The 230686-nt window shown below is 60.1% G+C and carries 205 protein-coding genes, 1 other RNA gene and 4 pseudogenes (1 of these 210 cut by a window edge); 99 read left to right on the top strand and 111 right to left on the bottom strand.

The window, feature by feature from the left end; translation table 11 throughout:
- Positions 1–237: 237 nt before the first annotated feature.
- The 7 genes and pseudogenes from BW686_RS06640 to BW686_RS06615 form a co-directional block, all read right to left on the bottom strand.
- Entirely contained in the window at positions 238–1854 is a 1617-nt protein-coding gene (locus tag BW686_RS06640; RefSeq protein ID WP_084915554.1) for an inorganic phosphate transporter, read from the bottom strand.
- Between the two features lie 126 nt (positions 1855–1980).
- Positions 1981–3000, bottom strand: a complete 1020-nt coding sequence (locus BW686_RS06635) for a transporter (RefSeq protein ID WP_084915553.1) — start codon at positions 2998–3000, stop codon at positions 1981–1983.
- Positions 3001–3173: 173 nt separating this feature from the next.
- Positions 3174–3995 (bottom strand): aldo/keto reductase, encoded by an 822-nt coding sequence (locus tag BW686_RS06630; protein WP_084915552.1) that lies wholly within the window; start codon positions 3993–3995, stop codon positions 3174–3176.
- Between the two features lie 91 nt (positions 3996–4086).
- Complete coding sequence (locus BW686_RS27415) at positions 4087–4821, bottom strand: methyl-accepting chemotaxis protein (protein WP_373270987.1); 735 nt, start codon at positions 4819–4821, stop codon at positions 4087–4089.
- Positions 4822–4944: 123 nt separating this feature from the next.
- Positions 4945–5655 (bottom strand): annotated as a pseudogene (locus BW686_RS27410) (cache domain-containing protein); the annotation flags it as partial.
- Between the two features lie 411 nt (positions 5656–6066).
- Complete coding sequence (locus BW686_RS06620) at positions 6067–6675, bottom strand: TetR/AcrR family transcriptional regulator (protein ID WP_084915551.1); 609 nt, start codon at positions 6673–6675, stop codon at positions 6067–6069.
- Between the two features lie 176 nt (positions 6676–6851).
- Positions 6852–9722, bottom strand: a complete 2871-nt coding sequence (locus BW686_RS06615) for a PAS domain-containing hybrid sensor histidine kinase/response regulator (protein ID WP_084915647.1) — start codon at positions 9720–9722, stop codon at positions 6852–6854.
- A 489-nt stretch (positions 9723–10211) separates the two neighbouring features.
- Here BW686_RS06615 and BW686_RS06610 point away from each other — a divergent pair, with 489 nt between their 5' ends.
- A complete protein-coding gene (locus BW686_RS06610) occupies positions 10212–10850 on the top strand; it encodes a TetR/AcrR family transcriptional regulator (RefSeq protein ID WP_084915550.1) in 639 nt (212 codons plus the stop codon).
- 58 nt (positions 10851–10908) lie between these two features.
- Here BW686_RS06610 and BW686_RS06605 read toward each other — a convergent pair whose 3' ends face one another.
- From BW686_RS06605 to BW686_RS06595, 3 genes are all read right to left on the bottom strand, one after another.
- Entirely contained in the window at positions 10909–13599 is a 2691-nt protein-coding gene (locus BW686_RS06605; RefSeq protein ID WP_084915549.1) for a beta-glucosidase, read from the bottom strand.
- A 61-nt stretch (positions 13600–13660) separates the two neighbouring features.
- Positions 13661–13909, bottom strand: a complete 249-nt coding sequence (locus BW686_RS06600) for a hypothetical protein (protein WP_084915548.1) — start codon at positions 13907–13909, stop codon at positions 13661–13663.
- 250 nt (positions 13910–14159) lie between these two features.
- Positions 14160–15434 carry an MFS transporter gene (locus BW686_RS06595; RefSeq protein ID WP_084915547.1) on the bottom strand — a complete coding sequence of 425 codons (1275 nt, stop codon included), beginning with the start codon at positions 15432–15434 and terminating at the stop codon, positions 14160–14162.
- Between the two features lie 73 nt (positions 15435–15507).
- On the opposite strand from BW686_RS06595, the gene BW686_RS06590 reads away from it, so the two are divergent.
- On the top strand, positions 15508–16200 hold the full coding sequence (locus tag BW686_RS06590) for an ArsR/SmtB family transcription factor (RefSeq protein WP_084915546.1): 693 nt from the start codon (positions 15508–15510) through the stop codon (positions 16198–16200).
- A gap of 46 nt (positions 16201–16246) precedes the next feature.
- Here the strand turns inward: BW686_RS06590 and BW686_RS06585 are convergent, their stop codons facing one another.
- Positions 16247–18409, bottom strand: coding sequence for a TonB-dependent siderophore receptor (locus BW686_RS06585; protein ID WP_084915545.1), 2163 nt, complete (start codon positions 18407–18409; stop codon positions 16247–16249).
- 350 nt (positions 18410–18759) lie between these two features.
- Between BW686_RS06585 and BW686_RS06580 the strand changes: the two genes are divergently transcribed.
- The 7 genes from BW686_RS06580 to BW686_RS06550 all read left to right on the top strand — a co-directional run bounded on the left by BW686_RS06580 (position 18760) and on the right by BW686_RS06550 (position 26390).
- Positions 18760–20301, top strand: coding sequence for an AAA family ATPase (locus BW686_RS06580; protein WP_084915544.1), 1542 nt, complete (start codon positions 18760–18762; stop codon positions 20299–20301).
- The gene (locus BW686_RS06575) at positions 20298–21158 is read left to right on the top strand and encodes an HNH endonuclease (RefSeq protein ID WP_084915543.1); all 861 of its coding nucleotides are present in this window, start codon (positions 20298–20300) and stop codon (positions 21156–21158) included. Before BW686_RS06580 ends, BW686_RS06575 begins: the two co-directional genes overlap by 4 nt.
- A gap of 267 nt (positions 21159–21425) precedes the next feature.
- Positions 21426–22964 (top strand): cryptochrome/photolyase family protein, encoded by a 1539-nt coding sequence (locus BW686_RS06570; RefSeq protein ID WP_084915646.1) that lies wholly within the window; start codon positions 21426–21428, stop codon positions 22962–22964.
- Entirely contained in the window at positions 22961–23104 is a 144-nt protein-coding gene (locus tag BW686_RS06565; RefSeq protein ID WP_084915542.1) for a DUF2256 domain-containing protein, read from the top strand. Before BW686_RS06570 ends, BW686_RS06565 begins: the two co-directional genes overlap by 4 nt.
- Positions 23105–23250: 146 nt before the next feature.
- Positions 23251–23679 (top strand): DUF2231 domain-containing protein, encoded by a 429-nt coding sequence (locus BW686_RS06560; RefSeq protein ID WP_084915541.1) that lies wholly within the window; start codon positions 23251–23253, stop codon positions 23677–23679.
- The gene (locus tag BW686_RS06555) at positions 23676–24968 is read left to right on the top strand and encodes a PQQ-dependent sugar dehydrogenase (protein ID WP_084915540.1); all 1293 of its coding nucleotides are present in this window, start codon (positions 23676–23678) and stop codon (positions 24966–24968) included. The genes BW686_RS06560 and BW686_RS06555 overlap by 4 nt, the downstream gene beginning before the upstream one ends.
- Before the next feature lie 222 nt (positions 24969–25190).
- Complete coding sequence (locus BW686_RS06550) at positions 25191–26390, top strand: MFS transporter (RefSeq protein WP_084915539.1); 1200 nt, start codon at positions 25191–25193, stop codon at positions 26388–26390.
- 11 nt (positions 26391–26401) lie between these two features.
- On the opposite strand, the gene BW686_RS06545 is transcribed toward BW686_RS06550, so the two are convergent.
- Together BW686_RS06545 and BW686_RS06540 are read right to left on the bottom strand one after the other, a co-directional pair.
- Complete coding sequence (locus BW686_RS06545) at positions 26402–28042, bottom strand: methyl-accepting chemotaxis protein (protein WP_084915538.1); 1641 nt, start codon at positions 28040–28042, stop codon at positions 26402–26404.
- A gap of 247 nt (positions 28043–28289) precedes the next feature.
- Positions 28290–29285, bottom strand: a complete 996-nt coding sequence (locus tag BW686_RS06540; protein ID WP_084915537.1) for an aldo/keto reductase — start codon at positions 29283–29285, stop codon at positions 28290–28292.
- 167 nt (positions 29286–29452) lie between these two features.
- Here BW686_RS06540 and BW686_RS06535 point away from each other — a divergent pair, with 167 nt between their 5' ends.
- Positions 29453–30175, top strand: coding sequence for a haloacid dehalogenase type II (locus tag BW686_RS06535; RefSeq protein ID WP_084915536.1), 723 nt, complete (start codon positions 29453–29455; stop codon positions 30173–30175).
- Between the two features lie 42 nt (positions 30176–30217).
- Here the strand turns inward: BW686_RS06535 and BW686_RS06530 are convergent.
- Positions 30218–30349, bottom strand: a pseudogene (locus BW686_RS06530) (GNAT family N-acetyltransferase); the annotation flags it as partial.
- Between the two features lie 119 nt (positions 30350–30468).
- Complete coding sequence (locus tag BW686_RS06525) at positions 30469–30819, bottom strand: hypothetical protein (protein WP_084915535.1); 351 nt, start codon at positions 30817–30819, stop codon at positions 30469–30471.
- A 350-nt stretch (positions 30820–31169) separates the two neighbouring features.
- On the opposite strand from BW686_RS06525, the gene BW686_RS06520 reads away from it, so the two are divergent.
- The 4 genes and pseudogenes from BW686_RS06520 (at position 31170) to BW686_RS27400 (ending at position 34930) form a co-directional block, all read left to right on the top strand.
- Positions 31170–32297, top strand: a complete 1128-nt coding sequence (locus BW686_RS06520; RefSeq protein WP_084915534.1) for a saccharopine dehydrogenase NADP-binding domain-containing protein — start codon at positions 31170–31172, stop codon at positions 32295–32297.
- 2 nt (positions 32298–32299) lie between these two features.
- Positions 32300–32785, top strand: a complete 486-nt coding sequence (locus tag BW686_RS06515; RefSeq protein ID WP_084915533.1) for a DUF2269 family protein — start codon at positions 32300–32302, stop codon at positions 32783–32785.
- 216 nt (positions 32786–33001) lie between these two features.
- Positions 33002–34024: pseudogene (locus BW686_RS27405) on the top strand (methyl-accepting chemotaxis protein); the annotation flags it as partial.
- 33 nt (positions 34025–34057) lie between these two features.
- Positions 34058–34930 carry a methyl-accepting chemotaxis protein gene (locus BW686_RS27400; protein ID WP_373270986.1) on the top strand — a complete coding sequence of 291 codons (873 nt, stop codon included), beginning with the start codon at positions 34058–34060 and terminating at the stop codon, positions 34928–34930.
- 29 nt (positions 34931–34959) lie between these two features.
- Here the strand turns inward: BW686_RS27400 and BW686_RS06505 are convergent, their stop codons facing one another.
- The gene (locus tag BW686_RS06505) at positions 34960–35892 is read right to left on the bottom strand and encodes a DMT family transporter (RefSeq protein WP_084915531.1); all 933 of its coding nucleotides are present in this window, start codon (positions 35890–35892) and stop codon (positions 34960–34962) included.
- Between the two features lie 74 nt (positions 35893–35966).
- On the opposite strand from BW686_RS06505, the gene BW686_RS06500 reads away from it, so the two are divergent.
- Positions 35967–36821: a LysR family transcriptional regulator gene (locus BW686_RS06500; protein WP_084915530.1), complete on the top strand. Its 855-nt coding sequence runs from the start codon at positions 35967–35969 to the stop codon at positions 36819–36821.
- 18 nt (positions 36822–36839) lie between these two features.
- Here BW686_RS06500 and BW686_RS06495 read toward each other — a convergent pair whose 3' ends face one another.
- Positions 36840–37856 (bottom strand): 1-aminocyclopropane-1-carboxylate deaminase, encoded by a 1017-nt coding sequence (locus BW686_RS06495; protein WP_084915529.1) that lies wholly within the window; start codon positions 37854–37856, stop codon positions 36840–36842.
- Positions 37857–38036: 180 nt separating this feature from the next.
- Between BW686_RS06495 and BW686_RS06490 the strand changes: the two genes are divergently transcribed.
- Both BW686_RS06490 and BW686_RS06485 read left to right on the top strand, forming a co-directional pair.
- Positions 38037–38543, top strand: a complete 507-nt coding sequence (locus BW686_RS06490; protein ID WP_084915528.1) for an Lrp/AsnC family transcriptional regulator — start codon at positions 38037–38039, stop codon at positions 38541–38543.
- Positions 38544–38689: 146 nt separating this feature from the next.
- Positions 38690–39598 (top strand): DUF808 domain-containing protein, encoded by a 909-nt coding sequence (locus BW686_RS06485; protein WP_084915527.1) that lies wholly within the window; start codon positions 38690–38692, stop codon positions 39596–39598.
- Between the two features lie 78 nt (positions 39599–39676).
- Here BW686_RS06485 and BW686_RS06480 read toward each other — a convergent pair whose 3' ends face one another.
- The 6 genes from BW686_RS06480 to puuE form a co-directional block, all read right to left on the bottom strand.
- On the bottom strand, positions 39677–40462 hold the full coding sequence (locus BW686_RS06480; protein ID WP_084915526.1) for an outer membrane protein OmpK: 786 nt from the start codon (positions 40460–40462) through the stop codon (positions 39677–39679).
- Between the two features lie 363 nt (positions 40463–40825).
- Complete coding sequence (locus BW686_RS06475; RefSeq protein ID WP_084915525.1) at positions 40826–42103, bottom strand: urate hydroxylase PuuD; 1278 nt, start codon at positions 42101–42103, stop codon at positions 40826–40828.
- 4 nt (positions 42104–42107) lie between these two features.
- Complete coding sequence (locus tag BW686_RS06470) at positions 42108–42620, bottom strand: ureidoglycolate lyase (protein ID WP_084915524.1); 513 nt, start codon at positions 42618–42620, stop codon at positions 42108–42110.
- 103 nt (positions 42621–42723) lie between these two features.
- Positions 42724–43719 (bottom strand): allantoicase, encoded by a 996-nt coding sequence (gene alc, locus BW686_RS06465; protein WP_084915523.1) that lies wholly within the window; start codon positions 43717–43719, stop codon positions 42724–42726.
- 26 nt (positions 43720–43745) lie between these two features.
- Positions 43746–44276: a 2-oxo-4-hydroxy-4-carboxy-5-ureidoimidazoline decarboxylase gene (gene uraD / locus BW686_RS06460; RefSeq protein WP_084915522.1), complete on the bottom strand. Its 531-nt coding sequence runs from the start codon at positions 44274–44276 to the stop codon at positions 43746–43748.
- Positions 44273–45199 (bottom strand): allantoinase PuuE, encoded by a 927-nt coding sequence (gene puuE / locus BW686_RS06455; protein ID WP_084915521.1) that lies wholly within the window; start codon positions 45197–45199, stop codon positions 44273–44275. The genes uraD and puuE overlap by 4 nt, the downstream gene beginning before the upstream one ends.
- Before the next feature lie 369 nt (positions 45200–45568).
- Between puuE and uraH the strand changes: the two genes are divergently transcribed.
- Complete coding sequence (gene uraH / locus BW686_RS06450; RefSeq protein WP_084915520.1) at positions 45569–45922, top strand: hydroxyisourate hydrolase; 354 nt, start codon at positions 45569–45571, stop codon at positions 45920–45922.
- A 109-nt stretch (positions 45923–46031) separates the two neighbouring features.
- A complete protein-coding gene (locus BW686_RS06445; RefSeq protein WP_084915519.1) occupies positions 46032–46781 on the top strand; it encodes a GntR family transcriptional regulator in 750 nt (249 codons plus the stop codon).
- Between the two features lie 165 nt (positions 46782–46946).
- Here the strand turns inward: BW686_RS06445 and guaD are convergent, their stop codons facing one another.
- Genes guaD through xdhA form a run of 4 tightly spaced genes read right to left on the bottom strand, consistent with a single transcriptional unit; the run spans position 46947 to position 52969 of the window.
- Complete coding sequence (gene guaD, locus BW686_RS06440) at positions 46947–48260, bottom strand: guanine deaminase (protein ID WP_179149189.1); 1314 nt, start codon at positions 48258–48260, stop codon at positions 46947–46949.
- Between the two features lie 17 nt (positions 48261–48277).
- Positions 48278–49117: a xanthine dehydrogenase accessory protein XdhC gene (xdhC, locus tag BW686_RS06435; RefSeq protein ID WP_084915517.1), complete on the bottom strand. Its 840-nt coding sequence runs from the start codon at positions 49115–49117 to the stop codon at positions 48278–48280.
- Positions 49114–51522 (bottom strand): xanthine dehydrogenase molybdopterin binding subunit, encoded by a 2409-nt coding sequence (gene xdhB, locus BW686_RS06430; protein WP_084915516.1) that lies wholly within the window; start codon positions 51520–51522, stop codon positions 49114–49116. The genes xdhC and xdhB overlap by 4 nt, the downstream gene beginning before the upstream one ends.
- A complete protein-coding gene (gene xdhA / locus BW686_RS06425) occupies positions 51515–52969 on the bottom strand; it encodes a xanthine dehydrogenase small subunit (RefSeq protein WP_084915515.1) in 1455 nt (484 codons plus the stop codon). The genes xdhB and xdhA overlap by 8 nt, the downstream gene beginning before the upstream one ends.
- Positions 52970–53246: 277 nt before the next feature.
- On the opposite strand from xdhA, the gene BW686_RS06420 reads away from it, so the two are divergent.
- The 5 genes from BW686_RS06420 to BW686_RS06395 all read left to right on the top strand — a co-directional run bounded on the left by BW686_RS06420 (position 53247) and on the right by BW686_RS06395 (position 62695).
- Positions 53247–53906 carry a GntR family transcriptional regulator gene (locus tag BW686_RS06420; protein WP_084915514.1) on the top strand — a complete coding sequence of 220 codons (660 nt, stop codon included), beginning with the start codon at positions 53247–53249 and terminating at the stop codon, positions 53904–53906.
- Positions 53907–53910: 4 nt separating this feature from the next.
- Entirely contained in the window at positions 53911–57399 is a 3489-nt protein-coding gene (smc, locus tag BW686_RS06415) for a chromosome segregation protein SMC (RefSeq protein WP_084915513.1), read from the top strand.
- 250 nt (positions 57400–57649) lie between these two features.
- On the top strand, positions 57650–58510 hold the full coding sequence (gene zipA / locus BW686_RS06410) for a cell division protein ZipA (RefSeq protein ID WP_084915512.1): 861 nt from the start codon (positions 57650–57652) through the stop codon (positions 58508–58510).
- Positions 58511–58639: 129 nt separating this feature from the next.
- On the top strand, positions 58640–61003 hold the full coding sequence (gene ligA, locus BW686_RS06405) for an NAD-dependent DNA ligase LigA (RefSeq protein ID WP_084915511.1): 2364 nt from the start codon (positions 58640–58642) through the stop codon (positions 61001–61003).
- A 525-nt stretch (positions 61004–61528) separates the two neighbouring features.
- Entirely contained in the window at positions 61529–62695 is a 1167-nt protein-coding gene (locus tag BW686_RS06395) for a zinc-binding metallopeptidase family protein (RefSeq protein WP_084915645.1), read from the top strand.
- Here the strand turns inward: BW686_RS06395 and BW686_RS06390 are convergent.
- Positions 62689–63234, bottom strand: a complete 546-nt coding sequence (locus BW686_RS06390; RefSeq protein WP_084915510.1) for a GNAT family N-acetyltransferase — start codon at positions 63232–63234, stop codon at positions 62689–62691. The two genes, BW686_RS06395 and BW686_RS06390, sit on opposite strands and share 7 nt — an antisense overlap.
- Before the next feature lie 222 nt (positions 63235–63456).
- On the opposite strand from BW686_RS06390, the gene ffs reads away from it, so the two are divergent.
- Positions 63457–63553, top strand: an RNA gene (gene ffs / locus BW686_RS06385) — signal recognition particle sRNA small type.
- Between the two features lie 255 nt (positions 63554–63808).
- Positions 63809–64933, top strand: a complete 1125-nt coding sequence (locus BW686_RS06380) for a mechanosensitive ion channel family protein (RefSeq protein WP_084915509.1) — start codon at positions 63809–63811, stop codon at positions 64931–64933.
- A 7-nt stretch (positions 64934–64940) separates the two neighbouring features.
- Here BW686_RS06380 and acpA read toward each other — a convergent pair whose 3' ends face one another.
- Positions 64941–66629, bottom strand: coding sequence for an acid phosphatase (gene acpA / locus BW686_RS06375; protein WP_084915508.1), 1689 nt, complete (start codon positions 66627–66629; stop codon positions 64941–64943).
- A 94-nt stretch (positions 66630–66723) separates the two neighbouring features.
- Positions 66724–67518 carry a substrate-binding periplasmic protein gene (locus BW686_RS06370; protein ID WP_084915507.1) on the bottom strand — a complete coding sequence of 265 codons (795 nt, stop codon included), beginning with the start codon at positions 67516–67518 and terminating at the stop codon, positions 66724–66726.
- A gap of 100 nt (positions 67519–67618) precedes the next feature.
- Between BW686_RS06370 and dnaX the strand changes: the two genes are divergently transcribed.
- Positions 67619–69802, top strand: a complete 2184-nt coding sequence (gene dnaX / locus BW686_RS06365) for a DNA polymerase III subunit gamma/tau (protein WP_084915506.1) — start codon at positions 67619–67621, stop codon at positions 69800–69802.
- A gap of 61 nt (positions 69803–69863) precedes the next feature.
- A complete protein-coding gene (locus BW686_RS06360) occupies positions 69864–70190 on the top strand; it encodes a YbaB/EbfC family nucleoid-associated protein (RefSeq protein ID WP_002552818.1) in 327 nt (108 codons plus the stop codon).
- A 651-nt stretch (positions 70191–70841) separates the two neighbouring features.
- Here the strand turns inward: BW686_RS06360 and BW686_RS06350 are convergent.
- From BW686_RS06350 to BW686_RS06330, 5 genes are all read right to left on the bottom strand, one after another.
- Positions 70842–72311, bottom strand: coding sequence for an aldehyde dehydrogenase family protein (locus BW686_RS06350; protein ID WP_084915505.1), 1470 nt, complete (start codon positions 72309–72311; stop codon positions 70842–70844).
- Between the two features lie 155 nt (positions 72312–72466).
- Positions 72467–73324, bottom strand: coding sequence for a GNAT family N-acetyltransferase (locus BW686_RS06345; RefSeq protein WP_084915644.1), 858 nt, complete (start codon positions 73322–73324; stop codon positions 72467–72469).
- Positions 73325–73362: 38 nt separating this feature from the next.
- On the bottom strand, positions 73363–74547 hold the full coding sequence (locus BW686_RS06340; protein WP_084915503.1) for an NAD(P)/FAD-dependent oxidoreductase: 1185 nt from the start codon (positions 74545–74547) through the stop codon (positions 73363–73365).
- Between the two features lie 19 nt (positions 74548–74566).
- On the bottom strand, positions 74567–74959 hold the full coding sequence (locus BW686_RS06335) for a RidA family protein (RefSeq protein WP_084915501.1): 393 nt from the start codon (positions 74957–74959) through the stop codon (positions 74567–74569).
- Positions 74949–76085, bottom strand: coding sequence for a DSD1 family PLP-dependent enzyme (locus tag BW686_RS06330; protein ID WP_084915499.1), 1137 nt, complete (start codon positions 76083–76085; stop codon positions 74949–74951). The genes BW686_RS06335 and BW686_RS06330 overlap by 11 nt, the downstream gene beginning before the upstream one ends.
- A 95-nt stretch (positions 76086–76180) precedes the next feature.
- Here BW686_RS06330 and BW686_RS06325 point away from each other — a divergent pair, with 95 nt between their 5' ends.
- On the top strand, positions 76181–77065 hold the full coding sequence (locus BW686_RS06325) for a LysR family transcriptional regulator (RefSeq protein WP_084915497.1): 885 nt from the start codon (positions 76181–76183) through the stop codon (positions 77063–77065).
- A gap of 110 nt (positions 77066–77175) precedes the next feature.
- Entirely contained in the window at positions 77176–77778 is a 603-nt protein-coding gene (recR, locus tag BW686_RS06320) for a recombination mediator RecR (RefSeq protein WP_084915495.1), read from the top strand.
- 6 nt (positions 77779–77784) lie between these two features.
- Here recR and BW686_RS06315 read toward each other — a convergent pair whose 3' ends face one another.
- Both BW686_RS06315 and fliK read right to left on the bottom strand, forming a co-directional pair.
- Positions 77785–78108, bottom strand: coding sequence for an EscU/YscU/HrcU family type III secretion system export apparatus switch protein (locus BW686_RS06315; RefSeq protein WP_084915493.1), 324 nt, complete (start codon positions 78106–78108; stop codon positions 77785–77787).
- Positions 78108–79742 carry a flagellar hook-length control protein FliK gene (fliK, locus tag BW686_RS06310; protein ID WP_084915490.1) on the bottom strand — a complete coding sequence of 545 codons (1635 nt, stop codon included), beginning with the start codon at positions 79740–79742 and terminating at the stop codon, positions 78108–78110. The genes BW686_RS06315 and fliK overlap by 1 nt, the downstream gene beginning before the upstream one ends.
- A gap of 190 nt (positions 79743–79932) precedes the next feature.
- On the opposite strand from fliK, the gene ccmA reads away from it, so the two are divergent.
- Genes ccmA through BW686_RS06260 form a run of 10 tightly spaced genes read left to right on the top strand, consistent with a single transcriptional unit; the run spans position 79933 to position 87316 of the window.
- Positions 79933–80571, top strand: coding sequence for a cytochrome c biogenesis heme-transporting ATPase CcmA (gene ccmA, locus BW686_RS06305; protein ID WP_084915483.1), 639 nt, complete (start codon positions 79933–79935; stop codon positions 80569–80571).
- A complete protein-coding gene (gene ccmB, locus BW686_RS06300) occupies positions 80568–81239 on the top strand; it encodes a heme exporter protein CcmB (protein ID WP_084915481.1) in 672 nt (223 codons plus the stop codon). Before ccmA ends, ccmB begins: the two co-directional genes overlap by 4 nt.
- A 54-nt stretch (positions 81240–81293) precedes the next feature.
- Positions 81294–82097 (top strand): heme ABC transporter permease, encoded by an 804-nt coding sequence (locus tag BW686_RS06295; protein ID WP_084915479.1) that lies wholly within the window; start codon positions 81294–81296, stop codon positions 82095–82097.
- Positions 82094–82270, top strand: a complete 177-nt coding sequence (gene ccmD, locus BW686_RS06290) for a heme exporter protein CcmD (protein WP_084915477.1) — start codon at positions 82094–82096, stop codon at positions 82268–82270. The genes BW686_RS06295 and ccmD overlap by 4 nt, the downstream gene beginning before the upstream one ends.
- Entirely contained in the window at positions 82267–82740 is a 474-nt protein-coding gene (gene ccmE, locus BW686_RS06285) for a cytochrome c maturation protein CcmE (protein ID WP_084915475.1), read from the top strand. The genes ccmD and ccmE overlap by 4 nt, the downstream gene beginning before the upstream one ends.
- Positions 82737–84710: a heme lyase CcmF/NrfE family subunit gene (locus BW686_RS06280; RefSeq protein WP_084915473.1), complete on the top strand. Its 1974-nt coding sequence runs from the start codon at positions 82737–82739 to the stop codon at positions 84708–84710. The genes ccmE and BW686_RS06280 overlap by 4 nt, the downstream gene beginning before the upstream one ends.
- Positions 84707–85243: a DsbE family thiol:disulfide interchange protein gene (locus BW686_RS06275; protein WP_084915471.1), complete on the top strand. Its 537-nt coding sequence runs from the start codon at positions 84707–84709 to the stop codon at positions 85241–85243. Before BW686_RS06280 ends, BW686_RS06275 begins: the two co-directional genes overlap by 4 nt.
- Positions 85240–85710 carry a cytochrome c-type biogenesis protein gene (locus BW686_RS06270; protein ID WP_084915469.1) on the top strand — a complete coding sequence of 157 codons (471 nt, stop codon included), beginning with the start codon at positions 85240–85242 and terminating at the stop codon, positions 85708–85710. The genes BW686_RS06275 and BW686_RS06270 overlap by 4 nt, the downstream gene beginning before the upstream one ends.
- Entirely contained in the window at positions 85707–86888 is a 1182-nt protein-coding gene (gene ccmI / locus BW686_RS06265; RefSeq protein ID WP_084915467.1) for a c-type cytochrome biogenesis protein CcmI, read from the top strand. Before BW686_RS06270 ends, ccmI begins: the two co-directional genes overlap by 4 nt.
- A gap of 11 nt (positions 86889–86899) precedes the next feature.
- Positions 86900–87316, top strand: a complete 417-nt coding sequence (locus BW686_RS06260; RefSeq protein WP_084915464.1) for a hypothetical protein — start codon at positions 86900–86902, stop codon at positions 87314–87316.
- 61 nt (positions 87317–87377) lie between these two features.
- Here BW686_RS06260 and BW686_RS06255 read toward each other — a convergent pair whose 3' ends face one another.
- Complete coding sequence (locus BW686_RS06255) at positions 87378–88376, bottom strand: sulfate ABC transporter substrate-binding protein (RefSeq protein ID WP_084915462.1); 999 nt, start codon at positions 88374–88376, stop codon at positions 87378–87380.
- Between the two features lie 97 nt (positions 88377–88473).
- Positions 88474–89307 (bottom strand): ion transporter, encoded by an 834-nt coding sequence (locus BW686_RS06250; RefSeq protein WP_084915459.1) that lies wholly within the window; start codon positions 89305–89307, stop codon positions 88474–88476.
- 347 nt (positions 89308–89654) lie between these two features.
- Here BW686_RS06250 and BW686_RS06245 point away from each other — a divergent pair, with 347 nt between their 5' ends.
- Positions 89655–90197, top strand: a complete 543-nt coding sequence (locus BW686_RS06245; RefSeq protein WP_084915457.1) for a GNAT family N-acetyltransferase — start codon at positions 89655–89657, stop codon at positions 90195–90197.
- A 20-nt stretch (positions 90198–90217) separates the two neighbouring features.
- On the opposite strand, the gene BW686_RS06240 is transcribed toward BW686_RS06245, so the two are convergent.
- The 5 genes from BW686_RS06240 to BW686_RS06220 are packed head-to-tail and all read right to left on the bottom strand — an operon-like array spanning position 90218 to position 95271.
- Complete coding sequence (locus tag BW686_RS06240) at positions 90218–91651, bottom strand: efflux transporter outer membrane subunit (RefSeq protein WP_084915455.1); 1434 nt, start codon at positions 91649–91651, stop codon at positions 90218–90220.
- A complete protein-coding gene (locus tag BW686_RS06235; protein WP_084915453.1) occupies positions 91648–92532 on the bottom strand; it encodes an efflux RND transporter periplasmic adaptor subunit in 885 nt (294 codons plus the stop codon). Before BW686_RS06235 ends, BW686_RS06240 begins: the two co-directional genes overlap by 4 nt.
- On the bottom strand, positions 92529–92738 hold the full coding sequence (locus BW686_RS06230) for a DUF1656 domain-containing protein (protein WP_084915451.1): 210 nt from the start codon (positions 92736–92738) through the stop codon (positions 92529–92531). Before BW686_RS06230 ends, BW686_RS06235 begins: the two co-directional genes overlap by 4 nt.
- Positions 92735–94822 carry an FUSC family protein gene (locus BW686_RS06225; RefSeq protein ID WP_084915449.1) on the bottom strand — a complete coding sequence of 696 codons (2088 nt, stop codon included), beginning with the start codon at positions 94820–94822 and terminating at the stop codon, positions 92735–92737. Before BW686_RS06225 ends, BW686_RS06230 begins: the two co-directional genes overlap by 4 nt.
- A complete protein-coding gene (locus tag BW686_RS06220) occupies positions 94819–95271 on the bottom strand; it encodes a MarR family winged helix-turn-helix transcriptional regulator (RefSeq protein ID WP_084915447.1) in 453 nt (150 codons plus the stop codon). The genes BW686_RS06225 and BW686_RS06220 overlap by 4 nt, the downstream gene beginning before the upstream one ends.
- A gap of 553 nt (positions 95272–95824) precedes the next feature.
- On the opposite strand from BW686_RS06220, the gene BW686_RS06210 reads away from it, so the two are divergent.
- Complete coding sequence (locus BW686_RS06210; RefSeq protein WP_084915445.1) at positions 95825–96493, top strand: polysaccharide lyase family 7 protein; 669 nt, start codon at positions 95825–95827, stop codon at positions 96491–96493.
- A 19-nt stretch (positions 96494–96512) separates the two neighbouring features.
- On the opposite strand, the gene BW686_RS06205 is transcribed toward BW686_RS06210, so the two are convergent.
- Positions 96513–97901 (bottom strand): heavy metal sensor histidine kinase, encoded by a 1389-nt coding sequence (locus tag BW686_RS06205; RefSeq protein ID WP_084915443.1) that lies wholly within the window; start codon positions 97899–97901, stop codon positions 96513–96515.
- Complete coding sequence (locus BW686_RS06200; protein ID WP_004407375.1) at positions 97880–98569, bottom strand: heavy metal response regulator transcription factor; 690 nt, start codon at positions 98567–98569, stop codon at positions 97880–97882. The genes BW686_RS06205 and BW686_RS06200 overlap by 22 nt, the downstream gene beginning before the upstream one ends.
- Before the next feature lie 170 nt (positions 98570–98739).
- Between BW686_RS06200 and BW686_RS06195 the strand changes: the two genes are divergently transcribed.
- The 3 genes from BW686_RS06195 (at position 98740) to BW686_RS06185 (ending at position 100819) form a co-directional block, all read left to right on the top strand.
- Positions 98740–99345 (top strand): hypothetical protein, encoded by a 606-nt coding sequence (locus BW686_RS06195; protein WP_084915441.1) that lies wholly within the window; start codon positions 98740–98742, stop codon positions 99343–99345.
- 86 nt (positions 99346–99431) lie between these two features.
- Positions 99432–100052 carry a cytochrome b/b6 domain-containing protein gene (locus BW686_RS06190; protein ID WP_084915439.1) on the top strand — a complete coding sequence of 207 codons (621 nt, stop codon included), beginning with the start codon at positions 99432–99434 and terminating at the stop codon, positions 100050–100052.
- Complete coding sequence (locus BW686_RS06185) at positions 100049–100819, top strand: molybdopterin-dependent oxidoreductase (protein WP_084915437.1); 771 nt, start codon at positions 100049–100051, stop codon at positions 100817–100819. The genes BW686_RS06190 and BW686_RS06185 overlap by 4 nt, the downstream gene beginning before the upstream one ends.
- A 162-nt stretch (positions 100820–100981) precedes the next feature.
- Here the strand turns inward: BW686_RS06185 and efeO (BW686_RS06175) are convergent, their stop codons facing one another.
- From efeO (BW686_RS06175) to efeU, 4 genes are read right to left on the bottom strand one after another with little or no spacing between them, the layout of a single operon-like run.
- Positions 100982–101806 (bottom strand): iron uptake system protein EfeO, encoded by an 825-nt coding sequence (gene efeO, locus BW686_RS06175; protein ID WP_084915433.1) that lies wholly within the window; start codon positions 101804–101806, stop codon positions 100982–100984.
- A 29-nt stretch (positions 101807–101835) separates the two neighbouring features.
- The gene (gene efeB / locus BW686_RS06170; RefSeq protein ID WP_084915430.1) at positions 101836–103158 is read right to left on the bottom strand and encodes an iron uptake transporter deferrochelatase/peroxidase subunit; all 1323 of its coding nucleotides are present in this window, start codon (positions 103156–103158) and stop codon (positions 101836–101838) included.
- Between the two features lie 24 nt (positions 103159–103182).
- Entirely contained in the window at positions 103183–104391 is a 1209-nt protein-coding gene (efeO, locus tag BW686_RS06165) for an iron uptake system protein EfeO (protein WP_084915428.1), read from the bottom strand.
- 8 nt (positions 104392–104399) lie between these two features.
- Positions 104400–105254, bottom strand: a complete 855-nt coding sequence (gene efeU, locus BW686_RS06160; protein ID WP_084915425.1) for an iron uptake transporter permease EfeU — start codon at positions 105252–105254, stop codon at positions 104400–104402.
- Between the two features lie 268 nt (positions 105255–105522).
- On the opposite strand from efeU, the gene BW686_RS06155 reads away from it, so the two are divergent.
- Both BW686_RS06155 and ada read left to right on the top strand, forming a co-directional pair.
- Positions 105523–106221 carry a DNA-3-methyladenine glycosylase family protein gene (locus BW686_RS06155; protein WP_084915423.1) on the top strand — a complete coding sequence of 233 codons (699 nt, stop codon included), beginning with the start codon at positions 105523–105525 and terminating at the stop codon, positions 106219–106221.
- Positions 106222–106291: 70 nt separating this feature from the next.
- Positions 106292–107374: a bifunctional DNA-binding transcriptional regulator/O6-methylguanine-DNA methyltransferase Ada gene (gene ada, locus BW686_RS06150; RefSeq protein ID WP_084915420.1), complete on the top strand. Its 1083-nt coding sequence runs from the start codon at positions 106292–106294 to the stop codon at positions 107372–107374.
- On the opposite strand, the gene ampC is transcribed toward ada, so the two are convergent.
- Positions 107363–108520, bottom strand: coding sequence for a class C beta-lactamase (ampC, locus tag BW686_RS06145; protein ID WP_084915417.1), 1158 nt, complete (start codon positions 108518–108520; stop codon positions 107363–107365). The genes ada and ampC overlap by 12 nt on opposite strands.
- Positions 108521–108663: 143 nt before the next feature.
- Here ampC and BW686_RS06140 point away from each other — a divergent pair, with 143 nt between their 5' ends.
- Positions 108664–110109: a SulP family inorganic anion transporter gene (locus BW686_RS06140; protein WP_084915415.1), complete on the top strand. Its 1446-nt coding sequence runs from the start codon at positions 108664–108666 to the stop codon at positions 110107–110109.
- Positions 110110–110174: 65 nt separating this feature from the next.
- Complete coding sequence (gene zapE, locus BW686_RS06135) at positions 110175–111290, top strand: cell division protein ZapE (RefSeq protein WP_084915413.1); 1116 nt, start codon at positions 110175–110177, stop codon at positions 111288–111290.
- A gap of 3 nt (positions 111291–111293) precedes the next feature.
- Here zapE and rarD read toward each other — a convergent pair whose 3' ends face one another.
- From rarD to BW686_RS06065, 14 genes are all read right to left on the bottom strand, one after another.
- Positions 111294–112178 (bottom strand): EamA family transporter RarD, encoded by an 885-nt coding sequence (rarD, locus tag BW686_RS06130; protein WP_084915411.1) that lies wholly within the window; start codon positions 112176–112178, stop codon positions 111294–111296.
- Positions 112179–112298: 120 nt separating this feature from the next.
- On the bottom strand, positions 112299–112955 hold the full coding sequence (locus BW686_RS06125) for an HAD family hydrolase (protein WP_084915409.1): 657 nt from the start codon (positions 112953–112955) through the stop codon (positions 112299–112301).
- Positions 112956–112961: 6 nt separating this feature from the next.
- Complete coding sequence (locus BW686_RS06120; RefSeq protein ID WP_084915406.1) at positions 112962–114191, bottom strand: MFS transporter; 1230 nt, start codon at positions 114189–114191, stop codon at positions 112962–112964.
- Positions 114188–115102: an ABC transporter substrate-binding protein gene (locus BW686_RS06115; protein ID WP_084915404.1), complete on the bottom strand. Its 915-nt coding sequence runs from the start codon at positions 115100–115102 to the stop codon at positions 114188–114190. Before BW686_RS06115 ends, BW686_RS06120 begins: the two co-directional genes overlap by 4 nt.
- Positions 115103–115110: 8 nt before the next feature.
- Positions 115111–115710 (bottom strand): GDP-mannose pyrophosphatase NudK, encoded by a 600-nt coding sequence (gene nudK, locus BW686_RS06110; protein WP_084915402.1) that lies wholly within the window; start codon positions 115708–115710, stop codon positions 115111–115113.
- Entirely contained in the window at positions 115707–116615 is a 909-nt protein-coding gene (gene mtnP, locus BW686_RS06105; protein ID WP_084915401.1) for an S-methyl-5'-thioadenosine phosphorylase, read from the bottom strand. The genes nudK and mtnP overlap by 4 nt, the downstream gene beginning before the upstream one ends.
- On the bottom strand, positions 116612–117724 hold the full coding sequence (locus BW686_RS06100) for a fatty acid desaturase family protein (RefSeq protein WP_084915398.1): 1113 nt from the start codon (positions 117722–117724) through the stop codon (positions 116612–116614). Before BW686_RS06100 ends, mtnP begins: the two co-directional genes overlap by 4 nt.
- A gap of 1 nt (position 117725) precedes the next feature.
- On the bottom strand, positions 117726–118424 hold the full coding sequence (locus tag BW686_RS06095) for an HAD family hydrolase (RefSeq protein WP_084915397.1): 699 nt from the start codon (positions 118422–118424) through the stop codon (positions 117726–117728).
- On the bottom strand, positions 118421–119791 hold the full coding sequence (locus BW686_RS06090; RefSeq protein ID WP_084915395.1) for an FAD-dependent oxidoreductase: 1371 nt from the start codon (positions 119789–119791) through the stop codon (positions 118421–118423). The genes BW686_RS06095 and BW686_RS06090 overlap by 4 nt, the downstream gene beginning before the upstream one ends.
- On the bottom strand, positions 119772–120860 hold the full coding sequence (locus BW686_RS06085) for a DegT/DnrJ/EryC1/StrS family aminotransferase (RefSeq protein WP_084915643.1): 1089 nt from the start codon (positions 120858–120860) through the stop codon (positions 119772–119774). The genes BW686_RS06090 and BW686_RS06085 overlap by 20 nt, the downstream gene beginning before the upstream one ends.
- Positions 120860–121369 (bottom strand): NUDIX hydrolase, encoded by a 510-nt coding sequence (locus BW686_RS06080; protein WP_084915392.1) that lies wholly within the window; start codon positions 121367–121369, stop codon positions 120860–120862. Before BW686_RS06080 ends, BW686_RS06085 begins: the two co-directional genes overlap by 1 nt.
- Positions 121369–122472, bottom strand: coding sequence for a DegT/DnrJ/EryC1/StrS family aminotransferase (locus tag BW686_RS06075; protein ID WP_084915389.1), 1104 nt, complete (start codon positions 122470–122472; stop codon positions 121369–121371). Before BW686_RS06075 ends, BW686_RS06080 begins: the two co-directional genes overlap by 1 nt.
- Positions 122473–122509: 37 nt before the next feature.
- Positions 122510–123529 carry a Gfo/Idh/MocA family protein gene (locus BW686_RS06070; protein WP_084915642.1) on the bottom strand — a complete coding sequence of 340 codons (1020 nt, stop codon included), beginning with the start codon at positions 123527–123529 and terminating at the stop codon, positions 122510–122512.
- A 172-nt stretch (positions 123530–123701) separates the two neighbouring features.
- A complete protein-coding gene (locus tag BW686_RS06065; RefSeq protein WP_084915386.1) occupies positions 123702–123989 on the bottom strand; it encodes a hypothetical protein in 288 nt (95 codons plus the stop codon).
- A gap of 415 nt (positions 123990–124404) precedes the next feature.
- Here BW686_RS06065 and BW686_RS06060 point away from each other — a divergent pair, with 415 nt between their 5' ends.
- The gene (locus tag BW686_RS06060) at positions 124405–125556 is read left to right on the top strand and encodes an MFS transporter (protein WP_084915384.1); all 1152 of its coding nucleotides are present in this window, start codon (positions 124405–124407) and stop codon (positions 125554–125556) included.
- A 6-nt stretch (positions 125557–125562) separates the two neighbouring features.
- Here BW686_RS06060 and BW686_RS06055 read toward each other — a convergent pair whose 3' ends face one another.
- Positions 125563–126396, bottom strand: coding sequence for a PhzF family phenazine biosynthesis protein (locus BW686_RS06055; RefSeq protein ID WP_084915381.1), 834 nt, complete (start codon positions 126394–126396; stop codon positions 125563–125565).
- Positions 126397–126520: 124 nt separating this feature from the next.
- Entirely contained in the window at positions 126521–127003 is a 483-nt protein-coding gene (locus BW686_RS06050) for a multidrug/biocide efflux PACE transporter (protein WP_084915641.1), read from the bottom strand.
- A gap of 99 nt (positions 127004–127102) precedes the next feature.
- Between BW686_RS06050 and BW686_RS06045 the strand changes: the two genes are divergently transcribed.
- From BW686_RS06045 to BW686_RS06035, 3 genes and pseudogenes are all read left to right on the top strand, one after another.
- Positions 127103–127987, top strand: coding sequence for a LysR family transcriptional regulator (locus BW686_RS06045; protein WP_084915378.1), 885 nt, complete (start codon positions 127103–127105; stop codon positions 127985–127987).
- A 140-nt stretch (positions 127988–128127) separates the two neighbouring features.
- Positions 128128–128553, top strand: a pseudogene (locus BW686_RS06040) (PAAR domain-containing protein); the annotation flags it as partial.
- Positions 128554–128756: 203 nt separating this feature from the next.
- Positions 128757–128972: a DUF6434 domain-containing protein gene (locus BW686_RS06035; RefSeq protein ID WP_084915372.1), complete on the top strand. Its 216-nt coding sequence runs from the start codon at positions 128757–128759 to the stop codon at positions 128970–128972.
- Between the two features lie 41 nt (positions 128973–129013).
- Here the strand turns inward: BW686_RS06035 and BW686_RS06030 are convergent, their stop codons facing one another.
- Positions 129014–129568 (bottom strand): ankyrin repeat domain-containing protein, encoded by a 555-nt coding sequence (locus BW686_RS06030; protein WP_084915369.1) that lies wholly within the window; start codon positions 129566–129568, stop codon positions 129014–129016.
- 60 nt (positions 129569–129628) lie between these two features.
- A complete protein-coding gene (katB, locus tag BW686_RS06025; RefSeq protein WP_373270984.1) occupies positions 129629–131176 on the bottom strand; it encodes a catalase KatB in 1548 nt (515 codons plus the stop codon).
- Between the two features lie 564 nt (positions 131177–131740).
- Between katB and BW686_RS06020 the strand changes: the two genes are divergently transcribed.
- The 3 genes from BW686_RS06020 to BW686_RS06010 all read left to right on the top strand — a co-directional run bounded on the left by BW686_RS06020 (position 131741) and on the right by BW686_RS06010 (position 135318).
- Complete coding sequence (locus BW686_RS06020; RefSeq protein WP_084915640.1) at positions 131741–132466, top strand: GNAT family N-acetyltransferase; 726 nt, start codon at positions 131741–131743, stop codon at positions 132464–132466.
- A 185-nt stretch (positions 132467–132651) separates the two neighbouring features.
- The gene (locus BW686_RS06015) at positions 132652–134292 is read left to right on the top strand and encodes a methyl-accepting chemotaxis protein (protein ID WP_084915364.1); all 1641 of its coding nucleotides are present in this window, start codon (positions 132652–132654) and stop codon (positions 134290–134292) included.
- A 144-nt stretch (positions 134293–134436) separates the two neighbouring features.
- Positions 134437–135318, top strand: coding sequence for a CAP domain-containing protein (locus BW686_RS06010; protein ID WP_084915361.1), 882 nt, complete (start codon positions 134437–134439; stop codon positions 135316–135318).
- Positions 135319–135499: 181 nt separating this feature from the next.
- Here BW686_RS06010 and BW686_RS06005 read toward each other — a convergent pair whose 3' ends face one another.
- Both BW686_RS06005 and norR read right to left on the bottom strand, forming a co-directional pair.
- Entirely contained in the window at positions 135500–135928 is a 429-nt protein-coding gene (locus BW686_RS06005) for a nuclear transport factor 2 family protein (RefSeq protein ID WP_084915359.1), read from the bottom strand.
- Between the two features lie 138 nt (positions 135929–136066).
- A complete protein-coding gene (gene norR, locus BW686_RS06000; protein WP_084915357.1) occupies positions 136067–137653 on the bottom strand; it encodes a nitric oxide reductase transcriptional regulator NorR in 1587 nt (528 codons plus the stop codon).
- Positions 137654–137778: 125 nt separating this feature from the next.
- Between norR and hmpA the strand changes: the two genes are divergently transcribed.
- On the top strand, positions 137779–138966 hold the full coding sequence (gene hmpA, locus BW686_RS05995; RefSeq protein ID WP_084915354.1) for an NO-inducible flavohemoprotein: 1188 nt from the start codon (positions 137779–137781) through the stop codon (positions 138964–138966).
- Positions 138967–139059: 93 nt separating this feature from the next.
- Here hmpA and BW686_RS05990 read toward each other — a convergent pair whose 3' ends face one another.
- On the bottom strand, positions 139060–140685 hold the full coding sequence (locus BW686_RS05990) for a methyl-accepting chemotaxis protein (RefSeq protein ID WP_373270985.1): 1626 nt from the start codon (positions 140683–140685) through the stop codon (positions 139060–139062).
- A 138-nt stretch (positions 140686–140823) separates the two neighbouring features.
- On the bottom strand, positions 140824–141447 hold the full coding sequence (locus BW686_RS05985) for a TetR/AcrR family transcriptional regulator (RefSeq protein ID WP_084915350.1): 624 nt from the start codon (positions 141445–141447) through the stop codon (positions 140824–140826).
- Positions 141448–141671: 224 nt separating this feature from the next.
- Here BW686_RS05985 and BW686_RS05980 point away from each other — a divergent pair, with 224 nt between their 5' ends.
- Positions 141672–142193, top strand: a complete 522-nt coding sequence (locus BW686_RS05980; RefSeq protein ID WP_084915348.1) for a DUF3237 family protein — start codon at positions 141672–141674, stop codon at positions 142191–142193.
- A gap of 40 nt (positions 142194–142233) precedes the next feature.
- Here BW686_RS05980 and BW686_RS05975 read toward each other — a convergent pair whose 3' ends face one another.
- The 3 genes from BW686_RS05975 to BW686_RS05965 all read right to left on the bottom strand — a co-directional run bounded on the left by BW686_RS05975 (position 142234) and on the right by BW686_RS05965 (position 145911).
- Positions 142234–144300 carry a TonB-dependent siderophore receptor gene (locus tag BW686_RS05975; protein ID WP_179149192.1) on the bottom strand — a complete coding sequence of 689 codons (2067 nt, stop codon included), beginning with the start codon at positions 144298–144300 and terminating at the stop codon, positions 142234–142236.
- Positions 144301–144484: 184 nt separating this feature from the next.
- Positions 144485–144913, bottom strand: coding sequence for a GNAT family acetyltransferase (locus BW686_RS05970; protein WP_084915344.1), 429 nt, complete (start codon positions 144911–144913; stop codon positions 144485–144487).
- 53 nt (positions 144914–144966) lie between these two features.
- Entirely contained in the window at positions 144967–145911 is a 945-nt protein-coding gene (locus tag BW686_RS05965) for an alpha/beta hydrolase (RefSeq protein ID WP_084915341.1), read from the bottom strand.
- Between the two features lie 384 nt (positions 145912–146295).
- Between BW686_RS05965 and BW686_RS05960 the strand changes: the two genes are divergently transcribed.
- A complete protein-coding gene (locus BW686_RS05960; RefSeq protein WP_084915339.1) occupies positions 146296–146778 on the top strand; it encodes a GNAT family N-acetyltransferase in 483 nt (160 codons plus the stop codon).
- A gap of 497 nt (positions 146779–147275) precedes the next feature.
- On the top strand, positions 147276–147536 hold the full coding sequence (locus BW686_RS05955) for a DUF1652 domain-containing protein (protein WP_084915336.1): 261 nt from the start codon (positions 147276–147278) through the stop codon (positions 147534–147536).
- 670 nt (positions 147537–148206) lie between these two features.
- Here the strand turns inward: BW686_RS05955 and csrA are convergent.
- From csrA to BW686_RS05940, 3 genes are all read right to left on the bottom strand, one after another.
- Entirely contained in the window at positions 148207–148395 is a 189-nt protein-coding gene (csrA, locus tag BW686_RS05950) for a carbon storage regulator CsrA (RefSeq protein ID WP_002554157.1), read from the bottom strand.
- 533 nt (positions 148396–148928) lie between these two features.
- Positions 148929–150281, bottom strand: coding sequence for a GntP family permease (locus BW686_RS05945; RefSeq protein ID WP_084915334.1), 1353 nt, complete (start codon positions 150279–150281; stop codon positions 148929–148931).
- 99 nt (positions 150282–150380) lie between these two features.
- Positions 150381–150869 (bottom strand): gluconokinase, encoded by a 489-nt coding sequence (locus BW686_RS05940; protein WP_084915331.1) that lies wholly within the window; start codon positions 150867–150869, stop codon positions 150381–150383.
- Positions 150870–151151: 282 nt separating this feature from the next.
- Between BW686_RS05940 and BW686_RS05935 the strand changes: the two genes are divergently transcribed.
- Positions 151152–152168 carry a LacI family DNA-binding transcriptional regulator gene (locus BW686_RS05935; protein WP_084915329.1) on the top strand — a complete coding sequence of 339 codons (1017 nt, stop codon included), beginning with the start codon at positions 151152–151154 and terminating at the stop codon, positions 152166–152168.
- Between the two features lie 392 nt (positions 152169–152560).
- Entirely contained in the window at positions 152561–153490 is a 930-nt protein-coding gene (locus BW686_RS05930) for a WD40 repeat domain-containing protein (RefSeq protein WP_179149188.1), read from the top strand.
- Between the two features lie 82 nt (positions 153491–153572).
- Here BW686_RS05930 and BW686_RS05925 read toward each other — a convergent pair whose 3' ends face one another.
- From BW686_RS05925 to glcD, 5 genes are all read right to left on the bottom strand, one after another.
- On the bottom strand, positions 153573–155750 hold the full coding sequence (locus BW686_RS05925; protein ID WP_084915327.1) for a malate synthase G: 2178 nt from the start codon (positions 155748–155750) through the stop codon (positions 153573–153575).
- A 103-nt stretch (positions 155751–155853) separates the two neighbouring features.
- Complete coding sequence (locus BW686_RS05920) at positions 155854–156261, bottom strand: heme-binding protein (RefSeq protein ID WP_084915325.1); 408 nt, start codon at positions 156259–156261, stop codon at positions 155854–155856.
- A 35-nt stretch (positions 156262–156296) separates the two neighbouring features.
- Entirely contained in the window at positions 156297–157529 is a 1233-nt protein-coding gene (glcF, locus tag BW686_RS05915) for a glycolate oxidase subunit GlcF (protein ID WP_084915323.1), read from the bottom strand.
- Between the two features lie 3 nt (positions 157530–157532).
- Positions 157533–158591 carry a glycolate oxidase subunit GlcE gene (gene glcE / locus BW686_RS05910; RefSeq protein WP_084915321.1) on the bottom strand — a complete coding sequence of 353 codons (1059 nt, stop codon included), beginning with the start codon at positions 158589–158591 and terminating at the stop codon, positions 157533–157535.
- Positions 158591–160090 carry a glycolate oxidase subunit GlcD gene (gene glcD / locus BW686_RS05905; protein WP_084915319.1) on the bottom strand — a complete coding sequence of 500 codons (1500 nt, stop codon included), beginning with the start codon at positions 160088–160090 and terminating at the stop codon, positions 158591–158593. The genes glcE and glcD overlap by 1 nt, the downstream gene beginning before the upstream one ends.
- Positions 160091–160249: 159 nt before the next feature.
- Between glcD and maiA the strand changes: the two genes are divergently transcribed.
- Both maiA and hppD read left to right on the top strand, forming a co-directional pair.
- Positions 160250–160885: a maleylacetoacetate isomerase gene (maiA, locus tag BW686_RS05900; protein ID WP_084915318.1), complete on the top strand. Its 636-nt coding sequence runs from the start codon at positions 160250–160252 to the stop codon at positions 160883–160885.
- A gap of 142 nt (positions 160886–161027) precedes the next feature.
- A complete protein-coding gene (gene hppD, locus BW686_RS05895; RefSeq protein ID WP_084915316.1) occupies positions 161028–162104 on the top strand; it encodes a 4-hydroxyphenylpyruvate dioxygenase in 1077 nt (358 codons plus the stop codon).
- Between the two features lie 62 nt (positions 162105–162166).
- Here hppD and BW686_RS05890 read toward each other — a convergent pair whose 3' ends face one another.
- Positions 162167–162955, bottom strand: coding sequence for an IclR family transcriptional regulator (locus BW686_RS05890; RefSeq protein WP_084915314.1), 789 nt, complete (start codon positions 162953–162955; stop codon positions 162167–162169).
- Positions 162956–163093: 138 nt separating this feature from the next.
- Between BW686_RS05890 and hmgA the strand changes: the two genes are divergently transcribed.
- Positions 163094–164398 carry a homogentisate 1,2-dioxygenase gene (hmgA, locus tag BW686_RS05885; RefSeq protein WP_084915311.1) on the top strand — a complete coding sequence of 435 codons (1305 nt, stop codon included), beginning with the start codon at positions 163094–163096 and terminating at the stop codon, positions 164396–164398.
- Complete coding sequence (gene fahA, locus BW686_RS05880; RefSeq protein WP_084915309.1) at positions 164398–165693, top strand: fumarylacetoacetase; 1296 nt, start codon at positions 164398–164400, stop codon at positions 165691–165693. Before hmgA ends, fahA begins: the two co-directional genes overlap by 1 nt.
- Before the next feature lie 18 nt (positions 165694–165711).
- Here the strand turns inward: fahA and BW686_RS05875 are convergent, their stop codons facing one another.
- On the bottom strand, positions 165712–166326 hold the full coding sequence (locus BW686_RS05875) for a TetR/AcrR family transcriptional regulator (RefSeq protein ID WP_084915307.1): 615 nt from the start codon (positions 166324–166326) through the stop codon (positions 165712–165714).
- A 195-nt stretch (positions 166327–166521) separates the two neighbouring features.
- On the opposite strand from BW686_RS05875, the gene BW686_RS05870 reads away from it, so the two are divergent.
- From BW686_RS05870 to BW686_RS05860, 3 genes are all read left to right on the top strand, one after another.
- Positions 166522–167622, top strand: a complete 1101-nt coding sequence (locus BW686_RS05870; RefSeq protein ID WP_084915305.1) for an MBL fold metallo-hydrolase — start codon at positions 166522–166524, stop codon at positions 167620–167622.
- Positions 167623–167735: 113 nt separating this feature from the next.
- Positions 167736–168941, top strand: a complete 1206-nt coding sequence (locus tag BW686_RS05865; RefSeq protein ID WP_084915638.1) for a cyanate transporter — start codon at positions 167736–167738, stop codon at positions 168939–168941.
- Positions 168942–169052: 111 nt separating this feature from the next.
- A complete protein-coding gene (locus BW686_RS05860) occupies positions 169053–169988 on the top strand; it encodes a LysR family transcriptional regulator (protein WP_084915302.1) in 936 nt (311 codons plus the stop codon).
- Positions 169989–170053: 65 nt separating this feature from the next.
- Here BW686_RS05860 and BW686_RS05855 read toward each other — a convergent pair whose 3' ends face one another.
- The 6 genes from BW686_RS05855 to BW686_RS05830 form a co-directional block, all read right to left on the bottom strand.
- Complete coding sequence (locus BW686_RS05855) at positions 170054–170203, bottom strand: hypothetical protein (RefSeq protein WP_084915300.1); 150 nt, start codon at positions 170201–170203, stop codon at positions 170054–170056.
- 119 nt (positions 170204–170322) lie between these two features.
- On the bottom strand, positions 170323–171000 hold the full coding sequence (locus BW686_RS05850) for a type 1 glutamine amidotransferase domain-containing protein (RefSeq protein WP_084915298.1): 678 nt from the start codon (positions 170998–171000) through the stop codon (positions 170323–170325).
- A gap of 168 nt (positions 171001–171168) precedes the next feature.
- Positions 171169–172386 (bottom strand): aldose 1-epimerase family protein, encoded by a 1218-nt coding sequence (locus tag BW686_RS05845; protein ID WP_084915296.1) that lies wholly within the window; start codon positions 172384–172386, stop codon positions 171169–171171.
- A 230-nt stretch (positions 172387–172616) separates the two neighbouring features.
- The gene (locus BW686_RS05840; RefSeq protein WP_084915294.1) at positions 172617–172919 is read right to left on the bottom strand and encodes a DUF7693 family protein; all 303 of its coding nucleotides are present in this window, start codon (positions 172917–172919) and stop codon (positions 172617–172619) included.
- A 90-nt stretch (positions 172920–173009) separates the two neighbouring features.
- A complete protein-coding gene (locus BW686_RS05835) occupies positions 173010–173933 on the bottom strand; it encodes a hypothetical protein (protein WP_084915292.1) in 924 nt (307 codons plus the stop codon).
- A gap of 64 nt (positions 173934–173997) precedes the next feature.
- On the bottom strand, positions 173998–175158 hold the full coding sequence (locus BW686_RS05830) for a TDT family transporter (RefSeq protein ID WP_084915290.1): 1161 nt from the start codon (positions 175156–175158) through the stop codon (positions 173998–174000).
- Positions 175159–175285: 127 nt separating this feature from the next.
- Here BW686_RS05830 and BW686_RS05825 point away from each other — a divergent pair, with 127 nt between their 5' ends.
- Entirely contained in the window at positions 175286–176239 is a 954-nt protein-coding gene (locus tag BW686_RS05825; RefSeq protein WP_084915288.1) for a LysR family transcriptional regulator, read from the top strand.
- Here the strand turns inward: BW686_RS05825 and BW686_RS05820 are convergent.
- From BW686_RS05820 to BW686_RS05770, 11 genes are all read right to left on the bottom strand, one after another.
- Entirely contained in the window at positions 176173–177588 is a 1416-nt protein-coding gene (locus BW686_RS05820; protein ID WP_084915285.1) for a lipid II flippase MurJ, read from the bottom strand. The genes BW686_RS05825 and BW686_RS05820 overlap by 67 nt on opposite strands.
- A gap of 15 nt (positions 177589–177603) precedes the next feature.
- Positions 177604–178425, bottom strand: a complete 822-nt coding sequence (locus tag BW686_RS05815; RefSeq protein ID WP_084915284.1) for an acyltransferase — start codon at positions 178423–178425, stop codon at positions 177604–177606.
- Positions 178422–179837, bottom strand: a complete 1416-nt coding sequence (locus tag BW686_RS05810; RefSeq protein WP_084915281.1) for an O-antigen ligase family protein — start codon at positions 179835–179837, stop codon at positions 178422–178424. The genes BW686_RS05815 and BW686_RS05810 overlap by 4 nt, the downstream gene beginning before the upstream one ends.
- The gene (locus BW686_RS05805) at positions 179837–180937 is read right to left on the bottom strand and encodes a glycosyltransferase family 4 protein (protein ID WP_084915279.1); all 1101 of its coding nucleotides are present in this window, start codon (positions 180935–180937) and stop codon (positions 179837–179839) included. The genes BW686_RS05810 and BW686_RS05805 overlap by 1 nt, the downstream gene beginning before the upstream one ends.
- Positions 180928–182145 (bottom strand): glycosyltransferase family 4 protein, encoded by a 1218-nt coding sequence (locus tag BW686_RS05800; protein ID WP_084915277.1) that lies wholly within the window; start codon positions 182143–182145, stop codon positions 180928–180930. Before BW686_RS05800 ends, BW686_RS05805 begins: the two co-directional genes overlap by 10 nt.
- A gap of 2 nt (positions 182146–182147) precedes the next feature.
- On the bottom strand, positions 182148–183458 hold the full coding sequence (locus tag BW686_RS05795) for a cellulase family glycosylhydrolase (RefSeq protein WP_084915275.1): 1311 nt from the start codon (positions 183456–183458) through the stop codon (positions 182148–182150).
- Position 183459: 1 nt separating this feature from the next.
- On the bottom strand, positions 183460–184638 hold the full coding sequence (locus tag BW686_RS05790) for a glycosyltransferase (protein WP_084915273.1): 1179 nt from the start codon (positions 184636–184638) through the stop codon (positions 183460–183462).
- Positions 184638–186629, bottom strand: coding sequence for a GumC family protein (locus BW686_RS05785; RefSeq protein WP_084915271.1), 1992 nt, complete (start codon positions 186627–186629; stop codon positions 184638–184640). The genes BW686_RS05790 and BW686_RS05785 overlap by 1 nt, the downstream gene beginning before the upstream one ends.
- 17 nt (positions 186630–186646) lie before the next feature.
- Entirely contained in the window at positions 186647–187423 is a 777-nt protein-coding gene (locus BW686_RS05780) for a polysaccharide biosynthesis/export family protein (protein ID WP_084915269.1), read from the bottom strand.
- Between the two features lie 140 nt (positions 187424–187563).
- A complete protein-coding gene (locus BW686_RS05775) occupies positions 187564–189021 on the bottom strand; it encodes a mannose-1-phosphate guanylyltransferase/mannose-6-phosphate isomerase (RefSeq protein WP_084915267.1) in 1458 nt (485 codons plus the stop codon).
- Entirely contained in the window at positions 189021–190457 is a 1437-nt protein-coding gene (locus tag BW686_RS05770) for an undecaprenyl-phosphate glucose phosphotransferase (protein WP_084915265.1), read from the bottom strand. The genes BW686_RS05775 and BW686_RS05770 overlap by 1 nt, the downstream gene beginning before the upstream one ends.
- A 527-nt stretch (positions 190458–190984) precedes the next feature.
- On the opposite strand from BW686_RS05770, the gene yegS reads away from it, so the two are divergent.
- On the top strand, positions 190985–191902 hold the full coding sequence (gene yegS, locus BW686_RS05765; RefSeq protein WP_084915263.1) for a lipid kinase YegS: 918 nt from the start codon (positions 190985–190987) through the stop codon (positions 191900–191902).
- Here the strand turns inward: yegS and BW686_RS05760 are convergent.
- Together BW686_RS05760 and BW686_RS05755 are read right to left on the bottom strand one after the other, a co-directional pair.
- A complete protein-coding gene (locus BW686_RS05760; RefSeq protein WP_084915261.1) occupies positions 191886–192548 on the bottom strand; it encodes a response regulator in 663 nt (220 codons plus the stop codon). The genes yegS and BW686_RS05760 overlap by 17 nt on opposite strands.
- 144 nt (positions 192549–192692) lie before the next feature.
- A complete protein-coding gene (locus tag BW686_RS05755; RefSeq protein ID WP_084915259.1) occupies positions 192693–193121 on the bottom strand; it encodes a hypothetical protein in 429 nt (142 codons plus the stop codon).
- Positions 193122–193569: 448 nt separating this feature from the next.
- On the opposite strand from BW686_RS05755, the gene BW686_RS05750 reads away from it, so the two are divergent.
- Positions 193570–194496 (top strand): chemotaxis protein CheV, encoded by a 927-nt coding sequence (locus BW686_RS05750; protein ID WP_084915257.1) that lies wholly within the window; start codon positions 193570–193572, stop codon positions 194494–194496.
- A 101-nt stretch (positions 194497–194597) separates the two neighbouring features.
- A complete protein-coding gene (locus tag BW686_RS05745; RefSeq protein WP_084915256.1) occupies positions 194598–195407 on the top strand; it encodes an MOSC domain-containing protein in 810 nt (269 codons plus the stop codon).
- A 52-nt stretch (positions 195408–195459) separates the two neighbouring features.
- Here the strand turns inward: BW686_RS05745 and BW686_RS05740 are convergent, their stop codons facing one another.
- Positions 195460–197388, bottom strand: a complete 1929-nt coding sequence (locus BW686_RS05740) for a transglycosylase SLT domain-containing protein (RefSeq protein WP_084915254.1) — start codon at positions 197386–197388, stop codon at positions 195460–195462.
- 205 nt (positions 197389–197593) lie between these two features.
- Here BW686_RS05740 and BW686_RS05735 point away from each other — a divergent pair, with 205 nt between their 5' ends.
- Positions 197594–199504: an ATP-binding cassette domain-containing protein gene (locus BW686_RS05735; RefSeq protein ID WP_084915637.1), complete on the top strand. Its 1911-nt coding sequence runs from the start codon at positions 197594–197596 to the stop codon at positions 199502–199504.
- A gap of 68 nt (positions 199505–199572) precedes the next feature.
- Here BW686_RS05735 and BW686_RS05730 read toward each other — a convergent pair whose 3' ends face one another.
- Positions 199573–200034, bottom strand: a complete 462-nt coding sequence (locus tag BW686_RS05730; RefSeq protein WP_084915252.1) for a universal stress protein — start codon at positions 200032–200034, stop codon at positions 199573–199575.
- A 128-nt stretch (positions 200035–200162) separates the two neighbouring features.
- On the opposite strand from BW686_RS05730, the gene BW686_RS05725 reads away from it, so the two are divergent.
- The 7 genes from BW686_RS05725 to BW686_RS05680 all read left to right on the top strand — a co-directional run bounded on the left by BW686_RS05725 (position 200163) and on the right by BW686_RS05680 (position 208548).
- Positions 200163–200600, top strand: a complete 438-nt coding sequence (locus tag BW686_RS05725; RefSeq protein WP_084915250.1) for a hypothetical protein — start codon at positions 200163–200165, stop codon at positions 200598–200600.
- A gap of 591 nt (positions 200601–201191) precedes the next feature.
- Positions 201192–203357 (top strand): fatty acid oxidation complex subunit alpha FadB, encoded by a 2166-nt coding sequence (gene fadB / locus BW686_RS05705; protein WP_084915244.1) that lies wholly within the window; start codon positions 201192–201194, stop codon positions 203355–203357.
- Between the two features lie 4 nt (positions 203358–203361).
- Entirely contained in the window at positions 203362–204537 is a 1176-nt protein-coding gene (gene fadA, locus BW686_RS05700) for an acetyl-CoA C-acyltransferase FadA (protein ID WP_084915242.1), read from the top strand.
- Between the two features lie 106 nt (positions 204538–204643).
- Complete coding sequence (locus BW686_RS05695) at positions 204644–204880, top strand: DUF1653 domain-containing protein (protein ID WP_084915240.1); 237 nt, start codon at positions 204644–204646, stop codon at positions 204878–204880.
- 113 nt (positions 204881–204993) lie between these two features.
- Positions 204994–207606 (top strand): type I DNA topoisomerase, encoded by a 2613-nt coding sequence (gene topA / locus BW686_RS05690; protein ID WP_084915238.1) that lies wholly within the window; start codon positions 204994–204996, stop codon positions 207604–207606.
- Between the two features lie 122 nt (positions 207607–207728).
- Positions 207729–208250, top strand: coding sequence for a DUF6586 family protein (locus tag BW686_RS05685; protein WP_084915236.1), 522 nt, complete (start codon positions 207729–207731; stop codon positions 208248–208250).
- A gap of 64 nt (positions 208251–208314) precedes the next feature.
- On the top strand, positions 208315–208548 hold the full coding sequence (locus BW686_RS05680) for a hypothetical protein (protein WP_084915234.1): 234 nt from the start codon (positions 208315–208317) through the stop codon (positions 208546–208548).
- Between the two features lie 45 nt (positions 208549–208593).
- Here the strand turns inward: BW686_RS05680 and sulA are convergent, their stop codons facing one another.
- Entirely contained in the window at positions 208594–209064 is a 471-nt protein-coding gene (gene sulA / locus BW686_RS05675; RefSeq protein WP_084915232.1) for an SOS-induced cell division inhibitor SulA, read from the bottom strand.
- 9 nt (positions 209065–209073) lie between these two features.
- The gene (gene lexA, locus BW686_RS05670) at positions 209074–209682 is read right to left on the bottom strand and encodes a transcriptional repressor LexA (RefSeq protein WP_003315796.1); all 609 of its coding nucleotides are present in this window, start codon (positions 209680–209682) and stop codon (positions 209074–209076) included.
- A 258-nt stretch (positions 209683–209940) separates the two neighbouring features.
- On the opposite strand from lexA, the gene psrA reads away from it, so the two are divergent.
- The 3 genes from psrA to BW686_RS05650 all read left to right on the top strand — a co-directional run bounded on the left by psrA (position 209941) and on the right by BW686_RS05650 (position 212505).
- Positions 209941–210657, top strand: a complete 717-nt coding sequence (gene psrA, locus BW686_RS05660) for a transcriptional regulator PsrA (protein ID WP_084915230.1) — start codon at positions 209941–209943, stop codon at positions 210655–210657.
- Between the two features lie 87 nt (positions 210658–210744).
- Positions 210745–211755, top strand: a complete 1011-nt coding sequence (nagZ, locus tag BW686_RS05655) for a beta-N-acetylhexosaminidase (protein ID WP_084915635.1) — start codon at positions 210745–210747, stop codon at positions 211753–211755.
- A 9-nt stretch (positions 211756–211764) separates the two neighbouring features.
- Positions 211765–212505 (top strand): S-methyl-5'-thioinosine phosphorylase, encoded by a 741-nt coding sequence (locus BW686_RS05650; protein WP_084915228.1) that lies wholly within the window; start codon positions 211765–211767, stop codon positions 212503–212505.
- A gap of 1 nt (position 212506) precedes the next feature.
- Here the strand turns inward: BW686_RS05650 and BW686_RS05645 are convergent, their stop codons facing one another.
- Entirely contained in the window at positions 212507–213046 is a 540-nt protein-coding gene (locus tag BW686_RS05645; protein ID WP_084915226.1) for a cytochrome b, read from the bottom strand.
- 204 nt (positions 213047–213250) lie between these two features.
- On the opposite strand from BW686_RS05645, the gene BW686_RS05640 reads away from it, so the two are divergent.
- Genes BW686_RS05640 through BW686_RS05630 form a run of 3 tightly spaced genes read left to right on the top strand, consistent with a single transcriptional unit; the run spans position 213251 to position 216278 of the window.
- Entirely contained in the window at positions 213251–214036 is a 786-nt protein-coding gene (locus BW686_RS05640) for an endonuclease/exonuclease/phosphatase family protein (RefSeq protein WP_084915224.1), read from the top strand.
- The gene (gene clsB / locus BW686_RS05635; RefSeq protein WP_084915222.1) at positions 214033–215283 is read left to right on the top strand and encodes a cardiolipin synthase ClsB; all 1251 of its coding nucleotides are present in this window, start codon (positions 214033–214035) and stop codon (positions 215281–215283) included. The genes BW686_RS05640 and clsB overlap by 4 nt, the downstream gene beginning before the upstream one ends.
- Positions 215280–216278 carry a lysylphosphatidylglycerol synthase domain-containing protein gene (locus tag BW686_RS05630; RefSeq protein ID WP_084915219.1) on the top strand — a complete coding sequence of 333 codons (999 nt, stop codon included), beginning with the start codon at positions 215280–215282 and terminating at the stop codon, positions 216276–216278. Before clsB ends, BW686_RS05630 begins: the two co-directional genes overlap by 4 nt.
- 84 nt (positions 216279–216362) lie before the next feature.
- Here the strand turns inward: BW686_RS05630 and BW686_RS05625 are convergent, their stop codons facing one another.
- Complete coding sequence (locus BW686_RS05625) at positions 216363–217271, bottom strand: MurR/RpiR family transcriptional regulator (protein ID WP_084915218.1); 909 nt, start codon at positions 217269–217271, stop codon at positions 216363–216365.
- 272 nt (positions 217272–217543) lie between these two features.
- On the opposite strand from BW686_RS05625, the gene BW686_RS05620 reads away from it, so the two are divergent.
- The 12 genes from BW686_RS05620 to BW686_RS05565 all read left to right on the top strand — a co-directional run.
- Positions 217544–219481, top strand: coding sequence for a bifunctional 5-dehydro-2-deoxygluconokinase/5-dehydro-2-deoxyphosphogluconate aldolase (locus BW686_RS05620; RefSeq protein ID WP_084915216.1), 1938 nt, complete (start codon positions 217544–217546; stop codon positions 219479–219481).
- Between the two features lie 39 nt (positions 219482–219520).
- Complete coding sequence (gene iolE, locus BW686_RS05615) at positions 219521–220426, top strand: myo-inosose-2 dehydratase (RefSeq protein WP_084915214.1); 906 nt, start codon at positions 219521–219523, stop codon at positions 220424–220426.
- A gap of 29 nt (positions 220427–220455) precedes the next feature.
- Positions 220456–221265 (top strand): 5-deoxy-glucuronate isomerase, encoded by an 810-nt coding sequence (iolB, locus tag BW686_RS05610; protein WP_084915212.1) that lies wholly within the window; start codon positions 220456–220458, stop codon positions 221263–221265.
- A gap of 27 nt (positions 221266–221292) precedes the next feature.
- Positions 221293–222795: a CoA-acylating methylmalonate-semialdehyde dehydrogenase gene (locus tag BW686_RS05605; protein WP_084915634.1), complete on the top strand. Its 1503-nt coding sequence runs from the start codon at positions 221293–221295 to the stop codon at positions 222793–222795.
- 34 nt (positions 222796–222829) lie between these two features.
- Positions 222830–223660 carry a TIM barrel protein gene (locus tag BW686_RS05600; protein WP_084915210.1) on the top strand — a complete coding sequence of 277 codons (831 nt, stop codon included), beginning with the start codon at positions 222830–222832 and terminating at the stop codon, positions 223658–223660.
- Between the two features lie 43 nt (positions 223661–223703).
- A complete protein-coding gene (iolD, locus tag BW686_RS05595) occupies positions 223704–225641 on the top strand; it encodes a 3D-(3,5/4)-trihydroxycyclohexane-1,2-dione acylhydrolase (decyclizing) (RefSeq protein WP_084915208.1) in 1938 nt (645 codons plus the stop codon).
- A gap of 69 nt (positions 225642–225710) precedes the next feature.
- Complete coding sequence (locus BW686_RS05590) at positions 225711–226721, top strand: Gfo/Idh/MocA family protein (RefSeq protein ID WP_084915205.1); 1011 nt, start codon at positions 225711–225713, stop codon at positions 226719–226721.
- Positions 226722–226773: 52 nt separating this feature from the next.
- A complete protein-coding gene (locus BW686_RS05585) occupies positions 226774–227634 on the top strand; it encodes a sugar phosphate isomerase/epimerase family protein (RefSeq protein ID WP_054086599.1) in 861 nt (286 codons plus the stop codon).
- 65 nt (positions 227635–227699) lie between these two features.
- Entirely contained in the window at positions 227700–228719 is a 1020-nt protein-coding gene (locus BW686_RS05580; protein WP_084915203.1) for a Gfo/Idh/MocA family protein, read from the top strand.
- Between the two features lie 729 nt (positions 228720–229448).
- Positions 229449–229619: a hypothetical protein gene (locus tag BW686_RS26765; protein ID WP_179149187.1), complete on the top strand. Its 171-nt coding sequence runs from the start codon at positions 229449–229451 to the stop codon at positions 229617–229619.
- A 68-nt stretch (positions 229620–229687) separates the two neighbouring features.
- Positions 229688–230617, top strand: coding sequence for a sugar ABC transporter substrate-binding protein (locus BW686_RS05570; RefSeq protein WP_084915201.1), 930 nt, complete (start codon positions 229688–229690; stop codon positions 230615–230617).
- Positions 230618–230684: 67 nt separating this feature from the next.
- Positions 230685–230686, top strand: a 2-nt sliver of a protein-coding gene (locus BW686_RS05565) for a sugar ABC transporter ATP-binding protein (RefSeq protein ID WP_084915198.1). It continues 1576 nt past the right edge of the window; a 2-nt sliver of its 1578-nt coding sequence is all that appears in the window; the start codon is cut by the window's right edge — 2 of its three bases fall inside, at positions 230685–230686; its stop codon lies off the right edge, out of view.

Raw genomic sequence — 230686 nt, 5'->3', positions numbered from 1 at the left:
TTAGCCGCACCGGGCCATGGATGGCCCGTTGCGGCGACCCCCGGATCAGTGACAGGGCGAAGGAACCCGACGAAGTCGGGCCGGAAACGGAGCCAGGACTTTGCCTACTTTGGTCCCTCAAAGTAGGGCGCCGTAAGGGCGCAAAGGTGACCTGAGTCGAGCGTGAGTCTCTCTGAGCCCGCAGAACGGTGTGGCATAGCGTGTCACGAATTCGCCCCCGTGCGGAACAGCAAGGTCTCAGAACAGTTTACTGAACACCCAGTACAGCGAGCCCGACAAAAGGATGGCGGCGGGCAGGGTCAGCACCCAGGCGGTGGCCAGGTTGCGCAGGGTGCGCATTTGCAGCCCCGAGCCGTTGGCGACCATCGAACCCGCCACGCCGGACGACAGCACATGGGTGGTGGACACCGGCAAGCCGTACATGTCCGCCGCGCCGATGGTGAACATCGCCACGACTTCTGCGGACGCGCCCTGAGCGTAGGTCATGTGAGTCTTGCCGATCCGCTCGCCGACGGTCACGACGATACGCTTCCAGCCAACCATCGTGCCCAGCCCCAAAGCGATAGCAACAACGATTTTGACCCAGGTCGGAATGAACCGCGTGGCGCTGTCGATCTGGCTTTTGAAGGCTTCGAGTTTGGTGGTGGTCTCCGCGTCAAAATGGCCCACGTTGTTTTTTTCCATCACGCGGATGGTTTCCGAGGTCAGGTACATGTCGTTACGTACGTTGGTGACCGCTTCGGCAGGCACTTTCGACAACGAACCGTAGCTGGCGACCTGATCGCCGATCTTGCCGGCCATGACGGCCAGGGCCGGGATCAGGTCCGGGGTCTCTTGTTTGCTGACCAGATAATCCGAAAGCGTCTTGCGTGAATCGGCCGGAGCGGGCTGAGGGACGCTGCGGATCAACGCCTGCTGAGTGACTTCAGCCACGGCTGCGAATTGGGTGGCCTGATCGGCGGGCATGGTGCGGTTGAGTGCGTAAGCCATCGGTAAGGTGCCGACCAGAATCAGCATGATCAACCCCATGCCTTTCTGCCCGTCGTTTGAGCCGTGCGCGAATGACACGCCGGTGCAGGTCACGATCAGCATCGCGCGAATCCACAGCGGCGGCGGCGCGTTGCCTTCGGGCGCTTTGTACAGCGCGCGGTTCTTGATGAACATGCGCATTGCGATCAACAGCAAGGCGGCACAGCCAAACCCGACCAGCGGCGAAAGCAGCAGTGAGTAACCGATTTTGGTGGCCTGTGACCAGTCCACACCGCTGGTGCCGTCACGCCCGTGCATCAAGGCGTTGGCGACACCGACACCGATGATTGAACCGATCAGGGTGTGCGACGAGGAGGCCGGCAAGCCCAGCCACCAGGTGCCCAGGTTCCAGATGATCGCCGCGATCAACAGCGCGAAGATCATCGCGAAACCGGCCGATGAGCCGGTCTGCAGGATCAGCTCTACCGGCAGCAATGCAATGATGCCGAATGCCACCGCACCGCTGGAAAGCATCACGCCCAGAAAGTTGAAAAACCCTGACCAGACCACGGCAAAACCGGGTGGCAGGGAGTGGGTGTAGATCACTGTCGCGACGGCATTGGCGGTGTCATGGAAGCCGTTGACGAACTCGAACCCCAGTGCAATCAGCAACGCGACGCCCAGCAGCACGAACGGGGTCCAGGTGGTGACCACCGTGCCCATGTCGTCCACGTCCTGCTTGAGGCTATAGCCGGTGAACAGCAAGCCTGCGATGAGTATCGTGAAGAAAAGTATCACGGTCATTCGGCTGGGCTTGCGACCGAATTGACTTGTCGACAGGCTCGCCTGGCCGATGGCGTCGGGAGACAGTGCGTTTGTGGCCATGTTTACAATCCTGGATTGAAAGATTATTGACATGGTCATTGCAAAATGTGACAGCGGTGAGACATGTAACAATTGATTGCGCTTTTGCGCCGGTTTTCTGACAACCGGCACGTCCTGTGCGGCGCCTCAGTAATCGCCGCGTTTGCGAAACGCCCAGCGGCCTGCCACCAAGGTAAAGGTTGCTACCAACGCCACCAGAATCCAGAAGCCTTCCGGGTCGGAAGCCAGCGGCACGCCGCCCACGTTCATGCCAAAAAAGCCCGCGACGATGTTGATTGGCAACGCCAGCACCGTCACCACCGTCAGGGTGAACAGGGTGCGACTGCTCTGTTCATTGAGGTTGGCGGCGATTTCTTCCTGCAACAGCTTGATGCGTTCGCCCAGCGCCGTGAGGTCGTTGATCACCAGCGACGACTCTTCGATGGACTGGCGCAACGCTTGCGCATCCTGCTCGCGCAGCCACTGTGGCGGGCGGTGCAGCAAGCGCATCAGCGAACCCGGTTCGAGCGCCAGCAGACGTTGCAGGCGCACCAGCACTCGACGCATGGCACCGAGTTCAGAGCGATTGTTGCTCAGCCGCTGTGACAGCAACTGGTCTTCGATGCGGTCAACGTTGACGCTGGTCTTGCGCAGGAACTGGGTCAGGACTTCACCCTGATCGCTGAGCAAGTGCGCCAGCAGCTCCAGCGGTGAGTCGAACTGTTCGCCACGCTTGACCGCCGAGCGCAGTTTGTCGACCGAGCGCAGGGGTTGCAGCCGGGCAGTGATCAACAAACGCTGGCGCGCGCAAACCCACAAGGTAGAGATATCAGTCGACAGCCTGTTGAAATCGAATACCACGTCGTTGACCACTGCCAGCAGCGTGGCGTCGACGTGTTCGATACGGGTCGAGCGCGAGCCTTCGTGCAGGGCCTCGAAGAACTCCTCCGGCAGGTCGAGCGTGGTTTTCATCCAGCGCTCGCAGGCCGCGTGCGACAGGTTCAAGTGCAGCCAGATGAAGTCGTTTTCGTCAGGCGGGTTTTGCAGGTAATCCAGCGCGGCAGCCGAGCCGATTTCCTGACCGCTTTCACCGTGGCGAAAACGGAAGCCGTAAAGCAGGCCGAAAAGGTCGGAATCCTGATGGTGATGCACAATACTGTGGTTCATGGCTGTCCACATGCGGCCTGGCCCGGGCGGGGGAGGCGAAGGCCGCATGATGACAAGGCGTTATTTCATATTTGTGACAGCTTGTTGCAGTGTGTTTCTTTGATGGATTCATTGCCGGTCGCGTTCAGCGGCCATTCAGGCGGGGGGCCTGTCTTCTGCTGCCACGCACAGCATCAGATCATGGCCAGAGGCACCTTGCGAGTGGGGGCGGGCCACGCCAGATCGATGTCCGCCAGGTCCCTTTCCGTCAGCCGGATTTGTTCAGCTTCGATATTCAGACGGATATGCTCAGGGTTGGTCGCCTTGGGGATGGCAATCAGATTGTCCTGGCGAAGCACCCATGCCAGAGAAATCTGCGCCGGCGTTGCGTTGTGGCGTTTGGCAATTTCATGCAGGGCAGGGTGGTAGAGCAGGTCGCCCGCCTGACCGATCGGGCAGTACGCCATCAACGGCAGGTGACGGTCTGCGCTCCACAGCATGAGGTCGAACTCGATGCCCCGTTGCTCCGGGTTGTACAGCACCTGATTGGTCGCGCAACGCGGGTTGTTCAGTTCGATCATGTCCGGCACGTCGAAGTTGGACACGCCCCAGGCGCCGATTTTGCCGGCTTCACGCAGGCGCTCGAAGGCTTCGACGGTCTCGGTCAGCGGGTGCTGCCCCGGCCAGTGCAGCAGGTAGAGGTCAATGTAGTCGGTATTCATCCGGCGCAGGCTGGCTTCGCACGCGATGGGAATACCGGTGCGGCTGGCATTGTGCGGATACACCTTGCTGACCACGAACACCTTGTCGCGCTGCCCGGCAATGGCTTGCCCGACGATTTCTTCAGCCGCGCCATCAGCGTACATCTCGGCGGTGTCGATCAGGGTCAGGCCCTGTTCGATGCCGAGGCACAGCCCGGCTATTTCTGCCGAGCGCAGATGCCCTTTTTCACCCATGTGCCAGGTGCCCTGACCCAGCACTGGTACGGTACTGCCTGCCAATTCCAGTGTGCGCATATGACCCCCGCCTATCAGTGAGCAGTTAAGTAAGCAGGTCTCAGGCAACACATGACGCACGAGGTTCCGTGCGCCGCGGCGTAATGAAGATTTAAACCCTGAACTGTTTCAGCAACGTGTTCAGTTCTTCACTCAGTTCTCGCAGGTGCTGGCTGGCCGAAGTGGACTGCTCGGCAGCCAGTGCAGTGCTCTGGGACAGCTGTGCCGCCTGGGTGACGTTCTGGTTGATGTCATCCACCACATGGGTTTGCTGCAACGTGGCGCTGGCGATGGAGGCGTTCAGGCTGTTGAGGTTGCGCAGCGCCTGGCTGATGGAGGTCAGGCTCTGGCCGGCCTGATTGGCCTGCTCGATGGTCAGTTGCGAGGAGCGACTGCTGTCGCCAATGACCTTGACCGCTGCATCGGAGTACTTTTGCAGGCGCTCGATCATGGCCTGGATTTCTGCGGTGGACTTCTGGGTACGCTGGGCCAGCAGGCGCACCTCATCGGCCACGACGGCAAAACCGCGACCCTGTTCACCGGCGCGTGCTGCTTCAATGGCAGCGTTCAGTGCCAACAGGTTGGTCTGCTCGGCAATCGAACTGATCACCTCCAGCACGCTGCCGATCTGCGTGCTTTCGCTGGACAGGTTGTGCATCACGTCCACGGCCTGGCTGATGGTGCCGGAGAGGTGCTCGATCTGGCGCAAGCTGTTGTCGATATTGACCTGACCTTGATGCGCCTGCGATTCGGCGTCGCGCATTTCGCTGGCGGCATGCTCGGCGTTTTTGGCAACGTCCTGGACGCCGTAGGTCACTTCGTTGACGGCGGTGGCCACCAGGTCCATCTGTTGCGATTGTTGCTGGCTACGGGCCTGCGCCTGCTCGGCATTGCCGCCCAATTCACTGGCTGCCTGGCCCAGTGCCACAGACGAGTTCTGCAACAGCCCGACAACGTTACGCAGTTTGGCGACAAAAGCGTTGAAGTGCGTGCCCAGCTCGGTGATCTCGTCCTTGCCGTGGGTTTCCAGTGTGCGGGTCAGGTCACTTTCACCGCTGGCAATGTTGGCCATTGCACCGACGGCGGCTCTCAGCGGAAGCACAATGCTGCGCACGATCAAGGTCAGCAGCAGCACCATGACCAACACAATGCCGGCGATAAATATTCCGGTTTTCAACAACTGCGCCTCGAATTCGGCGGCCACGTCGTCCACGTACACGCCGGAGCCGAGAATCCAGCCCCACGGCTGAAACAGTTGCACATACGAAGTCTTTTTCACCGGCTCGCTGGCGCCCGGCTTCGGCCAGCGATAATTGACCATGCCGGCACCCTTGCTTTTGACGAGGGTGACCATCTCATTGAACACCGCAAAGCCGTCCGGGTCTCTGATAGCCGACAGGTTTTGCCCTTCGAGTTTTGGATTGGTGGGGTGCATGACCATGACGGGCTGCAGGTCGTTGATCCAGAAATAGTCGTTCTGGCTGTAGCGCAGCCCCTTGATCTCTTTCAGCGCCTGCTGTTGGGCTGCTTCGCGAGGCAGGCTGCCAGCCGCTTCGAGGCCTTGGTAGAAGGTGAGAATGCCACTGGCTGTCTGCACCACGTGCATGGTTTTTTCAGCCTTTGCCCGATACAGATCGTCATGGGTCTGTTTGAGCAGGGTGGCTGCGAGGACCAGAAGCATCAGCACAGAAACAATAAGAATCAGCCACAAGCGGCGACTGATGGACACACTGCGCATATTCATGATCTTCATCCCTAATGTCATTTTTCTTTTTTTGGTTGAACGGCGCGAAGCCGGATAGCAGAGCCTCTCAAACATCTCGGCGCATGATCGATAAACATGAGACTTCAATCACACTTTTTTTCAGCGGCATGCGGGTATGGCGAAAGGCTTACATCAAGAGACGCCATTGGCTCTATCGACGGACACCGGGCCAATGTAGGATCCAATTCAACAGCTGCAGCGAAGGAACGCCGCAGCGATCAGGGAAGATCGACCATTGCCAGGAGGCTACTGACAGGATGTCGGAATGGTCATGTTGCAATACCACCCGCTTCGGCGGGTTTTTTGCGTCTGCGCAAAAGCCGCTGCTCAGCGATCCGGCTCGCAGCCCTTGAGCACCAGCCTGAGGATGGTCTGCGTGGCAGCCTCGTAATCATCATCGTCCAGTTTCGCCTTGCCGGTGACGGTTGCGATCTGCCAGTCGAAATCGGCATAGGTCTGGGTCGCGGCCCACATGGTGAACATCAAATGATGAGGGTCAATCCGGGCAATCTGCCCGCTGTCGATCCACGCCTGGATGCACTCGATGTTGTGCCGGGCCTGCCCGTTGAGCTGTTCGATCTGCTCCGGCGTGAGGTGCGGGGCGCCGTGCATGATTTCGCTGGCGAAGACTTTCGACGCGAAGGGCAGGTCACGGGAAATCTGGATTTTCGAGCGTATGTAGCGGCTGAGCACTTCGGCCGGAACGCCGTCGGGGTTGAACGGCGTCGACGCTTGAAGGATGGGTTCGATAATGCTTTCCAACACCTCGCGATAGAGGTTTTCCTTGGACTTGAAGTAGTAATAGACGTTGGGTTTGGGAACGCCGGCCTTGGCCGCGATATCGCTGGTCTTGCTGGCGGCGAAGCCCTTGTCGGCAAATTCCTCGCTGGCCGCGCGCAGGATGAGTTCTTTGTTGCGCTCGCGAATACTGCTCATGACCCGGTTATTCCCTTGCCTGCATGGCGGTCGCGCATGGTAGCACCGGGTTTGCGCAGCGCTCAATATCGGCAGGGTGCAGGGCCTCTCGGCCATTGATGGCTGACTGTTTAAAGCGTTTTTCCATGCGATTCGGCAAACGCTCACACCGGTCTGGTGTGAGCGTGTGCAGCGAATCAGGCGTTCATCAGTTCCTGGACACGAGCCGCCAGCGCATCAATGGCAAATGGCTTGGTCAGCACCCGCATTCCCGGCCCTAGCTGTTCATCGCCGATGGCCGTGTTTTCCGCGTAGCCGGTGATGAACAGGGTTTTCAACTGCGGACGGACTTCTCGCCCGGCATCGGCCATCTGCCGCCCGTTCATGCCGCCGGGCAAGCCCACGTCGGTGATGAGCAGGTCGATATGCACGTCCGAGCGCAGCAGTTTGAGACCGGCCAGGCTGTCCGCCGCCTCGATCAGCGTATAACCGAGATCACCGAGGGCGTCCGTGAGCAGCATGCGTACGGTCGGTTCATCATCCACGATCAGGATGGTTTCTCCAGATTGCGTGAATTCGACCGGGGTCTTGTGAACATCGCTCTCGTCCCTGACCGCCACCCCGTTGTAGCGCGGCAGGTAGATGGAGATCGAGGTTCCCTTTCCCACCTCGGACTGAATGCGCACCTGGCCGCCGGACTGATTGGCGAACCCGTAGATCATCGACAGGCCGAGGCCTGTGCCCTGGCCGATCGGCTTGGTGGTGAAGAACGGGTCAAAGGCCTTGGCGATGACGTCAGGCGCCATGCCGGTGCCGGTATCGGTCACGCACAACGACAGGTATTGCCCCTCGGGCATATCGTTTACCTGTGTCGCGCTGCTTTCCACCCAGCGGTTGCTCGCCTCGATGGTGATGCGCCCGCCATCGGGCATTGCATCACGGGCATTGATGCACAGATTCAACAGCGCATTTTCGAGCTGACTGGCGTCCACCAGCGTTGGCCAGAGCCCGAGGGTGCCGATGGTTTCGACCAGAATGCTCGGACCGACCGTGCGCTGGATCAGGTCCGTCATCCCTTTCATCAGGCGATTCACATCGGTGGGCTGCGGATCCAGCGTCTGACGCCGGGAGAAGGCAAGCAGCCGATGCGTCAGCGCGGCTGCCCGTTTTGCAGCGCCCTGGGCCGTGACAATGTACTTGTCGACATCGCTCCAGCGGCCCTGCTCGATCCGCGTACTCATCAGTTCCAGTGCGCCGGAAATGCCTGCCAGCAGGTTATTGAAGTCATGGGCCAGGCCGCCGGTCAACTGTCCGACGGCTTCCATTTTCTGTGACTGACGCAGTTTCTCTTCAGCCTGCATGAGCTCGGTGGTACGTGCCGCGACCCGTTGCTCAAGGGTGTCGTTGAGTGATCGCAGCGCCGCGGTGGCGCGGTCGCGTTCAGCGGCGACAGTGCGGCGTTCATTGACGTTGATGAGGACACCGGGGAAGCTCAGCGGTGTGCCATCTTCGGCACGGTCGACGCGACCGTTTGCTTCTATCCAGTAATAGGCCCCGTCGGCACGGCGAACCCGATACTGATGGGCATAAAGGCGCCCGCCGTTGATGACCGCGTTGATCGCGTCAATCAAGCCTGGCCGGTCTTCGGGGTGAACGGTGGCGATCACCTGCTCCAGACTCAAGCCTTCGTGGCCCAGGGCGGGGTCAAGACCAAAAGCCCTGGCAAAGGCTTCGTCGACCGTGAAACGGTCGGACGGCAGGTCCCAATGCCAGGTGCCGATGATCGCACCCGCGGCCAGAGCGAGTTGCACCCGGTCGACGTTCTCGCGAGCGATGGCTTCACTGGTGCGCAGGCGCTCCTCGGCATCCCGGCGAGCGGTCACGTCGCTGAACATGACCGCAATCTGCCGATCTGCCGGCTCACCGACACGTACCGCTTTCACTTCAAACCAGCGTTCAAAAGCCTTGGCGTAGTTCTCGAAACTGGCAGGTTCTCCGGTTTTGGCGACTCGACCGTACGCTTCGAACCAGAAGCGCTCCAGGTCCGGTGCAAACTCAGTCACCCATTTACCACGCAGGTCGACACCGGCCTGACGTTCAAAGGCAGGGTTGGCTTCGATGAAGCGATAGTCCACCGGGCTGTCGTCTGCATCGAACCTGACCTGAATAATGGCGAACGCTGCGTCGATGGTTTCCAGCATGGTTCTGGAGCGTTCTTCGCTGTGGCGTAACGCCATTTCTGCCTTGCGCATCTGGGACATATCGAGCATTGCGCCAATCATGCGCACAGCATTGCCCCCGGCATCACGGATTACGTGGCCACGGTCCAAGACATCGGCATATGAACCGTCCAGGCGCCGGAAACGATATTCATCGGTCCAGGCGGTGCCAGTGCCGTCAATCACTGCGTGAATGGAGGCGTAGATGCGCGCCCGGTCATCGGGGTGGATCTGCGCGATCCACCAGTCACCCGAGGTGTCCAGGGTTGCAAGCGGATGGCCATAAGCCTGTTCCAGCGCGTCATTCCAGAGCACGTGATTGAGCGCAAAATCCCAATCCCATATCGCATCGTTGGTCGCCTTGGCGGCTAACCGGTAACGCTCCTGGGCTTCCGCGATCGTGCGGCCTGCAACGTGTTCGGCGGTACGGTCGCGCAGGATCTTCACAAAGCCGATGTGAGTGTCGCCGGCGCCGCGCAACGGCATCATCTCGCCTGACGCCCAGAACAACTGGCCGTCCTTGCGCAGGTGCCAGCGTTCATCGGAGGCACGGCCCTCGCGCAGGGCAAGGTTCATTTCATGCTTGATCTGACCGCGGACCCGATCTTCGGGCGTAAAGAAGCGCTCGGCGCTCTGACCGATCATCTCTTGGGCTGTCCAGCCCAGCACCTGCTCCGCACCGGGGTTCCAGTCAGTAATGATCCCGTCCGTGCCGGTCAGAATCATGGCGAAGTCCATCGCGCTGTCAAAAACCGCACGCTGGCGTGCTGCGCGGCTGGCGATGGCCGCTGGAGCTTCGCCTGGCTCGGGGTCAATGCCGGCTTGTTCAAGCACGCTGCGCAGACGCAGCACCTGGGCTTCCAGCTCTTCTCTTGTCAGATCTTTCAGAGTGCCTCCGGCTCACACATGAATGGTTTTGCATCGGCCCGGACGTTTCCGTGGCCTGCGTTGCGCGTTGCAATCAGACACTGCCCAATTCTGATGCGTTAGCGTCTCAGAATAACCGTTTTAACGTGAAAGCCGTGCCAGGTTTAGGATTTCATGTTGTCTGTCATATCAGGCAGCAGCAGTATCCATCGGCGTGCGCGCAGGTTTCTTTAGGGGGGACGCCACGCGGCGCGGTATGGCTTTTATCGGCGCGATATGCACGCCTGTGGCGTTCCGGTTTTTCACCTTTCCCGGGCGGAGTTATTTTCCGATTTTCCTTTAAACTGCGTGCTACGATTTCTCGATCAGAGAGGGGCGGCAACAGCCTCTCGGGCTGTCAGTCATCCAGTGTTTCAACGCGGATAACGGGCAAGAAGGAGCGAATACCGTGATACGAAAAGTGCTATCCCCATGCCTGTAAACACCGGCGAGTCCGATGCACCTCCGGCCGCAAAGCGCCGAATTCCCAAAGGCGAGATGCGCAAGGTCGAGATCATTCAGGCGGCCATGGTCATTTTTGCTCGCGATGGATACGCCGGCGCCTCGTTGACTAACATCGCCAAAGTGGCAGGCCTCTCTCAAGTGGGGTTGTTGCACCACTTTCCGAACAAGCTTGCCCTGCTGCAGGCAGTGCTTGAGCACCGGGATACTTATGTTGTGTCGCGGTTGCAAGAGGCGGATCAGGACGGCTCTTTGCAAGGCTTCATGTCTTTCCTGACGCGGGTGATGAGTTTCAGTATCGAAGATGCGGCTGTCAGCCAGGCGTTGATGATCATCAACACGGAAAGTCTATCGGTCACTCACCCTGCACACCGCTGGTTCAGCGAGCGCTTCGGAATCGTTCACCATCATCTTCAGGCTCAGTTGAATTCCCTGATCAAGGCAGGTGAGGTCCGCCCGGATGTCGATGTCAGGCAGGTCAGCCTCGAGATTGCCTCGATGATGGACGGCATGCAGATTCAATGGCTCAGGTCGCCAGGCGATGTTCAGATCGAACGTGCATTCGCACGGTTTCTGGAACGACTGGCACTGGACCTGGCGGGGCGCTGATCAACTGGCCATGCGCACAGGTGAAACCGGTGGTCCTTCGACCACCGATGACTGCCGATCAGTAAGCCTGTTCCGGCTTGACCTGCACTGCTTTGCGCAACGGTAGTGGAAGGGGGTTGGAGTCGCGAGTGGTCAGTTTTTCCGGATAGAGCGCCACCACTGTTCTGTCGAGCGACAGGTTTTCCGAGTCTGTGCCCACTCGCACCTTGAACTTGCCAGGGTCGACGTTCCAGCTCACCGAATCGGCCGAGTAATACGCGAACGAGCGCGAGTCCAGCGCAATCGTGACGGTCTTGCTTTCGCCAGGTTTCAGGTAAACCTTGGAAAAGCCTTTCAGCTCTTTCTCTGGACGATCAACCTGAGGTTTGGACGGTTGCACGTAGAGTTGCGCCACTTCGAAACCGGCTTTGTCGCCTGTATTGGTCACCGTGAAGCTGGCCTGAAGGGTCGCGCCGGGTGCCAGTACATTGCTCGACAGTTTCAGGTCGCTGTACGCGTACGTGGTGTACGAAAGCCCGAAGCCGAACGGATAAAGCGGCTTGGTGTGTTTCTTGTCGTAGCCGCGGTAGCCCAGGTACAGGCCTTCGCTGTACGTCATTTCAGTCGGCGGGTTAGGGCTGCTGAAATAGTACGGCACCGGGTTTGAAAACGACGCGTAGCTCGGGTTGTCCTGGGCCTTTTTATCCAGCGTGATGGGCAGCTTGCCCGACGGGTTGACCTTGCCGTACAGAATTTCGGCCAGTGCCTGACCGCCTTGCTGACCCGGGAACCAGGCGTGCAGAGACGCGGCCACCTTGTCTGCCCAGGGTTGCATGTCCATGCCGCCACCGCCGTGCATGACAACGATGGTGTTCGGGTTGGCTTTCTGGATGAAGCTGATCAGTTCGGACTGGAACTGCGGCATTTCGAACGGGTGGTCCAGGGACTCGCCTTCGTATTCGAAGTTGCTGCCTGCCGCCACCACGACAGCATCGTAATCCGCCAGGTTCTTCGGCGGACGCAACGATGCCCAGCTCATCTGCACACCGTTCATGCCGCCCAGCACCGGGGTGAAATTACCCTTTATCCGGCGATACTCCAGACGCACGCTGTACTCGGTGCCAGCTTTGAGCGTTGGCGTTTTGACGGTGCGAGGAACCACCGGAATCAGGTCGAACGAGACTTGCGCACCTTCGTCTTCAAGCACCAGTTCGTCGTTGATCCAGAGTTTGTAGGCACCGTCGGCACGGACCTTGAATACATGGGCACCGGTGATGGTCGGTTTGATCTTGCCGGTGAAACGGGCGGAGAACGAACCTGCCTCAGGGGTGTAGCCGCTGACCGTGCCGGCCCCGTTGTCGGTGATGTTGGTGTGAGTGATCCAGTCCAGGTTGACGCCCGGCTCGATGCGGGTCGCCACCGGATCACCCGACAGCGAGGTGTTGGCGTAATACTCGGCTTTCACCCCGGTATTGTTGACCGCCTGTTTGTCTGCACTTGGCTGATACCAGACGGAGGACTTCGGATTCAGGCTCATCTGTGGCAGGTAGTCGACATTCGATGCGTTTGACGCCAGTTGCTGCAACCCGCTCACTTCAGTGACGTAGCTGGCCGGCGCCGAGTACGCGGTGCCGAACGGTGCTGTTGGCGGCTGCACGGCCATATCGCCAATCACGGCGATCCTTGCGTTTCTGGACAATGGCAGCAGGGGCTTTTGTCCGCCTACGGGTTCGTTTCGCAACAACACGATTGATTCCCGAGCGACGTTCAGTGCCGCCAACTGGCCGTACTCGCGATGTTCGAGTGGCTGCGCTTTGTTGATGCCTTTATCAAAGCCGTAGCTGACCAGCGCGCGCAGGTTTCTGCGAACCTTGTCGTCGATCACGCTCTGGTGCAACTGGCCGTTCCAGACGTAAGGCAGCAGTTTGGCTTCGGTAAACTGAAGCCCGCTCGGCATGTCGATATCGGTGCCTGCCCAAGCGCCCTTGAAGGCGTCCTGAACCGAGTTGAAATCGCTCATGACGTTGCCCTGAAAGCCCCACTGGCCTTTCAGGATGTCGGTGATGAGGTGATGGTTTTCGCAGGCGTATTCGCCGTTGATCTTGTTGTAACCGCACATGATCGACGCGATATTGGCGTTCTTGACCAGTGACTCGAAGCCGGGCAGGTACAGCTCCTGCATCGCGCGCTCGTCGATCTTCACATCCAGATAATGACGATTCGCCTCTTGTTCGTTCATCAGGTAATGCTTGGCCGCTGCCTGCACGCCCTGAACCTGAATGCCGTTGGTAACGGCAGGGGCCAATACCGCGCCGAGGAAAGGGTCCTCGCCACTCATGTATTCGGCTGCGCGACCGTTGAAGGGCGTCCGGTACAGGTTGATGGCGGGGGACAGCATTTGTTGGCCGCCCGCGATCCGGGTCTCGTAGCCGATGGCCAGACCGAATTCCTTGGCGCGGTTGATGCTCCAGGTTGCAGCCAGTGCGGACGGAGACGGGTACTGCGCGCCGAACGTCTTGCCGCCGACCAGCACGCCCATCGCCGAGTCGTAAGCCACTGTGCCCTGCAGGTTGAATTTATCCAGTTTCGGGATCATTCGCCCATCGTCGACGCGCGAGAAGTTGATCTTCTCCGCTTGCGTCATGTTGTCGAGCATGGCGCCTACTCGCGCTTCCACTTCATTGCCGGTCATCGGCGTCACAGCGAACGCTGTGCTTGCCTGGGCCACACCGAGCGCGAGCAGGCTCACGCTCAAGCCTTGTTTGATCATGGACACGGAGCTGTTCCTTACGTAATACCTTGGGGGATGTTTTTGCACGTCAACGCCCAGCTCAATGCTCTGCGTTGCCTGCCGGGGCGTCTGCGGTGTCGATTGGCGCATCCACTATCGTTTGTGCTCCGCTGGAGGTTTTCTGCGCGGCGAGGTCGGCGCCGGTGATCTGTTCACGTTGTGCATCGACCTGCACACGGCGCTCGCTGGACGTTTCGGGCAGCGGGTTTTCCTTGTCAGCGGCTGAAACTGAAAACGCAACGAGGCAGGTCAGCAAAGTGGCAGCGGCAGGCAGCAAGCGTCTGGCCATCGGGAGACTCTCCAAATAGAAGTGTTGAACAAACAGGCAGGTACGCCAGCAATCCGAAGGCCACTGGCGGCAGTTTCAAACGTGCGTAATCAATAAGAATGACGAGGGGTTAAAGTACACGAGTCCGTTTTTAATTCTGTTTATTCTGTTAGTTGTCGATCTGGATTTTAGTTGCTGTTGTGATTTTTAATTTCAATAAATCAATTATATTAGCCATATAAATTCAATAATTTTGTTTTTATCGGAATCATTATTCTTTTTTCAAAGCAGAGTGGTCGCTCTGTTTTGAGGGTTTTTGCCCGTTTTCGTGTCGTCTTCTGCCGTGGATGAGCGCGAGTACTGCAACGCCCTGAACACTGGCTGCCAGCGTCAACGTCAGCAGACCACTGTGCGGCCCGCTGAATAACGCTCGAATGACGCCGAACAAGGCCGGTGCAAACGCATAACAGCCTTGCGCTATGGCGACAATCAGCGTCACCACGCGCGCAACCTGCTGACGTGGAAACTCGGCCTGAGCAATCAGTGGCGGCAAGGACGTCGCATTGCCGATGCCCAGGCCAAAAAGAATCATCCCGACCCACACCCAGGCAGGGTGTGTGCCGATAAACATCATGGCCAGGCAGCCCAGAAGCTGACAGCCATAACTCAGGCACGCGACGTTGCGGCGATCGGCGCACCTCGTGATCAATCTGGCGGACACGAACCGGCCAGCAATGGCGCTGGCAGTCGCAAGCCCAAGCGCCAGGCCTGCACGCTGTTCACTGATATGGTCCACCAGCAGCAGGAACAATTGGCTGATCAAGCCAATCTGCGCGAACAGCCCGAGCGACATGGCGGCGGCCAGCGTGATGAATGGCCTGTTACTGCGCAGTGTGACGGGCGCAGGGTCTTGCACGGGTGTCTGGTCACCGGCGAGCTGGCGAATACCGTCTGGGTGCTGGCTCAGGTCTTCAGGCCTGAACCGGAAGACAGCGAAAGCCAGCAGGGCAATCATGGCGGTCGAGAGCGCGCCAACCATGAGGGTCGCGAGGCTGAACCCGAATTTACCGATCAGGTACACCCAGCCCGACGTGAACACCACGCCGCCAATGCTTGCACCGTTGTAGGCCATTGCCAGTGCGCCCGGACGCTTGTTGATGAACCACGGCGCAATGACGGCGTTGACCGCGGCCGCGCCCATCGTGACCCAGCCAAACCCGCTGAGGACAGCGGCCATGAACAACTGATAAGGCTGAGTGGCAATCGACCAGCCATAGAGGCCGAGGCTCAGCGTCAGCGAGCCTGAAACGGTGGTCCAGGGAAGGCCGATGCGTTTGTATAACGCAGGCAGGTTGATGACGATCAGCGTGCCCGCCAGAAAATGCACGGTCACCGCCGCCGAGCACAGGGCGGGCGACCAGCCGGTTTTTTGAATCACGGCATACATGAATATCGGCGGACCGTAAAAGCCGATCCCCCAGCCAAAAACGGCCATCAGAAACGCAGCCGCGATAACATTTCTGCCAAAAAAGCCTGGTTGATGCATGGGCGAATCCCTTCAAGTGATTTGGCAGCAGTATGATGACTGCCTACAGGAACACTTCGGGGATGGCTGAACTATGGATGTTGAAGCGGCGGACCTTTCACTGGCTGCAGTGGCGGGCGCGATTGCCGACCCTGCGCGGTCTCGAATGCTTTGTGCGTTACTGGACGGACACGCACGCACGGCCACCGAGCTGGCGGCACTCGCCGATATCGGCGCATCGAGCGCCAGCGGCCACTTTGTGCGTTTGCGCGAACAGGGGCTGGTGGACATGCTGGTGCAGGGGCGGCATCGTTACTACCGACTGGCCAACGCGCAGGTGGCTCAAGCGCTGGAAGCGCTGTTGTCCCTGACTCAACACAGCCCGGCGACGTTCAAGCCCAACACACCTTCCGCCTTGAGACGTGCCCGAACCTGCTACGACCATTGCGCGGGTGAAATCGCCGTCAAGGTCCACGACGCTGTGTTCAAGGCCGGCTGGCTGAGCGAGCAAGGCAAGGATTATGTGTTCAGTGAAGAGGGTGTCGAGGCACTGACGGCGCTCGGCATCGACGTAAAGGCATTGCTTCAGCAACGCAGGCGCATGGCCTATGCCTGCCTGGACTGGAGCGAACGGTCCCCGCACATCGGCGGCGCGTTGGGTGCAGCGCTATTGGAACTGATGCTCAAGCGCGGCTGGGTGAGTCGGCATCTGGATTCCAGAGCGCTAGATCTGACGCCTAAAGGGGTGGGTGGCCTGGCGAAGGCGTTCGGGTGCCAGGCCATTTGATATTCACGCCGCTACCGAGCCAGCCCGATAGCGACGTGTTCTGCAATCAGAAACTGTATTTAGCCGTCAACGCATAGCTGCGCGGGTTGCCGTAGGTGTCAGTCGACCCCCACACACTGCTGCTGCCAATCGCGGTGTAGTACTCGCGGTCGAAAATGTTGTTGGCGTTCAGTTGCAGGTCCAGATGCTTGCTGACCTGATAGCCCGCCATCAAGTCCGCTACCGCATAACTGCCTTGTTCCAGACGATAGCTGCCGTCGCTGAGGGCGATATCGTTGTAAAGGCGGCTTTGCCAGTAGACGTTGCCGCCGACGCGCATTTTCTCCAGTGCGCCCTGCAGGCGGTAGACCGTCGAAAGCTTGAACAGGTGCTCAGGCGTGTCGGTGTCAAAGCGCTGATTTTCTTTCGCCGGATCGAAATCCTTGAGGTAGTGAGTGCGGGCATAGGTGTAGCCCGCGCCGACTTGCCAGTGTTCGGTCAGCGCACCTTGCAGCTCCAGGTCGATACCCCGACTGCGCACCAGCCCGGCCGCGTCGTAGCACGTCAGCACTGCGCAGCCTGCCTGAGTCGGCGCTTCGGTCTTGAGGTTTTCCTGATCGATCTGGAACACCGCCAGGCTGGCGTTCAGAGCGCCGTTGAAATACTCGCCTTTGATGCCGACTTCATAGTTCTTGCCCACTACGGGGTCGAGCACTTTGCCGGACAGGTCCTGATAGTTCTGCGGGTTGAAGATGTCGGTGTAGCTGGCGTACAAGGAATGCCTGTCATCCAGCTTGTAGATCAGGCCCGCGTAGCGCGTCAGGTTGCGGGTGACCTTGAAGTCCTCGTCGCCTGAGCGGTCATCGTAGTCGTACCAGTCCAGACGACCACCGAGAATCAGCGTCAACGGGTCGGCCAGGCTCAGGCGCGTGGTGAGGTAGAGGGCGTCCTGCGTCGCGATGTTGTGCGTTTTACCGACTCGCACAAAGTCTGGCTTCGGCGCGCCGATCGGCAGGCCGGTGTCGTAGGGGCTGTATTCCTTGCTGGTCTTGTCGTAGATGCGCCTGCTGCTGCCGACCACCACTTCATGGGTGCGGCCAAACGCTTCGACCGGGCCACTGGCGTAGACATCGAATGCGGTCTGTTTTTCATCAGGCCTGGATTGATAGGCGGTGGTCTCCAGCGGGCCGTTGTAGCGAGAGAGGTAGGTGCCCGAGAACACGCCGTCCAGCGTAGAGCCGGAGCCCGCAACGCGCAGTTTCCAGTCGTTGTCGAAGCGGTGCTCAAGCTCGCCGAACACCGTATCGATCTGTATTTTCTTGTTTTCCCACTCTGTGCCGGGGTACGTCGAGCGTGACAGGTTCAGGTGATGGCCGTCTTCGCCAAGCGGCAGCCCGCCCCAAAACAGGTTGCTCTGATCTTCCTGGCGCGACAGGCCAAAGGTCGCCGTCGTCGCCTCCGTCAGGTCAGCTTCGAGCACCCCGTAGAACACGCCGTGATCACTTTTTTCCTTGTCGCGGAAGCTGTTCGCGTCCTGATAAGAGCCTACGATTCGTCCGCGCACCGTGCGGCTGTCGTTCAGCGGGCCGGAGGCATCGAATACGCCGCGATAATCGTCCCAGCTGCCAACGGTGCCGGTCAGGCTGACCTGCGGGGTGGCGGTCGGGCGTTTGCGCACCATGTTGATCGCTGCCGACGGGTTTCCCGCCCCGGTGGTCAGGCCGGTAGCGCCGCGAGTCACTTCCACATGGTCGAACATGGCCAGGTTCGGCTGCACGCCTGCCGTGTAGCCCGAGTACGAGGCCGGCAGGCCGTCGTACATGATGTTGTCGATATCGAAACCGCGTGACGTATAGGTCTGACGGCCTGGCCCGCTGGATTGATCGAGATACAGCCCCGGCGTGTACCTGACCACATCGTTGATGCTGGTCATGGCCTGGTCGTCCATGCGCTGGCGGGTGACCACGGTAGCCGCCTGCGGCGTTTCGCGCAGGGTCAGCGGCAATTTCGTCGCTGTCTGCATGGCGCCAGTGGTGTAGGACTGGCTGCCTTCGGTCGTCGAGCCAAGCTGATCGCTGCTGATTTCTGTGGCCCCCAGTTCCATCGTCGCCGATGCCCCTGCGGTTTGCGCTTCAGCGGCCAGGGCAGGTTGTGTTGTTGCGGCCCAGATGCCCATTGCCAACAGGCAAGGTGTAAAACGGTTGCGGCGTTGCGATTGTTGCCCCGGCATGAACCCGACACTCCCTGAAGCCGTCCGTGGCTGGATGATAATAGTGTTGATAACTGTTCTCATTAGTCTGACAGGTTGTTTCTGCCAGAAGAAGACGCTTCGGCCAAATAGTTAACAAATTTTTCACATTTTCAGGCGAGGCAAGGCGAGCGTCTGGATCGCTCCGGCAGGTGAATGAGCAAGGTCTCAGGCGCTGTGCGGAAAGTGGTTGCGCTCAATATGGCTGCGTTAAAAACAGGTTTGAGCGCGACGCCCCGGTTCACCCGTACAGTGCCATCGGCAGGGTTGCGGTGGGCACCGACTGGCGTTACAGTCCGCGGATCAGGGAGTTAATAGTTCAAGGAATAGCGTTGAAACTTTCAGTGCAGATGATAAAGAAAGCGTCCTTAATACCGTCTGATTTAACAGACACCTTGTTACTGGTTGAAAGCAATTGGGATGACTATTCATTCAAAACCAGTTTCACGGTGATGCACTTCGGACCGGACGCTAAAAAGACGGAGCTTGGCACTACCAAGATTGGATATAAGGACCAGCCGCACGGATGGACGTCAGAGACGTTTTCTAAAAAGACGTTCAGCCTGGGGGATGAGTTTTTCTCGTTGGGTCAGGACGTTGATTTTTATAGAACACTTCAAGGACGGCTGCCGTCCGACACGGCGTTGGCTGTCTTGCAGGCCCTCAAGGATGTTATCGCCGACCCTGCGCGCCTGGAAGACGTCAAGAATGAGCAGGTGTTTCGCGAATCGCTGATGCGAAATGTCAGTTGGTCTGTCATCCGCGACCAGTTCAAGCGTGTGCTGGACGGTAAGCCTGAACTGACAAGTTTTCATTTTAGTTACCAGACCACGGGGGATGAGCAGCGCGCTGGCGTGGACGTGTCATTTAAAGTAACGCCCCATTCCCTCCCGTCGACCAATGTTCATGTCCTCATTGGGCGAAACGGTGTAGGCAAGACAACCGTATTAAATGACATGGTCGAAACCATTCTCAGTGAGACCACGGGCAGGCCGCATTGCGGCACATTTTTGATCAATGATTCGCTGGGCAGTGAACCCATGCCGGCGGATTATTTCAGCAGTGTTGTTTCTGTGTCGTTTAGTGCGTTTGATCCGTTCCTGTTTCCTGCCGATCAACCCGACAGAAGTAAAGGCGTCGCTTATTTTTATGTGGGCATGCAATCCCCGGGGGAAGGGCCTGGCAAGCGCCCCCCGAAAACGACTGAGGCACTGACGGAAGATTTCATGACAAGCCTGGAGTCTTGCTTTAGTCAGGAGAGCAAGCGGCAGCGGTGGGTGGCTGCAATCAAGCGCCTCGAGTCGGACAGCAATTTCGAAGACATGGACCTGGCGCAATTAAATGAGCTGCCCACGGATGAGGCTATGGTCAAAGCGCATCGGCTTTTTAGCCGGATGAGCTCAGGACACTCCATCGTGTTGCTGACATTGACAAAGCTGGTAGAGGCGGTGGAGGAAAAAACGCTTGTGCTGATGGATGAGCCTGAAAGTCATTTGCACCCCCCTTTACTGTCCGCGTTCACCAGAGCCATTTCTGACCTGCTGCAAGACCGCAACGGTGTTGCAATTATCGCAACTCACTCCCCCGTGGTTGTTCAAGAGGCACCGGCTTCGTGTGTGTGGAAGCTCACGCGACTGCGAGCGGAAGGCAGAGCAGATCGCCCTGAGAGAGAAACGTTTGGTGAAAATGCGGGCGTTCTTACCCGCGAAATATTTGGCCTGGAAGTCAATAAGTCTGGCTACCATGAAGTTTTACAAGAGGCCGTCAATCGCGGAGGGACATTTGAAAGTATTTTAGCCGACTATAAAGAACAGCTGGGGTTTGAAGCACAGGCCATCTTGCGAAAAATGGTCGCCAGCAGGAGGGAGTCTTGAAAAAACTCACGGCCCCCGCCTTGGACGCAACCGACGTGTTCGATACCTGTATCAGCGGTCTTGATGACCCTGATCTGGTGGAGAGGTTTAAGGCGGCACGCGATTCGATCATCCTGCTTTTTCTCGGCTATACAGAAAAAGCCAGTGCGGGCGAGCTGTACAGTCTGCCGTCGAGTGCGCACGCCAAGCCGGGTCAAGAGGTGGTGGCGACACTGACCAAAAAAGAGTTTATGTCACTGTATTCGAATCAACTGCTGAGTAAAGGGAAGGCGGCGCGCACGTACTACGATAAATTAATCATCTCGGCTCCACTGGCCAAATGTCCATTATGTGGATTCGGCCAGGCCACGACGCTTGACCATTTTTTATCCAAAGCCAGGTACCCGGCTTACTCCATATTGCCTATTAATCTGGTGCCGGCCTGTACGGACTGTAACAAGGTCAAAAGTGCCTCTGCGGTCACGGAAGCCAATCAGCAGTCTCATCTTTATTTTGAATGCGTGAAGTTCGAACAGGAGCCTTGGGTTTTTGCAGAGCTGGTGAAGACGACGCCTCCCACTGTTCGATATTTTGCAGCGCCGCCTGAAGCATGGCCTGCCCCGTTGAAGTTGCGCGCGGAAAATCATTTCAAGCATCTGGACCTCGCACGCCGATTTGGAATAGAGGCCGCGGCAGAGCTGTCAGGCATGATTGAAGTGCTTGACGACTTGGGAACGTGTGAAGACAGAAGGGATCACCTTAAAAGGTTTGCGTCTACCGAAAGAAAGAACAGAACCAACCATTGGAAAGCCCCGATGTATGAGGCCCTTTCAGCAAGTGAATGGTTTCAGTCAGGCGGCTACAAACACTATTTCTAACCTGCAGGCTTCGTCTGGCCCGGATGTCTCAGGGATTCTGTGCTTGCTCAGGCTTTCAAACATGTCCAGTTGCCGATCGTTCAGAGGGCAGTTGATGGATTCGCCTGTTTTGCCTTGCCTGACCCTCTCTCGCCCACCTTTTTTGTCAAACTCCTGAGCGTAAACCGGCAACGGTTTCCGATTCGGAAAGGGTGGCTGTGAAAAATCGCTAGGAAAAACTTGTACAAGAATTTACATTGGTACAACTTTATTGGCGCGGACGCCACCATGACCCAAGCCCACGCACTTCACCTCGTCCTCGGCGACCAACTCTCTTTCGACCTGGCCTCCCTGCAAAACCTGAACCCCGAGCGCGACACGGTCCTGCTGGTCGAGGTGATGGAGGAGGCGAGTCATGTGCCGCATCACCCGCAGAAAATCGCCCTGATCTTCAGCGCCATGCGCCATTTTGCAGAGGCGCTGCGGGGGCGTGGGGTTCGGGTGCAGTACGTCACACTGGATGATCCGCAGAACTCGGGTTCGGTGCCGGGCGAGTTGCTGCGCTGGCAGGCCCTGCTAGGCGCGCAGGAGCTGCATGTCACCGAATGCGGCGACTGGCGTCTGGAGCAATCGATCAGGGATTGCGGATTGCCGATTCATTGGTATTCCGACACGCGTTTTCTCTGTTCCCGTGAAGAGTTCTCATCGTGGGCGCAGGGCAAGAAGCAACTGCGCATGGAGTTTTTTTACCGGGAGATGCGGCGCAAGAGCAGGCTGCTATTGAATGGCGACGGCACGCCGGTTGGCGGTGCCTGGAACTTCGATGCTGAAAACCGCAAGGCGCTGCCCAAAGGGGTGTCGGCGCCGTATCCGATGCGATTTTCGGCAGACGCCATCACCCGCGACGTGCTGGCGCTGGTGGCTGAGCGCTTCGCCAGTCATTACGGCTCGCTGGACGCGTTCGACTACCCCGTCACGCATGCCGATGCTCAAGCGCTGTGGGACTATTTTCTGGATTTCGGGCTGGCAGGCTTTGGCGACTATCAGGACGCCATGGCCACTGATGAACCGTTTTTGTTTCATGCGCGAATCAGCGCGGCATTGAATATCGGTCTGCTGGACCTGCGGCAGCTTTGCAGCGATGTGGAATCTGCGTATTGGTCGGGCAGGGTGGCATTGAATGCGGCGGAGGGCTTTATCCGTCAGTTGATCGGCTGGCGGGAATATGTGCGCGGCGTCTATTGGCTGAAAATGCCTGACTACGCCAGCGGTAACCTGTTCGGCAACACCAGGCCGCTCCCGGCGTTTTACTGGACCGGCGAAACAAAGATGAACTGCATGAGTCAGGCGATTGGCCAGAGCCTGAAACATGCCTATGCCCACCATATTCAGCGCCTGATGGTGACCGGTAATTTCGCGTTGCTCGCCGGTATCGTGCCGGAGCAGATCTGCGAGTGGTATCTGGCAATCTACATGGACGCGTTTGATTGGGTCGAGCTGCCCAATACGCTGGGCATGGTGATGCACGCCGACGGTGGTTACCTGGGTTCCAAGCCTTATTGCGCAAGCGGTCAATACATCAAGCGCATGTCCGATTACTGCCGGGGTTGCGCCTATAAAGTGACTGAAAGCACCACGGACGACGCTTGTCCGTTCAACGCGCTCTACTGGCATTTTCTGATGCGTCACGGCGACCTTTTGCGCCGTAACCAGCGCATGGGGATCATCTATAAAAACCTGGATCGCATGGCTGAGCCCAAACAGCGGGCGCTGTGGGAGCGGGGCGAACACATTCTGGCCAGGCTGGATGCCGGAGAAGCACTTTGAAAAAGAGTGAACTGCCGGTCAAAACCTGCGTGGTCTGCGGGCTGCCGTTCACCTGGCGCAAGAAGTGGGCGCGTTGCTGGGACGAGGTGCGCTATTGCTCGGAGCGCTGTCGTCGGAACAAGCCAGCAGCCGGCCTGTAACGCTTTCAAAATATTTCGAAATGAATAGCGCTGAACTATCACTTGGACAAGATGATCCCTCTCTATGCGCAGTCAGCGCGACCCCGACAGGCCAGCGCATTCGCACTGAGCATTGATCCAGGGTCGCCGAACGATAAGGAGCCGTCATGACCGTTACCACCCATACCGTCCATCGCTGCACGCCAGGCCCGCTACACGCGACCTTGCTGGCCGGCACCGTTCCTCTGTTTCTCGGCGGACTGTTCAGTGATATCGCGTATTACCAGACCTTTCAGATTCAATGGAGCAACTTCGCCGCTTGGCTGATCGCCGGAGGCTTGCTGTTCTGCGGGCTGGCGCTGCTGTTTGCGTTGGCCAATCTGATTCGTGCCGATCACAAGGCCGGGCGTCCTGTGATGTACTTCCTGCTGTTGCTGGTGACGTGGGTGTTGGGGCTGGTCAACGCGTTCGAACACGCAAAAGACGCCTGGGCGGTCATGCCGTCCGGCCTGATCCTGTCGGTCATTGTCACCTTTCTGGCCTGCGTTGCGACGTGGATAGGGCTGACCAGCCTGCGTTCCGGAGGTGCAGAATGAGAAATATCCATGCATTGACTGCATTGAGCATGGCACTGCTGCTGAGCGCCTGCGGTGGCGAAGCGGACAGCACCCAGGCACGTGGGCCGGACCCGAAACTGCCAGAGCCGCAACGTGGCCTGTTGCCGAGCATGAAAATTGCCGAGCCTGTCGCCTGGGGTGATCAGAAGCCGGCCGTTCCCGAGGGGTTCAGCATCACCGCGATTGCTACCGATCTGAGTATTCCGCGGCAGTCCGTCGTGCTGCCCAATGGCGACATCATCATCGCTGAAGGGCGGGGCGGCAGCGCGGCCAAGCTCAAGCCCAAGGATGTCATCGCCAGCGTCATCAAGGCCCAGGGCAACACCAAGGTCAAAGGCGGTAATCGTCTGACACTGCTGCGCGATGCGGACGGTGACGGCCAGTACGAACTGAAAACCGTGTTTGCCGAGAACCTCAATGCGCCTTACGGCCTGGCTTTTGCGAATGGCAAACTCTATGTCGCCAATCAGGATGCGCTGGTCAGCTTCGATTATCAGGACGGTCAGACCAAGGCCAGCGGCGAGCCGGCCAAGGTGACGGACTTGCCGTCAGCGATTAACCATCACTGGACCAAAGCGCTGACGGTCAGCCCTGATGGCCGATTCCTGTACGTGGGTATCGGCTCGAACAGCAACGTGACCGAGCGCGGAATGGAGGTCGAGATCGACCGCGCGATGGTCTGGCAGATCGATGCTGCAACGGGCGCTCACAAGCCTTATGCGACCGGCCTGCGAAACCCGACAGCACTGGCGATTCAGCCGGGCACCGGGCAGTTGTGGACGGTGGTCAACGAGCGTGACGAGCTGGGACCTGATCTGGTGCCGGACTACCTGACATCGGTGAAGGAGGGCGCCTTCTACGGCTGGCCTTATAGCTATTGGGGCCAGAACGTGGACACGCGTGCCCAGCCACAGAATCCGGCCAAGGTCGCCGCAGCGATCAAGCCTGATTACAGCCTGGGTTCTCACGTTGCCGCACTGGGCGTGTCCTTCTCCATTCCGGCGATGGGTGACAAGTTTGCAGACGGCGTATTCGTCGGTGAGCACGGTAGCTGGAACCGGGATAATCCGGTCGGCTATAAAGTCATCTTCGTGCCATTTGCCAATGGCCGCCCTGCGGGTGAGCCAGTGGATTTCGCGACGGGTTTTCGCGGTGATGATGGCAAGACCCGCGGTCGGCCAGTGGGCGTAACGGTCGATCCGCGCGGTGCGCTGATCATCGCCGATGACCTGGCCAACACGGTCTGGAGAGTGACCCGCAACAAATAAGACAAGTAAGCTGACGACCACGGGGCGAATTTTTCGCCCCGTTCTTTTAGTCATTGACGCTCGTGTCAATGTCGCGTGGGCATGCCCGCGCACTTGTTGCGACGCAGCGTGTCGTGACATGCCTTCAAGGTAGATTCAACACCGGCTTACACGTTAGGGTTGTCGGTATCCACGCGCTGGTCAGACAGACCAGTGATCGAACACCTGAATTCTGGAAATGTTGTGAGTCGCTTCGAAACCGCTGAAAACATCAAAACACCCCCCGCTTCATGGTGGGCTGTCGGCAGTGTGGCCCTTGGCTCATTCGCCACGGTCACCACCGAATTTCTTCCTGTAGGGCTATTGCCCGACATCGCTCATGACCTGGGCACCAGCGTCAGTCAGGCCGGTCTGATGATGGCCGTTCCCGGCGTCCTTGCGGCGATTTCTGCACCCTCCTGTATTGCCCTGTTCAGCCATGTCGACCGCAAGCGACTATTGCTCGTGCTGTTGTCGATATTGCTGGCGTCCAACCTGATCGTGGCCTTGTCGGGTCATTTCTGGCTGACACTCGCGGGCAGGGTGTTGCTTGGTTTCGCACTGGGAGGGTTCTGGACCATCGCCGGATCGCTCGGGCCTCGGTTAAGGCCCGGCAAGGAAGGCGTGAAAGCGACGGCGTATATCCTTGCCGGTGTCTCGATTGGCACGGTCGCCGGCATCCCGGCGGGCACGGTGATCGGCGAAGCTTTCGGTTGGCGAGCCGCATTCGAAACAGCGGCGGCGGTGACTGTCGCCGTGGCCCTGTTGATCGCGGTATTGCTTCCGGCGTTGCCGGGCGAGCGCTCCGCCGGTATCAGCCAGATGCTTTCGCTGGCCGGCGAGCGCACGATTCGCCGCATGTTTGCCGCCGCGCTGCTGATTTATGTCGGGCATTTCGCGGCCTACACCTACCTCGCGCCTTTCGTCCAGGCATCGGCGGGCATCGAAGGCCAGGCCCTGGGCGTATTGCTGTTCGCCTTCGGGCTCGCTGCCGTGGCGGGCAACCTGGCCGGTGGGGCGCTGGCAGCCAGAAATGCACCGACTTCGGTGCTGATCATGACCCTGCTGATGCTGGGATCGCTGACAGCATTGCTGTTGTTTGTCGGCAATCCGTGGCTATTGTGGCCGGTCATTCTGGTCTGGGGATTTGCGTTCGGCATGATCCCGATCACCACGCAGATATGGTGTTTCGACGCCTCGAACGGACGTGTCGAAGGCGTTCAGGCACTGTTGGTCTGTGTGGTGAACCTGTCGATTGGCGGCGGGGCGTTTATCGGTGGGCTGGTGTCCGGTGGCGCGGGCTTTACCGCTGCCATCGTGACCGGCGCGGCCTGTGCCGCGCTGTCGATGGTCACGGTGGCGTTGTCGCTGCGCAGGTCGAAGCGCGTCACCTGCGCAGGTTGAGCGGTTAACGTTCAGCCAGCCTTGAAAAACGCCACCTTTTGGGTCAGGCGATCCGCGAGCAGCGCCAGGTCTTCGCTGGCCGCTGCAACTTGCTGAGAGCCGCTGGCTGACTTGAGCGTCGAGTCATGGATACTGTTGATGTTCATGGCGACCTCTTCGGCAACAGCACTTTGCTGAACTGAAGCGCTGGCGATTTGCGCGTTCATGTGATTGATCGCGCCGACTTCCTGACTGATTCTGGACAGGGCGGTCTGCGCCTCACGTGTCTGGGCCACGGCCTTGTTGACCAGCTCGCAACTGTCGCGCATGTTTTGCGCGGCTGTTTCGGTGCCGCCTTGCAGCGTGCTGATCATCGCCTGAATTTCCTGGGTCGACTGCTGGGTGCGAATCGCCAGAGAACGCACTTCATCGGCGACGACCGCAAAGCCTCGACCGTGTTCGCCCGCCCGCGCGGCTTCGATGGCGGCGTTTAGGGCCAGGAGGTTGGTCTGCGAAGCAATCGAGTTGATCACTTCGATGACGGTTTCAATCTGCTCGCCATGCCGGGAAACCTGCTCCACGGTATTCGTCGTTCCGACCAGGGTTGTCGCCAGATGTTCGATGGCGGCGGTGGTGCCTTCGACCAGTCGATTGCCGGTTTCCACTTCAGTGTCTGCCAGGCGTGCCGCGTCTGCTGCCTGTGCCGCGTAGCCGGACACTTCATTGACTGTGGCCGCCATCTGGCTGATCGCCGTCGCCACCTGCTCGGCTTCACGGGTCTGCACCATGATTTGCGTGTTATTGGTGGAGGATGCCGCTGACAGCACCGTGGATGACTGGCTGACTTCCTGAGCCGCCATGCGCACTTGCGTGATGGTCTCGGAGAGGCGAGCCAGTGCCGTTTTAAGCACGCCCATCACGCTGTCAGGGTGTTCGGTCGAAATGCGTTGCTGCAGATCGCCCGCTGCCAGGCGCTGAATGGCCTGGGCAACGTCGGTCGGCTCCGCGCCAAGGGTTCTTTTGACAAAGCGGATGATGAACACCGACAGCATAATGCTCAGCAGAGCGGCGAAAGCCGTGGCCAGGAGCATCAAGCCACGAAACTGGCTGGCCGTTGCCTGCACCTCGTCCAGTTGCGACCTGATCGCGGCTTCTTCGTGGTCTATCAGCGCGTTGACCCGTTTCAGCCATTCGCTGTAATCACCGGACGCCTGACGCAGCAGCAGCGCCTGAGCGCCGGCAATGTCACCCGCACGACGCAAGGCGATCACGTCTCGCGTGGACGCCAGGGTTTTCTGTTCGATGTCCTTGATGCTGCGCAGCAACTGGTGCTCTTCGCCACTTACGGTGGGCCTGGAAAACAGCTGGTCCATCGGCACTGCCGAGTCGACATAGTCTTTTTCGAGCCGGGTCATTTCTGCCAGGTGTAATGCGAGGTCCTGATCGTTGTTGACCAGCACCGCATCGCGCAGGGCAATCGCCCGGTTGTGTACGCTGCCTCGGAAGTTGATCGCGTAACGCTGAACCTTTGCAGCATTCTCCCCGACGTCCTCCAGCGTGGCGTCGATAAACCCTACCCGCTGGATGCCGACAGCCGTGATCAAAATGAGCAGCGACACGACGGCGGCAAACCCGAGGCCGATACGCGTTGCCAGAGAAACCGGTTTTTTCATGAGAGAAACTCGTAAGGGAAGGTTCAGAGCATTGCCGGGATCCTTGGCGTCAAGCGAATAGCCGGACAGTATGCTTGAGTTGCCAAGGTGGCCAATAGATATTTACGAGCGAGTGGATAAACATCGGTCATTGCAGAACGCCGCTGTGATCACGATCAACAAATAAGGGTTTCTGCGCGCGCCACAGTGCAGACGGCCTCGCCAGTCGGCAGCGCCATGACGCTGCCGGTCGGGCGCCAGGCCGGGTTCAGGAAAACCCGGTCACCGCGTGAGGTACGTAAGGGGCCTCGAGGCGATTGATGTCATCGTTGCTGAGCTCCAGCTCAAGCGCTGCTATAGCATCATCCAGCTGAGTGGCCTTGGAGGCACCCACAATAGGGGCTGATACACCGCGTTTGGCCAGCACCCAGGCCAACGCGATTTGCGCCATCGGCACGCCTCGCTCTCCGGCAATCTGCTCCACAACATCAATGACCCGGCCGTCTTCCTGTTCCGTCGCCTCGTAGAACGACTGCCCGGAGATATCAGTCCTGGTGCGTTCGGTCTGCTGACCCTGCGGCCGCGTCAGCCTGCCACGTGCCATAGGGCTCCAGGGCATGAGCCCGACGCCTTGATCAAGGCACAGCGGGATCATCTCTCGCTCCTCTTCCCGATACACCAGGTTCAGGTAGTTCTGCATGGAAACGAACGTGCTCCACCCGTTTGCCACAGCCACTTGCTGAGCCTTGGCGAACTGCCAGGCATACATGGATGAAGCGCCGATGTACCTGGCTTTGCCTGCCTTCACGACGTCATGCAACGCTTCCATGGTTTCTTCAATCGGCGTTTCGTAGTCCCAGCGGTGAATCTGGTACAAATCGATGTAGTCGGTGCCGAGCCGCTGCAGACTGGCATCGATGTTGGTCATGATCGCTTTGCGAGACAGCCCCTTGTCGTTGGGCCTTGTCGAGCCTTCCCACATGTTTGCCGGAAAAAATACCTTCGTCGCAATGACGGTTTCCTCACGGCGCGTGAATTCCTTCAGCAGCTTTCCAACGATGATTTCAGACGTGCCTGCCGAATAGCTGTTGGCGGTGTCGAAAAAGTTGATGCCATGCTCCACTGCGCGTTTGATGATGGGCCGGCTGGCCTCTTCGTCCAGTGTCCAGGGGTGTGTGCCAGCATCAGGCTCACCAAAGGTCATGCACCCGAGGCACAGTCTGGAAATGTCCAGTCCTGTATGACCAAGCTTCACGTATTTCATGGCGTTCTCCGTCAATCATCAATGGGCCCGTTACCTGTCGAGTTCGAGCACTCAGCGGGGTATCAAGCGGGTCTTGCCGGTTCTGACCGCTCATAACCTCTTCAGTTGGGGGAAATGTGTTTTCTGATCGGCTATAAGTGATCATGCCTATTCTTGGAGCAAACATTATGGCCGCACTGGAACAGACGGGTTTTCTGGGTTTTGACGTCTTCGGCACAGTCGTGGATTGGCGAAACGGTGTCGCACGAGCCGCCGCGCCTTTTCTGGAACACCACGGCATAAAAATCGATCCCCTCGACTTTGCTGACCAATGGCGCGGGCTGTATCAGCCGTCCATGCAGCGCGTGCGTTCTGGCGAGCGTCCATTCGTGACCCTCGATGTTCTGAACCGGGAAAACCTTGAAACGGTTCTTTCCCGTCATCATGTGGATTTCAGCCGCATCCATGACGCTGAGCTGGCCGAGCTGAACAAGGCCTGGGAAAAACTGGACCCCTGGCCTGATTCCGTCGCCGGTCTCACACGGTTAAAGCGCAGGTTCTCGATAGGTACGATTTCAAACGGGCACATTGCGGGCATGCTGAATCTGGCGAAGTTTGGCGGTTTGCCTTGGGACGTCATCCTTGGCGCGGAAATCGCGGGCACCTACAAACCGCAGCCGCAGACGTACCTGAAGTCTGCCAAAGCGGCAGGTCTGGCGCCTGAAGCGGTGGCCATGGTTGCTGCGCACAATGCCGACCTGGCGGCGGCCCGTGCAAATGGCTTCAAGTCGATTTTCGTCAGACGCCCATTCGAGCATGGTGCGGACCAGACTTCCGATCTGACCGCCGAACAGGACTGGGACCTGATCGCCGATTCGCTGACCGACGTCGCCGATGCGCTCGGCTGCTGATGACATCACGAAAGAGCCGCAAACATCAGCCCGCCTGGAAGGTCACTCCCGCAGCGCTTTCCACATATGGACCTTGGACACAAACCCGGTATCCACGGCCACTGCAAACGGCTCGACACCAAACGCGACAAACCCCATGCGCTCGTAAAGTGCTTGCGCGCCGGCAATGCCCTCGCGTCGAACGATGCAGGGCATTTCTTATCGCGTACATCCAAGGCGAATCTCGACATCCGACGGGTCTGCTTCCCGTTTCAATCGAAGAAGTGATCCCGAACACCGCATGATTCGTTGTTTCACGCAGTCACGTCATAAGCGTCAGACCGAGGCGTTTCAATAAGCATGATTTGATCGGTGCTTGGAACGTTGTAATAAAGCCTGGCGTAGACCTGCACGCGGTCGCCGACCTCAAAAAATTTGATGGGGGCGGTCTCTATTTCGATGGGACGAGACGGGGTAAATGGGCGTTTATCGGAAAACTGTCCTAGGTTGTTTTGATTGATAAGTACGACTTCAAATTCATAAGGCAACCCGTTTCCGGATTGGGACATATCAAATGCTACGTTGACAGGTTTCCCTTTTACAATCTCGCCCGCCGGCACAGACGGCGCGGGATAGGCAGTTTTTTCGCCGAATACAATAATCATGATCGTTCCTTGATGGTGGAGGATTTAGTTCAGCACCTCCACGGTAAAAGATCCGATCACCTGTGTGAACTGTCACAAATGACAGGGCTGAGAAGCGTTTGTTATACAAACCGCTGCTACGTACCCGCTTGCCGCAGCGGTTGATGTCCCTCAACCGTCTTCAAACGGCTCGGCAGGCAAACCGCTTTGGCCTGTGCCGGTGACATGCGAAAGCCGCTGACGCTCAGGTGCGCTTTGAAGGATCAGAAAAGCCACTGGTTTTATTAGTCTGCATGCCTCCGATGATCAATAATGTCCGCCGTTGTTCGTGTATCAAGCTCATCACTCTTTCAGTGCATCAAGGACGATAAATGGCATTTCGGGTATTGGTCATCGGCGGCTACGGTAATTTCGGCAGTCTGATCTGCAACCATCTGGTGATGATGCCGGGTATCGAGCTGGTTATTTCAGGCCGTGACAGCCGCAAGCTGGCGATGAAGGTTGCCGAGCTGGAGGCCATGGGCGGCAAGGCCTGTCAAAGCTGGTGTGTGGATGTCATGGCTGAGGGCAAAGGCGGCGAACTTCGTACGTTGGGCATTGATCTGGTGGTTCACAGGGCGGGGCCTTTTCAGGGGCAATCCTACGCGGTGGCGCAGCATTGCATCGAGGCGGGGGTCAATTATTGCGACCTGTCGGACTGCCGGACCTTCGTCTCCGGCATCGCCACGCTTGACGCCGCTGCCCGCGATGCCGGTGTCAGCCTGCTGAGCGGCTGCAGTTCGGTGCCCACGCTGTCAGCAGCCATCATCGATCAGCACCGTCAGCGTTTTCTGCGCATTGATTCGATAGCGCACGGCATTTCATCGGCCGCGAAGATGCCGGGAGTCTCCACGGTGCTCGGCGTGCTGGCCTATGCAGGCAAGCCCATCCGGCAGCTCAAGGACGGTCAGGTGCATGAAGTGCCGGGCTGGATGGACCTGACCCTGCGCCGGATGCCGGGCATGGGCACTCGGTTGCTGGCCAATGTCGATGCCCCCGATATCGATGTTTTTGCCACGCGCTATGCGGCGCAGAACCTGAGTTTCAAGGCGGGCTCCGGGCTTCGGTCGGGGGTGATTGCGACCTGGCTGCTGGCGCTGGCAGTCCGTATCGGGCTGGTCCGCGATCCTGCGCCGTGGGCTGTTCGACTGCATCGGTGGGGAACACGTTTCGAACACCTGGGTGATCGAAAAAGCGCGATGTACATCGATGTCGATGGCGCAGGACCGGACGGTCAACCGCTGCGAATGCGCGCGCAACTGACAGCACTGAATGACAAGGGGCCTGAAATCCCCAGCTGTGCGGCGGTGGCCCTGAGTGCAAAAATGGCAGCAGGCTATCGTCCGCAACCGGGGGCGCGCGCCTGCGTGGGGGAGGTCACCGTGGACGAGTACCTCGCGGCCATCGACGAGCCTTCGAATATTCGTCTGGATGTGCATTTCGAGACAGGGAAGGGCTGACGATGCTTTACCTGTACCTGAAGTACCTGCATGTCATCGCCGCCATTTTTCTCTTCGGGTTCGGCATGGGGTCCTACCTTTATCTGATTGCCGCCAGCCGCAGCGGCAATCCGTTTGTGATCGCCCATGTCGCCAGAATGGTGGTGCGCTTTGACACATGGATCACCACCCCAGCCGGTTGTGTGCAGATCATTACCGGCTACGCAATGGTCAGCCTGGCGGGCATGTCGCTGCTGACTGACTGGATCATCGGGTCGTTGATCATCTTTGTCTGCGTCGGCGCGTTATGGTTGCCTGTGCTGGTTTTGCAAAAGCGTCTTGAGCGACTGGCCTCGCATGCCGCAACCACGGGCGCGCTGCTCAATGATCAGTTTCGGGCGATGTATCGGCTCTGGTTCTGGCTCGGCATCGCTGGATTTGCAGGCATGTTCATGATCGTGCTGTTGATGGTCAGCAAGATGACAGTCATGCAGTTCTTGCAGATGTAATGCCGCTCGACCCTGCATCAGCCGTTTGACCGGTCATCTGAAACATATGTGTCAGAGCCACTTAAATAAATCTTCATCATGGCGTCATGCTCCCTGAATCCGGGGTGTGCCCGGCGTTTCCTTTTAGTTCCCGGTTCAAACGGGCTAATACCGCTATCAAGTAAACCCTGACCACGCCGATTTACGGGCATTCCGAAAATCAAGGGCACACACGTAATGAGCGCAAAATGGTTGGATAACTTGAAAGTCAGCAAGAAGCTTGGGCTGGGCTTTGCCGCCATTTTGCTGGGCGTGCTGACTGTCACCGCAATTGGTTACTCCAGTACCAATCTGCTGATCGAGCGCATGGGCAAAAGCGGCAAGGTCGCCGAGATCAAGGCTGATGTTCTGAGTGCCCGAATTGCTGCACAAGCCTACGCCACAGGCCCAAGCCCGGCGGGCGTGCAGGCTTACGCCAGTGCGCTGGATACGTTGAACCACAGTGTCGATCAGGGGTTGGGCCTGTTTGTCGTGTCGAGCAACCTCGAAAAATTGCGTGGCATCAAGGAACAGGTAGGGGGGCTCAAGCAGACCTTCGAACAACTGGTCGGCATCAACCAGAAAGTCGATGACGCGCTGAAACCGATTATCAAGGTGTCTGATGATGTCAGTGGCACTTTCGAGAACCTGCTGAACAAGACCATTGACGATACCTTGCGTGCGCCGGACGAGACCGGGATCAAACAGGTCAAGATCGCTGGCGACCTGCGTAACGGGATGACCAACTTTCGTCTGGTGTTTCGCCGTTATCTGAGTATTCCTTCTGCCGACAATCGTCAGGCCACCTATAACGCGGCTGACGCGTTGATCGCGCAGGTGAGTGCCGCGCGTAGCGAGTTGCCCGTTCAGGCCAATGCGGCGGTCGATGCTGCGCTGGTTGCGTTGAAGCAATACAAGGTGCTGATGACGTCGATCTCGGAAATGCTTCAGCAGACCGATCAGATACGCGGCAACCTGCAACAGCAATCCGTGGCCACCGCGGCCCGTGCCGACGATCTGGCAGCGCAGCAGATCATCAGTGCCAGGAAAGAACAGAACACCGCCGTCATGCAGTTGTTGAGCGTGGCAGTGGTGGTCCTGCTGATCGGCATTTTTGCTGCCTTTCTGATTACCCGCCAGATCACTGCGCCGTTGAACGAGACGGTCATTGCGGCACGCCGTATCGCCGACGGTGACCTGACTCACGACATCAGTACGACCCGCCAGGACGAATTGGGCCTGTTGCAGAACACCATGCAGCACATGACCGTTTCCCTGCGCAGCCTGATCGGCGGCATCGGCAACGGCGTCACGCAGATTGCTACCGCGGCCGAAGAGCTGTCTGCCGTCAGCGAGCAGACCAGCGCCGGTGTCACGCTGCAAAAAAATGAAGTGGACCAGGTCGCGACAGCCATGAACCAGATGGCGTCCACCGTTCAGGAAGTGGCGCGCAACACCGAAGACGCTTCGCGGGCTGCCAAACAGGCCAGCGAGCGCGCGGCCCACGGCAGCAGCGTGGTGCAGCACGCCACCCGCGAAATCGGCCAACTGGCCGGCGAAGTGAAACAACTGGGTGAGGCCATGCAGCGCCTGACCGAAGACAGCAGCAAGATCGGCAGCGTCATCGACGTGATCAAGGCGGTCGCTGAACAGACCAACCTGCTCGCGCTCAACGCCGCCATCGAGGCCGCACGTGCTGGTGAACAGGGCCGTGGTTTTGCCGTAGTGGCCGACGAAGTCCGTTCGCTGGCCCAGCGCACCCAGAACTCCACCACTGAAATCGAAGCGCTGATCCAGACCCTGCAACAGGGCACAGGTGCCGCTTCCGGCCTGATGGACGCCAGCCTGCAACGCACCGAAGGCACTGTCGTGCTGGCGCGCCAGGCTGAGCAGGCGCTGGTGGAGATCAACCAGTCAATCGGCACGATCGAACAGATGAGCCAACAGATTTCTGCTGCCGCCGAGCAACAAAGCTCGGTGACTGACGAGATCAACCGCAGCGTATTGAGCGTTCGCGACATCGCTGATCAGTCTGCCTCCGCGACCGAACAGAGCGCCGCCTCGACGGTCGAGCTGGCTCGTCTGGGCAGCGATTTGCAGAGCATGGTTGCGCGTTTCAAGATTTGAATCGTTGATAAAGGCGCTTCGTGAGACGGTCACGAGGCGCCTTGCCGAGCCTCCGCCCGCACAACCATCCACACCCCGACGCCCGACACTGCCATCCCGAACGCGATCTGCCAGGACAGCGGCTCGTCAAACATCGCCCAGGCCCAGAGCATCGTCACCGGCGGGCTCAGGTACAAGACGCTGGCAACCCGGGTGGCCGTCGCACGACGCAGGCAGACCCAATAAAGCCCGTAACCGCCCAGAGTCGCCAACCCCACTGTCCAGATCACGCTCAGCGCAAATCCTGTGCTGGGGATCGGGGCCAGGCTGCCTTGTGTGCCCTGAATGATGGCGAACGCGACGCTCGAGACGCAACATTGCAGCCACAGGTTGGGGAGCAGCTTCATGGGTTCCAGCATGGTGGAGTGCTTCTGCCACAGCGTGGCGATGGCCAGTGAAAACATCCCCAGCAGTGGCAGGCCATACGCCCACAACGGCGCATCGCCCCACGCCAGTGCGCTGTAGGTCACCAGCACCACGCCAATCAGGCCGACCACCAGCCCCGCCCAGATTTGCCAGATCAGCCGTTGGCCGAGTACGACAGCTGCCAACAAAGCCATGCCCATCGGCAGCAGATCGGCGAAAAGCGCAGCGAGCCCGGCCGGCACGCCCAGCGCAATACCCTGCGTGACGCCCGCCACATAGCCCGTCATCGCCAGCAGGCCGATGCCGGCGTTCTTCAACAGCAGCACGGGTGGGACCGACCTCAAGGGCTTGGTCACAAACGGCAGCAGAATCAGCGTGACCACCACACAACGCCAGAACACCACCAGCAGCGGCGGCGCGTAATCAAGAGAAAAGCGCGCGCCTATAAAACCGGAACTCCAGGTCAGCACGAGTGCTGCCTCAAGCAGCAGCAAAGGAATGGCCTGATGCCAAGCAGGCCGCGAAACGCTCGGGGAGATCGACAGGTATTGATTCATCGACACAGGCTACGAGAAGGGCGTAGTCTAATAAATCAAAATTAAGTGCATCAGTCGTTCGGGAAAAATGAATCATGACGGCCATTCTCGATATCGAGCTGGTCCGCACCTTTCATGCCGTGGTGCGGACAGGCAAGTTTTCTGCGGCAGCCGAGCAATTGCACAAAAGCCCGGCAGCGGTGAGTGTGCATATCCAGCGGCTTGAGGCAGTGGCAGGCGGGCGTTTGCTTGACCGGGACAATCAGGCAGTGTCCCTGACGGCGCTGGGCAAGCGTGTGCTCGTGTCGACGACAGAATTGTTGTCCACCCATGACCGGGTGCTGGCGGACCTGCACGGCACTCACCTGGCGGGGCGCATCACGCTGGGCGTACCTGACGAGTACGCCGTTCACGTCATCCGCGACATCCTGCCTGTGTTCGCGGCGGCCTGGCCCAATGTGGTGCTGGAGTTGAAAACCGCGCCCAGTTACACCTTGCGTGAGCAGGTGCAGCGCGGAAAATTGCAGGCAGCGGTCATCGCACAGCCCAAGGGGCAGTTGAATACGGACACTGTGTTTCTGGTCTCGACCAAACCCGTTTGGGTCGGGCCGGCCACGATGACACGGGCCTCCACAGAGCCGTTGCCGCTTGCTGTGCATGCGGCGCAGTGCCCCTATCGTGAGGCGATGATGGCGTCCCTCAAAAACGATGGCCGCAAAACCCGTGTGGTACTGGAAAGCCCGTCCAGTCAGGCGATCAAGGCCTGTGTGGAAGCAGGCCTGGCGATCAGCCTTATTGATCGGAGCGGTGTGACCGACGCCATGCAGATCCTCAACGACCTCCCTGAGATCGCCGAGCACGAAATCGTGTTCCTGCGAGCGCCCGCGTCACAGCCTGACGAGGCGGTGAGTCTGCTGGCGCAGGCGATGCAGAAGTATTTTCGGGTTTAGAGCGCGTTTAATTACCGCTCAGCCATCCTTGAACAGGAAGCTGTACGCATTCAGCGCCGGTACGCCGCCGAGGTGGGCATAGAGCACTTTCGAGCCTTCGGGAAATTCGCCGTTGCGAACCATGTCGATCATCCCGTGCATGGATTTGCCTTCGTAGACCGGATCGGTCAGCACGCCTTCGAGGCGGGCGCAGAGGCGGATTGCCTCCAGCGTACCGTCGTTGGGCAGGCCGTATTCGGGGTAGGCGTAGCGGGTGTCGAGCACCACGTCTTCGGCCGTGATCTCACGGCCCAGGTCGACCAGTTTTGCGGTGTTTCGGGCAATGCGCAGCACTTGCTCGCGGGTTTTGTCCGGCTTGGCTGACGCATCGATACCGATCACCCGTTGCGCACGGCCATCGGCAGCGAAGCCCACCAGCATACCGGCGTGGGTACTGCCGGTGACCGAGCAGACCACGATGTAGTCGAATTTGAAGCCCAGCTCTTCTTCCTGCTGACGCACCTCATCGGCAAAGCGCACAAAACCCAGACCGCCGTAGGGGTGTTCAGAGCAACCGGCTGGAATCGGGAACGGCTTACCGCCGCTTTCAACCACATCGGCCATCGCCTTTTCCCAGCTCGGGCGGATACCGATATCGAAGCCCGCCGAGTCCAGGCGCACATCGGCCCCCATGATGCGCGACATTTCGATATTGCCGACCCGGTCATACAGCGCATCGGAATAGTTGACCCAGTTTTCCTGCACCAGCACGCACTTCATGCCCAGGTGCGCCGCGACGGCTGCCACCTGACGGGTCTGATTGGACTGAATGCCGCCAATCGACACCAGCGTGTCGTAACCGCCCTCAATGGCCTCAGGAACCAGATACTCCAGTTTGCGGGTTTTGTTGCCGCCGAACGCCAGGCCGCTGTTGCAGTCCTCGCGTTTGGCATACAGCTCGACTTTACCGCCCAGATGCTCGCTCAAGCGTTTCAAAGGGGTAATGGGCGAAGGGCCAAAGGTCAGAGGGTAGCGCTTGAACTTGCTGAGGTTCATATCGGGTCTCCGTTGAAAGGTTGATCCAGGCAATGGATGGTTTGACGCTTGGACGGGTGCCTGAGATGCCTCCTATCATAGGAAATAGCGCGATAATCGTGGTTGCAAAGAATTGTCTATTGACGAAATCAGCGTTAGTGTCCGGGTATCAAGACAGACTTTTATGTTGTGAAATCGATAATGAAAGCAATAAATGAACGCAGTAAAAAGCCAGGTGCCGATGCAGCGCCGCCACTGGACAGGATCGACCGCGCCATCCTGAAGACGTTGCAGCGCGACGCTTCGATTTCCAATGTGGCACTGGCCGAGAAGGTCAAGCTGAGCCCGCCTGCCTGCCTGAGGCGTGTCGAGCGGCTGAAAGAGGCGGGTGTCATCAAAGGTGTTGTGGCGCTGCTTAATGGCGATGTACTGGACGCCGGCATGGTGGTGTTGATCGGCGTGGTCCTGGACCGCTCGACGCCAGACTCGTTTGCGCAATTCGAAGCGGCGGCGCAGAACGTGTCCGGCTGCATGGAGTTTCATGTGGTCACCGGCGAGTTTGACTACTTCATGCTGCTGCGCACCAAAGACAGTCAGAGTTTCAACCGTCTGCATGCCGAACAGTTGCTGTATTTGCCCGGTGTCAGGCAGATCCGTTCGTTCATGGGCTTGCGTCAGGTGTTGTCGACCACTCACTTGCCGATCTGATCGTTGCTCAACGTGCCTGTATTGCCGTGTGCGTCGTCAAACGTTCGCGCCTGACGAAGGTCAGAGGTGTGGGCTGCAACAGGATTGACCCCGGCGTGTGGTGCTATAAGCGCTGTTTCTTTTTTTCTTGCTCAAGGATTTTCATTTTGGCTGCTGGAAGCTTGCTTACTCTGCTTGACGATATTGCCACGCTGCTGGATGACGTGGCGCTGGCCACCAAGAAAACCGCAGGTGTTCTGGGCGATGATCTGGCGCTCAATGCCCAGCAAGTCACAGGCGTGACGGCAGATCGCGAACTGCCGGTGGTCTGGGCCGTTGCCAAGGGGTCATTGCTCAACAAGGCGATTCTCGTTCCTGCCGCATTGCTGATCAGCGCGTTCGCGCCGTGGGCGATTCTGCCGCTGCTGATGATTGGCGGTGCATTTCTGTGTTTTGAAGGTTTCGAAAAAATCGCCCATAAGTGGCTGCATCCCGAAACCGGTGAGGAACACGATCAACGCAAACAGGCGGCTACGGACGCTTCAGTGGACATGGTCGCGTTCGAGAAAGACCGCATCAAGGGCGCGATCCGCACCGACTTCATTCTCTCGGCGGAAATCATCGTTCTGGCATTGGGCGTCGTTTCGGCCCGGCCGTTCATGGACCAGGTCGGCGTACTGGTCATCGTGGCCGTGTTGATCACCGTCGGGGTCTACGGGCTGGTGGCCGGTATCGTCAAACTGGATGACCTGGGCCTTTACCTGAAAAAGACCGCAAGCTCGTTTGCGCAAAAGCTCGGCGGCGCGTTGCTGTGGCTGGCACCGGTGTTGATGAAGGTGCTATCGATCGTGGGCACTGCGGCCATGTTCATGGTCGGCGGCGGCATTCTGGTTCACGGCCTGCCGTTCGCTCATCACTGGGTCGAAGGCGTGACTGAAGCGGCGCAGGGTGCTTTGGGCGGTCTGTCGATGGTCGTCCCGACCCTGATCGACGCCATCGCGGGCATCGTTGCCGGCGCGGTGCTGGTGCTGATCGTGACGCTGGTGGGCAAAGTCTGGAACGCGGCGAGGGAGTGATTGCGGCGGGGCGTTTAGAAATGATTCCCGCGCGGAGCGCGGGAACGAGCGTCATCACCGCCAAACATCATGACGCGTTTAGAAGAACACTTTCACCAGCAAGCTCGCGGTGTTCTGGTCGGTGTCGAACGATCGCGTGTCCTTGATGCCGTACTTGTTGGTCCAGTAGTCGTATTCGATACCGACATACAGCTGCCGCTCGGGGTAATTCAGCGCCTTGCCCAGGTCGTATTTGATCTGCGGGTTGAAGTGCAGGTTGGAGTGGTAAGTGCCACGCGAGGTCTTGTCGTTGTCCACGACCCAATCCATGAAGCCGTCGATCAAAACATCCGATTTGCCGACAGGAACGGTGTAGGACCAGACCGGTGTGATCTGCCATACGCCATCACCCGGACGATTGCCTTCGGTCTGACGCTGGTAGAAGTTCAACTGAAAGTAATCGAAGCCCGGGATCTTCAAGTCGAACGCCGGACCGATCAGGTACGACTCGTTATCGCCTTCACCAAACTCGTAAGTTGCCGCGATCAACACATCGCTGATCGGGCCGAACTCGAACTTCTGGCCAAAGACCTTGCCCAGCGACAAGCGCGGCGAGAACTCGCCGTAGTAGGTGTTATCGCCAGCGTTTGCGTCTTTCTTGCCGTTGTAGAAGATCTTGTCGACGAAGAAAAAGTTGTCACCGTATTTCCAGCTGTCCGCATGCTCAAAGGTGAACGTTTGCTGATTTTCCGGGTTGACCGCAAAGTCTCGTCCATTGAGGTAGGTCAGGCTATTACTCTGCCACTGGAAGATATCCCCTGCCATGGCGGGTGCGGTGGACAGCAGACTGCTGGCCAGTAACACACTGGAAAACGTACGGTTCATGTGGTGAGCCCCTTGAATAGATCGTGATGTTCAGACTGGCGTTCTATGAGTGACGCCTTGTCTGGGGTTGCAATAATTTGTCTGTCTGGTCAGCTTTGAGTTGTTAGCAAGAGCTGCGCCAATCCGTGAAAAAAGTTTAAGTAATAGTGAAACCGGCACCGATGTGTCGGTTTGGCGCCATTTTTCGAGTCAATAAGGTGCTGAACGGGCAGCGAGCCGGTCGGCTGTCCAGCCAGATTCAGTGATCAGGAAAATGGCAGTGCGGGTTGCCAGCGGCGGCGGAGGATACTGAGTCGCATCGCCGCGCTCAAGTGCTCCAGAGCAGGGCGTCTGGAGCGAAAACAGGGCAGGTGCCCGGTCGTGTCAGTTGATGCGTGCGCCCTGATCGACCCAGGCGCCCACCAGCTCGCGTTCCTGCTGAGTCATCTGGGTGATGTTGCCCAGCGGCATGATCGGTGCGGTAACCGCCTGCGCCTTGATGCGCGGTGCCTGTTGCCGGATCTGTTCGGGCGTATCGAACATCACGCCGGCCGGGGCGACGCTGAACAGCTGGCTGGTGGGTGTGGCCGAATGGCAGACCGTGCAGCGCTGCTGAATGACGTCATACACAGTGTTGAAGTTCGTCCCGGCGACGTTGGCAGGTTCTGCCTGAGCCGGCGAAGTGACCGGTGCCGGCGGCTGCTCATCGGCCCGGTGGCCCCCGACCGCCGTGCCCGGCAGCGGCTGATAGACGACTTTCGCAGGCGGTTGCGCGGGGCCGGTGACATAAGCCAGGCACAGCATGCCCAAGGCCGCGACTGGCAGTGTCCAGGCGAATCGATGGCTGTCATGTCGTGTATTGAAATAATGACGCACCAACACCGCCAGCAGCGCGATGCCGGCCAGGATCAGCCAGTTGTAGGGGCTGCCGTAGGTGCTCGGAAAGTGGTTGCTGATCATGATGAACAGCACGGGCAGGGTGAAGTAATTGTTGTGCCTGGAGCGCAGCAGGCCTTTGGCGGGCAGGCTCGGGTCCGGCGTACGGTTCTCCGCAATCGCCGCCACCAAGGCGCGTTGTGCCGGCATGATGATGCGGAACACATTGCCGACCATGATGGTGCCCATGATCGCGCCCACGTGCAGGTACGCACCACGACCGCTGAATATTTTGCTGAACCCGTAGGCCGCAGCGACCAGCAGCAGGAACAGGACAACGCCCAGCAGCGCAGGGCGTTTGCCCAGTGGCGAGTCACATAAAAAACTGTAGATGAACCAGCCGACGAACAATGAGCCGAGGCCGATATGCACGCCCTCGGCACCGCTCAGGCTGCTGCCCGGTGCCAACAGGTACAGCGTCGGGTTGGCGTAGAACACCACGCACAGCAAGGCGACCCCGGACAGCCAGGTCGAATAGGCTTCCCATTTGAACCAGTGCAGGTTTTCCGGCATGGTCGGTGGCGCGAGCTTGTATTTTTCCAGATGGTAAATGCCGCCACCGTGGATCGCCCAGAGATCGCCCGACAGCCCGTCGCGCGGATTGCTGCGGTTCAGGTTGTTTTCCAGCCAGACGAAGTAGAACGAAGCGCCGATCCAGGCGACGCCCACAATCATGTGAATCCAGCGCACGCCGAGATTCAGCCATTCCATCAGATGTGCAAGCACGATTTTACCCTTCCAGTGGGTGGGGATCGAGAACCAGTAACTGATCCTCTGCAAAATAATGTTCGTCGCAGTTGTTGCCGGAGCCACTGCGATCAACCACCAGGAAGTCATCCTGCTTTTCGATGGTCAGCACCGGATGGTGCCAGACGCCGCGATGGTAATTGACGCCTTGCCTGCCATTGGAGACGAAAGCGCGGGTCAGTTCCGGTTCGGGCGCGTTGCCGATGGGCGCGACCACGATCAGAAAGCGGTTGCCGAGCAGCGGGATGAACGCCTGACTGCCCAGCGGATGGCGCTCCAGCATGCCGATGGTCAATGGCATGTCCAGCGCTTCGGCGCGGAAAATACTGATGATCGCCTTGTCTTCCGGTTGCGCGGTCTGCACGTCGGCCAAACGATGAAAACGCATGGTCGAGCCGTTGTTGATCATGAAGTGATCGCTGCCATCGGTTTCGATGACATCACCGAATGGCGCGAACGCTTCTTTGGTCAGTGGCTCGATTGTCAGTGTGCGCATGCGGGTTCTTCTTTAATGGTTTCGAGGTTGGTCATTTGCACATTCGCATGCATGACTCTCGTGCCAAGGCGGAGCGTGGGAACGAGAATCAGCTTACGTCTCCTTACCTGGACACCTTGCCCAGCACCCGCAACCGGCTCACACCGCCGTCCGGAAACACATTCAGGCGGATGTGGGTGATCGGCCCGATGGCGTTGATCTGTTCGGCAAACTCGTGCTCGGCGTGCATGGTGAGTTTCTGGCTTGGCAGCAGTTCGCGCCAGAACAGGCTCTGGGTTTCGATCTGGCTGTCAGTGCCGCCTTTGACGAATGCGCCCTGAATCGAACAGCTGTCCGGGTAATTGCCCTTGAAGTGCAGGGTGTCGACGATGACCTTCTCGACCTCGCCCTTATGCCCCAACGCCACAATCACCCAGTCGTTGCCGGGGGTACGACGGCGCGCGGTTTCCCAGCCATCGCCCATGTTCACGCCACGACCGGGGTTGAGGATGTTGCTCATGCTGCCGTAATGCTCGTCCGAACAGGCAATCGAACGGCCGCCATTGAGCGCGGCCACCAGATCGATCTGCTCGCTTTCGCTGACCTTCGACCAGTCGCGGTGCGGCACTCCGTACACCCGCAAACGGGCTACACCGCCGTCCGGGTAGATATTGAAGCGCAAATGGCTGAACGCCTGGTCGTGATGGATCTCGTGATAATGATGGCTGTTGCCTTTCAGTTCCACCGATGACAGCACTTCGGTCCATGCCGTGTTCTCGTCCGGCTCGCCAGACGCCAGAAAGCACGCTTCCAGCGAAGCGGAAGGCGGGAAGTTGCCGGTGAAGAACGAGGTGTCGATGTCCACGCCCTTGATCGTGCCTGCCACGCCGAGGCGGATTACCGCGCTGTCATAACCCTCGAAACGCTTTCGGCGCGACTCCCAGCCGTCCATCCATTTACCGTTGTCATCGAACACGCCTTCTTTCCAGACCGCTGGGGTGGGCTGGAACAGTCGGTTGGCATCGGCGAACCAGTCATCGGTGACCGACAGGATCTTTGTGCCCAGACGCGCGTCGGCCAGGTTCACGAACTTCTCGAACGGTGCGGCGTAAACTTTCATGCTTTTTGTCTGCCTTCTGAATACGGTTATGACTGCGACGCTTGAAGCGCCTGTAGACGAAACAGTGCGATCTTGTTGATCTCGGCCAGGGCGCAAGCGAACTCGGCCTCTGGCGAGTGATGGATGCGTTGCTCGAACGCCGCCAGAATGTTGTGCCTGTCGCTGCCCTTGACCGCCATGATGAACGGAAAGCCGAAACGGGCCTTGTAAGCCTCGTTCAGTTCGGTGAAGCGCTGGAACTCTTCAGGCGTGCAGAGGTGAATGCCGGCACCCGCCTGTTCATCGGTGCTGGCCTGCGTCAGCTCGCCCTTCACGGCAGCTTTGCCTGCCAGGTCCGGGTGAGCATTGATCAGCGCCAGTTGTTGCTCGTGAGTGGCCGCGAGCAGGATATCGCTCATGCGCGCATGCAGGGTGTCGAGCTGATCCAGCTCACTGCCTGCCCCTTGGTCAAACGCTTGTCGCGCGATCCAGGGCGAGTGCTCGTAGATGTCGGCGAACGTTGCGATGAATGCGTCGCGGCTCAGGGTCGAGGGCTTCAGGTTCTTGAACTCGCTCATCGCGCCGCCTGGGTAAAAGGGTGTTCATTGTGCCAATGGCGTGCGATATCGACGCGTCGAGTGAACCACACCTGCTCATGGCTTTTGGCGTATTCGATGAACCGCTTGAGCGCGGCCAGCCGGGCAGGGCGGCCAATCAGTCGGCAGTGAAGACCAATCGACAGCATCTTTGGCGCGTCTTCACCTTCGGCATACAGCACGTCAAACGCGTCTTTCAGGTACTGGAAAAACTGCTCGCCGTTGTTGAAGCCTTGTACCTGGGTAAAGCGCATGTCATTGGTGTCCAGCGTGTACGGGATCACCAGATGAGCTTTTCCGGTCGGGTTGTTTGGCTCCCAGTACGGCAAGTCGTCGTCGTAGGTGTCGCAATCATAGAGAAAGCCGCCTTCCTCCATCACCAGTCGCCGCGTGTTGGGGCCGGTGCGCCCGGTGTACCAGCCCAGCGGTCGTTCGCCGCTGATCTCGGTCAGTATCTGAATCGCCTGGCGCATGTGTTCACGCTCTTCGGCTTCGTCCATATTCTGATAATCGATCCAGCGATAGCCGTGGCTGCAGATTTCGTGACCGTCGGCGACCATCGCGCGGATCACGTCCGGGTGACGTTGCGCAGCCATGGCGACGGCAAAGACGGTCAGGGGAATGTCGAACTGCTTGAACAGTTTGAGGATGCGCCACACGCCGGCCCGGCTGCCGTATTCGTAAAGCGATTCCATGCTCATGTTGCGCTGGCCCTGCAACGGTTGTGCAGCGACCATTTCCGACAGAAAAGCTTCAGACTCCTTGTCGCCATGCAGAATGTTGCGCTCGCCGCCTTCCTCGTAATTCAGCACGAATGACAAGGCAATGCGTGCATTGCCCGGCCAGCGTGGGTGAGGCGGGTTATTGCCGTAACCGATCAGGTCGCGTGGGTATTCAGCGCTCACTGCAAGCTTCCTTATGTGCGTGATTTCAGGTGCAATGCCAGAAGCAGGCAAGGCAGTGCAAAGTAAAGATTGTATACAATTTGCTTTGCGGGTTGTAACCCTGAACTTTTCTTCATCGGGAGGGCGTCGTTCATGAAAAGCAAAGCAAGAAACCTGCCTGACTGGTCAGTTAAAGCTCAAAAAGCTGATGATTTTCCTTGGCTTCGATGAAAGCGTCTTTTTCTGGCGGCCGGATGCCGCATTTGCAGTGCGACGGCTATTTTACTTTGTACAGGTTTTTTCAAAACTGTCTTAATCGGTCGCAATGGCACGATGCGAAGCACTTCATTGGTGCGCTTTTCACACTCACTGGATGCAAGGGGCGAGGCTTTGGGGAAATTGACCACACACGTACTGGATGCCGCTCATGGCTGCCCGGGCAGTTCCATTCGCATCGACCTGTATCGGGTGGAAGATCAGCAGATGTTGCACATCGTCAGCGTGGTCACCAACAGCGATGGGCGTTGCGACGCACCGTTACTGCAGGGCGATGACTACCGGTCTGGCGTGTATCAGCTGCATTTTCAGGCCGGCGATTATTACCGTGCGCGAGGCGTGGCGCTGAACGAACCTGCGTTTCTGGACGAAGTGGTGCTGCGCTTCGGCATTGACGCAGGTCAGGAACACTTTCACGTTCCGCTGCTAATCTCGCCTTACAGCTACTCGACTTACAGAGGCAGCTGATTCTCTTGCCCGCCTCACACTGCGGGCTTTTTTTCGGGCGCGTTTCAAGGTTTGCCCTGTGTACAATGCGCCAGTCCCCACGCCGTTACCCCTCCGCGTACGAGTATTCATGAACGATCAGTCCCTGCCCCTCAAGAAACAGCCGCGCCACCTCGGCAGCGGTCGCAGTGTGACCCAGGACGATGTCGTGTATGAGCATATTTTCGATGCGATTCTGGAGCAGCGCCTGGCGCCGGGCACGCGGCTGAGTGAAGAGGCACTGGGTGATATTTTCGGTGTGAGCCGCACCATCATTCGCCGTGCGCTGTCACGGCTGGGTCACGAAGGTGTCGTGCTGCTGCGTCCCAACCGGGGTGCGGTGGTTGCCAGCCCCAGTGTCGATGAGGCGCGCCAGGTGTTCTTCGCCCGGCGCATGGTCGAGCAGGCCATCACCGAACTGGCCGTCGAACATGCCACCGCCGAGCAACTGGCCGAGCTGCGCCAGATGGTCAGCGACGAGCGCGACAGCTTCGCTCGTGGTGACCGGGGCGCGGGCATTCGCCTGTCCGGGGAATTTCATCTGCAACTGGCAGTGGCCGCGAAAAACACCCCGCTGATCAGTTTTCAGCGCAGCCTGGTGTCACAGACTTCATTGATCATTGCCCAGTACGAAACCGGCAACCGCACCCACTGTTCGTACGACGAACACACCCGACTGATCGACGCCATCGAAGCGCGCGACGCGTCGCGTGCAGTCGAACTGATGATGCATCACATGGACCACATCGACAGCAAACTCAACCTCGACGAAGACAGCGCCTCGGATGATTTGCATGCCGTGTTCTCGCACGTGCTGAGCAAGAAAAAGCCGGTGCGCTGAGGCTGTTTATCCAGACACCTCTCGTTCGTTCCGCGCCGACTATCGTGCGACGCTCCGCGTCGTCATGCCGTTCCGGACGCTCCGCGTCCCCTTGCGACGCAGAGCGTCGAGAACTGCATTCCCACGCTGGAGCGTGAGGAACGAGAGTTGTCCAAGAGAACAGGTTCAGCCCCGCTCATGCACCAACCGGCCACCCGACCAGGTCTGTTTCACGGTCCGGTCATCGCCAATCGTCATCAGCACAAACAGAATCTCTTCGATGCCTTTCGCCTGTTTCAGTCGATACGACAGCAACGGCGTGGCGTTGTAGTCGAGCACCAGGAAGTCGGCCTCGTTGCCGGGCTTGAGGCTGCCGACTTTGTCTTCCAGCCGCAGTGCCCGTGCGCCGCCCAGGGTTGCCAGGTACAGCGACTTGAACGGGCTCAACCGGGCGCCCTGCATCTGCATGACTTTGTAGGCTTCGTTGAGGGTCTGCAAAATCGAAAAGCTGGTGCCGCCGCCCACGTCAGTCCCCAGGCCGACATTGATCTTGTGCTTCTCGGCCATCGGCAGGTTGAACAGGCCGCTGCCCAGAAACAGGTTGGAGGTCGGACAAAAGGCGATGGCCGAGCCGGCCTGCGCCAGTCGCGCGCATTGGTCGTCGCACAGGTGTACACCGTGGGCGAAGACCGAGCGTTCGCTCAGCAGGTTGAAGTGATCGTAGACATCCAGGTAGTGCTTGCGCTCCGGGAACAGCGCCTTGACCCACTCGATCTCCTGAAGGTTTTCGCTGATGTGGGTCTGCATGTACAGGCCAGGATATTCGGTCAGTAACTGGCCAGCCAGACTCAACTGTTCCGGGCTGCTGGTGGGCGCGAAGCGGGGCGTGACGGCGTAGCTCAGGCGGCCTTTGCCATGCCAGCGTTCGATCAGTGCCTTGCTGTCGGCGTAGCCGGACTCCGGTGTGTCGACCAGATAATCCGGGGCGTTGCGGTCCATCATCACCTTGCCGGCGATCATGCGCAGGTCCAGCGACTGCGCGGCACTGAAAAACGCTTCTACCGATGCCTTGTGAACGCTGCCGAACACCAGTGCAGTCGTAGTCCCGTTGCGCAGCAGTTCCTTGATGAAGAGGTCTGCGACCTGCGCGGAATGCGCGGGGTCGGCGAACTGGCTTTCGCAGGGGAAGGTGTAGGTGTTGAGCCAGTCCAGCAGTTGTTCGCCATAAGCGCCGATCATGCCGGTTTGCGGAAGGTGGATGTGGGTGTCAATGAAGCCCGGTGTGAGCAGGGCGTCCTTGTACTCGACCAGTTCGACATCAGCGTCGAGGCCTTCGAGAAGGTCGGCAGCGTGACCCACCGAAACGATCTTGCCGTCCTCGACCAGCAGCAGGCCGTCGGCGAAATATTCATAAGCCGCCTCAACGGCCACTTCGGCCGGGTCGGCGAGGCTGTGTACGATGGCAGCGCGGTAGGCTTTACGGCGGGAAACTGAACTCATGGCACTCTCGTTGTGACTCATTGCGACTGACTGCGGCGTGATGCCGGCAGCAGTCTGGCGATAGGTTTCGCGTTGGCACGCTGTTGGCCAAAGCTGACATTGTAAGTTGCGATGACTTCGGCTGCGATGGACACCGCGATTTCGACGGGCAGTTTGCCTTTGACCTCGGCCAGGCCCATCGGACAGCGCATGCGTTGCAGCAGGCTGGCCTCGACACCGCGCTCGCGCAGCCGATGCTCGAACTTGACGCGTTTGGTATTCGAGCCGATCAGCCCGAAGTAGCCGAAGTCCCCACGCCTCAGAATGGCGGCGGTCAGCTCCAGGTCCAGTTGATGGTTGTGAGTCATCACGATGCAGTAACTGCCAACAGGCAACTGCGCGACTTCATCGACCGGCTCGTCGTTGACGATTTTCAGCACGCCGTCGGGCATCGCCTCGGGAAATTCGTGTTCCCGGCTGTCGATCCAGCGCACCCGGCAGGGCAGGCTGGCCAGCAATGGCACCAGCGCGCGGCCGACATGACCGGCGCCGAACACCGCGATCTGTGCGACCGGTTCGCCCATCGGTTCGAACAGCAGCACATTCACGCCGCCGCAGCACTGGCCAAGGCTCGCGCCCAGACTGAAGCGTTCCAGTCGGGTCTGTCGTGTGCCGCTGGCCAGCATCTCCCGGGCGATTTCCATCGCTTTGTATTCCAGATGCCCGCCGCCGATGGTGTCGTAAATGCGCTCGGCGCAGACCACCATTTTCGAGCCGGCATTGCGCGGCGTCGAGCCGAGTTCCTCGATGATCGTGACCAGAATGCCAGGCTCGCTGCGGGCCTGAAGCTCGGCAAGGGCGCTGATCCAGTTAGTCATTTTTGCTCCCTGTCGAGGTCATGAACTGACGCTTTCGCGAGCAAGTGAAGCACAGGGTTCTGGCGCATCTGTTCACAGCCCCACAGGACTTTTTCCGGCGTCGCCGGGGCGCTGATGTCCGGTTGATGACGATAGTCGCCGAGGCTCGCCACGGCATCCTTGATGGCGCACCACGCCGCGATGCCGAGCATGAACGGCGGTTCGCCCACGGCCTTGGAATGGAACACCGTGTCTTCCGGGTTCTTGCGGTTTTCCACCAGCGTAACGCGCAGATCCAGCGGCATGTCGGCGACCGCCGGGATCTTGTATGACGCCGGGCCACTGGTCATCAGTTTGCCTTTGTCGTTCCACACCAGCTCTTCGGTGGTCAGCCAGCCAGCGCCCTGAATGTAGCCGCCCTCGACCTGCCCGATGTCGATGGCCGGGTTCAGCGAAGCGCCGACGTCGTGCAGGATGTCGGTGCGCAAGGTCTTGTACTCGCCGGTCAGCGTATCGACGATCACTTCGACGCAGGCCGCACCAAACGCGTAGTAATAGAACGGCCGGCCACGCGCCTGGCTGCGGTCATAAAAAATCTTCGGCGTTTTGTAATAACCGGTGCTGGACAGCGACACCTGACCCATCCACGCCCGTTGAGCCAGTTCGGCAAACGGCAGCACGATGTCGCCGATCCGCACGTGGCCGTTACGAAATTCAACCTCTGTGTCTGCCACCTCGTAATGCCGCGCTGCGAATTCGATCAAGCGCTGCTTGAGGATTTCAGCCGCATTCTGCGCTGCCTTGCCATTCAGATCGGTGCCGCTGGACGCCGCCGTCGGCGAGGTGTTCGGCACCTTGTCGGTATTGGTGGCGGTGATCTGGATACGGTCGATATCAACCTGAAACACTTCGGCCACCACTTGCGCGACCTTGGTGTTCAAGCCCTGGCCCATTTCGGTGCCACCGTGGTTCAGGTGAATGCTGCCGTCGGTGTAGATATGGATCAGTGCGCCGGCCTGATTGAGAAAGCTGGCGGTGAACGAAATTCCGAACTTGACCGGCGTCAGCGCCAGGCCTTTTTTCAGGACCGGACTGCCGGCATTGAACGCGCGGATGGCCTCGCGGCGCTCCGCGTATTGGCTGCTGTGTTCCAGATCCGCCGTCATTTCCTCAAGCAGGTTGTGTTCGACGGTCTGGTAATAGTGAGTGACGTTGCGCTCGGTCTTGCCGTAATAATTGGCCTTGCGCACCGCCAGCGGGTCTTTGCCGAGAAAGCGGGCGATGCAGTCCATGACTTCTTCGATGGCAACCATGCCTTGCGGGCCACCGAAACCCCGGTACGCGGTATTGGAGGCCGTGTGGGTCTTGCAGCGATGGCCGTTGACCGTGGCGTCGCCCAGGTAATAAGCGTTGTCGGCATGGAACATCGCGCGGTCGACAATCGAGGCCGACAGGTCCGGCGAATAACCGCAGTTGCCAGCCAGATCCAGTGCGATGCCCTGCAAGCGGCCATTGTCATCAAAGCCCACGTCGTACTCGATGTAGAACGGGTGGCGCTTGCCGGTCATCTGCATGTCTTCGAAACGCTGCAGACGCATCTTGGTCGGCTGGCCGGTCAGGCGGGCGATCACCGCGCACAGGCACGCGGGGCTGGCCGCCTGGGTTTCCTTGCCGCCGAAACCGCCGCCCATGCGCCGCATATCGACCACAATGCGGTTCATCGGCACGCCCAGCACTTCGGCCACCAGCTTCTGGATTTCCGTAGGGTTCTGGGTCGAGCAGTAGACGATCATGCCGCCGTCTTCGGTCGGCATGACCGAGGAAATCTGGGTTTCCAGATAGAAATGTTCCTGGCCGCCGATGTGCAGGCTGCCCTGCAAACGGTGGGTGGCGCCTGCCAGGGCCGTCGCCGAGTCGCCGCGTTTATGGGTATGGCTGTCGAGCACGAAATGCTTCTGGCGCAGGGCCTGAACCACGTCCAGCACCGGCTCCAGGTCTTCGTATTCGATGATCGCCGCCATCGCGGCTCGCCGCGCGACGTCCAGATCGCGCGCGGCAACCGCAAGCACTGGCTGGCCGACGAACTCAACTTTATCAATGGCCAGCAACGGGTCGCCCGGCAGCAGCGGCCCGATATCTTTCAGGCCGGGAATGTCCTGATGAGTGATCGCAATTCGCACGCCTTCAAAGGCATGGCAGGGTGAGGTGTCGATGCTGATGATTCGCGCATGGGCGCGGTCCGACAGTCGCGCATACACGTGCAACTGATTGGGAAACTCCAGGCGGTCATCGATGTAAACGGCTTCACCGGATACATGCTTGTCAGCACTGTCATGCTTGACGCTGCGGCCGACGCCGGTGCTCAGGTCCTGCTTGAACAGGGCCAGCATCTCGGCTTGTGTGGTATGCGGAGCGTGGTCAGACATAGTCGGTCACCCGCGTCGGAATGTTCGGGGTCTGTAGCTCGATGAAGTATTTGCGCAGCAAATTTCGTGCGCTCAACAGGCGGTATTCCTTGCTGGCACGAAAATCCGACAGCGGGCTGAAATCTTCCCCCAGCGCAGCGCAGGCGTGTTCGACCGTTTCACTGCACCACGGCTTGCCGAGCAGGGCCTGTTCGCAGGCCGCGGCGCGTTTCGGGATGGCCGCCATGCCACCGAACGCAATGCGTGCTTCGCGAATCACAGCGTTTTCGATCGTCAGACGAAACGCTGCGCACACTGCGGAGATGTCGTCGTCCAGCCGCTTGGAAACTTTGTAGGCACGAAACATCTGCCGGGGCCTGGCGGTCGGCACGATGATTTTTTCGATGAATTCGCTTTCCTGACGGGCCGTGACCTTGTAGTCGATGAAGTAATCTTCTAGAGCCAACGTGCGCCGGGTGGTGCCTTTGCACAGCACGATCTGCGCACCGAGTGCGATCAGCAGGGGCGGGGAGTCACCGATTGGCGAGGCGTTGCCGATGTTGCCGCCCAGCGTACCCTGATTGCGGATCTGCAACGAGGCGAAGCGCTGCAATAACTCGCCGAAATCCGGGTATTCAGCCTTGAGCGCAGCGTAGCAATCGGTCAGCGGTGTCGCAGCGCCGATCTCCAGGCGGTCTTCGAAGCGTTCCACACGCTTCATCTCGGCGATGTGCCCCACGTAGATCAGGGTCGGCAGCGGCGTGTGAAACTGAGTGACTTCCAGCGCCAGATCGGTGCCGCCCGCCAACAGGCGTGCCTCGGGGTTGGCGTGGTACAGGTCGGCAAGATCGGCCACGGTCAGCGGGACCAGGCAACGTTTGTCGCCATCATTCAGTTCGCCCGTACGGTCGGGCGTGATCGCGCGCAGGCGCTCGATGGTCTGGGCCTGGCGTTGATCGAACTGGTCGGGCAATTGCTCGCCGCAGGCCTGTTCGGCAGCGGCAAGAATCGGACGGTAGCCTGTGCAGCGGCAAAGATTGCCAGCCAGGGCTTCATGAGCCTGATGGGGGTCGGCGTGCTGACTGTTTTTTTGCAATGCGAACAGCGACATCACAAACCCAGGGGTGCAGAAGCCGCATTGCGAGCCATGACACTCCACCATCGCCTTTTGTACGCTGTGCAGCTGGCCCTGATGCTTGAGGTCTTCTACGCTTAGCAGTTGCTTGCCATGCAGGGAGGCCACAAAGGTCAGGCATGAATTGACGCTGCGATAACGCAACTGTTGCTGACCGTCCGCGTCGCTTTGCAGCTCGCCGACGACCACCGTGCAGGCGCCACAGTCACCGCTGGCGCAACCTTCCTTGGTACCGGGCTTGTGTGCCTGCTCACGCAGGTAAGTCAGCACGGTCATGTTCGGATTCAGGGTGCGCTCGGTTTTAAGCTCTTGGTTCAAAAGGAACTGAATCACGGCGCAAAGCCCTCGTATTTATTGTCATCAGACATGTCGATGAATCTATCAGCTCTGCCAATGGGGTCAATTTGTTTCTGACTCTCAAGTCAGGAATGGGGTTTTTAATCGATTTGCCGGATCACTGATCCACAGGTTCTTGAACGTTCGTCGATAGAATGTTCAAGGTTTTTGCGTATTTCGTGCCAGTTTCCGCAGCTATGGCCCTGCGCCATCCACGCAGGTTGCGATACACTCCGCCGCTTGCACGCAGAACTGGTTTTTTTGAAGGATAGTCATGACGTTCAAGGCACCGGACAGCCTCGCTGAGCAAATTGCTCATCATCTTGCCGAGCGGATCATTCGCGGTGAGCTCAAGCCTGGAGAGCGAATCCAGGAACAGAAAGTCACGCAGGCGTTGAACGTCAGCCGTGGCTCTGTGCGCGAAGCATTACTGATTCTGGAACGCCGCCATCTGGTGGTGATCCTGCCGCGCCGGGGTGCGCAGGTGACGGTACTCAATGCGCACAATGTCACCAGCCTGTGCAGCCTGATGAGCGAGCTGTACATTCTGCTGGCCAATGCGGTGGTCGATCACTGGAAAGTCGAGGAGGACCTGGCCCCGTTCATGGTGATAAAGCAGCGTCTGCGGGCCAGTTTCGAGCAGCAGGACGCCAAGACGTTTGTTGAAGAGAGCTTCAATGTCATGCGCGCCGCCTACCTGTTTGCCAACAACCCCTACCTTCAGGAAACCGTCGAGAACCTGCAGCCCTCCATGAGCCGCAGTTACTTTCTGGCACTTGAACAGCGCAAGGCCGAGATGAGCGATTACCTGGCACTGTTCGCGGATCTGTTCACTGCCGTGATCGCGCGTGACAAGGCGCATATCCGCGTGGTGCTGACCAACTATTGCCAGCGCAGCTGTCAGCTCGTGCTGTCTGCCCTGGCAGCGGACTGATCCCGTGCGCCTGAAGTGCATCAAGCTGGCGGGGTTCAAGTCCTTCGTAGACCCCACCACGGTGAACTTCCCCAGTAACATGGCGGCCGTTGTCGGTCCCAACGGTTGCGGCAAATCCAACATCATTGACGCCGTGCGCTGGGTCATGGGCGAAAGTTCGGCCAAGAACCTGCGTGGCGAGTCGATGACCGACGTCATCTTCAACGGCTCGACCAGTCGCAAGCCGGTCAGCCAGGCGAGCATCGAACTGGTGTTCGACAACTCCGACGGCACACTGGTCGGCGAGTACGCGGCTTACGCGGAAATCTCCATTCGCCGCAAGGTGACGCGCGACAGTCAGAACAGCTATTACCTCAACGGCACCAAATGCCGTCGACGGGACATCACCGACATCTTTCTCGGCACCGGGCTGGGGCCGCGCAGCTACTCGATCATCGAGCAGGGCATGATCTCCAAGCTGATCGAGGCCAAGCCCGAAGACCTGCGCAACTTTATCGAAGAAGCCGCCGGGATCTCCAAGTACAAGGAGCGACGCCGGGAGACCGAAAACCGCATTCGTCGTACCCACGAGAACCTGGCGCGGCTGACTGACCTTCGTGAAGAGCTTGAACGTCAGTTGGAGCGCCTGCACCGTCAGGCGCAAGCCGCCGAGAAGTATCAGGAATACAAAGCCGAAGAGCGGCAGTTGAAAGCTCAGCTCTCGGCGTTGCGCTGGCAGGCATTGAACGAACAGGTCGGTCAGCGCGAGGCGGTGATCGGCAATCAGGAAGTCGGCTTTGAGGCGCTGGTGGCTGATCAGCGCAGTGCTGATGCGAGCATCGAACGTTTGCGCGACGGGCACCATGAACTGTCCGAGCGCTTCAACCTGGTGCAAGGACGCTTTTATTCGGTCGGCGGCGACATTGCCCGTGTCGAGCAGAGCATTCAGCATGGCCAGCAGCGGCTGCGGCAGTTGCAGGACGACCTGCGCGAGGCCGAGCGTGCGCGTCAGGAAACCGAATCTCACCTGGGGCACGACACCACGTTGCTCGCGACCCTCGGCGAAGAGCTGGAAATGCTCGAACCCGAGCAGGAAATGACCAGCGCTGCCGCCGAGGAATCCGCTATCGCGCTGGAAGACGCCGAAGCCGCCATGCAGGGCTGGCAGGAGCAGTGGGACGTTTTCAACCAGCAATCCGCCGAGCCTCAGCGCCAGGCGCAGGTTCAGCAATCGCGCATTCAGCAACTCGAGCAAAGCATCGAGCGGCTGGCCGAGCGTCAGCGGCGTCTGGCCGAAGAGCGCCAGTTGCTGACGGCCGATCCGGAAGATGCCGCGATTCTCCAGTTGAGCGAAGACCTGGCGACCCGCGACCTGACGCTCGAAGAGCTGCACAGCGGCGAAGAGCAGGCGGTCGAGCGTCTGGAGCAACTGCGCGAGGCGCTGCAGCACGCCAGCCAGGCGCAACAGCAGGCGCAGGGCGAATTGCAACGGCTCAATGGCCGACTCGCCTCGCTGGAAGCCTTGCAGCAGGCTGCACTTGATCCTGACACCGGCACCGCCGAATGGCTGCGTGATCAGCAACTGGCCGAGCGCCCGCGTCTGGCCGAGGGGCTGAGCGTCGAGGCAGGCTGGGAGCTGGCCGTAGAAACCGTGCTTGGCGCCGACTTGCAAGCCGTGCTGGTCGATGACTTCGACGGTCTTGACCTTGCCCGTTTTGAACAAGGGGATCTGCGCCTGTTGAGCGCCAGCGCCGACACGGTGCGCGTGCCGGGCAGTTTGCTGGAAAAGGTCGACAGTGCGGTCGATCTGTCGGCCTGGCTCGGGCCGGTGATTCCGGTCGAGAGCCTGGACGAAGCATTGGCGCGGCGGTCGCAGTTGAGCGCCGGGCAAAGCCTGATCAGCCGCGACGGTTATTGGGTGGGTCGGCATTTTCTGCGCGTCCGGCGTGCCAGCGAAGCACAAAGCGGCGTGCTGGCACGGGGTCAGGAATTGCAGCGGCTGGGGCTGGAGCGTGATGAACGCGAAGCGACGCTGGCGACGCTTGAAGAGCAGTTGCTGACCCTGCGCGAGCAGCAGTCGCAACAGGAAGAAGCCCGCGAGCAATTGCGCCGCCGTGTGCAGGACGAAACCCGTCAGCAAAGCGAACTCAAGGCGCAGCTCTTGGCAGCCAGGGTAAAAGTCGAACAGTTGACCTTGCGCCGTTCGCGCCTGGATGAAGAGCTGGCTGAACTCGCCGAGCAGCGCGCCTTGGAGCATGAGCACCTTGGCGAATCACGCCTGCAGTTGCAGGACGCGCTGGACGCGATGGCGCAGGACACCGAGCAACGCGAGGTGCTTCAGGCGCAACGCGATTCGTTGCGCGAGCGTCTGGACCGGATACGTCAGGACGCGCGCCAGCACAAGGATCACAGCCATCAACTGGCGGTGCGCCTGGGGTCGATCAAGGCGCAATACGATTCGACGCGTCAGGCGCTGGAGCGCCTGCGCATGCAGTCCGAAAGGCTCACAGAAAAGCGCGAGCAGCTCAGCCTCAATCTGGAGGAGGGCGAGGCACCGCTTGAAGAGCTGCGCCTCAAGCTCGAGGAGCTGCTGGAGCGGCGCATGGTGGTCGATGACGAAATGCGCATCGCCAAGAACGCACTGGAAGACGCCGACCGCGAACTGCGCGAGGCGGAGAAGCGCCGCACCCAGGCCGAGCAGCAGTCGCAGTTGCTGCGCGGCCAGCTTGAGCAGCAACGTCTGGAGTGGCAGTCGCTGACCGTACGCCGCAAGGCGTTGCAGGATCAGTTGCATGAAGACGGCTACGATTTGCACGGCGTGCTGGCGACCCTGACACCCGACGCCAGCGAGCAGGCCGCCGAGCAGCAACTGGAAAGCATCGCCGGTCGTATTCAGCGTCTGGGCGCGATCAACCTCGCGGCCATCGACGAGTACCAGCAGCAATCCGAGCGCAAGCGTTATCTGGACGCGCAGGATGCCGACCTGGTCGAAGCCCTCGACACGCTGGAAAACGTCATTCGCAAGATCGACAAGGAGACCCGCAACCGCTTCAAGGATACCTTCGATCAGATAAATAGCGGAATTCAGGCACTTTTCCCGAAAGTTTTCGGTGGAGGCTCCGCTTATTTGGAACTGACGGGCGAAGATTTACTCGATACTGGGGTAACAATCATGGCGCGTCCTCCCGGCAAGAAGAACAGCACGATCCATTTGCTGTCGGGCGGGGAGAAAGCCTTGACGGCACTGGCCCTGGTTTTTGCCATTTTCAAGCTCAATCCTGCGCCGTTCTGCATGCTGGACGAGGTTGATGCGCCGCTGGATGACGCCAACGTCGGCCGGTACGCGCGGTTGGTGAAAGAAATGTCACAAACGGTGCAGTTCATTTACATCACCCACAACAAGATCGCCATGGAAATGGCCGATCAACTGATGGGGGTGACGATGCATGAACCCGGTTGTTCGCGGCTTGTAGCGGTGGACGTCGAAGAGGCGATGGCGCTGGTCGACGCTTGACCAAGGCGCGCAACGGCAGGGGAAACCCGGTTAAAAAGCCGGAAAATGCAGCGGTTGTGCGGTAGATGGCACTTTGTGCAGCAAAGAGACGTAACGGACGGTGTAAAGTTACCTTTGGTCGTGCTAGTTTAGTGACCACTTTTTTATTTCGGCGTGGGCAAAATGCCAGTCAGAACATGGACTTGGCACCACGTATTAAAGGGGTTTAGGCCCTTATTTTCAGATTTCTTCATTAGAGGCACTGGATTACATGGAAATCGGTCTGCGCGAGTGGCTGATCGTCATCGGCATAATAGTCATTGCCGGTATTCTTTTTGATGGCTGGCGCCGTATGCGCGGCAGCAAGGGCAAATTGAAATTCAGGCTGGATCGAAGCTTCTCCAATCTACCGGATGAAGAAGAGCCCACGTCGGCTGAAGTGTTGGGGCCTCCCCGTGTCCTGGACACCCACAAGGAACCGCAACTGGACGAGCATGACCTGCCGTCGATGAGCGCCAGCCCGCGTGACAACAAGCGCGCCGAAAAACGCAGCGGCGAGAAAAAGCGCAAGGACGAGCCACAGCAGGGCGACCTGAATCTGGACCTGGACAGTCCCGGCCTGTTTTCGGCACGCGACGACGATTTCCCGGATGACAAGCCGGCCCAGCGCATTACGGAAGACAAGGACCTGCCACCGGTTGAAGAAGTACTGGTGATCAGCGTGATCTCGCGCAGCGAAGGCGGCTTCAAAGGCCCGGCGTTGCTGCAGAACATTCTGGAAAGCGGCCTGCGCTTCGGCGAGATGGACATTTTTCATCGCCACGAAAGCATGGCCGGCAACGGTGAAGTGCTGTTCTCGATGGCCAACGCGGTCAAGCCCGGCGTGTTCGATCTGGACGATATCGACCATTTCAGCACCCGTGCGGTGAGCTTCTTCCTTGGCCTGCCAGGCCCGCGTCACCCGAAGCAGGCTTTCGATGTGATGGTTGCCGCAGCCCGCAAGCTGGCCCACGAACTGGATGGTGAATTGAAGGATGATCAGCGCAGCGTCATGACTGCGCAGACCATCGAGCATTACCGCCAGCGCATCGTTGAGTTCGAGCGCCGTGCGCTGACTCAGCGTCGCGGCTAAGCGTCATTGCTCCGGTCCCGGATCAAGAGCGCGCTTCGGTACGCCTTGACCCGGGACGGGGTTGAAACAGAACAGAACCAACAGATGAGCAGCCTCGGCTGCTTTTTTGCTTTTTGAGAGAACACCCGTATGAAGGCCGTCGAAACCCGCATCCTCGAATTGCGTGCAGAGCTGGATCAGCACAACTACCTCTATCACGTTCTGGATGAGCCCAGCATCCCGGATGCCGAGTACGACCGCCTGTTTCATGAACTCAAGGCCCTTGAGGCGGAAAACCCGCATCTGGTCACGCCGGATTCGCCGACCCAGCGAGTCGGCAGTGCCGCCTTGTCGGCGTTCACTCAGGTACGTCACGAAATGCCGATGCTCAGCCTGGGCAACGCTTTCGAAGAAAACGACCTGCGCGAATTCGACCGCCGCGTCAGCGAGGGGCTGGACTTGCCTGCCGGCGATCTGTTCGGCGCGGGCGGCAAGGTTCAGTACAGCTGCGAGCCTAAACTCGACGGTCTGGCGGTCAGCCTGCTGTATCGCGACGGTGCGCTGGTGCGCGGCGCGACACGCGGCGACGGCACCACCGGTGAAGACATCAGCGTAAACGTGCGCACGGTGCGCAACATCCCGCTCAAGCTGCAAGGCAAGGGCTGGCCGGAGGTGCTGGAAGTACGTGGCGAAGTGTTCATGTCCAAGGCCGGTTTCGAACGGCTCAACGCCAGCCAGCTTGAGGTCGGTGGCAAGACCTTCGCCAACCCGCGCAACGCGGCGGCGGGCAGCCTGCGGCAGCTGGACTCGAAGATCACCGCCAACCGCCCGCTGGAATTCTGTTGCTATGGCCTCGGCCAGACGTCAGCAGACATCGCCGACACCCACATCGGTGTGCTGAACGCACTCAAGCAATGGGGCATGCCGGTCAGTCGCGAGCTGAAACTGGCAGACGGTGTCGAAGAGTGCCTGACCTATTACCGTGACATCGGCGAGCGACGCTTGTCGCTGAGCTACGAGATCGATGGCGTGGTGTTCAAGGTCAATGACCTGGCTGCCCAGCGCGAACTGGGCTTTCGGGCTCGTGAGCCACGTTGGGCAATTGCTCATAAATTTCCGGCCATGGAAGAGCTGACCGAACTGCTGGATGTCGAGTTTCAAGTGGGCCGCACCGGCGCGGTGACGCCTGTCGCACGCCTTAAGCCGGTCAAGGTGGCCGGCGTCATGGTCGCCAATGCCACGCTGCACAACATGGATGAGGTCGCGCGGTTGGGGTTGATGATCGGCGACACGGTGGTCATCCGCCGTGCCGGTGACGTGATTCCACAGGTGGTGCAGGTCGTGGTCGAGCGTCGCCCCGAGAGCGCGAAGCCGGTCGAAGTCCCGCAGACCTGCCCGGTGTGCGGCTCGCAGGTCGAGCGCACCCAACTGGTCAAGCGCAGCAAGGGCAAGGAAACCATCAGCGAAGGCGCGGTGTACCGCTGCGTCGGGCGTCTGGCCTGTGGCGCGCAACTGAAGCAGGCGATCATTCACTACGTGTCGCGTCGTGCGATGGACATCGAAGGTCTGGGCGACAAGACCATCGAGCAACTGGTCGATGAAAAACTCATCGGCTCGCCTGCCGACCTGTACAAGCTGAAATACGAACAGATCATTGACCTGGAAGGCTTCGCCGACATCTCCAGCAATAAGCTGCTCAAAGCGATTGCCGACAGCCGGCAGCCGACCCTGTCGCGTTTTATCTATGCGTTGGGTATCCCTGATGTCGGCGAAGAGACCGCCAAGGTACTGGCGCGCTCGCTGGCGTCGCTGGACCGCGTCAAGCAGGCGCTGCCTGAAGTCCTGACGTACCTGCCGGACGTCGGTCTGGAGGTCGCTCACGAGATTCACAGCTTTTTCGAGGACGAGCACAACCGCAAGGTCATCGACGCGCTGTTGGGCGAGTGCGGTCTGCAACTTCAGGATCAGGGCGAGCTGGGGGCCGAGTTTGCGGCCAGCACCACGCTGGACGGGCTGATCGACAAGCTGCACATTCCTTCGGTAGGCCCGGGCGCTGCGCTGAAGCTGGCGGACCGGTTCGGCACGCTGGAAGCGATCATCAGCGCTGACTGGCTCGACATGCGTCAGGCGCTGCCGGAGAAACAGGCCAAGTCGGTCCGCGACTTCTTTGACGTCAGCGCAAACGCCGAGCGCGCCCGCGCCATCGAAGCCCAGCTCAAGGACTTCGGCATGCACTGGCGCAGTGAGAAGAAGACCGTCGAAGGCTTGCCGCTGGCCGGACAGACCTGGGTGCTGACAGGCTCGCTGGAGCGCATGAGCCGCGACATCGCCAAGGAAAAGCTCGAAAGCCTGGGCGCCAAGGTCTCCGGCTCGGTGTCGGCCAAGACCCACACCGTGGTCGCAGGCCCTGGCGCGGGCTCGAAACTGACCAAGGCCAATGAGTTGGGCCTGACCGTACTGGACGAAGACACGCTGCTCAAGCGTCTGACCGAGCTGGGTGTGGCTGTCGATTGAGAAAGGCCGGAGATTTGCGGTGCCGCACATTCAGAGGTCAGACGCAGAGCGTCCGGAAAGGCATGCCCACGCGGAGCATGGGCACGAGAGTTCTTTCGGGCGTCCCTCGTTCCTCACGCTCTAGCGTGGGAATGCCTTTCGTGACGCGCTGCGTCACCCATCTGCGGCGCGTCTGACGGTGTTCTTTCGTCCTCACGCTCCAGCGTGGGAATGCCCTTCGTGACGCTCTGCGCCACCCATCTGCGGCGCGTCTGGCGGTGTTCTTTCGGACGGCTCTCGTTCCTCACGCTCCAGCGTGGGAATGCCCTTCGTGACGCTCTGCGTCACCCATCTGCGGCGCGTCTGGCGGTGTTCTTTCGGACGGCTCTCGTTCCTCACGCTCCAGCGTGGGAATGCCCTTCGTGACGCTCTGCGTCACACCCTTCTGATGCACTGTTTTAGCCCATAAAAACGCCGCCCACGAATATTTTGAACCCCTGAGCCTCCGGCATGATCTAGTCCATGCAAGGTCAACGGGAGAACGCCATGTATCGCTTTTTCGAGCAATTGAGCTCACGCATTACCGCCCCATTTGTCGGCGAATCCAAACGTAACAACAAGGTCTGGCAATGCACCTGTAGCCAGTCGGTGTTTTTCCCCAATTCACAATGCCTCGCGTGTTCTGCAGCGCTGGGTTATCTGCCTGAGCAGGGGCGCGTTGCCACGCTTGAAGCCGGGCCTGTACCCGCTGTCTGGCGTTTGAGCGATGAACCCGGCGCCGGTCTGTATCGGCGTTGCGCCAACCTCGATACCCCGGCAGCCTGTAACTGGCTGTTCCCGGAGCATAACGCAGGTGAATTCTGTGTCGCTTGCAGCCTCAATCGCACCATTCCCGACCTGTCCATTGCTGAAAATGGCGAGCGCTGGCGCAAGGTCGAGACCGCTAAACGCCGTCTGGTTGCGCAGCTGATTTCCCTGGGGCTGCACGTCATCCCCAAGACCGTTGATGAAGAAACCGGTCTGGCCTTCGACTTCGTCGGCGTTGATCTGGAAGGCAAGCTACCGACCACCGGCCACGCCAACGGCCTGATCACCCTGAACATCGAAGAAGCCGACGACGCACACCGCGAAGCGATGCGCGTGCAGATGCACGAACCTTACCGAACCTTGCTTGGCCATTTCCGTCATGAAGTCGGCCATTACTATTGGGACCGGCTGATCGCCAATACCCGTTGGCAGGACGGCTGCCGCAGCCTGTTCGGCGACGAGCGTGCCAGCTACGCCGATGCGCTCGACCATCATTACAAACAGGGTGCCCCGGACAACTGGCAAGAGAGCTTCGTCAGTGCCTACGCCACCATGCACCCGTGGGAAGACTGGGCCGAAACCTGGGCTCACTACCTGCACATGATGGATGCGGTCGACACCGCGCTGGGTTTTGGCATGAGCGCCCGCGACATGGAGCTGGATTACCAGCCATTCCCGCTGGACGTGCTGTACGATCCACAGCATCCGGGTGGTCCGGCGTTCCTCTCGTTCGTCAATGCCTGGATCGAGCTGGCCAGCATGCTCAACGAACTGTCACGCAGCATGGGCCAGCCGGATTTCTACCCGTTTGTCCTGCCGCCCGCGGTCATTGCCAAACTGCACTTCATCCATCTGGTGATTCAGGATGCAGGCGGCAAGGCCGACGAGGTCCTGCTGGCTCAGTAATGGACGTAGCGCCTGACCAATGGTGGTCGGGCGCTTGTTCGAGCGCGGTGCCAGAGCTTCAGCGTCAGCCTGCGTTCAAAACCGATCCGGCCGCGATACGCCTCACCGGTGTCCACCCAGCCCTGACCCACATAAAGCCCGATGGCTGCACTGTTGTCGGCGTCCACTGACAGCATCAATTGCTGGATGTCCGGCCATTTCAGCTTGAGCGCAGCGGGTAACGCTTGCAGGCACGCCTTGCCCAGCCCTTTGCCTTGCTCGCGGTGATCGATCTGCAACGCATGCAGCGTGGCAGTCAGGTCTTCCTGAGCCCAGTGCGGCAGGCAGTCACCCCGTTTAAGCAGGAAAAACCCCACCGGCTTTTCATCCGCCAGAAGCACGAAACCCCGCACGTCCGGATTGGGATTGACCAGTAGGGTATTGAGTGCGGTGTAAATGTCGCCGGAGAACTGTATCTGTTCCTGCGTGACCTCCAGCTGTTCCAGTTGCTGGCACTGGGTTGGGGTGAGCTCTTCGTAGCCGACTAATCGAGTTTGCATGAGCAACCTGCTGGCTTATAACTGAAGCGGGCAGAGTACATGACAGGCACGGGGCATTTCGAGGATTTACCGCGCCGCCGGCGAACGTGAATTCCCGTTTCAGCCCCTGCACACAAGTGCTTGAGCCCTATCGAAATTTTTATCCAGGGCAACGGTTGTAAAGTCGCGCCAGACCGGTACAATGGCGCGGCTCGCCACTGGCGAGCGTCGTTATGGTGACCCCATCGGTCCCCCCGCAACGATTACCCGTGAACCTGGTCAGAGCCGGAAGGCAGCAGCCACAGCGGGAACATTGTGTGCCGGGGTGTGGCTGGTGGGGGCACCACCTTAACGAATCTTCAGTCGGTCCTCGACGCTGTTACCCCTCGAATAGTCTTCATTTTCAACACGCGCGCTCGTGCCGCGTTTTCTGTTGCTCGATCAACAGCCAATCAAACTGAACCCTCACGCCCACACACCACCTAACCCCTTACGCGTCGCTTGAAACCGTTTTACGGCAAGGGGCAATTCAGGTCGCTGCGGGTGTCAAAGGCTTTTCGGTCAGGCGTCTCGCAGCAATGGAGCCGGGGGCCGGATGGAACAGGACATCATCAGATTTTTCACAGACTCGCAATTTCTGGGCATTTCGCTCGCCAACTGGGTGCTGGCGATTATCGCCTCGACCGTCAGCTTCTTGCTGGTCCGGGGTGTCATTGGCTTTGTGCTGAGGAAGATGCGCACGCGATCCGCCGCGCCGGGCACGCACATGAGCTACATCGTTGTGCAGGTGTTGTCGGGCACCAGTAATACCTTGTTGTTGCTGGCTTCGATTCTGATCGGGGTCGGCATGCTCGATTTGCCTGAACGCTGGCTTGGCCGTGTCAGCAGCCTGTGGTTCGTGGTCGCTGCGCTGCAGGTCGGGCTGTGGGCGAATCGGGCCTTGGCGCTGGCGTTGCAACGTTACTTCGTTCGCCACAACACAACCGGGACCTTTCAGGGCAGTGCCTTGGCAACCTTGAGCCTGTGGGGCGCGAAAGTGCTGCTGTGGGCCACCGTGGTCATGGCGATGCTGTCGAATGTCGGAGTCAACATCACGGCGTTTGTGGCCAGCCTCGGCGTGGGCGGCATCGCCGTGGCGCTGGCGGTGCAGAACATTCTGGGCGATGTGTTCGCATCGTTGTCCATTGCGGTGGACAAGCCGTTCGAGATCGGCGACTTCATCGTCGTCGGGGAACTGGCGGGTACGGTGGAGCACATCGGGCTGAAGACCACACGCATTCGCAGCCTGGGCGGTGAACAGATCGTGATGGCGAATGCGGACATGATCAGCAACACCATCCAGAACTACAAACGTTTGCAGGAGCGGCGCATCGTCTTCGACTTCAGGCTGACCTATGACTGCTCTGTCGATCAGGTGCGTGAGGTGCCGAAAAAAGTCGAAGAGATCATCAACGCGCAGAAGCTGGCGCGTTTTGATCGCTCGCACTTTCGCGGTTTTGGTGAGACGTCGCTGGAGTTCGAGACCGTTTTCATCGTGCTCGACCCCAGCTACAACGTCTACATGGATGTGCAGCAGGCCATCAATCTGGAGATCATGGAAGCCTTCGCCGAGATGGATGTGCGCTTCGCGTTCCCGTCCCGCACGGTGTATGTGGCGTCCCTGCCACCCGTAAAGACCTCGCGGCCGACAGCACTGGAGGCTGCCGACGCGAACGCGTGAGGCGGTATCAGGCGGGGAAGTGCAGCGCGTTGGTCAGGTCGCCCATGGGCGTCTGGCCGCGCGCAATCATGGCCTCATCACGGCGTTTCAGGCCGTCGAGTTTCTCCAGACCGTGGACACGCGTGATCAGGCGCAGGATCGAGGCGGTGTCGTAAACCGTGTGGTCGACCTTTCCTTTGCGCGCGAAAGGTGAAATGACCAGCGCCGGAATACGCGTGCCGGGGCCGAACCGGTCGCCTTTGGGAGGCGCGACGTGGTCCCACCAGCCGCCGTTCTCGTCAACCGTCACGACAATCACCATGTTGTCCCACTGCGGGCTTTTGCGCAGCACCTTGATGACCCGGTCGATGTGCCGATCGCCTGACGCCACGTCCGCGTAACCGGCGTGCATGTTCAGGTTGCCCTGCGGCTTATAGAAAGTCACCGCAGGCAGCTTGCCCGCTTCGGCATCGGCCAGGAAACGGTTGGTGCTCGACTCGTCGCCCAGTCCGCCGTCGCGCAGGCGTTTTTTACGCTCTGTCGGGTTCTGCGGCCCTTGCTGCTTGAAGTAGTTGAACGGTTGGTGGTGGTACTGAAAGTTAGGGATTTTCGGAATGCCGGTGGAGTCCTTGAATTCGTCCAGCGTCACTTGCCACGCGCCAGCGTACCAGGCCCAGTCGACATTCCTCTTCGACAGCTTATCGCCAATGTGTTCGTGGCTCTGCGGGACCAGTACGTTGGCCAGGTCCGGTTTGGAGTAGTCGGGATTTTGCGGATCGCGCAACCAGGTCGGCCAGTAAGGCGGGGCCATTGTATTGACCGCGTAGTTGTCCGGGGTAATCGCGCTGGGGCCGAACTGCGGCGGGCCTTCCATTGCGCTGGCAGGTGATTTGTCCAGCGGTTTCAGGCGGGTGTCGTGGGGGTTGAAGCTTTGCAGGGTGGCAATCTGCGATTTGGCCGGCGATTCAGCAGCGTTCGGGTAAATCGGCGCTGTGGCGGAAACCAGGTACTGGTGATTGAGAAACGAACCGCCGAAGGCGCCCTGGAAGAAGTTGTCGCACAGCACGAATTCCTTGGCGACGTCCCACAGGCGCAGGGAATATTGCGTCTGCGCATAGTTGCCCATGGTCAGTCCGCCGGAGTCGGCCCAGGCAACGAAACGGTCATTCTTGCCGTCGTTGATCTGCATCTGGTTCTGGTAGAAGACGTGCCACAGATCGCGTGTCACCAGGCTCAACGGCAGGTCTTCAGCGTTCGGGCCTTTGAGCGGGAAGGGCGCGTTGGGCAGGTTTTCCTGAAACTGCACGCCCACCGGGTAGGTCACGCCGTCAACGGTTTGCGGGCCGACCTGCAGAACGCCGCCCCAGGCAGGCGGCAGCTTGTCCAGCAGGGTGCCGTCGCGGTCACGTTGCAGGTAATCGGCGGGCCTGACCGAGGAAAGCGGTTTCTGCACCCCCGGAAAGTCCCCGAAGAGGTTATTGAAGCTGCGGTTTTCGGCGTAGATCACGACCACGGTCTTGACGTTTTCGCGCAACGCCCGGTCCAGCGCAGGGCCGGCGAGGTGATGCCGTTCGCCTTCCGGTGGCAGTGGCGGTTTTTCATGGGCGGATACATAACCACTGAGCGTGACACCCGCGCCCAAGGCTGCCATTCCGCCGAGAAAACGACGGCGGCTGGGGTTTTCGTTGGTGTCTTCGTCGTCCGGTCTATCGCTCATCGCCCAATACTCGCGCTGGTTAGTTTGTTACTAAAGATTTCAGGCGAGCGTAGCGAGGAAATGTGACGGCATTGCTACAGAGCGGCAGGGTTCATCAAGGCGTGGTCGGTACGGTGTAGCGGTCGATGATTTGCGTGATCTCTCCCGACATCCTCATCTTAACCAGTGTGCGCAGCACCTTGTTCACCGGCAGTTCCGGGTTATTGCGGATCAGGCAGGCTGCGGGCTGTTCGGCAACCAGTGCAATCGGTTTGAGCTTTTTCGCGGCAGGCAGGCTGCGATTGGTCCATTCAAGGATCAACTGATTGGTCACGGCGTAGTTGTAACGCCCGGCGATCAGCTTGCCGAGGGTCTGGTTTTGCGTGCGTGCGTCTTCGCGGTTCAGCCGGTGACTGTCGAAAAGGTGCTGCAGGGCCGGGTAGTTGTAGCCCAGCACGGTGCCGACGGTTTCATTGTCGAACTGCTCGGGGTAGGGGCCGGCAGCGGTCTCGGCCGAAGCGACCAGCCAGTCGCGCTGATAGAGGATCGGCAGGCTCCATAGATAGTCGCCGGACAGGTCCGGGTACCACGCTTGCGCGCTGTAGCAATGGATGTCCACCTCGCCGTGCTCAAGCGCAGCCTGAATACGCAGGCGTGGCATGACGTGGTATTCGGCTTCTCTGCCCACCTGGTGAGCGAGACTCTGCGTGATATCGAACAGAATGCCGGCGTCGGGCTGGTGGTCGACGAGGTGAATCATCGGCATGGTCCAGCCTTCATTGACCGCAAACCGCAACGGCGGCTGCCCCGCGTGGCTGGCCTGCGCGATTAAAAACAACAGGCCCGTCGCGATTCCTCGCGCAGGCAGAGACCGTGCAAACGCCCGGATACAACGCTTCAATTCATTCATTTAGCCAGCTTAGCCACAATACAGACGGACACCGGATGCAATTTTGCCCCTGCTCGGCTAGCATTGGCGGTCTTCCGCTTACCAGTTGCGACGGTTTTCAATGAGTTATCAGGTTCTTGCACGTAAATGGCGTCCGCGCTCGTTCCGCGAAATGGTCGGCCAGGCTCATGTGTTGAAGGCCCTGATCAACGCACTGGACAGCCAGCGCCTGCACCATGCCTACCTGTTCACCGGCACGCGGGGCGTGGGCAAGACTACCATTGCGCGGATCATCGCCAAATGCCTGAACTGTGAAACCGGTATTACCTCGACACCTTGTGGCACCTGCTCGGTGTGCAAGGAGATTGACGAAGGCCGCTTTGTCGACTTGATCGAGATCGACGCCGCCAGCCGCACCAAGGTCGAAGACACCCGCGAGCTGCTGGACAACGTGCAGTACGCGCCAAGTCGCGGGCGTTTCAAGGTCTACCTGATCGACGAAGTTCACATGCTGTCGAGCCACTCGTTCAACGCCTTGCTCAAGACGCTTGAAGAGCCGCCGCCCTACGTCAAGTTCATCCTCGCCACCACCGATCCGCAAAAGCTGCCGGCGACCATTCTGTCGCGTTGCCTGCAGTTCTCTCTGAAGAACATGACGCCCGAACGCGTCGTTGAACACCTGACCCACGTGCTGGGTGTCGAGAACGTGCCGTTCGAAGACGACGCACTGTGGCTGCTTGGCCGCGCCGCCGACGGTTCGATGCGCGATGCGATGAGCCTCACCGATCAGGCGATTGCCTTCGGCGAGGGCAAGGTCATGGCCGCCGATGTGCGCGCCATGCTCGGTACGCTGGATCACGGCCAGGTTTTCGATGTGCTGACCGCGTTGCTCGAAGGTGATGCGCGTGGTGTGCTGGAGGCCGTACGGCATCTGGCCGAGCAGGGGCCTGACTGGAGCGGCGTGCTGTCGGAAATACTCAACGTGCTGCACCGCGTGGCAATTGCCCAGGCGCTGCCGGAAGGTGTCGATAACGGTCATGGCGACCGTGACCGGGTACTGGCCCTGGCGCAGGCACTGCCCGCAGAAGATGTGCAGTTCTATTACCAGATGGGCCTGATCGGTCGTCGTGACCTGCCGCTGGCCCCGGACCCGCGTGGCGGTTTCGAGATGGTGCTGTTGCGGATGCTGGCGTTTCGTCCGGCCGACAGCGAAGACGCGCCCAGGCAACCGCTAAAGCCAGTGGGGATCAGCCAGGCCACGGTTGATTCCCGCCAACCAGTGGCTGATGCGACACCTGTTGCATCGGCGGCTCCGGTGGCGCCTGTCATGGCCGCTCCCGACCCTGCTTTCGAAGCCCTGCCGCCTGCCGCCGTTCCGGTAAAAGCGGCCGCCGTTCCGCTCGCGCCCGTGGCACAGCCTGAACCCGAGCCTGAACCGAAAGCCAAGCCGGTCGAAGACCTCGACCTGCCGTGGGATGAACCCAAGGCGCCGGTTGCCGGTCAGGCCGTCGAAAATGTCCCCGAGGCCTTGGCAGAGCCGGTGGCCGAGCCGGTTCTGGAGACGGTGTCCGAGCAGCCAGACCTCACGCCGATGCCGACCCCTGCGCCCGCCAGCCCGGTGCCGGATGCGCCGGAGACCGAGCCGTCGCCATCGGTTGCCGAAGAGCAGGCTGCGCCAACGATGCATGAAGCCATTCCGGATTCGGCCTACCTTTCTGCGTCCACAGACGCCGGACCGATGGACCGTGATGACGAACCGCCGGCGGACGACGATTACGTCGAGCCGGACGTTGATATCGATCCGGCGTCCTACAGCTACCTTGATGAGCTGGCGCATGACAGCGTCGTTGAACTCGAAGCGGTCGAGCCTGAGCCAGAACCGGCGGCCATGCCGGCCACCGGTCTTGCGGCCGAGTGGCTGGAGGTGTTTCCGAAGTTGCCAATTTCCGGCATGACCGGCAGCATTGCTGCCAACTGCACGCTGATGGCGGTCAATGGCGATGACTGGTTATTGCACCTGGACCCGGCGCACAGTGCCTTGTTCAACTCGACGCAACAGCGCCGTCTGAACGATGCGTTGAACCAGTATCATGGGCGCACGATCAATCTGAGTATCGAGCTGATCAAGCCCGAGCAGGAAACCCCTGCCCAGGCCGCTTCACGCTTGCGTGCCGAACGTCAGCGCCAGGCTGAGGCCTCGATCCAGGCCGACCCGTACATCCAGCAGATGCTGCAACAGTTTGGCGCGGTGATCCGGGAAGATACGATCAAGCCTGTGGACCCGCCTGCGGTGCAGACTCAATAACTGAAGACTTGGCGCCCTTGGCGCCGTGCAAACGAACCATCCATTTTCGAGGAGATATCCCATGATGAAAGGTGGCATGGCTGGCCTGATGAAGCAGGCGCAGCAAATGCAGGAAAAAATGGCCAAGATGCAGGAAGAACTGGCTAACGCGGAAGTCACCGGTCAATCGGGCGCAGGCCTGGTAAGCGTGGTGATGACCGGTCGTCACGACGTCAAGCGCATCAATCTGGATGACAGCCTGATGCAGGAAGACAAGGAAGTGCTGGAAGACCTGATCGCCGCCGCTGTCAATGACGCCGTGCGCAAGATCGAACAGGCCAGCCAGGACAAGACCGCGTCCATGACCGCCGGTATGCAACTGCCACCAGGCATGAAACTGCCGTTCTGACGGTTGCTTGCGTGATGATCAATGCCAGGCCAGGTGCCTGGCATTTTTTTGCCCGAGTTTCTCATGCACGTCGAACTGATTCTCACGGACTCTCGTGCCGATGCGACAAGACGTCATGCCGTGCCTGCAATCAATGCCATCACAGGCTTTTCTACCGCGATGGCACTGGCGACGCAGAGTGCGACGTAAGTGACGGCTGAGTCCTGGCGCTGATCCGGGGGATGCGAGGCAGGACGCCGAGCAAGCCGCACCGGGCCAAGGATGGCCCGTTGCGGCGACCCCCGGATCAGTGTCAGGGCGAAGGAACCCGACGAAGTCGGGCCGGAAACGGAGCCAAGGGCTTTGGTTACTTTGGCCCCATCAAAGTAACTCGCCGAGGGGCGAAAAGGTGCCTTGAGCCGTAAACAAACATCACTGACATCGCAAAACCGCTGTGTGACGCGGAGCGTCACGAACGGCATGCCGACGCAGAGCGTCGGCACGAGAGTCAAAGGGTGTCTTGGACTGTAAGCGGGGTGGCTGGACTATCGCTTTCGTGAGCAAGCTCACTCCCACTTGGGGTCATGTCCAGCCTGCTAATGCTTTCTTTTAGCAACGTTTTTCGGACTCACTGAAACGTGTGTACAAAGATGAGCGTGGTGCTTAAGCGCATCAGCCAACCTCACCAAACCCCACAATCGCCTTGATTTCCAGGTACTCCTCGAAACCATGCACGCCATACTCACGGCCATTGCCCGAGCGTTTGTAGCCGCCGAAGGGGGCCATCGGGTTCCAGGCGGGGTAGTTCAGGTGGACCTGGCCGGCGCGGATGCGTGAGGCGACCGAGCGGGCCTGTTCAAGGTCCTGGCCCTGGACGTGCGCGCCCAGCCCATAAACCGTGTCGTTGGCAATCGCCACCGCTTCATCGATCGTGTCGTAGGCAATCAGGCACAACACCGGGCCGAAAATCTCTTCCCGGGCGATGCGCATCGAGGAATCCACCTCGGAAAACACCGTCGGTCGAGTGAAGAAACCCTGCTCATGGCCCTGCACACGGCCCGGCCCGCCGCAGACCAGTTTTGCGCCCTCGCTGACGCCCGCGTCGATCATCGCCTGCACACGATGAAACTGCGCCTCGTTGGCAATAGGCCCCAGCACCGTGTGCTCCGATTGCGGATCGCCGACGATGATCGCCCCGGCCGTCTCGGCAGCCAGCGCCTCGACTTCTGCCAGACGGTTTCTCGGTACGATCATCCGCGTCGGGGCGCTGCACGACTGGCCGACGTTACGAAAGGCAGCCATCACGCCAGGCGGTACGGCCTTGGCAAAATCAGCGTCGGGCAACAGGATGTTCGGGGATTTACCGCCCAGCTCCTGAGTGACCCGCTTGACGGTCGGGGCGGCCGCCTGCGCAACCAGTGCGCCTGCCCGGTTCGAACCGGTGATCGAAATCATGTCGATATCAGGGTGCGCCGCCATCGCGCCGCCGACCTCCGGGCCGCTGCCGTTGACCAGGTTGAAGACCCCTGGCGGCAGGCCGGCGTCATGCACCAGTTGCGCGAACAGCAAGGCGCTCAACGGTGACAGTTCGCTGGGCTTGAGCACTACAGTGCAGCCGGCGGCAATGGCCGGGGCGACTTTGGCGGTGATTTGATACAGCGGCCAGTTCCACGGCGTGATCAGCCCGCAGACGCCGATGGGTTCACGTTCGATGGCCGTGCAGCCTTCCACCGTCCTGAAGCGATAAGTCGCCAGCACGTCGCGGGCGACCCGCACGTGTTCGGCTGCCAGCGGCACCTGCATGGCGCGGGCCGAGCTGATGGAGGCGCCCATTTCCAGCGAAATCGCCTGCGCCAGTGCTTCCTTGCGCTCGATGATCAGTTCATGAATGCGGCCAATGACCTGCGCTCGCGCTTCAGGCGCAGTGGCGGACCAGCCGGCAAAGGCTGCACGTGCCGCTGCCACCGCGCGGTCGACATCGGCGGCGGAGCCACTGGCGACGTGCGCCACGACGTTTTCGGTGGCCGGGTTGACCACCGGAATGCTGGCCGGGCTGAGCGGGGCGCACCAATGGCCGTCGATGTAGAATTTCTGCGAGGTGTCCGGATCGACGTGATGGCTGTTCAAGGGCTGAGTGGTCATCCAGCGGGCTCCCTGGAGCAATAGTGATTTGATATCAATAAGCTAACAAAGCGGTCTGAATGAAAAGCGCTGATCTGCCGGGCTGCAAAGAATAATCTGCTGTATGCAGCGCGCTGACCTTGCGGACCTGTTCCGACCCGCCATCCGCGCTGATTTCAGCCGATGGCCTGAGTCACCAGCGTAAACTGCTGCACGTCCGGGCTGATCGGCGGCGGCGTGCCCAGCACCATGCGCGGTGCCCGGTCGACACAGGGCAACCCCAGGCTTTCCAGCCACGAGGCCAGCCCGCAGTCGGCCAGAATGTCAAAGCGCACAAACTGGCCGGGTATCTGCCGCAGCAGGTGAGCAATCAACTGTTGAGCCTGTTCGACATTTTGCGCAACCACCGGGCCGATGATATGCCCGCGCCCGAAGCGCCTAAGCAGGGCGATGCCTTGCAGTTCACCGTCATGCTCGATACCGGCCGACTGCTCGGCGTCACGCAGCAGATCGGTCAGCACCACGCGTCGGTCCAGGCCGCTGCCGGCGTTGGCCAGCCGGATCAGCGCCGGGTGATCGGCAGGCGCCAACGTGCGGATCTGCAGACCGGCGCTCAAGGTTGCCCGCTCAGGGAGGTGAGGAATGCCTTGGTGCTGCTGAATCCGCGCGTACTCCACGAAGCCAAGGCTTTGATAGAGCGGTGCGCCCAGTTCCGTCGCATTGAGGATCGGCGTACGCGGCGCTGTGGCCTCCAGACACAGATTCATCAGGCGGCGACCCATCCCCTTGCCTTGATGCTCGTCGCTGACGATGACCAGGCCGATCGAAGACCAGTCGCCCTGATGGCACGTGAAGGCGACCCCCACCAGTTGCCCGTCGCACTCGGCGACAAACCCTTCCGAGGTGCGTTGCACCATTGCCCAGTCTTCTTCGCGGTGCGGCCATTTGAGATGAACCGAAAGGGCATGCGCTGCCGGAATGTCGGCAGCTGTTACAGGGCGGTATTGATAGCGGGTGTCCGATGTCGTGGGCATGGTGTTTCCCTGAGAATGAATGGGGTGACCGGTTGGGCTCATATCAGTTTGCCTGCGCTCATCAGGCTGGAAACAAACGGCGTCTCGATAACACCGGGGTCAGTGAAACGGCGGATGTCGAAGGGGCTGATCAGGGTGCGGGTGCTGCCGGTGCTGATCAGTTCGGCCATGACGTCACCGACGCCAGGGCCGAGCTGAAAGCCGTGACCGCAGAAACCGAACGCGTAGAACAGGCCGTCGACCTTGCCGCTGCGGCCCATGATCGGCAGCGAGTCCGGCGTGTAGCTTTCGATGCCGCTCCAGACGCGGATGATGTTGAGCTTCTCTGCGCCGGGTATCAGACGGCTCATCTGCTTCATCTGATTGATCAGGCTTTCCGGCTTGAAATAGGCGCGGCGGTTGACCATGTCCGGCTTGTTGCGATTGCCACCGCCGATGATGATATTGCCGCGTGGGATCTGCCGGAAATAGATCACTTCCTCTTTGATTTTGGTGAACACGCCGATCACGGTGGGCAGGGCGTAAGGCACCGGTTCGGTGACTGACATCTGCGGCCCGTTGGGCTCCAGCGGAACAGGTTCGCCGAATTGCTCGGCCAGTTTCGCCGCCCAGGCCCCGGCAGTGATCAGCAGTTGTTCGGCAACGAACAGTTGGCCGTCACTGGTGGTGACATGAAACGCGCCGCCAACCTTCTGCACCTCGGCCACTTCAGTGCGCTCCTCGATCCTTGCCCCGGCGCGAATCGCCGCGCGGGCGAAGGCGGGCGCGGCCAGTCGCGGGTTGGCGTGCCCGTCATGAGGCGCATAGGAGCCACCTTTGACGTCCGGACCGAGAAACGGAAAACGCTCATGCAAGGCCTTGCCCCTGATGACCTGCAAATCCAGTTCGCGGGCTTCGGGGGCTGCGGCATAGGCTTCCAGCTCGGCGATCTCGTCTTCGCGATAACAGACGCGCATGTGACCGCTGGGAATGAATTCCAGGTCTTCGCCGATCAGCTCGGGCAGGCGTTTCCACAGCGCCCAGGAGCGATTGGACAGTTCCAGCTGGCCCAGAAACCGGCCCTGGCGGCGGACGTTGCCGAAGTTTACGCCGCTGGCGTACTGACCGATCTGATCCCGCTCCAGCAGGGTGACTGACCGCCCGTGCTGGCGCAGGAAAAACGCCGATGACGAGCCCATGAAGCCGCCACCGATAATCAGCACATCGCTTTTTTGTGGGTTCATCAGGTGCTCCCGGTCATGTTCATCGTGCGGCGCGTGCCAAGGCTTCGATCTCGATCAGATAGCCGTGGTGTAACGCTGGAACCGGCACCACGGCGCGGGCCGGGCGATGCTCGCCCAGACAGCCTGCGTAGAGCCGGTCGAAGGCGGGCCAGTGCTGGATGCCTGCGACGTAAACCGTCACTTTGAGCAGGTCATCCGTGTTGCAACCTGCGGCGCCGAGTATGGCCAGCAGATTATCCAGCGCGATGGCCGCCTGAACTTCAAACGGTTCATCGACGCTGTGGCTGCCGTCCGGGCGCACCGGCAGTTGCCCGGACACATGCAAAAGGCCCTGATGCAGCACCGCCTGAGAGTAATGCCCGCCCGGCGCGGCCGCCAGGGTCGTGCCAATCAGCTCGATATCACCAGCCATGCAGACGACCCCAAGTGTGGACTGCGCCTTCGGCGTCGCAGGCGTGGTAGTCCGGAAATTGCGCACCGGTGGCGCACGCATGGTTGGGCAGAATGCGCAGACGGCTGCCGATGGGAAAGCGGGCCGTGATGTTCGTGTTGTCACCCGCCGCCAGAGTAATGATGCCGTGTTCCTGATTGGCGCCGGTCACCCGCGCGCCGTCGATCCACTCACCGGTGTCGGTGCAGACCTGACCGTAACCAAAGTCCTGCCGCTGACGCTGGGTGCCGCGATCCCGGCTCATGGCCATCCAGCCGGCGTCGACGATGATCCAGCCCTTGTCCTGCTGATGGCCGATCACCGTGGTCAGTACGCTCAAGGCCAGTTCGTCTGCCCGGCACACGCCAATGTTGTGCATCACCAGGTCGAAGAACACGTACACGCCGGCCCGCACTTCGGTCACGCCTTCCAGGTTCTGTGCGGACAACGCAGTAGGCGTCGAACCGATGCTGACGTCCGGGCAGGGCAGCCCGGCGTCGCGGATGCGTTCGGCGGCGCTCACACAAAGCACTCGTTCCTGTTCGGCCAGTGCCTGCAAGGCCTCCGGGGTGTCCAGATCGTAACTGGAGCCTGCATGAGTCATCACGCCGCGCAGTTGCATACCGCCTTCGGCCAGGGTTTTCGCTACGTCTATCAGGGCAGTGTCTTCGACGGTCAGCCCGGAGCGGTGGCCGTCGCAATCGATTTCGATCCACACCTCGAAGCGCTCGTCATGCTGCTGGCCGAAGGCGACGATGGCCTGCGCCGCGGCCACGCTGTCAGTCAGGATACTCAGGCGGCAGCCGTTGCGCCGCAGTCTGAGTGCCTGATCCAGTTTGCCGGGCGCAATGGCGACGGCGTAGAACACGTCGTTGATGCCCTCGGCAAAGCAGTGCTCGGCCTCTTTCAGTGTCGAGACCGTCACGCCGCTGGCACCTGCAGCCATCTGCGCCTGAATCACCGGCAGCGACTTGCTGGTCTTGACGTGGGGGCGCAAGCGCACGCCCAGCTCATTCATGCGTTGCTGCATGCGCTGGATATTGCTCTGCATGCGCGTTACATCGAGCAGCGCGACGGGTGTGTCGAGAGAGGGTAGGGAGGCTGACATGGCAAGGCTCGCATGACTGGGTACGAACGCCACTCTACGCATTGGGAATAAAGCTGTGGTTCAATGGGGTGTCATCAATCCTTAAGCTGAACTGAATGATCGCCATCGAAGACCTGCGCCTGGCTGTGACGCTGTCACGCTGTGAGTCCCTCAGCGCTGCCGCCCGCGTGCTGAATGTCTCGCCCCCTGCGCTGTCGATGCGGTTGCGCAAGCTGGAGACGCAATTGGGCATCACGCTGGCCAATCGCGATGCCAGACGTCTGAGCCTGACCGCCGATGGCGAGCGGTTTGCCCGGGAAAGTGCGCATTTGCTGGAGCAACTGGAGGCGCTTCCGGAGTCCTTCAAGCAGCGTGACGAACGATTGGTGGGCACCCTGCGCCTGGCTGCGCCGTTCGGTTACGGGCGTCAGCGCATCGCGCCGTTGGTGTCGCGTTTCGCCAAATTGCACCCGCAACTGCGGCTGCACCTGGACCTGCGCGAGACGCCGTGGCCGGATCGTCACGACAGCGACGCGGTGGTTCACATCGGCAGTCTCAACGACAGCCTGTGGATCGCCAGACCTCTGGCCAGGAATCACCGCTGGTTGTGCGCCAGCCCCGCTTACCTTGAACAGTACGGTACGCCATTGACGCCTGACGAGTTGTCCGCCCATCGCTGCATCTGTATTCGCGAAAACGACGAGGACGTGACCCTCTGGCACCTGAGCAAGGGCCAGACCAAAAAGACCTTGCGCGTTGAGCCTGCGCTGCTCAGTAATGACGGCTCGGTTGCCCGGCGCTGGGCCGAGCAGGGGCAGGGCATCGTGCTGCGTTCCCAGTGGGACGTCAGTGAGGCCATCGCCCGTGGCAACCTGGTGCGCGTTCTTGCCGATTGGCAACTGGCCAGCGCACCGATCAACCTGCTGGTGCCCTTGCGCAAACACCGCAGCGCGCGAGTACAGGCGCTGATGGAGTTTCTGGAGACGGCCTTGAAGGGCTGATCGAGTTCACCGGACGTGCGCTGTTGGTCGCAGTATCGAACACCTCAATTGACGCTCACGGCAACGCGCGGGTATAAACCGCGTCTTGTGTTTTTGTCGGATTTTTCTCCATGAGCTTCAGCCCCCTGATTCGCCAGTTGATCGATGCCTTCCGCGTGCTGCCGGGCGTCGGTCAGAAAACCGCTCAACGGATGGCGTTGCAGCTGCTGGAACGCGACCGCAGCGGCGGTTCGCGACTGGCGCTGGCGTTGGGCCAGGCGATGGACGGCGTCGGCCACTGCCGGTCGTGCCGCACGCTGACCGAAGAGGAATTCTGCCCGCAATGCGCCGACCCGCGTCGCGATGACACGCTGCTGTGTGTGGTTGAAGGGCCGACAGACGTCTACGCAGTAGAGCAGACGGGGTATCGCGGTCGTTATTTCGTGCTCAAGGGCCATCTGTCGCCCCTTGACGGCCTCGGCCCCGAGGCCATCGGCATTCCGCAACTGATGGAGCGTATCGCTCAGCAAGCCACGTTCACCGAAGTGATCCTGGCCACCAACCCGACGGTGGAAGGCGAGGCCACTGCGCACTACATCGCGCAGTTGCTCAACGACAAAGGCCTGGTCGCTTCGCGCATCGCCCACGGCGTGCCGCTGGGTGGCGAGCTGGATCTGGTGGACGGCGGCACCCTGGCGCATTCATTTGCAGGGCGCAAGCCGATCGCATTGTGAGGCCGCTCACCAGCGTGGCGTGATGTCCCGCTCCACGGGCGGCGCGTCCGGGTCCTGCCCGACCGGAAACTTGCCTTTCAGGTGCCAGGCGAAGGCAATGATTTCGGCGATGGTGCGGTACAGCGGCTCGGGGATACTGTCGCCCAGTTCCATGCGGGCCAGCAGTTTGACCAGCTCGGCATTTTCGTAGATCGGTACTTCATATTCCCGGGCAATCGCCAGGATGGCTTCGGCCAACTGATCGTCGCCTTTGGCGCTAAGTGTCGGCGCACGCTGGCCGTCATAGCTGAGGGCGATTGCCTGGCGCGGGGTAGGGTCAGGTTGGGTCATCAGGCGTTCTCGTCGATCCAGCGTTGTTCAAGGGCCGTGCGTGGACCTTGCGGCGGGGTGCCATGATTGCAGGCCAGTTCGCCGACCGTCAGGCCACAGGCCGTCAGCCGTTCGCGCAAATACCCCAGTTCATGATCAATCAGCGCAGCGCTTTCGGGGCGTTCGGCCCACAGTTGGCTGGACAGCGTGCCGCGCAGCAGTTGTGCGTTCACCTGCATCGGCCCCAGCGGTTCAAGATCGAACGCCAGATCGACTTTCCAGAGTTTTTCACGGCTTTCCGTGATCTCGATATCGTCCCGTTCTTCGCCGGCTTCCGGGTCCGGCGTGTCTTCGCGCTGCACCTTGACCTGCAACGGTACGATGTCATGAGCGTTGCGCATCGGCACTTCCAGCTGCCAGGTGGTCACCTGAGTGCCGTCGGCGTTGGTGCGTGTCTGCTCCAGCCCGCCCAGTTGATGGCTCTGCAAGCGTGAAACGGCAGCGGCCGCCAGTTTCAGCAGCAGCTCCAAGTCGTCTTCTTTCTCGCCGCCGCCGACCGTGCGCGACGGCAGCGGGAAGCTGCTGGGCTGGGTGCGTGCGGCGACCATGCCCAAGGTGCCCAGCGCATAGCGCATGGCATTGGGCATCGCGCGTGCCAGGGTGTTGGACGCTGCCGCTGCACCGTACGACTGGTTGTCCGGCAGCCCCGGCAGGATCTGGCCAATCAGGCGCATCAGGTTGGCCTTCATGTCCGGGGCCTGCATCGGATTCAGCCCGGCGAGCAGCTTGGCCTCCATGAATGCACCACTGGCGTTGAGCGCCTGGGCGACACCTTTGGGGGTGGTCATCTGCTGGATATCGGGCAAGTCATCCAGCAACTGGTTGATGCTGGCCTGCAACTGCGCGCTGATCGACGAACTGACCGGGTTGCTCGTGACCGGATTGCCGGTCTGCAGGTTTTGCAGGGCGTTGATCAGGTTTTCCAGCGAGCCTTGGCGGTTTTGCTGGGTGGCCAGTTGCTGGGCCAGCGCCAGTTGATCGAAACGGCCGGGCAGGGCCACGAAATTCAACGCCTGGCTGCCTTGCACCTGCGCGCTGAGCAGGCTGCCGACGGTCAACGGTTGCGGGCTTTCAATGGTCAGGCTGGAACCTGCCAGGGCGGTGTTCAGCAGCATGACGATGGAGCGGTAAGTCGGCGCGGCGGCGGCCGGGTTGGGCGCTGTCGCCGGATTGGCCGCCGGCGTCAGCGTCTGACTGGTCAGCACTTTGCCTTGCAATAATGTGCCAGCGGGCAACTGCCGAGTGTCGATGCTGGTCATCGAGTTTTTCAGCGCGTTATTGATCTGTTGCAGGCTCAGGGTCAGTTCGTTGGGCGACGCCTGCGCCACTTGCAGCAGGCTGCCGGGCGTGAAGGGCACGCTGCTGCTGACCGGCAGATTGGCCTGAGTGCCGTTGGCAAGCACCAGGCGCAGCAGGAGCTGGAAATTCTGGTTGACCTGTTTGAGGGTCAGCACTTCGGCGTCGACCGTTTCGCCTTCGGGGATCAGGATGTCTGCCGAGTTCAGCAGGGTCAGCACCTGCGCAGGAGAGACGCCGGCGCGCAGCAGTGTCGTGATGGGAGTGGTCGCCGGAACGCTGGTGATGTCGCCTGTCATTGAAATATCGACCTGAGGAAATTGCCCCTTTGATAACAGGACTCGCATGTATAATACCGGCCGAAACCCGACCGGCCGCCATTAAGTTCTCTTCATGTAACGGCTGCATCAATCCTGACTTGAACCGTCTTTTACTCCGTATGTGTCTGTTTTGGCACATTTCGCGACGCAATAGCACTGGAAAACCCCGATGACGTCAGTCTCCCCCTATCTGCAGGCAACGGCTCTGACGTGTGAGCGGGACGGGCGGGTGCTGTTCGAACATCTGGATCTGCAATTGTGTGCCGGTGACATGGTGCAGATCGTTGGCCCCAACGGCTGTGGCAAGACCAGCCTGTTGCGCATTTTGTGCGGGTTGATGCAGCCGTGCGCCGGGCGCGTCTTGCTCGACGGGCATGTGCCGGGGCGGCAGCAAGAGCCAGGCGGCGATCTGGTGTGGATCGGCCATGCGTCAGCGCTCAAGGATGTGCTCACGCCGCTGGAAAATCTTGCCTGGCTCTGCGCACTTCATCAGCCTGCCAGCGCCGATGATATTCGTCAGGCGCTCGACACGGCCGGGCTGGCCGGTTTCGAGGACGTACCTTGTCACAGCCTGTCGGCCGGGCAGCAGCGCCGTGTGGCGCTGGCCCGTCTTTATCTGCCTGGCCCGCCTCTGTGGATACTCGATGAGCCCTTTACCGCGCTCGACCGGGAAGGCATCGTCCAGCTGGAAAATCATTTGGCGGAGCACTGTGAAAAAAGCGGTATGGCGGTGATCACCACGCACCACGCCCTGAGCCGGCTGCCTGCGGGCTATCGCTGTCTCGACCTGACGCAGGGGTCAGCATGAACAACATTCTTGGGGTGTTGCTGGTGCGTGAAGCCCGGCTACTCGCACGTCGTCCGGCAGAGCTGGCCAATCCGCTGGTGTTCTTCGCGCTGGTGATCGCCCTGTTTCCGCTGGCGGTGGGGCCGGAGACGCAATTGTTGCAAACCTTGTCGCCCGGACTGGTCTGGGTCGCGGCCCTGTTGGCCGTATTGCTTTCGCTGGACGGGCTGTTTCGCAACGACTTCGAGGACGGTTCGCTGGAGCAGTGGGTCCTTTCGCCGCACCCGTTGGCGCTTCTGGTGCTGAGCAAAGTGCTGGCACACTGGGTTTTTTCCGGGCTGGCGCTGGTCGTGTTGTCGCCCGTGCTGGCGCTGATGCTTGGTTTGCCGGCCGAATGCCTGCCGGTGCTGGTGTTTTCACTGCTGCTGGGCACGCCGGTGCTCAGCCTGCTGGGCGCAGTGGGTGCCGCGTTGACGGTGGGGTTGAAGCGCGGCGGCCTGTTGCTTGCCTTGCTGATTCTGCCGTTGTACATCCCGGTGTTGATTCTGGGCAGTGGCGCCCTGCAAGCTGCCATGCAGGGCATGCCTGTCACCGGATACCTGCTGTGGCTCGGCTGCCTGACTGTTCTGGCAATCACCCTGACACCCTTTGCAATAGCCGCCGGCCTGAAAATCAGCGTCGGTGAATAATCGAGGTTCCGGCATCGGCGATGCCGCTGCCCTGCAAAACCCTGGAAACACCTGATGAAAAGCGACGCCATGAAAAGCAGCATCGGTCGGGCCTGGTTTCATACGCTCGGCTCGCCGAAAGGGTTCTACCGAGTCAGCGCGCGCCTGTTGCCGTGGCTGAGCGTTTCCGCCTGTTTGTTGCTGGGTATCGGCGTGGTCTGGGGGCTGGCATTCGCGCCACCGGATTACCAGCAGGGCAACAGCTTCCGGATCATCTACATCCATGTGCCTGCCGCCTTGCTGGCGCAGTCCTGCTACGTGATGCTGGCGGTGTGCGGCGTGGTCGGGCTGGTGTGGAAAATGAAGCTGGCCGATGTCGCGCTGCAATCGGCCGCGCCCATCGGGGCGTGGATGACTGCGCTGGCATTGGCGAGCGGGGCGATCTGGGGCAAGCCGACCTGGGGCGCCTGGTGGGTCTGGGATGCGCGGCTGACGTCGATGCTGATTCTGCTGTTCCTGTATTTCGGCCTGATCGCGCTGGGCAACGCCATCAGCAATCGCGACAGCGCCGCCAAGGCGTGTGCGGTGCTGGCCATCGTCGGCGTGGTGAATATCCCGATCATCAAGTATTCGGTGGAGTGGTGGAACACGCTGCATCAGGGCGCAACTTTCAGTTTCACGGAAAAACCGGCCATGCCTGCCGAAATGTGGCTGCCGCTGCTGTTCACGACGCTGGGCTTCTATTGCTTCTTCGGTGTTGTGCTGCTGTTACGCATGCGGCTGGAAGTGCTGCGTCGCGAGTCCCGGACCCAGTGGGTCAAGGCCGAGCTGCTGCGCAGCCTGGGGCACACGCCTGTGCAGCCGGAGAACACGCCTTGAGCTTCGAGTCATTCGGTGATTTTCTCGCCATGGGGCGTCACGGGCTGTTCGTCTGGTCGGCTTACGGTCTGTGCCTGTCAGTGCTGCTGATCAACGTGGCGCTGCCGGTTCTGGCGCGGCGGCGTTATCTGAAACAGCAGGCGCAACGCTTGAAGCGGGAGAACCGGCCGTGAACCCGCTGCGCAGAACGCGCTTGCTGATCATCCTCGCCGTGCTGGTCGGCGTCGGTCTGGCCGTGACCCTGGCCCTCAGCGCGCTGAAGGAAAACATCAATCTGTTTTACACACCGAGCCAGATCGCCAACGGCGAGGCCCCGCTTGATACCCGTATCCGCGCAGGCGGCATGGTGGAAAAAGGCTCATTGCAGCGTTCCGCCGACTCATTGGACGTGCGCTTTGTGGTGACCGATTTCAACCAGTCGGTGACCATCGCCTACCGCGGCATTCTTCCTGACCTGTTTCGTGAAGGGCAGGGCATTGTCGCGTTGGGCAAACTCAATGCCCAGGGCGTGGTGGTCGCCGATGAAGTGCTGGCCAAACACGATGAGAAATACATGCCGCCCGAAGTGACCAAGGCGTTGCGCGAAAGCGGCCAGCCGGCACCGGCTGCGTCCTATGCGCCCGCCAGGCAGGCTGATCGATGATTCCCGAACTCGGCCATCTGGCCATGATCCTGGCGCTGGGTTTTGCGCTGGTGCAAGCCATCATTCCGTTGATTGGTGCCTGGCGTGGCGACCGCTTATGGATGAGCCTGGCGCGTCCGGCGGCGTGGGGCCAGTTCAGCTTTCTGATCTTCGCCTTCGGTTGCCTGACCTACGCCTTTATGGCCGACGACTTTTCCGTCACCTATGTGGCGCAGAACTCCAACACGGCGCTGCCCTGGTACTACAAATTCAGCGCCGTATGGGGCGCACATGAAGGCTCGTTGCTGCTTTGGGCGCTGATCCTCGGCGGCTGGACCTTCGCCGTGTCGGTGTTTTCCCGACAATTGCCGCAAGTGATGCTGGCGCGGGTGCTGGCAATCATGGGCATGATCAGCCTGGGCTTTCTGTCCTTTCTGATCTTCACTTCCAACCCGTTCGCGCGTCTGTTGCCGCAGATGCCGGCCAACGGGCGCGATCTCAACCCGTTGTTGCAGGACATCGGCCTGATCGTGCATCCGCCGATGCTGTACATGGGGTACGTCGGTTTTTCCGTGGCCTTCGCGTTTGCCATCGCAGCCCTGCTCGGCGGACGGCTCGACGCGGCCTGGGCGCGCTGGTCGCGGCCGTGGACGCTGGTGGCCTGGGCGTTTCTCGGCATCGGCATCAGCCTCGGCTCGTGGTGGGCGTATTACGAATTGGGCTGGGGCGGCTGGTGGTTCTGGGACCCGGTGGAAAACGCCTCGTTCATGCCCTGGCTGGTCGGCACCGCGCTGATCCACTCACTGGCGGTGACTGAAAAGCGTGGCGTGTTCAAAAGCTGGACGGTGTTGCTGGCGATTGCCGCGTTTTCCCTGAGCCTGCTGGGTACGTTTCTGGTGCGTTCCGGGGTGCTGACTTCGGTGCATGCCTTTGCCTCGGACCCGGCGCGCGGGGTGTTCATTCTGATGTTCCTGCTGGTTGTGGTGGGCGGCTCGCTGACCTTGTTCGCGATTCGAGCGCCAGTGGTGAAAAGCCACGTCGGCTTCGGCCTGTGGTCGCGGGAAACCCTGCTGCTTGGCAACAACCTGTTGCTGGTGGTGGCCGCGTCGATGATCTTGCTGGGCACGCTTTATCCGCTGGTGATCGACGCCATCAGTGGCGACAAGATGTCGGTCGGCCCGCCGTATTTCAATGCGCTGTTCGTGCCGTTGATGGGGCTGTTGTTGGCGGTCATGGCGGTCGGTGTGCTGGTGCGCTGGAAGGACACGCCGCTGAAATGGCTGCTGGGCATGCTCGCCCCGGTGCTGATCGGCAGCGCACTGCTGGCCGTGGTGGCCGGGCTGGTCATGGGTGATTTTCAGTGGGCGGTGCTGGCGACCTTCATGCTCGCCGCCTGGGTGCTGCTGGCCGGTCTTCGCGACCTGTTCGACAAGACGCGTCACAAGGGATTGTTCAAGGGCGCACGCAGCCTGACCCGCAGTTACTGGGGCATGCAACTGGCGCACCTCGGCATCGTGGTGTGTGCGCTGGGCGTGGTGCTGTCCAGCCAGAACAGCGCCGAACGCGACCTGCGCATGGCCCCCGGCGAGTCCACCGAACTGGGCGGCTATGTGTTTGTATTCGACGGCGCGAAGCATCATGAAGGGCCGAACTTTACATCGGATCGCGGCACTGTACGGGTGTTGCGCGATGGGGTGCTGCTCACCGAGCTGCACCCGGAAAAACGCCTGTACACCGTGCAGCAGTCGATGATGACCGAAGCGGGCATCGACGCCGGTTTCAGCCGCGACCTTTACGTGGCATTGGGTGAACCGCTGGGTGAGGGGGCCTGGGCGGTGCGGGTTCATGTCAAACCGTTTGTGCGCTGGATCTGGTTCGGCGGTGTGCTGACGGGGTTGGGTGGCGTGCTGGCAGCGCTGGACCGGCGCTATCGCACCCGCATCAAAAGCAAGGTGCGTGAGGCGCTGGGCATGTCGGGAGCGGGTTTATGAGACGCTGGGTCATGGTGGTGCCGCTGGCGTTGTTTCTCGGCGTGGCCGCTTTTCTGTATCGCGGTTTGTACCTGGACCCTGCCGAGCTGCCGTCGGCGCTGATCGGCAAGCCTTTTCCGGAATTCACGTTGCAGGCCGTGCAGGGCGAGCGCGTATTGACCCGCGCCGACCTGCTGGGCAAACCCGCGCTGGTCAACGTCTGGGGGACCTGGTGCGTGGCCTGTCGGGTCGAGCATCCGGTGCTTGCTCGTCTGGCGCAGCAGGGCGTGCTGATCTACGGCGTGAACTACAAGGACAACAATGCTGACGCGCTCAAGTGGCTCGAGGCGTTTCACAATCCCTACTCATTGAATATCCGTGACCAGGACGGCTCGCTGGGTCTGAACCTGGGTGTGTACGGTGCGCCGGAAACCTTCCTGATCGACCGTCAGGGCATCATTCGTTACAAGCATGTCGGGGTTATTGATGACGCAGTGTGGCGGGAAAAGCTCGCCAGCCGTTATCAGGCGCTGGTTGAGGAGGGCAGGCCATGAGCCGCTGGCTTGCCGCTTTGCTGCTGAACCTGCTGCTGTCCGGCGTGGCTCACGCAGCCATTGACGCCTACACCTTTCGTGACGACGCCGAGCGCGCTCGCTACAGCGAATTGACCCGGGAACTGCGTTGCCCCAAATGCCAGAATCAGGACATTGCCGACTCCAATGCACCCATCGCCGCCGACTTGCGCAAGGAGATTTACCGCCTGTTGGGTGAGGGGCAGAGCAATCAGCAGATCATCGATTTCATTGTCGATCGTTACGGCGACTTCGTTCGCTACAAACCCGGTCTCAATGCGCGTACCTGGTTGTTGTGGTTCGGCCCGGCCGGTCTGTTGCTCGGCGGCATGGTGGTGATCGGTTTTATCGTTCTGCGCCGTCGCAATCAGCCATCTGCATCCGCCGCAGCGTTGTCCGAAGACGAGCAGCAGCGCCTTGCCAGACTGCTGGATGAAAAACGCCCATGACTGATTTCTGGATGGCAATCGGCCTTCTCCTGCTGGCTGCACTGAGCTTTTTGCTGATCCCGGTGCTGCGCGGCCATCGTGCGCAGCGTGAAGAGGACCGCACGGCGCTCAATGTCGCGTTGTATCAGGAGCGGCTGACCGAGCTGCAGGCTCAGCACGATCAAGGCGTGTTGTCGGCGGGGCAGGTGCAGGAGGCCCGCGCCGAAGCTGCGCGTGAGTTGCTGGCCGACACCGAAGGCGCAGAAGCCGTTCGCACCTCCCGGCTGGGCAGGCCGGTGTTGCTGCTGGCCGCCGTGCTGGTGCCACTGCTTGGCCTGGCGGGTTATCTGCATCTGGGCGCCAGTGACCGGGTCGAGCTGAGTCGCGAATTTGCCAAGCCGCCGACCTCGCTGGCCGACATGACCCGGCGGCTGGAGCGCAGCGTGCAGGCCCAGCCGGATTCTGCCGAGAACCTGTATTTTCTGGCGCGCAGCTACATGGCGCAAAACCGCCCTGGCGATGCAGCACGGATGTTCGAGCGGGCGGTGGCGCTGGCCGGAAGGTCGCCCGAGTTGCTCGGTCAGTGGGCGCAGGCGTTGTATTTTGCCAGCGACAAGCATTTCACCCCGCAGGTACAGGCGCTGACCGACGAGGCGCTAAAGGCCGACCCCGACGAAGTCACCAGCCTGGGCTTGCTGGGGATTGCCGCGTTTGAAACACAGCGTTATCAGGCAGCGGTGGATTACTGGACGCGCCTGCTGGCGGCGTTGCCTGCGCAGGATGCATCACGTTCGGCACTGGAAGGCGGCATTGCCCGCGCCAGAGAAAACCTTGCCGCGCAGGGCGCGCCGGTCAAGGCGAAGTCGCTCAAGGTGCGCGTCGAGCTGGCTGCGTCGCTCAGAGGTCACGTGCAGCCAACTGACAGCGTGTTCGTTTTTGCCCGTGCAATCAACGGCCCGCCTGCGCCGCTGGCGGTCAAGCGCATCACGGTGGCCGACTTGCCTGCCGAGGTCGAATTGAGCGATTCGGACGCAATGATGCCGTCACTGAAACTGTCGACCTTTGCGCAAGTCCAACTGGTTGCGCGAGTGTCTCGTGCAGGGCAGCCAACCACCGGTGAGTGGATCGGCCGCAGTCAGCCACTGGCCAGTGATACCGGGGCGCAGCAGGCATTGATAATCGACAGTCCGGATAACTAGAGAAATTGCATATGTACCGTACCGCACGCATCACCTTGTTGGGTCTGGTCGTTGGCCTGAGTGCCTGTGCAGTCCAGCATCCAGCCCCGCCCCACAGTCAGGAACCGATTCTGACCTTGCCGGGCGGCCAGCAGCCCGGCGCACCGCGCCCGACGACCCCGCAATCGCCCCCGCAAGAGCCCGTCAAGGCACCGTCGGCAGGGCCTAAAACCTCGGCCAGTTTCGCCCCGCCACCGGGCGGTGGCAGCCATTGGGATGCGCGTCTGGGCGTGTACGTGATGGACGACCAGCCCAACACGTTCTATCGCCAGCGCACTTACTACCAGTGGAACAACGGCTGGAGCTGGGCGACCAGCCCCGACGGCCCGTGGCAGGCGACCGATGCCAGCGGCGTACCGGCAGGGCTGGGCAAACAGTTCAGCAATTGATTCAAGCCTGAACATGAAAACGGCGACCTGTCGGGTCGCCGTTTTGCGTTAAGCGGGTGGCTTATTTGCCCGGATAAATCTGGTCGAACACACCGCCGTCAATGAAGTGCGTCTTCTGCACGGTGCGCCAGTCACCGAAGGTTTTCTCCACCGACAGGAAGTCCACTTTCGGGAAGCGATCCTTGTACTTGGCGAGAATCTGCGGGTCGCGCGGGCGCAGGTAGTTGTTTGCTGCGATTTCCTGACCTTCTGGCGACCACAGGTATTTCAGGTATTCCTCGGCCAGGGCGCGGGAGTTTTTCTTGTCCACCACCTTGTCGACCACGCTCACCGGTGGCTCGGCTTCTGCCGACACGGACGGGTAAACCACCTCGAACTGATCACGACCGAATTCGCGGGCGATCATTTCGGCTTCGTTTTCAAAGGTGACCAGCACGTCACCGATCTGATTGGTCATGAAGGTGGTGGTTGCGCCGCGACCGCCGGTATCGAGAACCGGTACATGGCGGAACAGATCACCGACGAATTTCTTCGCGGCGGCTTCATCACCACCGTTTTTCAGGGTGTAGCCCCAGGCCGACAGGTAGGTGTAACGGCCATTACCCGAGGTTTTCGGGTTGGGCACGATGACTTCAACGCCATCCTTGACCAGGTCCGGCCAGTCTTTCAGGGCCTTGGGGTTGCCCTTGCGAACGATGAACACCGTGGCCGACGTGAACGGCGCGCTGTTGTTCGGCAGACGCGTGACCCAGTTCTCGGGCACCAGCCCGCCATTGTCGGCCAGCGCATTGATGTCGGTGGCCATGTTCATGGTGATCACATCAGCCGGCAGCCCGTCGATCACCGAGCGCGCTTGCTTGCTCGATCCGCCAAATGACATCTGCACGGTCACGTCTTCGTTCTTGTCGGCTTTCCAGTATTTCTGAAAGGCGCTGTTGTAGTCCTTGTAGAAGTCACGCATCACGTCATAAGAGACGTTGAGCAGCGTCGGGGCGGCCTGGGCAGCGCTGGCAAAAGCCAGGCCTGCGGCCAGTAGCGAGGCGGCGAAGAGTTTATTCACTGCAGGGTCCTTTAGAGTGTTTGATCAAGCTTGATGGCGTAATGCCGCGACACTATCAGCATCGCGCCTGCGGTTTAAAGACTGAAAACGTCTTTGCTTATGCCTTGTGCTCTACTTTTGGAAACAATTGATTACCGCAGCGTGAGCAGAATGCTGCGCCGTGCTCGTGGAGATTCTTCGCGCAGACCGGGCAGTCGTGTTTCAGCTGCTCGCCACGCATGGCGTTGGCCAGCTCTGCGGTGAATATACCGGTGGGCACGGCGATGATCGAGTAACCGATGATCATCACCAGCGACGAGAGCATCTGCCCCACGGGCGTTTTGGGCACGATATCGCCGAAGCCCACGGTGGTGAGGGTCACGATAGCCCAATAGATGCCTTTGGGGATGCTGGTGAAGCCATGTTCCGGCCCTTCGATCACGTACATCAGCGTGCCGAACACGGTGACCAGGGTCGAAACGGTGACCAGAAACACGATGATCTTCTGTTTACTGCCGCGCAGGGCTGCCAGCAGATAATTAGCCTGACGCAGGTAAGTGCCGAGTTTGAGCACCCGGAAAATCCGCAGCATGCGGATGATCCGCACGATCAACAGGTACTGCGCATCGCTGTAATAGATCGACAGCACGCCTGGCACAATGGCCAGCAGATCGACCAGTCCGTAGAAACTGAACGCATACTTCAGTGGCCGGGGTGAGCAGTACAGGCGCAGGATGTATTCAATCGCGAACAGCAGCGTAAAGCCCCATTCGATCCAGGCGAACAGCGTCGCGTAATCGCGGTGAATGCTCTCGATGCTGTCAATGACCGTGACCAGCAGACTGAGCAGAATCGCCACCAGCACGATTTTGTCAAACGTTCGCCCAGCGGGCGTATTGGCCTCGAATATAACGATGTGCAACCGCTCGCGACGGCTGAGAGAGGTGTCCATGAGGCTTTCCGAATCGAATATCGGCAGAGCCTAGGAGCATTGGGTGCTTGAGTGCAAGCACACAACGCCTGCGGGAGCGAGCCGGGCGACGCTTAGCGTGCTCGGGAAGGGACCGTTACAGCCCCGCTGGACCCATGTCTTCGTGAGCAAGCTCACTCCCACAGGGATCTTTATTTATATTGCAACTGGGGTCAGCGCCGCTTTTCGGGTGCTTGTCAGACTTACCTGGAAAGATCGGCGCTGGGGCGTGAGGAACGGCAGCCTCAACTATCGTGCGACGCAGAGTTGTGAACGCACACTCAAGCTCATAGGGCGGGGAGTCGGCGATGACTGGCGCTGGAGGACACATGCAGTATGCAGGCGAAAACTTTTCTCTCAGAGCATTGGCGTTTGATGATGCCGAGCTGATCAACCGCTATGAAAAAAACCATCGCCAGTATCTACAGCCTTGGGAACCGCTCAGGGACGATGACTATTTCATCCTCGAAAACGCCCGATCCAGGGTCCAGCAGCAATGGGAAAGCATGCAGGCCGGCAGCGCGGTTTTTTTTCTTATCACGGATCCGCACGGCGAATTGCTGGGACGCTGCAGCTACACCAACATCGTGAGAGGCGCTTTCCAGGCCTGCAACCTCGGCTTCTCACTGGCAGAAACCGCTCAGGGGCAGGGCTTGATGAAAAGATCGCTGGAAGTCACCAATCGCTACTGCTTCGAACACATGGGCCTGCATCGAATCATGGCCAACCACCTGCCACGCAACCTGAAAAGTCAGCGACTTCTGCAGTCGCTTGGCTTCGAGCAGGAAGGCTATGCCCGTGCCTACCTGAAAATTGCCGGCGTCTGGGAAGACCATGTCCTGAGGGCATTGATCAATCCGAACCAGGCTTGATGGCGGGGCGAACGCCCCTCCTACTTGTGCGCCACGTCATCCTTCTCCCAGCCGCCGCCGAGTGCCAGAAACAGGTTGATCTGCCCCATCGCCACTTCGGTGTTGGCTTCGGCCATCTGCGCGCGCACGTCGGTATAGGTGCGCGTGGCTTGCAGGTCGGCGAGGAACGAGGCGCGTCCGGCCCGGTAGAAGCGGTGGGTCTGGTCGGCGGCTTCCTTGGCTGACTGTTCGGCTTCCTTGAGGGCGTCGCGGCGGTCGAGCAGGGCAGTGTATTGCGCCAGGCCGGTCTGGGTTTCGCGAATGGCGTTGAGCACCACGCCGTCAAAACGTGCCAAAGCCGCCTGAGCAGACGCTTCGGCCTGATGGATACGCGCACGGGAACCGTTGGACGGAACCGTCCAGTTCAGCAACGGCCCGAAGCCCCAACGGTTGGCGGCCGGTTTGCCGAGGTTCTCGATGAGGCCGGTGGTGCCAATGCTTGCACCAATGCTGATGTCCGGATACAGCTCGCCTGTGGCGACGCCGATTTCGGCAGTGGACATCGCCAGATGCCGTTCAGCCTGGCGCACGTCGGGGCGTCGCTTGAGCAGCGTCGCCCCGTCGCCCACCGGCATGACCTGCGCAATGTGCGGCAGCGCGTTGCACGTGCTGACGCCCGCGGGCAATTGCTCGACAGGTTTGGCCAGCAGCATCGACAGGCGAAACATGGCCGCCTGGCGACGGGCTTCGTAACGCGGCATTTCGGCACGTAAAGATTTGAACTGGGTCTGCGAGCGTGTGACCTGGGTTTCATCGCCACGCCCGGCATCGCGCAGGCGCTGGGCGAGGGTCACGCTCTGCTGTTGCAGGTCGAGGGATTCACGGGCGATGTCGAGTTCTTCATTGGCCGCGCAGATCTGCGTGTAGGCACGCACGACATCGGCGACCACCGTGATGCGCGCCGTGTCGACCGCCGCCTGATTGGCATCGATATTGGCCTGCGCGGCTTCGATGCCGCGCTGCAAAGTGCCGAACAGGTCGAACTGATACGAGGTGGTCAGGCCCACGTCACCCACATTGGCGACCGGCACCTTGTCCGTCAGCAGATACGCTTCGCCGGATTCCTGCACACGCTGTGCGCCGATCTTCGCACCGCTGGTGAAACCACCCGCCGCCTCGGCTTCGGCGCTCTGATAACGAGAGCGTTGCAGATTGGCCGCAGCCACGCGCAGGTCGGTGTTGGAGGCAATGGCCTGGCGCACCAGTTCATCCAGGCGCGCATCCTGATAAAGACGCCACCAGTGCGCGGGCACCGGGGCCGAGACGGCATTGACTGAGCGGCCCGCCAGCTCGCCCTGCAAATCCGGGCGGTTGATGGCGCCGCCTTCCGGCACCTGGTAATCCGGCCCGACCATCTGGCAGGCCGACAGCACCGCACTGAACCCGAGTGCGGCGATGCGTAACGCGCGTTTCATCGCTGGGCCTCCTGCGTGTCGTCGATGATCGACACGGTCGCGGTACGCCCGGCGATCATGCGAAAGTTGGCAGGCACGTCATCGAAGGCGATCCGCACTGGAATCCGTTGTGCCAGCCGCACCCAACTGAATGCCGGGTTGACGTTGGGCAGCAGGTTCGAACCGCTGGTACGGTCGCGGTCTTCGATGCCGGCGACGATACTCACCACATGCCCGGTCAGCCGGGCGTTGTCGCCGATGACCCGAATGTCCACACCCTGGCCAACATGAATGCCGTCCAGCTTGGTTTCCTCGAAGTAACCGTCGATGTGGAACGACGCCGAGTCGACCACGGACAGCACCGGACGCCCGGCGGTGACAAATTCATGTTCGCGAGGCGCGCGGTCGTTGAGGTAGCCGTCCACCGGGCTGCGAATCACCGAGCGATCCAGATTCAGTTGCGCAGCGTCCACTGCCACCCGGGCTTCCCCCAAGGCTGACAGTGCGCGGGCTTCGCGGGACTGGCTTTCTTCCAGTTGCTCACGCGCTACCAGATTGCCCAGGCCGCGGTTACGCGTGTTCTCGCGACGTGCCTGCTCCCAGGTTTCCTGGCGCTCGGCGACAGTGGCCTGAGCCTGGCGCAGGGACAGCCGGAAGCGGTCCTGATCAATCGTGAACAGCACCTGGCCTTTGTGTACGGGCTGGTTATCGGTCACCTCGACCTTCTGGATCAGGCCGGACACGTCGGGCGCGATCTGCACGACATCGGCGCGGATATGACCGTCCCGGGTCCACGGTGCATACATGTAATACATCACCATGCGCCATACAACGACAGCGGCCAGGGTAACAACCAGCAGGGTCAGGACCACGCGGCCCAGTGTCAGTATCGGTTTTTTCATGTCATCAGGTATCGACTTAGAGTATCCACGGCGCCGAGCAGCAAAGCGTATAGACCTACGTTGAACAAAGCCCGGTGCCAGACCAGGCGGTAGAAACGGGCGCGCGTCAGCACCGCATGCACCCCGAGAAACAGCAGATAGGCTATGCCCATCATCGCCAGAAACGTGGGAATGAAGATCCCGCTGATGTCCAGATCACCGATCACAGAGGCGCTCCATCAATGTTGTGCGGCAATTGTTCAGTCATTTCTCCGGCCACGGTGACGATCTCCACGCCCGGCAACAGCGCCAGGCGCAGGCCGCTGAGTGCATGCAGCAAGTGAACCCGGGCCGGGTTGTCGCCCATTTCCTGATCGGTCAGTGCGCGGCGTGCGCGGTCCATGAGCATCAGCAGGCCACGGGGGGCGGGGAGTCGCTCACCGGCCTTGCTGCAGTGTCTGAAGTAGCCACCGACCTCGTCGATCACCTGACGCAGCAGCGCCTGGGGGGCGGGCGTGGCACGCCGGGTGTAGGCGATCAGGTCCAGCATATTCAGCGCAACCCGCAGCTCGCGCAGGGCAATTCCGGTGTCTTGTGCCGTGAGCGTCAGGCGCGGCAATTGCTGCATCAAACGGTCGAGCATTTGCACGCCCATACGCCTGTGTTCGGCCAGCGACGAGTTTTCGCTGAGGCTGGCGATGTCGCGCCAGCTGAAGCGGGTCAGGCGTTTCACTGCCAGTTCGACGCCGAACGGGCGGAACACCAGCGTCCAGATAAAGGCAAACAACAGTCCTGCCGGCCCGGCCAGGTTGGAATTCAGAAAATTCATGAAGTCCGCATCGTAGGCGCTCTGGATGCTGATGAAAGACGAAGTGTTGACGATGGTCAGCAGCGTGCCGAGAAAAAACCGCGGCTGCACGGTCAGGGTGCCGACGCAGATGAACGGCACGGAGAACGCCAGCACCAGCATCGGAAAGTCATGCAGGTTGGGCAGCACCACGAACAGGTAAAGGCTGGCAAACACCACCGAGAGCATGGTCCAGAAAAAGAACCGGTAGATCTGCGGGGCCGGGTCGTCCATCGCTGCGAAGAAACTGCAGGACACCGCCGCTAGCGCCACGGCACTGGCGCCGTCTTTCCAGCCGAGCAAAATCCACAGCACCGAGGCGACGATGATCGCCAGGACCGTGGACGATACCGAATACAGCATCAGGCCACGGTCGAGAAACGGTGTCAGACGGCCCAGACGCCAATGACGATAAACCGCGCGCCATTGTGAGTGATCGTCGGTCTTTATCGCATGTTGCAGGGAGCGGCAGTCCTGCCACAGGTCAATCCATTCGCTGAGGCGGAACAGCGTGTTGGACAGCAACAACTGATCTCGGTCATCCAGGTGTGCAGAGTCCGGTTGCAGACGCTCCAGCTCGCGGTGCAGTTGCTGCCACTGCCCGTCTTGCGGACCTTCGGCAGTCTGTTTCAGCCACTCGCAGACACGCTGCAACAGTGGCGAGAGACTGGCCAGCAGGTCGGGCGTGCGCCGCTCCAGTGCCCACAAGGCATCATCCATCGCATCGATCACCGGCAGCAGGTGAATCATCCGGCCGCGCAGTTCGTTGGCATTGCGCACGGTCTGCCTGTGTGCGCCTTCGTGGCTCAACTGGCCGATCATCATCTCCAGCGAGTTGAAGCTGGCGACCATCGAATTGCGCAACGTGCCGATTTCTTCCGCCTGGCAACTGCGGCTGATGAAGCGCTCGCTGTAAGTGGCGGCGTCGCTGAACCACTTTTCCGTGGTGGCCTGAAACACCGGCGCCAGACGTCGCGGCCAGAACATCGCGCCGACGACGGCCGCGCAGATGATGCCGAGGAAGATTTCTTCGGTACGCGACACCGCGATGTCGAACACGGCTTGCGGGTTGTCGACCACCGGCAGCGAAATCAGCGGCATGGTGTAGCCCGCCAGCATCAGCGCATAACTGTTCGCGGTGCGCAGATGCAGGGACAGGAACAACAGCGTGCCGGTCCACAGGCCGACCACGATGGCCAGTAACAAAGGTGTCTGCACGAACATCGGCACCAGCAGCACTGACGCCGCTGCGCCGGCCAGCGTGCCGGCGGCGCGATACAGCGCCTTGGAACTGGTCGGGCCGACGAACGGGCTGGAAACGATGTACACGGTGGCCATCGCCCAGTAGGGGCGGGGCATTTCCATCAGCAGCGCGATGTACAGCGCAAGCATGGAGGCGCCGAACGTGCGCACCCCATAAAACCAGTCGCGTGCCGGTGGAACGCTGGAGAAAAACCCGTTCAAACCTGGCTCCCGTGTTCACGCTGCGCCGCGTCGGAAAAGGCCTGCAACACACGCAAGGTGGCCTCCAGGTCGGCAGGTTGCAGGCCTTGCAGCACCTCGGCGCGCAACCGTGTCAGCTCTTCCTCGATGGACGTGGCCAGCGCGCGGCCCTTGTCGGTCAGGCTCAAGGCCTTGGCGCGACGGTCGAGAGGGTCTTCGCTGCGGCAGACGATTCCCGCCTTGCACAGTTGATCAAGCAGGCGGACCAGCGTCGGACTTTCCATGCCTGCCGCCTGGGCGACTTTCACCTGATGCGCGCCGTCACCCAGACGGGCAATGGCCAGCAGGGGGCCTGCGCACGCTTCGGAAATGCCATAGGTGACCAGCGTGTTCTGGCAGATGCGTCGCCATTGGCGGGAGGCGGCTACCAGACCACTGCTGATTGCCCTTTGCAGGGATTCGACAGACATGAAAACACCCGTGAAAACATCGGAAAATTAGTTAGGAGCGATACTGTTAGCGAGGATATTAATAGGATGCTAACTAATATCCCGTAACAACTGCTTACAGTCAACCCGGAGCTGCCCAGTGGCGGCTTTCTTTGAGATTCACCTGATCAAGAGGTGATTTCAGGACGAGGCGACGTGCGAAAAAGAGCGCTTTGTCAGCGATAGCCGCTGAAAGTTCATTTGAATTGAAAATAATCGCTACCGTTCGTCGGCAGTCTGCGCTGATCTGGGCGGATTTTTCGCGCGCTCATTCAAAAAAATGACGCGCTCGCGCCGGTCGTTTTCCACATTAACTGCCGCCTGCAGCAAATGGATGGCGATAGGCCTTACTTGGTAATTTGATATCAAAATAGTGGCCTTGATGCTTTTTAGGCATTTTATTGGCGCCAAGGCGTTGTCGTCTCTGTTTATAAATTAACCGATTAAGCCGATAGTCTTTATGAACGCAACGGGCCAGCACGCCCGTTCCAGAGCCATCCTGCTGGTGCGCAACGCGTACCCTGCGAGCAACCCCATGATCGACCTTGCCACTTGGAATCTTTCCGTTCCCGTCGGAAGTCCTGCCACCATCATCGAAACCCCGAAATTGGTGAAGGGCTATCGGGATGGCTATTTTCAATCCGGAGATACGCTTTTTTTCTGGGCGCCGGTGACCGGTTCGACGACCGAGAATGCCAAGTACCCACGTTCTGAATTACGCGAGACGACGGCAGATGGCAGGGTCTTCAACTGGGCGTATTCGAGTGCCAATAATTTTCTGCGTGCGACACTGGAAGTCGATCAGGTGCCTTCCAGCGGCAAAATCGTGATCGGTCAGATTCATTGCTATGGCAGTACCGAACCGCTGCTGAAGGTGGAGTATCAGTACAAGGAGAAGCTGAAGACAGGCAACATCGTCGCCAAATTTCGCCGCACGCCGGATGCTGAAATCGAGGTCATCACCATCGCCCAGGGCGTGCCGCTCGATCAGCAGTTCAACTACACCATCAACCTGACGCCCACCGGAGATCTGACGGTCAATGCGTTTGATGCGGTCTGGTACGCCAAGCTGGATTCAGCCTGGGGCAGCAAACTGTTCTACTTCAAGGCCGGGGTTTATACGCAGGACAACACCGGCTACACCACCGAAGGCGGCTCGGCGACCTTCTACAAGCTGGCAATCGCCCACGAGAAGAAGACCTGATCTTCCAGACCCGACGGGTTCAGACGGCTGGAAATATCAGGCTGAAGCAGATGATGCCGGCGGCGGGTTGAGCGACTTCGACCCGACCGCCGTGCAGTTGCATGATTGCCGTAACAATGGCCAGCCCCAGGCCATTGGAGTCCGAGCTTTCATGGCGCGAGGCGTCACCCCGATAAAAGCGGTCGAACAGCCGGGCCAGTGTGGCGTCGGACAGCACCGGCCCCTTGTTTTCCACCTCGATCCTCCAGCACTGGTCCACAGCAGCGACACGCATCAGAACCTCGCTGTTTTCGTCGGCGTAGCGAATCGCGTTGGCCACCAGATTGCTAATGGCCCGGCGCAGCAGAATCGGGTCGGCCAGCAGCGTGCCGTGCCCGCGGGTGCTCAGTGTCAGATGGCGTTCTTCCGCCAGCCCTTCGAAATAACCCGCCACCCTTTGCAGTTCATCGTGCAGGTCGAGCGACTGACGCTCAAGCGCGGCCTGCGCTTCGTCGGCCCGTGCGAGGAACAGAATACTTTCCACCAGGCGCGAGATGCGTTCGAGTTCTTCCAGGTTGGAAGCCAGTAATGCCTGATACTCATCGACGCTACGGTCCTGACGCAGGGCGACCTGACAGTGGCCCATCAGCGAACCCACGGGCGTGCGAATCTCGTGGGCCAGGTCGGCGGAGAACTGCATCAGGCGCCTGTAACCGTCATCCAGCCGGTCAAGCATGGCATTGAACGCGTCGCTCAATTGTTGCAGCTCGACGGGTGTGTCGCGGCTGTCGAGTCGCTTGTGCAGGCTGGCCGGAGTGATTGCCGACGCGTGCGCAGCCATTCGGCGCAATGGACGCAGACCGCGTCGCAGCAAGACATAACCCAGCACTGCGGTGATCAGAAACGCCAGCGCCACGGCGATATAAATGCGCTGACGAAAGCTGGCGAGCATGGCCGTTTCCTTGACCATCAGGTGTGCGGCCTGCAAGCGCACTTCGACGCCATTGGACATCACCTGCGCCGCCGCAGCGCGCAACGGGACACCTTGCAGGCTCATGCCGCTGCGCAGGTCATCGACCCGCAGCGGCTGGTCCTGCGCCACGGTCGGCAAGTCCGGCAGCGGCGCGTGTTGCGGGTTCACGGAAATCACCGGCTGCTTGCCCGGCTCGCCAATGATGAAGATGTCTTCTTCGCTGTCGAGCATGTTCTCGAACAGTTGCGGGCTGCCTTTCAGGGTGTCCATGCTCAGGTCGTAACGCAGCAGCTTGCGAAAATGGTCGAGCCGCGCCAGCACCGCGTGGTCGCTGCGTTGCATCACTGTCTGTTCGATGGATTGATAGAGGTAGAACCCCGCACCGCTGACCGTGAGCATGGCTACCAGCGCGAACGCCAGGGTCGAACGCAGGGTCAGGGAAGGCTGGCGTCGCATGGCCGTACCTCGCACACATAACCGATGCCGCGCACGGTGTGAATGAGTTTGACCGGGTAGGGCAGGTCGACCTTGCTGCGCAGGCGCTTGATGGCGACGTCCACCACATTGGTGTCGCTGTCGAAATTCATGTCCCAGACTTCCGAGGCAATCTGCGCCCTGGACAGCACATCGCCTTCGCGGCGCAACAACAGGTGCAGCAGGGCGAATTCCTTGTTGGTCAGCACGATGACTTGCTGCTGACGCGTGACCCGGCGGCGCAGCAGGTCAAGCTCCAGATCGGCCAGGTGAAAGTGATCGGCTTCTCGCACCACGCCACGGCGCAGGATGGTGCGGATGCGCAGCAGCAGTTCAGTGAAGGAAAACGGTTTGACCAGGTAATCGTCGGCACCCAGCTCCAGGCCACGAATCCGGTCCTGCAACTGGTCGCGGGCGGTCAGGAACAACACTGGCACGTCTTGCCGGGCGCGCAGCACTTCGATGATCTGCCAGCCGTCGATGCCGGGCAGCATCACGTCCAGCACGATCAGGTCATAGCGGTTTTCCAGCGCCAGGTGCAGGCCGTCGGCACCGTGCTGGGTCCAGTCCACCACGTAGCCGGATTCACCGAGGCCCTTTTTCAGGTACTCGCCGGTCTTGGTATCGTCTTCAATCAGCAGGATATGCATCGTGTTGTCCGCTACGCTGTTGCAGGCGCCCTTTTTGCGCCGATGCCGAAGTCTAACCAGTTGCCGACAAGGTGTCCGGCGAATGACAAAAATGTCATTGCCCGGTCATTCTACGGTGCCGGTAGCGGTGCAAGGATGGCTTTCAGATCCCAACTGCCAAGGAAGTACTGATGAAGACTGCACTCTCCACCACGTTTGGCCTGCTGTTGCTCAGCGCCGCTGTCATGACTCAGGCCGCCGATATGAAAGTGGTCAAACCGATGCGCGGCACCGTCGACAGCGCGAGCGCCGACATGCTCGATTTCACCACCCGTGACGGTCAGCACCAGAGCATCAAACTGACTGACAAGACCGGCATTCGCCTGGTCTCCGAAGCCGATTTCAAGAACATCAAAAGCGACAGTTTTGTGGGGTCGGCTGCCATTCCTCAGTCTGACGGTACCTTGAAGGCGCTGGAGGTCACTGTCTTTGAGCCAAGCCTGAAGGGCAGCGGTGAAGGTCACTACGGCTGGGAAAACGCTGATGGCAGTACTGGCACCATGACCAACGGCACGGTCGGCACCCTGGCCGGGGCCGATGGTCGTACGCTGACCGTCAAGTACGGTGGTGGCGAGAAAAAACTGGTGGTGCCAAAAGACGTGCCTATCGCGTACGTCGAGCCGGGCAAGGTCGAACAACTGACCAAAGGCGCCAAGGTGGTGGTGTTCCCGGCTGATGACGGCAAGTCGGCACGCGGTGTCGCAGTCGGCAAGGGTGGTTACACCCCGCCGATGTAATTGCAGCCGACGGTGCGGGTGGCAGGCGGCTAAGGTCGTCTGCCTGCGCCGTGCTCCGGCTCTGCCTGATTCAGAAGGATCTCGACATGAAAACCCGTCCCATTCATCCGTGGCCGGTACGTTTGACGCATTGGATCAATGCCGTGGGCATGGTCTGCATGTTCATGAGCGGCTGGGCGATTTACAACGCATCGCCGCTGATGCCGTTCACCTTCCCCAAATTCCTGACACTTGGCGGCTGGCTGGGCGGTTCCATTGCCTGGCACTTCGCGGTGATGTGGCTGTTGGTCATCAATGGCCTGATGTATGTGCTGTACGGCGTGTTCAGTCGTCATTTCAAACGTGACCTGCTGCCGGTCCGGCCTTCGGAAGTGAAGCGTGACATGAGTGATGCACTGCACTTCAGGCTGGCCCACGTCAAAGGTCGTTACAACGCGGTGCAGCGCTTGATGTACTGGCTGGTGCTGCTCATGGGCGTGCTCGTGGTGGTCTCTGGCCTGGCGATCTGGAAACCGGTCCAGTTTCAGGGGCTGGTTGCCTTGCTGGGCGGTTTTGATTTTGCCCGCTGGGTGCATTTTGGCGCGATGGCAGCCATCGGTGCATTTGTTGTCGTGCATCTGGTGCTGGTGGTATTGGTGCCCAGCACGTTGTTACCCATGATCACCGGCGGCCGCCAGCCGAACGAAGACGGAACTGCCAAACCATGAACGAACCTCGTAAACGTATCACTCAGCGTATTCGTCTGGAGCCTGCGCAGCAGAGCCAACTGGTCGATATTCAGCGGCGCTCGTTTTTGCGCGCCGGGTTGACGGTGGGTGCGATGTCGATGCTCACCGGCTGCAACCTCCAGGATGGCGACCAGGTCGACAAAGTGCTGTGGGCCATGTCGCGCTGGAACGACCGGGTTCAGGCCTGGCTGTTCAACGGCCAGAAACTGGCGCCGACTTATACCAAGGCGCAGTTGACCAGTCCGTTCCCGTTCAATGCGTTCTACCCGGAATACAACGTGCCCGAGCTGGAACTTGCCGATTATCGGCTGGCGGTGTCCGGGCTGGTCCGCGACAAGCAGCCGTGGACGCTGGACGCGCTGCGCAAATTGCCGCAACGCACGGACATCACGCGGCTGATCTGCATTGAAGGCTGGAGCGCGATAGGGCAGTGGGGCGGCGTGCCGCTGAAAACCTTTCTGGAGTACGTCGGGGCGGATACGACAGCGCGTTTCGTCGGCTTCAAGTGCGCCGACCGCTATTACTCAAGCCTGGACATGCCCACCGCGCTGCACCCGCAGACCCTGCTGGCACTGGACTTCGGTGAAGTCGCCCTGCCACCAGACTACGGCTACCCGTTGCGCGTGCGGGTGCCGACCAAACTGGGTTTCAAGAACCCCAAGCACATCGTCGAGATCTTCGTCAGCAACGAAAACCCCGGCGGGTACTGGGAGGATCAGGGTTACAACTGGTTCAGCGGGATCTAGGCGAGGGACGCAGAGCGTCCAGAACGGCATGGCGACGCGGAGCGTCGCACGATAGTTGAGATTATCGTTCCGCACGCTCCAGCGTGGGAATGCCTGTCGTGACGCTGCGCGTCACCCATCCGCGCCGCAATGCGTATTCAAGATCGGACGCAAAGCCTCAGCTCAATTCAACCCCAGCTTGCCGCGCAGGGTCGAAAGGTCTTCGGCGAGGGTGTTGACCGGGCCGATCAAGGCTTTGCGGTCGTTTTCCTTGACCTTGTCGTAGGTCTCGAAACCACCGTCCTGGGTCTTGTACTTGGCCAGGATCTTGTCCACGGTGGCGAAGTTCTTGTCGACTTTGGCGGCGAAGGCCTTGTCCTGCTGCTCGATCTGCGGGCGGAACAGGTCGACGATCTTCTTCGCGCCGTCGATGTTGCCTTGGAAGTCATACAGGTCGGTGTGGCTGTAACGGTCTTCTTCGCCGGAGATCTTGGTCGCGGCCACTTCTTCGAGCAGGGCTGCTGCACCACCGACGACTTTTTCGGGCGGGAACGTCAGGTCGGTCACACGCTTTTCGAGGTCCTTGACGTCGCTCATCAGCTTGTCGGCGATGGGGCCTTGATCCTGGGTGGTGTTCTGCGAAAACAGCGCGTATTCCAGACGATGGAAACCGGTGAAGTCCTCTGCCGTCACGCCTTGCTCATGGTCATCGACGCGGGAGTCGATGGCGGCATCCAGGTCGCTGAACAGTTCGGCAATCGGCTCTACCGACTCGTAGTAGACGCGCGTCGGCGCATACAGTTTTTTAGCCGTTGCAATGTCGCCTTTCTTCACTGCATCGGTGAACTTCTGGGTGTGGCTGACCAGTTCTTCGATGTTTTCGGTCACGTAAATCTTGTAATCCGAAACCGGGCCTACCAAGTCCAGCGGTGCAGTGGCGGCGAAGGCTGCCAGTGGGGTCTGAAGCAGGCCCAGTGTCAGGAGCAAAGCCAGAGGTGTCTTTTTCATGAGTGTCTTCCGGGTCAGGAGTGGGGAGGTCATACGGTTTGCCTGGACGATGCGGCCGCCAGCAACGAGCGACCGATGAAATCCTGTTCGCCGGTCACGCCCGGCAGGGTAAAGAAGTAGCCGCCGCCGACCGGCTTGAGGTATTCCTCCAGCGGTTCGCCGTTCAGGCGGCTCTGTACCGTGATAAAGCCCTTTTCCAGATCGGCCTGGTAGCAGATGAACAACAGGCCCATGTCCAGCTGACCGTTCTTGTTCACGCCGTTCGAGTAGTTGAACGGGCGGCGCAGGATCAGGTTGCGCTGGCTCTCGGCAGTCCGCGGGTTGGCAAGGCGGATGTGCGAATCGAGTCGGGTTTTCTTGCCTTCGGGGTCCGCTGCGTAGTTGGGCACATCGGTCTCGACCTTGCCGTCCATGGGCGCGCCGGTGGTTTTGCTGCGCCCGAAAATCGATTCCTGTTCCTGCAGCGGCGTGCGGTCCCAACGTTCGACAAAGTTGCGAATGATGCGCACCGCCTGATAACTGCCGTTGGCGGCCCAAGCGGGTTCGTCGCTGCCCGGTTGCACCCAGACCAGTTCGTTCATGGTCTTCTGGTTAGTGGAGTCCGGGTTGGCCGAGCCGTCGCGGAAACCCAGGAAATTGCGCGCGCTTTCAGGCGGCTGGCCGGGCTTTTTCGGTGCCTGGGGCGGCACGGTGCCTTCCTGTTTCCAGCGCACCAGTAGCAGGTCGGGCAGGTTCTTGACGATGTCACGCAGGGCGTGAATGTTGCTGTCGGCAGTGTTGGCACAGAACTGGATGCTCAGGTCGCCGTGGCAACTGGCCGGGTCCAGCGCGTCATTGGGAAAGCCGGTCATGCGGCTCAGGCGCTTGGGTTTGACCGACGTCAGGCCGAAGCGCTCATCGAACAGCGACTCACCCACCGACACCGTGATGGTCAGGTTGTCCGGCGTCACCACCGGGCCGAGAATGCCCGAGTCCAGCGGCGGCAGTTTCGGATCGACTTCCGGCACCGGTCCGCCGGTCATCAGGAAGGCGATGCGCTCGTTCAATGTGCGAAACAGACGCTCGAGGTCGTCACGGTCGGCGGCCAGTACATCGAAAGCCACCAGCATGCCGGAGGCCGGACGCGGGTTGACGATGCCGGTCTGGTGCTGGCCATGAAACGTGTTGTGGTCTTGAGTCTTTTCGCTGTTCGGCGCCTCGGTGACCTGCGCTGGCGCGGCGGCCAGCACGTTGCCGCTCAGGCTGCTGCCCGCCAGCGCGGCACCGGCGGCACCGAGCCCCATCAGGACCCGGCGACGCTGAATCGAGTCCGGGGCGTTATTCGCGTCTGGATTGCTGTCTGGGTTTTTCATCGTGGTGTGCTGTGCTCCGGTGGATCAGAGGTCGGAAAGGCCGAGTGCCGAGTCGATACCGTTGAGTGCGTCGGCCACTGCAGCGGCCTTGGTCGCGATTTGCTGGCGTTGCGCGGTGTCCACCTGGTTGTAAGGGCGGTAACCGTCGGCGGTGCCGAGTGCGTTCAGCGTGGTGTCCAGGTCGGCGATGGCGGCGTCGAGGGTCTGCAACAAGTCGCCTGCGCTGCGGGTCAGCAGCGGGCGCAGCAGGTCAACGATCTTGCGCGTGCCTTCCAGGTTGGCGGCAAAGCCGTTGAGGTCGCTGTGGCTGTAGCGCTCCTCCTCGCCATTGATGCGCACGTCCGCCAGGCTGCGCATCGTGCGGACGGCGATGTCGGCCAGTTGCTCGGGCTGCAGAGACTGCGCCATCAGTTGTTGCTTGAGCTGCGTGACGTCGGTGTTCAGGCGCAGGGCCACGGAGGACAGGCCGTCGAGACTGTGTTGTTCGAACAGCGCGTATTCGATGCGGTGGAAACCGGTGAAGGCCGGGTCCTGCTCGCGCTTTTCGTAATAATCGGCGCGTGCGTTGATGGCGTTGTCCAGTTCAGACAGGCGCTGCGCAGCCGGGGCGATATGCTGATAGGCGGTGCGGGCGGGCAGGTAGGCCGCCTGCGCGGCACTCAGATCGCCCGCGTCGATGGCCTGTTGCAGCGCCGTCACGGCCTTGATCAACGCCGACCCTTGCAGGCTCAGGTACACCCGGTATTCGGAAAGCGGTCCGATGAACGCGGTCATTGAAGGACGTGCTTTGGCCTTGGCGTCGGACTCGGCGGTCGGCGTCACGTGCAACGTGCCACGCGGGTTGCTGAGCAGGCCGCAGGTAATGGCGTAATCGCCGGGTGCCAGGTTGGCATTGATCACCTGACTCAAACCCGGTGCGATGTTTTCCCGCTCCTCGATCACCAGCACGCCGTCGAGAATCTCCCATTCAACCGCCCGTTCGGAACGGTTGACGATGCGAAACGCGTTCTTGCCCGCTGCCACGGTCAGGGCGTTCGGCTCGCAATTGCGTGCGTGAATGTTGACCACGGTTTCGCTGCCGGCATTGGCCGCGCGTTTTTTGGCGGCCACTTGCGAGGCGTAGTAGAACAGCCCGCCTGCGGCAATCATCAGAATCACCGAGCCGGCGACTGCCAATCGCAGGACACGGGGCGGCCGGGCTTTCTCGGAAAGCCCTGAGGGACGGTTAGACATGGGTGCCCTTATTCGTTCGTAACAGAAGAGGGGTGTGGCGGTACCGGTTTTGCTGTTTTCGGGGTATGCGGCATGAAAAACAGCACCAGCGCCCCGATCAGGTAAATCAGGTAGACACTCAGCGTGCTGACCGTCGGCGCATCCTGATAACCGAACATGCCGGCCAGCACCGAACCGGCCGGGCCGTCCATCGGCAGCAGCGCGCTGATGTCGAAAACCACGCCTTGCAGGTGATTCCAGACACCGGCTTCATGCAGTGCCTGTACCGAATTGGCGAGAATGCCCGCCGCCACGACCAGAATGAACAGACCGGTCCAGCGGAAAAACAGGCCCAGGTTCAGGCGCATGCTGCCGCTGTAGATCGCCACGCCAAACCCGACAGCCAGCAGAAGACCCAGCAGGGCACCCAGCGGCGCGCCGGAGCCTTCGCTCTGTTGAAACACGGCGAGCAGAAAAAATACGGTTTCCAGCCCTTCGCGGGCCACGGCGAAGAACACCATGGCAATCAGCGCGTACGTCTGGTTTTTTGAACCGGCGAGGGCGGCGTCCAGAGATTCGTGCAGCGCATGCTTGATCGAACGGGCCACCTTGCGCATCCAGAACACCATCGAGCTGAGAATGCCCACGGCGATCAGGCCAACAATGCCTTCGAACAATTCCTGCTGCTTCTGCGGAAACTCGGCGCTCATCAACTCCAGCCCGCCGCCCACGAACAGCGAGAGGGCCGCCGCGAGGAACACGCCGATCCACACCGCAGGCATCCATTCGCCACGACCGGTCTGCTTCAGGTAACTGGCGATAATGCCAACGATAAGCGCGGCTTCGATGCCTTCGCGCAGCATGATCAAAAACGGAACGAGCATATCCCACCGGGTTCAAGACTGAAGGGTGAACGTGTTTCGACGGTTTATCAGCCTGAAACACTGCGTAACATAATGATACTCATTCTTGAATGCGGATAGTTGTTTTTTGTCTGCTTCTCGTTTTTGTCGGGTTGTTCAGGTCAGGTTCAGCTACTCGTTTACAGGTGTCTCAACTTTCTTCTGGCGCTCAGGGAGCCCAGCGGTCAACGTGGGCACTGCGCAGGTTGCCGTAGCATGGCCCGTCAGCCCATTCAATCCGGAAGACACGATGTCATCAGATTCAGACCCGAAAGCAAGCAACTGCCCCCAGCCGAGTGGCCAGACCGAAGCGCCACATGCTCGGGCGGTTGAATCGCTCAAAGCCATCGACAGGCAATGGCAGGTGCTCGTCGATCACGTCGGCCCGTGCCTGCACCCGGTGACTGCGGCGCAGGATCCGTTTCAGGCGCTGGTCAAGGCTGTCGCCTATCAGCAATTGCATGCCAAGGCGGGTGACGCAATGGTCATGCGGCTGCGCGCGCTGTTTCCGGATACCGGTTTCCCCGGCGCGCAGGCCTTGATCGATCTTGACGACCAGGCGCTGCGTTCCTGCGGGTTCTCGGCATCCAAGTGCCGGGCGATCAAGGCCATTGCAGCGGCGCGGGTGGACGGTCTTGTGCCTGACGTCAGTGCGGCATTGTCGATGAGCCATGATGCACTGATCGAGCGCCTTATCCAGTTGCCGGGTGTCGGCCGCTGGACGGTAGAAATGATGCTGATCTACGGGCTCGGTCAACAAGACGTGATGCCCGCCAGCGACTATGGCGTGTGCGAAGGTTATCGACGGCTGTATGCTCTTGCCCTCAAACCGAGCCACCGGGAAATGTCACGGCTTGCCGAACGATTCGCGCCTTACCGGACGATTGCGGCCTGGTATCTGTGGCGCGTGCCGACGGACTTCAGCGACATCGACGTCTCTCGAATTTGAAAGCAAGACCCGGAGTGCCTGACGGGCCGGGCAGGGATAGGCTCACCAGAAATCAAAGCGGGGGCACACGATGGACAGCATGAAACGGACTGAAGACGATCCGCGCTGGGCCATGCTGGTCAACCGGCGTTCTGCAACCAGCGCCGACTTCGTTTATGGCGTGCTGACAACCGGTGTCTATTGCAGGCCCGACAGCCCGACCAGGCTCCCGCGTCCGGAAAACGTCGTGTTTTTCGCCTCCGCGAGCGAAGCCGAAGCCGCAGGTTTTCGTCCGTCCAGACGCAGCGGCAGTGATCAGCAAACGGTCGCGCGCAAACACGCAGCGGCCGTTGCCGAAGCCTGCAGGTTGCTGGATACCGCCGATTCGATGCCTAATCTGACGGAGCTGGCCGAGCAGGTCGGCATGAGCAGTTTCCATTTTCACCGTGTTTTCAAAAAGCTCACCGGATTGACACCCAAGGCCTACAGCCTGGCGTCGATGCGCTCGCGTATGAAGGCCCGGTTGGCCGACGACGTGACAATCACCCGCGCGCTTTATCAGGCGGGTTACAACTCCAGCAGTCGTTTCTATGAGGCTTCGCAGCATATGCTCGGCATGAAACCTTCCGAATACCGGGCGGGCGGCGCCAACGTCGATATCAGGTTTGCCCTGGGTGAAAGTTCGCTGGGAGCGATTCTGGTGGCCACCAGCAGCAAAGGCATCTGCGCCATTTCGCTGGGCGATGACCCTGACGCGCTCATCAAGGGGTTTCAGGACCAGTTTCCCAACGCCAACCTGATCGGCGGGGACGCAGCGTTCGAGGCATTGATTGCTGCGGTGGTGGGCTTTGTCGAATCGCCTGCGACGGGGCTTGCGTTGCCGCTGGATATTCGCGGCACGGCTTTTCAGGAGCGGGTCTGGCAGGCGCTCAGAAACATACCCGCCGGGTCCACCGCCACCTACACGGAGATCGCGACGCAGTTAGGCATGCCCAGTGCGGTTCGCGCGGTGGCCAATGCCTGCGGTGCCAACAAGCTTGCCGTCGCCATTCCGTGCCATCGGGTGGTGCGCAGCGATGGCTCGTTGTCCGGTTATCGCTGGGGCGTCGAACGTAAGCGCACACTGCTTGACATCGAGTCGGGCGGCGGGCCGGGGCTCTTTTCAGGGCGTTGAGCAGCACCCCGATTCACTTAGAATCCGGTAGGCCAGTTTCACCCGTTCTTCGTTGGGGTAGTTTTTGTTGGCCAGGATCACAATACCGAGCTGTTTTTCCGGTATGAACGCCACGTAACCACCGAAACCGTTGGTTGACCCGGTCTTGTTGATCCAGGCCGCAGGCTGCGCCGCCAGCGGCGGTTCGATCGCATCTGTTTTGAGGGTGTTCAGCATGCCACTGGCGTTGCCTTCGAGCAGTGGCCCCAGATGAACCGGCATGGAGTACTGCTCCCAGATCAGGTCCTGGGTCATGCTGCCGACCCTGAAATAGCCGATCCGTGTGTCGTTGAGGGCGCGCCGCAGCGGGGCGTCGTATTGACCGAGGCCGATGTTCGCCTCGATAAAGCGGATCAGGTCTCGGCTGCTCGACTTCACGCCATAAGCTTGCGCCGCCAGCGGACCCGGATTGACCCTGACCGGTTCGTCGAGCTTGTTGTAGCCCTGCGCATAAAGCGCCTGCTTGCCATCGGGCATCGTGACATACGTGCTGTTCAGGCCAAGCGCCGGAAACAGCCGCTGTTGCAGGGCGTCTTCAAACGGCATCTTCATGCTGCGTGCCGCGACCATGCCGAGCAGGCCCACGCTGGGGTTGGCATACGTACGGTGGGTGCCGGGCAAATATTCGGGCTGCCAGGCCTTGAAATAAGCCATCAACTGGCGAGCGTTCTGCACCTTGTCGGGCACCTGAAGCGGGAAGCCGCCCGCTGTGTGCGTACCCAGGTGGTAAACCGGTACTTTGCCCAGGCGCGTTGCCTGCAACTGCGGAATATAGGTGTCGATGCTTTGCGCCAGTGACAGTTGCCCATTGGCCTGCGCCCAGGTGGCCAGCGTGGCGGTAAAGGTTTTGCTGATCGAACCGAGTTCGAACAGGGTGTCGCTGGACACCGGCTGACCCTCGGCCTTCGAGGCCACGCCGTAGTTGTAGAACTGCTGTTTGCCATTGCGGGTGATGGCGATGGACATGCCCGCAATCGAGTTTTGCTGCATCACCTTGCCGGCTTCTGTCTGCACGAACGTGTCAAAAGCGGTGGGGTCGTCCTCGGCAAAAGCGATTGAGCTGACCAGCACAAGCCCTGCGCACAGCCGCGTTCCATTGCGTCGCATTCGATGATTCCTTGTTGTCTTAAAAGTGTGCCGATCATCAGGAGGCTTATACAGAAACCCTGCTGCGGTGGTCGGTCGTCAAAGGTTTGCGTAATATGCCCCCTTTTTTGCGCCTGCTCCACTGGGCGCGGCTCAGGTAACTCATGAAAACGATCCGTATGCGTGCCGAAGTTCTGGCCGGGCTCACCACCTCCTTCGCTTTGGTGCCCGAGTGCATTGCCTTTGCGCTGGTTGCCCATCTCAATCCGCTGATGGGGCTCTACGGCGCGTTCATTATCTGCACGCTGACGGCGTTGTTTGGCGGGCGTCCGGGCATGGTTTCCGGTGCAGCCGGCTCGATGGCCGTGGTGATTGTGGCGCTGGTGGTGCAGCAGGGCGTGCAGTACCTGTTGGCGACCGTGCTGCTCGGCGGCCTGATCATGATCCTGTTCGGGCTGTTGCGACTGGGCAAACTGGTGCGGCTGGTGCCTTATTCGGTGATGCTGGGCTTCGTCAACGGCCTGGCAATCGTGATTGCGATGGCGCAGCTGGAGCACTTCAAGGTCGGTGAGTCCTGGCTCAGCGGTACGCCGCTGTACGTGATGCTCGGGCTGGTGGCGCTGACGATGGCGATTGTCTACCTGCTGCCGCGCGTGACCCGTGTAGCCCCACCGGCGCTGGTGGCGATCCTCAGTGTCGGGCTGGCGGTGTACCTGCTCGGCCTGCCGACCCGCACGCTGGGCGACATGGCGCACATTGCCGGCGGCCTGCCGGTGTTCGCCTTGCCGGACATCCCGTGGAATCTGGAGACCCTGCGCATCATCGCGCCATACGCCATCCTGATGGCGCTGGTCGGCCTGCTGGAAACCCTGTTGACCCTGAACCTCACGGATGAAATCACCGAAACCCGTGGCTACCCTGACCGCGAGTGTGTGGCGCTGGGCGCTGCCAACATGGTGTCCGGTGCGTTTGGCGGCATGGGCGGCTGCGCGATGATCGGCCAGACCGTCATCAATCTCAGCTCTGGCGGACGCGGTCGGGTGTCCGGTGTGGTCGCCGGTTCGATGATCCTGATGTTCGTGTTGTTCCTGTCTCCGCTGATTGAACGCATCCCGCTGGCAGCGCTGGTCGGCGTGATGTTCGTGGTTGCCCAGCAGACTTTCGCCTGGGCGTCGCTGCGCGTGCTGCGCAAAGTGCCGGTCAACGACGTGCTGGCGATCATCGCCGTGACGGTGGTCACGGTGCTGACCGATCTGGCCACCGCCGTGGTGTTCGGTATCATCATTGCCGCGATCAACTTCGCCTGGCAGCAGGCCCGCGAGCTGTATGCCGACAGCCATGTAGAAGCCGACGGCAGCAAGGTGTATCACCTGCACGGCACGCTGTTTTTTGCCTCGACTACGCCGTTTCTGGCCCAGTTCGACCCTGCCGAAGACCCGGCCCAGGTGACGCTGGACTGTCGCCATCTGCGATTTGTCGATTATTCGGCAATTGCTGCGTTGAAAACCTTGCGCGAGCGCTACGCCAAGGCGGGCAAGCATTTGCGTGTGGTGCATCTGTCCGAACGTTGCAAGCGACTGCTCAAGCGTGCAGGTGTGCAGCACGCTTGATTGACGCTGCCAGGCCTTGTTTCGTATAGGCTGAATATCGATTCCTGACCCAAGGTGTGTGCCTGATGGATGCCGTCTCTCCGCTGGATGCTTACGAACGTGCGGTTCAGCGTGGCTTTCAGCCCGATCAGGCGCAGTTGCAGGCTGTGCAGCAGTTGCAGGCCTGCTATCTGGCGCTGACGGAATCACGCGGTCAGGCGCGGGGTGTCTACCTGTGGGGGCCGGTCGGGCGTGGCAAGACCTGGCTGATGGACCGTTTTTTCGACAGCCTGAGCGTGCCGGCCCGGCGTCAGCATTTTCATCACTTCATGCGCTGGGTCCACAAGCGCATGTTCGAGCTGATGGGCACGCCTCAACCGCTGACCGTGGTCGCCAAAGAGCTGGCGCGTGACGTGCGGGTGATGTGTTTCGACGAGCTGTTTGTGACCGACATCGGTGATGCGGTGATTCTCGGCGGGTTGTTGCAAGTGATGTTCGAGCAGGGCGTGGTGCTGGTCTGCACCTCCAACCAGCCACCGGAACAGCTCTACAGCCACGGCCACAATCGCGAACGCTTTCTGCCCGCCGTGGCCGCCATTCAGAAGTACATGGACATCGTGGCGGTGGACGGGGGCGAAGACCATCGTCTGCATCCCGGCCAGTTGCATCAGCGTTACTGGGTGGCCGAATCCGGTCGGCCGAGTGCCTTGCAGGGGCTATTCGAAAGCGTGAGCGCCGGTCAGCCGGTGTACGACTCGCAGGTCATGCTGGGTTATCGCAGCATCAATGTGGTTCAGCATTCCGACACGGCGGTGTGGTGCCGCTACCGCGATCTGTGCGAGCAACCGCTGGCGGCGATGGATTTCATCGCGCTGTGCGACCGTTTTTCGGTGATTCTGCTCAGCGACGTTCCGGTCCTGGGCGCTGCACAGCGTGAAGCGAAGATTGCCCGTGGCACTGAAGATGGCGTGGAGCAGGTCAGCGCCGGGGATCGCGAGTTGCCGCAGTTGTCACCCAACGATGATGGCGTGCGACGTTTCATTGCGCTGGTGGACGAGTGCTACGACCGGCGTATTCCGCTGTATGTCGAAGCGCCGGTGCCGATGGACGAGCTTTACACCCAGGGCTATCTGTCGTTCGCTTTCCGCCGCACCCTGAGCCGGCTGCAGGAAATGCAACTGGAGCGTTTCACCGCGTCGTGATGCTCAGGCCGCATCCCGACGGCGCTGGGCCAGCATGTGTTTGGCGCCCTCGATCATCAGCACCACGACCGCCAGCCAGATGGGCAGGTACGTCAGCCACTCATCGCGACCGATGCTCTCGCCCAGCAGCAGGGCAACGCCGACCAGCAATATCGGCTCGACGTAACTGAGCAGCCCGAACAGGCTGAACGGCAGCAAGCGGCTGGCGAGGATGTAACTGACCAGCGCCGAGGCGCTGATAATGCCCAGCAGCGGAATCAGCAGGTACAACAGCGGTGCCTGCTGAATCGCCTGCGGGTGGCCATTGCTGATGAACCACAGGCCGATGGGCAGCATCAGCAGCATGTCGAACCACAAACCGCCAAGGTGATCGGTCTGGAGCTTGCGCCGCAGCACGAAGTACAGCGGATAGCCACCCGCGACCAGCAGGGTTTCCCAGGAGAAGCTGCCCAGCCGCCACAGTTCATGGGCAACACCGATCATCGCGAAGACGGCAGCGACCTTTTGCAGGTATGAAAGGTGTTCGCCATACATCACCCGGCCGGTGAGGATCATGCTCAACGGTAGCAGGAAGTAACCCAGCGACACTTCCAGACTGCGCCCGTGCAGCGGCGCCCACATGAAAATCAACAATTGCGCGCCCAACAACAGCGAAGACAGCAGCAGGCCGACAATCAACAGCGGTTTTTGCCGGAGCCGTGCAGCCAGTTCGCGGACCCGCTTCCAGTCACCGCTGACCAGCATGAACAGCGTCGCGCACGGCACGGTCAGCAGCATGCGCCAGCCGAAAATTTCCTCGCCATCCAGTGGCACCATCAGCGAGGTATAAAAATACATCACCCCGAACAGCACGGACGCCAGGACCGACAGCACGACACCTTTGTACACAACGGCCTCTTGAGCGAGTCTGCCCCGGTACGGGGCAGGTCGTGCCATTTTAGTGCGTGACGGTGAAAAAAGCTGCAACTGCGGCGAATCCGGCACGGTGCTGGGTGGGCCGTCAGGGCCTCAATCGGCTGTTTTCAGAAATTGCCACAGGGCATCGGCATTGAAGTCACGAATCACATCGCGGGCGCCGGCCTGTCGCAACTGATGTTCCTGCAAACCGGACAGCACGCCAAATGTATGGATGCCTGCCGCATGGGCGGACTGCACGCCGGCCAGCGAGTCTTCGAAGGCAATCGCCTGGCCGGCCGTCACGCCCAGCAGCTCCAGCGCAGTGAGATAGGGCATGGGGTGTGGTTTGCCGCGCTCCAGTTCTCCGCCGATGACGATGGTTTCGAAGCGGTCAACGATGCCCAGGCCCGTGAGCATGGCCATCGCGTTTTCACGCGGCGCATTGGTGACGACTGCCGTGCGCAGACCGGCTTTTTGTGCGTGATCGAGAATGCGCAGCACGCCCGCGACAGGGATCGTCTCACCCAGTTGGGCGCGAAACATTGTTTCCTTCTCGGCAGCCATGCTGGCGTAGTGCGAAGCGGGAATATCAGGAAACAGACCGCCAAAAATCATGTCGTCCGGAAACCCCATGACATGAGCCTTGTAGTACTCGATGTCCATCGACCGGTCCCAGCGTGCCAGCAACTGGTTATAGGCATTCAGGTGCAGTTCATCGGTGTCGATGAGGGTTCCGTCCAGGTCAAACAACAGCGCAGAAAGGGCCATTGATGCTTACTCCTTTGAGTGTGCGGTAGGGTTGCCGATTGGCCAGGCACCACGCAGGGCCGGGACCAGTGGCAACATCAGAAGGGGATAGACAATCAGCAGGCTGAACGCGGCTTCGACCCCGATGCGTTCGGACAGCAGGCCGAGCAGGAACGGGGCCAGCAGCAGTGCCACGCCCACTGCCTGGGAGGCCTGTGCGCTGAGTGCCGAACTTGCGTTGGGCGCGACCCGCATGGCCGTGCCCAGAATCAGCGGGAAGAAGTTTCCCAGGCAGGCCCCCAGTACGAACGTGAAGATCGCCGTGCCGACCAGCCCTTCGATGGACGACAGCACCAGCAGTGTCGCAATGGCGCTCACGATCACCGTTGTCAGCAATGCCTGGGGCGAAACCCGGCGCAACGCATAGCTGCTGGCCAGCCGCCCGCAGACCGTGCCTGCGAAATACAGGCTCATCAGGGTCGCGGCGATTGATGCGCTGGTCTGCACGTGGGTCTTGATGTACTCCGCGCCCCAGAACCCGACACCCCATTCCGCCGAAATGCCCAGGATCACCAATGCCCACAGGCTGAGCCGAATCATGCGCGGTGGATGCAACGTGTCGGATGCGTTTTCCGCCAGCTCGGACGGTTCGGAGGTGGCACGATGGAGGGTCAGCGGCGCGCAGAACATGATCAGGGCGCACGCGCTGACGATCAGCGGGGCCATGCGCCAGGACAGTCCGATGGCTGTCGCCGCGCCAACCAGCAGCGCACCGCCCAGTACGCAAAGCCCGGCCACGATGTGCGCTTCTACCAGCTTCGCTGCCGCCTGCTGACGATAGCGCTTGCCGAGCATGGCCTGCCCGACGGCCATGACCAGTCCCCCGGACAACCCCATGAGCACAGCGCCGGGCAAGGTCATTGGCAGGCCACCGGCAATGGCAAACAGCCCGCTTGCCAGCACAATCGAGCCAACTGCAATACGCCCTGTTCCGATGGGCAACGCCCGACGTTCCAGCCAGCGATAGGGAACACCGATCAACACCAGGCCCAGCGCGTAGGCGGTGAAGTGCAGGCCGGTCCAGCGCAGGTCCAGGCCGAACTCAGCGCGCAGAAACGGCATCAATGGCCCGAGCATGCCCTGCTGAGCGCCGAACAGCCCGAACATCAGGTAAATCGACCAGGGCCGTGGCTCGCCTCGCGTGATGCGGGATGACACGCCGGAGTGTGCCGATTCGTTGTGAGCCGTGTCGGTCATAGTCCCGCCCTGGTGTCGAAGACTGAATGCCACCGTTCGCAGCGGGCGATCTTGGCACCGCCCGCCTTGAGTGCATCCAGCGCTTGCAGATCGGCGGTCGCCAAGGTATCGCTCGATACACCGCCCACCACGACCTTGCCATAGTGTCGGCTGATGGCCGCGGCGTCCGGTGACAGCATCCAGCCGAGCGCTTGTAGCGCCTGAGCTGTTTTTGATGACCCGGCGCGACAGCCAAAGACTTCAAACTCGTAACGCCGTGCGTCAGCCGGGACGCACCAGTGCAACGACGGGTGCTGTGCCGCTGCGCGTGTGGCGGCGGTCGAGACCGTGACGCCGACCCAGGCATGCCCTTCGAGCACGGCCTCTATCGGGGCCGTCGAAGACCCGCTGATCGAAGGCTGTTGCCGTGCGACGTCAGCCAGCCTGTCCCAGGCCGCGTTGCCGTCATGCTCCAACAATGCGCTCAGGTGCAGATAACCGGCGCCCGAGCGTCCCGGATCGGGCAGGGCAATGCGCTGCGACCATGCCGGCGCGCAAAGCGACTCCCAGGAGAGCGGGGCGGTCAGGCCGTGCAGGGCGAGTACCTTCGGGTCATAGCAAAAGGCGGGCACGAAGCCTGAGGGGCTGAACCAGCGCCGATCGGCAGCGACTGCGTCTGAAGGCAGTGCCGAACAGTCGAGCGCGTCCAGCACGTGCAGGCGTGAGGCCACTGCCGGATCGAGAAGCGCCGTGGCCGCCGTTCCCAGCAGCAGGTCCCAGTCACCTGCGGTGCCGTTGATCACGCGCTCGATCAATTCCGACGTCGACCAGCGCGAGAGGCGTACAGGCACGCCGGTGTGGGCGCTGATACCGGCCACGAATTCGGCAAGTTCGGCGTTTTCCATTGAGCTGATAGCGATAAGTTCGTCCATGACCGGCTTCAATCCAGTAGTCGATGCAGTTTGGCATATTGCAGAAGCATGATGGTCTTGCCATCGCAGATTGCACCGGTTTCGATCATTGCCAGTGCCTCGTCCAGAGGCAGCTCGAGGACTTCGATTTCTTCGCCCTCGTCCTCAAGGCCACCCCCGGCGCTTTGCTTGTCTTCGTCGAAATACTCGCCGACAAAAAAGTACAGGCGTTCGGTGACCGATCCGGGGCTCATGAAGGCTTCGAACACTTTGCGCACTGCCTGAATGCGATAGCCGGTTTCCTCTTCGGTTTCCTTACGGATACAGGTCTGCGGATCGTCGCGATCCAGCAGCCCGGCGCAGGTTTCGACAAGCATGCCGTCGTGTTCGTTGACGAACGCGGGAAAGCGGAACTGCCGGGTCAGCACGACAGTCTGTTTCAGCTTGCTGTAGAGCAGGATAGTGGCGCCATTGCCGCGGTCGTAGGTTTCACGGGTCAGGGTGCGCCATTCGCCGTTGCGCCCCTGAAAGTCGTACGTGGTCTTGCGCAGCACGTACCAGTTGTCGGAGAGCACATCGACCTGTTTGATCCGTACCCGGTCCTGGGTGGTGGTCACGTTCTGGCTCATGCTTTTGCTCCCAGATGGGTCGCGTTGGGAGCCACCGTCAGCAGGCGCGCAACCATCTCCGGGTCGCGGTGCTCGGGGGCGGTCATCACGGCGGTGTCCAGCGCATGGTCGCACCCGGATGAACAGGCGCCCTGATGCTCGCCCAGCCGGGTCACGGCTTCGGTGACCAGGCGGCGGGTCAGCGCGAACGTGTCGGCCATCCGCTGCGCCACCAGGGTTGCGTTGACCTCTTCATGGGATTCGTGCCAGCAATCGAAATCCGTCGGGATGGCGATCATTGCGTAGCAGAGCTCCGCCTCGCGTGCCAGCTTGGCCTCCGGCATCGCGGTCATGCCGATCACGGTGCCGCCCCATTGACGATAGAGGCTGGACTCGGCGCGAGTCGAAAATTGCGGGCCTTCCATGACCACATAGGTGCCGCCATTCCGGGCCTGCACATCAGCGGTTTCTGCGGCACTCGCCAGTACCGAACGCATGCGCCCGCACACCGGGTCGCCAAACGGCACATGCCCCACCAGCCCTGGCCCGAAGAAGGTCTTGTCGCGCTTGATCGTACGGTCGATGAATTGATCGATCAGCACGAAACTGCCCGGCGGCGCCTCGTGGGTCAGGCTGCCCACCGCACTGACCGACAGCAGCTGAGTGCAGCCGACACTGCGCAGCGCGGCAATGTTGGCCCGCACATTGATGAACGATGGCGGGATAGTGTGCCCTGTACCGTGACGCTGCACGAAGGCCACCGGCACACCATTGAGGTTGCCCAGCGTGACGGGCGATGAAGGTTTGCCGAACGCTGTTTCGCACTCGACGAGCTGTATGTCCTTCAGGCCGGGCAACTGCTGCAGGCCACTGCCGCCGATGATGCCTATACGCTGAGTCTGCTGATGTGGCGATGGGGTATTCATACGCTGCCTCTCGTCTTCAAGGTGGGTTCTGGATGTCCGGTGCTCACCAGACGCTCATACAGTTCGGACAGCGCAGTCGGTGCGCTGCCGCGCCGCAGCAACAGGCCTTCGCTGGCATGGTTGCTGTAGCGGGGTTCATGAATCTTCAGGTGCCGGTCTATCGCCGGCAGGTAGTTCCAGCGAACGCCGGGGTACAGGGAGTGCGCCAGGTGGTAGGCGTCGGAGGTCGGTGCGATGAACACCCGGATCAGCCAGCCCGTCACGCCAAAGTAATCGGTAGGGCGGCCCGCCAGGTATTCGAGGTCGCGCCGGTCGCGGGATGTCCCTTCGACAAACCAGCGGTGCTCGGTGAGCAGCGACACCCAGGCAAATACCGGGTACGAGGTCAGCAGCGGCACCAGCCAGCCAAACAGCACACCTTTCCAGCCGCCCGCCCAATAGAGCAGCGCTGCGACTGCAATCAGGGAGACCACACGGGCCACCGTGGTCAGGTGCGAGTGATTCAGCAGGCTGCTGCGTGCCATCGTGCTCAGATTGACCCAGGCACCGCGAGGCGTCAGCGGGTAGAGCAGCAACGTGTAGAACCTGCCCGGCGAGATTCCGGCGACATAGCCTCCGGCATGCACCCGTGCGCGGTTCGGGTCCAGGCTCGGGTGATTGGGGTTGCGATGGTGTTCCAGCGTGTGAGTCTTGTGCCGGCTGCGCATGTCGCGTTTGAACGCCGGGAACTGATAGAAAACGTTGCTCAGCCACCATTGCCATTCATGATTGGGGCACAACGCGAAATGCACGGCGTTATGGCCGAACTCCTGAAGCGCGCGCAGGCGTCCGCCGCTCCAGAGCACCACCATCAGCCATGCCAGTGGCGATGAATACAGCGACGCCAGCAAAACGGCGGCCAGGATGTCCAGCCAGGTCCAGACAAAGGGCAGCGGCGCGAACCAGCCATCGAGCGGTCGGTAGTAATGTTCCTTTTGACCGTCCAGCCGGGGCGCCAGGCGCAGCAGGCGCAAAATGCGCTGCGTGTCGCGGTAATAAAAAGCGACCACCGCGCGCATCGCCAATGCCGTGATGATCAGGCCCGTCAGAACAATGTGCGAGGTCGTCATGTCAGGCACTCCCGGTTTCGGCACACCGTGTGTGAGCGGGCGCAAAACGTTCGAGCAGAGCGTTCAGGTCACTGAACAAAGGTGCTCCACTGAGGCGCAGCCGCTCACTGTTCTGATGGCCTGTGGAGACCAGTACCGGCGACCAGCCCACAGCACGCGCCACGTCGAAATCATGCAGCGTATCGCCGACGAACAGCGTTCGTGAGGCAGGAGTGCCCAGGGTTTTCTGCAGCACCACGGCTTCGGCCGTCTTGCTGGTGGCCTGGTTATGGCTCAGCCCCACGACATGTTCGAAACAGTCATACAGCCCCTTCGCGTGCAGGGTCTCGACCAGAACGTCGCAGTGCGACGCCGAAAGAATCGAGACGCCGATCCCGGCCCGACGAGCTGCGTCGAGAAACTCGATCACGCCCGGTTGCAGGGGGCACTGGGCGACGTTGGCGTCAAAGTGCTCGAGGTAATGTTGAACGATGGTGGGGAACGGCACGCGGTCCAGGTCGAAGCCGATGGCCGCGTAAAACCCGGCAATCGGAAAATCGAATTCGGCCCGGTACTGTTCTGCGGTAATCGGTGCGACACCCAATTGCTCTGCGCAGCGGTTCACGGCGAAGACGGCAAGGTCGAGGTCGTCGATCAAAGTACCGTTCCAGTCGAACACCACGTGTTCGATGCCGGAAAAATGCAGAAGGTCGTCGATCATGGTCGAGGGTTCCGAGGAAGTAGGGCGTTGAGTGCGATGCGCGACACAAGGGCTGGCGAGTACACCCGAGCAGGGTCGACCACCAGATTGGTCACGCCGATTTGCGTTTCCAGCGCGCGACGGTTGTGTGCCGAAAGCTCACCCAGCGCCGCGCCGTACCAATGATCGAAGCGGGTACGCCAGGTGCGCTGGCCCGAGGTTTCCGGGAAACGAAAGTCTTCGGTGGTGGCCATGTTCCAGGCACCGTCTACCACGGCACACAGCAACCCCTGCACCGTCTGGCAGTCGAGTGAGCGGTCGAGCAATGCGTCGAGGCTGTTGTCGATGCAATCGGCTTCGAGTGCGCCGATGGTCATGCCCTGGCTGTAAAGCGGGTTCATGCTGCTCAGGGCGTCGCCCACGACCAGCAGACCTTCCGGCCAGCGTTCCAGACGGTCGTAGTGGGTACGGCGACTGCCAGGCATCTTGAAGGTGAAGACGTCTGACAGGGGTTCGGCTTCGCGGATCACCTCATGGATGTCCGGCACCGGAAGACCGGCCAGTGCTTGCAGGAAGTCGTCCGGGTCCTTGCCGGGGAAATGGCCGAACCAGCCGCCGGTGGTCACCATCCAGCGATCACCCTCGATAGGGCTGATCACCCCCATCGAGCGCTGGGCCGGCGCCGTCGGCAGCACCAGCAACACCTGCCATTGTTCGGCGAAGGCGGGGATCCGTTTGTAGATGCGTGAGGCGTAACCCAGTTCGGTCTTGACCACGCTGTTCTGCACGACGCCGAAACCGGCGTCTTTCAGCCAGGCGGGCATGTGCGTACCGCGGCCGCTGGCGTCCACCAGCAGGTCGCAGGGCAGGCTGCGCTCGCCCGAACCGTCATCGATGATCACGCTGCTGACCTGACGTGAATCCTCGGCACCGGCAAACTCGATGCGCGTGACCCGCGTGCCGGACAGCACGTTGACCTGAGGGACGGTCGTCAGGCAACGACGCAACTGATTGTCGATGAGCCTGCGGCTGCAATAGTGGGCTTCGATGCCGCTGCGGTAGCGGTTTTTCCAGCGCCCGCGCTGATACCACTTCACATCGTGGCCCAAGTCCGCGACCTGAGCGCCGCCCTGTTCCAACGCACTCAGCAGCCCCGGGAAAATCCGTTCCATGATCTGCTTGCCGCGCAGCAACAGCAGGTGAACGTGATGTTCCTGAGGGATGCTCTGGCGCGGTCCTGTTTCATCGTAAAAGTCACTTTTCTCGACCACGGTGACGCGTTTGAAGCGGCGAGCCAGCACCGCTGCGGTGAGGCAGCCGGCGACACTGCCGCCGATCACCACGGCATGGTCCGAGCGACGGACCGACTCAGTCGGGAGCGTAGTCATTGAGCACCTCGGCGATGTAATGCAGGTCGTCGTCCGGCAGATTCGGATGCAAGGGCACCGTCGTCAGTGAACGCAGCAACCTGGCAGCGTTGGGGCAATCACGGTGATACCGGGTCAGCAGCGGCAGTTGGTAAAGCGGCTGGTTGTCATACTTGCCGATGTCCGACTCGATGCCGTGTCGTTGCTGGTAATGCACCAGTTGGCGACCGTCATGCCCGACCGATTGCAACAGCAGCGAATAGGCATTGACTGCACCGCCGGTGACCACCGGCAGCTCGCGAAACGCCGGATTGTCGAGCAGAGACAGCAGCCGTTCGCGGTTTCTCAGGCGTCGTTCGAGGTGCGCGTAGAGCTGGCGTGAGCGTGCCAGCCCCAGCGCGGCCTGCAGGCCGCCCAGTTTCAGATTGATGCCCAGCGATTCGCCCGCCAGATTGCCGAAACGGGTGTACGCCCGGATGCGTCTGGCGCGGTCATCGTCATCGGTCATCACGAAACCGCCTTCGCCGGTCGAGATGAACTTGCAGTCATGGGTACTGAAGCAACTGATGTCGCCGTGTCGCGCCAGCCAGGTGCCGTTCAGCCGGGTCATGTGGGCGTGGGCCAGGTCCTGAATCAACGGGATACCGGCCTGTTGCAGAAACGCCCAGGTGTCGTGCGAGCGAATCGGGTAACCCCACATGGGGACTTCGATGACCGCACAGGTCCGGGGACCGATACAGCGTTGCAGGTCTTCCGGGTCCAGGCCGAAACTGTCCGGCGCGACATCGCAGAACACTGGCACCAGCCCCAGCGACAGAATCGGCAAGACCGTGCAGATCGGCCCGGTCGGGGCGACAATGACCTCGTCGCCCGGCTGGAAATCGACACCTGCAAGTGCAGCCGTCACGGAGGCCGCCCCCGAGGACACGGCAATCACGTGCCTGATGCCGTACAGCGCCGCCAATGCCGCTTCGTACTCTTCGACAATCGGAGAGGTGCCGGTCAGGCCCGAACTCAATGCCCGCTCCAGCTCACGCAGGTCATCGATCGAACCCATCGGTCCCTTCTGGGCTATGGTTCGCAGGCTCATCATGACACCTTCATCCCCACCAGATCCCACAGCGCATCGTCTGCAAAGACCCGGTCCACCATGCGCCGGAAGTTGGGGAACATCTTCAGGTCGGCCGTTTCCTGCTGGCTGAAGAACCGCGCGTGCTCGACTTCTCTGTCGTCCGGGCAGGCACGCAGGTGGGTCGCCGTCACGTAAATCAGGTCCAGGTGGTAATGCGGGCCGCGTTTGTCATCGATGTATTCGCACAGCACCCGGTAAGGCTGATGCAGCACGGTGACATCGGTGTCGACATCGGCCAGCGCTTCATCGCGCTCGCCGAGCAGCTCGGCACGGATACCGGTTTCCTCGTAAATCTCCCTGAGCACGGCGACGTCGGGGGTTTCTCCCTGTTCGATATGGCCGCCCGGATACAGCCAGACGCCCAGCTTGCGGTGATGCAGCAGCAGCATCTTCCGGTCCGGATTCAAGACGAATCCGGACGCGGTGAAATGCCGATCCAGTTGTGAGCGATCGAGTGGTTCAGTCATTACGCAGCACCGTACTGGTTGATGCGATCAGCCATGTAGTCCAGCTCCGCCAGGGTGATGTCCGGATGCACCGGGATCGTGGTCATGCCGGCCAGCAATGCCTCGGCATTCGGGCACTCGTTGCGGTAGTGCGCGAGTACCGGAAACTCATAAAGGGCTTTGCAACCATAGCGCTTGATATCGGAAGGGATACCGGCTTCGTCGAGGTAATCAATGAACGCGCGGTTGTCGGCGAAGTGCAGTTCCAGGTTGAGGAAGTAATAGTTCGGCTGGCCGCCATTGATGATCTTTTTCTCCCGAACCTTGCTGTGGTCGAGCTTGCCGAGAAAATAGGCGGCGTTCTCCCGGCGCTGCTGAATCTGACCGGCCAGCGAAGACAGGCGGCTGGCGCCGAGGGCTGCGGGCAGTGCCGCGAGTTTGTAGTTGAGGCCGAAGTCTTTGCCGTTCAGGTTGCCGAAACGGCTGTAGTCGCGGCAGCGTTGCGCCAGCGCGTCATCGTCGGTAAGGATGAAACCGCCTTCACCCGTTGCCAGTGGCTTGCGTTCATGGGTGCTGAAGCAGGACACATCGCCGAATTGCGACAGCGGACGACCGTTGAGTGTCGTGCCGTGGGAGTGCGCCAGGTCCAGAATCAGTTTTATGTCCAGCTCGCGGGTCAGCGTGTGCAGCTCGTCGACTTCCGTCGGGTAGCCCCACATCGGGATGTCGATGATTGCCTTGGTGCGTGGCGTGATCCGGGCTTTTATCGACGCAGGGTCGGCGCCAAATCCGTGGGCACGGGTATCGACGAAGATCGGATTGGCGCCAGCGGCAATGATCGGGTAAATCGTGCATAGCGGGCAGCTCGGGGTCAGCAGAACATCGTCGCCCGGGCCTACGCCCGATGCGTAAATGGCCACACTCAGCGCGGCGCCGCCGGACGACAGGGCAATGGCATGCCGTGCCTCGAACCAGGCGGCGAGTTTGTTTTCGTATTCGCCGACCACATCACTGGTGCCCGACAGCGGGCGGTCCAGCGTCTGTTGCAGGGTCAGCAGGTCGTTGGCATACGACGGACGATATTTATCAGACACAGGTGGTCGGGCAGTGGCGGTAAAGGTCATGTTCGGTCTCCAGAAACAGGCATAGGTTGGCGTACGGTCAGGCGCTCAGGGCAAGGTCTGGTCGAGCGACGGCGTCTGCATTGCAGATGCTTTCGATGACTTCGTAGGTAGGACGCAGGCTTTCGAAGCTGGCTTCATAAGCGGTGTTGGTGCGAATGGCGTGGAAGAACTTTTCCAGCTCGCCGAAATAGCCGCTGCGCTCGTAACCGGAGTCGAGCGGCCCTGGCTGCCATGCGCCTCTCCAGCGTTTGCCCGGACCGGTGGCGCTGGTGCCGTGTTCCGGCTCGTGCATGGTGATGTTCCACAGATTGTTGAGCTCGACCATCATTGAGTTGGAGCTGACAATCTTCATGTCGAATTCGAAGTAGGGGAACATGGTTCCGCTGAGCAGGCTGACGCTGGCGCCGGTGGTGAACTGCAGTTCCAGACTGACCAGCAGTGAATCGCCATGACGCTGCACGCGTGACTCGATATCGCGCAATTCACCGCCGCCGAACGTGACGCCCAGGTCGATGGTGTGAATGGCTTGCGCAAGCAGAAACGATCTCAACGTCGAGTCGAGGCCCCAGAGTGGCGAGGTGGGCTTGCTGGCGTAGTGGTTGAGCTGGATATGCACGATCTTGCCGAATTGCTCGGCGCTGGTCATCTGCCGCAATTGTTGCATGGGTTTGGCAAATTTGAAGTTCATGCCGACGCCGGTGATCACCTTCGAGCGATGACTGGCATCGATCAGTTCCTCCAGTTCGGCGAGGGTGAAGCAGGGTGGCTTCTCGACAAAGACATGCACCCCTTTGGCCATCGCCTTGAAAGACAGGTCGCGGTGAGCCTGAGGCGGGCAGGCCATGACAACGGCATCCAGTTCAACGGCGGCAAGCATCTCGTCGAAATTGTCCGTGATCGTCACATTCGAGACGAAACGGTTGATCTGCTCGGCCCTGACGCGGTCGCTGTCGCAGACCGCAACGATACGAATGTCCGGCATTTGCAGAAGCGTGGGCAGCAGATTTTCCTGCATCTGTGCGCCGAGGCCAACGATACCAACTTTGAGTCCAGTCATCTTCATCTCCGTCTTGAAAAGTCAGGTGGTTTTCATTGAAAAGCAGTGCATTGAAAACAGTGGCAGTCGAAAACACGAACGCGCGCGTACACGCATCCCTTTCCGGGCTGCCGGTGGGCAATCCGAATGCATTCAGCGTTCGTCGTAAGTCGGTAGATCAGGCAGCCGTGCCCTAATGAAGCAGGGCACTCAGGCAGCCGGGGCTGCTGTTGCTCAGTACAGGCAAGCCCGTGACTGACGTCATTGCGTCAGGGGCATTTGTCGTTTCCAGCGGCAACCGACCGAACGGGTTGCGCATCAGGGCGTGAGGAGGGAGGTCGAGCGGGTTGAAGTTGAAAAAGCGGGAACGCAGGACGTTTTTATTGTTCTGACTGATTCCGGGCAGGGTGAACACCCTTGCAGCATGCTCATGAAATGCGTTGAGCGGGGAGTGGTAGCGTTCTTTAGGGCAAGCATTCATAAAACGAATCCTCCTTGAGCAACGGGTTCTTCCCTGTTACGCCAACTGCCCCAGTTGAGGTCATTGGCGAAAGTTATCCGCACTAACTAAGTGCGGGACCGAATCTACCCCAGCGGTTTTGGCGTGGCAATAACAGGTCCTAGACCAAAAAATCATAAAGAAAGGTTATTTGAATTATGCTTTGGTATTACGTGACAAAAAGGTTCCTTGAATACTTTTGATCTGTAAGGGTTTTTTTGATTTTGTGCAATAACTACTGGCTTTATGCCGTGTTTGAATACGACTATTATTCATATTTCAAATGGGCAGTCGCGTACCAAGTCAGTCATCGCATATCATATGTTTGTTTAACTAATGAGTTGGCGGACTGGTGCAGTTTTCGGAATGCCACGGTCCGCCTCGACAAGGAGCATGCATGACCTCTTTCAGCACCGCGGCCCAGGATGCCAAGGCTCGGGCGGAACAGTCTTCTACACGTATCGCGTTTTTCATTGCCGGGTTCAGCGTGGCGTCATGGGCGCCGCTGGTGCCTTACGTCAAACAGCGCATGGGCCTGGATGAGGGCACGCTCGGTCTCTTGTTATTGTGCCTGGGCGTAGGGTCGATTCTTTCCATGCCGCTGGCGGGTGCGTTGGCGGCACGCTTCGGCTGTCGAAGGTTGCTGGTCTGTTCGACGCTGCTGATCTGCCTGTGCCTGCCGCTGCTGGCGACGGTCTCCAGCCTGCCGCTGCTTATCGCGACGCTGTTTCTGTTCGGTGCGAGCATGGGAGGGGTGGATTGCACCGCGAACGTCCAGGCGGTGATCGTCGAGCGTGCCAGCGGCAAGACCATGATGTCGGGGTTTCACGGCCTGTTCAGTCTTGGCGGCATCGTCGGGGCTGCCGGTGTCGCGGGCCTGCTCAGTCTCGGCATCTCGCCGTTCGTTGCGATGCTGATTGTGGTGGTCCTGACACTGATTGCGCTGGCCAAGGCAGCCCCCAATCTGTTGCCCTACGGCAGCCCCTCCGACGGGCCGGCGTTTGCAATTCCGCGTGGCGTGGTGCTGTTCATCGGGTTGCTGTGCTTTACCGTGTTTCTGGCCGAGGGTGCAATGCTTGACTGGAGCGCGGTGTTCCTGACGTCACTGCGCGGCGTCGAAGCTTCCTATGCGGGCCTGGGTTACGCCGTGTTTGCCGCAACCATGACCCTCGGACGACTGTTTGGCGACGCCGTCGTCAAGCGGGTCGGTTCCAACCGGGTCATTATTCTGGGCGGCTTGTGTGCGGCGGCCGGACTGGCCGTTGCCACGCTGATTCCCGCCTGGCAGGCAGCGTTGCTGGGCTACGCGTTGGTCGGGGCGGGCTGCTCGAACATCGTGCCGGTCTGTTACAGCGCGGTCGGACGGCAGAAAACCATGCCGGAAAGCGTGGCTATCCCGGCGATTACCACCGTCGGTTACGCCGGGATTCTGATCGGGCCTGCGGCCATCGGCTTCATCGCTCATGTCAGCAGCCTTGAACTGGCGTTCATGATTGTCGCTGTGATGCTGCTGGGTGTGGCCATTGGCGGCAGCAAGCTCAGGACCTGATAGGCGCTACAGACGTCGTGCCATCCCCGAAACACGGATCGAACTGCCGGGTTGCTCGGGGATTTCGGCGCGCAGGCGTGATGGGCTGCCCATATCTTCGCCTTGCAGAAGATCAATCGAGCCGCCGTGCGGCCAGCCGATATCGCGCAGATAGCCGCCCAATGCTGCGGTAGCGGCACCGGTGGCCGGATCTTCGTAAACCCCACCGAACGCGAACGGATTGCGGGTATGAAACATCTGATCGCTCTCGGCCCAGACCAGCAAAATGGTCGCCCAACCCTCACGCACCATCACCTCGCGTCCAGCCTGTTGGTCGTAATGCATGGCCTTGAGCGCGGCGCGGCTGTTCAGCGCCAGAAGCAAATGCCCGGCACCGCCATTGATATACGCGGGTGCGATGCGCTCATCCAGATCGCCGTGCGTGTAGCCGAACAAGGCCAGGCTTTCTTCCAGCAACTGCGCGCTGATCGGCTTGCTGAAGGTCGGCGGCGATTGCAGCGCCGCTGACGTCAGGGCGCCTTGGGCATGGCCCTCAACAGTGATTTGCGCCTGATTGAGCGTCAGACTGAACACGCCGTCGCCATGCTGCGCCGCCAGAGCCGCACCCAGCGCGATGGTCGCATGACCACAGAAAGGTACTTCGGCCAGCGGCGAGAAATAACGCACCCGCCAACCGCCTTCTACGGGCGCGGCAAAGACGGTTTCGGAAAACCCGACGTCGGCGGCCATCTGCTGCATGACGACATCGTCAGGCAACAACGCACCTGTCCATACCCCCGCCGGGTTACCGCCCCGGTCCCCATCGCTGAACGCGGCCAGTTTGAGTATTTCAGTGGTCATGGGCGCGAGTCCTTGTCGTGGTCAGTGACGGACAGTGTGCCCTTGGAATGGCTGGATAATCCAGTGAACAGGGTTGATGCCATGCATCAAAAGGGCGGATGCCTGGAGGCGCTGATCACGGTATTCAAAGCGCCTCACATTTGGCCAACCGCCTCGCCACCAGCCGTTCGCGCAGCGTGTCGTAGGCCCAATTGAACAGCAGGGTGTACGGCAGGAACATCAGCAGCAGGCCGATATCCAGCCAGAATGCCGCCATCAGGCTGATCGTCAGCCACCACGCGGCCAGCGGCACGACGGCCAGGATGAGGCCGGCTTCGAAGCCTGCTGCGTGCAGGAGGCGAATGCTCAGGTTCATGGTGAATCCATACCTGTCGCGCAGCCGGTCGAACAGTGCGTTATAGACCATGTTCCAGAGCATGGCGATGGTGGAAATCATCACCGTCATGATGCCCATCATCGCCAGCGAGTGACCCATCAGCCAGGCGAGCAACGGCGCAACCAGTATCACGCCGCCGATTTCGAAGAGAGTGGCATGCAGCGCGCGTTCACGGATGGATTTATGGGGGACGGCGGGCCGATATTCCGTGTGTTGGTGACCGTGACTCATGATCAGACTGTCCTTGAGGCTCAAACGTGGCAGCATTGTCATCGGTGTTTGCGTTAATCTGAAAATCGTTACCATCGGTAAAGCCGATAAGAGGCTGTCATGAGTTATTCACCCGAAGCGCTTGAAGCGTTTGCCCAGATCGCAGCATTGGGTTCATTCAGTGCTGCCGCGCGCCGTCTGGGCAAGAGTCAGTCGACCATCAGTGAGGCGATCTCCCGGCTGGAAATCGATCTGGGGCTGGAATTGTTCGACCGCTCTTCGCGACAACCGGTCCTTACTGAAGCCGGCAGGGTCATGCTCGGCCGGGTCGATGACCTGCTGTGTGCTTCAGACCGGCTGCGCCGTGCGGCTGCGAGGCTGTCGGCCGGTGTCGAGCCGCGGCTGACACTGGTGCTGTCCGATGCCAATCAGTTTGCGGATTTCGAGCGGCTGATGACTGAGCTGGACCAGCGCTTCCCGGAGCTGGAAATGGAGTGCGTATTCGCCGAGCACGGTGATGCGATCAGCCTGGTGCAATCCGGCAGGGCATCGCTGGGGCTGCTGTCGGCGCAGGCCAGCTATCCGCCTGAAATCGGCCATGCAACCATCACTGAAAGTGCCGATTTCGGCCTGTTCGTTTCGCACACGCATCCGCTCGCCGCGCTGGAGAGGGTCGATTATCAGCAACTGGCCCGTTATCGCGCATTGCGCCTCAATACCCTGGTGGAGCACAGCATCCCCACAGATGACCTGCCCACCAGCGGCCATCGTCACTGGTCGGCGCCCAATTACCTGCTGTTGATGGACATGGCCGCTTTTGGTTTCGGCTGGTCGGCGTTGCCGCGCTGGCTGGTGTCGCGCTATTCCGGCGGCCTGCTGAAGGAACTGCAGGTTTCTGGATGGCCGCGTCGCTCGGCAGTGGACATCATCTGGTCGTTCCAGCGCAGCCTGGGCCCGGCGGGTGCCTGGTTGCTGGACTCGCTGGTGCCCTTTGCTGGCGAGTGACACCAGCTTGCGACCGGCAACCTTCGTAAGGTTTCGTCGATAAAACTCGGAAGGGTCTGACAGACCATAGCGGGCCTCTCCTTTAGTTTTGTCACCCCCCGGCTTCAGCCGGCATGGTGTGACGAATAAAGGATGCCCACATGATTTCCTCTGCACGGCTCGGCGACCAGCATGCCTGCCCGCTTCCCGGCCACGGCATTACGCCGGTCGCCACGGCTTCAGGCGATGTCCTGATCAACGCCCTGAATGCAGCACGGGTTGGAGACCTCTGCGCCTGCGGAGCGGTCATTGTCGCCGGCTTTCCATCGATCCTGCTCAACGGTCGCCCGATGGCTCACCTCGGCAGCCCGACCAGCCACGGCGGCATGTTGATGACCGGCAGCGAGAACGTGGGCGGCGGGTTCGCTGCCGACGCAGGGGCTGGCGCACGCGCAATCGACTTTTCCCGCCTCGGCATTCTGCGGCCCGACGGAACGCTGGACCCGCAGCGGCTAGAGGTGTTGCTGGCTGACCCTGATCTTGCAGGCAAGGCCGAGGCGGCAGGGGCGGTGGTTGACGTCTTTGCGCCGCAGATCAATCCTCAGTGGCCAGAAACGCATGCCTGTATCGATGCGAAAGGTGATGTCGATACGTCACCTGAGAGCGGGACCGATGCAGTCCGGATCAAACCGCGTGCGTCGCATTGACCCTGCAATCCACCCTGTCATCGCAGCGTTGCAGAAAACCCGTTATAAAGTGCCTTCACCTATCCAGCGTACAGGCAATGGGCATGGCATTCGACTGGCACTCTGACCTCATCACGCGTGACACCCCGGTGGACAGCCACTATCGGAACACGCAGAACGTTCGGCGTTTCATGACCGGGCAGTGCGGCGCCTCATTCAGGTTCGACCGGGCCTTCATGGGCTGGATCAAGGACGGGACGCCCAAAAGCATGGGGCAGGTGGCGGACGAATGGCTGCGGATTCAGTCGCGAGCGACGTGAGCCGAACCTCCCGTTGTCCGTGACAGGCAGGCCAGCGCCGTTCAGCGAGTGGGCAGTGCCTGGAACTCACCTTTGGACAAGCCCTGCACATCGTTGCCCATGCTGTCACGGATGCTCAGGTCCGCGCCTTTGTCGGTCAATGCCTTGAGCACTTCGGTGCGCTTGAAAAGGGCCGCGTACATGGCAGCAGTCTGTCCGGCATTGTTGGTCAGGTCGGGGCCGCAGTCGGCCTGAACCAGACGCTTGGCGATGCTCAGTTCACCTTTGAAAATCGCGCCCATCAGTGCGGTATTGCCGCGATTGTCTTTGGCGCAAGGGTCCGCACCAGCGTCGATCAGCCTCACCACCGAGTCTTCATGACCGTGATACGCCGCCAGAATCAGGCCGGTGTAGCCTTGTTCGTCACGCACATTGAGGTCGTAATGGGCCTCGATGAAGGTATCGAGCATGGGGTTGTTGCCTTCGCGGGAAGCGTCGAAAAACAGGCTGCGCAGTTGGCTGGCCGTCTGCTCCGCCGTCAGATTCGCGGGGGGTGTCGGTTGCGTTGCACTGGCGGCTGCCGCAAACAGCAGCAGACCGTAGAAGAGGTTTTTCACGGGTGTTCTCCAGGCCAGACCCGCTCCGCCGCACACGGCAGCGAAGCGGGAATCAGCTCATCAGTCTTTCAGGCTGGCAGCCAGCGACTTGACCTTGGCCAGATCGCCTTTGGCCACTTCGGTAACCCGAGTGCCGTAGGTTGGATCTGCCTTGTAGAGGAACGACAGCATGATGTTCTTGCTTTCAGTGTCAGTGTCGGCCAGTGACTCACCGAAGCTCTGCACCAGATCGGTCTGCTCTTTCGGCGTGTAGGAACGGTACAGATCACCTGCCTGCTTGAAGTTCTGCTCACGCGTGATCTTCGCCTGCTGGGTGGTGCCGCTCAACGGCAGCTCGCTGTAGCGCGCCTTGTCGTCGGATGGGCGTGGTTCCAGACGGCTCGGCTCGTAGTTCACGCCGCTGGTGGTATGACCGCTGTTCATGGCGCCGTCCTGGTTGCCGTTGTTCACTGCAACTTTAGGCTGGTTGACCGGCAGGCTCAGCCCGTTCGCGCCCAGACGGTACATCTGGGTATCGGCGTAGGAGAACACACGACCCTGCAACAGACGGTCCTCGGAAGGCTCGATGCCTGGCACCAGGTTGGCCGGGGCCATAGCGACTTGCTCGGTTTCCTGGAAGAAGTTGTCGACGTTCTTGTTCAGCACCATCTGACCGATTTTCTTTTCCGGGACGTCAGGCCAGATCTTGGTGGCGTCCAGTGGGTCGAACTCGAACTTGGCCAGGTCTTCAGGCTTCAGAACCTGGATGTACAGGTCCCATTTCGGGAAATCACCTTTCTTGATCGCGCCGACCAGATCGTTGGTCAGGTGGCTGTAGTCCTTGGACTGGACCTCGGCGACTTGTTTCGGGTCAAGGTTCTTGAGGCCTTGCAGCGACTTCCAGTGGAACTTGACGTAATGCACTTCACCTTTGGCGTTGACCAGTTTGTAGGCGTGGACGCCGTTACCGTCCATGAAGCGATAACCCGCCGGGGTGCCTTCGTTGGAATACAGCAGGGTCAACGTGCGAGTGGCTTCCGGAACGTGCGAGAAGAAGTCGAAGCGACGCGAGTCGTTGTCCAGGTTGGTGCGCGGGTCAGGTTTGAACGCATGCACCATGTCCGGAAATTTGATGGCATCGCGGATGAAGAAGGTCGGGAAGTTGTTGCCCACCAGGTCCCAGTTACCGTCAGCCGTGTAGAACTTGGTTGCAAAACCATGAGGGTCGCGCAGTGTTTCAGGCGAGTGGTTGCCGTGAACCACGGAGGAGAAGCGGACGAATACCGGGGTTTTTTCACCGGATTTGAAAACGGTCGCCTTGCTCAGGTCGCTGATATCAGCCGATGACGTGAACTCGCCTTTGACGCCTGTGCCGCGTGCGTGAACGACACGCTCAGGAATGCGTTCGCGGTCAAAGCGCTGCAGCTTCTGCAGCAACTGCACATCTTGCAGCAGGACAGGCCCTTGGGCGCCTGCAGTCTGGGAGTTCTGATTGTCTCCGACCTCTGCGCCGTTGTCGCGGGTCAGGGTGTCCGCTGCATAGGCAGCAGGAATGCTGATAAGGCCGGCGGCTGTTAAATGAACCACGTGTCTGGACCAGTTTAATAACGGCATTTTTGAATCCCTCATATTTTTTTAGTAGGCCGGATAATCTTATGCGCGAGCGGGCAGCGCGGTGATTGGAAAAATGCATGGGGTTGATTGAGATAAATAGTTACTGAGCGTGGGAACTGCAATTGAGTGCCCATCGGCCGTCAGGGCGTTAAATAGGTAAGGGGACAGCGTGTACCGGGCTTTCGACCTCGGTATAAAGACGGCTTTAGTTTCATACCTGACTGAAAATAAAGGTATTTATAATGTATTTCGATTGTCATAAGACGGATGTTTATGGGACATGCGGGTGACGTGATTGTCCTTATTTTCAACTTTTTTAGTCGCTTGCCATGTTCTGATGCTACGACAGGTTCTGGAACAGACGTACCGTTTTATGACTAAAAAGCGAGCGTTGATTAGTGGCTATTTGATGCTGTTTAACACCGTGTTTTCCCTGTGTGCTCAACCGAGCCATTCGCAATAAGTCCCGGCATAAAACAATGACATCAAGATGACATTGCGTCTTTGGCCAGCCTGACGCGCTATTATGTTGCGCCTGCCTTCAAAGGCAACGTCCTGGTTTCCGGAGCCCTTCGTCCCATGCCCACCGTCATGCTGTTGCAAACCCCTCCACCCGAATTCATTCGCAGTCAGATCCAGCAAATGGTCGTAGATTACGTGACTGACATCAGCATGGTGGCCATCGCGCCGAGCAACCCGTTGTACAACCTCTATCAGTACGGCGTGGGGTACGAGGTGCATCTGTACCTCAACGCGATGGACGGCTCACAAAACCTGACCGTCGAATTGATCGTCGCGCTGGACGATGATGATCCTGAAACCGTATTGGGTTTTTTGCTGTATCTGCCCGTCCAGAATGACCCGCAGGCCTGCGCCGTGGCGTATATGGCAGTACGTGATAGCCATCGCCGTCAGGGTGTTGCCCGTTCGATGCTGAACAAGATGACTGATCGTTACCCGCATGCGGAGCTGTACTGCGTGGTGGCTAAAGTGCCGTATTTCGAGGCGATGGGCTTCCGGGTGCTGGGCGCGCGCGGCCCGCAAGTGATCATGAACACCCGCGACCACGGCACTGACGGCCTGCTCGCGGTCATGGACATCGCACCGATCTACAGCTCGGTGGAGGTGCGTCAGATCCACGCCTATCTGCTCAAGCAGCATGGCAACAAGGCAATGGTCGATGCGGAGAAGCAGCGTGATCGTCATCTCGACCGCATGGCGCGTGAAGCCAAGGCCTTCGCCGGGCAGCGTACCGGCAGTACTGAGCTGCCGGGCACGGCTCCAGCGCCTTTTCGGCTGCACTGAAGGCGAAGGCATCATGGATGCCCGGACGATGGAGTAGACGCGAAAACGCCATTTGTCAAAGCCGTGCATCAAATAAGGGAAAGGATGTGGAACGAAATGCAATGCAGTGAAGTCATTATGACATCACTGCTATTCCATAACCTTTCGGCACGGATGTCATCCCTTATTCGTTTCAGGTAAGCCTCATGAATTTCCTGCGTCAGTCCAAGTTTTCTACCAAGCTTCTCTCGGCATTCATCGCCTGTGCATTGATCACGCTGGCCGTTGGCGGTCTTGGCATGACGGGTGTCACACGCCTCGCTAACGCCTTGGAGCTGACTTTTTCCAATAACCTTGTTTCTGTTGGCAACACCAGTGAAACACTGACCAGCCTGACAGCGCATAACCGTGGCCTCTATCGTCTGCTGGATGCGCAGGATGGCGGTGTGCCTGAGGCTGACAAGGAGCGTGTTCGCCAGGCATTGGGCGAAGATCTGGCGCGTGCTCAGAAAGTTTTCGCCATCTACCGTGCCACGCCACTGGAAGATGACGAGCGTGTTGCTGGCGATCAGCTTGAGCAAATGTTGCCTGGCTATGTCGCCGGCGCTCAGCAGGTGGTGGAGCTGATGAGGGCCGGCGATAACGCCAACGCACGCGCTCGTTTGAATACGCTTTCTTCTGAAGGTTTTTCGAAGGCGCGTGGTTACCTGCGCACGATGATCGACTCCAACAATCGTCAGATCAAGGAAGGAGCGATAGCCGCTGCCAGACTGAAGGAAAACTCGGTGATGATGCTGGAAGTCGGTGTGGTCATCGCGTTTCTGGTCGCGATCATGCTGGGCATTATGATCACACGCATGATCACTCGTCCGCTGGCGGTAGCAGTGGCCAGTGCTCAGCGCATTGCGGGCGGTGACCTGACCCAACCCATCGTTTCTGATCGTGGTGATGAGGCCGGGCAATTGCTGGATGCGCTGTCCAATATGCAGACCGGCCTGAAAAGTACGATTCAGCAGATTGCCAGTGCCTCGGACCAGCTCGCTTCGGCGGCCGAAGAACTGAGCGCGGTCACCGACGAGAGCACTCGCGGTCTGACGCGCCAGAACGACGAAATCCAGCAGGCGGCCACTGCCGTCAATGAGATGACGGCTGCGGTTGAGGAAGTGGCGCGCAATGCGGTGTCGACGTCCGAGGCGTCGAAGACGGCGACCGATGATGCGATCGATGGTCGTGGTCAGGTGGACCACACGGTCAAAGGCATCACCACGATGGTCCATGAGATTACCGAGTCAACAGGCGCTGTTTCCGAGCTGGCCGGGCATGTCCGGGAAATCAGCAAGGTGCTCGATGTGATTCGCAGCATTGCCGAGCAGACCAACCTGCTGGCGCTCAACGCCGCCATCGAGGCCGCGCGTGCGGGCGAGCAGGGTCGCGGCTTTGCGGTCGTGGCTGATGAGGTTCGTGCTCTGGCGCACCGCACTCAGGCATCGACGGTGGAGATCGAAGGGATGATCAGCACGGTGCAATCCGGTGCCGATGGTGCTGTCGCTGCAATGGGCAAAAGCCTGACGCTGGCGACCGATACTCAGGAACTGGCCCTGCGTGCCGGTGCTGCGCTGGAGAAAATCACCCAGGGTGTGGCAACCATCAACGAACGCAACATGGTTATCGCCTCTGCGTCCGAAGAGCAGGCTCAGGTCGCTCGCGAGGTGGACCGTAACCTGATCAACATTCAGGACCTGTCGACCCAGAGCGCGGCTGGCGCCAATCAGACCAGCGCGTCGAGCCAGGAATTGTCGCGTCTTGCCACCTCGTTCAACCTGCTGGTTGCCAACTTCAAGCTTTAAAAACGTCTTCGCACAGGCGCTTGTCTGGCGCACGTCTTCTCGCCTGCCGGCCATGAAATTCCGGTCAGGCATGAAAAAAGGCGTTGCGCCCGACCGGGTGGTATCGCGCATCATAGGCGTACTCAGCCCGAGAGAGACATTTTCATGCCTGTCATTTTCCACACCCTGCGCCTGTCGCTCCTGAGCGTTTCGCTGTCACTTTTTGGCGTGCTGTCCCTTGGAATGTTTGCCAGTCATGCAGTGGCCAGCGATGAGACGCAACTGGTCGAATCCCTTAATACCTATCGCGGTCAGGCGCAACGCTGTGGCGAGCAGGTGTCGATGGAGCTGCCGCCACTCACCAGTGACCCGCGTCTGGTATTGCCCGCCAATGGCAATCTGGATTTGCAACAGGCGCTGACGCGCGCTGCCTATCCGATGGTTACCGTGCAGGCGATCAGCCTGTCCGGACCGCGTGATGCCGCTTCGGCCCTGAAAGCCGTGCAAGAGAGTTTCTGCCGTGTTGTGCTCGACCCGCAATTCGTCGACATCGGGGTCAGCCGGGAAGGGCGCGACTGGCGCATTGTGCTGGCGCGTTCTCTGGTGGCATCGCGTCTGGGGGACTGGCAGGCGGAAGGGCAAAAAATCCTTGAAATGGTCAATGTTGCCCGAAATCAGCCACGCCAGTGCGGGCCGCAGTCCTTTGCCGCGACCACGCCTTTGGCCTGGAACCTGGTTCTGGGCACCGCCGCTCAAGCGCATTCACAGGCGATGGCCAATCAGAACTTTTTTGACCACAAGGATCACGACGGCCGAACGCCCGGCGATCGCGCCGAGCTGGCCGGGTACGTCGGTCAGCAGGTCGGCGAGAATATCGCCGCCGGCCAGGACACCGCCCGCAAGGTGGTCGACGGCTGGCTGGCCAGCCCTGGCCACTGCGCCAATCTGATGAACCCCGGTTATCGCGAGTTGGGTGCCGCCTACGCAATGGACCCCAAAAGCGATGCCGGGATTTACTGGACGGCGATGTTCGGCACGCAGCAGTGAAGTTTTTCGTGTGCTGCGGCTGCCAGCCCGGACGTTAGGTTCTGTATGAAAAGTCGGTGAGCGAACAAAAACAGGTGAGGAAACGGAGTCTAGGTGTTGTCAATGAGCATTCCGAGTGGACTCGCATCCGAGCCTGTTTTTAACGCCGCATCACCGAGCGCAGCCACTTTTCGTACAGAGCCTAAAAACGGAACGCCTGACGCCCGATCAACAGCCATTGGCCGTTCTGTTTCTGCCAGATCTGGAAGTTCTCGATCTCGGTCGGCACAACCTTGCCGCTGTTGACCGCTTGTGCCGAGAAGTGATTGCGCACCAGGGCCACATCGCCGGAGAGGGTAATTTTCTGATTGAGCATCTTCAGCTCATTGAACGCGCTCTTGCCGGTTTCGATGTCAGCAATGAATGCCTGTTTGTCCTGGATCGTGCCGCTGGAGTGACCGTAGGTCAGATTATCGGCGGTCAGCGCGTTCAGTTGCGGTATGTCCTTGTGCCACATGGCTTGGGTCAGCTTGTCTACGGCGCTGGCCACGTCGGCTTCATCGGAGGTTGCGGCATTGACGTACCCGGTAAACAGGCACAGAAAACCTATCAGCAGTGTGAGCTTCTTCATGTGTGTCCCTTTTCTTGTCGTTGTCGGTCGGGCATAACTGACAGGTGATTAATTCATCTGTCGTCGTACAACTTAGAGCAGAGTGAACGGTTCGACAAGTCGATGTGCCGGGCTATGGCTCCCGGCAATCACTGTGAGCTAATCACGCGTGATACTCACCCCGAGCCTGGTCGCGAGCCTCATCATATTGGCCCGATCCAGATTGAGACCTCTCGCTGCCGCCGCCACATTACCGTGGTAATGCATCAAGGCCTGCTCCAGCAGGTCCCTTTTGCAGGCGTCAACCGCTGCACGATAATCCGTAGGCCCGGAGGCGGTTGATGCGGGGGGCTGGGACGGTCTGTTTTCGGCGCTTCCCGCGGACACTGGAAGGTCAAAGTCCTCCCTGGCCAGAACCAGCAAGTCGCTACGGCTCGAACCTGATCGGCGCCCTTTGGCTTTCAGTACTGCCCTGGCAATCTGGTGTTCCAGTTCGCGAATATTGCCGGGCCAGGCGTATTGGCCAAGGGCTGCCTTGGCGTTGGCCGAGAACCTGACCGGGGGCAGCGCAACCCGCCACCGGTTTTCTTCGGCAAAGGCGCCTGCCAGCAGAAGGATGTCTTCTTTGCGCTCCCTCAGCGGGGGGACTCTCAGCGGGTAAACGCTCAGGCGGTGATACAGGTCTGCACGAAAACGTCCTGCCCGAACTTCCTCGGCCAGGTTCCGGTTGGTGGCCGCCAGCAGGCGGATATCCACGACATGTGTGCTGTCAGACCCCACTCGCTGAAGATGCCCGCCTTGCAGCACCCTGAGCAGCTTTGCCTGAACCGACAAAGGCAGCTCTCCGATTTCATCGAGGAACAGCGTGCCGCCACTGGCCATTTCAAACTTGCCCAGCCGGTTATCGGTGGCCCCCGAAAACGCTCCTTTGACATGACCGAACAGCTCACTTTCCACGAGGTTTTCAGGCAGCGCGGCGCAGTTGACGCTGATCATGGGCTTGTCTGCCCGCCCGGAGTGGTTGTGCAACTGGCGCGCCACAAGCTCTTTGCCGACGCCTGTTTCCCCCGTGATGAGTACCGTCAGTTCACTGGGGGCTACCAGATCGATTTCCGTGAGCAATTGCCTGAAGACTTCACTGTGGCCGATCATTCGTTGTGTCGGACCATGCTGCGCCAACTGATAGGCGTCGGCCCGCTTCCTTTCACCTTCGACGGTACGTGTCAATTCATCGAAATGCGCCGCCGCGACCACAGTGGCGGCGGCCAGACAGGCAAATGTCTCGACGGTCTGCAGGTCGTCTTCAGAGAACTGACCCACCTCCAGCGCATCCAGTGTCAGAACACCCCAGACGTTGTCGTTGATACGCAGCGCGCACCCCATGCAGTCGTGAACCGGCAGAGGGCTGTTCCCGATGAGACCGTCATAGGGGTCGGGGAGGGCGCAGTCGGCGGGAAACAGAATCGCGCCCGGGGCGTCGATAATCGCCTTTAATCGCGGGTGGCTCGCCACCTGGTAATGCCTGGCCATTGCGTCTATGGCCAGCCCCTCCGCAGCTTCGGGGATCAGTACATTGTTTTCGAGACGTAGAACGGCAACGGCATCGGAGGGCACCAGTTTCTGTAGCGCGCTCAACACCCGTTGATAACGACGTTCAGGGGGGATCTCGGCGGTCAGGTCTCCCAGCAGGGGAAGAAGCGCCTGAAGTGCCCGTGACGGATGAGTCTGAATGACCTTTTTTTCCATGATCGAGTCTTTTTGACCTGGTCTTAATGACTCTGTGTGAGCCCTTGATACCTGATTTTACTGGGTTTTTGGCTTGGCATAGCCGTTGCTATGACCATAACACTTACCTGCTCAACGGAGTCCATATGCTCACCCCATCGCAGCACGAAATTATCAAGGCAACCGTCCCCCTTCTTGAAACAGGCGGAGAGGCCCTGACCACTCATTTTTATCAAATCATGCTGGCGGACCACCCCGAAGTCCGGCCCCTGTTCAATCAAGCGCATCAAGCGAACGGAGCACAGCCACGCGCGTTGGCCAATGCGGTCTTGATGTACGCCAGAAATATCGATCGCCTGGAAGATCTGGGGCCGCTTGCGGGCCAGATTGTGAACAAACATGTTGCGCTGCAAATCCTCCCGGAACACTACCCGATCGTCGGCACCTGCCTGTTGCGCGCGATCCGCGAGGTGCTGGGTGAGGACATCGCGACCGATGAAGTGATTGCCGCCTGGGCCGCTGCCTATCAGCAATTGGCCGACATCCTGATCAATGCCGAGGAAGGCGTGTATGAGCGTGTTGCGGCAGCACCGGGCGGATGGCGCGGCGGCCGATTATTCACGGTCGTGCGCAAGGTTGCCGAAAGCAGCGAAATTTCTTCGTTCTATCTGGAGCCGGTGGATGGCAAGCCGGTCATTGCACACACATCAGGCCAGTACATTGGTGTACGTCTGGATATCGACGGCACGGAGATCCGCAGAAACTACTCGTTGTCGGCGCCGGCTTCGGGAACCGGATTGCGTATCAGCGTGAAGCGCGAGCCGGATGGCGTCGCCTCCCGTTACCTGCATGACCGGATGACGGAAGGGGGTGTGCTTGAACTGTTTCCTCCCTCTGGCAACTTCGTTTTGGTAGACGGTACCCGGCCGCTGGTGCTGATCAGTGGTGGCGTGGGGATTACGGCGACACTGGCCATGGCTGAAGAAGCGCTGAAGGCAGGCAAGCGTCAGGTGGTGTTTATTCACTACGCCCGCAATGCCCAAGTGCAAGCCTTCCAGGTGGAACTGGATAACTGGCAGCGGCGCTATCCGCTGTTCGACGCGCACGTGGTTCATGAAGAGGCAAGCGCTGATGCCCGGATCTGCCTCGGCGCGGTGGGCATGCCGTCGATCGAGCATCTGCAGCAATGGATACCGGCAGACCGCGACGTGGAGGCGTACTTTCTGGGTCCCAAGCCTTTCATGGCATTCATGAAACGTACGCTTCGGGAGCTGGGCGTTCCTGAAGCGCAGACCCATTATGAGTTTTTCGGACCTGCTGAAGCATTGGATTGATCAAAACGAAAAAGCGCCCTGGCTTATTTGCCAGGGCGCTTCGGCGTATGTTGCTGGCGAGGACCGGAACTCAGGTTCCGGCCCCCGTATGACTCAAACGCGGAACTGTTTGGTCAGTCGATTCAGGCCTGAAGCCAGGCTCGACAGTTCTGCGGTGGCGATTGCCGTCTGGTTGGAGCCCTCGGACGTCTGGCTGGACAAGTCACGGATGCTGACCAGGCTTCTGTCCACCTCGCGGGCAACCTGAGCCTGTTCTTCGGCGGCGGTGGCGATCATCAGGTTTCGTTCATTGATCTGGCTGATCGACTCTGTAATCTCGAGCAGAGCCTTGCCCGCGCCGTTGGCCATTTCCAGTGTCTTGTGGGCCTGAACGCTGGTCTGTTCCATCGCCGTCACGGCATTGCCGGTGCCGGTCTGAATCGAGCTGACCATCTGTTCGATTTCGCGGGTCGACTGCTGAGTCCGGTGGGCCAGTGCCCGAACTTCGTCCGCGACCACTGCAAAGCCCCGTCCAGCCTCACCGGCGCGAGCAGCCTCGATGGCAGCGTTAAGTGCCAGCAGGTTGGTCTGTTCGGCAATAGCGCGGATCACGTCCAGCACTTTGCTGATGTCCGTTGCCATGGCCGCCAGGCCTTGCACTTCGGTGGAGGTGACTTGCACCTTGGAGACCATCAGGTTGATCGCCGTGACGGTTTCATCGACCTGCGCGCGTCCTGCCATGGCCGCTGTGCTGGACTGAGAGGTGACTTCCGATGCCGAGGCTGCGTTGCTGGCAACCTCTTCAACCGCAGCGCTCATCTGGTTGACGGCAGTGGCCGCCATTTCGATTTCGTTGCTCTGACGCTGAATGGTGCGCGAAGCGTCTTCGGTCACCGCATGCATTTCTTCGGACGTGGCGGCGAGCTGGGTGGAGGAATCACCGATCAGGGTCAATGCACTGCGCAGGTTGGTTTGCATGGCGGCGAGCGCGGCAATCAGCTTGGCAGCCTCGTCAGTACCGTCCAGTGCAATGTCCTTGCTCAGGTCATTGGTGGCGATCCGTTGCGCGATGCTCAACGATTCGCCAATGGGGCCTGTCAGGCTGCGAGTGTACATCCAGGCCAGAAGCAGGGTCGTCAGCACACCCACGGCGATGAATATACCCACCATCCACAAGGTTTGCTGGTACGCCGTGTCTGCTGCATTGCCGGCTTTTTCAGCCTTGGCGTCGTTGATACCGATAAGTTTCTTGAGCGTATTTTCGACCAGATCGGCCGCGCTTTTCATTTCGCCGTTGGAGATGGCGACGGCTGCTTCCAGATTACCGGCGGCCACGAAGGTCAGGTAACGATCCTGCGCCACTTGATAATCGGCGTTCGCTTTGCCGAGCTCGTCGAAAGCCTGACGCCCCTGCGGGGTCACGATCAGCTTGCCCAGAGCATCTGAGTAGCCTGTGATCAGCGAGCGGGACTGTTGAATGTCGCCGAGTGCCTTGGTCTTTCGTTCCTGCGGTTCGATCGGGTTACGGACGCGGGCATTGTTACCCCTGATGCCTACAAACTCCCGATCCAGAGAGGCGAGCAGCTTTACGCTGGGCAGTACGTTGGTTTCAATAAATTTTTCGGCAGCGTTGAGTTCTGCTGATTGACGCAGGGCCAGCAAGCCCAAGGCAATGATCATCAGGCAGAAGACGCCGAAACACAGTGCAGAGCGGGGGGCAAGATTGAGCTTTCGCAACATCATGATGTTTCTCCGGAGTGGGCAAAAGGCTATCGCCCGCTCCCGGATTAACTTGTTCGCAAAATAGTAAGAGAATATTTCAAGGGGGTTGAATAAATTTTAACTTCTAGTTAAGTCGGCCCTGCGAAGCCCAGCGGATCAGTGTTTTTCCATGCCCAGCAGAAACGTATCGACGGCGCGCTCGACCATGCCGCGGATCTGCTCGACGCTTAACGGCATGGGGGCCTGCTGATACAGGCGGATTTCTGTTTCTGCAGTCAGCAGGGCGGTGAGTTGCAGTGCCGCAATATCCGGATCGGTGGTACGCAACTGGCCTCGTTGCATGGCTGAACCCATCAATGTCGCAATCGTCTGCAGGCATTCCCGAGGGCCTGATTCATAGAACATCATGCCGATGTCGGATTGCCCGGATTCAGCCACCACCATGCGGTACACCGCCAACGCGCTGTCATCATTGACCAGTACCATCAACATGCGCTCGCCAAAGCGGGTGAGCAGCGTCCTCAGTTCTATGTCGGCGCCTGTTTCAGGAGGGGTTGCCAGTTCCGAGACCGCCTCGGCCAGGTGCGCCGTTGCCAGCCTGTCGACAACGGCAATGAACAGTTCTTCCTTGGAAGGGAAGTAGCTGTAGATCGTCGCTTTGGAGCCGCCCATTCGCTTGGTCACTTCGTTCATCGAAGCGCGTTCGTAGCCCATTTCGAGGAAAACGCTGGCTGCGGCATCAATGATGGCTTCGCGGCGAGCTTCAGTACGCACCTTCATTTATATCCTTAATCCTCTGGTGAACCGCCTGACACAGGACGTGCAGAATTCTCTAGACTGGAACTGAACCGTTCGGTACGATTTCAATCGGCTCTGTGGAGCTTACTGGAAAAGGAGGCTCAGATAAATGCCGACAGCGGGATGCGCCCTTTATTGTGCTATCTGATGGGCTGCCTTCAGCCATCCATTGCACGAAAGTATTCAATGATGGAGTGAACAGGTCCATGAACATCATCGATTTCAAGCAACCCGTCAAACGCTCTGTTCGTTTCAATACGGCCGCTGTGCCCGTTCTCGAAAAAGTACTGAGCGTCATTTTGAAAACCGATGTTCCGGTGCTCATGGGCATCTGCAGCGACGGTCTGCGCAGCAACAGCATGGTGCTGGGCGGTGAGTTCCAGGCCCAGTATTTCAGCGGTTCAGTGCTTTCCGGCGGCAGCAGTCTGCTGGTCGAGCTGTCATCCGAGCTCGCCATTCTGGAAACCCGTTTCACACTGCTTACCCAGCTCGGCGAGTTGATCAACGTTGAAAACAGAGGCGTGCTGCTCATGGATGAAGCAGGGCAAGAGGAACTTCAGAACGGCACCTGGCCCATCAGTGATGGCCACTACCAATGCACCTGCACCTCGCGCTTTCAAGTCTCTCTTGGCCCTAACGAGTGGCTGGAGAAAAGCGCCTTCATCGCCAAGATCGACTACCTGCACGCTCAAGAAATGCTGATCAGTTTCTACCGAATGAAGTCCTGACGGAGCAGGCCTCTTTGCAGGCCTGCTCCACTGCAAAGCCCTAGAACGTGACGCTGGCGCTCAGCCGCGCAGTCCTTGGTTCGCCCACATTGACCTGCAACGGGCTGCCGGTGCTGGACGGGTAATACTGTTTGTCGAACAGGTTATCCACGTTCAGTTGCAGGCGAGTCTTGTAGCCCGCCATTGGCACATCCCAGCGCAAGAATGCATCGGCCACGGTGTAGCTGCTCATGTAGAACGTATTGGCGTCGTCGCCAGCACGTTCGCCGAGATAGCGCGCACCGCCGCCGGCATGCCATTCACCCAGGCCGGACGGAACCTGCAGATGGTGAGTGAGGTACAGGCTGGCCGTGTGCTTCGGTGCCTGACTGAGGCGGTTGCCCTTGTTGCTCGGGTCGTCGAGCACTTCGGTGTGGGTGTAGGCGTACGTGCCGATCATGTCCCAGCGCTCGGCTATGCGGCCTGTCACGTCCAGTTCGACGCCTTGCGAGCCGACCTTGCCGGCGGCTTCGCTCACGCCAGTCACCCCGGTGGGCGTGACGACGTTTTTCTTCTCGATGTCGAACACCGCCAGGTTCAGATTGAGGTCTTGCGCCAGGGCGTATTTGGCGCCGACTTCGTAGCTGCGGCCTTCCTCCGGATCGAACGTGGTGCCGTCGTCGTTCACGTCTTCGTTGGGCACGAATGAACGGCTGTAATTGCCGTACAACGACAGGTCTTCATTGACCTTGAACACCAGGCCCGCCATCGGCAGGAAGACATCGTCATTTTTGTCCAGATTGGTGGTGCGGTTGGCCCCCAGACCTTGAGCGATGTACTGGTCATAATGCTGATAGCGCCCGCCAAGTACCAGAATCCAGCGGTCATTGAGGTGCCAGTTGTCCTTGATGTACATGGACGTGGAGGTCAGCTGATTGCTGAGGTTGCTGGTGGTCGCACTGACAACGGCGGGTTCGGCCAGGCTGCCGTAGCTGGGCGAAAAGATATTGAAGCCGTTCTGGGCCGTATTGCGGTAGGTCTTGCCGCGATACTTGTCGGAATCTTCCTGTTCGGCGCCGATCAGCAGGTCGTGCTGCTGGCCGAAAACTTCCTGTTTGCCGATGAAGTCCCAGCTGGCATAGCGGGTTTCGTAATCGTAGTGGCCGCCGTTGGCCTGACGACGCAATACACCGCTGCTGGACAGGGTGCTGGGCTGTGCAATCGAAAGGCTGTAGCGGTCGTTGTTCCAGCCGTAGGTCAGACGGGTTTTCCAGTCGTCGCTGAGTTGGTACTCGAAACGTGCGGTTGCCGTTTCGCTGATGCCGACCGTGTTCGCCCATTTTTCATCAAGGCGCTTGTCGTAGCTGATATCGGCCGGATGGCCGCCCGAGAACACGGTGCCACGGTCAAAGGGGCTGACGTAGTCGTTGTATTCATAGGCCAGGGTCAGGCTCGCACGTTCGCCGGTCCAGGACAGGGACGGCGCGATCAGGGTGTGTTGATCAACGCCATAGTTACGCCAGTAATCCTCGCTCTGACGTTCGGCCACCATGCGATAGGCCAGTCCGGAGTCACCCAGCGGGCCGGTGGTGTCGACCCCGAAGCTGCCGCCGCCCTCGCTGTACGCCGAGCCGCTCAGGGTTGTGCTCTGCACGTACTGCGGCTGTTTGCTGATCACGTTGATCACGCCACCCGGTTCCATCGCGCCGTACAGCAACGAGGCGGGACCTTTGAGCACTTCGACGCGCTCGGTGGTCGCCCCGAAGTTCTTCGAGACCACCGAGCGCACGCCGTCGCGCAGGATCGAGCCATCGTCATTGGTGCCGAAGCCGCGTTTGACCAGAGAGTCCTTGGTATTGCCCAGCGTGTTGCCTTGACTCACGCCGCTGACGAACTTCATGGCATCGTCCAGCGAGCGCACGTTGTAGTCGGCAATGGTCTGCGGCGTCACCACGTTCACCGATTGCGCTTCTTCCTTGATCGGCACGTCACTCTTGCTGGCCGTGCTGGTGCTTTTTGCGCTGTAACCTTCCTGAGTCTCAGTCGCCGACGCGGAAACCTGAGTAGCGGGTAGCGTAGCGGCTTCGGCGGCATGCACGGCGCCACTGGAAAACATCGCCAGAGACATTGCAGACAGCAGAAAAGGGCCTGGACGGCGAGGGCGTGGGGTGGAAGTGCTCAAGGGAGATGCTCTGTCAGGACGTTAATAGCAATAATTGTAATTTGATATTAATTCTCATGTAAATAAATGAATGGCCTGACACCGGTTTCGATCACCCCGTCATCAACGTCTCAGCCGATCATGATGGCGGCTAAAGGTTGGCATCAATCCGCTTGCCCATGCTGATGATGGGTTCCTGGGCGTAACCCAGCGTCTTGTAAAAGGCCTGCACGCTTTCATTGAACGTGTGGATCTGCAGATTGATCTTCACGCAGCCCAGGCGGGTCAGGGCCTGTTCGGCGTGCCTGACCAGTGCCGTTCCCAACCTGTTGCCGCGTTGTTGCGGGTCCACGGCGACCGAGTACAGCCAGCCGCGATGGCCGTCATAGCCGGCAAGAAGCGTTCCGACCACCTTGTTGCCCATGATCGCGACGAAAAACAGCCGGTCGTTGACCGCCCGCTTCTTGTCGATCGAGAGATCCGGACGGTTTTGCGGCGCATCGTCATTGAAAACGGTCTTCCAGAGCTGGATGACCTCGAGGCGGTGATGCGGGTCGGAATACTCGATGATGAGGGGCATTGCACAGTCCTTGGGTCGGGACCGGGAGCTTACTGTTCAGTTCCTGACATTGTCTAACCGGCGTCTTTTTTCTGCTGATCCTGTCGGCTGGCCTGAGTCAGCGATGCAGGAGCCTTGAGCAGCGTCTGGATGGCCTGGCTGTAGGCCGGCTGCCCCAGTTGCATGCTGTTGTTGTGCGTGCCACCGGGCACCAGCAACAGTCTCTTCGGTTCTTTTGCCGCATTGAACAGTTGTTCGCTGAAACGCGCGGGCACGTAGCGGTCGTCAGTGCCGTGGACGATCAGGACCGGCATCCGGATGTCCGCGATCTTGTCCAGGGAGTCGAACTTTTGCGACAGCAGCCAGCGCACGGGCAGCGAGGTGTTGGCAAGCGCGGTGGCCACATCGGCGAGATTGGTAAAGGTGGACTCGATGATCAGCCCCCGAGCCTGAACCGGAAGGTTGTCCTTTTCCGCGTCAGTACCCAGCTCGACAGCCAGGTCCACCGCGACCGCCCCGCCCAGTGAGTGCCCATAGATCAACCTGCGGCGGGGATCGGGCTGCAATTGTTTGAGGCGTTCCCAGGCGATACGTGCGTCCTCATAAACGGACTTCTCGGACGGCAAATGGCCTGCACTCTGACCGAAGCCTCGGTAGTCGATGGCCAGCACCGAAAAGCCTTGCGCGCTGAGTTGCCGGATACGAAAAAGCTGGCCGGTCAGGTTCCACTTGGAACCGTGCAGGTAAAGCACGGCCGGGGCATTTTTGTCAGGCGCAGGCCACCACCACGCATGAATGTTCTGCGACGTGCCGAAAGCAGGTGTCCGCAGTTCGATCTCCTGAACCTCATCGGGCAGCCCGCTGTACCAGCTCGCCGTACCGGGCTCGATGCGAAAGACCAGCTCGCGCTCCTTGTGTTCAAGCACGGCGCAGCCCACCGGCAGGCCAATGATGATGGCAAGCATCAGCAGCCATCTGATCGGGCGGGCCTTGAAGCGGGCCAGAGGTGAAATCGGCATGAGGCGAGTGTTCCAGTCGGCGAATCGCAATAAATGCAGGTTATGCACGTGGGTTGCAAGGAGAGTCGGCAAACATCGGGTTACAGCATATTGCATGTTCTGCCGGCAGGCAGCCGGACCGTGTCGAGGTCAGGGTGTTGACAGGTTGGCGAAGGGGGCGGCACAAACCTCTACGCTTCAACAGGTTGCGGCCAATGCCCGAAGGCCGAGTCAAGGAGACGCCGGTTAGCACGATTTGTTATTGAGGTAGCCCTTTTTGATAGTCGGGGATTATGCTGTACCCGCGCGGGCGCTGTGTTTTCGTCATCTGCCACCGCCCGGGCCACTGATGTACACATTGCGTCAATCGCGCTTTCTTCAATTTCTTCAAGAGGTTACCGCCTAATGTTCCTCCACCGTCCCTTGGAAGAAAAAGATATCCCGATTATCTGCGAACTGCCGCAGAACGCTGACGAACTGTTTTACATGTTCCCCAGGGCCACTTACCCGCTGACACCTTCCGAACTCAGTGATGCGTTGACGACCCGGCATGACTCGACCGTCATCGAGATGGACGGTGAAGTGGTCGGTTTCGCCAACTTTTCCCAGTGCGAATTTCGCGGTCGTTGCTCGCTGGGCAACGTCATCATCGCCCCGAAGGCGAGGTCAAAAGGGGTAGGGCGCTTCATGATCACCAGCATGATGGGGATCGCATTCGACAAGCATGAAGCCAAGGAATTGATCGCCTCCTGCTACAACCACAATGTCCCTGGGCTGTTGTTCTACCCGCGCATGGGGTTTCGTCCTTACGCCATCGAAGAGAAGCGCGATAAACAGGGGGCTCGGGTGGCGCTGATCCACCTTCGTCTTTCCGGCTCGGAGCTGTAATCGCCCGATTGAGAGCCCGCACGGCCGATACCCTGATCGGCCCGTGCGTTTCCCTATTCCGGCCTTCTTTTGAAAAGACTCGTCCGGCGCGGTCGTCTTTCGCGGTCGTCTTTAATGTGCCAATCCTGCCCTGCGCCCCCTTATACCGTCTGATAATCCCCTGCCGCCACTGACCGTTCGTCAGTCTTTACTTTCCTTGAATCAAGCCGTTTTTTGATTGATTGATTCACGTCATGCGGTTTTACGTTGAAAACCTTTACGGTGAATCGTTTTTTCAGGCAAGGCCTTCAATAACGTTATTAAACGCACTGTTTATATTTTTGTAAGGGCGTTGATTGTGGGGCTGTTTGAAGCGTATAAGTACATGAAGCATCAGGTGAGTGACGACGGATAATTGGCGGGCTGGCACGTGCCGTTTTTAAACGTTTATCAATAATAAAAATTGCCGAAATTTTGTCACTGTCGGGTCATGCTTACACACATAAGGAGATAAAGAGATGATCGCGAGTGGATTGTCTGAGTTAGAACTCAGGAATATCGTTGAAGTTGCGTTTCTGCCGTTGCGCTGCACCTGCACCATCGCCAATGGTCACATGACGGTGAAGATAAACGACCTGGCGTCCGGGCGTGTCTTCCACAAGACAGATATTTCCATGGCCGGGATAAAAACCAGCCGTGACATATCAGGTCTGGTGGCGAAACTGCGCGCCGGGTGGGCAACCGCCACAGCGCCACAAGCGCAGCACAGCGCGGCCTGAGCCCTGATCGTGCCATGATGCTGCTTCCCCGGTAGCTCGAGAGGCCCTGTTCATTATTGATCGGGGCCTTTTCATTGGGTCGCCCGAATGTTCCGGGTTGGCGGCGGCATACTCTTCTCATCATCCGGTGCCGCGCGGCATGAGAAGTCAACATCATTAAAATCATTAGCTTGTGGCGTGAAGGTCAGCGGTGATGGTTGTGTGTGCGCCTGATTTGACGCACCTGAGCGTTATACTTTTCGGGTGTCTCGTCACTTTTTCTGACACGTATTGTCACTCTTTTACTCTTGGCAATTGCGCGCTTTTTAATACGAACTTTTGATGGGAAGATCAACGCGTGACATTGATCGTTTAAAGTTGAAAAAACCTGAACTTCATAACGGTGCCGTTGTAAGGTCGATTGCCGTGCATGATGCAGACACGGGTGCTGTCATTGTCGCCGCCGCCCGACAGGCTTTTCTTATTGCGTTTAATGGCCGAAGCAACGGTAGGGGCCTGGCCTGGCGTATGAGTGCCGACGCGGTGAGGCGCGGTTGACAGTTCCGGCTGATCAGATGAAGGGCTGTGGAAAGGGGTGCAAAGCAGGCATAAAAAACGGCGCCCAAAGGCGCCGTATGGCTGGTCTGCCAACAGTCAGCAGGTCAGCATCGAATAGGGGGAGCGTCGACGATTATTGTGGGTCCTGATTGGGAGCCAGTTCTGCCTGGATACGTTTGTAGATTTCTTCACGATGCACTGAAACATTTTTAGGTGCATTGATGCCCAGCCGGACCTGAAGCCCTTGAACGCCAAGAATCGTGACGGTGATCTCGTCACCGATGTTTATGCTTTCGCCTACTTTGCGAGTGAGTATCAACATAATCTTTTCCTTGATGGCCTCTTGAAAACGCCTCTCTCAAGAGGCTGGCGTTTGCCTTTGCGTGGTAATTGTTGCCGAGTGCATCCAAATGCATCCGTCTTATGACGTCGCAGTGGTGAATTTAATTCCCTCGGTTCATTTTCTTGTCATCGAGATTTGCATCCTCGATACGACGAGTGCGCCAATTCTGCCCGTTTTGACGTGAAAATGCCCGTATTTACTGGCGTAACGTAAAAAGTAACGTGATAGCGGCACGCATCAAGGTCGCCACAGCCTCGCCCGTCGATACCAGGCAAGCCCGCCTTCAGATGAGTGTAAGCGTAGGCGTGACTGGGAAAGATTGCCCGAGCTTTCTGAAAATTCAAATGAAAGTGGTGTGCTGCGGTGTAGGAAGGAGCTGATTACGAGGGGCACTTCTAGCCGTGGGCTGTGTTTACACGGTGGGTTTGTGCGGGAGCTACATCGAGACAGGAGGGGCAGCCATTGGCCTTCGCGGGTCTGGCTGCCCGCGAAGGCCGACGGTATCGCAGGCGTTAAACCGCCATTGACAGCAACATGATGAATATCAGGCCAACCACCGAGAGAATGGTCTCCATCACCGTCCAGGTTTTGAAGGTCTCGGCAACGGTCATGTTGAAGTACTGCTTCACCAGCCAGAAACCGGCATCGTTCACGTGCGACAGGATCAACGAGCCGGCGCCAGTGGCCAACACCAGCAACTCGCGATTGACGCCCGGAATCAGGCCCACCACCGGCGCAACAATGCCGGCACCGGTGATGGTCGCGACAGTCGCCGAACCGGTTGCGATGCGGATCACGGCCGCTACCAGCCAGGCCAGCATGATCGGGTTGATCTGTGCCTGCACGGCCATGTGCCCGATCACGTCACCCACGCCGCTGGCGACCAGCATCTGCTTGAAGCCACCGCCTGCACCCACGATCAAAACGATTGCGGCTACCGGCGCCAGGCTCTGGTCCAGTAACTTCATGATTTTCGTGCGATCAAAGCCGCGCGCAGCACCGAAGGTGTAGAACGCCAGCAACAGCGCGGCAAGCAGGGCTGTGATCGGGTGACCGATCAGGTCCATCCAGATGCGGAACATGTTGTTTTCCGGCAACACCACGTCAGCGAAGGTCTTGAGCAGCATCAGAAACACGGGCAACAGGATCGTGATCAGCGTAATGCCGAAGCCCGGCAGGTTATCGGTGCTCGATTCCTTGGCGATCTGGTCCATCAATTCCTGAGAAGGGGTGCCGGGGATGCGTTTGGAGATCCAGTTGCCGTAGATCGGGCCGGCGATGATTGCCGTAGGCAACGCCACGATCAGCCCGTAAAAAATGGTCTTGCCGATGTCAGCCCCGAAAATGCCGATGGCCAGCAGCGGGCCCGGGTGCGGTGGAACCAGACCGTGTACCGCTGAAAGGCCGGCGAGCAGCGGAATGCCGATCTTGACAATGGACACGCCGGTGCGACGTGCAACGATGAACACCAGCGGGATCAGCAGAACGAAACCGATCTCGAAGAACAATGGAATGCCCACCAGAAAGGCAGAAAACATCATTGCCCAATGCACTTTCTGTTTGCCGAAGGTGCGAATCAGTGTCTGCGCGATCTGATCCGCGCCGCCCGAGTCGGCCATCAGTTTGCCGAGCATGGTGCCCAAACCGAGGATGATGCCGACAAACCCCAGTACGCCGCCGAAGCCGTCCTGGAATGATTTCATGACTTTTTCCACCGGCATTCCTGAGGTCAGGCCAAGAAAGCCTGCCGCCAGGGTCAGCGCGACGAAGGGGTGTACCTTGAAGGTGGTAATCAACAGCACAAGGCCGACGATGGTGACTAACGCATCGACGAGCAAGAACGTCTCATGGGTCATACCGAACATGGGGTGTCTCTCCGGTTATTATTTTAGGCAACTGCAAAGAGCGCCGTCGTTCTATCGTGTGTGCTCAAGACAGCGCTGTCTTTGGGACTCACGCCTTTATCAGGCGTGAGAGTCTTTCCACCATGCCGCGGCTTGCCTGCCAATCACATCGATAGGCTGGGTTGCATCGACCACCAGCGTCAGCGGCTCGCCCGCAGGAGATTCGAGTGTGGCGAACTGGCTGTCGACCAGGCTAGCGGGCATGAAATGGCCGGGCCGATGCGAGCAGCGTTCGGCCGCGAGTTCTTTGGTCAGTTCCAGAAAGACGAATCCCAAGCCGGGAACCGCATCACGCAGGCTTTCGCGATAAGCGCGCTTGAGGGCCGAGCAGGTCAGGACGGGGTGTTCACCGTTGGCGAGGGCCGTGGCCATTTCTTCACCGAGGCGACTCAGCCAGCCCGCACGGTCTTCATCGTTGAGGGGGGTTCCGGCGCTCATCTTGTCGATGTTTGCCTGAGGGTGGAACGCATCGCCTTCGATCAGGCGACCGCCGCTGTTCAAGGCAATCTCGGCACCGACGGCACTTTTGCCGCAGCCCGATACACCCATCACTACAAGGGCGGAAATAGCAGTGTTCGCAGTTGTCACAGTAGGCACCTCGTCTGGAGACAGCGCTGTCTTTGTCCGATGGACGCATGCATCAGCCCGGGCTGTTCCAGTTCTTGTCGTTGTTTTGGGTTCATCATCAATCATCGGAGGCTGTTCTCCGCGGCGACCCAGGCAGGGTGACCAATGTGAAACCAGCGATAAAGCATTGTCACGTTCCATGAGACAGCGCTACCTTATGGGGCATTCGACACATTTGGCAACCCCTATGTTAGTTGGCAACGCATGACCCGCATTGGTTCCCGCTCTACCGGTCGCCCGACCCTTGATGAGGTGGCGCGGCTGGCTGCCGTTTCGCCGATTACCGCATCCCGTGCGCTGCGTGGCGTTTCCACGGTGGCGCCGGAGCTGGTCGAAAAAGTACGGGCGGCCGCGCAAAGCCTGGGTTACGTGGCCAATTCGGCCGCGAGGGCGCTGGCTTCATCCTGCAGTCAGACCGTGGTGGTGCTGGTGCCGTCGCTGTCCAATCAGTTATTCATCGAAACACTGGAAGCCATTCAGAACGTGCTGCGTATTCGCGGTCTGGATGTGGTGATCGGCAACTATCACTACTCGCCCGAGGAAGAGGAAACGCTGCTGCGCAACCATCTGGTCAATCGGCCAAGAGGGGTTCTGCTGACCGGCTTCGACCACACGCCCGCTTCGCGTCAGATGCTGGAAACCAGTGGTGTGCCCTGTGTCCATATGATGGAGCTGGACACCCGACGCGGTGCTTATTGCGTCGGCTTCTCCCAGCAGCAGGCCGGTGCCGAGGCCGCGCGCCATCTGTTGGGGCGTGGTCGCCGTCGGCTGGCTTACATGGCGGCCCAGCTCGACCCTCGCGTGTTGCAGCGTGGCGCAGGGTTTCGTCAGGTACTGGAAGGGGCCGGCTTATTCGATCCCGATCTGCAGGTCTCGACGCGCCAGTCGTCTTCGATCGGTCTGGGCGGTGAGCTGTTTGCCCGTTTGCTCGACGAGCATCCCGATGTCGACGGGGTGTTCTTCTGTAATGACGACCTGGCTCAGGGCGCTGCGCTGGAGGCCTTGCGTCTGGGTGTGGCGATCCCCGATCAGGTCGCCCTGGTGGGTTTCAATGACCTGCCCGGTTCGGCTCATATGGTTCCCCGCCTGACCTCGATACGCACGCCCAGGCAGGAAGTCGGGCAGCGCGCCGCTCAGTTGCTGCTCGGCCTGCTCGATGGCATCACACAGGCCCCGCAGGTGGATCTGGGGTTCGAGCTGGTGGTGCGGGAAAGCTCCTGAGTCGCTTCGCCAACGCGAGGTCGAGCTTCTTTCCCCCTCCGCAACTGCCGTTCTGCCAGGTGTTTTCCCTGACCAGTGGTCGCCCTGTCGCGAGCGCTTCCGGCAGCCGGGCTGGACTGCCCGACCGCGCTGTCCTGCGACGCTTTTGTGACCCTCATCTGGACGGTTCTGACGGCTTTCGACTGTCATTTCTGACAGTACCCATCCCCTCGTGTTGAGTATTCAATGACCCTATGTTCTGGATCGGAGCGGCATCGGTGTCTTGGCCGCATCGTTGGATGACGGGGATATATCTTCTTATCTATTCCCCGTTCTGGCGGTCTTACAAGGCCCATTGACTGGTGATGGAAATGCAAAAAAAGGCATCTCAACATGTAAGAACTTTGACTCACATGATAGAACCGGTCAGTTCAGGAGAGCCACTGGACATCGCCTGGTTGACCGGCATCATTCCCTTGGGGTTTGTACCCGCAGAACTCGCAATCAGCCCTGATGAAACCACCCTGTATGTCGCTCATGAGAGTGGCCGTGAAGTCAGCGTGGTCGATATCGCGAGCGCAAGCATTGTGGGCAGCATCAAACGAGCCGGCGCAGGCGCCATTGCCCTGAGTCCCGATGGCAAACGGCTCTACACCATTGGCCAGAAAAAATGCTACGTGGTCGATACCCGCTTGCGCGAGGTCATCCGGATACTGCCGGCGGCCAACGTGAACCGGGTGCTGTGCAGCCCGGATGGCCGGTTTATCTGTCTTTCCTTTCAGGACGCATTGGGTGGGCTGATCCGTCTGATCGAGACTGAAAACTACACCGTCGAAAACGAATTCGATCTGGGCGCCCTGACCAATGCGTCGCTGGCGTTGGGAATCAGCCCTTTGAATGACCGTTTCTACGCCACGATGCTGGTGGATCGGACTGCGCCCACTGATGTTCTGGCGATCAGCAAGGTCGATTACCTGCAGCATGAGATTCCCGGTTTCTATGACCCGCGATCAATGGCGTTCAGTGCCGACGGCGCGTGGCTGTATGTGGGCGGGGTCGATGAGGTCTATATCGTCGATGCTGCGACGAACAAAACCTTTTATAGGGAGAAGATCGGCAGCCAGGGCTACCCGGTGAAAGTCATCGGCGTGACGCCGGATGACCGATACGTCTATGCAATCTACACCTGCAATTACGACGTCTATCGGATCGACACCGTTAAAGGCATCGCCACCTGCATTGCCTATTTCCCGTCGGTGGGCGGCGCGGTGTTGAACCGTAATGGTAACTACATCTACTCCACGCACCCGGACATGAGCTGGATTTCGATTTACAGGCTGTAAGGCTGTCCGTGGGTTGAAACCTGTTTTTTTGCCGGCGACAGGGCGCCCATGCCCCGTCCCGGAGCATGGGCGGGCAACAGGGTCAATCCTGTTTCTTGAACGCAAGCCTGGACTCGTGCAGCAAGGGCTCGGTGTAGCCGGAAGGCTGCTCCGTACCGTTGAACACCAGGGCGCAGGCGGCCTTGAAAGCCGCGGAATTCTTGAAGTCTCGGGCCATAGGCCGGTAGTGAGCGTCCCCGGCGTTCTGCTTGTCGACCACTTTGGCCATTCGCTCCAGCACGTTTTGCACGTCTTCCTTGTCTGCGATGTCATGCAGTAGCCAGTTGGCCATGTGCTGACTGGATATACGCAGCGTGGCGCGGTCTTCCATCAGGCCGACATTGTGAATGTCCGGCACCTTGGAGCAACCGATGCCTTGCTCGACCCAGCGTACGACGTAGCCCAGCAGGCCTTGGGCATTGTTTTCCAGCTCTTCGAGAATCTGCTCCCGTGTCCACTCCGGTTTGCTCACCACCGGGATGGTCAGCAGGTCGTCGAGCAATGGGTCAATGACGTCGGTCCGCGTCTGCTGTTCGAGCTGTTCCTGAATCTGCCTTACGTCGACCTGATGGTAATGCAACGCATGCAGGGTGGCGGCAGTCGGCGAGGGCACCCAGGCGGTTGTCGCGCCGGCTTTGGGGTGAATGATTTTCTGCTCCAGCATGTCGGCCATGCGATCCGGCATTGCCCACATGCCCTTGCCGATCTGCGCCCGGCCCCGCAGGCCGCACGCCAGGCCGACCAGCACGTTGTTGCGCTCGTAGGCCTTGATCCACGGGGTATTTTTCATCTCGCCCTTGCGCAGCACCGGTCCGGCACGCATGGCGCTGTGAATCTCATCGCCGGTCCGGTCGAGAAAACCGGTGTTGATGAAGGCAACCCGTTCCGACGCTGCGTCGATGCACGCCTTGAGGTTGACGCTGGTGCGTCGCTCTTCGTCCATGATGCCCATTTTCAGGGTGTTGCGCGGCAGCTTCAGCACGTCTTCGATACGGCTGAACAGCTGATCGGCAAACGCCACTTCGGCGGCACCGTGCATTTTCGGTTTGACGATGTAAATGCTGCCGGCCCTGGAGTTGCCACGACGATGCAGGTCATGCAGGCCGATCAGGCTGGTGATCACACCGTCGAGAATGCCTTCGGGAATCTCGTTGTCGTCCGCATCGACAATCGCCGGGTTGCACATCAGGTGGCCGACATTGCGAATGAACATCAGCGAGCGCCCGCGCAGCGTGAGTTCGCCTCCGTTGGCCGCCGTGTAGGTGCGATCAGGGTTCAGGCGGCGGGTGATTGCCTTGCCGCCTTTGTCCAGCGTTTCAGTGAGGTCGCCTTTCATCAGGCCCAGCCAGTTGCGGTAGACCGTCACCTTGTCATCCGCGTCCACGGCGGCGACCGAGTCTTCGCAGTCGATGATGGTCGACAGTGCCGACTCCAGCAGCAGGTCCTTGATGCCGGCGGCATCGGTGCTGCCAACCGGATGCTGCGGGTCGAACTGGATTTCGATATGCAGGCCGTGATGCTTGAGCAGAATCGCTTGCGGTTGATCTGGCTGGCCCTTGAAACCGACGTACTTTTCCGGTTGTTGCAAGGCGGCGTGAGCGCCATCAGCCAAAGTGATGCACAGTTCGCCGTCTTCGATGAAGTAACGCCGGGCATCGCGGTGACTGCCATTGGCCAGAGGGGCGCTGGTGTCGAGCAGGTCGCGGGCGAACGCAATCACTTTGGCGCCACGCAACGGGTTGTAACCGGCCCGGATTTCAGCGCCGTTGGCGGTAGAGATCACATCGGTGCCGTACAGGGCGTCGTACAAAGAACCCCAGCGGGCATTGGCGGCATTCAGTGCGTAGCGCGCATTGCTGGCAGGCACCACCAGTTGCGGACCGGCCTGTTCGCTGATTTCCAGGTCGACATTGGCGGTACTGGCCGTGACCTGTTCCGGCACCGGCTGAAGGTAGCCGATGGAACGCAGAAAACCCTGATAGGCAGGCATGTCGCTGATCGGGCCGGGGTGCGCTTTGTGCCATTTGTCCAGTTCGGCCTGCAAGCGTTCGCGTTCGGCGAGCAGGTCACGGTTGAGCGGGGCAAGGTCGTGAACCAGTGCGTCAAAGCCTTTCCAGAATGCGTCCGGCTCCAGGCCGGTGCCGGGCAGCACTTCTTCATCGACAAAACGCTGCAGGTTGACGGCCACTCTGAGGCGGTGGCATTTGACGAAATCGGTCATCGGGTTGGCTCCATTCAGGGGGTGCGCCATGAATCGTCTGGCAGGCGGTCTTGGTGAGCAGGCTCGGTCCCACGCAAGGTTTTCAGCAAGGAAAAGACGCGCGTCAGTCTGCGTTCAGTGCCGCGATACCTGCCTTGGCAACCTGTGCGTCCTGTTCGGCTTTGACACCGGACACGCCCACTGCGCCGGTCACCTGGCCGTCTACGATAACCGGCACTCCACCTTCCAGCGAGGTCAGCAGCGGAGCACTGAGAAACGCGGTGCGGCCGCCGTTGACCATGTCTTCATAGCCTTTGGATTCACGCTTGCCGAGCGCCGAGGTGCGGGCCTTTTCAATCGAGATGTAACTGCTGATCGGCGAGGCGTCGTCCAGTCGCTCGAACGCCAGCAGATGACCGCCGTCATCCACGACAGCGATGGCCACCGCCCAGCCATTGGCCTGAGCTTCGTCGCGGGCGGCACCGAGCATCAGGCTGACTTCGGTCTGGGTGAGGACGGCTTTGATTTTCATGGGTGTCTCCAGGGCAATGGTTATTCAATAGGAGTTCAGCGCGATTCAGGAGTGCCAAGCGCCTCGTCAATCAGTTCGATCCAGTGACGCACCGGTGTCCGGTGGGCGCTTGCCAGATGGGTCTGGCAGCCTATATTGGCGGTTGCGATGACTTGTGGCCTGCCGCTTTCCAGCGCCTTCATGCGGTTGTCGCGTAACTGGCGGGCCAGCACCGGCTGAGTGATCGAGTAGGTGCCCGCCGAGCCGCAGCACAAGTGGCCGTCCGGCACGCTGGTCAGGTCGAACCCGAGTCGGGTCAGGACACGCTCCACCTCGCCACCGAGTTTTTGCGCGTGCTGCAAGGTACACGGGCAATGAAACGCCAGCCGGGTGTCGGTCCTGACGCCAAGGCTTTCCAGCGGCTCATCGCGCAGGACTTCGACCAGGTCCCGGGTGCGGGCGCTGATCAGCGCCGCCTTGTCGGCGTAGAGCGGATCGTCGCGCAACAGTTGGCCATAATCCTTGACGAAGGCACCGCAGCCGCTGGCTGTCTGAATGAGGGTTTCAGCACCGTCTTCGAGGGCTGGCCACCAGGCGTCGATATTACGCCGCGCCCGGTCGAGGCCCGCATCCTGTGCATTCAAGTGGTAATCCACTGCACCGCAACATCCGGCCTTGTCGACCGCAGCGGCGCTGATGCCCAGACGATCCAGCACCCGCGCAGTGGCTGCGTTTGTATTGGGTGACAACCCCGGCTGTACGCAGCCTTCAAGCAGCAGCATCCGCCGCGCATGGTGCGGCGCCGGACGCAACCCCGGAGCCTGTATCGTGGCCGGCAACTTGCTTTTCAAAGGGGTTGGCAGCAGCGGTCGAAAGGTATTGCCCAGGCCCGTCAACACCTTGAACAGTCCGGCGTTCGGCACGACGCGGCGCAGGCCTTCGCGCAGCCATCGCTGGCCCAGTGGCCGTGGCACGACGGCATCCACCGCCGCGCGCCCGATATCCAGCAGGTTGTGATAATCCACGCCTGACGGGCACGTGGTTTCACAGTTGCGACAGCTCAGGCAACGGTCCAGGTGCAGTTGGGTTTTTTCGGTGACGTCATGGCCTTCCAGCACCTGCTTGATCAGGTAAATCCTGCCGCGCGGACCGTCCAGCTCATCCCCCAGCAACTGATAGGTCGGACAGGTGGCATTGCAGAAACCGCAATGCACACAACTGCGCAGGATGCGTTCGGCCTCTTCGGCGCGGGGCTGCGTTCTGGCGTGGTCACTCAGTGTGGTCTGCATGCTTCAAAGCTCCGCGTACAGTCGTCCAGGGTTGAAAATACCCTGCGGGTCGAGCCGGGTCTTGAGGGCCTGGTGGTAGCGCAGCAGGGGCGCGGCCAAGGGCTGAAAAGGACTGTCGACATGGCCCGGGCTGTAACAGGTCGCATGCCCGCCGACACCGGTTGTCAGGGTTCGAATGGTTTCGCAGTCAGCGTCCGACTTCAGCCAGCGCTGTGCGCCGCCCCAGTCGATCAACTGCTCGCCCGGCAGGCGCAGCACGCCGGTATCGGCAGGTACGCAGAGCCGCCACAACAGCGAGGTTTGCTGAAAAAAAGGCAGGCGCTGTTCATTCAATTGCTGCCAGTAAGCGGGGTCCATTGCTTCGCCGCCGAGCCTCTCATGGGCTGCTTTCACCGAGCCTTCGCCGCCTTCAAGGCGTAAACGCAGCACCTGACCATCATGGCTGGCGGCGCTGATCGGCATGGGTTGCTGGCCCCAGTCGGCGAGGCAGGCGAGGGCACGGGCGCTGTCCATTTCCAGCGCGATACTGCGGCACAACCGGGGTTTGGGCAGCACTTTCAGCGACACTTCGGTCAGCACCCCGAGGCAGCCGAAACTGCCTGTCATCAGGCGCGAGACGTCATAACCGGCGACGTTTTTCATGACCTCTCCGCCGAAGCGCAGGTGTTTGCCCAGCCCGGTGATCAGTCGGGTTCCCAGCACGAAATCGCGCACCGAGCCGCTCCACGGTCGGCGCGGCCCGGACAGCCCGGCCGCCACCATGCCGCCAAGGGTCGCGTCACCCAAGGCCGGAGGCTCGCACGGCAGCATTTGCCCGGCGTCATCCAGCGCCTGCAGCAGTTCGCTCAGTGGCGTACCGGCACGGGCGGTGATGACCAGCTCTGTAGGGTCATAGCTGACGATGCCTCGGTGTTCGCGGGTGTCGAGAACGTCGCCTGCCACCGGGCGGCCGAGAAACGCCTTGCTGTTGCTGCCTTGAATGCGCAGCGGTGTGCCGGTACTCAGCGCCTGATTGACCTGTTCGAGCAGCGCCGTGCTGGCGTCCTTGTCTGCCGTACTCATCAGAAACGCTCCAGTTCAGGGAAAGGCAATTGCCCGGCATGGATGTGCATGGCACCGAACTCCGCACAGCGTTGCAGGGTCGGGATATTCTTGCCGGGATTGAGCATGCCGTGCTCGTCGAACGCGGCCTTGATGGCGTGAAAAAAGGTCAATTCGTCGCTGTTGAACTGCGCGCACATCTGATTGATTTTTTCGCGTCCGACGCCGTGTTCTCCAGTGATGCTGCCGCCGACGGCCACACACAGCTCCAGAATTTTGCCGCCCAGGGCTTCGGCCCGTTCCAGCTCGCCCGGCTGGTTGGCGTCGAACAGGATCAGCGGGTGCATGTTGCCGTCGCCAGCGTGAAACACGTTGGCGACACGCAGGCCGTATTGCCCGGAGAGTTCGCTGATACCGCGCAGTACGCCCGGCAAGGCGCGGCGCGGGATGGTGCCGTCCATGCAGTAGTAATCCGGCGACAGGCGGCCCACGGCGGGGAAGGCATTTTTTCGGCCGGCCCAGAAGCGCACGCGTTCGGCTTCGTCTCGCGCCAGGCGCACCTCGGTCGCGCCGGCACGCGCCAGCACTTCGCGGACGTGCTCGCAATCGGCCTGCACGTCGGCTTCGACCCCGTCCAGCTCGCACAGCAGGATGGCTTCGGCATCGACCGGATAGCCTGCGTGAATGAAATCCTCGGCGGCACGGATCGCCAGGTTGTCCATCATTTCCAGCCCGCCGGGAATAATGCCCGCAGCGATGATATCGGCCACCGCACGCCCGGCTTTCTCCACTGAGTCGAACGCGGCGAGTAACACTTTAGCTACCTGCGGCCTGGGCAGCAGCTTGACCGTGACCTCGGTGATGATCCCGAGCATGCCTTCGGAACCGGTGAACAGCGCCAGCAAATCGAAACCCGGCGAGTCCAGTGTGTCGCTGCCCAGCGTCATGGGCTCGCCTTCAACGGTGAGCATGTCGACCTTGAGCAGGTTATGCACGGTCAACCCGTACTTGAGGCAATGCACGCCGCCGGCGTTTTCTGCCACGTTGCCGCCAATCGAGCAGGCGATCTGCGAGGAAGGGTCAGGCGCGTAATACAGGCCGTAAGGCGCTGCTGCCTGGGAAATCGCGAGGTTGCGAACGCCGGGTTGTACGCGCGCCAGACGGGCAGCAGGGTTGATGTCGAGTATCTGATTGAAGCGTGCCATCACCAGCAACACGCCTTTTTCGAGGGGCAGCGCGCCGCCTGAAAGCCCGGTGCCGGCGCCCCGTGCGACCACGGGCACCCGGCGTTCATGGCACAACCGGAGCAGCATCTGTACGTCGTCGACATGGCGCGGCAGCACCACCAGCATGGGCGTGGCGCGGTACGCCGACAACCCGTCGCACTCGTAGGGCCGCAGCTCTTCGGGCCGATACAGGATATCCAGATCATGCATCCGGCTTCGCAGGTCGTGCAACAGTTGTTGCTTGTCGACAGCAGGCAGCACGCCGTCGATACGTTCGTCGTACAGAATGTTCATCAAGCCACCCAGCGTTGTTTTATCGGTTTAGCCCATCGTAGCTCATTCATCACAAGGCTTGAGTTGACAGCACAAGGCGTATCGCGCAATTTACGCATTACGTAATGTGGTTACGAAAATAACAACAGACAGCACCCGTGCGTCAGGCAGGCAACCTCCGTGGACCTTTTCACTTATTACCGATCGACCTCCAGTTACCGTGTGCGTATCGCGCTCGCGCTCAAAGGGCTGGATTACACCGCGATTCCGGTCGATCTGTCGTCCGGGAAAAGCGAGCAGCACCCCCCCGATTACCACGCTATCAATCCGCAGGGCAGGGTGCCTGCAATCAGGCTTGACGGTGGCATTGTCATCACTCAGTCACCGGCCATCATCGAGTATCTGGAAGAGCGCTATCCGCAACCGGCGCTGTTGCCACAGGAACTGGTCTTGCGCGCTCGCCAGCGGGCTGTTGCCGCCGTTATAGGGTGTGATGTCCATCCGCTGCATAATGTTTCCGTACTCGACCGATTACGCAGTCTGGGCCACGAGGAAGCGGCCCTCCGTACCTGGATCGGTCACTGGATTGACAGCGGCTTGCGGGCGGTTGAAGCGTTGATCGGCGACACGGGGTTCTGTTTTGGCGAGCGCCCTGGCCTGGCAGACGTCTATCTGCTGCCACAATGCTATGCGGCACGGCGGTACGCCGTTGATCTGAATGCGTACTCGCGTATCCAGCGAGTCGAATGCCTGGCCATGCAGCATCCGGCCTTTCAACAGGCACACCCTGATGCACAATCGGACAAGCCGGAGTAGGCTGCCCTCATGAAGATTCTTGGTCTGCAACTGATTTTCGGTGATTTCCTCGCTCGCAGCGTGCGAGGGATTCCCTGTGCCCCGCCCGCAGGACAGTGATTGCGTCGTCTACCTACCTTCACTCTTCTGCAAGGAGCCAGTCATGGCTGATCTCTACGAAAACCCGATGGGCCTGATGGGTTTTGAATTCATCGAATTCGCGTCACCGACCCCCAACAGCCTTGAGCCCGTGTTTCAGATGATGGGGTTCACCAAGGTCGCCACTCATCGCTCCAAGGACGTGACGCTGTATCGCCAGGGCGCGATCAACCTGATCCTCAACAACGAACCGCACAGCCTGGCGTCGTACTTTGCGGCTGAGCATGGTCCGTCCGTGTGCGGTATGGCCTTCCGTGTCAAGGACGCCCAGCAAGCCTATAACCGGGCGCTGGAACTGGGTGCGCAGCCACTGGACATTGCCACCGGCCCCATGGAGTTGCGTCTGCCTGCCATCAAGGGCATCGGTGGCGCGCCGCTGTACCTGATCGACCGGTTTGGCGAAGGGACGTCAATCTATGACATCGATGTCAACTTCATCGAAGGCGTGGACCGTCATCCGGTCGGCGCGGGCCTTAAATTCATCGATCACCTGACCCATAACGTGTACCGCGGACGCATGGCGTACTGGGCGAATTTCTATGAAAAACTGTTCAACTTCCGTGAACTGCGCTATTTCGACATCAAGGGCGAATACACCGGCCTGACGTCCAAGGCCATGACTGCGCCGGATGGCATGATCCGTATTCCGCTCAACGAAGAGTCGTCGAAAGGCGCAGGGCAGATCGAAGAGTTTTTGATGCAGTTCAATGGTGAAGGCATCCAGCACGTGGCGTTCTTCACCGATGACCTGATCAAGACCTGGGACGCGCTGAAAGCCACCGGCATGCGCTTCATGACCGCGCCGCCAGACACGTACTACGAGATGCTTCAGGGGCGCTTGCCCGATCACGGTGAGCCGGAGGCCGAACTTAAGTCACGCGGCATTCTGCTGGACGGCTCGTCCGAAGGCGGCGAACGTCGGCTGCTGTTGCAGATATTTTCCGCCACCCTCATGGGGCCGGTGTTCTTCGAGTTCATTCAGCGCAAGGGCGACGACGGCTTTGGCGAAGGCAACTTCAAGGCCCTGTTCGAATCCATCGAACGCGACCAGATCCAGCGCGGCGTGCTGACGCCGGACTGATACCTCTTGTGCCAAGGCTCCGCGTCCGATCCTGATTGTGCAGCGGGCGCTGGCTGTCCGCCTCAACCCGGCAGCCTGCCCCCCATACGCTCGCTGATCGCTGTTGCGGTCTGCAAAAGGCGCTTGACCGCCAGGCTCTGCGCCTGATCGTTCAAGACCGACCCTGGTCCCACCACTGTGATCACGCCCACCAGCTTGTTGCCCATCGCGAACAGTGGGGAGGAGGCTGCGTTGATGCCGGGCATCAACATGCCCTGAATCTGATGCACGCCGGTGCGGCGGATCTGCTCAATGTGGCGTTCGATCTCGCGCCGTTGCCCGGCACCCAGATGAGGCGTTTCCTGCTCGCGAAGCAGAGCCGTTTCGCCCTGGCCCAGAAAGCTGTCGAACACCAGGCCGGTAGACGAACTGAGCAACGGCAGCACCGAGCCGATTTGCGTCACCAGCGTCACGGCTCCCATCGACGGCTCCACATACACCACGGTCGGGCCTTTGTTGCCCCACACGGCCAGAAAGCAGGTCTGGCTCAGCTCGTCCCGCAGGTTGGCCAGCCAGGGCGCCGACACCTTCAACACATCCAGTGTGCCCAGCGACGCCAGCCCGACCTGCAGCGCCTCGCGGCCCAGCCCGTAATGATTGTTGACGGCATCCTGCTCGGCAAAACCGCTGGCGATCAATGCCTGCAAATAACGATGGACCTTGCTGGGCGGCATGCCCAAGTGCTCGGCCAGCTTCGACAGCGATGTGGAGGGCGATAATTCAGCCAGCGCCTTGAGCACGCCCAGGCCGACTTCGGCAGCCTGAACCTTTTGCTGGCGTCCGCTTGCCGGGCTTTCGGTTTCTTGGGTCATGGGAGCATTACGCCGGTCTGGGAAGGCAGCTTTATAGCTTGACCGGCTTTCAAACTCAAATTACGTTAAGCGTAATCAGGTTACGGAATTCGTCATTCCGCCAATCGCTGTGTGACCGAATAACAACAAGAGGTTCAGATGGCTATTTCTTCCCGCTCGGATCCACTGGTCTATCAGTCGGGCTTTGGCAATCAATTCAGCAGCGAGGCCTTGCCCGGCGCGTTGCCGATGGGTCAGAACTCGCCACAAAGGCATCCACTGGGCCTGTACGCCGAGCAGTTCTCCGGAACCGCTTTTACCGTCGGGCGTGCCGAAGCCCGTCGCACCTGGATGTACCGGATCAAGCCCTCGGCAGCCCATCCGCGCTATCAACGCATGGATCGGCAAATCGTCGGCCATGAACAAGGCCCGATCAATCCCAATCGATTGCGCTGGAATGCGTTCGATATCCCTGCCGAACCCACGGACTTCATTGACGGCCTGATATCACTGGCCAGCACCTCGCCGGCGGATCAGGCTGACGGCGTCAGCGTTTATGTGTATGCCAGCAACACCTCGATGCAACGGGCGTTTTTCAATGCCGACGGTGAATGGCTGATCGTGCCGCAGGAGGGCCGACTGAGAATCGTCACCGAACTGGGCCGGCTCGACATTGAGCCACTGGAGATAGCCGTCTTGCCGCGAGGCCTGAAATTCAGCGTGCAGCTGCTCGACGGCAGCGCACGCGGTTACATTGGCGAGAATCACGGTTGCGCGTTGCGGTTGCCGGAACTCGGGCCGATTGGCAGCAACGGCCTGGCCAACCCGCGTGATTTCCTGACCCCGACGGCCTGGTTTGAAGAACACGACGCGCCACTGCAACTGGTGCAGAAGTTTCTCGGCGAACTGTGGGCGACACCTCTGGAGCATTCGCCGTTCGACGTGGTCGGCTGGCACGGCAACAATGTGCCGTACAAATACGATCTGCGGCGTTTCAATACGATGGGTACGGTCAGTTACGATCATCCCGACCCGTCAATCTTCACCGTGCTGACCTCGCCAGGCGCCGTTCACGGGCAGGCCAATATCGATTTCGTGATTTTCCCGCCCCGCTGGATGGTCGCTGAAAACACCTTTCGACCGCCGTGGTTTCACCGCAACCTGATGAACGAGTTCATGGGCCTCATCGACGGTGCGTACGATGCCAAGGCCGAAGGTTTCATGCCGGGCGGCGCTTCGCTGCACACCTGCATGAGCGCTCACGGCCCGGACAACGTCACGGCAGAAAAAGCCATCGCTGCCGAGCTCAAACCGCACAAGATCGAAAACACGATGGCCTTCATGTTCGAGACCGGCAAGGTATTGCGCCCCAGCCGTCACGCGCTTGAGTGCCCGCAGTTGCAGACCGACTACGACGCCTGCTGGAACGGTATGGCCAGAACTTTCAACAAGGAACCGCGCTGATGAACAGCTCTCTACATCGTCGCACTTGGGTCACCTCGGCCAATGGCCACAGTGACTTCCCACTTCAGAATCTGCCGCTGGGCGTGTTCAGCCACCGGGGTTGCGAGCCGCGCGGCGGGGTGGCGATTGGTGATCTGATTCTCGACCTGCGTGCGGCGGTCAACGGTGGTTTTTTTCAGGGGCAGGCCGCCGACGCTGCCGAGGTCGCCAGTCGTGATCAGCTCAACGATTTCTTTGCGCTGGGCGCGGCTTCACGTCGTACCCTGCGTGCGGCGCTGCTGGAGTTGCTGGATGAAGACAGCCCGCAACGGGCAAGCCTGCAGGCGGCATCGGACGTGCTGCTGCCCATCAGTGAATGCACCCTGCACATGCCAGCGCGGGTCGGTGACTACACCGACTTCTTCGTCGGCATTCACCACGCGCTGAACGTCGGCAAACTGTTTCGTCCGGACAACCCGTTGCTGCCCAACTACAAGTATGTGCCCATCGGCTATCACGGACGGGCGTCTACCCTGTGTACATCCGGCACGTCGATCAAACGGCCTGACGGGCAGACCCTCGCTGCAGGTCGGCAGGTACCCGAATTCGGCCCCTGCAAGCGGCTGGATTACGAACTGGAACTGGGCGTGTGGGTCGGCCCCGGCAATGCGCAAGGGGAGGCCATCGGCATTGATCGCGCAGCCGAGCATATCGCCGGGTTCTGCCTGCTCAATGACTGGTCGGCGCGCGATATACAGGCGTGGGAATACCAGCCGCTGGGGCCGTTTCTGTCCAAGAGCTTTGCGACCAGCATTTCTCCCTGGGTGGTGACTGCCGAGGCTCTGGAACCGTTTCGCAGCCCCCAGCCGCCGCGTCCCGACGGTGATCCGCAGCCGTTGCCGTACTTGCTGGATCAGGGCGATCAGCAACGCGGTGCGCTGGACATCGAACTGGAAGTGCTGCTGCTCACCGAGTCTATGAAAGCGCAGGGGCTGGCCCCTTATCGGCTGGGCTTGAGCAATTCGCTGAACATGTACTGGACCGTCGCGCAGATGGTGACGCATCACAGTGTCAACGGCTGCAAGCTGCAACCGGGTGACCTGCTCGGCACCGGCACGCTGTCCGGCCCTGAGCCGGGCCAGTTCGGCAGCCTGCTGGAGATCACTGAAGGTGGCAAACACGTCATTACCTTGCCAGGCGGCGAGCAACGCACGTTTCTGCAGAGTGGCGACGAAGTGATCCTGCGTGCTCGCTGTCACCGGGACGGGCAGGTGTCGATAGGCTTCGGCGAGTGCCGAGGCACCATAAGGGGTTGAATGAACGCTTGATGCGGGTCAGCGGGGTATTTCATACCAGCCCAGAAACATATTCAGCGCCGATTCGACGACGTTGCTTTGCTCCTCGGGCGTCAACAAGGGCGCGTTGAACGTCACTTGCGGCCAGAAGGCGAACGACTTGAGCAGGGCATGCATCTGTGTGGCGGCAAAGCCCGGATCGACGGGCTTCAGGCGATCATCCTTCTGCGCCGCACGGATCCAGGCGCTGAAGGTTTCTTCACGTTCATTGATACGGGCCATCCACACTTGCGCCCGCTCTGGCGAGTGAATGGTCGCACCGACCACGACCCGCGCCAGATCGACAAAATGACTGTTGGTGAGGTTGCGCATCTTGCCCCACAGCAGCTCTCTCAACTGATCGCGCAGGCCGGTGTCGGCGTGATAGATCACTTCCGACTGCGGCGGGGCACAGCTCCATAAACGCTGAAGCATCTCGGCAAACAGTTCTTCCTTGCTGGGGAAGTGGTTGTAGACCGTACGTTTGGAGACCTCGGCGCGTGCGGCAATACGGTCCATGCTGGTGATCTCGAACCCACGGTCGCCGAACTCTGCAATGGCTGCCAGGACGATGGCTTCGCGTTTCTGATCGGTAAGGCGCATGGGTGCGGTCATAGGTTCGCTTCAAACGTGCGTTTAGAGAAAATTACACTCGGCAGTTTACTTGTCACCCAGAATCATGCAAGCTTAAAACTACACCGTGTAGTGTAAAACACTGTTACATATTTTTCATCGGACATCCTGCAACGGGATTCACGTACAAAGTATGCGCGGCTGGAGCCTCAACCTGTTCCCAGGAGTCAGCAAATCATGGCCTCGACCCACCCTAAAAAGGATCTCTCTTCACTGCCTGTCCTGTCTCGGCATGAAGGACGCTATCGCAATCATGCGCCTGTGAAGCCGCTCGGTTTTTTCCGGACGCTGGGTATCTTCTGGGACCAGACGTTCAACAAGCCCAAAGACACACGTCCGGCAGGAGACATTCCGGTCCAGCCGTTGTCGCGACAGCAATTGCTCGCCGCACCGAACAACACGGTGTACCGCCTCGGGCATTCGACCGTTCTGCTCAAGCTGCGCAACCGCTTCTGGATAACCGACCCGGTGTTTGCCGAGCGCGCCTCACCCGTGCAGTGGGCGGGGCCGCAGCGTTTCCACCAGCCACCGATCAGCCTGGAAGAGCTGCCGCCGATCACCGGGGTGATTCTCTCGCACAACCATTACGACCACCTGGACCGCGCCGCCATCAAGGCGCTGACGAACAAGACCGAGCATTTTCTGGCACCGCTTGGCGTAGGCGATACGCTGATCGAGTGGGGTGTGCCTGCGCACAAGGTCCGCCAACTCGACTGGTGGCAGTCCACCGAAGTGGACGGTATCGAGTTCGTTGCCACGCCTTCGCAGCATTTTTCGGGGCGCACACTGCTCGACAGTAACCGCACCTTGTGGGCGTCGTGGGTGATGATCGACGGTGATCAGCGGATCTTTTTCAGTGGCGACACCGGCTATTTCGACGGTTTCAAGACCATTGGCGAGCAGTACGGCCCGTTCGATCTGACGCTCATGGAGACCGGTGCCTACAACGTCGAGTGGCCGCAAGTCCACATGCAGCCCGAGCAGACCTTGCAGGCACATCTGGACCTGCGCGGTCGCTGGTTACTGCCGATCCACAACGGCACGTTCGACCTGGCGATGCACGCCTGGCATGAACCTTTCGACCGGATTCTGGCGTTGGCCTGGGAACAGAATGTATCGATCACCACGCCGATGATGGGGCAGCCGTTCTATGTGCAATTTCCGTGTCGCGGCACGACCTGGTGGCTGGGTGTCGATGAGGTCGTCTCGCCCGAGTCTGACCGGACCACGCAAGAGAGCGGCCGGAAGTCTTGCCACTGCCCTCGGCAAAATGCCTGAACGTCATCATGCGTATGGCTGAACTGATTTCTCGATAGCGTTGCCTATATTTCGATTTGTCACCTGTGTGCAGGCTCCGTCTAATGGCGGCTTCCTACAGCGAAGGTGGCGGTATGCAAGTGCGGAACTCGACGGTTCAGAATGCAGGGTTGATGCTCAGCGTGGTGCTGGTGGCGTTCAACCTGCGCCCGTCAATGGCCGCAATCGGCCCATTGCTGGCGGCGATTCGTCTCGACGTGCCGCTGGGTTTTGGAACCGCCTCGTTGCTGACCATGCTGCCGGTCATGGCGATGGGCCTGGCGATGTTTTTCGGCATGGGGATTGTCCGTCGACTGGGTTCGCAGCGCAGCGTCATGCTGTCACTGGCGCTGATCGGCGTGGCAACCCTGGCGCGCCTGTTGGTCGATTCCGCCGCCGAACTGATTCTCAGCGCTGTGCTGGCAGGCCTCGGTATTGCCATGATTCAGGCGCTGATGCCCGCGTTGATCAAATCGCGTTTCAAGGCCAATGTCTCGCTGTGCATGGGGCTTTATGTGACAGCGATCATGGGCGGAGCCGCCTTGGCCGCATCGCTTGGCCCGCTGGTGTTGGCGCGCAGTGGCAGTTGGCGAATCGCTCTCGCCGTGTGGGCATTACTGGCGTTGCTGGCGCTGGGCGTCTGGTTCGCTCAGCGAGCCCTGCTGCAGGCCGATACGGCGAGCGTTGCAAAGCCCACACCGCAACGAGCGTTTTCGCGTTTGCCTCGGGCCTGGACGCTGGGCGTTTTCTTTGGTCTCGGCACGGCTTCCTATACCTGCGTACTGGCCTGGCTGGCCCCGTATTACCTGGAAAACGGCTGGAGCGAGCAGGGCGCCGGGCTGTTGCTGGGTTTTCTGACCGTGATGGAAGTCGTCTCGGGCTTGCTGGCACCGGCACTGGCAAACTGCAGCCGCGACAGGCGCATGGTGCTGGCTGTTCTGCTGGGGCTGATGATCATCGGTTTTGTCGGGCTGATCCTGATGCCGCAATCATTCAGCCTGCTATGGACCGGTCTGTTGGGGCTGGGCATCGGCGGGCTGTTCCCGATGAGCCTCATCGTGACGATGGACCATGTCGACGATCCGCAGCAGGCAGGCAGCCTCACCGCTTTCGTGCAAGGCGTCGGCTATCTGATCGCCAGCCTGTCGCCATTGTTCGCCGGCATGATCCGTGACCTGACCGGCAGTTTCGCCGGGGCGTGGTGGTCGCTCATGGCATTGGTCGCAATCATGCTGTTGATAGTGGTTCGGCTGGACCCACGGCACTATGATCAGCATCTGCGTGGATCAGCCTCTGCGTGAAGCCCGGAACAATCCGGAAATCGTGCGCGAGGGGACGGCCTGATTGCATTTTGATGCTATCTTGCTCGCGCAGACCTGATCGTCCGGTCGCAGCGCCAGCGAGATGCCTCCATGCTCAACAGTAATGCCCTGAGAAAGCTGGACATGCAGGACCTGATGGTCTTTGTCTCGGTGTATGAGCAGCGCAATCTGACACTCGTTGCCGAAGCGTTGCATGTCAGCCAGTCGACGGTCAGTTACTGCCTGAAAAAGCTGCGCGCCAATTTCGAGGACGACCTGTTCATCAGCACCCGCAACGGCATGCGCCCGACCCGCAAGGCGTTGGCCATGCACAGCCACGTGCAGCAGATCCTGCAGGCCGTCAATATATGCCACGACGGGCTGAAGCTGTTTGATCCGACCCGTCGGCAGACCACCTTCAACGTCTGTGCTCCCGAATATTTCGAGCTGTTGGTCTTACCGCATCTGCTGCGTGACTTTGCTGCTGCCGGTTTCTCGGTGACGGTCAATGTGCAGAAACTGGACAAACACCTGCCAACCGAGCCGTTGAACGATGGCCGCGTCGATCTCGCCTTGTGTTTTGGCCCGGGCTTTCACCGCGTGCCTGATGGCCTGATTTCACAGGTTCTGCTGGAAGATGATCTGGTCTGCGTCATGGACTCGCAATTCGCCCCGCAGGATGCACAGATCGACACGGCAACCTTTACCCGACGGCGCCACGTGTACCCGACACCCTGGACGTCCGACACCAATATGGTTGACGGCTGGCTGCAGCGTCAGGGGCTGGAACGCGATATTGTCGCGCGCGCCAACAGTTACCGGGCGGCCCTGCAACTATTGGAAGGCACCGATTTCATTCTGGTTCTGCCGCGGCGTATTCAAACGCTGTTGGGTAACGAACCGTGGGTGTCGGTCTTCGAGCTGCCACCGGACCTGCCCGGTTTCAGCCTGGACATGGTGTGGAGCGCGCAGGCGGATCAAGAGGAAGCCAGTGGCTGGCTGCGCGAGCAGATTGTGAAGGTGTGCGCCGAGCGCGGCTTGCTCTGAGCCTGCCACACCCTTTTCAGTCTCGTATTTCGGAGAGGTCAGAACGGGTGACGGGCGACAGAAGCTCAGTTACCGGACTTGTCGTTCTGCGGATCAGGTGAGGTAGCAGGCCGGGGTTGTTCACCCTGCTGATTGAGTTCTTTGTTCTTTTCGCCCACTTTGCCGGCGTTTTCCGGCTTGTGATCGAGGTCTTCGCGTTTGGATTCATCTTTCATGACCGTTCTCCAGATAGGTAGGCTGTCTGAATATTGGTCAGTGGGGGATCAGCAAGATTCGATTTATATGACGCGCGGTCCGGTGCCGTGTTTTCAGGCACCGAACCCCGTCAAACGGGTCAGCTCAACAAGGTCAGCACGTCTTTGGCTGCCTGCGCGGAGCTGGCCGGATTCTGCCCGGTGACCAGTTTGCCGTCGGTCATCACGTGAACGCCCCAGTCATCACCTTTGGAGTAGGTGCCGCCCAGTTCTTTGAGGACATCTTCAACCAGAAAAGGCACGACGTCAGTCAGGCCAACCGCTTCTTCTTCCGTGTTGGCAAAACCGGTAACGCGACGACCCTTGACCAGCGCTTCGCCATTTTTTGCTTTGACTTCACGCAGAACGCCGGGTGCGTGGCACACCAGGCCATGAGGCTTGTCAGCCTTGGCGAATGCTTCGATCAGGGCAATGGAGTGCGTGTCTTTTGCCAAGTCCCACAGCGGACCATGACCGCCCGGATAGAACACGGCGTCGAAATCGGCAGCATTGACCTCAGAGAGCAGGCCGGTATTGGCCAGCAATTTCTGAGCATCGGCATCTTTGGCGAAACGCTCGGTTTCAGGGGTCTGTGCGTCAGGTTCATCACTTTTCGGGTCAAGCGGCGGTTGACCGCCAGCAGGCGACACCAGGGTGACTTCGGCGCCTGCATCTTTGAACACGTAATACGGTGCTGCAAACTCTTCGAGCCAGAAACCGGTTTTCTTGCCGGTGTCGCCCAGTTGGTCATGGGACGTCAAAACCATCAGGATTTTCATATTCATGCTCGTCTTTGAAGGGTTGAGAAGGAGTAGACAGGCGAAAATCTCAAGTGTTGTCAGAATTTTTTACAACCTGAACGAAGCAAGGCCGGGTTTCGACGTCACGGCTGACGTCAAAACCCGGCCTTGCTTCAGAAGCGGCGCTGAAAACGCTTCAGGTCAGGCTCATTGCTCTTTGGTCAGGTCAACCAGCGGTTCTTTTCGTACTTCAGTCTCGCGACCGTCCTGAATGGTCTTGATCTGCCCGAGCGCCTTGTCGACGGCACCCTTGTCAGCCAGCAGGCTGTAGCTGATCTGGAACTGACGTTGCTCTTTCGGTGCAATGATCGGCACCAGATTCAGCGGACGCTGGAAGCGGCGGTTATAGGAAAAACTGGTGCCTGGCTCCAGCCCGGTCACGTAACCCTGGCCTTTGGTGTCCGTGTTTTTCCACAGCGAAAACACCGGCAGTTGCTTGGTATTGAAGCCGACGGCTACGCCCAGGCTGCCGGCCTTGTTGTGCAGCACGGTAACGGTGTCGCCTTTGGCATCGCCGTAAGGCACGATGTTGTAGACCGTTTCGTCATAGTCCGGCGTCGGTCCGCGGTAGGTCTGCCAGTCGCCCAGGTCGCCCTTGGCCTTCTCGTTGAACGGCGAGACCTGTTTGACCGGCGCCTCGAAGCGCGCGCCTTGTTCCAGGAAGGGTGTACTGAAATTGCTGTGGTACAGCGCCTGATATTCCTTCGGATAGTCGCCGTTGTTGGTCAGCGTATCGTTGAGCGAGAAGCTTGTGCTGCCCGGCTCGGTGACCAGTTCGGTCTGCACCGAGAAATCGACTTTCTTGAACGCCTGTTCCTTCAGCTCACCCTTGAGGCGGATGGCATACGGCGGTTTTTCGTCGACATGCAGCGTCACCTTGCTGGCCGGAATGTTGGCTGCGCGACCGTGCAGGGTCAGCAGCTCGCCGTTGTCCATGCCCGGATGGCCCACCCACTCGTAACCGCAACGGGTGACCAGCTCATTGAAGCCCTCTAGCCAGCCCAGCCCGCCACGCCCGTTGAGCTCGATGAACGCCGGGTTCACCACATCCTTGACCGGTGAATCCCAACCCATGCGCACATCGCCCACCGACGCTTGCAGCACGTTCATGCCGCGGGTCGGCACCACCGACAGCTTCATCGTGCCGTTATCGATATCGATAATGCTCACGCCTTCCTGCCGACCGCCATGCAGCGTGCGCAGGGTGATGGTGAACGGCTTGTCCGTCTTGACGCCCAATTGCTGGCTGGTGATCTGCTGATTCTGCGCAGCCTTGTCGGTGTCGAGCAGCACGTAATCCCAGGCGAACACACTGGAAGCGGCAGTCAACGCGCCGAGGCCTACAAGCAGGGGAAGGGATTTCATGGCGAGGGTCCTTCTGGAAATTATTGGAATTATGGTGTTGCAGAGCTCGTGCAAACCGGAGCCAACAGCCCGGTTAAACGATTCAGCAATCGCTTGAGTCTAGCCAAAATAATGGCGGCTGTGGAGCGGTATTTCCGGGTTTTACACCCAGGTGCTTTTCGGTGGTGGCTTCAGGCACTGACAAGAGAGCCGGCGGGATGCGCGCGCGGTGCGAGGGTGGCCGTGGCCTCTCAAGTTACCTTGCCTGCCTCGCCCAGCAGTCGCACGATCTGCGCAAGTTCCCAGGCGCTGAGCAAACTCACCGGGTCGGTGCGCAGCCAGCTTTCGAACGAGCCTTCCCGGCCATCAGGGCCCCGGCAATAGAGGCAGCGAGTCGGGCCGCTGCTGCTGACTTCAAGCGTCAGCAGCCAGCCGTCGATGGTCACCTGCTGCAGCCCGTCTTGCGAAAACCGGTCAGCACGCTGCAACGCTCGCACGCCCATTGCAGCATCCCGCAGTTGCTGGTACACCTCGCGAGTGGTCAACGCTTTCATGGGCTTCACGCATTCGGAATTTCGCTGAGTAAAGCACGAATCCGAATGAGGCGCGGTCCATGAGTATCCGGATCAGACGGGGGGTCGGCCTCAGGACGCTGACGCTGACGCTGCACCAAACAGGCGTTCGATCTCCGGACGCGTCTGGTTGATCGCCCCCAGTTGGCGGATCAGTTGCGCCGGCCGGCTGCCGCGAACCCCGGCATCGGTCATGGTCGCGTCGCGCACGTAGGTGTAGACACCGCTGACGCCAAACGGCGTGATGTGGCGCACATGTGTGCTGAGGCCTTGAGTGATTGCCTTGAAAGACTCGCTGGCGTAGTAGGTGCGGCGGGTCCAGGCCGACTCGAATACCACTTCCATCATGACGACAGTCAGACGCGCTGCCTCGACCTCATGATCGACATCGGGCGCTGGCGGTGCTGGCTGGGCGTTGTCATAGGGTTCGGCCAGGTGCAGGCGCAGCTTGAGCACCGCCTCTGAAGCGGCCATTTCGCGTGCGAGCCGGGCGACTGCTTCGCGTGCAGCGGGCAGGTTATCGCTGGCCAGGTGGAAGTGCAGGTGCATCTTGTCCTGCGTGGCGGTTTCGTTGGGAACCGGATCGGGCAGGCGATCCACCAGCGTGCTTGAGCCGTCCGGCACGTCGTAGGCGATGGTTTCCTCGAACATGTTCTGCTCGTCGGTAAACAGAAGGGAGCTGGCGTCCTTGAATTGCTTCTGGTCCTCGGCCGACAGAAATCCGATTTCCACACCGCCGTCCAGTACGTACCCCGCCAACGGTTCGACGCCCTCGATGACGGGCCACAGATGGCCGTCCTTTTCGCGGGTCAGATGGTGCTGGACGTACCAGCCCAGTCCGGGAAGACGGGCGCACAGCGGGCCGTGAACGTCGCGCCAGTAAGTGGCGAACAACTCGTGGGGGACGCCGTTCCTGCGCAACACGGTGGTGTAGGAATTGATGACGATGTTCTGGTCACGGGCGCCGTAATTGTCGGCAAGGGCTGAGGTAGGCATGAATACTCTCTGTCAGAAGGTGTCTACCTCAGGCGCCTCGCGATGAATGTAAGTTCAAGGGGATTCACCGACGGGCACACCCTCTCGACGCAATACAGGGCGAAACGAACAGATGCCCTTGCCAGGCGCCTGCCAGGGTCTGCACGGAGACGATCAGCCACATCACGGCCAGCACAACGACCAGCCCCATGCCCAATCCGTCGAAAAAGCCCAATTGCAGGGTCGCGCCCAGTTTGAGCGTCGCCAGCGCGTACACCCCGAGTGGAAAGGTAAAGGCCCACCAGCCCAGATTGAATGCCAGGCCTTGCTTGAAATAGCGCGCCGTGATCAGCACCGCCAACGCCATCCACCACAGGCCCAGCCCCCAGAAAAGCATACCGGCAATCACACCGATGCCCGCCGCCACCGTGCCGACCGACGCCAGGCCGTGTGCGGCGAAGACGGCCGGCGCATCACTGCTCATCACCAGCATGCCCAACGCGCCCGTGCCGATCGGGCCAAGCGCCAGCCAGCTCGACGCAGCCATGCTTTCATGCGGCAGTTTGTGCAAGGCCAGTCGCAACAGCAGGATCACCAGAATGCTCAACGCGACAGGCACCGAGTAGGCCCACAGCACGTAGCTGGTGATCAGCACCTTGAACTGCGAATCTGCGGCGGCAAGCTGCGGGGTCAGCAAGCCACCGCAGGCCGCTGCAACTTCCGCGGCCACCACTGGCAAAAGCCATACGGCGGTCATTTTTTCGATGCTGTGTTCCTGGCGGGTGAACATCATGAACGGAATCAGCACGCCGCAGGCCAGGGCCATCGCGACATCCAGCCACCACAGGGCTTCGGCAACCGGAACGATTGCATCGCCCCAGCGCGCCGGCCCGTAGACCAGCAAGCCGCTGATGAGGGTCGCCAGGCCCATGGGAATCGTGCCGAAAAACATCGAGACCGTTGAATGCCCGAATACCTGACGGGCCTCGTCGAAGAACAGCAGCCAGCGACTGGCGTACATCACGCTGAACAGGATAAACAGGCCGATATTGAGGAACCACAGCGCCTCACCCACCTCATGCAACAGGGCCGGACTCCCCGGCAGTTGCGCCAGTGCCAATGAAAGAATGCCGGTGCCCATTGTGACGGCGAACCAGTTGGGGGTGAACTGCCGGATGGCTTCGCGCGGGCTCGCCAGGGCGCCGAGGGGTGCGTGACCTTTGAGGACGATTGCGAGCCGGTTCATGGTGTTCTCCTGCGGGTGATTGCGGTCAGGCATTCAGTCTAAGGTTCGGCAATAAATTCTCTAAACGGGTAATCTCGCTTCTTGTTACCTGTATTTCAGGTAAGTCTATCCACAGTGGAGTTCGGCCTTGAGGCTCAACCTGCGTCAATTGCAGATTTTCTGCGCCATCACCCGGCATGGCAGCACCACCAGCGCGGGCCAGGCGCTGTCATTGTCACAGTCAGCCACGAGTGCGGCTCTCAATGAGCTGGAAAGCGCGCTGGGTACGCGGTTGTTCGACCGGGTCGGCAAACGGCTGGTCCTTAATGACAGCGGTCAGACATTGCTGCCCCGTGCCATGACCATGCTGGAAAGCGCCCAGCAGATCGAAGACAGCTTTCTGCTGCCCGATGCCAGCTTGAACGCGCGTCTGAGAATCGGCAGCAGTAGCACCATCGGCAACTACGAGCTGCCGCTGATTATCGGCGCGCTACGCACATCGGCACCGCTGTTGCGGGTGGACGTGGACATCGGCAATAGCGCGTCGATTGCCCGCAAGGTCGCGCAGTTCGAGATCGACATGGGGTTGATCGAAGCGCCGTGCCATCTGCCGGAGTTGATTGCCGAGCCGTGGAGTGTCGATGAAATGGTCATCGTGGCGGGCAGTACTCACCCGCTGGCCCGGCAGACGCAGGTGTCGCTGGGTGAATTGCAGCGCGCGGAATGGCTGTTGCGCGAACCGGGCTCCGGTACACGGGAGGAGGTCGAGCATTTGCTGCTCAGGCACCTGCATGATTTGAAAGACATGCGCCAGATGGGCAGCTCCGAGGCGATAAAGCGCACCCTCGCTCAGGGCATCGGCATCAGTTGCCTGTCCAGGCGGGTGGTGGCTGATCTGCTGGCGAGCGGGCAATTGCAGACGCTGCCCAGCCCGCTGCCGCCGTTGAACCGGCGATTCTTCATGATCAGGCACCGCGACAAGTTCATCTCGCCGAGCCTGGAACGTTTCAGGGAGACCTGCCGGCAGGCTGCCGATCAGACGTCGGCGTCGCGCCACGGCTTGAGCCACAACGCCAGACCGGCCAGCAACATCGCGCCATAAAGGCAGCTCAAGCCGAGCTGCAACCAGGTGTCCTGCAACGGGTGCAGCAACAGGGCGGCGACGGCCATCAACAGGCTGGCCAGCAGCCAATGACTGCGCCAGGGCAAGACCTTCAGCAACGACTGGCGTCGCATCAGCAGCAGGCCGGTGACCAACGCGCCGCCCAGTGCAGCGAGGGCGATGCCGGTCAGGCCGAACGCAAACGGCAAGGCCCCGAGCAACACCGCGTTGCACAGGCTGCCGATCAGTTCGCAGTTGAGTGGCAACCGAGTGTCACCGGCTGCGTAGGCATAGCGTGCGAGCAACGCGTTCCAGGCGCCGAACATCAGCGGCACGGCAAACCACGCCAGCAGGCCCGGCAACGGACCGTCGTGGGTCTGATCGGGCAGCAAAAGGGCCATCAGGGCGCCCGCTGCTCCGATCAGGCCGGCCACGGCCGGCAGTGTCAGCAAGGTGGCACTGCCCAGCCCGCGCCTCAGCAGTGACAGGCGTTGATCGCCCGCGCTGCCGCTCATCAGCCCGAGCAGCACCTGATTCAGGCTCATCAAGGCAATCAGCGGCAGGTTGATCAGCTTGCGCGCGAGATTGACCCAGGTTACCGCGCCTTCCCCCAGCAACGAAGCCACCATCCGTTCAAGCAAAGCCAGGCCCTGACTCGCCAGGTTACTGCTCAGCAGTGGCCCGATGCGTTGCAACAATTCGCGCACTGCACCGGCTTCCGGTTGCCACTGCCAGGGTCGCCAGCCTGAACGGTACAGCGTGGGGATCAACACGCTCGGCATCAGCACGCTGCCCAGCACACAGGCGCTGGCCACGCCGACAGACGTGGACGCATGACCCAGCGTGGCGAGATAGATCACCGGCGGCAGGTTGAACAGCAATGAACCCGACCCGGCCAGCACAAACCGCGAACGGGCCTGCAAAGGGACACAGAACAGCGCGTGCAGCAGAAAGCCGGGCGCACACCAGGCCAGCCAGTGCAGCCCGCTGGCAGCCTGGGCGTAGCCCTCGGCATCCAGCCCCGGCCCGATCAAACGCACCAGCAGGCCGGCGCCCGCCGCCAGCACAAGGCTCAGCGCCACCCCAGTCAGCAGCAGGCGTGGGGTCATTCCTCCCAGCCAGCGTTGCTGCCGCTCGGTCGAGCGCTGCTGATACAGCGGCAATGCGGCCGCGCTGAGCAAACCTGCGGCCAGCGACATGCGCAGCGCTTCGGGCAGGAACATCGAGACCAGAAACGCATCGCTCTGGCTGCCAGCCCCCCAGGCCGCCACCAGTAGCCACTCACGGGCGAAACCGGCTGCCAGGCCGGTGAGGGTGGCCAGTGTCAGCCAGAGTGTCGAACCCAGCATTGCGGGCGCCGCTGATCAGTGGAACAAGGTGAACAGGCCTTTGCCGCCCACCTTGTAATTGAGGTGGCGGGCACGCTCGCCTTTGACCTCGGCATTCGGGCCACTGACAATTGTGTAGGGCGCGACAGGTTTGGACACCACGCTGTTGCCGCCGACCACCGCGCCCTCGCCGATGTCAGCACCGAACGAGAGCAGGGCACGGCTGCAGATCCACGCGTAGTCGCCAATCAGCACCGGCCCGCCAACGGCCCAGAACTCGGGTTCGTTGAGGTCGTGGCCACCGGCGATGATCAACACATGCGAGGCGATGGTGACATGGTCGCCGATGACCAGCCCGCCGCGTGCATCCAGCTGGCAGTGCCAGCCCACCGTGGTGTCGTTGCCGATGCGCAGGCTGTCGACGCCCAGCACCTCGGTGTTGCGCCAGACGGTCGAACCCTTGCCGATCTTCGCGCCACCGATGCGCAGCCAGAGCAGGCGCAGGGTGTGGCTGGGGATCTTGCAGATCAGGATGTTGTAAGCCTGCTCCCAGGTGCGCAGCATGCGGTCCCGCAGGGTCGGCCAGTTGATCCCGTAAAGCGGAATCAGCGCGCCGAGGGTTTCACTGGCCAACAGCTTGTAGAAGCGTCGTGCCAGCGGGTTCTCTATTCGCGGTTCGATGTCCAGGTAGCAGATGAACGACAGGGTTCGCTCCTTGATGCGCGTCTCGAAGCACACTTCGTTGTCGAGCATCCACTGGTAGGCGGCTTCGAGCTCTTCAAGTGGCACAGCCATCTTGCGGGCGTAGTCGGGCAACGCCTCTCTGAGGTTGTGCGAATGCAGCATGCGATGTTTCATACGGAGGTTTCCGGCTCGGGTGAGGCAACAGGGTATCGACGGGACTTGGCGGTGTTGGCACGCAGGCGTCTGGTTTCATGCAGGCTGATGCCGACAAACAGCCAGAACAGGGCGGCCAGCACGCTGGTAAAACTGAAATAGTGGTCAAACAGGCCGCTGAACAGCGCCGACAGCACGCCGATCATGCACCCCAGCGCAATAGCGTTATCGTGGGTCAGGACGATTCCGCCCGCCTCGGGGCGCACTTCTTTCCACCAACTGACGGTGACGGCAATGAACAGCAGCATGCCGGGCAGTCCGATCTTGTAGATGAAATTCAACCACAGGTTGGAAATACCGAATTGTGTATAGCCCAGCACGGGCGGATCGGTCTTGAAGCCGATACCGAACGGGAAGGTCGCCATCGCGTCCGGGAAGTGGCTGTATTCAAGGAAGCGAATCGCGGTGCTGACGTCGTCATGACTGAACAGGCCCATCAGCCGCTCTTGCAGCGGCGGATAGAACATCAGCAGCACGACGCCGGCAATCATGCCGCCCATCAGCAGCCGTCCAAGGTGCGGGACACGCCTGCGCGCCATCCACAGCATCACCGCCACCAGGCTTACCAGCGCGCCGCGTGATCCGGTCAGCAGCAGGCCGATGGCGCCCAGCACCGCCACGGCCAGCCCCAGCTTGCGCGCCGCGCCGCTGCGGGTCATGCCGAAACAGAACGCCAGAGGCAGCAACATCGCCAAGGCGCCGCCCGCCACGTTGGGGTGCATCCACGGCGAGCCCATGCGGCTGGCAAACGATTGCAGGCTTTCGTTCAGGGTATCGGCGCCGCTGTAACCCAGGCTGCCCAGAATCGGGATGATCGCCGTTCCCGAGCCTTTGGTGATATAGAGCGAGATCGACAGCAGCAGTAACAGCAGTGTCCCGCCAAGCAGCGCAATGACCAGGCTTTCCAGCGTCTTGAGGTCGGTCAGCAGGCGCGGGACCAGAAACAGGATCGACAGGTTGAACAGCCAGCGGACCCAGTTGACCGGCCCGTTGCCCTCGGCGATGACGGTCAACTGTCCGACCAGAAACGGAAAGGCACTGAACAGCATCAACGCCACCAGCAGCCGTTCGGTGCGGAGCATGGCGGGCACTTTGTGTTGTTCGTGAAAAACCCCCTGCAGCAGGTAGCTGGCCCAGGTCAGCATGATCAACGCTTCGGACACCGTGGTCCGGATGCCGATCTGAACCGTGGAATAAGGCAGAACGGTCCCGATGAAACCGAACAGCAGCAGCCCGAGCACCGGGCGGCGCATCACGGTCACTACCGCGGCGATTCCCAGGACGGCCATCAGTACCAGAGGTATCGGCAACAGCCAGATCATTACTCCGAACAGCAGGCTGATCAGCAACCCGACGGGCATGGCCAATGGCATCAGCGCAGCTCCTCCAGCGTGGCGTGTACGCGTTCGCAAAACGCTTTCAACTGATAGCGAGCCGTCCAGTCCCTCGCGACGGCGGGGTCCTCTTCCGGTGCATGGGACAGCGTGCCCATCAGCCGGATCAGGTTGCCGCTGTCATCAGGCGAAAAGCGCGGGCTGTCGGGCGGGGCGACCTCGTCCAGCGATGAACCCGTGGCCACGGCGACCGGTGTACCCACGTTCAGCGCCTCGATCACCGGCAGCCCGAAACCTTCGCTTCGGGACGGCTGCCAGAGCCGCTCGGCGTTTTTGTAGATCGCGTGCAATTCGGCGTCGCTGAGACCGGTCAGCACATGCAGGCCCGGCAATTGACGCTGGGCTTCGGTCAACGGCTCATCGCCACCTACCAGCACCAGCTCCGGGGTGTCGACGAACTGCATGCGCGCCGTCTGCCAGGCGTCCACGAACCATTTGATATTCTTGCGCGGCTCGCGGGTGCCCACGCACAGCCAATAACGCGCGGGTAATCGCAACGGACTGACATCGGCCGGTTCGCCTTCGAAGCGCTCCACCAGCAAAGGCACCACCCGCAGCTTGTCCTTGATGCGCGGGAACAGGCGCGCCGCTTCGTTGGCGGTAAATTGCGACGGCACCCAGATCTGATCGGCGACCCTGAGCGACCAGACAATCGACAGGTAATCGGTGAAGCGGTAAATCCGGGCTTTCAGGCGTGACCCGTGATTGTTCTGCTGAGTCAGCTGGAACAGGTCGTGCAATTGCAGCACGTAGCGCATGCCGGCCGGTTTTCGGCCCAGTGGCAGGCCCATGTTGATGTTCGCGACGTAGACCTCGATCCCCGCATCGCGCAGGGCGCCAGGCAGGTACGCGCCTTCGAATCGCACCCGGTCCGGCAGGCGATGCACCGAGTCCAGCGGCGTGGCCCAGCGCGGGGCATGCATCAGGCGGCGCACGGGATGATCGTAAGGCGCGACGCCGAACAATTGCAGTTGCACGTCCGGATGTTCGCGGAAAGCCTTCTCCAGGGCGAAATTCTGGCGGCCGATGCCGCTGGTGGGGTAACCGGCGGCCGCGCGGTAGTCGAGTCCTATACGCATGAGCGCGATCCTTGCTTGGGGGGCGAAAAGCGGGTGTAGATCACTTCCAGTTGAGCCGCCGAAACAGACCAGTCGTGCCGGGTACGCACGTAAACGCGGCCCGCCTCGCCGATCTGGTCGAGCCGCAACGGCTTGTCGGCGTATTCGACGATCAGCGTGGCCAGTCCGGCAGCGTCTTCGCTGCCCAGATAATGCTCGCCGTTGGTGACCGACAGCCCTGAGACACCTTGCGCGGTGGTCACCACCGGCAGCCCGGCCGCCATCGCTTCCAGCGTCTTGAGCTTGGAGCCGCCCCCTTGGCGCAAGGGGGCGAAAAACAGCGAGGCGGTCGCCTGCAGCGCGCGCAGGTCCGGCACGAAACCCAGCCATTCGATACGCGGATCGGGCCAGCGCTCGCGCCAGGCTTCAGGCATACCGAAACCGCCGATGGCAAAGCGTATTTGCGGTGCCTGAGCCCATACCTTGGGCATGATCTCGTCCAGCGCCCATTCGATGGCGTCGACGTTGGGGCCGTATTCATAGTTGCCGATGAACAGCAGGCGATGGCTGTTCCGGTCGGCCTTCACGCTGGCGTAGTAGCCGCAATCGACACTGTTGACGACATAGGACGTGGCCCTGCCGCTCAGGCGCGAAAGCACCTTGGCGTCGTTCTCGGTGACCGCGATCAACTCGCCGGTCTGGCGAAATACGCGGGTTTCCCAGCGTCGATAGCGCCAGCGATCATACACGGCGAAGGCACTGGCCCAGCGCGGCAGGCGGTCGTAGCTGGCAGCGCCCAGGTCGGACTCGACATTGTGCTCGGTGAGCACGAACGGCTTGCCCGAGCGTTTGAGTGCGCGTTCGAAGGGCTGAAAAGAATACGTGTGTTGCAACTGGATAATGTCCCAGTCTTCCTCAAGCAGTTGCTCGAAAGCCTTTTCCAGCGTCGGGGCGTAACCGTTGATGCTGGCGAGCATCGGCGCCGGCGAAAACGCCACGGCCAGCAGGGTGCGCAGACTGAGCAGCGGGCGGCGATCAATCACGATCAGACGCTCCAGCCAGGGTTCGAGCGCAGAACGCGATTCATCATCCAGCGCGGTCTTGGACTGTACCAGCAGGGTAATGCGGTGACCTCTGGCGGCCAGGTTGCGCAGCAGATGATATTCCCGGGTCTTGCCGCCGCTGGTGGTCGGCCACGGCAGGTAAGGGAGCGTCCACAGAATTCGCATGCTCAGGGTTTCCATTCCAGAATTTGCAGAGTCGGCTTCAGCAGCAGCGTGATGCCCTGGCTGCCTGACAGCGGGGCGCGGCTGCCGGTCAGCGGGTCATGCACGACCGCATCGGTGATGCCCGGAAAATTCAGCGACGTGCCGGTGGCGCTCCAAAACATCAGCAGGCGGGTGCCATCGTCCTTGCTCCACGGCACGGCATAGAGGTCGCCCGGTGTCCGGCTCACTTCCGGCATTTGCGCAGGTTGCAGGCGAGGGCCGGTAATTCTCAGGAAATTCTGCAGTGCCGTATAGACCGGTTTTGGCTCGGCTTGCAGGTCCAGCAGCCCATAACCTTGATCGCGGGCCGAGGCCCGTTCGTCGAGATCGCTCAGGTTGAAAAGAAAGATGCGCTGAAAATCCATCGCGCTCATCAGTGCCAGGCGCCGCAACGTGTAATCGGCCTGGCCGGAAGTGCCGATCAGGTGCTGCATCTCCACCGGGCCGGCATAGCTCGACCAGCCCCATTCAGTGGCCCACACCTGCTTTACGCCATTGCTGTGCAGCAGGGTGTTCATGGCGTTGGCGCGCACCAGAAAATCCCGGTCCGCGACCGAGTCGCCTTCCGGGTACTCGGAATAGGGGTGATAGGCAGCGACGATATTCTGTTGGCCCAAACCATTGTCGATCAGCGTCTGCAGCATGTAGCCGGAAGTGCTGTGCATCTGACTGTAATAGGCCATGCCTGCGGTGGCGATGGCCTTGTCCGGCAGGGCTGCGCGAATCGCATTGGCCGTCGTGGTGAGCAAACGGCCATAGGCGGCGGGGTCTTCCTTGGGCAGCCAGATGATGTTCGGCTCGTTCCAGACCTGCCAGGTGTTGACCTGCGGATAACGCTGGGCCAGGGCGGTCATGCGTGCGGCAAAGACGTTGAAATCCTTGGGCGGATACTGGTCGCGGCTCCGGGCCTCGGCCGGCGCGCTGCTGGCAAACGAGGCCGAACCGACCAGGTACGCCAACGTGTCGTAGTTACGCGCCTTGATTGCCGACATGGCCGCATCCAGTTCGGTCAGGGCGTACTGATCCTTTTGCGGTTCGATGATCGGCCAGTGAATGGTCAGCCGCACCCGGTTCAGGCCCAGTTCGTCCAGACGATTCATCTGTTGCTGATAGATGTCCGGCGCAAAGTACTGAAACTGTACGTTGACACCCAGGAAGTCCTTCCAGACAACGTCGCGGGGCGGGTTCAGAACCGTTGCTGCCTGAGTGACACCGCTGAAGGCGGCGGCTATCAGCGCGAGGGTGAAGGCCTTGAATCTGGATGAACGCTGCATGTCACGTTTCCTCACAGGCTTGGCGGAAAACATCCCGGAAATGTTCGGCGGTGTGACTCCAGACCCTGGCCTTGCCCATGTCAGAGGCGCTTGCAGCCCATTGCCTGATCAGGTCGGGCGACGCGCAGACTCGCGCCAGCGCGGCAGAAAGGCCTTCGACGTCGCCCTGAGGATAAATCGTTCCGTTACCGTGCGAGACCTCTTCGGCAAACGAGCGCGCATCCGAGGTGATCACGCCTCTGCCGCAGGCCACCGCCCACGACAGTGCGCCGCTGGTGCCACGCAGCTTGCCGAGAATCTTCAGTTTGCTCGATTCGCGGTAGGGCAGAACCATCACATGATGGGCCTGAATGACCTGCGGAATCTGCTCGGCAGGCAGGTCCAGTTGCCAGTCGATCAGGTCGACCAGCCCCAGATGGCGAATGCGCGTGCGCAGTTGCTCCAGGTAACTGCCGGACGGGCCGAACGCCATTTCCGGTTCGCTGCCGCCCGCCAGGGTCAGGCGTACCGTTGAACGCAGTGCGGGCTGGGAGGTGAACACCTCGGCCAGCGCCTCCAGCAGGTCTTCGATGCCCTTGCCACGATAAATGAAACCGAAATACAGCAGGCGTAACGGCTTCATGGGCGGCAATGGGGCCGGCTCGATGGCCACGTTGCCGTGATTGATCACCACCATTTGCGCCGGTGTGAGGCCCATGCGCTGGCGCAGGCTCTGGCTGCCGGCCTGAGTCAGGGTGACAAGGCGGGTCATGTGCCGCGCCAGTTGCCGCTCTTCGTGCAGGCACAGCGGGTCGGCCAGCACCGTCGCAATTTCCGGCAGAGGCGAGCGCATGCCGCTGGCCATCGACAATGGCCAAGGGAGCTTCTCGCGGCGCCAGACCAGCCGTTCGGGGTCGTGGACGGTAGCGGTCAGCGGCAGCTTCGGAAAGCGTTTGCGCAGCGCGCGCAATGCCTGAAACTCCGCCAGTCTGCCTCCCCCCAGTTCGGCGTGAACCAGATCGATGCCGCTCCAGTCCGTGTCGGCCACCCGTTGCGCTGCCGCACGCGGGTCGTTGCCGACCCCTTGCAGCGGCGTGCTGACCTGCAACCCGAGGCCTTCAAGCGCCTGGCGCAGATGCCCGGCATAATCAGCAATGCCGTTCTGCTCGGGTGGCAACGGTGCCAGCAGGGCGATTCGCATCAGCCTCGACTCCCGAACCGCTTGAGGAACTTGAGAACCCGCTCCGGCACTTCGAAACGACGGCGGTTGACGATGATGCCGTCGACCTTCTTGAAGGCGGTATTGAGGTTGTTCAGTGTGTCCTCAAGCATCGGCACGGTGGTTTCTTCGGCGCGCACCACCAGCACGATCAGGTCGGCCTTGCGCAGCAGGACGAAGGCGTCCTGATTGGCAGACAGCGCCGAGGCGTTGATCAGCACGATTTCACCGGGGCTGGCCGGGCCGCGGCCTTCGGTACGAACCCGATGGCCCTGTTCGGTCAGCAACGTGCTCAGCCGCTCGATCACAAAGCCCACGCCCGCGCCGGACTTGACCGACGTAAAGCCCAGCGTCAGACCCTGCCCGTCGACCTGGTCCAGCGGCAGGATGCCGTACACCCGATGCAGATTGGAGGTAAACGCCGCGCTGCGTTCCTGAGCGCGCTCCAGATCCGGCAGGCTGGTCCAGACCGGAACGCCAAAGCTGCTTTCGATCTTGTCGCCGTCGTGAATGCGTTGATCCAGCAAGTAAAAGAAGTACAGCGCCAGGGCACCCACCACCACGCTCAACGGAAACGCCAGAAGCAGCATCAGCAGGCTTTTCGGAAAGACCCGGCTGGGGTTGAACGTCGCGTCTTCGATGGTGGCGATGTTGCTGATCTGGCTGTTGTCCAGCTCACGGTCGATGCGTGATTTTTCCAGGCTGTCCTTGTACAGCGCATAGCTCTTTTCAGCGGCGTCCAGCTCGTTCTGCAGGCGCGAAAGCTCCGGTTCCAGGTTCAAGGCCTGCTGGCGGTCACTTTCCAGTTGGGCGATCTGCGTGTTTTGCTGGGCAAGCTGGGTTTGCAGGCGCGCGTAGCTGGTCTGCTGATCGGCGTAGACGTTCTGCATGCGGTTGTAAATCGGGTTGGGCGTGATGCTTTCGGAGCGCTGAACGGTCGCGTCCTGGCCGTTGAGCAGCTTCTTGAGGTTCTCGATTTCCTCATTGATGGCCCGGATCGGTGGTGCCTGCTCCTTGAACGAACGGAGCATTTCCTGGCGCTCCACTTCCTTGCCGTTGATACGGTTCTGCAAGTCCTGGCGATTGGGGTTGAGCGCCAGCTCGCGCCCGGCTGAAACAGTCTTGGGTTGTTCGGCCAGTTGTTTTTTCAACAGGTCCAGGCCGGCCTTGGTCGAGGCGATGGAGCGGGTGGTGTTGTTGCGTTCGGTGCGCAGATCGTTGAGCCCCTGGGAGGTGTCGGCCAGACGCTGGGAAATACTAACTGCGCTGAGCTGGTTCAGGTAGTTCTGAATCTGCTTCTTGTACTCGATGATGTTTTCGCCGGTCGTCTTCACTTCCGCTTCATAGAAAGCGTACAGGCTGACGCGGCCCAGGGTTTTGGTGCGCTGCGACTGGTATTCTTCGATCCACGTCTTGAGCACAGTCTGTGCTGTGGCGGGGTCGTTCCAGGTGAAGGTCAGTTCCATCACCGAGGAACCCGGCTCATGGCGGACCTTGAAGTTCTTCTCCAGGTCTTCGGCCAGTCGCTCGGCCTGCGAGCGGTGTTCCACCAGGCCGATAAATTGCAGGACGCTGCGCACGCCGTTGACGACGCCGCCGACCACCGCCTTGATGCCGTTCTTCACCGACGCCAGAACGCCGGTTTCAGGTGGCGCCATCGACAGCTCGGCCAGGTACTTCTCGGACACTGCACGCATGATCGGCCGGCCGCTCAGCATGCGTTCCTCGTCGAGCAGCGGGTCACGCAGACCGCTCGGTATCACGATGGCCTGGCGGTCGGACAATTCGATCGGCACGGTGCTGCTGTCGCGGCCCGGTTTGACCAGCAGCAGGGCCGTCGATTCGTAGCGGTTGGGCAGCAGAAAGGCGCCCAGCAGAATGATGACGAAGGTCGCCAGCACGGTAATCTTGACTTCGCGCTTGAAGATGAAAAACAGGCGCAGCAGGTCGCGGAATGAGCGGATGTTGATCATGTCTGTTTCCCTGACAATTAATTGTTGTTGCGCAACTCGTAGTTCATGCCCAGGCCGATCGACTTCGCGAAGGGAATCAGCTGGTTGAAGTACAGGGAGACGCCGTCAACCTTGTTGCCGACCGTTGATTTGGGAACAAACACGATATCGCCGCGTTTCAACAGGACCGGTGCCGTGGGGCCTCCGGCCTCTGCCCAGAGAAACTTGCTGTAGTCGAAAAAGTAGGTCTTGTAGAGCCCGTTCTCTTCCTGGCGCAGCAGCGCCACCTGGCCGGCATCTGCGTCCAGTGCGACACCGCCTGCCCCCATTATTGCCTGATTGAGATTGGTGGCCACGTTGATCGGCAGCGTGACCGAGTTGCGCACGGCACCGCCCACGAACACCGTGTTGCCCGGCGACTGGGAAATGTTGATGGTCAACGCCGTCTCGCGGTAAACCGTCTGCAGCTTGCTTTCCAGAAGGTCGTTCAACTGCTGGAGCGTCAGACCGGCTGCTTTCACCGTGCCGATGTACGGGTAGGAAAAGGTGCCGTCGTTGAGCACCTGAAACAGGGTCAATTCATAGATGGAGTTGGCCGTGAACGCCGAGATCGACGGTGCCTCGCCACTGTTGCGCACAATGCGCAGCGTGTCGCCAGGGCGAATGCGTTCCGGCGGCAGCGGTTTGCCCGCCAGCGCCCGCCCGGCCGCCTGGCCGGCCTCGATTTGCGCACGGTCGTCGGGCAAGCCCACCCTTGAAGGGGTGTTGCACGCACTCACCAGTAATAGGCTGGCGATCAGCATCAGGCTGCGCATTGGTCCTGAACTCCTGTCATGCACAAATACGGCTCCCTTACGGGTAATAAATTCATGGTGGCGGGTACTGCCTTTTCTGGTGTGTCGCGGTTCAGAACCAGTTAATCGTTACGGCCTTCAAGTGTTGCTCAAAGTGTTGCTCAGCCTTTCACGGCTTTTTCCGGCGCTCGGCCGTAAATATCGGTAAAGCGCACAATGTCGTCCTCGCCCAGGTATTCGCCGCTCTGGACTTCGATCATCACCAGGTCGATGACTCCCGGATTCACCAGGCGGTGGGTGAAGCCCGGTTTGATGAACGTCGATTCGTTGGTGTCGAGCATGAATTCCCGCTCGCCGTTGGTCACGGTCGCCATGCCGCTGACGACGATCCAGTGTTCGCTGCGGTGGTGATGCATCTGCAACGACAGCGATGCCTGAGGGCGCACCACAATGCGTTTGATCTTGAAGCGCTTGCCTTCTTCAAGCACCGTGTAAGTGCCCCACGGGCGGGTGACTGTGCGGTGCAGCCGGTAGGCATCATGGCCTTGGCGCTTGAGTTCCTGAGCGATGATCTTGACGTCCTGACTGCGATTGCCGTCTGCAATCAACAGCGCGTCGGGGGTGTCGATAATGATCAGGTTGTCGAGGCCGACAGCGCCCACCAGTCGTTTGCGCGAATCGATGTAGCAGTTGGTGACGTCATGCAGCACGGTTTCGCCGTTGCAATAATTGCCCTGGGCGTCGACCGGTGACAGCTCGCGCACGGCCTGCCACGAACCGATGTCGCTCCAGCCCAATTGGCAGGGCACCACGGCCACTTTGTCGGAGCGCTCCATCAGCGCGTAGTCGATGGAGATGTCGGGCGTCAGCGCAAACGAATCGCTGTCCAGCTCGATCTGCAGTTCACGCTCGCCTTCCTTGCGCTGGCTTGACGCCAGACAGGCACTGACGGCGTTGAGCACCTCGGGGGCATGGGTGCGAAGTTCACGCAGCACCGCATCGGCGCGCATGCAGAACATGCCGGCATTCCAGAAGTGCAGACCACCATCGATATAAGCCTGGGCAGTGATTGCGTCGGGTTTTTCGACGAAGCGGGCGACCTGACAGGCGTCGCCGCCGAGTGCCGGGCCTTTCTCGATGTAACCGAAACCGGTCTCCGGTGCCGTGGGCAGAATGCCGAACGTGACCAGCCAGCCTTCAGCCGCCAGTGCCTGCGCCGCAGCCACGGCGCGGGCGAACGCCGCAACGTCGGTAATCAGATGATCTGCGGGCAGCACCAGCAATTGCGCATCGTCGCCGTACAACTGGCTGACATGCAGTGCCGCCGCCGCTACCGCAGCGGCGGTGTTGCGGCCGAACGGTTCAAGAATGAAGTCCAGGCGTGCCTTGCCTTTGTTCAACTGCCTGTAGTCATCGACCGTGCGGAAATACACTTCGCGGTTGGTGACCGTCAGCAGGCGGTCAACTCCAGGCAGGCCGACTGCGCGCAGAAATGTCTTCTGCAGCAGGCTTTCGCCATCGGGAAGGCGCATGAACGGCTTGGGCATGGCTTCCCGCGAGACGGGCCACAGGCGGGTGCCGGAGCCACCGGCAATGATGCAGGGAATGAGAGTGCTCATCAGTAAGCCTCGCGTGTGAAAAGCACTGCAGGCACAGTGCGCATGAGGATGTACAGGTCGAACCAGACGGACCAGTTTTCTATGTACTCAAGATCGAACTCGACGCGTTTTTCGATTTTTTCCACGGTGTCTGTTTCACCACGATAGCCGTTGATCTGCGCCAGCCCGGTAATTCCGGGTTTGACGCGATGCCGCGACGTGTACTCCTTCACCGCTTGCTCGAACAGGATTCCAGCCGCTTTGGTCGCCGTCGCATGCGGACGCGGCCCGACCATCGACATGCTGCCTGCCGCCACGTTGAACAATTGCGGCAGTTCATCAAGGCTGGTCTTGCGAATGAAGCGCCCGACCCGCGTGATTCTCGCGTCGCCACGGGTGGTTTGTTGCTCGGCCGTGGCATCGGCCTGGTGCTGGTGCATGGAGCGGAACTTGAAGACTTCGATCAGGCGATTGTTGTAGCCATAACGCTTCTGGCGGAAAAACACCGGCCCTGGCGAATCAAGCTTGATGGCCAGCGCGACCAGCAGCATGACCGGCGACAGCGCCAGCAGGGCCAGCGACGACAGGACAATATCTTCGGCCCGCTTGATGAACGGCGACCAACCGTTGAGTGGCACATCCGAGGCATTGAACATCGGCAGCCGGGCAACTTCGGTGATGCGGTTGTGGGTGTGCCGGAAGGCAATCATGTCTGGCACCAGCAACACGTTGACCGGCAGCCTGCGCAGTTCGCGGATGATGTAGTCCATGCGGTTTTCCGCCGTCCAGGGCAGGGCAACCAGCACCTGGGTCACTTTTTCTTCGCGAATCAGCCGCTCCAGATCGCTGGTGTTGCCCAGCATGGGAAGGTTGGCCACGGTCTTGGGCAGACGCCCGATGCGGTCATCGATAAAACCGGTCACGCCCGAGCGAATGTCCTGATGTTCAAGCAGGTATTCGGCCAGACGTTGCCCGTTCTCGGTGGCGCCCAGAATCACCGCGTGTTGCAGGAAGATGCCTTTGCGCATCTGACGTTTGAACAGTGTCAGCAGCATCAGGCGAATGACGCCGAACAGCGCAAGGCTGGTCAGGTACCAGATCAGCAGTTCTTCATTGGAGAGATAGCCGAACAGGCCCATCGCCTGCTGCATGAACAGCAACAGCCCGAAGGCGGCAGTCCAGGCGATTGCCATGGCACGCATGCGTAAATCGTTACTGAACAGGGCTTCCGAATAGACCCCCATAGCCTGAAACACCAGCACGCCGACACACCCGAAAAACAGCAGCATGGTCAGGTAGGTCTGCGGCGTTTCCAGGCCGCTGTCCTTCATGAGCAGCATGATCACCAGCCCTGGCAGAATGCAGGCGATGCCGTGGGCCAGTCGAATGCCGAAGAGAAAGTATTCGACCAGACTGGTACGGGTGAGCGAAAGACTGTCGACTGGCTGCAACCTCATAAAGCTCCCTTACTCCCTGTAGGCGTCAGAATCCCGCTGATTCTGTACGTACTCCGACGGTATGCGTGCAGTTTCAAAATAAGTATCTCTTTGCCATCACTGCTCCAGCTTAGCCAGTTGCCGGAGGTTGCGATGAGGGATTCGGACTGTCTTTTGTGAATATCACTTTAGATATGTCGTCCGTTTCCGAATTTTATTTAAGACTTTTCAGTGATTTGTAGATGAAACTCCCTTCAAACGGATGGTTATGTTGTCAGTAAAGCTCATGAAACAAATAATGCCGTAACAAAATGGTCCCGGTTCAGACGCAATGCGTGAGGCGCAGGCCTTGAACACGGGTTCTGGCCAGCGATAGCAAGGTGCCTGCGCTTTTTCACCAGGCTGGAAAATTTTCCGAAACCGACCGGCTTTTTCGCATTGTCCGGGGTCACAGTCATGCGTCGGACAAAATGTATCCGGGCGCACAGGTGCAAAAGAGCGTCGCTCAGAAGCTTTAATCCGGACGGTTGTTCGGCAGGGGAGGTGTCATGACACAACGCAGGGCAATGCTCATTCTTCACGGCAAGCAGGCGCTCAACGAAGACGTGCGCGATGCGGTCGCAGACAAGCGCAAGCAGGGTTGGGAGCTGGACGTGCGAGTGACCTGGGAGGCGGGTGATGCCCAGCGCCTGGTCGACGAAGCACTGGCTGCCGGGCATCGGCATATTGTGGCTGGCGGTGGCGACGGTACGCTTCGTGATATCGCCGAGGCGCTGGCGCTGGCTGACATCAAGGCCAGCCTGACCATTCTGCCTTTGGGCACTGCCAATGATTTCGCCCGCGCCGCCGGAGTGCCGCTTGAAGTAGCGAAGGCGCTGAAACTCATGGATGTGGAGCCCCGTGCCGTCGACCTGGGCGAGGTGGGCGGCAAGCTGTTCCTCAACATGGCGACCGGTGGTTTCGGCAGTCAAGTGACGGCCAATACGTCCGAAGACCTCAAGAAGGTGCTGGGCGGCGCAGCCTATCTGTTTACCGGCCTGACGCGCTTCAGCGAACTGCATGCTGCTCATGGCGAATTGACCGGTCCCGATTTCCATTGGCGCGGCGATCTTCTTGCGCTGGGTATTGGCAATGGTCGCCAGGCTGGCGGTGGCCACGAATTGTGCCCGACCGCGCTGGCTGATGATGGCTTGCTGGATATCAGCATCCTGCCGGCTCCCCAGGAAGTGGTCGGTACGCTCAGAAGTCTGCTGGAAGGCGGGCTCGGTTTCGACAATATGTTCATCCGCGCGCGTTTGCCGTGGGTTGAACTCAAGTCGGCTCAGGGGCTGGATATCAATCTGGACGGCGAACCATTGTCCGGCGAGGATCTGCGCTTCGAAGCACGACCGGGCGCGTTGCAGGTGCATTTACCCGCTGATTCGCCGTTGCTGAGCAGCGTGCCGGCGCTCAATCGTCCAGACTGATGATGCGCTCGCGAACGCAAAACAGCACCAGCCCGGCCACATCGTAAATCTGCAGCCGCTTCATGACCTGGGAGCGGTGGGTTTCGATGGTCTTGATGCTCAGGCTCAGGCCGCTGGCGATTTCTCGTGTCGATTTGCCGCGCACGATCAGGCGCAGGATTTCCAGCTGGCGGGCGGTGAGGTTGTACCGCTCTTTCGCCTTGATGGCCTTGTCGGATCGCGTGCCGCGCGAGGTGCGCTCGATGACGGCAGTGGCGATGGCCGGGCTCAGGTAACGCTCGCCATTGCGCAGGGCGTCCAGCGCCTGCTTCAGTTCGGCCGCTGTGGTGTCCTTGAGCAGGTAGCCACAAGCGCCCAGTTCCAGCGCACGCAGGATCATCGCCGGATCGGTGTGCATCGAAAGAACCAGAACCTTGCAATGCGGTTGCGCGCTCAGCAACTGTTCGAGTGCATCGAGACCGTCGACATTCTTCATCCAGATGTCGAGGAGAATGATGTCGGGCTGAAGGCGTTGCGCCAGGCTCGACAACTGCGAGCCGTCAGCGGCTTCGCCCACGACGGCGTAGCCCGGTATGTCTGCGACCAGCGCTCGCACGCCGGCTCTGATCAGTGAATGATCGTCGACCAGTAACAAATTGCAGGTCATGGTGGCTCTTGTGTAAATAGGCCCGCTGATGTGCGCGGGCGATCTTTCGTCAACCGTGAAGACAATGAACGGAAATGGCTGGCGTGACAACAGCACCTCAATGAAATTGCGGTGCTGCGGTCAATTCAAGAGTGTCATCAAAGGTTACCGCCGGGTGGCACCTGCCGGGGCTGGCGGTGCGGAGACGCTGGCCAGTTGCTCCAGGAGTTCATGCTGCTCGTTGCTGTCCATCGTCAATTCGCCCGTCTGCGGGTCGAGGAGTTCGACTTGCCATGAAATCAGCGTCAGGCAGTTCTTGACCGTCAACAGGGCTTCCTGTGACAGCTCGTTGGCCTGGCTGCCGGATTTCAATAGCTGGCACAGCTTGCGTGAAAACTCCGCAATGCAAGGCACCGGCGCCGCTTCCGCTTCCTGGGCCAGTGTGCGCAGGGTGGTCAGCAGGCAGCCGGTGGCATCCTCGTCGTTGGGGATCAACTCAAGGTGCGACAGACATTCTTCTGATTTGTACAGAAGTGCCTGAGACGTGCTCAGGAATTCGTCGTGTTTCTGCTGCCAATCATTGTTGCTCAGCATCCTTTATCTCCACGAATCATGGATAGCGAACTTCCGCCCGCGGCGAATGGCTGACAGTTAATGTCGATTTCACACGAAAGTCTGTAGGGCTTTTCCGAATGTTGCCGATTCCGCTCGCGTACACAGGTTGAGAAGCGGACAAAGCCGGACCCCATTCACAAAGTGAGAATTGCTTCACGATAGTGGCAATTAGATGGTGATCATATCAGGTTATCCCCGATTGACTTTTACGGGCTGTAGCAGATCCGGAGGTGCGGGTACGTAAGGGCGTGCGGGTCCCGGATGTTTTTGTTACGGCATTTGTCTGGCGAGACTGCCACTTCAGTACAGCGTAATGTTAAAGTGATATCAATGTCTGCGAATGGCCTTCATCGCTATTAAGGTCCGGCCTGTTTCAGCCGATAACAGGTTTAACAGACTCATCATGACCATTGCTTCTGGAGCTAAAATGGCAGGCATTCTCGACACAGTAGATCAACGCACACAGCTGGTGGGCGAGAATCGCCTGGAAATCCTCATGTTTCGCCTTGCCGGTCGGCAGTTGTTCGCGATCAACGTGTTCAAGGTCCAGGAAGTGCTGCAGCTACCGAAACTGACCCTCATGCCGCAACGTCACTCGTTTGTGTGCGGTGTGGTCAATCTGCGTGGCCAGACCCTGCCGGTGATCGACCTTTCCCAGGCCATCGGCATGCGTCCATTGGTGCCAGGGCCTGCCAGCACCATCATTGTGACCGAGTACAACCGCTCGGTTCAGGCGTTTCTGGTCGGTGGCGTGGACCGCATCGTCAACATGAACTGGGATGCCATCATGCCTCCGCCGGCCAGTGCCGGCCGCCAGCACTACCTGACCGCCATCAGCAAGGTCGATGACCAACTGGTGGAAATCATCGATGTCGAGAAAGTCCTTGCCGAGATCGTGCCCTACAACGCCAAGGTGTCCCGCGAGAAGCTCGAAGACCCGGTGCTGGAAAACGCACGTGGTCGTGAAGTGCTGCTGGTCGACGACTCGAAGGTCGCTCTGGCGCAGTTGCGCGATACGCTGTCCCAGCTGGGCCTGAAATTGCACGTGGCCAGCGACGGTCTCAAGGCACTGAATATGCTCAAGGGCTGGGCGGATGCCGGCGAGAACGTGCAAGAAAAACTGCTGATGGTGTTCACCGATGCTGAAATGCCGGAAATGGATGGCTACCGCCTGACCACCGAAATTCGCAACGATCCCCGTCTGCGGGCCTTGTACATCGTGCTGCACACCTCGTTGTCCGGAAGCTTCAACGAATCGATGGTCAAGAAGGTCGGCTGCGACAACTTCCTCTCCAAGTTTCAGCCCGACAAGCTGGTCGAGGTGGTGCGCGAGCGCTTGCTGATGATCGTCTGAAAACCGCTGGTCGCCTTTCCCGGATGCCTGCCGGATGCGCTTCGTATAAGCTTTGATGCTTGCATCAAAGCCCTGCGCGCCATTCAAAGGAACCGGCCCTCATGTTACGTCTCAGCTCGCTCTACCGTTATCCCCTCAAATCCTGCAAGTCTGAAAGCTTGCAGCGCGCGTCGTTTGATGCGTTGGGGCTGGCGGGGGACCGACGCTGGATGCTGGTCGATGAAAGCAATGGCCGATTCTTCACCCAGCGAGCGTTGCCACAGATGTCGCAGCTGTCGGTGTTGTGGAATGCCAGTGGCGGCGTCACGCTCTCGGCACCGGGTTTCGTGCCGCTCGACGTTGCTGTTCCTCTGGACGTCGAGGCCAGCCTGCGTGGCGTGACGGTCTGGCGTGACTCGCTGCAAGTGCCGGACGCTGGCGATGCGGCGGCCGAGTGGGTCAGCCGGTTGATCGGCAAGCCCACGCGCATGGTGTACATGCCTGTGGAGCGTGCGCGCAGGATGCCTGGCGGCTATGGTCGCGACGACGGGCAGGTCAATTTCGCCGATGGTTTTCCTTTGTTGTTGATTGGTCAGGGGTCGCTGGACGACTTGTCGGTCCGTCTCGGCAGGCCGATGGAAATGCAGCGCTTCAGGCCCAATCTGGTGATCGAGGGCGCCGAGGCGTTTGCGGAAGACCGCTGGAAGCGCATCCGGATCGGTGATATCGAATTCCGTCTGCTCAAACCCTGTGCGCGTTGCATCCTGACCACAATCGACCCGGCCACCGGCGAACGCAGCCCGGACCGCGAACCGTTCGCCACGCTCAAAACCTATCGGCAAGTGGAGGGCGATGTCTTGTTCGGCCAGAATATGGTCAACGAGGGGGCGGGAGAGCTGCACGTCGGGATGTCGGTGGAGGTGCTGGAATAAGCACGGCGTGCAAGGAGCAAGCACTCGGTCGAGCGCTTGCTCCCTCAGCGGGTCAGAGGTCGTCGAAAAACCGTTCGTGCCAGTCCACCAGTGGCTGGGGCGAGTTGAGCTTCTGGCCGTAGATCACTGAATACGACAGCACGTTTTGCACGTACTGACGGGTTTCATCGAACGGGATGCTTTCGACCCAGACGTCGAAAGCCAGGTGGTTGGCGCCTTTCAGCCATTGGCGCACGCGACCCGGCCCGGCGTTGTAGGCGGCGGAGGCGAGCACACGGTTGCCGTTGAACTGGGCATGCACCGAACTCAGGTAGGCTGCGCCCAACTGGATATTGGTGTCCGGGTCGAGCACCTGCTGAGGCGACGCGAGCGGGATACTGTACTTGCGTGCGGTTTCCTTGGCGGTCGCCGGCATCAGCTGCATCAACCCGGCGGCGCCGACGCCTGAACGGGCATCGTCCATGAACGCGCTTTCCTGGCGGGTAATGGCGAACACCCAGCTGGAGTGCAGGCCCCGTACCCTGGCTTCGCGCACCAGTGTGTCGCGGTGCGCCATCGGGAAGCGGATGTCCAGATCGTCCCAGTACTGCGCCTGGCTGATGGTGCGAATCGCCGGGAAATACCATTGCATGTCGTAGGCCAGTTTGGCCTGTGCGACCATTTCGTCGCGGTTGAACAGGCGGCTGACGTGATACCACTCGCGGCGTCCGTTGACGATCTCGCCACGGTCGTGAAACTCCAGCGCGCGCCGCACGCCCGGTGTGTTGCGGACTTTGTTGATCAACGCCTGACTGAGCACCAGCGGCTTGTTGTTGAGCTGATACGGGCTCTGAGTGCGGTCGGCCGCCAGGAATCCGTAGAAGTCACGCTCTTTGGCCACGTCCTTGTACAGCGCTGCGATCAGCGGGCTGTTGGGTTGAGCCAGCTCCAGCGAGCGGGCCTCCCAGTAGCGCCAGCGATTGGTCGCTGCCAGATCCTTCGGCAGTCGGCGCGCCAGCTCATAGGCGTCTTCCCAACGACCCAGACGCAGCAGCAGGCGCATGCGCCACTCGGTGACTGTGTCGTCGCGCAGCTCCGGATCGTATTTGGTCATGACCTCAAGCGCACGGTCATCGTAGCGGCGCGCGAGGGTGAGGCCGATTTCCTTGGCAATCTCGACCTGCTCTTCGCGCGAGAAGTGCATGGTTGCAGCGTAGCCATCGAGCATCGACAGGGCTTTCTGCGGGTCCTGTTTGGCGAGGCGGCGCAGGCCGAGGCCGACCACGTCGGACATGGCTTCATCCACCGGTACGAACTGCGATGGGTTGTTGACCATCTCCGGCTTCTGGGCGACGGCCAGCAGCAGGCGTCCTTGCGGGGCCAGCGAGTTGAGGCTGTTGACCAGCGTGTTGGTCAGGCTGTAATTGCGTGCCTGCGCCGCCAGTTTGGCGCGCTGCCAGCGTTTTTGTTCGGTCAGTTGGCCGGCTGCGGCCCATTGGGCGAAAAATCCGTCACACGCTGCCGGCAGTGTCTTGCCGGTCATCCAGAGTTTTTCAGCGCTGGCATAGCCTTCGGCGCGCTTGTTGTTGTTCAGCTGATACTGCCCGTACAGGCAGTCCAGTTCGACAAACTTCATCTTCGGGTCGTAATACTTGACGAAGGGTTGCCAGTCGCCTCGCTCGGCGAGCCAGCGCAACCAGCGCAGCTTCATCCAGTTGGCCTGAGGCAGGTCGCCATGTTCGGCAAGAAACTTCTCGATCTCGGCATTGCTTGCCGTTTTCAGGCGCGCTGTCAGCTCGTCGTATTCAAGATACGGTTCCAGCGGATAGTCGGCCAATGCCGTGCTGTACATCTGGTAAGGGCCAGAATCGCCTTTGGCCAGTGCGCGCTTGGCTTCGTCGTAATACTTGCGCTGTTGGTTGAGGTCTGCCGCATGAGCAGTCTGGACGGCGGTGGCGGAGAGGAGCAGGCACGATAAAAGGCTGAGCAAACGACTGCGCATGAGACTTCCGAACAGATGAATCGGTGAAAAGTAGGGCTAGCTTAGCCTTTTGCCAGCTATTGGTGAAAGCATTGCCGACACGCCGGACTCATGTCGACATAATTGCCCGTTATAAAGGTGGCTTTGATGTCGGCACGGGCGCCATGAATGCCGACATCCGCATGCTATCTCAGGTAGAATGCGCGCCCGGTTTTTGGAGAAGCTCATGACCCTGCTCAAATTCAGCGATGTGTCCCTTGCCTTCGGCGCCATGCCGTTACTGGACAAGGTGTCCTGGCAGATCGCCCGTGGCGAGCGGGTGTGCATCATCGGCCGTAACGGCACAGGTAAATCCAGCATGTTGAAGCTGGTAAAAGGCGTTCAAAAGCCTGATGACGGCGCTGTCTGGCGCGCACCCGGCCTCAAGATCGGCGAATTGCCCCAGGAATTGCCCGTAGCCGACGGACGGACAGTGTTCGACGTGGTTGCCGAAGGCCTCGATGGCGTCGGTGCCTTGCTCGCCGAATACCACCATCTGGCGCAGAACTGCGTCACCGAAGAAGACCTGAACAAGCTGATGCACGTTCAGCAAGACCTCGAAGCCCGTGATGGCTGGCGCTTGCAGCAACTGGTCGACAGCACGCTGAGCCGTCTGCAACTGCCTGCCGACAAGACGCTCGCCGAGCTGTCCGGTGGCTGGCGTCGTCGCGTTCTGCTGGCTCAGGCGCTGGTTTCCGAGCCGGACCTGTTGCTGCTCGACGAGCCGACCAACCACCTGGACATCGGCGCCATCGCCTGGCTTGAAGAAGCCCTCAAGGAATTCCAGGGCGCGGTGCTGTTCATCACGCACGACCGGGCATTCCTGCAAAACCTCGCGACCCGCATTCTGGAGCTGGACCGCGGCGGCCTGATCGACTGGAACGGCGACTACGCCAGCTTCCTGGTACACAAGGAAGCCGCGCTGGCAGCCGAAGAGACCGCCAACGCGCTCTTCGACAAGCGTCTGGCTCAGGAAGAAGTCTGGATCCGTCAGGGCATCAAGGCCCGCCGCACCCGTAACGAAGGTCGTGTGCGTGCGCTCAAGGAACTCCGTGTAGAACGCAGCGAGCGTCGTGAACGTACCGGCAAGGCCAATATCCAGCTGGACACCGCCGAGAAGTCCGGCAAGCAGGTCATGATCCTGGAAAACGTCAGCTTCGCTCACCCGGGCGGGCCGACCCTGATCAAGGACTTTTCCATGGTCCTGCAGCGCGAGGACCGTATCGGTCTGCTCGGCGCCAACGGTACCGGCAAGACCACGCTGCTCAAGCTGATGCTCGACAACCTGCAACCTACGGCCGGCAAGGTGGAAGTGGGTACGCGTCTGGACGTCGCCTATTTCGACCAGTTGCGTCACCAGCTCGACCTGGAAAAGACTGTCATCGACAACGTTGCCGAAGGCCGTGACTTCATCGACATCGATGGCCAGAGCCGTCATGTACTGAGTTACCTCGGTGACTTCCTGTTCAGCCCGCAGCGTGCCCGCACGCCGGTCAAGGCGCTTTCCGGCGGCGAGCGCGCCCGTCTGTTGCTGGCCAAGCTGTTCAGCAAGCCGGCCAACCTGCTGGTACTCGACGAACCGACCAACGACCTGGACGTGGAAACCCTGGAGCTGCTCGAAGAAGTGCTGCTGACCTTCAAGGGTACGGTTCTGATGGTCAGTCACGACCGGGCATTTCTCGACAACGTCGTCACCAGCACGCTGGTGTTCGAAGGCGAGGGCAAGGTCCGCGAGTACGTGGGTGGTTATCAGGACTGGCTGCGTCAGGGCGGTTCGCCGCGTCTGCTGGGCGTTGCCGACACCAAGTCCGGCAAGGCCGAACTGGCCAGTGCCGTCGTGCAGGCAGCGCCGGTCGCGGCTCAGGACATGCCGGTCGCGAAGAAGAAGCTCAGCTACAAGCTTCAGCGCGAGCTGGAGGCGTTGCCTGCGCAGATCGATGAAGTGGAAGGGAAGATGGCTGCCCTTAACGCCGAAATGGCCGAGCCGGGCTTCTATCAGCGCTCGTCCGAGCAGACGGCGGCAGTGCTTGCCCAACTGGAAAACCTGCAGGCCGAGCTGGACAAGCTGCTGGAGCGTTGGGCTGAGCTGGACGAGTGATCGTCTGATTCGCCCATGACACACAGAAAAGCCCGGGTCACCGGGCTTTTTTATGTGGCGGGTCCTGATTACTCCGGCTTGCGGGCATCCGCTTTCTTGAGGCTCACTGCCAGTACATCGCAAGGGGCACCGTGCAGAACGTCGTTGGCTGTGGAGCCCAGCAGCAATGCCAGGCCGTGCCGGCCATGGCTGCCGACGACAATGAGGTCACATGCCTTGTTCTTGGCCAACTGGTGGATTTCCTGGCGCGGCTGACCATAGGCCAGATGGCTTTCACCCTCGGTGATGTCCAGGTCCTTGTGCTTGTCCTGTACCTTCCTGAGCTTTTCCTTGGCCTGGTCGAATTGCTGCTGCTGCAATTGCGACAGGTCCATTGGCACATCGCCGCCGAAGGCCATCGCCATAGGCTCGACGATATGCACGATCGACAACTTCGCGTTGCTGGCTTTTGCCAGCATGCTGGCGCGGCGGATGACCGGATCACACTCATCAGTGAGGTCAATGGCAACCAGAATGTGTTTGTAAGGCATGAGCGTGTCCTCCGGGAAAATTGCGATGATGGGAGTATGGCTCTTTCACGCGCATCTGGGCAGACCCTTGTGCAAGTCATTGTTTTTGAATTGTTATGCAAGCCTGAAAGCGGGCGAGGGCAAGAAATATGACGGTCTGGATAGTCCTGTCCATCATCGGGGTGATGTTGAGCCCGCTGGTATGGCTGCGTCCATCGCGCCATCAAAGCGGCAGAATGGCATTGCGTATGGAGGCGCGACGTCTCGGCATGGGCATGCAGCTGGCGCCTCAGGAGTGGCCGCACTGGTTGTCGAAAGAGCCGCCCAGCCCCTGCGCCCAGTACCATCGACCGCGTCTGGGGTCACACGCTGACGCCTGGGCGTACTGGCAGAGCGAGCCAGGCGTGTGGCGCAATCGCTGGCGCGAAGCCTGCGAAGATGAGCGTCTACTGCCCCACCTGGCGACGCTGCCCGCTGATGCCTTCAAGGTCGAAGCTGACGGGCAACTGATCGCGGTGTACTGGGCCGAGCGGGGCGAGTCCGAGGTCCTGCAACGTATCGATGCGGTTCTCAAGGCGCTGGCCTGACCGAATCGCAGGCAATAAAAAGCCCGATAACAACATCGGGCCGGGGTTGGCCAGGCAGGCCGATAATTCGTCGCGTGCCGACATGCTTTCATTGCCATGTCGGCCATCGCTGTTGCGCACCCGCAAATCAGCTGCATTGCGAGCCTCTTGTGGCGCAGTCTTGCGACTCTAGACCTTTTGCTTCTTTTTGTCGCGATTCCTGACAATATTTTTGTCTGTGCTTCGCCGTGGTGCATTTCAGCCTGCACTCACCAGCGGCATCACCCGCACTATCAGTCCGGCGAATGATGGTGGATCCGACGCAGTCGCGCGCATTATGGAAAGGTCGAATATTCTGCCAAACCGGCAACACTCATGAGTGTTTTGTCGAATTGACAATCGCCCGATTTTGCCCGATGGTGTGCGTACCCAAATCAAACGGGCGTATGAAATGAGCGTTTGGTCGTCAGACGGCTCTTACAGAATCCTGACTACCACGTCGCAGCGGTTATACGAGCGATTTGGCGTGTTCATCGACGGCGACGTCGTAGCCTCGTCGGGCATCAATGCCCGGCGGGTATTGTTCAGCTTCCATATTGTGGAGATCAGTTGATGATTTACGAAGGTAAAGCCATCACGGTTAAGGCTCTTGAAAGTGGCATTGTCGAATTGAATTTCGACCTCAAGGGTGAGTCCGTCAACAAGTTCAACCGCCTCACCCTCAACGAACTGCGCCAGGCCGTCGATGCCCTCAAGGCAGACGCTTCGGTCAAGGGCGTGATTGTCACCAGCGGCAAGGATTCGTTCATTGTCGGCGCCGACATCACCGAGTTCGTCGACAACTTCAAGTTGCCGGAAGCCGAACTGGTCGCGGGCAATCTGGAAGCCAACAGGATTTTCAGCGATTTCGAAGATCTGGGCGTGCCCACCGTCGTCGCCATCAACGGCATCGCGTTGGGTGGTGGCCTGGAAATGTGTCTGGCTGCCGATTATCGGGTCATCGCCAGCAGCGCTCGCATCGGCCTGCCGGAAGTCAAACTGGGCCTGTACCCGGGTTTCGGCGGCACTGTGCGCCTGCCGCGTATCATCGGTGCCGACAACGCGATCGAATGGATTGCCTCGGGCAAGGAAAACGCAGCAGAAGACGCATTGAAAGTAGGTGCCGTCGACGCAGTGGTTGCCCCTGACAAGCTTCAGGCCGCCGCCCTTGACCTGATACAGCGCGCCATTTCCGGCGAGTTCGATTACAAGGCCAAGCGCCAGCCCAAGCTGGACAAGCTCAAACTCAACGCTATCGAGCAGATGATGGCGTTCGAAACAGCCAAGGGCTTTGTAGCCGGTCAGGCCGGGCCGAATTATCCAGCGCCTGTCGAAGCCATCAAGACCATTCAGAAAGCCGCCAACTTCGGTCGTGACAAGGCGCTTGAAGTCGAGGCTGCCGGCTTCGTGAAAATGGCCAAGACGTCCGCAGCCCACAGCCTGATCGGCCTGTTTCTGAACGATCAGGAGCTGAAAAAGAAAGCCAAGGGCTACGATGAAGTGGCGCGTGACGTGAAACAGGCCGCCGTGCTGGGCGCCGGGATCATGGGCGGCGGCATTGCTTACCAGTCGGCCGTCAAAGGCACGCCGATCCTGATGAAGGATATCCGTGAAGAGGCTATTCAACTGGGCCTGAACGAAGCGTCCAAACTGCTGGGCGGTCGTCTGGAAAAAGGCCGTCTGACGGCAGCGAAGATGGCTGAAGCGCTGAATGCGATTCGTCCTACGCTGTCCTATGGCGATTTCGGCAATGTCGATCTGGTGGTCGAAGCCGTCGTCGAAAACCCTAAAGTGAAGCAGGCCGTGCTGGCTGAAGTCGAAGCCAACGTGGGTGAGAACACCATCCTGGCGTCCAACACGTCCACCATTTCGATCAGCCTGCTGGCCCAGGCGCTCAAGCGTCCGGAAAACTTTGTCGGCATGCACTTTTTCAACCCGGTACACATGATGCCGCTGGTTGAAGTGATTCGTGGCGAAAAGTCCAGTGAGGAAGCGGTTGCAACCACCGTGGCCTACGCCAAGAAAATGGGCAAGAACCCGATCGTGGTCAATGATTGCCCGGGCTTCCTGGTCAACCGTGTGTTGTTCCCGTATTTCGGCGGCTTCGCCAGGCTGGTCAGCGCAGGCGTGGATTTCGTGCGCATCGACAAGGTCATGGAGAAGTTCGGCTGGCCTATGGGCCCTGCCTACCTGATGGACGTGGTCGGTATCGACACCGGTCACCACGGCCGTGACGTCATGGCTGAAGGTTTTCCGGACCGCATGAAGGACGACCGTCGCTCGGCCATCGACGCGCTTTACGAAGCCAACCGTCTGGGCCAGAAGAACGGCAAGGGGTTCTACGCCTACGAGACCGACAAGAAGGGCAAGCCGAAGAAGGTCAACGACCCGGCTGTGCTCGATGTGCTCAAGCCGATTGTCTACGAGCAGCGTGAAGTGACGGATGAAGACATCATCAACTGGATGATGATCCCGCTCTGCCTGGAAACCGTTCGCTGCCTGGAAGACGGCATCGTCGAAACCGCTGCCGAAGCCGATATGGGCCTGATCTACGGCATTGGTTTCCCTCCGTTCCGTGGTGGTGCGCTGCGTTACATCGATTCCATCGGTGTTGCCGAATTCGTTGCCCTGGCTGACCGATATGCCGAGCTGGGTGCCCTGTATCAACCGACCGCGAAGCTGCGTGAGATGGCCCGTAATGGCCAGAGCTTCTTCGGTCAAGCGTCTTCCGAGGTATGAACGTATGAGCCTTAATCCAAGAGACGTCGTGATTGTCGACTTCGGTCGCACCCCGATGGGCCGCTCCAAGGGCGGCATGCACCGCAATACCCGCGCCGAAGACATGTCCGCGCATCTGATCAGCAAGTTGTTGGAACGCAATAACAAAGTCGACCCGGCGGAAGTCGAAGACGTGATATGGGGCTGCGTCAACCAGACCCTGGAGCAGGGCTGGAACATCGCACGCATGGCGTCGCTGCTGACTCAGATCCCGCACACGTCGGCTGCCCAGACCGTAAGCCGTCTTTGCGGCTCGTCCATGAGCGCACTGCACACCGCTGCGCAGGCAATCATGACCAACAATGGCGATGTGTTCGTCATTGGCGGCGTGGAGCACATGGGCCACGTCAGCATGATGCACGGTGTAGACCCCAATCCTCATATGTCGCTGTATGCCGCCAAGGCTTCAGGGATGATGGGGCTGACCGCCGAAATGCTGGGCAAGATGCACGGCATTACGCGCGAGCAACAGGATGCGTTCGGTCTGCGCTCTCACCAGCTTGCTCACAAGGCAACGCTGGAGGGCAAGTTCAAGGACGAGATCATCCCGATGCAGGGTTATGACGAGAACGGCTTCCTCAAGGTCTTCGACTACGATGAAACCATTCGTCCGGACACCACCCTGGAAAGCCTGGCGGCCCTCAAGCCTGCCTTCAATCCGAAAGGTGGCACCGTGACTGCCGGTACGTCTTCGCAGATTACCGACGGTGCGTCATGCATGATCGTCATGTCCGCCCAGCGCGCTCAGGACCTGGGCATTCAGCCGCTGGCCGTGATTCGTTCGATGGCGGTGGCCGGTGTCGACCCCGCAATCATGGGCTATGGTCCGGTTCCGGCGACTCAGAAAGCGCTCAAGCGCGCGGGCCTGGGCATTGCCGATATCGACTTCTTCGAGCTCAACGAAGCGTTCGCTGCACAAGCCTTGCCGGTGCTTAAAGACTTGAAAGTACTCGACAAGATGAATGAGAAGGTTAATCTGCACGGCGGCGCCATTGCACTGGGTCACCCGTTTGGGTGTTCCGGTGCGCGCATCTCCGGCACCTTGCTCAATGTCATGAAGCAGAATGGCGGCACGTTTGGCGTGTCCACCATGTGTATCGGTCTGGGTCAGGGCATCGCGACCGTTTTCGAACGCGTCTGATTCCTGAGCATGATGCAAGCCGGGGCTCGGTGCCCCGGCTTTTTGTTTTTTGGAAAAAACAGTTTTTTAACCAAATGTTTTGAACGTGTTACAAGAGGACCGCAGCATGCCGTTGAAACCAGGGCTCTATCGCCATTACAAGGGGCCGCAGTACCGGGTTTTCAGTGTTGCCAGGCATTCCGAAACCGAAGAAGAAGTCGTGTTCTATCAGGCGTTGTACGGCGATTTCGGCATGTGGGTTCGTCCCTTGAGCATGTTTCTGGAGTCGGTCGAGGTTGACGGCGAGCACGTCCCGCGCTTTGCTTTGGTTGAGGCTGAACCGAGTCTGTTTTCCCGAACGTGAGACGGAATGGCACAACAGGCTGTGCTTGACCTCACCTTGTAGCCACTATATACAGCGTGGCCTTTACAAGCTCCTCACTGTCTTTCATCTAGTATTCAGGAATTTTCTGATCCATGGGCAAATCGCTGGTCATCGTGGAATCCCCGGCTAAGGCCAAGACCATCAACAAGTATTTGGGCAACCAGTACGTGGTGAAGTCGAGTATCGGCCATATCCGAGACCTGCCCACCAGCGGTTCGGCTAGTGCTGCCAAAGACCCTGCCGCCAAGCGCGGCAAGGCCGCTGCGGGCGAAGGCCCGGTACTGACGCCGAAAGAAAAGGCTCAGCGCCAGTTGGTCTCGCGCATGGGCGTCGACCCGGAACACGGCTGGAAAGCCAAGTACGAGATCCTTCCCGGCAAGGAGAAGGTCATCGAAGAGCTGCGCAAGCTCGCCAAGGATGCCGACACCATCTATCTCGCGACGGACTTGGACCGCGAAGGGGAAGCCATTGCCTGGCACCTGCGCGAAGCCATCGGCGGGGATGACAGTCGTTACAAGCGCGTGGTGTTCAACGAAATCACCAAGAAGGCCATCCAGGAAGCGTTTTCCAAACCGGGCGAGCTGGATATCGCACGGGTCAACGCCCAGCAGGCGCGTCGTTTTCTTGACCGCGTTGTGGGCTACATGGTTTCGCCACTGTTGTGGCAGAAAGTCGCTCGCGGCTTGTCTGCCGGCCGTGTGCAGTCGGTTGCGGTGAAGCTGGTCGTGGAGCGTGAGCGCGAGATTCGCGCTTTCAATCCCGAAGAGTATTGGGAAATCCACGCGGACCTGGGCACCGCAAAGGGCGCCAACGTGCGCTTTGAAGTGGCGCGTGAAAAAGGTGAAGCGTTCAAGCCGCTGAACGAAGCCCAGGCAATGGCCGCGCTGGAAAAGCTCAAAGCGTCCAGCTACAGCATCGTCAAGCGTGAAGACAAGCCGACCAGCAGCAAGCCATCGGCACCGTTCATCACCTCCACTTTGCAACAGGCCGCCAGCAACCGTCTGGGCTTCGGTGTGAAGAAGACCATGATGATGGCGCAGCGCTTGTACGAAGCGGGCTACATCACTTACATGCGTACCGACTCGACCAACCTGTCGGCTGATGCGGTCAGCATGGCGCGCGACTATATCGAAACCGAGTTCGGCAAGAAGTACCTGCCGGAAGCGCCGAACGTCTACAGCAGCAAGGAAGGCGCGCAAGAGGCGCACGAAGCGATTCGACCTTCCGACGTCAACACCCATCCGTCCAAGCTGACCGGCATGGAACGTGATGCCGAGCGTCTTTACGAATTGATCTGGCGCCAGTTCGTGGCCTGCCAGATGCTGCCGGCGCAATACCTGTCGACCACCGTTACCGTTGCCGCTAGCGATTTCGAACTGCGTGCCAAGGGCCGTATTCTGAAATTCGACGGTTACACCCGCGCGTTGCCGCAAATGGCCAAGCCAGGCGATGACGACGTTCTGCCGGACATGGCACAGGGCGAAGTCCTGAAGCTGAACAAGCTTGACCCGAGCCAGCATTTCACCAAGCCGCCAGCGCGTTACTCCGAAGCCAGTCTGGTCAAGGAAATGGAAAAACGCGGTATCGGTCGGCCGTCGACCTACGCAGCGATCATTTCGACCATTCAGGACCGTGGCTACGTGGCGTTGCATAACCGCCGCTTCTACTCGGAAAAAATGGGCGATATCGTCACCGGGCGTTTGTCCGAGAGCTTCTCCAACCTGATGGACTACGGTTTTACTGCCGGGATGGAAGAAAATCTCGACGACGTGGCCAAGGGGCAGCGTGACTGGAAAAACGTGCTGGACGAGTTCTACGGTGATTTCCGCAAGAAGCTGGAAGTCGCCGAAGCACCGGACAGTGGCATGCGTGCCAACCAGCCGGTGATGACCGATATCCCGTGCAAGGTCTGTGGCCGGCCGATGCAGATTCGCACGGCTTCGACGGGCGTGTTTCTCGGTTGCTCGGGCTACAGCCTGCCACCCAAAGAGCGCTGCAAGGCGACGGTCAACCTGACGCCCGGTGACGAGATTGCCGACGACGACGAGGGTGAGTCCGAGTCGCGCGTGCTGCGCGGCAAGCATCGCTGCCCGATCTGCAGCACGGCGATGGACGCTTACCTGCTCGATGAAAAGCACAAGTTGCACATCTGCGGCAACAACCCGGATTGCACGGGTTACGAGATCGAGGAAGGCACCTACCGGATCAAGGGTTATGAAGGCCCGAGCCTGGAATGTGACAAGTGCGGCAGCGAAATGCAGCTCAAGACCGGCCGTTTCGGTAAGTTCTTCGGCTGTACCAACGCCGAGTGCAAGAACACTCGCAAGTTGCTGAAAAGCGGCGATGCGGCACCGCCGAAAATGGACCCGGTGAAGATGCCGGAGCTCAAGTGCGACAAAGTTGACGACACATACATTCTGCGTGACGGTGCTTCGGGTCTGTTCCTGGCTGCCAGCCAGTTTCCGAAAAACCGTGAAACCCGCGCACCGCTGGTCGCCGAGATCGCGCCGCACAAAGACGAAATCGATCCCAAGTACCACTTCCTGTGCGAAGCGCCGAAAAAGGATCCGGACGGTCGTCCGACCGTGATCCGCTACAGTCGCAAGACCAAAGAGCAATACGTCCAGACTGAAGTGGAAGGCAAGCCCACCGGCTGGCGTGCGTTCTACGACGGTAGCGCCTGGAAGGTCGAAGACAAGCGTTGATCGCACGTGTCCGGCTCCATCGAGCCGGACACCGTTTTCACCAGGCTCGGGCCTCTTCACCCGGGTTATCCTCGCGTCGCAGGCTATGCTGGTCTTGTCCCATTGTTATGGAGGGTTTCGTCATGGCTCATGAGCTCTATACCCGTACCAACCAGAAGATCTATTTCGCCGGGCTTGCGCTCGAAGCGCTGGGCCGGGCAGAGAAGGGGCAGGCGGTGAACTCCCCGGCGCTGTTGCAGGCCGAGCGTGAGTCTGCGCTGTTTCATCTGTACGGCGCACTGCTGGGTCTGTGCCACGAAATAGCCGGGTTCTATCGGCTGCCACAGGCAAACGCGCGTCGCGCCGAAGAGTTGCTGACTCAGGAAGTGCTGGACGCCATCGCGATTCCCGAAATGGCGGAACTGGTCGAGCTGGCTCAGCATCGCCAGACCTGGCTGGCGCAGTTGCTGGCCGCTTATAACGCGCTGTTTGAACCGCCACGTGCGCCTAAAAAGCCCAAGGGCGATGTCACGCAGCCGTTGATACAGGCTGTGAACCTGGACGCTGAGCCGGAGTCTGAATTGACACGTGAAGCGCTTGAAAACTGGCGTCAGCAACTCAAAGGGTTGGCAATCCGCTTTCGTGAAGGCTTGAGCGAGTGCTGAAAACCAATGAAGTACGGGCCGGCAGGCTGTTACAATGCCCGCCTATTGCGGAGTAACTGTACCAATGCCTACCTCTTTTCTGGAAATTGTCGAATTACCTGACGGGCGTATCGAGCTGCGTCGTGCCGATGACGAAGGTTCTCTGGTGACGCTTGATTTTTCTGCGGATGCCAAAGCGTTCATGCAGGGCCAGCATGTCGAAGTCGCCAAAGCGATGCTGAGTGTGGGCGTGCAAATGGCTGGGCGTCTGGCCGAAGGTGACGTCGAGAAGGATGACGGCCCTCACGTTTTGCATTGACCGTTGAGACGCTGAAAAACGACCCGGCAACGTTGACCGGGCATTTCAGCCCAGTCGGATGTTGAGGCTCTGCGCTTCGCCGATTTTCGCTGCACTGATCAATTGCTGGCGCGCCGATGTGCCAAGCGGGTTGATCCAGCTCACCACCGTATGACTACGCCCCAATCGAAGTGCCTCACGGGTCAGTTCCAGCACACTCTGCGTGCCACGAGGTTGCAGCAGCAGGATTCGTTCCCGGTTCAGCCCCGCATCACGCAGCCACGCTTGAGTCAGGCTCGAAGGAGGCGCGATCAGTGTCAGCCAGCGGGCGTCTGTTTCTTCGCTCAGCTCCCGAAGGATGGGAGCCAGCAGGTTCAGGCAGTTCCCGGCGGCGCCGCGCAAAGACAGTTCACTGAAAACTTCTGGCTCGTGGCTCCAGGGCGTTTCGATTGCATCTGTGAGCAGCGGCGCGATGGGCTGAGCCAGAAACGCCTCGAACAGTGGCAATTGCGAATGCGGTGCTTGATGGAACTGCATAACGTCTCCTTAGCGGCGAATGACGCCGACGCTCAAACCTTCGATCACCAGTTCCTGATCCTTGAGATCGACCTCTATAGGCGCGAAATCAGGGTTTTCGGCCAGCAGCCAGACCTTGCTGCCTTCACGCTTGAAGCGTTTGACGGTCACTTCGTCGCCGATTCGTGCGACCACGATCTGACCGTTGCGAGCCTCACGGGTGGTGTGTACCGCCAGCAGGTCGCCGTCCAGAATGCCGACGTCCTTCATGCTCATGCCGTGAACGCGCAACAGGTAGTTGGCGCTGGGGTGAAAGAAGGACGGGTTGATGTTGCAGGACTCTTCGATGTGTTGCTGGGCCAGGATCGGTGCGCCAGCCGCTACGCGACCGATGACCGGCAGGCTGCTGTCGTCCGGGCGTGCTTCGAAGCCGGGGATGCGGATGCCGCGTGAAGCGCCCGGAGTCATCTCGATGGCGCCTTTGCGAGCCAATGCCTTCAGGTGTTCTTCCGCTGCGTTGGGTGATTTGAAACCCAGCTCCTGAGCGATTTCCGCGCGTGTCGGAGGAAAGCCGTTGTCTTCCAGGCAGCGTTTGATGAAACCCAGGATTTCAGCCTGGCGTGGCGTCAGTTTTATCATGATGGGCGCTCTGGCTTTTTATACAGTGACTGGGATTATATACAGTGAAGGCGCCTTGGCAATCACCCATTTCACTTTCGCCGCCGAGCGGTGATCACAGCGCATACCCGGTGGCTCGTCAGGAAGCCTGCTTTTAACGGCAGATTGTCATTTAACCCTCGTTTTCGTGACTGTTCGGCCATAAAGTGAACGGGCCTGCTTGACAAGCAGACCGCCTGATACGTATGTTTCAAACGTTCGTTTGTTAGGCAGAGAGCCATGGCCCAGTCGGAAACCGTTGAACGCATCCTTGATGCTGCAGAGCAGTTATTTGCAGAAAAAGGCTTTGCTGAAACTTCCTTGCGTCTCATCACCAGCAAGGCTTCGGTCAATCTGGCGGCGGTGAACTATCACTTCGGCTCGAAGAAGGCCCTGATTCAAGCCGTGTTCTCACGTTTTCTCGGGCCGTTCTGCGTCAGTCTTGAGCGCGAGCTGGAGCGGCGTCAGGCCACTCCCGGGCACAATCCCAGTCTTGAAGAACTGCTGGAAATTCTCGTTGAGCAAGCGCTTGTCGTGCAGCCACGCAGCGGTAATGACCTGTCGATTTTCATGCGCTTGCTCGGGCTTGCCTTCAGTCAGAGCCAGGGCCACTTGCGCCGTTACCTGGAAGACATGTACGGCAAGGTGTTCCGCCGCTACATGACGCTGGTCAATGAAGCCGCTCCGCGTATTCCACCGATAGAGCTGTTCTGGCGTGTTCACTTCATGCTCGGGGCTGCCGCGTTCAGCATGTCCGGCATCAAGGCCCTGCGTGCCATCGCCGAGACTGATTTTGGGGTCAACACCTCCATCGAGCAGGTCATGCGCCTGATGGTGCCGTTTCTGGCCGCCGGCATGCGGGCCGACACCGGCGTCAGCGATCCGGTGATGATTGCCGCCCAGCTCAGGCCGCGCACCAAGAGCAGCACCGCCACCCCCGCGGTCGCCAAAGCCTGACGGTACTGCCCGGTCGCATTGCGTCGGGCTTCAGGATCAAGCACCATGCCGGGATTGAAACAGGCACTGGTGTGTAAGGGTTTTTCTATGAGTTCTGGCCTGCAAGGCTCCCTGATGGTTGATGTCGCCGGCACTTGGCTGACCAGCGAAGACCGTCAGTTTCTACGTCAGCCCGAAGTCGGAGGTCTGATCATTTTTGCCCGTAATATCGAGCATCCACGTCAGGTTCGTGAGCTGAGCGCGGCGATACGCGCCGTTCGCCCGGACCTGCTGCTGGCCGTGGATCAGGAAGGCGGGCGGGTTCAACGTCTGCGTCAGGGTTTCGTGCGCCTGCCGCCCATGCGTGTCATCGCCGAAAAGCCTGACGCCGTTACGCTGGCTGAACACTGTGGCTGGGTGATGGCAACCGAAGTGCTGGCGGTCGGACTCGACCTGAGTTTCGCCCCGGTGCTCGATCTGGACTATCAGCGCAGTGCTGTCGTGGGCACGCGCGCGTTCGAAGGTGATCCCGAGCGTGCAGCGTTGCTGGCAGGCGCGTTCATTCGCGGCATGAACGCGGCAGGCATGGCGACGACCGGCAAGCATTTTCCCGGTCATGGCTGGGCTGAAGCCGACTCTCATGTGGCCATTCCCAATGACGAGCGTAGCCTGGAGCAGATTCGCGCCCATGATCTGGTGCCGTTTGCACGCTTGAGTCAGCAACTGGCGGCGGTGATGCCGGCCCACGTGATCTATCCGAAGGTCGATTCGCAGCCAGCCGGTTTTTCAAGGCGCTGGCTGCAGGACATCCTGCGCGACGAATTGAAATTCGACGGTGTTATTTTCAGTGACGACCTGTCGATGGCAGGTGCTCACGTCGTTGGCGACGCCGCCAGCCGTATCGAGGCGGCCTTGACTGCCGGCTGCGACATGGGGCTGGTCTGCAACGACCGTGCGGCTGCGGAACTGGCGCTCAGTGCGGCTCAGCGGCTGAAGGTCAAACCTTCACCGCGTATTGCCCGCATGCGTGGCCAGGCAACGGCCAGCACCGACTATCGACAACACCCGCGCTGGCTGGCGGCGCTTCAGTCGCTGCGCGCTGCTCAACTGATCGATTAAGGATGTGCGATGACTGTTTACGCGATTATTGGCGGTACTGGCCTGACTCAACTGGAAGGTCTGAACATTCGGCAGTCGTTGCCGACGAATACACCGTACGGTACGCCTTCCGGCGAAATCCAGATCGGTGACTATGCTGGCCGTGAAGTGATGTTTCTGGCACGTCACGGTCATCCGCACCGCTTGCCTCCGCACCAGGTCAACTATCGGGCCAATATATGGGCCTTGAAACAGGCGGGTGCCGAAGCGATTCTGGCGGTCAATGCGGTGGGCGGGATTCACCCGGCGATGGGCACCGGGCACTTTTGCGTCCCTCACGATCTGGTCGATTACACCAGCGGTCGTCAGCACACATTTTTTGCCGATGATCTGGAACACGTCACGCACATCGACTTCAGCTACCCCTACAGCGAAGCGCTGCGGGCGCGATTGATCGCCGCGCTGGCGGCAGAAGGGTGCGAATTTTCCGAACGGGGCGTCTACGCCTGTACTCAAGGGCCGCGTCTGGAAACCGTCGCAGAAATCATTCGCCTCGAGCGTGACGGCTGCGACATCGTCGGCATGACCGGCATGCCGGAAGCTGCGCTGGCCCGGGAGCTGGGGCTGGACTACGCCTGTCTGGCGCTGGTGGTCAATCCGGCTGCGGGCAAATCGACGGCTGTCATTACCATGGCGGAAATCGAACAGGCGCTGCACAACGGCATGGGCAAGGTAAAGGCCACGCTGGCCCGGGTGTTGTCCGCTTCCTGAGCTACAGCATGCGTTTGAGGGTATTGTCCTTGCGCACCAGGTGATGCCAGAGCGCGGCAATCACATGCAGCCCGATGACGTAGTAGAAGATCGAGCCGAGCAACTTGTGCAGGTCTTCGAACGTCTCGGCGGTGCGGTCAGAGGTCGGCAGGGGCCAGGGAATCTGCAGGCTGGTCAGGGGAATCGGCAACGCGCCTTTTTCCACCATCACGGTCAGCAGGCCCAGCACCGGCTGTGCGAACAGAAACGCGTACAGCGCGTAATGCGACAGGGTGGCTGCCAGGCGAAGCACGCCTTCAAGGGGCGGCGTAATGCCGGGCGGACGGTGACGTCGACGCTCGGCCACGCGAAAGAACGCCATGACCAGAATCAGAATGCCCACCCAGAAGTGACTCTGTACAACCAGCAGTCGGTATTCAGAGCCTTTGCCAAACTGGGTGCGGCTTAGAATCAGCGTGTACGCAAGCACGATCAGGGCAGCCATGACCCAGTGCAGCCATCGTGCTCTTGGGGTGTAACGTCGAGAAATCGGTGCATCCACGGTTGAGTTCCTTATTGCTTTTTACTGGCGCTGTTCACAGCTTAGGCAGTTTGCTGCGATCCTGCGTTTCATTTATGTGTGATTTATTTGAAGGTCAGTGCCTGCGGCGCTGAGTATGGCAATTAAGCAGTATGAACGTCACAGGATGGAACCTGTGCTCATGGGTGGCTTCATATAACGTGAATATTCACCCAGGAGCGAGTCTTGACCAGTGCCAATCCGCCCTTCGGCCCCGCCACGCCGGTGTCGGCCAGCGTTTCATTGAATGTACTGACCATGAACATGCACATGGGCTTTGGCATTTTCAATCGCCGCTTCATTCTTCCGGAATTGCGTGAAGCGGTGCGCAGTGTATCGGCTGATATCGTGTTTCTTCAGGAAGTACACGGTGAACAGCATCGCCATGCCCGCAGTGTCAAGGACTGGCCAACGATCTCGCAATACGAGTTTCTCGCCGACGCCATGTGGAGCGATTTTGCCTACGGTCGCAATGCGGTGTACCCGGACGGTGATCACGGTAACGCGCTGTTGTCCAAGTACCCGATCATCCAGCACGAAAATCTCGATATTTCCATTGATGGCACAGAGCAACGCGGTTTGTTGCACTGCATTCTGGATGTGCCCGATTACGGCCATGTGCATGCCGTCTGCGTCCACCTGGGGCTGTTTGAAAGTCATCGGCGTCAGCAACTAAAACTGCTTGCTGAGCTGATGGCGCGTCTTCCCGAAGGGGAGCCGGTGATTGTTGCCGGTGACTTCAACGACTGGCGCCAGCGCGCCGATGCACTCTTGCACGGCACGGGTTTGTACGAGGTATTTGTAGAGCGCTTCGGCGCCCCGGCGAAAAGCTTTCCGGCCCGCTGGCCGTTGCTTCGGCTGGACCGGATCTACGTGCGCAATGCGACATCCCACAGTCCGAAAGTGTTGTCCAGTCGACCGTGGTCTCATCTTTCCGATCATGCACCGCTGGCGGTGGAGTTGACCTTATGAGCAATACGACAGGGCAGTGGCGCGACGGCAACTCGGTAGAGCTGCTGATCAACGGCGAAGACTTTTACAGTCGGGTATTCGAGTGCATTCGCGCCGCGCGCAAGGAAGTGCTGATCGAGACCTTCATCATCTTCGAAGACCGGATCGGCGAGAGCTTGCAGCAGGCATTGCTCGAAGCTGCCGGCAACGGCGCAAAAGTGGTGGTCACGGTCGATGATTACGGCACCTCTGACCTGAGTTCGACGTTTGTCAGAACCATGATCGATGCCGGCATACAGATCCAGCTGTTCGACCCGCGCCCGCGATTCATGGGCATGCGTACCAACCTGTTCCGCCGCCTGCACCGCAAGGTGGTGGTCATTGACGGTGAGCTGGGTTTTATCGGCGGCATCAACTACAGCGTTGATCATATGACCGACACCGGGCTGACCGCCAAGCAGGACTACGCCGTTCTGGTGCGCGGCCCGATTGTCGGTGACATCCACAAGAGCGCGATGAGCATGCTCAGTGAGGCGGTCCGGTCGAAACTGACGCCGATACCGCTCAAGCTCGACCGTGCCGGCGATGCCAGCATGCTGCTTGCCGAGCGCGACAACAGCGAACACGCCAATGACATCGAAGAACAGTACCTCGAGGCGATTCGTGGCGCGACCCAGCGGATTACCCTGGCCAACGCCTATTTCTTCCCCAGTTACCGCTTCCTGCGCGAGCTGCGCAATGCCTCGCGACGCGGCGTGAAAGTCACGCTGATCCTGCAAGGCCAGCCGGACATGCCGTTCGTGAGGGTCTGCTCGCGGCTGACCTACACCTACCTGCTGCGCGATGGGGTGGTCATTCACGAGTACAAACAGCGTGCGCTGCACGGCAAGGTCGCGTTGATCGATCAGGACTGGTCCACGGTGGGCTCCAGCAATCTCGACCCGCTCAGCCTCGCACTGAACCTGGAGGCCAACCTGTTTATTCGTGACCCGAACCTCAACCAGCACTTGCAGGACCACCTGATGGAGCTGGCGGCTGCCCACAGCACCCAGATGAGCCTGAAAGGTGCCGCGCGTGGCCAGTGGTGGCGCGCGCCGATGATCGTGCTGAGTTTCTTTTTCCTGCGACGGTTTCCGGCAATTGCCGGTCTGTTTCCGGTTCACGGTGTACGGCTTAAGCCCTTGCGGGCCGGCGATGTGGTGCCGGAGGCGAAAGTGATCGAACAGCAACAGAACAATCACCCGATGGATCAGGAGAAAACGTCATGACCCAGGCCGCGAGCGCAGCGCCGCAAAGTGCGCACGGCGCCAAATGGAAATGGGCCAAGCGGATCTTCAACGTGTTTTTCTTCATTGCCGTGCCGGTCTTGCTGTTTTTGCTGGTCAAGAATCTTGACTGGCAAGAGGTCAAGAAGGCGTTGGCGTCGTACAAGGCCAGCACGTTGGCGATGGCAGCCGCCGTGGCGTTCGCCAGCTACGCGACTTATTGCGGGTTTGACATCCTGGCGCGTTATTACACGCGTCATAAACTGTCGATCAAGCAGATTGTGCCGGTCACGTTCGTTTGCTATGCGTTCAACCTCAACCTCAGTTCATGGGTCGGCGGCATCGCTTTGCGTTATCGACTCTATTCGCGGCTGGGGCTGGATGTGTCGACCATCACCCGGATTTTAAGCCTGAGCCTGATCACCAACTGGCTGGGTTACATGCTGCTGGCCGGGTTTGTGTTCTCGATGCGCTTTCTGGAACTGCCCGAAGAATGGTCGATTGGCACCACCACCCTGCAACTGATCGGTTTTGGTCTGTTGGCCGTGTGCGCTGCTTACCTGCTGGCCTGCCGATTCTCCAAAAAGCGTTCATGGACGATTCGTGATCAGGAATTCAACCTGCCTTCGATGAAGCAGGCCTTGATTCAGGCCTGCCTGGGAGCGCTGAACTGGTCGCTGATGGCTGCGGTGATTTATACCCTGTTGCCCGACAAGGCCTTTTACCCGGCGATTCTGGGGGTGTTGCTGATCAGCAGCATCGCCGGTGTCATCACCCACATCCCGGCCGGGCTGGGTGTGCTCGAAACGGTGTTTATCACCTTGCTGGCTCACCAGTTTTCCAAGGGCAGTCTGCTCGCGGCGCTGATCGGCTACCGCGCCATTTACTTCCTCCTGCCGCTGTTGATTGCGCTGGTGGTGTACCTGGTGCTGGAAAAGCGCGCAAAGAAAATGGGCGAGAAAAATCAGCAGCGGATGGGCGAAGAGGCGAAGTCCTGAGCGGGGCCTGAGGTCCGTAGGAGCGGGCCGGGCGACGCTTCGCTTGCGCGCGAAGACGCCAGGCGTGCAGGGGTATCGCTCGACTCAGTCATCAAACCCGACCTGCTCGTGTATCTCGTCGACCTTCAGTTCCAGCCGGTACGCCACTGCAATGAACAGCGCCTGACACAGGCACAGGGTGGCGCTCAGCGAGCGGAAGGCGAACGAACTGCCTTCGTTGACCAGCAATACTGAATTGGCGCGCTTGGCCAGTGGCGACAGGTTGCTGTCGGTGATGATCAGTGTCTTGGCCTGATGGTGCTGAGCGATGCGCAGGCAGTGTTGGGTTTCCTTGCCGTAAGGCGTAAAGCTGATCGCAATCACCAGGTCATTGGCCCGCACGCTGCGCATCTGCTCGCGGTAGCTACCACCCAGCCCCGAAATCAGGTGGATGCGTTTGTTGGTGTGTTGCAGGTTGTAAACCAGATAGTCCGCCACCGCAAACGAGCGCCGTACCCCCACCACATAGATGTTGTCGGCGTTGACCACCAGGTCCACAGCCTTTTCGAATTCGACATCATCCAGTTCCGCGCTCAGCCGTTCGAGCCCGGACAGCGTCGCCCCCACACATTCCCGTGCCAGATCACCTGCACCGGCCTTCTGCGATTTGTTGGCGATCATGCTGCGGATGCGCTGTTGGTAGTTCTGCACCGGCGTGGTCTTGTGGGTGTAGGCCTCACGGAACAGAGCCTGCATTTCGCTGAAGCCGCTGAACCCGAAACGCTGCGAAAAGCGCACGATGGCCGAAGGATGAACCTCACACTCACGCGCAATGTCGCTGATCCGGTCAACCATGATGCGGTCACTCTGCTGGCTCATGTAGCTGGCGATACGCTTGAGCTGGCGAGGAAGGCCGTCGTACTCGTGGGTGATCAGTCGCAGCAGGCTCTCGGCACTGGTCGGCGGCACGTCGACGCTCGTCTCGGACAGAGTGGGCTGGTCGGCGCTGGTCATATTCACATCCTTTCTGCTTGTTCTTTGCAGCGCACGACGTCACGTTCGTGCCCTGATGACGGAGCTGCTTCTGGCAGGGAATGCCGACTATATCCTACCTGTCTGCACGCCGTGCCAGCACTTGCGCGATTCTATAGAAAAAATATTCCACTAAAAATAAATATAGAATAAATATTGATTCATGGCCGATGACGTTTTAGGCTGCATTGACAAAGGCAGGTCATGCATCGGGTGCATGCACTGCGGGCTGATAAAAATAACAGGAGCCATCAATGGGCCAGACTCGCTTTGTCACCGGGCGTCAGTTGGATCTGATCTGCCTCGGACGCCTGGGCGTCGATCTTTATGCGCAGCAGGTGGGCGCACGACTTGAAGATGTGTCCAGCTTCGCCAAATACCTCGGCGGCTCATCCGCCAACATCGCATTTGGCACCGCCAGACTCGGCCTCAAGTCAGCCATGCTCAGCCGGGTTGGCGACGACCACATGGGGCGTTTTCTGGTCGAGTCGCTGGCCAGGGAAGGCTGTGATGTCAGCGCCATCAAATGCGATCCCGAGCGTTTGACCGCGATGGTGCTGCTGGGCTTGAAGGACCGCGAAACATTCCCGCTGGTGTTCTACCGTGAAAATTGTGCCGACATGGCCTTGCGCGCTGAAGACATAGACGAACAGCACATCGCGTCCAGCAAGGCGCTGTTGATCACTGGTACGCACTTTTCCACTGACCAGGTGTTCCAGGCCAGCAGCCGGGCACTCGATTATGCCGAGAAGCACAACGTCAGACGGGTTCTGGATATCGACTACCGCCCGGTGCTCTGGGGGCTGGCAGGCAAGGCCGATGGTGAGACACGGTTTGTCGCCGACGATAAAGTCAGCCAGCACGTGCAGCGCATCTTGCCGCGTTTCGACCTGATCGTCGGCACCGAAGAAGAGTTTTTGATTGCCGGTGGCTCTACCGACTTGCTGGCGGCCCTGCGCACCGTGCGAACGCTGACGGCCGCCACGCTGGTGGTCAAGCTCGGGCCGCAAGGTTGCACAGTGATTCATGGGGCCATTCCGGCGCGGCTTGAAGACGGCGCGATCCATCCCGGTGTGCAAGTGGAGGTGCTCAACGTGTTGGGCGCCGGTGATGCCTTCATGTCCGGGTTTCTGAGCGGCTGGCTCAAGGATGCCAGCGACGAGCGCTGCTGCCAGTTGGCCAATGCCTGCGGCGGGTTGGTGGTCTCGCGTCATGCCTGCGCGCCTGCCATGCCGACGCCTGCCGAGCTCGACTACCTGTTCAACAGCCCGGAACCGATTACTCGCCCGGATCAGGACGTTGTTCTGCAGCGCCTGCATCAGGTCAGTGTGCCGCGCAAACAGTGGAAACAGTTGTTCATATTTGCCTTTGATCATCGCGGCCAACTGGTCGAACTGGCACAACAGGCCGGGCGCGATCTCGACAGCATCAGCCAGCTCAAGCAGCTGTTCGTGCAATCGGTCGAACGTGTCGAAGCCGATTTGCGCCAGCGTGGTATTGACGCTGATGTGGGCCTGCTTGCCGATCAGCGCTTTGGTCAGGATGCGCTCAATGCCGCCACCGGTCGTGGCTGGTGGCTGGCACGTCCCGTGGAAGTGCAGGGGTCTAGGCCGTTGGCGTTCGAGCACGGACGCTCCATCGGCAGCAACCTGATCAACTGGCCGCAGGAACAGATCATCAAATGCCTGGTGCAATACCACCCCGATGACGAACCGATGCTGCGCCTGGAGCAGGAAGCGCAGATCCGGGCGCTCTATGACGCCTCGAAAGTCAGCGGTCATGAGCTGCTGCTGGAAATCATTCCGCCCAAGGATCACCCGTCACCTCATCCGGACGTGATGGTCCGTGCGATGAAGCGCTTGTACAACCTGGGCATTTACCCGGCGTGGTGGAAGATCGAGGCGCAAAGTGCCGATGTCTGGCGGCAACTGGACGAGCTGATTCAACAGCGTGATCCTTACTGCCGTGGTGTTGTGTTGCTCGGGCTCAATGCCCCGGTCGACGTGCTTGCGCAGGGTTTTGCACAGGCTCGTGACAGCCATGTCTGCAAGGGCTTCGCCGTTGGCCGGACGATCTTTCGCGAGCCAAGCCGGGCCTGGATGGCCGGGGAAATCGACGATGCAACACTGGTCAGCCGGGTACAGAGTATCTTCAACGGGTTGATCGAGTCCTGGCGCGAAAGCCGCGCCTGAATTCATTGATGCAGTGATAACAACAAGAAAGGTGCAGCCATGCCTGTTTCAGCTTCCACGCCCAAGATCCGCATTGGTATCAACCCGATCTCATGGAGCAACGATGACTTGCCGGCCCTCGGCGGCGAAACGCCGTTGAGTACCGCGCTGAGCGAAGGCAAAGCCATCGGTTACGAAGGTTTCGAGCTCAACGGCAAGTTCCCCAAAGACGCCAAGGGCGTCGGCGATGTGCTTCGGCCCTATGACCTGGCGCTGGTGTCCGGCTGGTATTCAAGCCTCCTGGCGCGACGCTCTGTGGCCGAGGAAATCGAGGCCATTACCCCGCATGTGCAATTGCTCGCCGAGAACGGCGCTTCGGTGCTGGTGTACGGCGAAGTGGCCGATTCCATTCAGGGGCAGCGCATCCCGCTGGTCGAGCGGCCGCGGTTTCATACCGATGCCGCCTGGTGCGAATACGCCGACAAGCTCACCGAGCTGGCGCGCTTCACGCTGTCTCGTGGTGTGCGCCTGGCGTATCACCATCACATGGGCGCGTACATCGAGTCGCCTCAGGACATCGACAAGCTGATGGCGCTGACGGGGCACGAGGTCGGGTTGCTGTTCGATTCGGGGCATTGCTACATGGGCGGTGGCGACCCTTTGCAGGTCTTGAACACACATATCGAACGGGTCTGCCACGTGCATTTCAAGGACGTGCGCAAACCGGTGGTGCAACTGGCGCGCAACAACCTCTGGAGCTTTCCGGACTGCATCATCAACGGCACGTTCACGGTGCCCGGCGACGGCGACATCGATTTTTCAGCACTGCTCAAGGTGTTGTTGCAGGCCGACTACAGCGGCTGGCTGGTGGTCGAGGCCGAACAGGACCCGGCGGTTGCGCCCAGTTATGTGTATGCCAAAAAAGGCTATGACACCTTGCGCCAATTGCTCGCCGACGCGCGATAGCGCCGATGCCTGATAAGGAGGATTGAACCATGAGTCTGCTGACCAAAAGCAAACCCGACGGCCGAGACATCGTTGCGCTTGCGCCGGGTACCCTCGACTACGTGGGCTTCGCGGCCTACCGGTTGGAGGGCGGCGAGCGCCTGCCTCTTGACGCTGGAGAAGACGAGCTGTGTGTAGTGGTGCTCGGCGGACACGTCAGTGTGAGTGGCGAGGCACCGGGGCAGGGCGCTTTCAATTGGGAAAACATCGGCGACCGGCAGTCGGTGTTCGAAGAGAAGTCCCCGTTCGCGGTCTACCTGCCGCCGCACAGTCAGGTCGAGTGTGTCGCTCGCGGGCCAGTGCATCTGGGTGTCTGCCGCGCCCCTGGCGATGCAGGCAAACAGCTCCAGGCCCGGTTGATCATGCCCGGCAGCATGAAGCGCAGCGTGCGCGGCAAGGGGGCCAATACCCGTTACGTGTGCGACATTCTGCCGGACAGCGAGCCGGCGCATTCGCTGCTGGTGGTCGAGGTGCGCACGCCTTCCGGGCATTCCTCCAGCTACCCGCCGCACAAGCACGACAGGGACAACCTGCCGCACGAGAGCTTTCTCGAAGAAACCTATTACCACATGGTCAACCCGCCGCAGGGCTTCGTGTTTCAGCGGGTCTACACCGACGACCGCAGCATCGATCAGGCCATGGCCGTGGAAAACAATGACCTGGTGACCGTGCCTAAAGGCTATCACCCGGTTTCCGTGCCTTATGGCTATGAGTCTTATTACCTGAACGTGATGGCCGGCCCGACGCGCGCCTGGCAATTCCACAATGATCCGCAGCACAGCTGGCTGCTGGACCTTTAATCCCCTTTTTGCTTCGGAGTCATGCAGATGAGCGAGTCACCGGTGATCGGCCATTACATCAACGGACACGTGAATGACGGCGACGGCCAGCGTTTCAGCGATGTCTTCAACCCGGCCATCGGCACGGTTCAGGCGCGTGTGGCGCTGGCCAGTGTCAGCACCGTGGATGAAGCGGTCGCGGCGGCCAAGGCAGCGTTTCCTGGCTGGGCCGATCAGTCATCGCTGCGCCGTGCGCGGGTGATGTTCAAATTCAAGGAGCTGCTGGACCGGCACCACCACGAGCTGGCGCAGATCATCTGCCGCGAGCACGGCAAGGTGCTGTCCGATGCCCGGGGTGAAGTGGTGCGCGGCATCGAGATTGTCGAGTTTGCCTGCGGCGCGCCCAGCCTGCTGAAAAGTGATTTCAGCGACAACATTGGCGGCGGCATCGACAACTGGAACCTGCGTCAGCCACTGGGTGTCTGTGCCGGGGTCACGCCCTTCAACTTCCCGGTCATGGTGCCGCTGTGGATGATCCCCATGGCGCTGGTGACTGGCAATTGCTTCATCCTCAAGCCTTCCGAGCGCGATCCGTCCGCGAGCTTGTTGATGGCGCGTCTGTTGAAAGAAGCCGGGTTGCCCGACGGTGTATTCAATGTGGTGCAGGGCGACAAGGTGGCGGTCGATGCCTTGCTGCAACACCCGGACATCGAGGCTATTTCGTTTGTCGGCTCTACACCCATTGCCGAGTACATCCATCAGCAGGGCACCGCCCGTGGCAAGCGCGTGCAGGCGCTGGGCGGGGCCAAGAATCACATGATCGTGATGCCCGACGCGGACCTGGATCAGGCCGCCGACGCCCTGATCGGCGCGGCCTATGGTTCGGCTGGCGAGCGGTGCATGGCGATATCCATCGCTGTGGTGGTGGGCGACGTGGGCCAGCGTCTGATCGACAAGCTGCTGCCACGCATCGACCAGCTCAAGGTCGGCAACGGCATGCAGGCTGACTCGGACATGGGGCCGCTGGTCACCGCCGTACACAAAGCCAAGGTCGAAGGGTTCATCGATCAGGGGGTGAAGGAAGGCGCGAAGCTGATTGTCGACGGGCGCCATTTCAGTGTGCCGGGTGCCGAGCAGGGCTTTTTCGTCGGAGCGACGCTGTTCGACAACGTCACCCCACAGATGCAGATCTACAAGGAAGAAATCTTCGGTCCGGTGCTGGGCATCGTGCATGTGGCGGATTTCGCCAGCGCCGTCGAGCTGATCAACGCCCATGAGTTCGGTAACGGCGTGTCGTGCTTTACCAGCGATGGCGGTGTGGCGCGTGCGTTTGCGCGAACCATCAAGGTCGGCATGGTCGGCATCAACGTGCCGATTCCGGTGCCGATGGCCTGGCATTCGTTTGGTGGCTGGAAACGTTCATTGTTCGGCGACCACCATGCCTACGGCGAAGAAGGCCTGCGTTTCTACAGCCGCTACAAGAGCGTCATGCAGCGCTGGCCGGACAGCATCGCCAAAGGGCCGGAATTCAGCATGCCGACCGCTAAATAGTCTTCATCAATGGAATGTGCGGAGAACACTAACAATGAGTCATCCCCTGCGTTTCGCCCTTAATCGAATGGTCGCGCCGCGCCTGTCGCTTGAGGCGTTTGTCGATCTGGCTGTGAAGCTGGGAGCCGACGCCATCGAGATCCGCAACGACCTCAAGGGCATCGAGATCGAAGACGGCACCGCGCCCGAGGTGGTTGCTGATGTGTGTGCTGCCAAAGGCGTGCAGGTGCTTTCAATCAACGCGCTGTACCCGTTCGATGTCTGGAACGACGAGCGCAGTGCCCAGGCCACGAAGCTGGCGCAATACGCACGCGCCTGCGGTGCCAGAGGGCTGGTGCTGTGCCCGCTCAACGACCCGGCTGATCCGCGCAATGGCGCGCAGCGTGCCTCCGGGTTGCGCACGGCGTTGACAGCACTGGCACCGATCCTTCGCGAGCACGGGATTCTGGGCTTCGTCGAGCCGCTGGGCTTCGAAGAATGCTCGTTGCGCTTCAAGCGCCAGGCGGTGGATGCAATCAAGGCTGTCGGCGGGCTGGATGTTTACCGGCTGGTTCATGACACCTTTCATCACCACCTGGCCGGCGAGGTCGAACTGTTTCCGGAGCTGACCGGGCTGGTGCATATCTCCGGCGTCGAGGATGCGCAGGCCCCGCTCAACAGCATTCGCGACGGCCACCGCGTGCTGGTCGGGGAGGCCGACATTCTGGGCAATGCCGCACAGATCGAACGGTTGCTGGACAGCGGCTATACAGGGCACCTGTCGTTCGAGCCGTTTGCCGAAAGCGTCCATGCACTGGACGACATTCCGCAGGCGATCTCGGCAAGCATGGCGCATTTGTCACGAGCCGTTTCGCAACGTCACTGATTCAGCCGATTCAGGCCACCTCAAACAAGAACAAGGTGCCAACATGAGTACAACCCGACTGACCATGGCCCAGGCCCTGGTGAAGTTTCTCGATAATCAGTATGTCGAAGTCGATGGCGTGCAGAGCAAGTTCGTCGCGGGCATTTTCACCATTTTTGGTCACGGCAATGTGCTGGGCCTCGGGCAGGCGCTGGAGCAGGACAGCGGCGATCTCGTGGTTCATCAGGGCCGTAACGAGCAGGGCATGTGCCACGCCGCCATCGGCTTTGCCAAGCAGCATCTGCGTCGCAAGATCTACGCGTGCAGTTCTTCGGTGGGGCCGGGCGCGGCCAACATGATCACTGCCGCAGCAACGGCTTCTGCCAACCGGATTCCGCTGCTGCTGTTGCCGGGCGACGTCTACGCCAGCCGCCAGCCCGACCCGGTGCTGCAACAGATCGAGCAGTTTCACGACCTGAGCATCAGCACCAACGATGCCTTCAAAGCCGTCAGCAAATACTGGGACCGCATCAACCGCCCGGAGCAACTGATGAGCGCGGCGCTCAACGCCATGCGCGTGCTGACCGACCCGGCCGAGACGGGCGCGGTGACCCTGGCACTGCCTCAGGACGTGCAGGCCGAAGCTTACGACTACCCGGACAGCTTTCTGCAAAAACGCGTCCACCGTATCGACCGTCGCCCGCCCAGCAAGGCGATGCTTGACGATGCCTTGAAACTGCTGACGGGCAAGCGCAAGCCGTTGCTGATCTGTGGCGGCGGGGTGCGTTATTCCGGCGCGGCTGACGCGCTGCAAGCGTTTGCCGAGCGGTTCGATATTCCCTTTGCAGAAACCCAGGCCGGCAAGAGTGCCATTGTTTCGGCACACCCGCTGAACATGGGCGGGATCGGCGAAACCGGCACGGTTGCGGCCAATCGACTGGCCAAAGAGGCTGATCTGATCATTGGCGTCGGCACCCGTTACAGCGATTTCACCACCGCGTCGAAATGGCTGTTCCAGAACCCGGAGGTGCAGTTTCTCAATATCAACGTCGGTGCGTTCGATGTGCAGAAACTCGACGGTGTGCAGGTACTGGCCGATGCACAGTTCGCCTTGCACGCATTGGGCGAAGCGTTGCAGGCCAGCGACTACCGTGCTGCTTGGGGCGACTCGCCGCAAAACGCCCGGGCCGAACTGGACGCCGAGGTCGACCGCCTTTATGCGGTCGAGTATCAGCGCGAAGGTTTCGTCCCGGAAATCAACGACCACATGGACCCGGCCGTGCTGCGAGACTTCATCGAACTGACCGGTTCATGCCTGACGCAAAGCGGCGTGCTGGGCATTCTCAACCAGAGCCTGCCGACCGATGCCGTCATCGTTGCTGCAGCCGGCAGCTTGCCGGGCGACCTGCAACGGGCGTGGCGCAGCACCGGCGTCGATACGTACCACGTCGAATATGGCTACTCGTGCATGGGGTACGAGGTCAATGCCGCCCTGGGCGTCAAGCTCGCAGCGCCGCAGCGGGAAGTCTTTGCGCTGGTCGGCGACGGCTCTTACATGATGCTCCATTCGGAGCTGGCGACCTCGATTCAGGAACGTCGCAAGATCAACGTGGTGTTGCTCGACAACATGACGTTCGGTTGCATCAACAACCTGCAGATGGAGCACGGCATGAACAGCTTCGGCACCGAGTTCCGTTTCCGCAACCCGGACACCGGCAGGCTCGATGGCGACTTTGTACCGGTGGATTTCGCCATGAGCGCGGCGGCCTATGGCTGCAAGACCTATAAGGTCAACACTGCCGAGCAGTTGCATCAGGCGCTTGCCGATGCACGGCTGCAGACGGTTTCGACGCTGATCGATATCAAGGTTCTGCCCAAGACCATGATTCATAAATACCTGTCCTGGTGGCGGGTCGGTGTCGCGGAAGTATCGACCACCGGCACCACCGCTCAGGTGTACGAAAAACTCAACCGCGAGCTGGCCAAGGCGCGTCAGTACTGATCACTTTTTATCGTTCAGCGCTCGTGACCCGGTCACGGCAACATCCAATAACAAAAAGGGAAGACGAAAATGGCATTGAAACTCGGCGTGATCGGTACAGGCGCAATCGGTCAGGATCATATCCGGCGTTGCAGCAAGACGCTGGTCGGAAGTCAGGTGGTGGCTGTCACTGATATCAATCTGGAACAGGCTGCAAACGTGGTGCGTGATCTGGACATCAGCGCTGAAGTGTACCCCGATGGTCACGCCCTGATCGCCGCGCCCGATGTCGAAGCGGTGCTGGTCTGCTCATGGGGGCCAAGCCATGAAGAGTACGTGCTGGCGGCCATCGCTGCGGGTAAACCGGTGTTCTGCGAGAAGCCGCTTGCGGTGACGGCCCAAGGGTGTCGTCACATTGTCGAGGCCGAGATCGCCAGTGGTCGCAGGCTTGTGCAAGTGGGTTTCATGCGCCCTTATGATCAGGGTTATCGCGCCCTCAAGTCAGTGATCGACAGCGGCCAGATCGGCGAGCCGCTGATGCTCCATTGCGCTCACCGCAACCCGCGTGTAGGCGAGAACTACAAGACCGACATGGCGATCACCGACACCTTGATTCATGAACTCAATGTGCTGCGCTGGCTGCTCAACGATGACTATGTGTCGGTGCAGGTCGTGTTCCCGCGCAAAACCAGCAAAGCCCTGGCGCACATGAAAGACCCGCAGATCGTGATGCTGGAAACCGCCCGAGGCACGCGCATTGACGTCGAAGTGTTCGTCAACTGCCAGTACGGCTACGACATCCAGTGTGAAGTGGTTGGCGAGAGCGGCATTGCCAGGCTGCCCGAGCCTTCCCAGGTGCAACTGCGCAGCGAAGCCAAATTGTCGAACGCGATTCTGATGGACTGGAAAGACCGGTTCATCGCCGCCTACGACGTCGAGCTGCAGGATTTCATCGACGGCGTCAAAGCCGGGACGATTTACGGTCCTTCAGCCTGGGATGGCTACGCCGCCGCCGTGGCCGCCGATGCCTGTGTGCTGGCGCAGAACAACGGTGCCGTGGTGCCGATCAGCCTCGCCACGCGCCCGGCATTCTATGCCTGACGGTTTTTCCAGCGACCGAGACATCTCTCGACAAGCATAAAAGGGAGGCATCATGCGTATTGCACTGGACCCTTACATGTACCGCCATCTGTCCCTCGGGGCGATGGTCGATAAAACCGCAGAGCTGGGTTACGACTACATCGAGCTGTCACCGCGTGAAGACTTCATGCCGTTTTACAAATACCCGCGCGTGGATCGGGCGAGGATCCGGGAGTTTCGCAAAGCCCTCAGCGATGCAGGTGTGAAACTCTCCTCGTTGTTGCCGCTGTATCACTGGGCTGCGCCGGATGAGGACCTGCGTATTGCTGCGGTACGCAACTGGAAACGCGCCATTCAGGTGGCTGTGGAAATGGACTGCGACCTGATGAACACCGAGTTCAGCGGGCAATCCGATCATGCGCTGGTCTGCGAGAACCAGTTCATGAAGTCGATGGACGAACTGATGCCGCATTTCGAGCGCGAAGGTATAAAGCTCGATATCCAGGCGCATCCGTATGACTTCTGTGAGCGCAACAACGAGTCGGTTGACATCATTCGCGGGCTTGATCGTGACTGGATCAACTACCTGTACGCCGCGCCCCACACCTTTTTCTACGATGACGGCGTGGGGGATATTGCCTCCATGCTCCGCTACGCAGGCGACAGACTCACGCACCTGATCATTGCCGACACTTATAATCACCGGGCCTCTTCCAACCTGCGCTACATCGTCAACCCGCCCGGCGTGACGGCGACGGTGCATCAGCATCTGGACATCGGGCAGGGCGAAGTGAACTGGGAGGCGTTTTTCTCGACGCTCAGGGACATCAAGTTCGACGGCATCGCCACGGTGGCCGTATTTGCCTGGGAAGAGCGCGCTGACGAGTCGAGCCGATTCATGCTCGAACGGGTCAAAAGCGAGTTGCTGCGCTGATACAGTGGCAGTGAATACACAACCGATGGCTACGGCCTGACGTTCATGGACCACAGGAGATATCCATGCGAGCAGGGCTGGTGGGCTACGGCAAAGGGGGGCGTTACTTTCACGCGACGCTGATTTCAAGTGTGCCCGGTGCCACGTTTGCAGGTGTGGTTACCCGTTCGCCAGAACGAAAACAGGACGTGGCCAATGACCATCCCGGCGTTGCGACCTTCGACACACTGGCTGAACTGGTGGCGGCCGGGGTCGATGTGGTGGTGATTTCCACACCGCTGGCCTCACGGCGGGCGCTGATTCTGGAGGCTATCGAGCTGGGCGTGGCGGTGGTCAGCGATAAACCCTTTGCCCATGACGCCGCGCAGGCGCGTGAACTGGTGGAGGCGGCCGAAAAACGTGGCGTGTTGCTCAGTGTTTATCAGAATAGGCGCTGGGACTCCGATTTCCTCACCGTGCGTAAATTGATCGACAGCCAGGCGCTGGGCGAGATCAGCCGGTTCGAGTCCAGTATCGAGCGCTATTCGCCACGCTCTGTCGGCAAGGCCAGCGGTGGGGGCATGTTGCGCGACCTGGGCAGTCACCTGGTGGATCAGGCGCTGGTGCTGTTCGGTCCGGTCGAACGGGTGTATGGCGAGTTGCGCTTCGCCCCTGGGGACGACGGACTGGACCACACGTTTTTCGTCGCGCTGACCCACGCCAATGGTGTGGTCTCGCATTTGTCCGGCAGTTGCCTGCAAAGCAGCCCGAAACCGCGTTTCCGGGTCAGTGGATCAAAAGGCTGTTACAGCGTCGACGGGCTGGACGGCCAGGAAGACGCAGCGTTTGCCGGGCTGACGCCACGGTCTGAAGGCGAGCGCTGGGGCGTCGAAGAGCATCGGCGCTGGGGCTGGTTCGAACAGGGCGATCACCGCGAGCGCGTGCCCTCGGAGCGGGGCTGCTGGCTTGAGTTCTACCAGCAACTGCAACGTGCCGTGGACGAGCAAGGCAGTAACCCGGTCAACCCTCACGATGCAATCGCATCAGCGCAGGTCATGGACGCCGCCCGCCTGAGCGCCCGCGAAGGAAGGGTTGTGGTGCTGTAGACCTACATACCCATGATTCACTGGCCCTGAGCCGTAACCAGTCATCACTGACATCGCAGAACCGCTGTGTGACGCAGAGCGTCACGAACTGCATGCCCACGCGGAGCGTCGGCACGATAGTCATGTGCTTTTCAACCACGATGGCACTGACGACGCAGATTGCGACGTAAGTGCCAGGGCGAAGGAACCCGACGAAGTCGGGCCGGAAACGGAGCCAGGGGCTTTGCCTACTTTGGCCCCATCAAAGTAGGTCGCCGAGGGGCGAAAAGGTGCCTTGAGCCGTAAACATATCCAACTGACATCGCAGAACCGCTGTGTGATGCGGAGAACAGTTCGGTACAGCCTCCAGGAATAGGGTGTTCGGACCAGGGGCTTCGTGAGCAAGCTCACTCCCACAAGTATCTCTACTCCGCTTGATGCTGTTCGCCCAAGGGGCGCAAAGGTGACCTGAGCCGTAACCAAACATCACTGACATAGCAGAACCAGCATCACGAACCGCATACCGACGACACGATAGTCAAAACCCGACATCTGGCACGCGTCGGGTTTTGGCATTTCTGCGCTGACTGAAAATGAAATGGAATAAAATTCTAAAATCAGTTGAATTGGAAAATATTTTCCAATAGAGTCGTTTTCAGGTTACCGACTATCGAATCACCCGGGCTTAGAAATCATTTCAGGCCACGGGAAGCAAGCTAACAAAAACAAAACAAAAGATAGGTACTGTCGATGAAAACCCCTACCTCTGGCCTGACCGCCATGCGTTCTGTCACCCCGTCATTCTGGATCCGGCTCATGGAGCGCTTTCTCACGATCGTCGCTCGCGGCATGTGCGTGCGCCACAAGGACGCGCAACTGTTCTGCATTCCGGGTGCGACGGGCATCCGCCTGCCTCGCTGACCTGCCTTTTACAGCGCTTCCACGTGTTATCCGATCCGAACAACAACAAGAATCTGGAGACAGCCCTCATGAAGAACAAGTTTGCGTTCACCTCACTGGCCCTTGGCCTGATGCTCGGCAGCGGCGTTGCACTGGCCGATATCAAGGTCGGGGTGGCCATGTCGCAGTTCGACGACACCTGGCTGACCTACCTGCGTCAGGACATGGATGCCAAGGCCAAAAGCATGCCAGACGGCGTGGCGCTGCAATTTGTCGATGCCCGGGCAGACGTCAACAAGCAGATCGATCAGGTCAAGGAACTCATCAACAAGAAAGTCGACGCGCTTATCGTCAACCCCGTGGACACTGCCGCCACCGCCCGCATCACCAAGGAAGCGGTGGCCGCCGGCATTCCGCTGGTCTACGTCAACCGTCGCCCTGACGATCCGAAACTGCCCGCAGGTGTTGCGACCGTGACTTCGGACGATGTCGAGGCGGGTCGGCTGCAAGCGCAGTACGTCGCCGACAAAATGGGCGGCAAGGGCAGTGTCATGATCCTGCTGGGCGACCTGGCCAACAACTCCACGCAAAACCGCACCAAAGGGGTGAAAGAGGTACTGGCCAAATACCCGAACATCAAGATCGATCAGGAGCAGACCGGCACCTGGCTGCGTCAGAAAGGCATGGACCTGACCAATGACTGGGTCACTCAAGGTCGGGAGTTCAACGCCGTTCTGGCCAACAACGACGAGATGGCCATTGGCGCGGCAATGGCGTTGAAACAGGCGGGCGTCAAGAAAGGCACGGTGTTTGTCGCAGGCGTCGACGGCACGCCCGACGGGCTCAATGCCGTGACCAAGGGCGACCTGGCCGTATCGGTTTATCAGGATGCCAAGGGGCAGGCCGACGGGGCGATTGATGCCGCCGTGAAAATGGCCAAAAAAGAGAAGGTCGAACCCCAGGCAATCGTTATTCCTTATCGCCTGATCACGCCTGAAAACGTCTCCACTTTCAAATAACAACAGTCGGCAGGCACGGGGCGGTTCAGCGACCGTCCCGCGCCCGCCGCTCAAGGAGTGTTTGATCAT

The organism is Pseudomonas syringae, from assembly GCF_002157375.1.
GTDB classification, from domain to species: domain Bacteria; phylum Pseudomonadota; class Gammaproteobacteria; order Pseudomonadales; family Pseudomonadaceae; genus Aquipseudomonas; species Aquipseudomonas syringae_T.
The sequence above is the reverse complement of the archived record's forward strand: the minus strand, read 5'-3'. Positions and strand labels throughout refer to the sequence as shown.

Bases quoted from the DNA above. Each gene is read 5' to 3' on its own strand.
- BW686_RS06280 (WP_084915473.1), top strand. From the start codon at position 82,737: ATGATTCCCGAACTCGGCCATCTGGCCATGATCCTGGCGCTGGGTTTT.
- BW686_RS05930 (WP_179149188.1), top strand. From the start codon at position 152,561: ATGATAGAACCGGTCAGTTCAGGAGAGCCACTGGACATCGCCTGGTTG.
- BW686_RS26765 (WP_179149187.1), top strand. From the start codon at position 229,449: ATGAAAACCCCTACCTCTGGCCTGACCGCCATGCGTTCTGTCACCCCG.
- BW686_RS05685 (WP_084915236.1), top strand. From the start codon at position 207,729: ATGGCTCATGAGCTCTATACCCGTACCAACCAGAAGATCTATTTCGCC.
- BW686_RS06095 (WP_084915397.1), bottom strand. From the start codon at position 118,424: ATGATCGACGACCTTCTGCATTTTTCCGGCATCGAACACGTGGTGTTC.
- glcF (WP_084915323.1), bottom strand. From the start codon at position 157,529: ATGCAGACCACACTGAGTGACCACGCCAGAACGCAGCCCCGCGCCGAA.
- ampC (WP_084915417.1), bottom strand. From the start codon at position 108,520: ATGCGACGCAATGGAACGCGGCTGTGCGCAGGGCTTGTGCTGGTCAGC.
- BW686_RS05920 (WP_084915325.1), bottom strand. From the start codon at position 156,261: ATGAAAATCAAAGCCGTCCTCACCCAGACCGAAGTCAGCCTGATGCTC.
- ccmA (WP_084915483.1), top strand. From the start codon at position 79,933: ATGACGTCAGTCTCCCCCTATCTGCAGGCAACGGCTCTGACGTGTGAG.
- BW686_RS05790 (WP_084915273.1), bottom strand. From the start codon at position 184,638: ATGCGAATCGCCCTGCTGGCACCGTTGCCACCCGAGCAGAACGGCATT.
- BW686_RS06015 (WP_084915364.1), top strand. From the start codon at position 132,652: ATGAATTTCCTGCGTCAGTCCAAGTTTTCTACCAAGCTTCTCTCGGCA.
- iolE (WP_084915214.1), top strand. From the start codon at position 219,521: ATGCCTGTTTCAGCTTCCACGCCCAAGATCCGCATTGGTATCAACCCG.
- BW686_RS05860 (WP_084915302.1), top strand. From the start codon at position 169,053: ATGCTCAACAGTAATGCCCTGAGAAAGCTGGACATGCAGGACCTGATG.
- BW686_RS06535 (WP_084915536.1), top strand. From the start codon at position 29,453: ATGGCCGCACTGGAACAGACGGGTTTTCTGGGTTTTGACGTCTTCGGC.
- mtnP (WP_084915401.1), bottom strand. From the start codon at position 116,615: ATGAATACCCCATCGCCACATCAGCAGACTCAGCGTATAGGCATCATC.
- BW686_RS06065 (WP_084915386.1), bottom strand. From the start codon at position 123,989: ATGAATGCTTGCCCTAAAGAACGCTACCACTCCCCGCTCAACGCATTT.
- glcE (WP_084915321.1), bottom strand. From the start codon at position 158,591: ATGAGTACGGCAGACAAGGACGCCAGCACGGCGCTGCTCGAACAGGTC.
- BW686_RS06350 (WP_084915505.1), bottom strand. From the start codon at position 72,311: ATGACCACTCAGCCCTTGAACAGCCATCACGTCGATCCGGACACCTCG.
- BW686_RS05620 (WP_084915216.1), top strand. From the start codon at position 217,544: ATGGGCCAGACTCGCTTTGTCACCGGGCGTCAGTTGGATCTGATCTGC.
- BW686_RS05890 (WP_084915314.1), bottom strand. From the start codon at position 162,955: ATGACCCAAGAAACCGAAAGCCCGGCAAGCGGACGCCAGCAAAAGGTT.
- BW686_RS05750 (WP_084915257.1), top strand. From the start codon at position 193,570: ATGGCAGGCATTCTCGACACAGTAGATCAACGCACACAGCTGGTGGGC.
- BW686_RS06035 (WP_084915372.1), top strand. From the start codon at position 128,757: ATGGCATTCGACTGGCACTCTGACCTCATCACGCGTGACACCCCGGTG.
- csrA (WP_002554157.1), bottom strand. From the start codon at position 148,395: ATGTTGATACTCACTCGCAAAGTAGGCGAAAGCATAAACATCGGTGAC.
- BW686_RS06360 (WP_002552818.1), top strand. From the start codon at position 69,864: ATGATGAAAGGTGGCATGGCTGGCCTGATGAAGCAGGCGCAGCAAATG.
- clsB (WP_084915222.1), top strand. From the start codon at position 214,033: ATGAGCAATACGACAGGGCAGTGGCGCGACGGCAACTCGGTAGAGCTG.
- BW686_RS05990 (WP_373270985.1), bottom strand. From the start codon at position 140,685: ATGTTGCGAAAGCTCAATCTTGCCCCCCGCTCTGCACTGTGTTTCGGC.
- BW686_RS06295 (WP_084915479.1), top strand. From the start codon at position 81,294: ATGAAAAGCGACGCCATGAAAAGCAGCATCGGTCGGGCCTGGTTTCAT.
- BW686_RS05570 (WP_084915201.1), top strand. From the start codon at position 229,688: ATGAAGAACAAGTTTGCGTTCACCTCACTGGCCCTTGGCCTGATGCTC.
- ccmI (WP_084915467.1), top strand. From the start codon at position 85,707: ATGACTGATTTCTGGATGGCAATCGGCCTTCTCCTGCTGGCTGCACTG.
- BW686_RS05725 (WP_084915250.1), top strand. From the start codon at position 200,163: ATGACGGTCTGGATAGTCCTGTCCATCATCGGGGTGATGTTGAGCCCG.
- fliK (WP_084915490.1), bottom strand. From the start codon at position 79,742: ATGACAGGCGACATCACCAGCGTTCCGGCGACCACTCCCATCACGACA.
- BW686_RS06315 (WP_084915493.1), bottom strand. From the start codon at position 78,108: ATGACCCAACCTGACCCTACCCCGCGCCAGGCAATCGCCCTCAGCTAT.
- BW686_RS06045 (WP_084915378.1), top strand. From the start codon at position 127,103: ATGAGTTATTCACCCGAAGCGCTTGAAGCGTTTGCCCAGATCGCAGCA.
- BW686_RS05845 (WP_084915296.1), bottom strand. From the start codon at position 172,386: ATGAAATCCCTTCCCCTGCTTGTAGGCCTCGGCGCGTTGACTGCCGCT.
- zipA (WP_084915512.1), top strand. From the start codon at position 57,650: ATGGAAATCGGTCTGCGCGAGTGGCTGATCGTCATCGGCATAATAGTC.
- ccmB (WP_084915481.1), top strand. From the start codon at position 80,568: ATGAACAACATTCTTGGGGTGTTGCTGGTGCGTGAAGCCCGGCTACTC.
- BW686_RS05830 (WP_084915290.1), bottom strand. From the start codon at position 175,158: ATGAACCGGCTCGCAATCGTCCTCAAAGGTCACGCACCCCTCGGCGCC.
- hmpA (WP_084915354.1), top strand. From the start codon at position 137,779: ATGCTCACCCCATCGCAGCACGAAATTATCAAGGCAACCGTCCCCCTT.
- yegS (WP_084915263.1), top strand. From the start codon at position 190,985: ATGACACAACGCAGGGCAATGCTCATTCTTCACGGCAAGCAGGCGCTC.
- BW686_RS05650 (WP_084915228.1), top strand. From the start codon at position 211,765: ATGACTGTTTACGCGATTATTGGCGGTACTGGCCTGACTCAACTGGAA.
- BW686_RS05870 (WP_084915305.1), top strand. From the start codon at position 166,522: ATGGCCTCGACCCACCCTAAAAAGGATCTCTCTTCACTGCCTGTCCTG.
- BW686_RS06390 (WP_084915510.1), bottom strand. From the start codon at position 63,234: ATGCAAACTCGATTAGTCGGCTACGAAGAGCTCACCCCAACCCAGTGC.
- BW686_RS05855 (WP_084915300.1), bottom strand. From the start codon at position 170,203: ATGAAAGATGAATCCAAACGCGAAGACCTCGATCACAAGCCGGAAAAC.
- BW686_RS06420 (WP_084915514.1), top strand. From the start codon at position 53,247: ATGACGTTCAAGGCACCGGACAGCCTCGCTGAGCAAATTGCTCATCAT.
- BW686_RS05875 (WP_084915307.1), bottom strand. From the start codon at position 166,326: ATGACCGCACCCATGCGCCTTACCGATCAGAAACGCGAAGCCATCGTC.
- ligA (WP_084915511.1), top strand. From the start codon at position 58,640: ATGAAGGCCGTCGAAACCCGCATCCTCGAATTGCGTGCAGAGCTGGAT.
- BW686_RS05630 (WP_084915219.1), top strand. From the start codon at position 215,280: ATGACCCAGGCCGCGAGCGCAGCGCCGCAAAGTGCGCACGGCGCCAAA.
- BW686_RS05960 (WP_084915339.1), top strand. From the start codon at position 146,296: ATGTTCCTCCACCGTCCCTTGGAAGAAAAAGATATCCCGATTATCTGC.
- BW686_RS05945 (WP_084915334.1), bottom strand. From the start codon at position 150,281: ATGTTCGGTATGACCCATGAGACGTTCTTGCTCGTCGATGCGTTAGTC.
- BW686_RS06090 (WP_084915395.1), bottom strand. From the start codon at position 119,791: ATGACTACGCTCCCGACTGAGTCGGTCCGTCGCTCGGACCATGCCGTG.
- fahA (WP_084915309.1), top strand. From the start codon at position 164,398: ATGAACAGCTCTCTACATCGTCGCACTTGGGTCACCTCGGCCAATGGC.
- BW686_RS06055 (WP_084915381.1), bottom strand. From the start codon at position 126,396: ATGACCACTGAAATACTCAAACTGGCCGCGTTCAGCGATGGGGACCGG.
- BW686_RS05940 (WP_084915331.1), bottom strand. From the start codon at position 150,869: ATGGGTGTATCGGGCTGCGGCAAAAGTGCCGTCGGTGCCGAGATTGCC.
- BW686_RS06505 (WP_084915531.1), bottom strand. From the start codon at position 35,892: ATGAATCAATACCTGTCGATCTCCCCGAGCGTTTCGCGGCCTGCTTGG.
- BW686_RS05680 (WP_084915234.1), top strand. From the start codon at position 208,315: ATGCCTACCTCTTTTCTGGAAATTGTCGAATTACCTGACGGGCGTATC.
- BW686_RS05775 (WP_084915267.1), bottom strand. From the start codon at position 189,021: ATGAGCACTCTCATTCCCTGCATCATTGCCGGTGGCTCCGGCACCCGC.
- BW686_RS06555 (WP_084915540.1), top strand. From the start codon at position 23,676: ATGAGAAATATCCATGCATTGACTGCATTGAGCATGGCACTGCTGCTG.
- BW686_RS05970 (WP_084915344.1), bottom strand. From the start codon at position 144,913: ATGCCCCTCATCATCGAGTATTCCGACCCGCATCACCGCCTCGAGGTC.
- BW686_RS05865 (WP_084915638.1), top strand. From the start codon at position 167,736: ATGCAAGTGCGGAACTCGACGGTTCAGAATGCAGGGTTGATGCTCAGC.
- BW686_RS06635 (WP_084915553.1), bottom strand. From the start codon at position 3,000: ATGAACCACAGTATTGTGCATCACCATCAGGATTCCGACCTTTTCGGC.
- norR (WP_084915357.1), bottom strand. From the start codon at position 137,653: ATGGAAAAAAAGGTCATTCAGACTCATCCGTCACGGGCACTTCAGGCG.
- BW686_RS06600 (WP_084915548.1), bottom strand. From the start codon at position 13,909: ATGGCCAGACGCTTGCTGCCTGCCGCTGCCACTTTGCTGACCTGCCTC.
- BW686_RS06470 (WP_084915524.1), bottom strand. From the start codon at position 42,620: ATGCGCACACTGACAATCGAGCCACTGACCAAAGAAGCGTTCGCGCCA.
- efeO (WP_084915428.1), bottom strand. From the start codon at position 104,391: ATGTCTAACCGTCCCTCAGGGCTTTCCGAGAAAGCCCGGCCGCCCCGT.
- BW686_RS05975 (WP_179149192.1), bottom strand. From the start codon at position 144,300: ATGTCTCTGGCGATGTTTTCCAGTGGCGCCGTGCATGCCGCCGAAGCC.
- BW686_RS05755 (WP_084915259.1), bottom strand. From the start codon at position 193,121: ATGCTGAGCAACAATGATTGGCAGCAGAAACACGACGAATTCCTGAGC.
- BW686_RS06275 (WP_084915471.1), top strand. From the start codon at position 84,707: ATGAGACGCTGGGTCATGGTGGTGCCGCTGGCGTTGTTTCTCGGCGTG.
- BW686_RS05745 (WP_084915256.1), top strand. From the start codon at position 194,598: ATGTTACGTCTCAGCTCGCTCTACCGTTATCCCCTCAAATCCTGCAAG.
- guaD (WP_179149189.1), bottom strand. From the start codon at position 48,260: ATGAGTTCAGTTTCCCGCCGTAAAGCCTACCGCGCTGCCATCGTACAC.
- dnaX (WP_084915506.1), top strand. From the start codon at position 67,619: ATGAGTTATCAGGTTCTTGCACGTAAATGGCGTCCGCGCTCGTTCCGC.
- BW686_RS06195 (WP_084915441.1), top strand. From the start codon at position 98,740: ATGAAGACTGCACTCTCCACCACGTTTGGCCTGCTGTTGCTCAGCGCC.
- BW686_RS05820 (WP_084915285.1), bottom strand. From the start codon at position 177,588: ATGCTGGGTTCGACACTCTGGCTGACACTGGCCACCCTCACCGGCCTG.
- BW686_RS05600 (WP_084915210.1), top strand. From the start codon at position 222,830: ATGAGTCATCCCCTGCGTTTCGCCCTTAATCGAATGGTCGCGCCGCGC.
- lexA (WP_003315796.1), bottom strand. From the start codon at position 209,682: ATGATAAAACTGACGCCACGCCAGGCTGAAATCCTGGGTTTCATCAAA.
- BW686_RS06010 (WP_084915361.1), top strand. From the start codon at position 134,437: ATGCCTGTCATTTTCCACACCCTGCGCCTGTCGCTCCTGAGCGTTTCG.
- BW686_RS05770 (WP_084915265.1), bottom strand. From the start codon at position 190,457: ATGAGGTTGCAGCCAGTCGACAGTCTTTCGCTCACCCGTACCAGTCTG.
- psrA (WP_084915230.1), top strand. From the start codon at position 209,941: ATGGCCCAGTCGGAAACCGTTGAACGCATCCTTGATGCTGCAGAGCAG.
- BW686_RS05580 (WP_084915203.1), top strand. From the start codon at position 227,700: ATGCGAGCAGGGCTGGTGGGCTACGGCAAAGGGGGGCGTTACTTTCAC.
- BW686_RS05840 (WP_084915294.1), bottom strand. From the start codon at position 172,919: ATGAAAGCGTTGACCACTCGCGAGGTGTACCAGCAACTGCGGGATGCT.
- BW686_RS06480 (WP_084915526.1), bottom strand. From the start codon at position 40,462: ATGAACCGTACGTTTTCCAGTGTGTTACTGGCCAGCAGTCTGCTGTCC.
- BW686_RS05605 (WP_084915634.1), top strand. From the start codon at position 221,293: ATGAGCGAGTCACCGGTGATCGGCCATTACATCAACGGACACGTGAAT.
- sulA (WP_084915232.1), bottom strand. From the start codon at position 209,064: ATGCAGTTCCATCAAGCACCGCATTCGCAATTGCCACTGTTCGAGGCG.
- BW686_RS06630 (WP_084915552.1), bottom strand. From the start codon at position 3,995: ATGCGCACACTGGAATTGGCAGGCAGTACCGTACCAGTGCTGGGTCAG.
- BW686_RS05590 (WP_084915205.1), top strand. From the start codon at position 225,711: ATGGCATTGAAACTCGGCGTGATCGGTACAGGCGCAATCGGTCAGGAT.
- BW686_RS05835 (WP_084915292.1), bottom strand. From the start codon at position 173,933: ATGCCTACCTCAGCCCTTGCCGACAATTACGGCGCCCGTGACCAGAAC.
- BW686_RS06080 (WP_084915392.1), bottom strand. From the start codon at position 121,369: ATGACTGAACCACTCGATCGCTCACAACTGGATCGGCATTTCACCGCG.
- BW686_RS06605 (WP_084915549.1), bottom strand. From the start codon at position 13,599: ATGATCAAACAAGGCTTGAGCGTGAGCCTGCTCGCGCTCGGTGTGGCC.
- BW686_RS06545 (WP_084915538.1), bottom strand. From the start codon at position 28,042: ATGAAAAAACCGGTTTCTCTGGCAACGCGTATCGGCCTCGGGTTTGCC.
- BW686_RS06240 (WP_084915455.1), bottom strand. From the start codon at position 91,651: ATGAAACGCGCGTTACGCATCGCCGCACTCGGGTTCAGTGCGGTGCTG.
- BW686_RS05805 (WP_084915279.1), bottom strand. From the start codon at position 180,937: ATGCGTATAGGACTCGACTACCGCGCGGCCGCCGGTTACCCCACCAGC.
- ada (WP_084915420.1), top strand. From the start codon at position 106,292: ATGGACAGCATGAAACGGACTGAAGACGATCCGCGCTGGGCCATGCTG.
- BW686_RS06370 (WP_084915507.1), bottom strand. From the start codon at position 67,518: ATGAATGAATTGAAGCGTTGTATCCGGGCGTTTGCACGGTCTCTGCCT.
- efeO (WP_084915433.1), bottom strand. From the start codon at position 101,806: ATGAAAAAGACACCTCTGGCTTTGCTCCTGACACTGGGCCTGCTTCAG.
- BW686_RS05935 (WP_084915329.1), top strand. From the start codon at position 151,152: ATGACCCGCATTGGTTCCCGCTCTACCGGTCGCCCGACCCTTGATGAG.
- BW686_RS06590 (WP_084915546.1), top strand. From the start codon at position 15,508: ATGGATGTTGAAGCGGCGGACCTTTCACTGGCTGCAGTGGCGGGCGCG.
- BW686_RS06330 (WP_084915499.1), bottom strand. From the start codon at position 76,085: ATGTCAGCCTCCCTACCCTCTCTCGACACACCCGTCGCGCTGCTCGAT.
- hmgA (WP_084915311.1), top strand. From the start codon at position 163,094: ATGGCTATTTCTTCCCGCTCGGATCCACTGGTCTATCAGTCGGGCTTT.
- BW686_RS05740 (WP_084915254.1), bottom strand. From the start codon at position 197,388: ATGCGCAGTCGTTTGCTCAGCCTTTTATCGTGCCTGCTCCTCTCCGCC.
- BW686_RS06335 (WP_084915501.1), bottom strand. From the start codon at position 74,959: ATGGCTGGTGATATCGAGCTGATTGGCACGACCCTGGCGGCCGCGCCG.
- BW686_RS06620 (WP_084915551.1), bottom strand. From the start codon at position 6,675: ATGAGCAGTATTCGCGAGCGCAACAAAGAACTCATCCTGCGCGCGGCC.
- nagZ (WP_084915635.1), top strand. From the start codon at position 210,745: ATGAGTTCTGGCCTGCAAGGCTCCCTGATGGTTGATGTCGCCGGCACT.
- BW686_RS06585 (WP_084915545.1), bottom strand. From the start codon at position 18,409: ATGCCGGGGCAACAATCGCAACGCCGCAACCGTTTTACACCTTGCCTG.
- BW686_RS06610 (WP_084915550.1), top strand. From the start codon at position 10,212: ATGCCTGTAAACACCGGCGAGTCCGATGCACCTCCGGCCGCAAAGCGC.
- BW686_RS05815 (WP_084915284.1), bottom strand. From the start codon at position 178,425: ATGAAACATCGCATGCTGCATTCGCACAACCTCAGAGAGGCGTTGCCC.
- BW686_RS06140 (WP_084915415.1), top strand. From the start codon at position 108,664: ATGAAAACGATCCGTATGCGTGCCGAAGTTCTGGCCGGGCTCACCACC.
- BW686_RS27415 (WP_373270987.1), bottom strand. From the start codon at position 4,821: ATGGACCTGGTGGCCACCGCCGTCAACGAAGTGACCTACGGCGTCCAG.
- glcD (WP_084915319.1), bottom strand. From the start codon at position 160,090: ATGAACATTCTGTACGACGAACGTATCGACGGCGTGCTGCCTGCTGTC.
- BW686_RS06500 (WP_084915530.1), top strand. From the start codon at position 35,967: ATGACGGCCATTCTCGATATCGAGCTGGTCCGCACCTTTCATGCCGTG.
- BW686_RS06345 (WP_084915644.1), bottom strand. From the start codon at position 73,324: ATGCCCACGACATCGGACACCCGCTATCAATACCGCCCTGTAACAGCT.
- BW686_RS05925 (WP_084915327.1), bottom strand. From the start codon at position 155,750: ATGACCGATTTCGTCAAATGCCACCGCCTCAGAGTGGCCGTCAACCTG.
- BW686_RS06210 (WP_084915445.1), top strand. From the start codon at position 95,825: ATGATCGACCTTGCCACTTGGAATCTTTCCGTTCCCGTCGGAAGTCCT.
- BW686_RS06120 (WP_084915406.1), bottom strand. From the start codon at position 114,191: ATGACCGACACGGCTCACAACGAATCGGCACACTCCGGCGTGTCATCC.
- BW686_RS05810 (WP_084915281.1), bottom strand. From the start codon at position 179,837: ATGCCATTGGCCATGCCCGTCGGGTTGCTGATCAGCCTGCTGTTCGGA.
- BW686_RS06220 (WP_084915447.1), bottom strand. From the start codon at position 95,271: ATGTCTGTCGAATCCCTGCAAAGGGCAATCAGCAGTGGTCTGGTAGCC.
- alc (WP_084915523.1), bottom strand. From the start codon at position 43,719: ATGAAAGTTTACGCCGCACCGTTCGAGAAGTTCGTGAACCTGGCCGAC.
- BW686_RS05730 (WP_084915252.1), bottom strand. From the start codon at position 200,034: ATGCCTTACAAACACATTCTGGTTGCCATTGACCTCACTGATGAGTGT.
- BW686_RS06495 (WP_084915529.1), bottom strand. From the start codon at position 37,856: ATGAACCTCAGCAAGTTCAAGCGCTACCCTCTGACCTTTGGCCCTTCG.
- BW686_RS06445 (WP_084915519.1), top strand. From the start codon at position 46,032: ATGAACGATCAGTCCCTGCCCCTCAAGAAACAGCCGCGCCACCTCGGC.
- BW686_RS06270 (WP_084915469.1), top strand. From the start codon at position 85,240: ATGAGCCGCTGGCTTGCCGCTTTGCTGCTGAACCTGCTGCTGTCCGGC.
- BW686_RS06050 (WP_084915641.1), bottom strand. From the start codon at position 127,003: ATGAGTCACGGTCACCAACACACGGAATATCGGCCCGCCGTCCCCCAT.
- BW686_RS06560 (WP_084915541.1), top strand. From the start codon at position 23,251: ATGACCGTTACCACCCATACCGTCCATCGCTGCACGCCAGGCCCGCTA.
- BW686_RS06085 (WP_084915643.1), bottom strand. From the start codon at position 120,860: ATGAGCCTGCGAACCATAGCCCAGAAGGGACCGATGGGTTCGATCGAT.
- BW686_RS05695 (WP_084915240.1), top strand. From the start codon at position 204,644: ATGCCGTTGAAACCAGGGCTCTATCGCCATTACAAGGGGCCGCAGTAC.
- BW686_RS06250 (WP_084915459.1), bottom strand. From the start codon at position 89,307: ATGGACACCTCTCTCAGCCGTCGCGAGCGGTTGCACATCGTTATATTC.
- iolD (WP_084915208.1), top strand. From the start codon at position 223,704: ATGAGTACAACCCGACTGACCATGGCCCAGGCCCTGGTGAAGTTTCTC.
- BW686_RS06005 (WP_084915359.1), bottom strand. From the start codon at position 135,928: ATGAAGAAGCTCACACTGCTGATAGGTTTTCTGTGCCTGTTTACCGGG.
- fadA (WP_084915242.1), top strand. From the start codon at position 203,362: ATGAGCCTTAATCCAAGAGACGTCGTGATTGTCGACTTCGGTCGCACC.
- BW686_RS06115 (WP_084915404.1), bottom strand. From the start codon at position 115,102: ATGGACGAACTTATCGCTATCAGCTCAATGGAAAACGCCGAACTTGCC.
- BW686_RS05800 (WP_084915277.1), bottom strand. From the start codon at position 182,145: ATGCGAATTCTGTGGACGCTCCCTTACCTGCCGTGGCCGACCACCAGC.
- BW686_RS06515 (WP_084915533.1), top strand. From the start codon at position 32,300: ATGCTTTACCTGTACCTGAAGTACCTGCATGTCATCGCCGCCATTTTT.
- BW686_RS05980 (WP_084915348.1), top strand. From the start codon at position 141,672: ATGAACATCATCGATTTCAAGCAACCCGTCAAACGCTCTGTTCGTTTC.
- BW686_RS06125 (WP_084915409.1), bottom strand. From the start codon at position 112,955: ATGGCCCTTTCTGCGCTGTTGTTTGACCTGGACGGAACCCTCATCGAC.
- katB (WP_373270984.1), bottom strand. From the start codon at position 131,176: ATGAGGGATTCAAAAATGCCGTTATTAAACTGGTCCAGACACGTGGTT.
- nudK (WP_084915402.1), bottom strand. From the start codon at position 115,710: ATGAGCCAGAACGTGACCACCACCCAGGACCGGGTACGGATCAAACAG.
- BW686_RS06185 (WP_084915437.1), top strand. From the start codon at position 100,049: ATGAACGAACCTCGTAAACGTATCACTCAGCGTATTCGTCTGGAGCCT.
- BW686_RS06260 (WP_084915464.1), top strand. From the start codon at position 86,900: ATGTACCGTACCGCACGCATCACCTTGTTGGGTCTGGTCGTTGGCCTG.
- BW686_RS06075 (WP_084915389.1), bottom strand. From the start codon at position 122,472: ATGACCTTTACCGCCACTGCCCGACCACCTGTGTCTGATAAATATCGT.
- hppD (WP_084915316.1), top strand. From the start codon at position 161,028: ATGGCTGATCTCTACGAAAACCCGATGGGCCTGATGGGTTTTGAATTC.
- BW686_RS06245 (WP_084915457.1), top strand. From the start codon at position 89,655: ATGCAGTATGCAGGCGAAAACTTTTCTCTCAGAGCATTGGCGTTTGAT.
- BW686_RS06060 (WP_084915384.1), top strand. From the start codon at position 124,405: ATGACCTCTTTCAGCACCGCGGCCCAGGATGCCAAGGCTCGGGCGGAA.
- BW686_RS06205 (WP_084915443.1), bottom strand. From the start codon at position 97,901: ATGCGACGCCAGCCTTCCCTGACCCTGCGTTCGACCCTGGCGTTCGCG.
- BW686_RS06640 (WP_084915554.1), bottom strand. From the start codon at position 1,854: ATGGCCACAAACGCACTGTCTCCCGACGCCATCGGCCAGGCGAGCCTG.
- zapE (WP_084915413.1), top strand. From the start codon at position 110,175: ATGGATGCCGTCTCTCCGCTGGATGCTTACGAACGTGCGGTTCAGCGT.
- efeU (WP_084915425.1), bottom strand. From the start codon at position 105,254: ATGCTCGTTCCGTTTTTGATCATGCTGCGCGAAGGCATCGAAGCCGCG.
- BW686_RS05795 (WP_084915275.1), bottom strand. From the start codon at position 183,458: ATGCAGCGTTCATCCAGATTCAAGGCCTTCACCCTCGCGCTGATAGCC.
- BW686_RS06380 (WP_084915509.1), top strand. From the start codon at position 63,809: ATGGAACAGGACATCATCAGATTTTTCACAGACTCGCAATTTCTGGGC.
- BW686_RS06595 (WP_084915547.1), bottom strand. From the start codon at position 15,434: ATGCATCAACCAGGCTTTTTTGGCAGAAATGTTATCGCGGCTGCGTTT.
- BW686_RS05965 (WP_084915341.1), bottom strand. From the start codon at position 145,911: ATGCCGATTTCACCTCTGGCCCGCTTCAAGGCCCGCCCGATCAGATGG.
- BW686_RS05625 (WP_084915218.1), bottom strand. From the start codon at position 217,271: ATGACCAGCGCCGACCAGCCCACTCTGTCCGAGACGAGCGTCGACGTG.
- BW686_RS06020 (WP_084915640.1), top strand. From the start codon at position 131,741: ATGCCCACCGTCATGCTGTTGCAAACCCCTCCACCCGAATTCATTCGC.
- BW686_RS05585 (WP_054086599.1), top strand. From the start codon at position 226,774: ATGCGTATTGCACTGGACCCTTACATGTACCGCCATCTGTCCCTCGGG.
- BW686_RS06340 (WP_084915503.1), bottom strand. From the start codon at position 74,547: ATGAACCCACAAAAAAGCGATGTGCTGATTATCGGTGGCGGCTTCATG.
- BW686_RS06525 (WP_084915535.1), bottom strand. From the start codon at position 30,819: ATGATTATTGTATTCGGCGAAAAAACTGCCTATCCCGCGCCGTCTGTG.
- xdhB (WP_084915516.1), bottom strand. From the start codon at position 51,522: ATGTCTGACCACGCTCCGCATACCACACAAGCCGAGATGCTGGCCCTG.
- BW686_RS06070 (WP_084915642.1), bottom strand. From the start codon at position 123,529: ATGACTGGACTCAAAGTTGGTATCGTTGGCCTCGGCGCACAGATGCAG.
- BW686_RS06490 (WP_084915528.1), top strand. From the start codon at position 38,037: ATGAAAGCAATAAATGAACGCAGTAAAAAGCCAGGTGCCGATGCAGCG.
- BW686_RS05785 (WP_084915271.1), bottom strand. From the start codon at position 186,629: ATGATCAACATCCGCTCATTCCGCGACCTGCTGCGCCTGTTTTTCATC.
- BW686_RS05760 (WP_084915261.1), bottom strand. From the start codon at position 192,548: ATGACCTGCAATTTGTTACTGGTCGACGATCATTCACTGATCAGAGCC.
- efeB (WP_084915430.1), bottom strand. From the start codon at position 103,158: ATGAAAAACCCAGACAGCAATCCAGACGCGAATAACGCCCCGGACTCG.
- BW686_RS06395 (WP_084915645.1), top strand. From the start codon at position 61,529: ATGTATCGCTTTTTCGAGCAATTGAGCTCACGCATTACCGCCCCATTT.
- xdhC (WP_084915517.1), bottom strand. From the start codon at position 49,117: ATGACTAACTGGATCAGCGCCCTTGCCGAGCTTCAGGCCCGCAGCGAG.
- acpA (WP_084915508.1), bottom strand. From the start codon at position 66,629: ATGAGCGATAGACCGGACGACGAAGACACCAACGAAAACCCCAGCCGC.
- BW686_RS05850 (WP_084915298.1), bottom strand. From the start codon at position 171,000: ATGAAAATCCTGATGGTTTTGACGTCCCATGACCAACTGGGCGACACC.
- fadB (WP_084915244.1), top strand. From the start codon at position 201,192: ATGATTTACGAAGGTAAAGCCATCACGGTTAAGGCTCTTGAAAGTGGC.
- BW686_RS06235 (WP_084915453.1), bottom strand. From the start codon at position 92,532: ATGAAAAAACCGATACTGACACTGGGCCGCGTGGTCCTGACCCTGCTG.
- BW686_RS06155 (WP_084915423.1), top strand. From the start codon at position 105,523: ATGTCATCAGATTCAGACCCGAAAGCAAGCAACTGCCCCCAGCCGAGT.
- BW686_RS06190 (WP_084915439.1), top strand. From the start codon at position 99,432: ATGAAAACCCGTCCCATTCATCCGTGGCCGGTACGTTTGACGCATTGG.
- BW686_RS06200 (WP_004407375.1), bottom strand. From the start codon at position 98,569: ATGCATATCCTGCTGATTGAAGACGATACCAAGACCGGCGAGTACCTG.
- BW686_RS06100 (WP_084915398.1), bottom strand. From the start codon at position 117,724: ATGACGACCTCGCACATTGTTCTGACGGGCCTGATCATCACGGCATTG.
- BW686_RS06325 (WP_084915497.1), top strand. From the start codon at position 76,181: ATGATCGCCATCGAAGACCTGCGCCTGGCTGTGACGCTGTCACGCTGT.
- BW686_RS05735 (WP_084915637.1), top strand. From the start codon at position 197,594: ATGACCCTGCTCAAATTCAGCGATGTGTCCCTTGCCTTCGGCGCCATG.
- BW686_RS06520 (WP_084915534.1), top strand. From the start codon at position 31,170: ATGGCATTTCGGGTATTGGTCATCGGCGGCTACGGTAATTTCGGCAGT.
- BW686_RS05955 (WP_084915336.1), top strand. From the start codon at position 147,276: ATGATCGCGAGTGGATTGTCTGAGTTAGAACTCAGGAATATCGTTGAA.
- recR (WP_084915495.1), top strand. From the start codon at position 77,176: ATGAGCTTCAGCCCCCTGATTCGCCAGTTGATCGATGCCTTCCGCGTG.
- uraD (WP_084915522.1), bottom strand. From the start codon at position 44,276: ATGAGCGAGTTCAAGAACCTGAAGCCCTCGACCCTGAGCCGCGACGCA.
- iolB (WP_084915212.1), top strand. From the start codon at position 220,456: ATGAGTCTGCTGACCAAAAGCAAACCCGACGGCCGAGACATCGTTGCG.
- BW686_RS06540 (WP_084915537.1), bottom strand. From the start codon at position 29,285: ATGAAATACGTGAAGCTTGGTCATACAGGACTGGACATTTCCAGACTG.
- BW686_RS05985 (WP_084915350.1), bottom strand. From the start codon at position 141,447: ATGAAGGTGCGTACTGAAGCTCGCCGCGAAGCCATCATTGATGCCGCA.
- BW686_RS05780 (WP_084915269.1), bottom strand. From the start codon at position 187,423: ATGCGCAGCCTGATGCTGATCGCCAGCCTATTACTGGTGAGTGCGTGC.
- BW686_RS27400 (WP_373270986.1), top strand. From the start codon at position 34,058: ATGCAGCACATGACCGTTTCCCTGCGCAGCCTGATCGGCGGCATCGGC.
- BW686_RS06570 (WP_084915646.1), top strand. From the start codon at position 21,426: ATGACCCAAGCCCACGCACTTCACCTCGTCCTCGGCGACCAACTCTCT.
- topA (WP_084915238.1), top strand. From the start codon at position 204,994: ATGGGCAAATCGCTGGTCATCGTGGAATCCCCGGCTAAGGCCAAGACC.